We start from the raw sequence: 230686 nt of genomic DNA, 5'->3' as shown, positions 1-230686 counted from the left end.
TTCCAAAGCATAATCCGGGAAGGCTGTAGTCAATATCACATGGGGCGGATTGGGCAAGGTCTTTAAAAACTCGATTCCGGAAATCTTGGGTAGGTGGATGTCCAGAAACATGATATCTACCTTTTCGTTCTTCAAAAATTCCATGGCTGAAATTGCATCGGGGAACACCTCTTTTAAGGTCAGCGTACCCACATCGGCGATGAATTTTTTCAAAATCCGCTGGGCCGGTGGCTGATCTTCTATGATGATACAATTCATTGTGCTTTCGTTTTTTCCAATTGTAGCTCCAAATGCACTTCAAAATTTCCTTTTTTCTGGTCAACGTCCAATCGATGCTTATTGGGATATAGCAATTGCAACCTTTTTTTTACATTCTCCAGGCCAATACCCTTGGCCACCGTATCCAAAGCTTCCGACGCCTCAAAATTATTCTTGCAATAGAAGTGTAAGGTATCGCCCTCCAATCGCAGGTCGATATCGATGGTGATATTATTGGACTGTCCGGACTGGCTATGTTTAAAGGCGTTTTCTATAAAAACAATTAAAATCAGGGGGGCTATTTTATGGTCAGAAACGATGTTTTGCTTGTTAAAACTGACCTCTCCCCGTTCCTCGATCTGCAGTTTGTTCAACTTTACGAAATTATGCAACTGTTCTATTTCCTTGGCCAAGGGCACAAACTTCTCCTTGCATTCGTACAACATATACCGGAGTACCCCGCTAAGCTCAAGGATAATTTCCGGGGTCTTGGTCGAGTTTTCCAAGGCATGCGAATAAAGATTATTCAAGTTGTTGAACAAAAAATGGGGATTGATCTGAGATCGCAAAAACTGAAGTTCGCTTTCCTGAATGGTACTGGTGAGCTCATCGATTTGCCGCTGTTTTTGAAGTGCATCCCATCCAAATTTGAATCCGGATAGAATTACAATAATGGGCAGTACATCGAACAGGGCAAAATAAATACCCGGGAAAATCCTAGCCCTACGGGTACCGGCAAAGAATATTTGTTCCAGTACAAATTCCTCGATCAAAATCACCGCAAAAATGACCAAAGCCACCCACCCGAAGAAGGCCCACTGTTTTTTTCGGTACAGGAATCGGGGCATTAAATAATAGGTTATAAAGGCGGCTGCCAGGGCATAGCTCAAAAAGGACCATATTTGGAATCCATCAATGCCCGGATTGTTCCTGTCAAAGGAATAAAACAGCAGCACCAAGATGTGCAATACAATCTGAAAAAAGAGCTCTCTTCTTGAAATCACAAGAACTGAAATTTGAATGGTCTAAACTAAACTATAAAAGATAACCTATAAAAAGATGTATTCCAAACGACGTTCTTTCCCCCCTGAACAACATTTCTTCCTAAATTTTTAGGGATAATTGTCGATTGGGGCCATATCCATGTCGTTTATGGGATTTTGTTTTCAGTTTTTCTTTTAGAATTCCATCTTTGAGGGTATAATTGGAATACCCTATGGATGTAATGACAAAACACTTTACTTTTTTCCTTTGTATCTTTTTCATAGCCCTTGGTACGATTTCTGCCCAAAATTCGGGCCCCATTACCATAAAGGGTACAGTGGTGGAGCAGACTGGTGGTCTGCCAGTGTCCTTTGCCACCGTAATGGTTGCGGATAACTATACCAAAAAGCCGATAAGCGGTACTACCACTTTGGACAATGGGAGTTTTGTCCTGGAGACGGATGCGGATAATTTTTACATTGAGATCAGTTTCCTGGGTTTCCAAACACGCACCTTTGGCCAGCCCGAGGTACAGGGCAGGATTATCGATTTGGGAACCGTTGAACTTTCCGAGGATGCCGAGCAATTGAGTGAAGTGGTCGTTCGTGGCGAGGAGTCCGTGACGGAATTCAAGCTGGACAAGCGTGTTTTTAATGTTGGAAAGGATTTAAGCAGCACCGGAGCAAGTGCCTTGGATGTTTTGAACAATGTTCCCTCGGTAAATGTAAGTATCGAGGGCCAAATAAGCTTAAGGGGAAGTTCTGGGGTACAGGTGCTTATCAATGGGAAGCCCTCTATAATCGCCAGTGAGGAAGGCAATACCTTGGGTACTATTACTGCGGATATGATAGATAAGGTAGAGGTCATCACAAATCCATCTGCCAAATACGATGCCGAAGGTACCTCCGGAATCATCAATATTGTCATCAAAAAAGAGGAAAGAAAAGGACTTAACGGTTCCGTTTCGGTAAATGCCGGTGCCCCCGAAAACAACAGCGTAGGGATAAGCTTAAACCGAAGGACGGAGAAATTTAATCTCTTTAGCCAAATAGGGGTGGGATTCCGTGATCTGCCCAGCGATATCGATAATAGAAATGTGGATCTGATAAACAATACCACCATTTTGACCACGGGTACGGAATTCCGAAATGAAAACTACTACAATTTTGTGTTGGGAACCGATTATTATCTAAGCCCCAACGACGTGATAACGCTTTCCGGAAATTTTGCCCTGGAACTCGAGGATCAACCCTCTACCACTAATTTTGCGTCCCTGGATGCCTCGGATGAAATCACCTCGCAGTGGGAACGCAACGAGACCACGGAAGCGACCAATCCAAAATTCCAATATGAACTGCAATACAAAAAGGATTTCAAGGGGGACGAGGACCATACATTGCTGTTCAGTGCATTGGGGAATTTCTTTGGAAAAGATCAATCCTCGGATTTTCTGGACACCACGATTTCCGGGGAGAACAATGATGATGCGCAACGTACCCGAACCGATTTTAAGGAATCCGTTTTCACCTTTAAATTGGATTACACCTTGCCCATTTCCAAGAAGTGGACGGTGGAGACCGGAACGCAATACGTGCTTAATGACGTAAGCAATGATTTTGAAGTAAACGATTTGATTGGTGGCGAGTTTATAAACGACCCGGGCCTTACCAATATTTTTGAGTTTGACCAGAAGGTTTTAGGACTATATGGTACAGGGGCCTATGAAGGTGAAAAATGGGGGATTAAGGGAGGTTTGCGTATGGAGCAGACCGATTTGAATACCATACTGATCAATACCAATGAAATTAACGATCAGAATTATACCAACCTATTCCCCAGCGTACATACCTCCTACAAATTTTCCGAAAAGCTATCGCTACAGGCCGGGTATTCCAAACGTATTTATCGACCACGGCTCTGGGATTTGAATCCTTTTTTCAATATCCGGAACAATTTCAATATTCGCCAAGGTAATCCGGAGTTAATGCCGGAGTTTACCGACTCCTATGAGGTGACCAGTATTTTCTTTATCGGTAGGACCTCCCTCAATTTTGGGGTCTATCATCGCTATACCACGGATGTTATTGAAAGGGTGTCCACTTTTGAAAACAATGTGAATACGGTACGGCCGGAAAATATCGGCACCAATAGGGCCACGGGAATCGAGTTCAATACCAAATACAGTCCGGCCAATTGGCTTACCCTCAATGCGGACTTTAACTATAGCCAGTTTGCCCGTGATGGCTTTTTTGATGGCACCGTTTTCGACTTTAGTGCAAACCAATGGTCGTCCAAATTGATGACGAAGGTAAAGCTTCCGGCAGATATTGATTTGGAAGCTACTGGAAACTATCGCTCCAGTTATGAAACCGTTCAGGGCAGAATAAGCGAAATGGCCTTCTTGGACTTTGGCGTACGTAAAAAACTCTTCAAGGGAAAGGGTGTGCTGAACTTGAGTGTACGGGATGCTTTCGCCTCCAGAATACGGGAAAATGAGATAAGTCAAGAGGATTTCTTCATCTACAGCAGAAGTCTTAGGGGCACTTTTGTGGCCTTTGGATTTAGTTACGGTTTCGGAAAAGGGGAAGCTATGGAGTTTACTGGCGCAAGAAGAAGATTTTAACTTATTTTTGCCGCCAAATATACTTCAATCATGGGAAGAAAGACCGAACAGACTATGCGCACCTATCATAGGTATTTAGGATTCTTTTTGGCAGGCATAATGGCCATGTACGCCATCAGCGGAATCGTACTTATTTTTAGAAATACCGATTATTTAAAAAAGGACGTACAAGTCGAAAAAAAGCTGGAACCGCAATTAACGGTTGCGAATCTGGGCAAGGCCATACATAAAAAGAATCTCAAAGTAGAAAAGGAAGAAGGAGGACTCATTTACTTTGAAACCGGCACTTACAATACGATAACCGGGGAGGCCCAATATCTTGAGAAACGCCTACCCTTAATTTTGGATAAAATGACCAAAATCCATAAGGCCAATTCGGACCACCCCCTGTTTTTTCTCAATATCTTTTTTGGATTGTCCCTTTTGTTCTTTGTTGTATCCGCGTTTTGGATGTTTCGACCCAATACGCCCATATTTAAAAAGGGCCTCTATTTTACTTTGGGCGGGGTGTTGCTTACCTTGATCCTGTTATTTGTTTGACCAGCGGGCAAACCCTACATTTGTTTAAAATGATACTATCCGATACCAGTCAATTCACACCATAAAAAATGATCAAATGAAAAAAAGTACTTTTAATTCGATGATTTGGGTACTGGTCATTGCACCGATACTCCTTTCATCCACCGAACCGCTAAGGGAACCTTTACCATCCGGGAATGAAGATGCCGGGGAATATACGCTGATAGTAGAGGGGTACGATTGGGGTCCGGCTGCCAGTCGGGTGGTCTTGTCCTTAAAGGAGACCTTATCTTCCGCCAGTTCCAGTGAATATGAGGTTTCCGTAAGGCGAAGTACCGAACAAGGCCAGATTCCCGAGGAAATGGCCTCAGGACAGCGTAGCGTACAGTATGCCTATGTATCCGATAAAAATGGCAACAGGGTCTCCGAAGGAAAGTTTCTGACCCTTCTTCTTGCCATAGGGCCCGATATGGTGCTTGCTTCGCCCATGCAATATATTCCTAGTGCACGGGGCAACGTATGGATAAATTACCAACTGAACATAACTCATACGAAGACCGGTCAGGTTTGGAATAAGGAGGCGAATCGAATCCTACCCTTGGTCAATGAATTTGATCTTACCGGAAAGTATACGCATAATGGGGGCATCAATTTAACGTATGCTTCTTTTACACCCAAAGCCACCAACAAAAAATCCCCCTTGATCATATGGCTCCATGGGGGAGGGGAAGGAGGTACCGATACCACGGTTCCCTTGATGGCCAATAGGGCCGCCAATTATGCTTCGGAAGAAATACAGTCCCTTTTTGGAGGGGCCTATGTGCTGGTACCCCAAAGCCCGACCTTCTGGATGCAAAGTGCCTCCGGGGAATACACACGGGGAAAGGAAAACGATATCTACAACGAGGCCTTGATGGGGCTTATTAAAAAATATGTGGCCGATCATCCCCAAATTGATACCGACCGTATCTATGTCGGGGGGTGCTCCAATGGGGGCTATATGTCCTTGAAATTGATACTTCTCTATCCCGATTATTTCGCTGCGGGATATATCAGCGCCTTGGCCTATCATTCCCAGTTTATTACGGACGAACAGCTACAGAAAATTAAGGATGTTCCCATTTGGTTTCTTCATTCCAAGGACGATCCGGTGACCCTTCCGGATGAAACCGTGGTACCTTTATACAAACGACTAATGGAGGCCAATGCCCAAAATGTCCATTTTTCCTACTACGACAATGTGAAGGACATCACGGGCTTCTTTGGGGGTCCCAATTACCGGTATCATGGCCATTTTTCATGGATCTATTCCCATGCGAATCATGCCGATTTCGATTTTCAGGGCAATCCCGTACTATGGGAAGGCAAACCCGTAACGATTATGGAATGGATGGCCGCACAGCGGAACTAAGGTTTCGGGAGTCCCTCAGGTTGGATTTTTCTTTTTGGGAAACGCAAAAATACAGGCCTAAAAGCCGGTGCTTTTTTGTACTTTTAAAAGAACGGAAGTATTAAAAAAGACAAAGCGCACAGTACCTATGAAAAAAGGAACAGCATTGCCCGATTTACCCTTTGAAGCCTGGAAAGAAACCCGACTCACCGTACATTTAATTCTCCAGATTATTGGAAAGGCGCGTCTAAAACTGACCACCCGGAAAAACCATTGGTGGTATATTACGCTCTACGTTACCTCAAGGGGATTTGGCACCCATAGTATTCCGGTCAATGACGGACTCGATACGCTGGAGATAGATTTCAATATATTGGAAAAGGCCGTTGTGCTCTCCCATAGCAGCTACGAACCCATTCACATTTCCCTGTTGCCCGATCCCACCATAGCGGAGTTTTACGGACATTTTATGAAAGCGCTGGCCAGTTTTGACTTGCATCCCAAATTTATTGAAAAGCCTTTAGATCTTGGTATCGAGAGGCGTTTTGATGCCATTCGTGACTATCATCATTACGATTGGGAGTATATCCAACGGTTTTGGAAATTAATGCGTTGGAATCATGCCGTATTCCAAGAGTTCAGCGGCCGATTTTACGGAAAAACCTGCCCCGTACATATCTATTGGCATCATATGGACCTTACGGTGACCCGCGTATCGGATAGGAAGCTGCCGCCTATGGACGATTCCGCGCGTATCCTGGAACGGGACACCTATTCCCACGAACAGATCAGTTTCGGATTTTGGGCAGGGGACGATAATATGCCGGAACCGATGTATTACGCCTATACCTATCCCTCCCCTGAGGGCTTGGATGGGGAACCCTTGTCGCCTGATGCTGCCCATTGGGTAGATAGCAACGGAAGTCCCATGGCCCTTTTGCGCTATGAGGCGATTAGGAATTCCGAAAACCCAAGAGCTGCTGTGCTCAACTTTTTGGAAAGTGCCTACCAAGCGGGGGCCAAACGGGCCAGTTGGAATATTGCAGAATTGACGGTACCTTCCTTGGACGATATTTGAGATAAAGGCCACAGCACGACTTTCTTAAAATTAAAATCACAATAATTTAACAAGAACTTCATTTCAGTTGTGGTTTTACTTCTATATTTAGTGTTTTACTGAGAACAGCCACTTATGCGCTTATCAAATGCGTTGCTTTTCGCATTTCTTTTTTTTGGCCTTCAGGCTTCGGCACAGCTATCCGGGAGGATTCAGGACGCCTCTACTGCAGAAAATTTGGAATATGCCACAGTGGCTCTCTATCGCCAAAAAGATAGCACGTTGGTTACCGGGGTGGTATGCGATCAAGATGGTTTTTTTGTCATTAGCGCGATAAAACCGGATGTGTATTACCTGAGTTGTTCCTTTATTGGATATCGCACAAAATACGTGGAGAATATCGTGTGCGAAAAGGGTGCCGACAAAATAAACTTGGAGACCATTACGCTCGAAATAGGCCCAAATCAGTTGGGCGAAGTGGTGGTACGGGCCGAAAGTGCTACGGTAATAAATAAGATCGATAGACAGGTATTCGAGGCTTCCAAGTTTCAGAACGCCCAAGGTGGGACCGTAACGGATGTGTTGAGAAACCTACCCTCGGTCGCCGTCAATGGTTTAGGCGAGATCAGTGTACGAGGAAGTACGGGTTTTGTACTCTTACTCAATGGAAAGTCCATACAGGGCGATGCCACGGTTTTCTTGAACCAACTCCCTGCAAATTCGGTGGAAAGGGTAGAGGTGATAACGGCACCTTCGGCAAAATATGACCCGGAGGGCAAGGCGGGCCTATTGAACATCATTCTACAAAAAGAGGCTATGGCCGGCACCTTTACGCAAATCAATGTCAGGGGTGGCCTTCCTTCCATAGAAGGGTATGGCAATGCCGAAGCTTCCCGGCGTTACGGGGTGGATGTTACCCATAATATCCGCAAGGAACAATGGAACTTTTCCTTTGGGGCCAACTACCAGCGAAACGATCTGGCCGGAAGGCGGGAAGGGGATGTCTTTACCATCCTCAACGATACGCTTACCCGTTTTCCCTCCGATGGGGAACGCAGTTTTGATGAGGTAAATTTTAGCGGAAGGTTTACGGTGGATTACCAACCCGATACCCTCAATTTGTTTTCCTTGGGATTTTACGCCGGTGAGCGACAAAAGGACCGGACCGCCGATATTCTGTATTTTGATAACCATGCCATTACCCCGGCCAATGGTACGGAGCGTTTGTATACCTTTCAATATTTCAATGAAAACCTACGGGAACGCAAAGGAGACTTCATTTTGGGAAGTCTGGATTATGCGCATACCTTTCAGGACCGCTCCAAATTATCAGCTTCGTTGTTATATGAATACACACTGCTGGGCGGACCGACCACGAATCGGAATTTGGGTTTCCCCAATACCGATTTGATATATCAGGATGAATTTAACACCAATGACAACCCTTTGAACGGGTTCCGATTTCAACTGGATTATGCCTGGAAACCCTTTACCTTCGGAACCTTGGAAACGGGATATCAGTACCGGATACTGGACCATACGGGGGATTTTGTATACGAACGCCGTAACAATACCACCGGGGAGTTTGAACTGGTACCCGAGTTCTCCAGCGAGGTGGATTTAACACGAAGTATTCATTCTGCCTATGCCCAACTTAGTGGAAAAAAGGGAAAATGGGACTACGCCGCCGGAATTCGCCTGGAGGCCATGGACCGGGATTTTGACCTTCGGGATAAGACCAATACCATTGATACTACCTACACCTACAATTTTGTAAAGCCCTTTCCCTCCGTTTCCCTACAGTACGCCATAAATGAGCGGACCCAGTTAAAGACCGCCTATAGCCGGCGTATTGAGCGTACCACCACTTTTAAAATGAATCCCTTCCCGGAAAGGGAGCATTCCGAAACTTTGGAACAAGGTGATGCTACCCTGCTCCCTGAGTTTATCGATTTGGTGGAACTCGGGATAACCAAAAACTTTAAGGGCGATCATTCCCTGTACGCCACCGCCTATTTTCGGAATGTGGAAAATTTGGTGAATCGGGTTAACACCGTTTTTAACGATACCATTTTAAACCGCATTTATTCCAATGTGGGCCGAGGTCGCTCCCTGGGACTGGAAGTAGGCGGTCAATTTAAGCCCACAAAGAATTGGTCCAACTTTATCGGCGGCAATTTTTACAGCTATGACATAGCAGGCACCTTTGATAATAGAGCCCTTAATACCCATAGTTTCGTGTATTCCGTCAATGCAAATAGCACCTATACCTTTAGCCCCACGGCCTCCCTACAGTTTACCTTCAACTATCTTTCGGCCCAAAACACCGCCCAGGGCGAGGATTCCCGTTTCTATTCGCCCAACCTGACGTTTCGAAAGGCGTTTCTGGACAATCGGTTGTTAGCGACGCTACAATGGCAAAATATGGATATGGGCCTCCTGGATACCAACGAGCAGCGCATTACGACCGAAAGGCCAGGGGAGTTTTTTACAACCACCAACTATGTCTATGAGGTAGATATGATATTGCTCAATCTCAGCTATTCCTTCAACAAGAATACGAACAAGGCCAAGTTCATTGAAAGTGAATTTGGCAAACGGGAGTTTTAAGGACTATTGCAAACCAGGCTTTCCCTGCCCGTTCCGGAATTACTAAAGTGCACCTTCGGTTGGTATGATTGGAATTCGTAATTTCAAGGACCATTAACCTGAAAAAATCGAAGGATTATGCTCAAAAATGGGTTTAGGATAGGTCTGCGCATTTTATTCAAGTACCGACTCTATACGGGAATCAGTCTGGTGGGAATGGCGATTGCCATAGCCTCGGTTTGGTTCATAGCCAACTATGTCACCAACTCCTATCGCTATGATGCCTATCAAGACCATGCGGATCGAATCCATAGGCTAAGCATGCAAATTACCGCCGGGGGCCATACGGACCGTTATGCCACCACGGGAAAACCCTTAGGCAGTGTTTTGGCGGAGAACTATTCCGGTATCAGCAACTATGCGCGGTTGATTTTTCAGGGAAACCCCGTGGTACGGGTCAATGACGAGCTTTTTAAGGAAGACGGCTTTTATGCCATCAATCCAGAGGGTTTGGAGGTCTTTACTTTCGATTTTGTTTCCGGAAACGCGAACACTTCTTTATCGGATCCCAATTCGATTTTGTTATCCAGATCTTTGGCCGAAAAGTATTTTGGGAGTACTGAGGTAGTAAACCAGTCGATTACGATTGGGGATCATCCCTATACCATACAAGGCGTTTATGAGGATTGGCCCAAAAACTCCCATGTGAATCCCAAGGCTTTGACGTATTCGGAAGGCCTGGCGTCCGATTATGAACTACAGGAATGGTTTAATCTGGAGCATTATACCTATGTACTGCTGGATGGGTCGATGGACCCGAAGGAGTTGGATGACCAGCTGGCCCAGATGACGACCGAACATCTAAAACCGGGTCTGGAAGGATCCGGGGTAGATATACAATTCAGGGCCCAACCCCTTAAAGGCCTGTATTTTGCACCCGCATTGATCGACGATGTACCCAAGGGCAACACCAAATATGTCTATGCGTTGTTATTCGCGGGCGTATTGGTGCTACTGATTGCCGGCCTCAATGCCATCAATCTGTCCTTGACACAATCCACGCAACGCACCAAGGAAATTCAGCTGAAAAAAATGTTGGGCATATCGCGTGGACAATTGGTATTGCAGAGTGCCATGGAATCGGGCATCATGACGGTTTTGGTGCTGGGGGTTGCCGGAATCCTGGTGCTGGCGTTTACCAATACCTATTTCCAGTATTCCGGTTTTCAGGCCTTGGATATCTCCGGCCAATGGCTGCTGCTGCTCGGTCTTCCCTTGATCACTTTTGGTTTTGGGCTGTTGGGCACCAGTTACTCCGGGGTCTACCTTTCCTTTTCCGGTAATTTGGTACATACCAAAAAATCTTCGGTCAATAGCTTTAAAAAGGTACTGCTCGGATTTCAGTTTGCTATAGCGGCAATCATCCTCATTGCCACAGGTACCATGAACCAGCAGATCCATTTTATGAAAAACAAGGATTTGGGCTTTTCCAAGGAACAGGTCTTGATCGTGGAGCTTCCAGAGAGCGAGGCTTTGAAAGACAGGCACATCCAGTTTCGGGAACGAATCCAAAGCTTTCCCACGGTCCAGAATGCCTCCTTGATCGGGGGTGGCGCCCTGCCGGGGGAGGATAATGGAAAAGAAATCTTTCAGCTTACGGTTAATGGTGAGGAAGTGGAAAAGGTGTTTAACTTCTACCGGGTGGACGAAAGTTTTAACGAGCTCCTGGACATACAAATGGCCCAAGGCCGAAACTTTGAAGCCGACCGACCCAGTGACCAAGAGGATGCCGTAGTTATCAATCAGGCTTTGGCTCAATCGCTACAATGGGACAACCCCTTGGGCCAAACCATACAGTATTATGGCAAGCCCAGAAGGGTCATCGGGGTGGTGCAAAATTTTCACAACCAATCACTTCATAGTGCCATAGAGCCCATTGTGTTTCTCCATGATGAGGCCTATGCCACCAAGTTGCTCGTAAAAACAGCAATGGCCAACGTGGGTTTGGTGGAGACAGCCTGGCCGGACTTTTTTCCGAACACCCCTTTTGCGCTGTCCCATTTTGATCAATTTATCGAGGCTATGTATACCAAGGAGGACCATTTGGCCAAACTGTTGGGCTTCTTTTCCGGGGTTTCCCTGGGCCTCTGCTGTATGGGCCTTTTCGCTATTTTTTCCTTGCACCTGTTACAAAAGACCAAGGAATTGAGTATCCGAAAAGTATTGGGCGCCAACGCCTGGCATCTGGTACGTACTACGACCCGGAGCTATATTGGGGTTGCGGTATTGGCCCTAGGTGTGGCCATACCTGTGGCTTGGTATCTTGTGGAAAACTGGCTCAGCGGGTTTAGCTACCGGATATCCGTGGATGCCCTGGTTTTTGTGGGGGCCGCTACGTTGATCTTGGGGATGAGTGGACTTACCTTGCTGTACCATATTTTGAAATCCGTCCGCGTGAATCCGGTAACGTCCTTACAATCCGAATAGGAAATACCTACTACATATAACATTTAAGTCGTATGGTAATGGACCAATCTCTCGTATTCCTGGTACAAAAAGTAAGCGTGCCGGCCAGCGCATTCGACTGAAAAATACTACATTCGTAGGGATGGGGTATCTAATTATTGATCATATATCATTGTTGTAGACAACCTAAAATGAACTAATGAATACAATAAACAAAACATTTGTCAATTTGGTTTTAGCGTTTTTTTTGATAGTTGTGATACCATTAAGAGTGTATTCTCAAAATGAAAATGTCAAAGATGAAATTATGAAAAATGGTAAAACAATTAGAAAGGCGTTTTCTGATGGAGATATTGAAAAAATAAAATCTCTGCATCATCCAGAAGTAATTAAAGCATTAGGATATAATGACTTAAAAATTGGAAGAGATGAAGTAATAAATGGAGTTAAAGAGACATTACAAAATTTCAATCTCGAATTCATCAAGAACGATGTTGAGAATATTTTAATAAGAGAAAACATTGCCATTGAACAGACCAAATTCTCAATAAAAGGAACACCAAAAAATGGCGGGGAGTCCTTTATATTTACTGGGCGAACAATGGTCACTTACATTAGATATGAAAATAGTCCAACTGGTTGGGCAACTATACGTGAAATAATTCAACCAGCAACGGAATAAATACTGTTATGGAATGTAAAATGGCAGTCTACAACAATGGTAACCATTGCCCAACATTTAGGTGCGCCGGCTGGTGCAACCGACCTAAAAATAATACATTTATAGGGATGGGATGTATGATCATCGATTATATACAATTGTTGGCAATAATTTTAAATGGAAAATAATCACATAATTTTAGAATCCGCTTATAATGGAAATGCTAAGTTCTATCTGTATCTAATCTTTGCGGTTATTTTCCTTCCGTTGGTTGCAACCTTTCCCCAAATCCTAATTTCAAATTCGTTTGGCCAAGACACTAGTTTAGGTTATACCATTTGGATAAGCGTTATTGCCATTATCGCTCTAATTGCTTTTGCAATAATTATGTTCCCCCTTAAAAAAGGGCTTTATAAAGGAAATTCAGATTTATTCATTGGTTACTTCACGTGGGGCAAATTAATTTTCAAACAAAAACTAGGCTTAAATAAAGCCAAAGCTGTTTCAATTCTTAAATTTAAAAGAAGAGAACGGGGAGCGTACTTGAGTGTCGCTAATCCCGAATTTTCAACTGCATTTAGTAGTTTTGAGGTTTACGCCTTGAATGAAAAACATACACAACGTAAAATCTTAATTTCACTTAGAAAAGAAATTAATGCAAAGAGAGCATTAGAATTTGTAGAGAGAAACACGGCCCTTAAAGAGGAAATCTATAGCCCTGACTTCTCATAACATTAAAAATATATTGCCAACACCGGGTATAGCTCATGGCTTATCGCTTGGTCGCTTTTTTGCTAACTTGATAATACATAAAAAGCTCGTGGCGCTTTGCCACTAGCCATACCTAAACCGTTGTGCGACATTTAAAATGAACATAAGTTTTGACCTTGATAGTACATTAATTCCGAATGGAAAGGAATCCGAAACTGAAAAACTTAGTGGATTTGCAAAACTGTTCGGAATTGAAGAAATACGGAAAGGAACAGCGGAATTAATTACGGAATTACAAAACCAGGGAAATAAAGTCCATATTTACACAACATCATTTCGGACTAAAGGAAAAATAAGACGGACTTTAAAATATTACGGGATAAAGGTTGACCGAATTGTAAATCAGGAGGAGAATCAACGTGTTTTAAAATCTCGAAATATAAACGTGTCAAAGTATCCAACAGCTTTCGGGTTTGATATTCATATTGATGATTCAAAAGGTGTTGGAATAGAATCTGAACGATATAACTTTAGCGTAATTATTGTTGAGCCCACGGACAAGAATTGGATTGATAAAATTAAAAACGAATTGAAAACGTTACCTAAAACGTAGGTGTACCGGCTGGCGTAACCGATTCCAAAACACTACATTCGTGAGGGTGGGATATAGGATTATATACCATTGTTGTATACCATTTGAAAAATGAAAATTCTGACCTACTTATTTTCTCTAGTAATTAGCGGATTTGTATACCTTTTATTTGCTGCATATATGACGGTTGCCTCTGGATTTTCAAATGGACCTATAGTAAGTATTGGATTTGCCATATTGATTTTTGGATTTTTGAGTTGGTTTCATTTTTATAAGCCGAAGATTGGAGCATGGTTGCTGACTATTGCCATAGTGGGCATGTATTTTTCATGGCCAGTTCATCTCGGGATAGAATATTTTAGTGAATCCGAATATAATCCTTCGCCAATTGAATTTCTACTCCCACTGATTTTGGGAATTTTAGCAATAATCTTAGTCTGGAAAAGTAAAAATATGGAACTTAATAAATGGACTAAACTAATTTTGGCAGTACCGCCGGCTTTTCTCGGAATTTATGTTATCGGATATATGGGAATAAATATGATTCGTTAAAAACGTACTACAACAAGGTAACCTTTGCAAAAAATGGAACCAAAAAAATGAATATAGACCCAAAGAAAAACCTCGCTGCATTGGGATTGGAACTACCGGAAGTCTCCACACCAGGCGGAAATTATGTATCGGTAAACATTCGAGGGAATATCGCTTATGTCGCCATCCAATTTCCCATACACAACGAAGCATATTTACATCAAGGCCGATTGGGAGATGAAATCTCGTCTGAACAAGGCTATGCGGCTATGGAATTATGTGCTTTAAATGTGCTCGCACAAATGGATAAAAAAGTGGGATTTGACAATATCATTGGACTAAACCATATAGACGCTTATTTTCAATCGGGCGATGATTGGGACGAATCGCCAAAGGTGGTCAACGGAGCATCCGACTTGTTTGTAAAAGTACTTGAGGAAAAAGGAAAGCACTCCCGTTCCATTTTCGGAGTGCATAAATTGCCAAGAAACTTTAGTGTGGGATTAACCGCTTCATTTACCATAAAAAGCGAATAAGAGCTACTCACAACTATAACTTTAGGCGACCCGCTCGGCAGAAGGGCAGGTCGTAATTACTAAATACAGTTTTTAACCGCAAAACAGTAACTTAAAAGCTGTAACTTACAATTGTACGAGACCATTGTAGAACATTTTGAATTTCATTTAAAACCCTTTCTAAGACCACAAACAAATTCCAATGAGCAGTATTCAGGACATGAATAATCGGATGAAGCAAAATCGGAATTTGAGACCTTCAAAACGTGGAAAATTCAAAGGGAATGATCGAAAAACCCTTTACACCGAATTAAACCCAGAGGACAAACCAAAATTCAAGGAGTTTTCAAAGTTTCAAGTAAAAAAGGCGATTGACAGATTTAACGAGCAGTCCAGGTCTATAAAACGCCTGGAGTTGATACTTTCAATTGTATTTATTGGAGTGATGGGTACTTTATTGATTTACAATATCCTTCCTAAAAAGGGCAGTCCACAGATAGCTAAAGTCAATACATCCAAGTTTAATTACATAGTAGAACCTTATGTTACATGGAGTGGAAAATTATACGAACCGCTCAGCGTTCCACACTCTGACTACTTTTATGTTCCAATGGTAGGCAACTTGGATTATGTTGATTTAGAACGCACTTACAGAATATATAGTTCTAACATGGTTGTAGAGTATACCAGCAATATTCTGTTTCTCAATAAAAACTGTGAGATCATCAATAAACTACTACCCGAGAATGGATCTATTCGATATATGAATGTTATCCCAAGAAATGAAAAATCCAAACCAGAAAAAATCATTTATAAACTAACACAGGATGAACCAAATGTATTTGGTAAGATATATAATCTTGAAAAACATTTTTTTTACGTCTCCGACCTGGACGGTAAAAACTTAACAAAAATCACCGATCGTGAAGTAAGAAGTTTTCAATGGGACAGTAAGCGAAAGGAAATTCTATTTTACTTTTATTACAACAAGAGAATGAACGATAGCCTTCATGGAGTTTTTAATATTGAATCAAATACATTTAGGTTAGCCAGCCGACAAGAAAAAGGGTAAAATGATTTGCTAACAAAAGAAAGAAGACCAAACTTTTAATACGAACACTTATGTTATCCTTTTTTGGATTTGGAAAAAGCAAAGCACCGGAAAGAGAATCAACGGAAGAACAAAAAGGAATAATTGGCAGATATCTTGAAAATGAGTTGCCGGTGATAATGAGATTTGTGAACGAACTTCCCAATAAGAAAACAATTGAAAAGTTACCATTTCTAACTGTTGTTTCCTGGAAATATGATGGTGATGAAAACAATGGAATGCCGCCGCAAAAAATAAATGGGAAAATGATTGTTTTGGAAAGGGCATTAGAAGATGCAATGGACAAAACGGACATTTTCACTCACGCATACAGCAGAACAGGAAATAATTTGAAGGAATTGGTTTATTATACCACCAAACAAGACGATTTTATGGTAATGCTAAATCGGGCTTTAAAAAAGCACGATATTTATCCTATTGAAATAAACTTTTACGAAGACAAAGAGTGGACCGACTTCAAAAAGGTACTTAACGATTTTAAAAAGAAATAACACCTACAACCATAGTAACCGTGGCACAAATTGTAGATATACCGGCCGGGGTTGACGACCTTAAAATACTACATCCGTAAGGATGGGATAATAGAATATCTAAATAATGATCCATATCAGCATGTTGTAGCCCATTAAAAACAGGCAACTTCAAACAGTAGTAGCCAAAAGAATTTGGAAAAAATACATTGATCCATTTCATCCAAATCAATCCAATAGTTTTTCCCAGGTTTTCATTTCAGTAGGATGCAGGTAGGGCAACCATAATCTAAAAAGGAGCTTAGCATAGTACGCAAACGACACCTTATCCGGGTTATAGTCCTTGACATTTAACCAGGACTGTATGTTGAAAATGAATTGTTCCGCCAGAAATTCAACCTGTCTGGCACTGATTTCTTTCCTGAACTTTCCCTCCTTTTTGTACAACTCTATAAGGGCCAAAATTTCGGACTGCTTGGTCTGGAACAACAGCATCATGGTCTCCTTTATTTCGGGCAGTCTTCTCCAGATCACGTCATTTTGTTGAAAGAATAGTCGATACGAATACATGATCTTAAAGTTATCCGTCATGGATAGGAGCATCTGTTCCGGATCTAAAGGCTTATCCTCAATGATTCGCTCTGCGTTCTTCAACGCGGTGAGCATGTCACCAAATAGCGTTTCAAGTAGTTTGTCCTTATTCGGATAGTGATAATGCAAGTTGCCCTGACTGATGCCGAGTTCCTTCGCGATATGGCGGGTCGTGATGTTCTCCACCCCACTTCGATTGAACAGGTTAAGGGACATAGCGATGATTTTTTCTTTGGTAGATGTTTGGTTCATTTGAACTAATTAATATCTTCGCAAAGAATAGTTCATTTGAACTAATCTAAATTATTGTACAATATTCAGCATAAAATAGCAAAAGAAATGGGAAGATTGCAACTATTTGAATTTGAAGATCAAAAGTGGTTTCCAGCATTTTTAAGAAATTATGGCACGGACTTTTTGCAGTTTCTGTCGAACGCAACAAAAATGTACAAACCCATTATTCCAGTCATCAAGAAAGGACTTCAAAAAAGCCGAAGCAACCAAATAATAGACCTTGGTTCCGGTGGCGGAGGGGGACTTGTTTGGTTGAACTCGGAATTGAAGAAAGACGTACCAGACCTAAGAATACTATTGACCGACTTTTATCCGAACATACCTGCTTTCCGATTAACCAAGGAAAAGGCGGATAATTTTGACTATGTGAAAACCCCGGTTGATGCCAGGGACGTGCCCGAAGATTTAATAGGATTGAGAACCCAATTCCTATCATTGCACCATTTTAAACCAAACGATGCTCAACGAATTCTTCAAAACGCCATCAATACAAACAGTCCGATCGCCATATTTGAAGGACAGGAAAGAAGTTTGCCCAGCATTTTGGCCATGTTGTTTTCGCCCATAAGCGTCTTGCTTACCACACCCTTTATAAGACCATTTAAATTCGGACGGATTATTTTCACCTATCTTATTCCCATTGTACCCTTATTTGTGCTTTGGGACGGTGTGGTTTCTGCATTGCGGACGTATTCGGTGAAGGAAATGCATGGACTTGTTGAAGATTTAAACGGAACGGAGCATTACAATTGGGAAATAGATAGGGTGAAATCCGGCCCGGGTGTTATTTTATACTTGTTGGGGATTAAAAAAGCGTAAGCTGCTTGCTACACCTAGGCTAACCTTGAAAATTACAAGGCAACACAATCTGGGTCATCCTAAATTTTAGTGTTTTGGCAAAAGATCCGATGTAAATAATCAAAAGATTCCCGAGTACGGAGGTTGAAATACAAGCGATACAATAGGTAATCTTATTTCAAGATTAAAAAGACATCAACTAAAAAAGGCTTCTTTACGTCGGTAAAGAAGCCTAAACTCATCCGGAATAGCGGTAGCCTTAGCAACCCGTTGGCCCCAAAGGAACCACCTGTTCCTGATCCACTTTTTCTCCTTTGGAATTTTCGGCCGGTTCCCATTTCCCTGGTGCCTTTAGAATAAGGTCGATCATTTTGTAATCTATGGCAAAGTAGCCCGAAGTGCCATCCAGTTTAACGTTCTCCACGGTTCCCTTTTTGGTGACGGTAAACACCAACTTAAACGGTTGTAGTTTGTCCATTTCCTGACCGGCCCGGGCTTCGGTACTGTTTTCTTCGAGGTATTTCATAAGCGCTTCCATCCCGCCTTCATAGGCTGCTTCCTTTATAAGATCAATGGGAAGGTATGGCCCCAATTGGCTAGTTTCCCACGCTGGGCCGGCAGCATTGCAAAAGCTACTCGCGCTAATTCTCTCAGTTGCCGACTTGTTGAGGGCTTTGGCCTCGATAACCAATGTGGCTACTTGGTCGGTCCCGGAATCGTTCCCCTCCATAAAACCAAAGGCCTGCACCCCAAAAGCGGCGAGTGCCACGCAAAAAATGATACTGTTCTTTTTCATATCGGAATTGATTTAAAGATTATTTGCTTCAAATCTAACGGGGATAGCTGCTTCAACGGGTAAATCCAATGTAAAATGATGTAAATTTTGTGTAAAACAAGGTAATCTTTTACAGATATAAATAGTTTTGTAGCATGGGCCCGAGACCGTTTAAAATGGCGTTGTTCATTTTCGTTTGCCTCTTGCTTTTTGTCGCAAGCAGTAGGGCCCAATTTATGCAGGATGAAAGACATGTTGAAGTGGCATTGCGCATGATCGGACATCAGGTCCTGCTCAGTTCCGGGGATAGCCTTTCCCGGGTATTGCCGATTAGAACGGAGGAGGATGGCCGTTATCGCATTCAATTCGAGTCCGAATTTGCATTCTCCCCGGAAGAGCTGGCCACCACGATTAACGATGTGGTCCGCGAAACGGGTATGGCCACCCATTTTATCGTGGAGGTGGCGCAATGTGGAACCGAGGCGGTGGTCTATAGTTATGAAATGCAGCTTTTGGAACACAAGGACCTCATTCCCTGCAAGTCCAGAGGGCAACCCAAAGCCTGTTACCAACTTTTTTTCACCTTGCTGGATAGGGGTGAACCCCTGGCAGCAGCGCAAGAGGTCGTCCAAGGTCCTTCCAACGGATGGTTGTCCAAACTGGGTCTCGTAACCTATTCATTACTATCGATACTGTTCCTTGTCCTGCTTGGGGCCCTTATTTATCTGTGGAGGCGAAGGAAAAATTCCAAGGTAGATCCGAATATGATTTCCTTGGGGGAATACCGGTTCGACAAACGGAATACGGAACTCGTATTGGGAAATCAGAGAACAGAGCTGACCGGCAAGGAAGCGGATCTGCTGCTTTTACTGTACAAAGCGGCCAACACCAGTGTGGCGCGGGAGGTAATCCTAAATAAGGTCTGGGGGGACCAAGGTGATTATGTGGGTCGTACCCTGGACGTTTTTATATCCAAATTGCGCAAGAAATTCGAGGCCGATCCCAAGGTGAAGATTGTAAACATCCGTGGGGTAGGGTATAAGCTTGTAATTGGGGTTTAGCGATGAGCGGGAAATGAGGGGAAGTCCCGGCCGAATCGGGTCGGTTTTTCGAAGGTAATCTTCATTGATAAAAAATAGCTATTAAGTAACGATTTATATTCCTTTGTTAGGCTTCATTTAAAACAACAGGAAATGGAAAAATTCATTGAATTAAATACAGAAAACATTGCTTCGGAACACATCTGTTGCGCCATATCCGACAAGAAATGTGTGGATAGCTATCAAGCCAAAAAGGATTGGTTAAAGAAAGAGTTCGGTAATGGCTATGTTTTTAGGCGATTGGACGCAAGAGCCAAGGTGTTCCTTGAATATGGACCGGCAGAAAATGCCTGGGTTCCTATAACGGCACCCAATTATTTGAACCTAAACTGTTTTTGGGTTTCCGGGAAATACAAGAAAAATGGATACGGAAAAGCACTGTTGCAATCTGCAATTGAAGATGCAAAAACGCAAAATAAAAATGGACTTGTAACCGTGGTGGGGACGAAAAAGTTCCATTTTATGAGCGATACCAAATGGTTGTTGCGGCAGGGATTTAAGGAAATGGAAAGGATTTCCAGCGGGTTCAGTCTATTGGCCTTAAAATTTAAGGACAGTTTTGACAACCCCAGATTCAACGAATCGGTACAGAGCGGGGAATGTCCCGATAAAAAAGGGATTGTGGTCTATTATTCCAACAGATGCCCTTTCGCGGAATTTCACGCTATGCAGTCATTGGTAGAAACCGCGGAAAAAAGAAAGCTACCCCTAAAGGTAATTAAGCTTAAGACCATGGCAGAGGCCCAAAATTGCCCAAGTCCAGCCACTATTTTTAGCTTATTTTTGGACGGTAGGTTTATGACAACGGATTTAAGTGTCTGTATGGATAGCCGTTATGATAAGGTGATTGAAAAACTGAAAAACTAAGGCCTAACGCAAAAGGGATTTTACGTATTGCTACAAGGTTATAGAACCTTAGCCGCCTTCGGGCGGGCTGCATTTCATTTACTAACCTTTGCCACAATGGCGCAAATCTTAATACACTAAGGACCAATGAGCAAAGACCAACTTAAGAATTATGTACAAAGCTTTGTTGCGCTCGGCAATGAGGAAATGGAACAATTCTTGTCCAGCTTTGAGGAAGTAAAGGTCAAAAAACGACAATTCATTGTTCAGCCCAACTTTGTAAACCAATACCGGACCTTTGTAGTAAAAGGTGCCTTTAGGACGTATGCCGTAGCAGATAGCGGACAGGAACATACCCTTCAATTTGCCATTGAAAATTGGTGGGTTTCGGATTTCAACAGTTACATATACCAACATCCTGCAACCCTTTTTGTTGCGGCGCTGGAAGATAGTACCATACTCCAGCTCGCATTCAACAAAGAGCAGGCACTGAAAAAGGCCAATCATAAATTTGAGACTTTTTTTAGGATAATGGCCGAAAAAGGGCTTGCCTTTGAACATCGAAGAATTCTTTTTGATCTAACGCATTCCGCAGAGGCACGCTACGAGAATTTTTTATTGAACTTTCCCAATTTCGTCCAACGTGTTCCACAGTACGCTCTGGCTTCCTACTTGGGAATGACCACGGAATTTTTATCGAGAATACGCAATAAGAGAACGCGGAAAAAAAGTTGAACTACATCAACCTTTTTTCTTGATCTGCTTCATTTTTAATGCTTTTGAATTGCCGGACTTTTACCCTGTCAATATTGACACACAATTCAAAAACATAAAAAATGGAACAATCATTAAATGAAATCTTCTCGGCAAAGAACGAGATGGTAAAAAAAGGGCAAATCGTAAAAGCTACGGAAAAGTACTTCGCTTCCGATGCCAGGACCCATGATTTTGATGGTACTGCAACCATCGGAAAATCTGAAATGCTGGCCAAAATGCAGGGTTTTGCCGATGCCATTTCCAAGGTAAACGGCATTACCCTACACAATGCGTCATTGCATGGGGATATTTCCTTCGCGGAGTTCACTTTTGACTTTGATATGAAGGACGGGAGCAAAATTTTATGGCACGAGATACTCCGCACGGTTTGGGAAAATGGACAGATTGTAGAGGAACAATACTTTAAAGCTTAAGGTTATGGGATTTGTAACCAAAAAAATGCATGCCTATCTGGATTACCCGGTAGCCGTTGCACTTATCGTTTTACCCTTTGTACTGGGCTTAGGAGGTTCCAACCCTTTGGCTTGGCAACTCTCTGTCATTACGGGAATTGCGGCCTTTGTTCTCACGATCTTGACCGATCATCAGTTGGGGTTATATCGCATCGTTTCCTATAAGGGACATTTAATTGTAGATGCCTTGGTGGGAATCGTATTTATAGTGGCTCCCTTCGTATTCTCGTTTGAAGGGCTGGATGCTTATTTCTATTGGATAAACGGTGCCGCGGTCTTGGCCGTAGTTAGTTTACATAAACCGGAAATGGCGATACACACCTAAAGTCAAAACAATTCATTACTACTATTAAAATTTAAAATAATAATCATGAAATCATTATCAATACTAGCAGCCATGCTATTCATTTCATCATTGGGTTTAGCACAAAATCTTAAAACCGCAATTAATACGGATGACAGCAAAATAGCCCTACAGGGGTATAGTCCGGTATCCTATCTAGATCTGGGCATTGCCCAAAAGGGATTAAAGGAATATCAGACAACCCATGATGGGATAAAATATTACTTCACAAGTGAAGAACAGAAAAAAACCTTTGAAGCAAACCCTAAGAAGTATTTGCCGGAATATGGGGGGTATTGTGCTTTTGGGGTTTCCGTTGGGGCAAAGTTTAGAATAGATCCCAATAAATTTGTGGTAAAAGATAGCAAATACTATTTGTTTCTTTATGATTTGGAAGTAGATGCACAACAGTTATGGTTGGCCGGCAACCATAAGGAACTGGTGACCAAAGCGGATACCAATTGGAAAAAGCTACGCATGAAATAATACTGGTAAATCCTTTAAAATCAAAACACCTGAAGCCTTAGGCTCAGGTGTTTTATAATTGGCCCTAAATGTCCCAGTTTCCAATCCAATATCCCATCTAAGCAGGGCATATTGTGGAGGTCTTTACTTTCCCGTCCTGGTATTCTGGTCCGTCCGTCCGTTGTCATAAAGTCCCTTTATCCCTGTGACTTTCCCATTTTCCTCCAGCATTTCAATACGAAATGCAGGGACTTCCGCTATTCGAAATTTGTTTTGGGACATGGGAATAAGCTGGTATTCCGTGTTTCCCTCCCTTTGATAGTAGAGCGTACCCTCTTTAAAATGAATCTTTCTGGGGCCGTAATGACCCACATAGGATTTCAGGGTCTTTTGATTTACGGTCACCGGTTCCATTTGCGATTGAATACCTTCCATGGCCCATTGGAGGAAAAAAGTGCCCTCTTGCCCTGCATTCTTTTGTAACAGCATCTCCAGGGCCTTAAGTTTGGCCGTTTCCAGGGCATCCTCTGCCGGGACCTTAATATGGGGTTCTACGCCCGTGCCTTCCCAATTTGTCTGGGTAATGGGATTAATGGCCCTGCCGTCCGGGACAAAAATGGCAAAACGTTCCGTGGCAATTTGCGTTCCCCCGGGATGTGCACCACCACCGGTAACCTCTCCGATCAAAGTGGCCCGTTCCAGGTTGCGAAGGTTATAGCTGAACTCTTCGGCCGCGGAGAACGTACTGCTACTGGTGAGCACGTAAACGGGAACATCCGGTCTGCGCTTTCCGGGTACGTAGGGTAGTGTCCAGGTCTGCGTTTGTTCATCATTGGCCCTATTGTAAAAATTGTTGAGATGTACCCTTTCCGGTCCGTATAAATAGCTGGTGATCAGTTGGATCATGGCCGGACTCCCGCCCCCGTTCCGGCGAAGGTCAATGATCAGGGCATCGGTATTGCTCAAAAAATTCATGGTTGCCGCGGCCGCCGCACCAGCCTCCTTGTCCACACCAAAAAAACCGCTAAGGTTCAAATATCCGATGTTCCCGTCCAGGATCTTTACCTCCCGAAACCCATAGTTGGAGCGTCTGTTATTGCGTAACTGGCGTTCTGCAAGGGCGACACTGTCAGTTGCCGAAAGTTCGGCATTTCGCCTTCGGGCAATACCCTCGGGATCAAAGCGTACCCTCAGGTGTAGATCCTTGCTTACAGATTGGATATCCTCGGTAAGCTTCTGGGCGAATTCTTGGGCGCCCTTAATCTTCGCATAGTTGTTGTCCTGAAGTTGGGTTTTTAGAAAATCGCTCATTTTAAGGGCGGTTTCCGGAAAAACATAACTGGTCTCCAAAATGGTGGAAATGGAGTCGACGACCTGTCTTTTTTCTTGGTCGGAAATACTATTGTCGTTGTTTTGGGCCGGACAGGCCAGGACCATTCCAACTAGGAACGGCAGAAAAAGAATTCGGATTCGCTTCATGATTGTTTCGTTTTTTGATGTGTATGATGACAATTGTCGGTGATGCGTTGTAATAGGTGGCGTAGGGTTTCTACTTCCTCGGTAGTAAGGCCTTTTAGGGCCGTGGCCCTATTCTCCATAATAATAGGTATGGATTCCTGTTGTGCCATTTTTCCCATTGAGGTGAGTTCCAGGGCGTAACGGCGACGGTCTTTGGGATTCAAGGATCTTTCCAAAAATCCCTTGTTGACCAAGAGGTCTATCATTCGGGTAATGGAGGCATGGTCCTTGAATACGCGCTCGGCGATTTCCCTTTGGGTTAATTTGGGATTGTCGTAAAGGGTCTTTAGGACCAACCACTGATCTATGGTCAGGTCCCTTTTTAAGCTGTTCAAGTTACGTTGGGCAAATTGTCGGTACGATTTAATGGTTTTTTCCATTACATAGAAAAGCACGCTTTCCAAGCGGGGTATAGTCTCTGTCTTTTTCATTGATACAAATATAATTGATATATCAACTATATACAACTTTTATCTCAATTGATACCCAGATGTTCTCATACGACGTATAGCCGATCCTTTTTGCAAATATATATTCCGATTGAAAAAATGCTACATTCGCAGTATGCCTGTAAAAAGTATGGATGGGATAATTTATGGTATCAAGTGGGCAAAATGAAAAAGGGCAAAAATGAGTAAAAAAATAGGGTTGAAAGAAGCCATGTCCATTGGAATAGGAGGTATGGTAGGCGGCGGAATCTTTGCTGTATTGGGGTTGGCGGTTTCGCTTGCTCGAGGGGGAACGCCCATTGCCTTTTTATTTGCTGGATTTTTAGCCCTAATTACATCCTATAGCTATGTAAAACTCTCTTTGACCTACCCCGATCCTGGGGGAACGGTAAAATTCATCAATCAGGGTTTTGGAAAGACAATTTTTAGTGGAGGCGCAAATAACCTTTTATGGGTAAGCTATATCATTATGCTTTCCCTGTACGCATCGGCTTTTGGTTCATACGCACCCAATCTTTTTTCAATACTCGATACATCAACCGATTTCCATATCTATGCCAGTCTTATCATCATCCTGGCAACGGCCATCAATTATTATAGTATTAAGGTTGTGGGTAAAATCGAGTCCTACGCGGTTGCCATAAAGCTTGTTATACTGCTTTCGTTTGTGTTCATCGGAATTTACGGCCTGATGGGAAATCCAAATCTTGCACAACTTTCCATTTCAAATTGGGAAACACCTATAAAATTGCTAACGGGAGGTATGGTAATTTTCGTCGCCTATGAAGGATTTGAGTTAATAGCAAATGCGGCACCGGACATTGAAAACCCTAAAAAGAACACCCCTAGGGCCTACTATTACTCTGTACTATTTGTTATTTTGCTTTATGTAATCATTGCTTTGGTAACAGTGGGTTCCCTGCCATTTAAGGAAATTGCGACGGCTCAGGATTATGTATTGGCCGAAGCGGCAAAACCTATGCTCGGAAAAGTCGGTTTTACCATTATAACCATTGCTGCGCTCATATCAACGTTTTCAGCTATCAATGCCTCGCTTTTGGGCGGTAGCAGAGTCAGCTATGAAATAGCGGAGGACGGGGAGTTGCCCCATCACCTGACCAGTAAATTATGGAATCAACCCATTGGGTTAATGATAACCGCGATCATTACCATAATCGTTGCAAATCTCTTGAATCTTGAAAGTATTTCAACAGCGGGAAGTATTGGTTTTCTATTGATTTTTGCGATTGTAAATTATGTTGGATTTAAGCTACATGCTGAGGTTAAAGGAAATAAGGTCATTCCGTTTTTGGGATTTCTGTTGTGTACTATAGCTCTTATAATTCTTATAAGTCAGCAGTTTTCAACCAATAAAACGGGGGTAATAGTCGCAATATCAATCGTTGCCCTATGTTTTATCATAGAATGGCTATACAAAAAAATCGGGCGTAACGGAGTACCCAAACAATAGGGCAGAGAAAGCCCCCAAAATTTTTATCTTGGACAAGTTTGGAAAAGTTCAACCTATGATGTTTCTCTGCATTACAGTAAATGTGAGCTACGAATGAAGCGAATAGTTACTTTGTTGGCACTACTTCTTATTGGGCTTAACTCAAAGGCCCAGATCAAAAAGGAAATCCTGGATTTTAAATTTGAGGGGGTTCCTCTAAATGGGGTGTTGACTATTCCCCAAGATGCCAACTCCAAAGGAATAGTACTCATCGTCCATGGATCGGGAAGAACGAATGCCGTGGCCCAGGAGTGGTATTCCGACGTTCGGGAAACTTTGGTAAAAGCAGGCTACAGTACCTATATGTGGGATAAAATGGGGTGCGGTAAAAGCGGTGGCACTTTCAACAATAATCAATCTATACAGCACAGTGCTTTGGAGGTAATTGCGGCCATCCACACCCTGAAAAAGAAACAAATACCGGGATCCGATAAAATTGGCTTATGGGGCATCAGTAGGGCAGGGTGGATAAATCCGATTGTAATAAACCAGTATAGAGACATTGCGTTTTGGATTACCGTAAGTGGTGTGGATGCGAAGGAAAATTTTAAGTATCTGCTCCAACAGAACCTACAAATCAACGGACATCTCAAGGATTCCGTGGATATCATTGTAGATGAATGGTTGGAGGGCGTTAGAATCAGTCATTCTGGGGGAAGTTTTAAAACCTACCAAGACGCCACACCCAACCTAAGGAAGAATCAGTTTTGGCTAAGGTTTACCAATGGGGGTATCACCGAAGAAGCCTACTACGCCTACCAACCCACGTTTATGAAGGAAAAACTCGATAAGAAAACTGGCTTACAGGTATATGTTACGGATTTTGAGGCCGTCCTTTCGAACATAAATTGCCCCGTATTGGCCTTATTTGGCGAAAATGATATGAATGTGGATTGGCAAAAAACCAAGGCTTTATACGAAAGCACATTGGCATCCCATACAGACTTGACCATTACTTCGTTTCCTAATTGTAACCACAATCTGTTCCAGTGCGAAACCGGAGGTTTTTATGAAATGCAAGACCATGATTTACCTTATAAAAGATGCGATGGTTTTCTGGATACCATGGCCTATTGGCTAAAAGAGATGGAATAAACCAACACCAACAATACATAAACCCCAACCTTATATTTGAAAACTAGCACATTGTAAATAAGTATGGATGCATTAAAAATAGGTTCAATAGTTCTAAGTGTTTGGAGTGGTCTAAATCTTTTTCCTTCGTTGTATGTGGTTGTCGGTATTCTTTTTTTGGGCGAACACCCACCTGGGTTGTACGCTATATTAAGTGCAGAGGATATCCAATCCATGAGCCCTGATATGCTCGCTACTGTAGATTCTATCGGCCTTTTTGCCAATTTATCCGTTGTAGCTTTAAACGCGTTGATGCTCATCGCTATTTGGAAAGGGCTGATTAATAGGGTGCTTTGGGTTTTTTGGGCTTTATTGGTAGCGTTCATTTTTGCTCTATTAGCGGGAATTGCGGCCGACTATGCGGTTAATTTTGCCTTTCCCGAAGTAAACCTGGTATCGGCTTTGATTTTGGCCCTAGGTTTTATATTTTCAGGTATCGGACTTTTTAAACCAGGTAAATGAAAATATGTTGAAATTGAAAAGGCCAACACTGATATTCCTAGTTTTACTGGTTGTTTTCTGCAAAAATGAGTTAATGGCACAACGGATTGATACCGAAAGCATTTATGCTTGGTGTATTGTTCCCTATGATAGTTTGGAACGATCTCCAGAGGCCAGGATAGCCATGCTTAAAAAAATGGGGATTACAAAGTACGCCTATGATGCATCTCCCCCAAATGGCTCGGGAATTGCGATTGGCAAAAAAAGAGGGAGTCGAGGTCATATCGGTTTGGATGTGGATAGATGGTCGCACAGACGCTTTGGGAAAATTAAGCGGCTCCAACGAAAAGGTCTTTAAAGTAATAGATGAGGTTGGTTACAAGGGACAAATTTGGGTAAGTTTTGCCGCGAATTTTTTTGAAGACCTATCCGATTCCGAAGCGATAGCCAAGGGAGCTGAAATGATAGCTTTCCTGAGTAAAAGGGCAACCACCTTGGGCTGTAAGATAGGTTTGTACAATCACGGTGATTGGTTTGGGGAGCCAAAGAATCAAATCCAAATCATCAAGGCCTTGCCGGACAAGAATTTGGGTCTCGTCTATAACTTTCATCACGCCCACCATCAAATAGATGCGTACCCGGAAATGTTGGACACTATGTTACCGTATCTTTGGTATGTAAACCTTAGTGGCCTTAGAAAGGAAGGACCTAAAATTCTCCCCATAGGAAAGGGTAATCATGAAAAAGAAATGATCCAATTACTATTGGACAAAGGGTATACCGGGGATTTTGGTATACTAGGGCATGTAGCGGAAAAGGATGTGGAGTTGGTACTGAAGGCAAATTTGAATGGCTTAAGAACAATGCATATTGAATAAATACTATTCTTGGGATGCAATTTAGAATCAGTAAAATTGATATGGAAATCGACACTAGATCAATATCTTTTGAAAATGAAACTAGGGCGTGAAAGAATTTGAATCGATAAAACAACTGTACAGGCCGTTACAACCCACCATTCTCCCTTCGTTTAAAATTGTATCCTATCGGGAGATTTTGCCTGATCCCGCCTTACGAAACGTCATCTACTGTTACTGGCAGTTAAAAACTTTGGAACCCCTTGCCCATCAATTCAATTATCGGGTGGTGGCGGATGGTTGCATCGATATTTTTTTCAACAACCAAAATATTTCCGAAAGTTTCATCATGGGCTTTTGTAAGGAATACACGGAATTTCCCTTGGAGAACTCCTTTGATTATATCGGTATTCGATTTTTTCCCTCCATGGTGCCGCAATTGTTTCAGGTTAACGCTTTCGAGCTGAGTAGCAAAGTCGAAAGATTGGAACTCGTTTTACCGAAAATTGCAAAAAGCCTGGTACAGCATGTTTCCCCAAATATGGATTTGAATTGGGTAGCGGTCCATTTAGACCGGATAATGGGTAGCGTTTTTAGTACCGCGGAATTTGATAAGGATTATCGGCTGTACAAGGCATTGTACCTTATTTTAAAAAATTGGGGCACTATGGAAACGGAATCGGAGTTGGATATCGGAATAAGCCCAAGACAGTTAAGACGGATATTTAATCATTATATCGGCACAACGCCCAAAACCTTTAGTAAGGTGGTGCGCTTTCAGAACATTCTTAATGCCAAACCTTCCCTACAAAACCTTACGCAGAATAAGTTGTTCTATGATGTGGGCTTCTATGACCAATCGCACTTCATCAAGGATTTCAAGAATTTCTATGGCGTTACCCCGACCCGGGCATTTCGTTAATATGTCCGATTTTTACTATGGTACCCCAAGACTCCCCAATACCTTTGTTTCATACAAAAATAGAAGGTATGAAAACTTTAATCACTTTATTGTTTGCAGGAGCCGTTAGCATTGGATTTTCGCAAACACCACACAAAAACGGAAATATTATGAAACTAAACGCGGGAGTAATCACGGAGAAATTAGCCGAAACCAAGGATTTTTATATAAGGAATCTCGGCTTTGGAGTAACCTTTGAAAATGAATTCTACTTGTTGATGCATACCCCCAACAAACAAGCGGAATTGAGTTTTTTAAAGCCTAACCATCCCACCCAAAAGCCCATATTTCAAAAACCGTTTAACGGAAATGGGATGTATCTGACCATAGAGGTGGAAGACGTAGACCGGCTCTATAAAAAAATTCAGGACAAGGGAGTGCCTATAGCTATTGAAATAAGGGACGAACCGTGGGGGGACCGGCACTTTGCCATTGTTGATCCAAACGGTATCGGAATTGATTTGGTTACCTTTACCAAACCGACCGTGGAATAAAAACCAAAGCTAAAACCGATTGCATAAAAAAAGGGGGCTTAGCCCCCTTTTTCTCATTGTTATTCTTAAGAAAACCGTATTAACGCCAATGTGGTGTGCCTACGGTGATTCCTCCAGCTTTCGTGACGGGTCAAAGACCTTTCTGTAGCGCTGTAGTTCTCTTTGCGTTGTTTCTTTGTATGTTTCATCTTTTTACTTCGTTATTTGTTTTTTGTGATGGGCGCAATAGGCGTCCCTTTTTACACACCCAATAAGACGTATAAATACCGATAATCTTACAGCTTTAAGAAGAGTTTAACACCCCTTGAAGGCTTGTATAGCGCGGGTTGACAGCGTTTTGATGAAGCTGGGTTGTATCTCCCTGTTTCTATGGAAAGCTCCCTTTCAAAACTTGGAAATGCCATAGAGGAGGTATGTGCTCTTAGAATGGCCCTTGAGCCCCTTAGGTGGCGATTTAGGTTTTACATTACCTTCTAAAATGGGATAAAAGCCATGAATTGGAAATTTAAGCCGTTTTTTTACAAAATTGGACCTTCACCTTCACGAATCAATGTAAAAAATGAACTTCTTCCATTCCTTTCGGCAAACCAAGTTTGTGTGACCGTAAATACCGATTGAAAAAATGCTAAATTCGTATGGCCCACATAGCGATATGGAAAAATTGGTAACTGTATCCGAATAGTTGGATTCGCACCTTCCGTACTTGACTTGTTTTAACCAACCACCAAAATCAATTGAAATGTACCCAACGCCTTTGTTACTTCGAATTGCAAAGATTGTTTCCGTATTCGCGATAGGCATTATGGCCCTGATTATCGTCATCGGAAATACCACCGACTACTATACCAATTATAATTTTGTAGAGCATGTCCTAAAGATGGACACCATATTCCCCGATAGCAATATCCAGTATCGGGACATCAATAATCCAATACTGATACATACTGGGTATATTTTGCTGATTGTCCTGGAAGCCGTAATGGCATTTTGTTGCCTAAAAGGAAGTTGGGTGCTCTTTAAAAACCGAAAAAATGAGGCCAGCACCTTTCACGCCGCCAAGAAATGGTCCATTGCCGGACTTATTATTGGAGTCCTCATTTGGTTTTTCGGTTTTGAGGTAATCGGGGGTGAATGGTTCGCTATGTGGCAGAGCACTGTCTGGAATGGACTGAGTAGCGCTGAAAGGATAGTGACCTTTATAGTATTGACCTTAATCCTATTACATCTTAAGGATGAAGAACTTACGGATTAAAGGAATTCGGTATAAGACAAAAATGCCATAAACATGGACATAAAGGACAGTCATATCAATTATGTGGAGTTCAAGGCAAGAGATCTTGAGGAAATAAAGGAATTCTATAAGGCCTCCTTCGGCTGGACTTTCACGGATTATGGGCCCACCTACACCGCTTTTTCCGATAGCGGGTTGGAGGGTGGCTTTGAAAAAACGAATACCGAAATTGTAAATGGTGCCTTGATCGTCTTATACCACACCGATTTAGATTTTATAAAAAACAGGATCAGGGAAGCCGGCGGAAAAATCACCAAGGATATTTTTTCCTTCCCAGGCGGTCGTCGGTTCCATTTTGCCGACCCATCCGAAAATGAGTTGGCGGTTTGGTCCGATCAATAATTCTATTAAACCGCCCGTTGTACCACTTCAAAAACACGGTTGCTATCGCATTTGAGGGTTTTTGATGGAAATTTTAGGATCAAGGCGTAGTCATGGGTGGCCATGAGTATGGTCCGCCCCGATTTATTGATATCCTGCAACACTTTCATTACTTCTACGCTCGTCTGGGGGTCCAGGTTTCCGGTCGGTTCGTCCGCCAGGATAAGTTCCGGGTCATTGAGGAGGGCACGGGCAATGGCGATACGTTGTTGCTCCCCCCCGGAAATCTCATGTGGAAATTTAAACCCTTTGGTCTTCATACCTACCTTGTCCAGGACCTCTTCGATCCGCTGGTCCATTTTTGCCGGATCCTTCCACCCCGTGGCTTTGAGCACAAAGAGTAGATTGTTCTTGATATTCCTATCGGGCAGCAATTTAAAATCCTGAAAAACAATGCCCAGTTTTCTGCGTAAATAGGGGATATCCTTTTCTTTGAGCAACCTTAGGTCGTAACCTACTATGGTACCATTCCCCTGTCTTAGCGGAATATCGGCATAGAGGGTTTTCATAAAACTACTTTTGCCACTTCCGGTCTTCCCGATAAGGTATACGAATTCCCCTTTGTGTACCGTTAGATCTACTTCGGTAAGGATCATACTTTCCTTTTGGAAAATGGAGGCCTCCTTCAATTCCAAGATCATTTCCGGCATTTTATCTTCGTTACGGGTTATTGGATCGGGGTCGGACATGGATGTTCCTTTAATTTTAAAAATTCGTATTTGGAACCTTTATGGGGCGCTTCCTTTGTTGATATAAAAGTAATAAGTTCCTATGGAAAAGGAATACACCGTTTTTAAAAATCTTTTTCTTTGAAGGTTAGGATATACTTAGGAACGATATTTGTCGTTACTGTATATAACATCCGGTTATCGATAAATAGTTAGAACACTATGTTGAAAAAAAATACCGCACTCGTCCCCATTTTTCTGGGGATGTTTTGCTTGGGAATCGCCCAGGAGACCAAAATCTACACACACGACAAGAAGGAGTATCAAGACGCGCTGGCCCTGTATAACAACGAGCAGTACCAAGCGGCACAGACTATTTTTGCCAAAGTAAAGAATAGTACCAGGGATTTGGAGACCAAGGCCAACAGTGCCTACTACGAGGCCAATGCCGCAGTGCGTTTGAACCAATACGGGGCAGACCGGCTTATGGAGGATTTTGTGGAAAAATACCCGACTTCCACCAAACGGAATTCCGCTTTCGCCGATGTAGCGGAATACTATTTTGAAACGGGAAAGTATCCCTATGCCTTAAAATGGTACAAAAAAGTGGATCAAAATGCACTCTCCCGAAATGAGATGGACAAGTTTAACTTCAATTATGGCTATTCCCTGTTTTCCTCCAAAAAACCTAAGGATGCCGAACGTTACTTGAGTAAAGTGACCAATTCTCCCGTTTACGGATCACAGGCCAAATACTATTTGGGTTATATCTCCTATCAACAAGACGACTATGAAACCGCCAATGAACGTTTTGATCAGATTACGGACCAAGAGGTGTTGGAAGAAAAGCTTTCCTACTATCAGGCGGATATGAACTTTAAACTGGGTAAGTTCGAGGAGGCCATAGCCCTGGCCAAAAAACAATTGCCCAGATCCAACCGAAAGGAAATCTCCGAGCTTAACAAAATTATCGGGGAGAGCTACTTTAATTTGGGTCAATATGCCAATGCCATTCCCTATTTGGAAGAATATAAGGGCAAGCGGGGAAAATGGAATAATACGGACTATTATCTACTGGGCTATTGTTATTACAAACAGGGTGATTTTGCCAACGCCATTCAGCAGTTCAACAAGATTATCGGAGGTACCAATAGCGTCTCCCAAAATGCCTATTATCACTTGGCCGAATGCTATCTGAACCTGGAAAAGAAGTCAGAGGCCCTCAACGCCTTTAGAAATGCTTCCCAGATGGATTTTTCGGCGGAGATCCAAAAGGACGCGTATTTGAACTACGCCCGGCTGAGCTATGAGATCGGAAATGCCTATGAACCTGTTCCCCAGGTTATTTCCAATTATTTGGAACTTTATCCCAACGATGCACATACCCAGGAAATGCAAGAGCTTTTGGTTGATTCCTATATCTCCTCAAAGAACTTTAGGGGCGCTATGGAGCTTTTGGAGAAGAACCGAAATTTTGCGAGCAGGGCTACCTATCAGAAAGTGGCGTTCTATCTCGGGACGGAACTTTTTATTGACGGGGATTATGCGGCGGCCGCCGAAATTTTTGACAAGTCTTTGGGTGGTGCCGAGGATGCCCTCTTCGAGGCCAGGGCCAATTATTGGAAAGCCGAATCGCTCTATCTGCTCAACCGATTTGATGATGCCTTGGCCAGCTACTTACAATTTAAGCAGAACCCTAGTGCCCGGTTTACCGAGGAGTATAAGGATATGGACTATAATCTGGGCTACGCCTATTTTAAGTTGAAGGATTATGGGAGTACCATATCCAGTTTTAATGCCTATGCCCAGTCCGGTCCAGCGGATACCCAAAAACTGTACGACGCCTATTTACGCTTAGGGGACAGTTATTTTGTGACCAGCAAATATTGGCCGGCCATAGAAACCTATAACAAGGCCTTGGCCCTTAGCGGACCACAAAAGGATTATGCCGCTTATCACAAAGCGTTGAGTTATGGTTTTATAGGCCGGGGAAATACCAAGATCGAAGAACTCAATTCCTTTGTGCGGCGATATCCAAAATCTACATTGAAGGACGATGCCCTTTTTGAATTGGGCAATACCTATATCACTTCGGGTGAAGAGCAAAAGGGTCTGCAGAGTTATAATGGACTCATTAACGAGTATAGGGGAAGTTCCTTGGTTCCCCAGGCCATGATGCGCCAGGGACTTGTACACTACAACGCCAACCGAAACGATCAGGCCTTGGGCAAGTTCAAATCGGTTGTAAGGGATTATCCCAATACCCAAGAGGCCATTCAGGCAGTGGCCACGGCTAAATTGATTTATGTGGATATGGGTCGCGTGGACGAATATGCGGCATGGGTGGAGAACTTGGATTTTGTGGAAGTTACGGATTCCGAATTGGACAACGCCTCCTTTGAATCCGCCAACAAACAAAATCTGGAAGGCAAAAAGGATGCGGCCATCAAAGGCTATGAAAAATACGTGAAACAGTTCCCTAATGGCCTACATGCGACTCAAGCGAATTTTAATTTGGCACAACTTTACTTTGCTAAGGGCGAAAAAGAAAAGGCCTTGCCCTACTATGTCTTTGTGGCGGATAAGGGCGGCAGTGAGTATGGTGAACAGGCATTGACCCGGGTGTGCGAGATATATATTGGTGAAAAGGAATACGATACGGCACTTCCCTATCTGGAACGTTTGGAAAATGTGGCCAACATTCAGCAAAACCGAACATTTGCACAATCCAATTTAATGAAGGGCTACTATGGCCAGAAGAATTACCCAAAGACTTTGGAATATGCGGACAAGGTACTGGCCAATGGCAATATCGACAACCGCATCAAAAGTGATGCACAAATTATGATCGCACGCTCGGCCATGGCCACGGGCGATGAGGTAAAAGCAGAATCCGCGTACAAGGACGTACTAAAAATTGCATCCGGCGGCACAGCTGCAGAGGCCCTGTATTACGACGCCTACTTTAAAAACAAGTCTGGCGATCACGAATCTTCCAATACGGCCGTACAAAAATTGGCTAAGGATTATGCGGCCTATAAGGAGTGGGGCGGTAAAGGGTTGATCATTATGGCCAAAAACTTTTATGCCCTGGACGATGCCTATCAAGCTACCTATATTTTGGATAGTGTAATCGCCAATTTTTCCCAATTTCCGGAAATTGTGACAGAGGCCCAAGGCGAGTTGGCCATCATCAAGGCCAAGGAAGCCCAGCGCAATTCTTCAATAAATACCGACGGCAACTAAAATGACCCAAGTTTCTAAGACGAGAGAACACATGATACAAAAACAGATTACCACAAGCCTTATGCTATTCTTGGGAGTTTGCCTTGCCGTTTTGGGACAGGAAGAGGGCCAGGATGATATCGGAACCGAAACCGTGACCGTGACCAAGGCATATACCCCTACCATTTCGGATGCCTTTAAGATCAAATCCGTGCCGTTGTTCAATGATTCCATAGCGCTTCAGAAAAAAGATATTACCTATAGTATCAACTCGGTTCCCGTAGCCTCTACCTTTTCCCCGGCCAAGGGACAGGCGTCAAGGGTAAAGAAGACCCCACCACCGGTATTGTACAATTCCTATGCTTCGGCAGGAGGGGGGAATCCGGCCAATTTAATGGCCAAGTTTTATACCAGTAGGACCATTGACCGGGAGTCAGGATTTACACTGGGTCTGGATCATAATTCCTCTAGGGGGGATATAGATGGGGTAGTTTTGGACAATATTTATTCCGATACCGAGTTGGAAGCGGCTTATAAAAAGAGGGACCGGGATTTGGATTGGGGTGTTGACTTGGGGGTCCAGCATCAACTCTACAATTGGTATGGCTTGCCTGTAGGTGTTTTTGATGAGGCTACGGTAAATGCAATTGATGAAAGACAAAATTATTATATGGCCGAAATATCCGGCCATGTTAATCTGGAGGATTCCTTTTTCCAGAATGCATCCTTGGAATATCGTCGATTTTGGGATGCCATAAAATCAGGGGAGAATAGGGCCGTGTTTACTACAGGATTTGAATTTCCCCTAAACGAGGAGTCTTTTGGCATTAAGGCCAAGGTCGACTATGTAAACGGAAGTTTTGAAAATGCCGATGTCAATAACACGGCTAATCTTAACGGCATAAACTACAGCCAATTTCAGGTTGGAATTAACCCCAGCTTGACCATGTTCCGGGACGATTTATCCTTAAATCTCGGGGTAAACTTGGTTTACGGATTGGATACGGAACGCAGTGACAGCAATTTTTATATCTATCCGGCCGTAACCGCATCCTATCGCTTATTGGAAGAGGTGGCCATTGTCTACGGTGGTATCGAGGGCGAGTTAAGGCAAAATTCCTATTATGGTTTTGTGGAGGAGAATCCTTTTGTATCACCCACCCTGACCATTGTTCCTACGGACAGGCAATACGATGCCTATTTGGGGTTACGGGGACAATTATTGCCCAATTTGAGTTATAATATCAAAGGCTCCTATACGGCCGAGAACCGAAGACCCTTGTTTACCTTAAACCCGCAAAATACCTTTAGGACCGATGAAAAAGGATATTACTATGGCAATTCTTTTGAGGTATTTTACGATGACATAAAGACCATTGGTGTATTTGGTGAATTGAATGTGGACGTAAACCGAAACTTTTCCTTAGGGGTCAATGTCGAAATATACGATTATGATACGGAAACGGATAATCCCGCTTGGAACCTTCCGAATCTACAAGGCTCACTTTTTCTGGATTATCAAATCGGGGAAAAATGGTATATGGGCGCCAATCTGTTCTATGTGGGCGAGCGCGAGGACTTTGCCACAGTAGCTGTTGAAAATGTGGAACCCTCGGATTTTCCGGCTACCATACTTACATTGGATAGTTTCTTTGATGCCAATGCCCATGTAGGTCACCGGTTAAATGACCAATTGTCGGTTTTTGTGCGTGCTAACAATATTGCCAACAACAATTACCAGCGGTGGGCCAACTTTCCGGTACAGGGTTTCCAGATTCTTGGAGGCGCTACCTATAAGTTCGATTTTTAGGCTGTTCCTTTAAAGATTTAGGAAAGTCTGCTTTGCACAACGGAGAAACCCGTTTTTCATCGATACGAATCTTAGAAGAACCACTAAATATTTAATTTAGAGGTGGTTAAACAAAAGAGTTGGGTTTGCGTCGAATTTCTATACTTGGAATTATCCTACTATACATGTCAAGCACGGGTCTTGTATTTTCCCAAAATTTGGTAAAAAACCCAAGTTTTGAGATGTATACGAACTGTCCCAAGGGATTGGGTAATTTCAATGAGGATGTCCTATTCTGGTCTACACCGTCAAAAGGCTCCACGGACTATTTTAATGGTTGCAGTACGGCCATGGGTACACCCAGGAATTTTAATGGGAATCAACCGGCGGATTTTGGCACCGGTTATGCCGGATTTTATATGTATGCCCCGGAGGATTATCGGGAATACCTTCAAGCCGAGCTAACACAGACTTTGGAACTCGGGAAAAGATATCGCATTTCCTTTTACGTGAGCCTGGCAGAACAATCAGACTTTGCCGTGAAAGAATTTGGTGTGGTGTTTACCAAGGATAAGTTACAATCTGCGAGGCGAAAGGAGCTCTCGAAGGCGGTGTTGTATAAGAACAAGGAAAACAAATATCGCACCTTTCAGATTTCACACACTGATTTTTATGCGGATACCCAAGGTTGGGTCTTGGTACAAATGGAATTTGTGGGCAGAGGATGGGAAAGTTTCGTAACCGTTGGGAACTTTAAGAACAATTCCCGTACGAGGTTTCTAAAGACCAAACGCTATGCCAAGAAGGGAGCCTACTATTATATTGATATGTTGAAGGTTGAGTCCGTTGAAGAAATGAATAAAGATTACGCTTCCGTGGAGAACAATCCTTCGGATAAAATTGAAGGTATCGCATTGGATCAAATCCATATTTTTAAAAATGTACTTTTTGAATTTGATAGGTCACAATTATTGGATAACGAGAAAACTGAAGTGCGCAAAATTTTCCAATACCTAGCGGATGACGCCTCCCTCAAAATACAAATTCATGGACATACGGACTCCATAGGCTCCTTAGCGTACAATCAGCACCTATCCAAGGAAAGGGCAAGATCCGTAGCGGATTACCTCGTGCATCTGGGGTTGCCTAAGGAAAGGATTTTATGGCACGGACATGGTGGTACAAGACCCGTGGCCGATAACACTACAGAAATTGGGCGTGGACAAAACCGACGCGTGGAGTTCGTAATTTCAAAGCAAGAATAATCATATATACCTTTGTAGTTGGCTGTAATCTCCGTACTTTGTATACTTTCACGAGATAGACATGGACATAAGACTGGCCGTATTGATAGATGGTGATAATATACCAGCCGGGTACGTAAAGGAAATGATGGAGGAAATCGCCAAATACGGAAATCCCACGATAAAACGAATTTATGGGGATTGGACTAATCCCCGTTTGGGAAAATGGAAGAATGTACTCCTTGAAAATGCCATTACCCCAATTCAACAATATGGGTATACTACCGGGAAGAACGCTACGGATTCCGCTATGATAATCGATGCCATGGACATTCTGTATTCCGGCAAGGTAAATGGGTTTTGTCTGGTAAGCAGCGATAGCGATTTTACCCGTTTGGCCACTAGGCTTCGCGAAGCAGGAATGCAAGTATTCGGAATCGGCGAAAAGAAGACTCCAGATCCCTTTATAGTAGCCTGCGATCGTTTCATCTACCTCGAAATCCTAAAGGATCGATCTGAAGAAGATGCTTCGGACACTACTGTCCGGAAGAGCAAAACGAAGCGTAACTTGGATAAAATCGGGCCCAAGGTAATCAAACTGATTGCTACCACGATAGATGATGTTGCCGATGATGATGGATGGGCCTTTTTAGGTGACGTGGGCAGCCTGCTCCAAAAAAAACAACCCAATTTCGATTCCCGCAACTACGGTTTTCAAAAACTAACCCCATTGATTGCCTCATTACCTGGTTTTGAGATAGAGCGGCGTGAGGATTCGCGAGGAAAAAAGAAATTAATTTATGTAAGGATCAAGGAAAAGATAAGATCTACGAAAACGTAACGAACAAATTTATTTTTATAAATTAACGGTACAAAGTACAATCCCTTTAAATTAATACAGATGAAAAAGCGATGTAACCCTATCCGAGGAATTTTTGGCATGCCGACCTTTCTGGCATTCAGTTTTTGTTTTGTCCTACATGCCACCCTCCCGTTACAGGAAATGGTCCCCCAAACGGACAAAAATCTAATTTTGGCAATCGGTGACAATTTGGTTGGCGGTTGGGAATATAAAGCTATAGGTGCTCCAGAAGGTTATGACAAAGGTCTTATATTGATTGTTGGGCAAGATGGCCAATACCAGGTTCAGGTACAGACCGGTATGGGGACTTTCAGGGGTGAGAACGTCACAGTAAAAAAGAATACCATAAGTTTTACCTTAATGATCGAAGGAGGGGTGGTTACGGTCAATTTGACCGCTGAAGGAAGCAAAATGTCCGGAAAAAGTTCTTCACAGGAAGGAGATTATGTGATAGAAGGTGTAAAGAGTATCTCGCCGGAATAGACTCCTTTTTAGAGAAGGGGAGCTAGCAAGGTAAAAATGGTAATCCGGTGGCCTGTTGTTTCAAGATGAAAACGATAAGGACCCCATGTACGGATTGAATCAACAAAAAACCCGGAGCTTTTATTCTCCGGGTTTTGTATGAAGTAAACAGAATTTTTAAAGGGTTATCGGTACGGCTACCCGGGTCTTGTCCCAACCCATGACCATATGTGCTCCGTTGTCCACCTCCTTAAAGGCAATTGAAAAGGCATCTAGGGAAGAACCGTCGGAACTGGCCGATACGGTAATCCTGGCTACGTCGGCAGATTCATCATAAGAATAAGCCCCCCATTGATTCAGGTTATTATTAAGTACAACGGTCCATTGATCCTTACCAGGAATGGTAAATAAGGCATAGGTACCCGCGGAAACCGCTTTATCGCCAAATGTTACGTCCTTATAAAATGTAATTTCTGCGGCCTCATTGGCACCGGTACGCCAAACTTTTCCCGCCGGGGCGAGTTCGGACAAAGAACGGCCTTTTAACTGTGGACGGCTATAAATGATTCGTACCGCTTTTTCGGAAACCCTATAACTGGAAGGATAGGCAGCCATATCCATCGGACTTTTGTCCAGTCCATCAAATTTCTGGGCCGAAGCCTCGGAAGCAAATACCATTGCCACTATTAAAATGGCAAAAGAGCATAATTTTTTCATGTTCGTTTTTGTTTTTAGTGTGCTCAAAGCTAGTTAGTAATCCAATTGTAAACTTACAAAAAGTCGTTAAAATTTGGGCAACTTACAGAGCGTTCCATTTTTCTTCAATATCGCTAATTTAAATTACATTATTTGTTAAAATAATAGATAAAAGTGTTAATTAGTAATATAAAATTCATTTATTATTTTTTTTGGAAATATTATCTACATCTTTGCCTTCAAATTGATAGAATTTAATTGATATGTGTGGAATTGTTTGTGCGTTCGATGTTAAGGAAAGTACCGATGCCTTGAGGCCCCAGCTTTTGGAAATGTCAAAAAAAGTAAGGCACAGGGGACCGGATTGGAGTGGTATCTATTCAGATGACAAGGCCATTTTGGCCCATGAAAGATTGGCTATTGTAGATCCCGTTTCAGGGAAGCAACCCTTGTTCAGCGCCGATGGAAAACTGATCTTGGCCGCTAATGGGGAAATATATAACCATAGGGAATTACGAAAACAGTTCGAGGGGAATTACGAGTTTCAGACCCAATCCGATTGTGAGATTATATTGGCTTTGTACCAAAAGAAGGGTGTGGACTTTTTGGATGAAATGAACGGTATTTTTGGTTTTGCCATTTACGATGCGGAAAAGGACGAGTATTTTGTGGCCAGGGACCATATGGGTATTATTCCTTTGTATATGGGCTGGGATCAGAACGGCACTTTTTATGTGGCCTCCGAGTTAAAGGCCTTGGAAGGTACCTGTACTAAAATAGAACTCTTTCCTCCAGGTCACTATTTGTATAGCCGGGATGGGGAACCAAAAAGATGGTATACCCGGGATTGGATGGAATATGAAGCGGTTAAGGAAAATGAGACCAGTATTAACGAAATCAGGGAAGCTTTGGAGGCGGCGGTCCATCGGCAGTTGATGTCCGATGTTCCCTATGGGGTACTCTTGTCCGGTGGTTTGGATTCCTCGGTCACTTCGGCCGTTGCCAAAAAATATGCCCAGAAGCGAATAGAGTCGGATGACACCACGGACGCTTGGTGGCCCCAATTGCATTCGTTCTCGGTAGGATTGGAAGGCTCCCCCGATTTGGCCGCCGCTCAAAAGGTCGCCGATCATATTGGTACTGTGCATCATGAAATAAAGTTTACGATACAAGAAGGATTGGATGCTATTAAGGATGTTATCTACAATTTGGAAACGTATGATATCACCACCATACGGGCTTCCACACCCATGTACCTTATGGCAAGGGTTATCAAATCCATGGGAATAAAAATGGTATTGTCCGGTGAGGGTGCCGATGAGCTTTTTGGCGGTTACCTGTACTTCCATAAGGCACCGAGCCCCAAGGATTTTCATGAGGAAACCGTTCGGAAACTGGATAAATTACACATGTACGATTGTCTTAGGGCCAACAAGTCTCTAGCGGCCTGGGGTATAGAAGGGCGTGTGCCATTTTTGGACAAGGAGTTCATGGATGTGGCCATGCGTATCAACCCCAAGGATAAAATGATCAATGGGGAACGTATGGAAAAATGGGTGGTGCGTAAAGCCTTTGAGGACTATTTGCCGGAAAGTGTGGCCTGGAGACAGAAAGAGCAATTTTCCGACGGGGTGGGGTATAGTTGGATCGATACCTTAAAGGAATTGGTGGAGGAAAAGGTTTCCGATGAGCAATTGGCCAATGCCAAATTCCGGTTCCCGTTACAGACCCCGACAACAAAGGAGGAGTTTTATTATCGTTCCATTTTTGAGGGACATTTCCCCTCGGATGCCGCGGCATTATGCGTTCCTCAGGAACCCTCGGTTGCCTGTAGCACCAAGATTGCCTTGGAATGGGACGAGGCATTCAAGAATATGAACGATCCTTCGGGAAGGGCTGTAGCCAATGTACATGACGACGCCTACGTGAAATGAAATTTATGGAATTCCTCGCCTAAAGAGGTTGTTGACGGTCTTTGATTAAATACATGGTTTTTGCGCCTTGGACCCAACAAACAAAGTTCTGTTTTGCCCATCTGCCGTGATGGGGCTCAGTTTTTTATTTTAATTAGTCCTTAACCCCGCCATCCCAGGCGGGGTTTTGTTATGAGACCCAGGTTGTAGAAAACCTTATGGCCCGAATTGATCCTGTAAACGTGTCATATTTGGTAGGAAAAAAAGAAATGGACGAACCTTGATTTTTGATTTTTTGCATCCTTGTTTTTCAATAAAAAATCGGTCAAGACCCTAATGGGAAAACCACTAATATTTTCCACAATTTTTGTTGATAACTTAGAGGCTTTAAAAGGAGGAAAACACTATATTCTATGGGGTTTTCCGTATATTTGTAAGATTGCAAAAACTGAATGGGACCAAGCCTTTGGGAAAAGTAAATATCTACTGATTTTCTTAGGCGCCCAATGATTATTGGGAAGGTGAAAACAACTTTTAAATTCTATGAGCGAAGAAACAGAAAAAAGGAATTATTCGGCCGATAGTATTCAAGCCCTTGAGGGCATGGAGCATGTACGTATGCGTCCATCCATGTACATTGGGGATGTAGGCGTTAGAGGATTGCACCACTTGGTTTATGAGGTGGTGGACAACTCAATAGATGAGGCCATGGGAGGACACTGTGATACGATCAGTGTTACCATAAATAAGGACAATTCCATAACGGTAAGGGATAACGGTAGGGGAATTCCCGTAGATCTTCATAAAAAAGAAGGTGTTTCTGCCTTGGAAGTGGTCATGACGAAAATCGGGGCCGGTGGAAAATTCGACAAAGATTCCTATAAGGTTTCCGGAGGTCTGCACGGTGTAGGTGTCTCGGTTGTCAACGCACTCTCCAATCATTTGAAGGCCACGGTATATAGGGATGGTAAGATATGGGAACAGGAGTATGAGAGAGGGAAAACCTTGTATCCGGTCAAAAGTGTAGGGGAAACACAGGAAAGGGGCACCTTGGTCACTTTCCATCCGGACGAAACCATATTCACCCAAACCATAGAATACAGCTATGAAACCTTGGCCAATAGAATGCGAGAGCTTTCCTATCTGAACAAGGGAGTTACCATAAGCATAACGGACGAACGTCAGAAAGGCGAGGATAGCGAATTCCTTTCGGAGACCTTTTACTCCGATGAGGGGTTACGGGAATTCGTACGTTTTTTGGATGGGACCAGAGAGGCCTTGATTCAAAATGTCATTGCCATGGAGGGTGAAAAGAACGACATTCCGGTTGAGGTTGCCATGATCTACAATACCAGTTATACCGAGAATTTGCATTCCTATGTAAACAATATCAATACCCATGAAGGAGGAACCCATCTGTCGGGATTCAGAAGGGGGCTTACTACTACCTTGAAAAAGTATGCAGACGCCTCCGGAATGTTGGATAAGCTAAAATTCGAGGTTCAGGGTGATGATTTTAGGGAAGGATTAACGGCCATAGTCTCGGTCAAGGTAGCCGAACCGCAGTTTGAGGGACAAACCAAGACCAAACTGGGCAATAGGGAAGTGTCCTCTGCGGTTTCCCAGGCCGTTTCCGAAATGTTGACCAACTATTTGGAAGAACACCCGGAAGATGCAAAAATGATCGTTCAGAAGGTTATACTAGCTGCCCAAGCCAGACATGCGGCGACCAAGGCCCGGGAAATGGTACAGCGAAAATCGCCCATGAGCATTGGAGGCTTACCGGGGAAATTGGCGGATTGTTCCGAACAAGACCCTACCAAATGCGAGCTGTTCCTTGTTGAGGGAGATTCTGCCGGCGGAACGGCAAAAATGGGTAGGGAACGTAGTTTCCAGGCCATTTTGCCGCTTAGGGGAAAGATTTTGAATGTTGAGAAGGCCATGCAGCACAAGGTTTTCGAAAATGAGGAGATTAAAAATATCTATACGGCCCTTGGGGTTACCATAGGGACCGAAGAGGACAGTAAGGCTTTGAACCTGGAAAAATTGCGATATCACAAAATAGTCATTATGTGCGATGCGGATGTGGATGGCAGCCATATCGAAACCTTGATCCTTACCTTCTTTTTCCGATATATGCGCGAATTGATCGAGGCAGGGCACGTGTACATTGCCACTCCGCCGCTGTATTTGGTCAAAAAGGGCAATAAGAAGCAATATGCCTGGAACGATAAGGATCGTGATGCCATTATCGAGAGTTTTGGTGGATCGGCTTCCGTACAGCGTTACAAAGGTCTTGGGGAGATGAATGCCGAACAATTGGCGGACACTACCATGAACCCTGAGTTTAGGACCTTACGTCAAGTTACCATAGATAATGCTACGGAATCAGACCGTATTTTTTCCATGCTTATGGGCGATGAAGTACCTCCAAGACGGGAATTCATAGAGAAAAATGCCGTTTATGCGAACATTGATGCATAAGAATCGTCACTTCACAACAAAAACCCTGACACTTAGGTCGGGGTTTTTTAGTTTTAGGGAAAAATCATACAATGAAAACTGTAGTTTCCTTATGTCTAGTACTTTTCGGATTTCAAATAGTCCTTTCACAATCCAATATCAATGATCTGTTAACCGCTGGCCTAGAGGACGCCGAACGGTATACCACAGACTATTTGGCACCGGTATCCGAGGGGGCGATGCACAGTATCTCAAATGGGTGGTATAACTCGGGAGAATCCAAACCGCTGGGCGGCTTCGAGATTTCAATAATTGGTAATGTGTCGTCTTTTAAGAATAAGGACGATAAAAAATCATTTGTCTTGAATACCGCCGATTATGAAAACCTTCAGTTTGTGGATGGTAGTACGCAAAGACCGGTTTCCACGGCTTTGGGAGACATTGAAGGTGTTCGCGTCTTTGTGGAGGCGGAAATAGCCCCGGGCATTACCGAACGTGAAGAGTTCGAATTACCTTCCGGCCTTGCTTCCGAGGATATCAATGTCATTCCCTCGGCCTTTTTGCAGGCCAGTGTGGGATTGTTCAAGGGAACGGAGATAAAGGCGCGCTTTTTTCCAAAAATCAATACAGATGATATCGCCGCAGGGCTTTACGGTTTTGGCCTACAACATGAGTTCACCAGTCATCTGCCTGCGGAAAAGCTGTTTCCCTTGGCTATTTCCGGTGTAATTGGATACACCCATTTAGATGCTACCTATGATTTTAGCACTACTGATATTATCGCGGGTCAAGATCAAAGAATAGATGTGGTCATGAATACCTGGGTCTTTCAGGCCGTTGCTTCTACCAAGCTCCCGGTTATCAACTTCTACGGGGGAATAGGGTATATGACCGGCAAAGCCACTACGGATATCCTGGGGACCTATATCGTGCAATCCGGTCCTTTTCAAGAGACCTATACCGATCCTTTTTCAATAGATCAGGATGCCAGCGGGGTACGGGCCAATATCGGTGCAAAGTTAAAGCTGGGATTCTTTAGATTGAATGTCGACTATACCTTGGCTGAATTCAATAATCTGGCCGTAGGTATAAACTTCGGATTTAGATAATAGATAGGCAAAAATGTACATGTAATATAAAAAGACCGTCGACATCTCGATTGCCAACGGTCTTTTTTTGTGTATCAACCTTCTTTTATTTTATTCCCTAATTGCGAAGGGATTTCCGTTCATATCTTCCAACATGCTTCCATCCTGGGATTCCTTAAGAATTACAATATCGTCGATTCTATCCAATCCGGGATAGGAAATCGTGTATATGCCATCATCCTGACTCCATTTGAAATCAGTTTTAACGGTAATCCTACCATTTTCTATGGCGTGATACCGGCCTAAATAGGCATCGTTAAAGATCCATTCCTCACGGAAAGTCTGGTTTTGCGCCTTGCCTGTAGATATTTCTGCAACATTGGACCAAATTCCAATAACTTGATCATTGTTTTCGGCTATTCGGGAACAATTGCTAACGGAGATGATGGCCACAATTGCCAGAAATGAAAAAAGCTTTTTCATTTTGTAGGTTTTCTGATTCGGGGTTTTGGTATATAAGGGAACGTGCATTGGGTCGTTGATATTGCTAAAATTCGATGTATGGCACCATAATCTGTTTTTCTTCGTTGAACGGTCATTTTTTTTAACAGTTTTATCCGTTTTTACTGCTTTTGGAAACGTCAAAAACAACTTGGATTAAACTGATTTTTGTCATTTTTTATCGAGGCAGAATCCCTACTTTTGCAGTGTTAAAAACAACTATTAAATTATACGAATATGAAAGTTACCGTAGTAGGGGCAGGTGCCGTAGGCGCTAGTTGCGCAGAGTACATTGCCATAAAGGATTTTGCATCTGAAGTCGTGTTGTTGGACATTAAGGAAGGGTATGCCGAAGGTAAGGCCATGGACTTAATGCAGACTGCTTCACTTAATGGTTTTGATACCAAAATTACCGGTATAACCAATGATTATTCCAAAACTGCGGGAAGCGATATAGCGGTTATTACCTCGGGGGTTCCAAGGAAACCTGGTATGACCCGGGAAGAACTTATAGGAATAAATGCTGGAATCGTTAAGACCGTTGCATCCAGCTTGCTAGAGCACTCCCCTAATGCTATTTTGATTGTGGTCAGCAATCCTATGGATACCATGACCTATTTGGTCCATAAGACCACAGATCTTCCCAAGAACAAGATTATAGGAATGGGAGGGGCTTTGGATAGTGCACGGTTCAAATATAGGCTGGCAGAGGCCTTGGATGCCCCTATTTCAGATATTGACGGTATGGTAATCGGCGGTCATAGTGATACAGGGATGGTGCCGTTGGCTTCACATGCGACTAGAAATAGCATTAATGTTACCGAGTTTTTAACAGAGGATAGGTTGTCACAAGTTGTAGAGGATACGAAGGTGGGCGGTGCCACTTTGACCAAATTATTGGGAACCAGTGCTTGGTACGCTCCGGGAGCAGCTGTTTCTGGACTGGTACAGGCCATTGCCTGTGATCAAAAGAAAATGTTTCCCTGCTCTACGTATTTGGAAGGGGAATATGGCCTTGAGGACATTTGTATCGGGGTACCCGTGATATTAGGTAAAAATGGAATAGAGGAAATTGTAGATGTGCCTTTGAGCGAAGCCGAGAAGAACAAGATGAAGGAAAGTGCCGCGGGAGTCTCTAAAACCAACGGTTTGTTGGAGTTGTAGTAACATTTTTTCACCTGGAATAAGAAGCAAGCCTCCTGCCGATTGCAATCGGCAGGAGGTTTTCGTTTTTACAATTACTCATAAATATATTGCCAAATCCTAGGGTAAATCATATATTTGCACGCTGTTACAAAAAGCATTCATAAAACACTTAATCAATGCAAAATAAAGGACTTATAAAGCTTTTTGCTTTCTTGTTTGGGCTGGTGAGTATCTATCAATTGTCCTATACGTTCATAACCGGTAAGGTTGAAAATGAAGCTGAAGTTTTTGCGGAAAACCAAATATCCGAGACTGAAGAGGATTACGTTGCAAAACGTGAAACGTTGGAGGCCAGATATTTGGATTCCATTGGTAGCAACCCTATTCTAGGTTATACTTCGTATGATGATGCCAAGAAGAAAGAACTGAACAAGGGCTTGGACCTTAAGGGGGGCATAAATGTGACTCTCCAAATATCCGTAAAGGATATTTTAAAGGGATTGGCCAACAATACGAAAAACCCAATTTTCAATAAGGCCTTGGCAGACGCGGATACCGCCTCCAAAAATAGTGATGATACCTATCTGGAGTTGTTTTTTGATGCTTTTGACCAGATTAAAGGAGACACCAAACTCGCCTCTCCGGATATTTTTGCGAACAAAGGTTTGAGCGATGAGATCAATTTTCAAATGACGGACGATGAGGTAAAGCCTATCATTCGAAGAAAAATTGATGAATCCATCGTTTCGGCATTTGAAGTACTACGGGAAAGAATCGACGGTTTCGGGGTTACTCAACCCAATATCCAGCGGGAAGGAAATTCAGGTCGTATCTTGGTAGAATTGCCCGGGGCCAAGGATATTGCCAGGGCACAGGACCTTCTTTCCAGTACCGCCCAATTGGAGTTTTGGGAAACCTATAGCCCAAGCAATCAAAGTATTTCCCAATTCTTTATTTCCGCAAACAATCAATTAAAATCCTTAGTGGATACCACGGCCGTGGAAGAGCCGGTTAAGGAAGAGTCCGAATTGGATTCACTGCTTTCCGACGTTGCGGAGGATTCATTGGATATTGCCAATCAAATAAATCCGGTTTTCGATTTAATCGCAGGACCGGGTAGTGGCTATGCCATTGCCAAGGTAGCCATTAAGGATACCGCAAAATTCGGAGGTTATCTACGTATGCCCGAAGTACGCAGATTATTGCCCGCGGATGTTCGATTCGCCAAGTTTTTATGGGAACGGCCCTCTGCCGAAAATGCTGAAGTAGTGGATTTATACGCACTTAAATCCAACCGTGATGCCGTTCCGAGAATAAGCGGGGATGTCGTGAGTGATGCCCGGGATGATTTTGATCAATTTGGAAAACCTGCAGTATCCATGACCATGAATACCAAAGGAGCCAAGGAATGGGAGAAGTTGACAGGGGATGCCTTTACCAACCAAACCGGTATCGCCATTGTTTTGGATAATAAAGTGTATACCGCACCCGGGGTGTCCTCAGGGCCTATTTCAGGAGGGCGTTCGGAAATCACGGGAACTTTTACGGTAAACGAGACCAAGGATATCGCCAATGTGTTACGAGCCGGAAAATTACCTGCCTCCGCTGAGATTATTCAGTCGGAAATTGTGGGTCCTTCCTTGGGGCAAGAGGCCATTGATAGCGGTTTTATGTCCTTTATGATCGCCATGTCCATTGTTTTGGTATGGATGATCTTCTATTATGGAAAAGCAGGGATATTTGCGGATATTGCCTTGTTGTTGAACATCCTTCTCATTTTTGGAGTACTTACCAGTTTGGGAGCTGTACTCACTTTGCCAGGTATTGCCGGTATCGTGTTGACCATTGGCATGTCCGTTGATGCCAATGTACTTATTTTTGAACGTGTTAAGGAAGAACTGGTCAAGGGCAAAGGCAAGGGAGAGGCCGTGTCCGATGGATTTAGTAATGCACTCTCCTCCATCTTGGATGCCAATGTTACGACCGGTCTTACGGCCATTATACTGTTTGTTTTTGGTTCCGGTCCCATAAAGGGTTTTGCGACCACACTTTTGATCGGTATTCTTACTTCCCTGTTTACTGCCATCTTCATTACCCGTTTATTGGTCGATTGGTATATAAGTGGAAAAGGCAGGACCTTGGACTTCTCCACGGCGATTACCAAAAATTTGTTTAAGAATATCAACATAAATTTCCTGAATAAACGGAAAATAGCCTATGTTATATCCTTGATTTTGGTGGGTATCGGGGTCTTTTCCCTGGTTACCCAAGGCCTGCAACAAGGTGTTGATTTTGTGGGTGGCCGTTCTTACCAAATACGTTTTGAGCAGGCCGTTAATCCATCGGAAATTGCATCCGAGTTGAATACGGTATTTGGCAGTGGTACTAATGTAAAAACCTTTGGTGAGGCCAATCAGATAAAGGTTACCACCCCTTACAAGGTAGACGTGGAAGGCATAGAAGTAGATAACGAAATCCAGACCAAATTATATACCTCGTTGCAAAAGTACCTGCCCGATGGTACCAGTATGGACAATTTTAGAGTAGGAAGTGGGGAAAAATCCATTGGTATTCTGCAATCCATAAAGGTTGGTCCTACCATAGCCGATGACATAAAAAACAACGCTTTCTTGGCAATTATAGGTTCCCTGGCCGTGGTGTTCCTGTATATTTTGCTTCGATTTAGAAGGTGGCAGTTTTCCTTGGGTGCGGTGGTCGCTGTATTCCACGATGTAATGATCGTTCTCGGAGTGTTTTCATTGTTCGGAACGATTATGCCCTTCAATATGGAGATCGATCAAGCCTTTATTGCGGCAATACTAACGGTAATTGGTTATTCCCTGAACGATACAGTGGTGGTCTTTGACCGAATCAGGGAGATTATTGGCGAGCGGGGCTGGAAAGGCGGGGATAACATTAATTTGGCCGTAAACAGTACGTTAAGCCGAACATTGAATACGTCCTTAACTACCTTGATCGTATTATTGGCGATCTTTATCTTTGGCGGTGAATCACTTCGCGGCTTTATGTTCGCCATGATCGTTGGGGTGATTGTAGGTACTTATTCCTCTGTTTTTATCGCCACCCCCGTCATGTTCGATACCATACGGAAGAAAATTGTGAAACCAAAAGCGGAAAAGGCGATAGCCTAGTCTGCCACACTTATCGATACATCTAAAAAAGCCGTCCTAGGACGGCTTTTTATTTCCTCGAGACCCTTGGGGAGTCATTTGTAGCTCATACACAAAATCTGGATTTAGACCCGGCTCTTTTCTATGGGACACAAATATGATGGCCGTATCGCTTTCCCTGGCCATTTTATTGACCAATGCTACCAATAAGTTTGCTGAGGCATCGTCAAGTCCAGCAGTAGGTTCGTCCAAAATCAATAAGAGCGGATGTTTTACCATGGCCCTCACTGTCATGATAAGGCGTTGTTGCCCCATGGTGAGATTATGAAAATGGGTATTCTTAAGAGTCCACATACCTATCAATCTTAACCACTCCGATGCCAAACGTAACTGGGCTTCCGTTGGTTTGGTGTATAACCCTATGGAATCCGTAAGTCCGGAAATAATCATATGTTCCAAGGTATGGTATCCGGTGAACTTGTCCGTCATAGTGGGTGTAAAGTATCCCATTTTTTCCTTCAGTTCCCATATGCTCTCCCCACTTCCTTTTTTATGACCGAAGATATAAAGTTCTTGTCCGTACCCTTTTGGGTTTTCGCCGGTTATCATGGATAGCATTGTGGTCTTACCACTTCCATTTTTCCCTATCAATTGCCAAAATTCTCCCTTCTGTATCCTCCAATCTATGGCATTAAGCACTGTTTTAGTTCCAAATCGGACGGTTACCTTTTTTAAATCCACCAATGTTTTTGAATTGTATTTCCATTGATGCAATGGTAAGGGAATACTGCCCAGGATCGGTATAGATTCGTTTTGGGAAAGTGGCACCGGATTTGTGTGAACCCATAGATTCCGTTTTTTGAGACTGGCATAATGGGTTATGAATGGGAGGAGGTCTTTTTTCCTACTTAGTATTTGAACAATCGCTGTATCCATAGATATTGTTTTAAGCAACTTTGCCAATTCCTCCTGTGATTCCGTATCCAGATTATCAAAAGGGTTGTCCAAAACAATAAAATCCGGAACGTCTTCCAAAATGTATTTCAACAATACTTTTTTTTGTTCACCACTGGAAAGGGATCGAAGATTTTGGGCAATGCCCTTGGTAAGCACTTTGATATCGTGTCGGTCTTCTTCCACTTTAAACTGTTCCAGGGCAAGTTTGGAAAATAGAGCTCCTTTTTGTCCTTTTAGTATCGAGAGGTCGGATGGGGGATTTCCATGCAATATGGATTGGATAAAATGGGTTTTATCCGAAGAATTATCAATGAAAATGGCCCAATGCCCTTTTTTGACCGAAGTTGGATTCATAAGCCACTAAGATATGGTTTGTTGGGTAATGCTTCAAAACATCATATGCGGTTTTGGAGGGCCATATATGGTATTTGTACAATCTAAAAATTGTGACCCATGAATCCTGGGTCCGCTCCATCAATTTGAACAAATTGTTATTTTTTTCGGTTTTGAAAGTAGTAACGCTTTTTTAATAATTGGTTGTAAAGTATTTTTCAGGAAATTTTCAAATTACATTTTAAGAAGAACACATGGCAGAAGGGATTACACTTAAGAAGGTTGAAAAAGAAATTGGCAAGGCGTATATAGATCTCAGATTCCTATTGGAGGCCCTTTATGAGGTCCTCGTAGAAAATGGGGAAGAAACCATTGCCGATAGTATCCCTTGGATTCAGGAGGGTACTTCCAAGGATGTTTCGATTACCCCAAAGGTGGTACAACTGTATTCCTTGGTATTTCAGTTGGTCAATATGGTGGAAATCAATAGTGCCGTTCAAAATCGAAGAAAGCTGGAGGAACGGGACTTTGCCGGGGTAAATGGACTTTGGGCGTGGAATTTAAAGGCTTTAAAAGAACAGGGATTTACCCAAAGGGAGATTTTGGATACCATGCGAAAGCTATCCATAGAACCGGTGTTGACCGCACACCCTACGGAAGCCAAAAGGGCTACGGTACTGGAGCATCATCGGGAATTGTATCTACTGCTGGTGCAATTGGAAAATACAATGTATTCCAATCACGAAAAGGAAAGAATACGGGAAACTATCAAGTTAACCCTGTACCGTTTATGGAAAACCGGGGAGATTTATTTGGAGAAACCGGACGTAGACTCTGAATTCAGGAATATATTGCACTATTTGGTAAATGTTTTTCCACAGGTTATTTCCATTGTTGATAACCGATTGGAGCACGCCCTATCCATTGTAGGATTCAACAGTGAAACCTTAAGGGCCCATCATTTTTACCCTCATATTGCTTTTGGCAATTGGGTAGGGGGGGATCGTGACGGACATCCATTGGTAACCTCAGAAGTGACTCGACACACACTACTTCAATTACGTCTCAATGCCTTTGTGGTCATCCGCCGGAAACTCAACGCATTGGTAAGAAGGTTGAGTTTAACCCATAGTTTGGAAAACTGTAGTACGGATTATCAAAAAAGGCTTCAGGAAATGAGTGCCGAGCTCGGCGATAAAGGCCCTGAGGCGTTGAACCGGAATAAAGGAGAGGCCTTTCGACAAATGGTTGCCCTAATGATAGCCAAATTGCCTGTAGATACGGAAAGAGGACACGCCACCAAACTCTCTGAAGTAAAAGGGGCTTATGTACATTCTTCACAATTGCGAAATGACCTAAGCATATTGCAAAAGGAATTGTTACATTTTGGCGCTAAATCTGTTGCATACGGTGATATCACCGCAGCCATACGTATCGTTGAGGTATTTGGTTTCCATCTTGCGGCCTTGGATATCAGACAAAATAGCGCATTTCACGATAAGGCGGTATCCCAATTGTTAAAGGCCGCCCAATTGCAGGAGAACTCCTTTGCGGAATGGGACGAAGCTAAAAGGACCCAGTTCCTTTTGGACGAATTGCGGCACGCCCGCCCGTTTGTCCATCCCAAGACCCCATTGGAAAAAGAGGCCCAAACCGTAATGGAATGTTATCGTGCGGTAGAAGCCCACACGGCTAAATACGGCTTTAATTGTATTGGTTCCTTTATCGTTAGCATGACACGCTCATTTTCGGACTTATTAACGGTATATCTTATGGCCAAGGAAGCGGGGCTCACTTTTATGACCGATAAGGGACTGGTGTCCAAAGTTCATGTAGTACCCTTATTGGAGACTATTGAGGATTTGGAAAATGGTCCTTCCATCTTGAAGGAATATCTTGGCAATCCCATGGTGATGCGATCTTTGAAATATGAGCAACAACAGAAGCAACTGGCACGTCCAAGACAACAGATTATGGTCGGTTATAGTGATAGTAACAAGGATGGGGGCATCATGGCCAGCCAATGGAATCTGTATAAGGCACAATATAAGCTCGCACAGGTCGGTAAGGACTTTGGTGTGGATATACGATTCTTCCATGGAAAAGGGGGATCTATAAGTCGTGGCTCTGGGCCGACCCACTATTTTGTTCAGGCCCTATCCTTTGGTTCCCCAAATGGGGATATCCGGTTAACGGAGCAGGGGGAGACTATAGCCCAGAAATATGCCAACAAGGTAAATGCAGCTTACAATATTGAATTGCTGGTGGCCAATACGCTAAGCAAAACACTTTTGGAACAGAGTACGGAAAGAACTTTTCATAAACACGCCAAAATTATAGAGTGGCTGGCCAATGAAAGTAAGGAACGGTATGGGGAATTGATACAATCTGAGGGTTTTATCGCATTTTTTAGGACGGCCACCCCCATCGATGCCATTGAAACCAGTAAAATAGGCTCCAGACCTGCCAAGCGCACCGGCGCAAGTTCCCTAGCGGACCTTAGGGCCATACCTTGGGTGTTCTCATGGAGTCAGGCCAGATATCATATGACCAGTTGGTACGGTCTTGGTACGGCACTTAAAAATTTGAAGTCGTCCCATTCCGAGGATTACGCAGTATTGAAGGAGGCCTTGAAAAAGGACCCTTTTTTACGATATGTCTTTACCAATGTGGATAGTAGCTTGGCTGCTACCGATGAGGGAATAATGAGCCTGTATGCCGAACTGGTGCCGGATACCGATATCAGGAAGGAGTTTCTATCCAAATTTCTGGGAGAGTTAAAGTCCATGCGGGATCACTTGTACGATCTTTTGGAGAAGGATATTAAGGAAAGACGAAAAAATCATTATTATTCCAATCAGCTTCGCACGACACTTATGACCTCGTTACATAAAAAACAGGTGGAACTTTTGGGAAAATGGCGGGAAGAACGCAAGGAAAATTCAAAGGCGGCAGAAAAGACACAAACGGAATTGATGTTGACCATCAATGCTATTGCCAGTGCTAACCGGAATACGGGATAGGGGGTCGGAAAAATTCCAAAATTTCGATTCTCGGAACCCTTATAAGAGTGGAGATAAAATTCTAAAAACATGCACCGGGTTGTCCTTGTAAAAGGTAGTTTTATCCAGATGCATCCCATTGTTAAGGGCAACCTTTTGAGAAGGTACGTTGTCCACGTGAATAATGGAAATTAAGGAATCTGCCAAATTATTTTCAAAGGCATATTGCCTACACTTAGTGGCTGCTTCCGTGGCGTAGCCCTGTTTCCAATATTTGGGAAGAATGGAGTAGCCTATTTCCAATTCTTTTAATCCATCCACAAATTGTACCAATAGGCCACAAATTCCAACAAGGTTTCCGTCGGATTTACGGATAAGGGCGTTCATACCTCCGAGTTTTTTTTCATAGCGTTCAAAGACCCGATCAAACTGTTCCTGGCAAGCTATTCGGGGATTTTGGGGCAGTCCTTCCCAATATTGGGTACTTCGTGGGTCTTCGTGAAATGGGAGCCACGCCTCAAAATCAGCGGGCATTATATTTCGAAATCCTAACCGCTTTGTCTCCTCTCCGTTTAGCAGTAATCCCATTTCTGATCATAATCTCTTGAAGGCGATGCTATCACCTACTTTCAATCCCCATTTTTGAACGAGCCCGGCATTCAATTCCAGTACATATTGTACGGGGACTTTGGAGGGCAAACTTTTTTCATCCAAAGGTTGGGCATTTTCCTGGAAACTTGCAATGCTCATGTTGTCCTTTATGTAGACAATATCCAAAGGAAATTCAGTGTTCTTCATGTAGAAATTATGCAGCCGCATATCCTCAAAAATGAAGAGCATTCCCTGATACTCTTCCATACCCTTACGGTACATCAGTCCCGTTTCCGTTTCGTAACTGGTCTCTGCAATTTCGATATCAATTTTTGCCAGGAGAGAATCCGTCGTCGTGGTAAAAATTTGCAGTTCCCCTTCCTTGGTGAAGACTATGGGCTCCGTCTTAATGACCTTTTTGGATTCTTCCTTACAGGCATGAAGTATCAAGAATCCGGCAAGAAGATATATTGTTAATCTAAACGATTTCATCATTTTTAAGAATTACAAAGCGCATGTTTAACGTATTCCCATGCGATAACCATGCTGTAAAAGGCCTGTACCCAACAATATGTGATGCTGCATTTTGGGCTTACCCATAAGGGAATCGCTCATTAAACATTATTTAGTTTTTATTGGCCTTCGGCCTTAGCATAAAGTACAACCCTATCAAAACAAAAGGAATGCTTAACCATTGACCGGTGGATAATAGTCCCAAAGACTCTTCGAAACCGCCCTGACTTTTTTTGACGAACTCCACGAAGAAACGTATTGTCCATAACAACACCAAAAAAAGACCGAATAGATAGCCCGCTTTGTTTTTCTTATCCGTTTTCCAGTACAGGTAATACAACAAAAGGAATACAAAAATATAGGCTATTCCTTCGTAAAGTTGGGCCGGATGGCGATAAGGTATTTGATTCAGATATTCCGAAAATTGCGGATTGTTTACTAGCGCATCATAAGCTGAATTAACAGATTTTTCCTGGGTTACCGCCAGCGCTTTTGAGGGATGCATGTCATCCGAATCACGGACAAACTTGGTGGCAAAAATAAAGGACTCGTCCGTGATTTTCCCATTGATTTCGGAATTGAAAAAGTTTCCCAAGCGTACACAAAAGGCTCCAATGGAAAAAGGGACCACCATTCTGTCCAACAGCCATAATAAAGTGAACTCGGGGTATTTTCGTTTGTAAAGGTACATCCCTATGATAACCCCAATGGTAGCACCATGGCTGGCCAATCCGGTAAAGCCCGTAAATTCATAACCTTTGATGAACCCGAGCAAAGTGCCGTTGGCATTCTCGCGGATAGGTAATAATATTTCCAGTAAATGATTTTGGTAGTAGGGCCAATCGTAGAAGAACACATGGCCCAAACGGGCTCCCAACATAGTAGCCAGTAGCGTATAGATCAACAGGGAATCCAATTGTTCCACTGTCTTTTTTTCCTGGAGAAAAATTCGTTTCATAATGAACCATCCAAGGGCAAAGGCTACGATCCACAACAGATTGTAATATTTGATTTGTATGGGGCCAAGATTAAAAAGTGTCTCGTTTGGATTCCAAATGATACCTAAGAAGTACATATGCGTTATTTTGAGGGGCTAAGATAAAAAATAGAAACTAGACCACTTCGCTTTTGGAAACTAGAATAGGGATAAAAGAAGCCCGGAACTTTTTGACCAATCCCCTTCCTTTAAAAAGCTGGCTAGCTTTTGATTATCCATGGACTTGATTCTTGAACCAGGATGCAAATTTGAAGCCTAGGGTACGGGATCGTATCCTTTTCCACCCCAAGGATGACAACTAAAAATTCGCTTAAGGGATAACCAACCTCCTTTAAAAAGGCCGTGTTTTTTCAAGGCTTCCAAGGTGTATTGCGAGCATGTAGGGGAGTATCGGCAAGTGGCCGGAGTGTACGGAGAGATTGCGGTTTGATAAAACCGAACCAGGAGGACAAAGGGGGCTATCAAAATTTTTTTTAGGGTCATCGAAGTAGTTTTGGTGACTGATTTGACTGTTCTTAAACAAAGAAAGGGTCTTGGGTAGTACTCAACCTCTTATGATTGCCAGCATTACGAAACGCTAAATGTGGTACCTTCCTTCCCATCCTTTAATTGAATCCCCAAGGCCGCCAGTTGATCGCGAATGGTGTCCGAAGTAGCAAAGTCCTTATTCGACCTTGCTTCGTTGCGCAACTGGATCAATAGTTCCACGACGCCCTCAAGCTTATCGGGATCCTTTCCGTTATCCGAATTTTGTGCTAAGCCCAGAATATCAAAAACAAAGGAATGCATACTTTGTTGCAAGGCGTGCTTATGTTCCAAACGAATACTTTCCTTGCCTTCCTTAATAAGGTTAATGTGCCTTACCGCATCAAATAGGTGAGCGATGAGCATTGGCGTATTGAAATCATCATTCATGGCATCATAACACCTCTGTTTCCATGCGCGAAATTCAAAATCCGTGGATTCCCCTGTTTCCAAATTGGCAAGGGTGTCCATTGCCTCAATTAGGCGATTGAATCCTTTTTCAGAGGCCAAAAGTGCTTCGTTGCTCAAATCCAAAATACTGGCATAATGGGCCTGCATCATAAAAAAACGCACTACAGGTGGAGAGAAAGGCTTACTCAGTATGTTGTTTTCTCCCGTAAAAATCTCGTTTGGATAAATGTTATTGTCCGTGGATTTGGACATTTTTCTACCGTTGAGTGTCAGCATATTGGCATGCAGCCAATACCGTACAGGACTATGTCCCGTACTTGCCTGTGCCTGTGCGATCTCACATTCGTGATGCGGGAATTTTAAATCCATTCCCCCTCCATGTATATCAAAGGTTTCACCCAAATATTTGGTACTCATGGCCGTGCACTCCAAGTGCCAGCCTGGAAAACCATCACCCCAGGGCGAAGGCCACCTCATTATGTGCTGAGGTTCGGCTTTTTTCCAAAGTGCAAAATCCTGGGGGCTTTTTTTCTCATCCTGGGCGGTAAGCTCACGGGTATTGGTAACCATATCCTCCAATTTCCTACCGCTTAATTTTCCGTATTCGTAGGTTTTGTTGAATTGAATGACATCAAAATAAACAGAACCGTTTACTACATAGGCATACCCCTTTTGCAGAATTTCCTTTATGATCTCTATCTGCTCAATAATATGGCCCGTAGCCGTAGGTTCTATACTTGGAGGTAACAAATTGAACTTTTGTAAGGTATTGTGAAAATCTACCGTGTATCGCTGAACTACCTCCATGGGCTCCAGTTTTTCCAATCGGGCCTTCTTTGCAATTTTATCCTCGCCTTCATCGGCATCATCGGTCAAATGCCCCGCATCGGTAATATTGCGCACATAGCGCACCTTATAGTCGAGGTGTTTAAAATACCGGAACATCATATCAAAGGATATGAAGGTACGGCAGTTGCCTAAATGTACGTTGCTATATACGGTAGGGCCACATACGTACATGCCAATATGGCCTTCGTTAAGGGGCTCAAAGACTTCTTTTTTTCCAGAAAGTGAGTTATGGACTTTTAAGTTCTGGCTTTTGTACAACTGCATACGCTTGTGGGGCTATTCAAAATGGGTGTCCAGATTAATATAATCCAAAAATTCGCGACGTGTAGCCTCTTCCTTAAATTTTCCACCATATTCCGCCGTTACCGTACTACTATCGATATCCCTGATTCCCCTTGAATTTACACAAAGGTGCTTGGCATCGATTACACAGGCCACATCTTCCGTTCCCAAAACGTTTTGGAGTTCCTTTACGATTTGGATGTTCAACCGTTCCTGGACCTGGGGTCTTTTGGCGTAGTAGTCTACAATACGGTTCATTTTAGAGAGCCCCACTACGGTTCCGTTGGAAATATAGGCTATATGCGCCTTGCCCACAATAGGTAATAAATGGTGCTCACAGGTAGAGTAGAGGGTAATGTTTTTTTCCACCAACATTTCCCCATATTTATATTTGTTCTTGAATGTAGAGGATTTTGGTTTTCGATCGGGATGCAAGCCACCAAAAATTTCGTTGACGAACATTTTGGCTACCCTCTTGGGTGTGCCTTTTAGGCTATCGTCATCCAAATCCAGTCCCAAAGTGAGCATTATGTCCCTTATGTTCCGCTGTATTCTTTCGATTTTTTCCCCGTCTTCCAAAACAAAGGCGTCTTTCCGCATAGGGGTTTCCTCGGAAGAGGGAACATGGCTGTCCCCCATCTCCTCAAAATGCTCTTCCAATGTGCTATCCATTTTCATTCTGCCGTGGGTTATTCGAAGCGCAAAGATATACATAAAATGGCACTTTACGCCTTATTTGCCCTGCTACACAACATAAATTAGTGTTAACAAGGGTCCCTTTCTAAATTTACAAATTCCAGAATCCTACCTGCTTATGAGATGTATTATCGCCATATGGGCCTTGGTCTTTTTTACAAGGGTACAAGATGCTGTGGCTCAGGTTTCTGCAGATTGCGATAACGCCGTTCCCATATGCAATAATACCCCCGTAAATGGAGGTACCAATGGTTTTGGGCTAGATGATTTCAATGGGACTCCAACAAGTGGATGTTTGGAGGAAGCCTTGGCTGGAGCTATTGAATCCAATTCGGCTTGGTACCGCTTTAGAACGGGCGCCAGTGGGCAATTGGGGATAAATATCGGTATTGATACCGATGAAGATTGGGATTTTGCCCTTTACCAAACCAGCGACTGCACTGACTTGGGGAATCCGGTCCGTTGCAATTTTTTTGATAATCAGGATCAGAATGGATTTATCGGTATAGGGGAAGATCCCTCCGGAGATACCGATAATGTGCAATATGAGGATTGGCTCCAAGTAGAACCGGGTGAGGATTATTATCTATTGATCAACAATTTTAGCAATAACAATTCTGGGTTTTCCATTCAATTCTCAGGGCAGATTTTCGTGACCAATCCCTATGATGCACTGGATTGTTCCATTATTGATAACCTGCTTGGGCCACCTATATCGGCTTGTGAAAATGATACGGTGGTATTGAACGCCACTACGGTGAATGCCACCAACTACGAGTGGTTTATGGATAGTGGTAGTGGGTTTCAACTTATTTCTGGAGAAACTGGCCCTACCTTGCAGGTAACCCAATCGGCATTATATAGGGTAAGGGTATCCCTACCTTCCGGAAGTTCTATAATAAGTGAGGTACAAGTTGCCTTTTCCGCCCTTCCGATGGCTTTTCCCGTATCGCATGATGCTATTTGTTCGGACTCGGGAGCCTATACCCTCTCCCAAAAAAATGGTGAGGTTCTTGGAAGTCAAGATCCACAGGAATTCCGGGTCGGTTATTACGCGAGTTATTCCGATGCGGTGAACGGCTTAAATGTCCTTCCCGAACAATATATTCCGGGAATAGGGGCGCAGACCATTTATGTTAGGGTAAGTTCCTTGGAAAACCCTAGATGCTTTGACGTATCCCAACAGTTTCAGCTTACGGTTTTGCAGACCCCAGTTTTGGATTTTCCTTCGGAGGTAGAAATCTGTGAGGACAACTCCGGAATAGTTATAGGAGATCCTTTTCCCAATACGGCATTCCATTACTTATGGGATTCCGGGGAGACTACCTCTTCCATTATAGTATCGCAAGAAGGCGTGTATACGCTAACCGCCACAAATTCGCAGAACGGTGAAAACTGTACAAGTTCGTCAACGGTTACCGTTAGGGTCTCTAGGCCACCTGAGATAACGGATGTTATTATAGAAGATTTACAGAACGAAAATTCAGTGACCGTTATTACCCAGGTTGAGGGCGACTTTGAATACCGTTTGGATGATGGGGCTTATCAACCGACCAATGTTTTTACAGACGTGCTTCCTGGAATGCACGCGGTTACCGTGAACAATCGGTTGGGCTGTGGTTCCGTCACGGAAAACATAGTAGTAGTCGGCTTCCCTAAATTTTTTACCCCGAATGGGGACAATATAAATGACGATTGGCATATCATCGGAATGTTAAACCTTAGGGATCCTGTTGTGTCCATTTTTGATCGTTTTGGCAAGTTGTTAAAGAGTTTGGATTCCAATTCCACGCATTGGGACGGGCGGTTCAATGGCCGGGAGGTACCCTCTTCGGATTACTGGTTTAAGCTTACCTATATGGACGATAATGGCCAATTGACCACGGCCAAATACATAAACAACCACTTTTCGTTACGTCGTTGAACACTTTGGATTTTGAATTTCTGTAGCAGTTCATCGATAAACGGCAGAAATCTTCGTTCAAAATATACTAAACCCGGTCTATCCGAGTTATTCTTAGTGATCAATAGTGTAACGTAAGCCCCATACTCCATGCGAACACTTTTTTTTGCCATTTGTGCCCTATTTCTAACTACATTGGCAATACAAGCACAAAACTCTCCGGATTGTAGAACCGCTATTCCTGTATGTGCCGATCAAGGCCCTTTGTTCTTTGAGGCTGATGGTAGTGGGGATATTGATGACTTTGATCCCGATGTCATCCGAAGATCGGGCTGTTTGGAAAAAGGAAGTGTAGCCTCGGCAAATATTGAGAACAATACCTCTTGGTTTGTGTTTCGTGCGGGAACCGGAGGACAAGTGGGTTTTGACATTGAAGCCCTACCTGTGGGGGGGTCCGGAACAGTTACCGCCGAATGGGACTTTGCCGTTTATGGTCCCGATGTGGATTGTACGGATATAAGCAACGGTACGGCAGAACCTATCCGTTGTAACTATGAGGTAAATGACACAAATTTTACGGGAATTGGGGTAAATCCCGAAAACGGGCAACAGGGTGCTCCTTTTTTGATAGGTAGCCAAAATACATATGATGAATGGTTGGATGTACAGCCTGGAGAGATTTATTATATCCTAATCAATAATTTCAACACTAATTTTGATGGGGACCCGGAACCCTATTCCATTACTTTCACTGGTACGTCCGTGGATGATGACCAGAATACCGCACTCGATTGTACGTTACGCGATGAGTTTCTGGGACTGGATATCATTGCATGCGAAGGAGATCCCGATATTACGTTAAGCGCGTTGAACTCCCCCGCAGGAGCGGATATTGCCAACGTTGCCTGGACCGTGGACTATGAAGATGATGGGGTTATAGATGATACTTTGACCGGTACCGGGCCATTTGGGGCCGAATTGATTGTCGCCAGTCCTAATTCAGGGCGCTATTTTGCGGAAATTACCACCATTACGGGTACCCCGCCAACCGTAGCGGACGTCGGAGGGATTCTTATAACATTTTATGGAATTCCCGTATTGGATCGGGTAGAAATCCTTGATACGAATTTGTCCGAAGATCCGGATATGAACAATGTTGAAATCTTTGTCGATGGGGACGGGGATTACGAATATGCGATTAATGGGGGCGAGTTCCAGGATGACCCGGTTTTTAGGGATATCCCTCCGGGTTTAAATACGTTGATCATTAATGATAAAAATGGATGTGGTACCACCGAACCCCTGGAGTTTCTTGTAGTAGGTTATCCCAAATTCTTTACACCTAACGGAGATGGAATTCACGATGCCTGGAATATACTTGGAATTGAAACCTTGAATGATCCGGCGGTATTTATTTTTGACCGCTATGGAAAGCTTTTAAAACAATTGAATGCCGCTACAATTGGATGGGACGGTACCTTTAATGGTAGGCCAATGCCTTCGTCGGATTACTGGTTTAGATTCGAATACTCTGAGGATGAGGAAGGCATCGTCGTAGCCAAGACCAGAAAAGCACATTTTACGTTAAAACGATAAAAAAATGACGGTCATTTGACCGCCATTTCCAGTATATTCGATTCTTGAGATCTTAAAAATTTAAGGTAAAGCCTAGGGTCACGTTTGTATTTAAACGGTTTATCGCCGCGGGGGTCGTTAGGCCGGTATCAAAAAGAAATTCCGCAACATCCCGTTCTGTTCTGCTTACGGCGAGATCAATCCTACTGGCCCCGAAATTATAGCCAATACCTCCGGATATTCCTTCTAGGTCTCCAATGATATTTCCATCTTCATATGGGCTTTGTTCAAAGCGGTATCCGCCCCTAAGGCTAAAACGGGCTATTCTATATTCTCCTCCCACCCTAAAGGAGGAAACCGTGCCCAATTGGTTTGCGATATCTGCATTTACAACCGAGAAGCTAGGGTCGCTATTGGGTCTTAATTCAGCTTCGGACATATCTTGGTAACCATAGTCGAAACTCAGTAATCCGTTCTTTCCGAAAACCACGGCCAAACTTCCGGTAATTTTCCCTGGGGTCTTTATTCGGTATACCTCAAATAGATTGACGACGTTGAAATTGATAAAGTTGATATCGTCATCGGCAAGATCGGAATTGATGCGTTGTGAAAAATTATCCGTCAATCGGTACCATGTAGGAGACTGATAACTTCCTCCGATTCGTATGAAGTCGTTCAATTTTGCAATCGCTCCCAGGCTAAACGAAAATCCAGTGCCCTCCGTATGTAAAAGATTATCAAAAGTGGTGAACTGGATTTCGGAATCGGGATCGTATCCGTTTTCAGTAAACTGGTCGTACCGATCATAGACTAAATTATGGAAATTCAAGGAAGCCCCCAAGTAAAGGGTTTCCCGATATTGGGAACCGAAATTTAAGGTGAAACGGCTGTTATATCCAGAGGTACTTCGTAAGAATTCCTGATTAACGGTACTGTAGTCCGCGTTGCTTACATAGGCGGTATTATCGTCCTCCAATTCCGCTGGATCTATGAGTCCTCCATAATAGCCTAGAAATGCCTGCTGGTCACCAAAACCTTGCACAGCTCCAATATCCAAGTAGGCTTCCTCCAAGAACTCGCCATCTTGCAGCAACAGTGAACCAAAGGGAACACCTTGGGCAAAATTTAAGAAGTAGTTATCTATACCTTGATTGCTATCGCCCGCGACAAAAAACTCATTATCAAAATTTTCTACAACATCATAATTAACGGCAATTGAGAATTTTTTCCAATCGGCGTCCGAACTGGTATTTTTAAAGACAAATACTCCTCCCAATTGATTTAGGTCTACATCATGGTTTACCGTTCCGGTAGAACCATTAAAATAACTGGCCGCATTGTCCACGGTATAATGGGTGCCGGAAACCGAGAAGAGGCTATTGTTAAAAACCGCCGAACCGGCAGGATTGGCATTTAAGGCGGATAGATCTCCTCCCAGGGCTCCGAAGGCTCCGCCCATTCCCTGGAAGCGGGCGGTTCCCTGAATGTTTTCTGTGCTGTATCGCAATACGTCGCTAATGTTCTGGGCACTGGTTACTGCACATACCAGTAGCATGATGAAAGTTAAGTGACTTTTCATGATCGAAATTTTTGTACTAAAGTTCTTGATGATTATATGGGCTTAATTTCTTCTACCTCCTCCGCTTCTACCTGAAGATCGACCGCCTCCCGAAGACCGACCACCACCTGAAGATCTGTACGACCCCCCGGAGCTTCTGTAGCTTCCCCCAGAGCTTCTGTAACTCCCTCCGGAGCGGTAGCTTCCACTACTCCTTGAACTTGAACTTCGGCTTCCCGAGGAGCGATAGCTACCTGTTCTTGGTGACGAACTTCGATAGGACTGATTGCCTCTAGAGCTTGAACCTCTATAAGCATTACTTCTAGTGCGATTTCCCGAACTATAACCCGAAGTTCTAGGAGCGGTACTTCTGGATCCACTTCTGTAGGTGCCATTCCTTGCCGTACCATTTCTATAGCTTTGACTTCTGGAAGAACTATTGTATCTAGGTACAGCACGTGTACTTCTACTGGTTCTGTATGCTCTATTTCTATCAACGCTTACCGTTCTCCTTCCCGTAGTTCCGCTTCTATAATTTCTCGAGTTCCTAGTCGTACCGTTTCGAGTAACAGCAGATCGGGACCTTGTTGTGGTATTGCTTCTATATCGGGGAGATGTACCTCTTGTCCTAACATTTGAGGTTCTGCCGCGCAAATTGGACCTGCCTGTACCGGCAATGGTGTTCCTATTATAGTAGCCGCGTCTACCTCTGTTAAAGGCAAAGTTTCTGTTACGACCGTAGTAGCCGCCCCAACCCCAGTTGTTCCAGCCCCAGCCGCCGGCCCAGCCCCAGTTGTTCCAGCCCCAGCCCCAGCCGCCGCCCCAGCCCCAACGGTTCCATCGCCATGGGTTGTTCCAACCCCAGCCCCAGCCGCCGCCCCAGCCCCAGCCGTTCCAGAGCCATGGATCGTTCCAGCCCCAACCGAAGCCGCCGCCCCAGCCCCAGGCACCGCCCCAGCCCCAGTTGTTGTCGTAGACATTGATATTTACGCTTGTGGCATTGTCTCCCCATCCTGCATAACCTACATAATCATTTTCATTGTTATCAAAATAATCGGTCAATTGGTCCTGGTTTGCTATGCTATCATTTTCTACGGTGCTGTAGGAATCAATATCCGTAAAAATCTCGTCCTCTAGAATTTCCTCTACCTGATCCGCCTTTTGCCCAAAGTAATCCGCATAGGTGTTGTTCTCCTTCTGCTTTCTTACCGTTCTGCTTTGTTGTGGATTTTTTTCAACAACACGAACGTTATCGTTGGAATAAATACCATCGTTATCATAATAGGAAGCCTGTTGATAAGATCCGCAGGAAACAACCAAAAAACTGATAATCATGGCAAGGGCCATCGGGTATATTTTGTGGTGGGGTAGAGAACGTATCATCATAGTAATTTTAATTGTTGAACATATTAAAAATAACTAGTTTTACCCAATTATTTTGCTGACATATGCACAAGTTTTGTGCCAAACTACGGATAATGGGTAAAAATTTGACAAAGCGAAGCGATGATTATTCCAAATGGTATAATGAACTCGTCATTAAGGCCGATTTGGCCGAAAACTCAGGAGTCAGGGGCTGCATGGTAATTAAGCCCTATGGTTTTGCCATATGGGAGAAAATGCAAGCCGGGTTGGATAGGATGTTCAAGGAAACGGGACATGAAAACGCCTACTTCCCCTTGTTTATACCCAAATCATATTTAAGTAAGGAGGCCAGTCACGTTGAAGGGTTTGCCAAGGAGTGTGCGGTTGTTACGCATTATCGGCTAAAAAATGCGGAAGACGGGAGCGGTATCGTAGTGGATCCCGAGGCACGTTTGGAGGAGGAACTTATTGTGAGGCCTACATCGGAAACCATCATTTGGGATACCTATAGAAAATGGATTCAATCCTACAGGGATTTGCCTCTTCTCATAAATCAATGGGCCAATGTAGTGCGCTGGGAAATGCGGACCCGGTTGTTCCTGCGTACCGCAGAGTTTCTTTGGCAAGAGGGACATACGGCTCATGAAACGGAAGATGAGGCGATTGAAGAGGCGGAGAAAATAATGCATGTATATGCTGAATTTGTTGAAGGGCAGATGGCCGTACCGGTAATAAAAGGAATTAAAACGGAGAGCGAACGCTTTGCCGGAGCCGTGGAGACCTATTGCATAGAGGCATTGATGCAAGACGGTAGGGCCCTTCAGGCGGGGACATCCCACTTTTTGGGCCAAAATTTTGCCAAGGCCTTTGATGTAAAATTTGCGACCAGGGATGGGAAACAGGAACATGTATGGGCCACATCCTGGGGTGTCTCCACCCGACTTATGGGGGCGTTGGTCATGACCCACAGCGATGATAACGGACTGGTTCTCCCTCCAAAATTGGCACCTATTCAAGTGGTAATTGTACCAATTTATAAAGGGGTAGAACAACTCGAAGCTATTTCTGATAAAGTCGATCCTTTGGTAAAGGCGTTGCGTAAGAAGGGAATATCGGCAAAGTATGACAACCGGGATACCCATAAACCTGGTTTTAAATTCAATGAATATGAGCTAAAAGGAGTACCTGTACGTTTGGCCATTGGTCAGCGCGATATGGAAAACGGCACCTATGAGGTGGCACGTAGGGATACCTTGGAAAAGGAGACTGTTGCCATGGAGGAGGTAATCCCTAAAATTGAGTTTTTACTAGAGGATATTCAGAAAAACATTTACCAAAAGGCATTGGCGTTTAGAACGGGACACATTACCGAGGTAGATTCCTATGATGAATTTAAAGCTGTTTTGGAAGAAAAGGGAGGGTTTATCCTGGCTCATTGGGACGGGACACTGGAAACAGAAGATAGGATCAAAGAGGAGACCAAGGCTACTATTCGCTGTATTCCTATTGATGCGAAGGCTGAAGCAGGAAATTGTATGGTCACCGGCAAGCCGTCCTCTAAAAGAGTACTCTTCGCCAAGGCCTATTAAAACTGGCAAAAAATAAGAATCCGTTATTGCGATAGTTAAAAATAATTGTATTTTTGCACCCGCTTGAATGGTATTAATATCATAAAAGGTTGCATTTTTGTATAGTAGCGGCCCGTTCGTCTAGGGGTTAGGACGCCAGGTTTTCATCCTGGTAACAGGGGTTCGATTCCCCTACGGGCTACAAAGTGTAATGGATAGAAAATCGGGAATACCAAAAACTGAAAGTTTTGGTTCCCCTTTGGATTAGGCCCGTTCGTCTAGGGGTTAGGACGCCAGGTTTTCATCCTGGTAACAGGGGTTCGATTCCCCTACGGGCTACTTAAAAGCATAGGCACCGGCCTAAACGTAATATATATTTGAGATGGCAAATCATAAGTCTGCATTAAAAAGAATACGAAGAAACGAAGCGGTTCGCTTAAGGAATAGGTATCAGCATAAGACCGCACGCAATGCTATTAAGAAACTGCGTGCCGAAGAGAAAAAGAAGGATGCCGAAGCCATGTTGCCAGGTGTTGTTAGTATGATCGATAGATTGGCCAAGCGAAACATTATTCATGCCAATAAGGCCGCCAATTTAAAAAGCAAACTGGCCAAGCACGTGGCCGCTTTATAAAATATCGCAAAATATTTTTTGAAAAACGCCCTTTTTAAAGGGCGTTTTTGTTGCCTTGTATTTACCATGTCTGTGCTGCGCGCAATCGTTTATGATTGATGCTTGCCGTTCTCCACCCTGTTTAGGACATCTTTGTACGTGTATTTTTCAAATATCCTGTAAAGATTGTCCCAGGTAATTTAAAGTCACCCTTAATGTTAAAGTTGTATTACAGAGGCAACTGTTAACGCATCTTTTAATCTATACTATTAAATGGATTTTAAATGTTTGTTATGAAAAAGTACCTCAGATTGCAAAATGTTCTTCTTCTCTCTTTGCTCACCCTTTTAACAGTATCCTGTCTAGATGATGATAGTAATGATCTTCAAAGACCTCAGGAAAACATTGCGGACTTAGTAAGGACAATAGACGATTTATCACTCTTGGAGTCCGCTCTGGAGCGGGCAGATTTGGTTTCTGGTTTGGAAGAATTGGGCTCTTTTACCTTATTGGCACCAAATAATGCGGCCTTAAGCGATTTTTTGGAGAGCAATGACTTTGCCAATATAGATGCCGTACCTGTAGATATCCTTAGGCAGTTATTGTTGAACCATGTGCTACGCGGGGAGTTTCGCTCCGGTAATTTAGTGGGCCTTTCTGGATACGTGGAGACGCTTGCTCCCGGCCCTATTACCGATACAAGATTAAACATGTATGCCGATGGTACGGATGGTATTGGCTTCAACAATATGGCGAAAGTAGCCCAAGGTGGAAGGGATATTACCGCTTCCAATGGCTCTATCCATATTGTTGATGCGGTAATAGAGCTGCCTACTTTGGCCACTTTTGTGTTGTCGGACTCCAATTTTAGGGATTTGGAAACGGCCTTGACCGCCGCTACTCCTTCGGTGGACTATATCACCCTACTGGGAGAAACCGCTCTGCTTACGGTATTCGCACCCTTGGATACCGCCTTTGATGCACTTTTGTCCGGAAATCTAGATTGGAATTCTTTGGATGACATCGATGAGGATCTTTTAAATGCGGTATTGTCACATCATGTCATTGGCGGTGCCAACATTGTTTCTGCGGATATAGAAAACAATGAGGAATCTCCGGCGACATTGGAAGGAGATACTCTCACCTTTATCGTTACGGCCAACAATACCGTGTTAATAACCGACGGAAGCGGTAATGGGGATACAGCCATAACAGCTGTGGATATTCAGGCCACCAACGGTGTTTTACATGTCATCAATAGAGTGATGATTCCAAATACCGAAAACTGACTTTTCTTGCTGAGAAAATAAAAAGCACCCTTCGTTAACTATAATTTTCGTCTATATATGTTATGGCCTGCTGTTGTGACAAAAAGGCAAAGCTCGCATAACGATGGTGGACATCCACAATTTCGTCCAAGGCAGATTTCACAAGTTCTGTATTCTTCCATGTTTTCAATGCGCCTACTACAGTTTCAAGGCATCCCTTTTTGTAGGCAATTTGCCCAAGCACATGAATGAGTGTATTTCGGACTCGTGAAGTCTCATCATGTTGCAGTTTTTCCAAGAGGGGCAGAATATCCTGGGGATGTGTACGCCCCCTTAACTCAATGCCATGGCAAATCTCCCGTCGGATTTCCTTATCTGGATGTCCGAGATATTTTTTGGCCCATTTGAGTGTGGGTATGGGATTTTTTGCCCCCATTTTCTTTACGGAACCTATTACAGCATTTCGTACGGAATGGTGATTGTCAAATAGGCCTACTTCAAGAAAATGCCGCACCACTTCAAAATTTCCCATACCAATTTCCCCTGCCGCATTTATGGTCGTTTGCCTAACTTTCGGATTATTCGATTTCAACGACTGATTCAGAATCTTCAAAATTTTCGTGCGCAATTCTGGGGTATTCTTATAAAGTTTGCCGATGGACAGATAGGCCGTTTTTCTAATATAGGTATCCTCATCGGAGAAATAGGGATGAATCCCAATAAGTCGGGTTCTTGATACGGCTTCGTAAATTTCCCTGTTTATGGTATTCACCAATCGTGTACGTTCCGATTTGGACAAGTCATAAAAACCCATTCCGGTTGGTTTACTTCGTTTAATGTACAAACAAAAAACCCGATGACATAGGCCATCGGGTCATATCTTTTTAACCGGAAACCTATTGGTTCATGGTCATCAAGAATTCCTCGTTGTTCTTGGTTTGTTTTATGCGCTGTTCCAAAAATTCCATGGCCTCTATAGGATTCATATCGGCAAGATACTTGCGCAAGATCCACATACGTTGGATGGAATTCTCGTCCAATAAAAGATCATCCCTTCGGGTAGACGAGGAGACCAAGTCTATGGCTGGGAATATTCTACGATTTGAAATGCGCCGATCCAGTTGAAGTTCCATATTACCGGTACCCTTGAATTCCTCAAAGATTACCTCATCCATCTTGGAACCGGTTTCTGTCAAGGCGGTAGCAATTATGGAAAGAGATCCTCCGCCTTCAATATTACGTGCAGCCCCAAAAAATCGTTTTGGCTTGTGCAGGGCATTGGCATCTACACCACCGCTCAATACCTTCCCAGAAGCAGGTTGTACCGTATTATAGGCACGTGCCAGACGGGTTATGGAGTCCAAAAGTATCACAACATCGTGCCCACATTCTACCAAGCGTTTTGCCTTTTCCAGTACAATATTGGCCACCCGTACATGTTCCGTAGCTTCCTTGTCAAAGGTAGAGGCCACCACTTCACCCTGAACGTTACGCTGCATATCGGTAACCTCTTCAGGTCGTTCATCGATAAGTAATATGATTTGATATACCTCGGGATGGTTCGCCGCAATGGCGTTGGCAATATCCTTGAGCAACATGGTCTTCCCTGTTTTGGGCTGGGAAACGATCATACCCCGCTGTCCCTTACCTATAGGGGAGAACAAATCTATTATTCTTGTGGAAATATTACTTTGGCGCTCCGCCAACTTAAATTTTTCTTGTGGGAAAAGGGGGGTCAAATGCTCAAAGGAAACTCGATCACGGACCACTTGTGGGTCTATGCCATTAATTTTGTTTACTTTGATCAATGGGAAATATTTCTCCCCTTCCTTTGGTGGACGCACATTTCCCAAGACCGTGTCCCCGGTCTTAAGACCGAACAATCGTATTTGCGATTGGGAGACATAAATATCGTCCGGAGAAGATAAATAATTGTAATCCGAAGATCGCAAAAAACCATAACCATCCTGCATAATGTCCAAAACCCCCTCACTTTCGATAATACTATCAAACTCAAATTCAGGTTCTTTATAACGATTCTTTAAGTCTTTATCAAAATTACTATTTCGTTTATCCTGACCATTCTTTTGGTGGTGCGGGTTTTTCTTGTTTTGGTTTTTATGTTGGGAAGGCTGTTTTTGTTGATCTTTTCTAGGCTGATTGCCGTTTGTATTTCGTTGGGGATTATCGTTCTTCGTATTCTCGGAAGAAGTGTGTGGCGTATTCTCCTGCGTTTCCTCTTTGGGTCTTTCTTGGGACACTCGTGCCCTTTTTGGTTTTTCCGCGGGGACGGCCGTAGCAACTTCGGCGGCAGCCTTAGGATTGGAAGCTTGTAAATCCAGGATTTGGTAGACCAAATCCAATTTCTTTAAAGTCTTGAATTTAGGGACGTTAAGTCCTTTTGCTATTTCTTGAAGCTCAGGAAGCTTTTTCGATTTTAAATCTGAAATCTCAAACATTAAGTAAAGTATAAATTATACGTTTTAGATATGGTAGCAAGAAGTGTATTGTTATTCGGGTATTACTCGGGAAAGATTTCCCTGCAGGTAAGTGCTATAACTAATAACGCCACAATAATACAAATTATTTTCAACAATTGAAGGATAAATAGTAAAAAGACCCTTATTTTTGCAATCCTTAATGCGGTATAGGCAATGATACAACGAATACAATCTGTTTATCTTTTTGTCGTAATCCTTTTGGGAGCTGTCCTGCCTTTTTGGGTCAATCTTTGGTCGAATGATGAAGGAAACGAGATTTTTGCCCGGGATGAAACGTGGATTTCCGTGGTATTCTATGGTTCTTCCATCTTGGCAGCCGTAGCTATATTGCTTTTTAAGAATAGAAAAAATCAATTTGTGGTCAACAGATTGAATATAATATTGAATCTTTTTTTACTGGGATTTTTCGTGTATCGATCACTAAATCTATCCGGAGAGACCATTGTCTCGGAGAAGGGTATTGGGATGTTGATTCCTGTATTTTCTATCGTTTTTCTGGTCCTGGCAAACAGGGCCATCAAAAAGGATGAAGATCTTGTAAAATCTGTAGATCGTTTACGTTGAACCTAACATCTAAGTAGTATTAGTGTGTAAGACCCTGGATCTGTTCCAGGGTCTTTTTATGTATAATTCTTTCATTCGGATGTGGTAACATAGGTATCCAAACGATCGAAGACGGAACCCCAGCCATTGTAAAAGCCCATTTTTTCCTGTTGTTTGCAATATTCCTCGGTCTCGTGTAGCACGTGAAAAGTAAAGTTGGTCGTATCTCCATTTTCTTTAAAAAGGATATGTAATTCCACATTTTCCGTCATGGGCTTAAAATCTGCCGAGGTTACTATCTTTTCAAATTCAATGATTTCCAAATAAACACCTTCGGTAATGAATGTGCTCCCGTCCGGCATTTGCATACTGTATTTCCATCGGCCACCTACCTCAAAATTGTGTTCGATTACTTCTGTCTTCATTCCCTTGGGCCCCCACCAGTGGGCAATATGCTCTTGTTCTGTCCAGGCCTGCCATACTAGGGACAAAGGTGCCTGGAAGGTTCTTTCTATGGTCAAGGTTCGGTTTTTTGATGCGTCCAGTTTGCTCATTTCTTTGGTTTATGGGCCTTCCCATCGGGTAGGCGGGTTTGTAATCGCATTAAATAGTCTTCAAAGGAATCAAGTTTGTCTTCCCAGAGTTTTTTGTATTGATCGATCCATAAAAATGCGGGAATTAAGTTTTTAGGCCGTATTTGACAATAACGTTCCCGCCCTTGCTTTCTAATGGCAACAAGCCCACATTCCTGTAGGATTTTAAGATGCTTTGAAATGGCGGGTCGGCTTACATCAAATTTTTCGGCCACGGAATTTACCGTAAGTGTCTCTTCCGCCAATAGCTGAATAATATCCCTTCGTACGGGATCGGCTATAGCCTGGAAAACGTCTCTTCTCATATTGGGTAACTGTTCGGTTACAAATATATAGGAAACCGTTTGGTTACGCAAATTTTTATAAAAAAAATCATGGCGGAGTTTTTTGACAGGATTAAACGTTATCGCTTGGCGGATATTTTTTCTTCATGTACCATAACGCCATCAACATCATAGTGCGTAAATCTAATAATAGGGACATCACGCTCTCGATAAACCTTGGTAGCTAAAAACCCGCCCTTGACCCGTAAAAACCGATGTTCGGGTTTTACATGGTTCGGATTCCATCCCTGGGCGTGGGAATCACTGACGGGACCTTGACTGAATTCCCAAAGCCCTGTTAGGGGATCTACGGAAACGTACTGCCAATGACGGTCTCCGTTGATTACAAACACATTTTGGTCGGCAAGGTACTGGCGTAACCACCTACCTTCTGTTTCGAAAGAGGCATTGGAATGATTATCGAATTTACCCTTTGGACGATCGGGACCTACAATTGGAGTAGGGGAGACGAGTATTTTAAAGGTAGCATCCGAAGATTCTACGGTCCGCTTGAACCAATCGATTTGTTCTGCTCCCCATATTGTCTTTTCCTTACTATCCGGAATCTTGTTATCGCTTCGAAACTCCCTTCCCTCTACGACCCATACCTGTAAATCCTTTCCCCAACGAAAGGTTCTGAAAGGTTTTCCCATGATAGGAACTTGCTCCCTCCAAATCGAGAGCCCGTCCTCAAAACTTAATTCCCCAAATGGCGATGAATACGGGGTGGCGTCGTCCTTTAATAGGTCATGGTCATCCTTTTGGACGTATAAAGGTGTTACCTTATAAAAATCCATAAGGGAGGGCCAGGAATTCATGGCGTGCCATTTATGTCTTGCCAATTCAAGAGTATAGGCCATTGGCCCAGGCTTGTCATAATAGATGTAATCCCCGGTTTGGCAGTGGAACACTGGGTTCAATTTCAACATGCTGTCGTAAATTTTAAATCCACGTATGGGATCATCATAGGACCAATAGTACTGGCACGTTGAGGATGTGAACAGTATTGGGGCCGGTTCTGCCTTAGAGGGTGCCGTGGTAAATTTGCCCTTGCTTTGGGTTATCGGAGATCCCTCTCCTTTTCTTCCCTCCAGTATTAGGACATATGTGGTATGGGATTTTAGACCCTCAAACTTCTTTTTAAGCGTGAAATCTCGGTAAACGGAGACATGCGTCCAATCGGTTTCGATAAGGGTATCCTTGGATTGCAATCGTATTCTTACCTGGCCGAAGGCTCCTTCCACAGCTCCTTCCATTTTGTGTACGGGAGTATTGTTATCAAAATCTATAGGACTTTTAAACGGGGCCTCTTTTCGTTTGTGATAAACGGTGACGGGTCTGGACGTTTTGCACAATCGTGTCAATAGAATTGCTGATGAATCGGTTACCTCCCCAATCTTATATCCTGTTGTGAAGTATACGTGATCGGTGGTTTCCTGGGCCTTGAAATTTTGATAGAGCGAGGAGGCAAAAAATAGAACGAGGAGTAAAATCTTGTTTTTCATTTTAGGGTGTAAGTATTCATTTTGTTTCAATACTAAATGTATCCCTAAAACTAAACCAAATCTATCGCTTGCCCAATTCCACTACCTCCAAATCCTTAATGGTGTCCCCATCTATTACGAAGCGCAACATGGTCCTTACTTGATGAAATCCATGCCTCCCACAGGCTCCGGGGTTCATATGGAGCACACCCAACTTCTTGTCCATAACTACCTTTAGGATGTGGGAATGGCCGCTGATAAACAGTTTAGGTGGATTTTCCTGGATGTTCTTCCGCGTTCTGGGATTATATTTAGGTGGATAACCTCCAATATGAGTCATATATACATCCACGCCTTCACACTTAAACCGATTGTCCAATGGAAATTCCTTTTGGATGATAGCATCATCAATATTGCCATAAACCGCCTTTACTGGTTTCAGCTTGGCCAAGGCATCCGTTACCCTAAGGCTCCCGATGTCTCCGGCATGCCAAATTTCATCGGCCTGTGCCGCGTACTTTAAAATAGTGGTGTCCATATGGCTATGGGTATCCGAGAGCAGTAAAATTTTTGTCATCTTTGTCGTTTGCCAAATTTTGGATGATTGAAATCAGACCGAAGTATCATTTAATAACCGTTATATTTACCATCACAAAACTAGTATATCCCATTGAGATATTTTGTTCAATTCTCATACTTTGGTAAGGCGTATCACGGTTGGCAAAACCAGCCTAATGCCGTTTCCGTGCAACAGATTTTGGAAGAGGCCTTCTATACGATCCTCAGGCACCCTATTGAACTAATTGGGGCAGGGCGTACGGACGCAGGCGTACACGCTCTACAAATGTTTGCCCACTTCGATACAAAACCTATTGCAGACACTCTACAATTAACACATCGGTTGAATGCCTATTTGCCTAGTGATGTCGCCATACAAAGAATTTTTGAAGTTCCATTGGACGCCCATGCCCGTTTTGATGCCTTATCCCGAACGTATACCTATTGGGTGGTTCAGGAAAAGAATCCGTTTTACATGGATACCGCCTACTATGTGAGGCATCCTTTGGTCATTGAAACAATGAACGAAGCCGCAAACCTCTTGTTATCACATCATGATTTTGAGTGTTTTTCCAAGTCCAACACGGATGTAAAGACCTACCTGTGTACCGTCAAAGAGGCCTATTGGCAGCATGAGAACAACAAATTGATTTTTACCATAACCGCCAACCGCTTTTTACGAAATATGGTACGGGCCATAGTGGGAACCCTTTTGGAAGTTGGTACGGAGCGATGGACCGTAGATGATGTTAATACTATCCTAAAAAGTGGAGATCGACAAAAAGCGGGGCCTTCCGTCCCCGCAAAAGGGTTATATTTGACCACTATTGGCTATCCAAATACGATTGTAAACATCCATGAACCAAGATTCGGGAAAAGCGTTTGATGTTCGCCTTTTTAAACGGTTGATGGCGCATACCCGCCCCTACAAGATTACTTTTTATGGGGTGGCTTTGGCTGCCATATTATTGTCTGCCTTTGCTGTGGCCACACCCATTTTATTGCAGGAAATCATTAATGAGGCGATTAGAAAGAGTGATGCCAGCTATCTTTGGATTCTCACTTGGCTCATGCTTGGGGTCCTTTTGGGGCAGGTGATAAGTCAACTTAGCTTTAGTTATTATGCCAACTGGTTGGGAGAATCCGTAATAAAGGATGTGCGCATAAATCTGTTCCAACATATGTTGGGTTTCCGGATGAAATACTTCGACAATTCATCCATAGGAGTTTTGGTCACCCGAGCCGTAGCCGATATGCAACGTATTGGAGAAATTTTTAGTCAAGGTTTCTTTATGATCGTAGCGGATTTGTTGAAGATGCTCGTGGCTGCTGCAGTAATGCTGGTCATTAACTGGAAACTGGCCCTTATTGTTTTTGCGCTGCTTCCAATAATTCTGTATGCTACGCGACTTTTTCAAAGAGCTATGAAAGTGGCCTTTACCGAGGTGCGTGCTGAAGTGGCCAATCTAAACTCCTTTGTACAGGAACGTATTACGGGAATGAAGATTGTTCAGTTGTTTACCCGTGAGGAGATTGAGAGCAATAAATTTCGGGAAATCAACAAAAAACATCAAGATGCTTGGCTAAAGACGGTATGGTACAATTCCATTTTTTTTCCAATTGCCGAAATCGTTTCTTCCATTGCGGTGGGACTTATCGTTTGGTATGGGGGATTATTAAATGTGGCCAATATCGGCACCAATGAGTTTGGTACTATTTTCGCTTTTATTCTGCTCATTGATATGCTCTTTAGACCGCTACGCCAAATAGCGGATAAGTTCAATACCCTTCAGATGGGCATGGTGGCTGCAAATCGGGTATTCGGTATACTGGATACCAATAGCCATATTCAAGATATGGGTACTATGGTAAAGGAAGATATACGAGGTGATATCCGGTTTTCCGGGGTGAGATTCGGTTATGTAAAAGATGAAGAAGTACTACATGGTATTTCCTTTGATGTTAAGGCAGGGGAGACCATAGCCATTGTTGGGGCCACCGGCGCTGGAAAATCAACGATTATCAATTTATTGAACCGCTTCTATGAAATCAATTCGGGAGCCATTTTAGTGGATGGAACGGACATTAAGGATTTCCAACTGACTTCTTTGCGGTCTCATATTGCCGTGGTACTGCAAGATGTCTTTCTTTTTGCGGACACCGTCGCCAATAATATTTCCTTAAAGGATACCTCAATATCCGTTGAAACCATAGAACAGGCGGCCAAGAAAATAGGAGTACATGAATTTATCAGTAGTTTGCCAGGCGGATATGGCTATAATGTTAAGGAACGGGGTACCATGCTTTCCAGTGGTCAACGGCAATTGATAGCATTTTTACGGGCCTATGTAAGCAACCCGAGCATACTTATTCTGGACGAGGCCACCTCTTCTGTAGATACGTACTCCGAACAATTAATACAGCAAGCCACCGAAAAGATTACCGAGGGCCGAACTTCCATTATTATTGCCCACCGGTTGGCGACTGTCAAAAAAGCCAATAGGATCTTGGTCATGGACGCTGGAAAAATAGTGGAAACCGGTACACACAAGGAGTTACTTGAAAAAGGCGGGTATTATAGCAAACTCTACGAAGCTCAGTTCTTAGCAGAGGAGGTGGCCTAATTAAATGATATCATCCTTTAGCATTGCGGCCAATTGTGCCAAATCATCAAAATTTACAAATTCCCCGTTTTTTATATAGGAGATTAATCCTGTCTCTTCGCTAACGACCAAGGCTAACGCATCTGTCTTTTCTGTAATGCCTACCGCGGCACGATGCCGTAGACCAAAACGTAAGGGGATATTCCTCTCATTGGAAACTGGGAGAATGACCCTTGTGGCGACAATATGATTGTTTTCAATGACCGTGGCCCCATCGTGTAGTGGGCTGTTCTTATAGAAGATACTTTCCAAAATGGGCTGGTTTACCTCAATGTACATGGGATCGCCCGAAGATTTCACGAAATCTAGGGAATTATTTCGGCCAATGACAATAATGGCCCCTGTTTTGGTAGCGGCCATTTTTTCGCAAGCGCCTAAAATGGAATCCACATCGATACTTGATGACAATCCGTCCCTTCTTAGAAATTTAAAATGTCTTATAAAATTGCGTTTATTAGCGAAATTTGTAGACCCGATCATCAGAAGAAATTTTCGGATTTCCTGCTGGAAGACTATGATCAAGGCAATGAGTCCCACCTGCATAAATGCTCCTACCATGCTGCTGATCATTTCCATTCCCAAAAGTTCCGTCAGCTTCCAGAAGGCCCAAACAATAACGATACCGATAAAAATATTTATGGCTACGGAACCACGGACCAATTTATAGATGTAATAGAGGAGAACAGCTACCAAAACAATGTCCAGAATATCGGTTATCTTAAAGTCGATAAAATTCAGAAAATCCAAATGCGTAGCCGTTTTTGTAAAATTAGGAAAAATAGATGAACAAGGAAGCCGGAGTTTTTATGCCAATGCCGCTGAGAGCCTTATGCATTCCAAAGCTTCCCTTACATCATGTACCCTCAAAATGGATACCCCCTTTTGAAGGGCGTACATATTTAGGGCAGTGGTCCCATTCAACGCATTTTGCGCATCCAATTCCAAGGTCTTGTATATCATGGATTTTCGGCTTAGTCCGGCTAGAAGGGGAAGTTCAAGTTGCTGTAAAAGATTTAAACGTTTTAATAAATCGTAATTCTGCCCAGAGGTCTTGGAAAAACCAAAACCTGGATCGATAATAATGTCATGTATGCCAAGGGAACGGGCTTGGGCTATCCGTTCTGAAAAGTATTTTAGGATATCATGAATTAAATCGTCATAATCCGTTTGTTGTTGCATAGTCTTGGGCTTTCCTCTCATATGCATCAAAATAATCGGCACCTTGAGTCGGGCAACTGTGGGCAGCATGGCATCATCCAGATGTCCGGCAGAGATATCGTTGATCAATGCCGCACCGGCTTCTACGCATTTTTCCGCTACCTTACCTCTAAAAGTATCTATAGAAAGGACGATTTCGGGAAATTCATCGATAAGCAAATCAATAATCGGTAGAATACGTTCCAGTTCTTCCCTTTCTGAAATCAGCTCGGCTCCCGGACGGGAACTTTGGGCGCCTACGTCAATAAAGGTTGCTCCTTCGTTCAACATTTTTTTTACTTGGGAAACCACCGTTTTTTCATCCTTATATTTTCCCCCATCAAAAAACGAATCCGGCGTAACGTTTAGAATGCCCATTACCTTGGGTGTACTCAAATCAATTAGCTTTCCTTTGCAGTTAATTGTCATGTGAATTGGGTTGATGTCCGAGATTCATTTTATCGAATAAGTTTAGAACGCGAACTTTGACGATTCCAAATTTTTAAGCGAAATTTACGCAAATTACCATAGAAATAGATGCAGCACACTTCTGAGCAATATGATTCCGTAATTAAGACTTGCCGGGATTTGTTCCAAAAAAAGATGAAGGATTATGGCAGTGCATGGCGAATCCTTAGACTTCCCTCCCTTACCGATCAGATTTTTATAAAGGCACAGCGTATCCGCGGGCTTCAGGAGAACAAAGTGCGGAAAGTGGACGAGGACGAGCGGTCTGAATTTATAGGGATTATCAACTATGCCATTATGGCCCTGATCCAATTGGAAAAAGGAATCGCCAAGGAACCGGATTTAGGAGGACCGGAAGCTTTGGCCCTTTATGATAGGCATGTGGCCGAGACCAAATCGCTTATGGAAAACAAAAATCACGACTATGGGGAAGCTTGGCGGGATATGCGAGTAAGCTCGTTGACCGACCTAATTTTACAAAAGCTATTGCGGGTTAAACAGATTGAGGACAATCAAGGGAAAACGCTGGTAAGCGAGGGCATAGATGCCAATTACCAGGATATGGTAAATTATGCCATATTCGCACTCATTCATTTGAACACCGGCACCAAATCTGAAATTACGGAATGAAATACCTAGTAGGTTTTAGCAGAATATTTGTTGGGGTTCTATTTATTATTAGCGGATTCATTAAGCTGAACGACCCTGTTGGCTTCTCTTTTAAACTTGAGGAATATTTTAGCCAAGGGGTGTTGAATCTTCCTTTTTTAGAACCCTATGCATTGGCTATTTCGATTTTTGTGGTCATATTCGAGGTGCTGCTGGGGGTGATGCTCCTAGTAGGTTTTCGTGTAAAGTTCACGGTATGGAGCCTTTTGCTCATGATCGTATTCTTTACCTTCCTCACATTTTACTCCGCATATTTCAATAAAGTAACGGATTGTGGCTGTTTTGGTGATGCCATTAAACTGACCCCTTGGGAATCCTTTCTAAAGGATATACTATTGTTGGCATTGATTATCGTACTCTTTGTTGGGAAAAAGTACATCGGCTCAATTTTTGGTTCCAATACAAAACGGATATTGACCCTCCTTGCCCTTTTGCTTTGTATTCTCTACGCCTATTATGTACTGAGACACTTGCCGGTAATAGATTTTAGACCCTATAAAATCGGGGCAAATATTGAACAGGGTATGCTTGTTCCGGAGAATGCCCCAAAGGCGATTTTTGAATATGCCTGGCGATTTAAAGTGGGCGAAGAAGAACAGATAATCGTTACCAATGGCGAATATCCTTCTGTAGATGGTGAATTTTTGGATGTGGAGACTACCGAAATCCAAAAAGGATACGAACCCCCGATTCACGATTTTACTATTGAACGGGAAGGTGAGGATTTTACAGCTTTGTTTCTGCAGGAGCAAAAATTGGTTATGGTAATTGCCTATGACCTTAGAAAAACGGAAAGAAGTGCTTATACCGAAATCAAGGAAGTAACGGACAGAGCACTAAATAAGGGGTATAAGGTAATCGGAATGTCGGCTTCCAATGAAGAACAAACGGGAAAATTGGCGGGAGACTTTGGATTGGGCTTTGATTTTTATTTTACCGATGAGACTACCCTAAAGACTATAGTACGTTCCAACCCGGGGGTCTTGGTTTTGGAAAAGGGAAGTATTTTGCAGAAAGTACATTATAACGATTTGGATGAACTCCAATTTAACTGAGATGATGAAATCCGGAAAATTCTTTAGTGGAATCCTTCTGTTTTTCCTTTTGGACGGTTATGCCCAAGCGCGTAATTTTTCCGAGCTTGCCTTAAATGATATATTGTTGACCGAAGAAAATGAAAAGGTCCCCTTTAGGACCATATTGGATGAAAACCAGGGGCGCACCATATTTTTGGATATTTGGGCCTCATGGTGCAAGGATTGCGTAGTAGGAATGCCCAAAGTCAGAAAATTAAAGGAGGAATATCCTCGGGTATCCTTTGTATACATATCCTTGGATAGAAATGAGGCGGATTGGAAAAAGGGCATTCAACGCTTCGGCATCGGAGACGGGCAGCATTATTGGGCCACCAAAGGCTGGAAGTCCGATTTATTCAATGATTTGGACCTGGATTGGATCCCACGGTATATGATTTTGGATGGTTCTGGCAATATCGCTTTATACAGGGCCATTAAAGCGGACGATAAAAAAATTATAAACTACTTGAAAAACGAACAAGATGAGAAGTAAAATAGTCGCAGGAAATTGGAAGATGAACAAGAACTTAGAGGAAACGGAAAAACTGTTGGCCGAGCTTTCGGCTAAATTACCGAATACAGAAGCAGAGGTAATGGTGGCCCCCACCTTTGTGAATTTGTCCCGTTCCGTTCAGGTTTTGGAATCTTCAACGATTCAGGTTATGGCCCAGAATATGCACTTTGAGGAAAGTGGGGCTTTCACTGGGGAGATTTCTGCGGATATGCTTCTCAACATCGGAGTGGAAACGGTTATTTTGGGACATTCCGAACGCAGGGCCTATTTCGGGGAAACCGACGAATTGCTGGCAAAAAAAGTTGCCAAGGCATTGGAGAAGGGATTGCGGGTGATGTTCTGCTTTGGGGAGGAATTGGATGAGCGTAAGGCTGGAAATCATTTTAAGGTTGTGGAAACGCAGCTAAAGAACGCCCTTTTCTCTTTGGACAACAGCTCATGGAGCAGTATTGTACTGGCCTATGAACCCGTTTGGGCCATAGGTACAGGAGAAACCGCTTCTCCTGAACAGGCGCAGGAAATGCATGCCTTTATTCGTAAAACGATTGCGGAAGCCTACAGCAACTCCATTGCCGATGAAGTCTCCATATTGTATGGCGGAAGTGTAAAACCCAACAATGCCCAGGAAATTTTCTCCAAAACCGATGTAGACGGTGGGCTCATTGGTGGAGCTTCTTTGGTGGCCGACGATTTTTTGGCCATAGTCAACGCAATTTAAGGTCGGATCCATTAGGGGATACCGACTTTAAAGGGTTTACCGAACTGAAAAAAAGATCTAGAATGTGTTTCGTGGAAACTCTCCTTGCCAAATACTAAGATGGTTTCTAATATAGTCTATATAGAGTATGCCTTTAGAATTCTCCCCTTGCAGCCCGCTTCGGAAATTTTGATAGCGGAATTGGGCGAATTGGGATTTGAAAGCTTTGTAGAAACACAGGAAGGCGTTTTGGCTTACCTTCAAAAGGAGAATTGGAAAGAGGATATTCTGGATTCGATTTTCATATTAAGGAGCCCCGACTTTAAAATTTCTTACCAATCCAAAGAAATAGAACAGGAGAATTGGAATGCTACCTGGGAAAAGAATTTTAGTCCAATTCACGTTGGTAATTGGTGTACGGTCCGGGCACCTTTTCATGAAAAACCCAATTCAAAGTTCGATATTGTTATTGAACCGAAAATGAGTTTCGGAACGGGCCATCATGAAACCACCTATATGATGTTGCACCATATATTAGATCATGATTTTGAGGGAAAATCCGTATTGGATATGGGAACGGGGACGGGGGTCCTGGCCATATTGGGCGAAATGAAAGGGGCAATTGATGTAGATGCTATTGATATGGATCATTGGTGTTATGTAAATGCCCTGGAAAATGTGGAGCGAAACGATTGCCATCACATTCAAGTCTTGGAAGGAGATTCTTCCACGATTCCAAGTGGTAAGAAATATGATGTTATTTTGGCCAATATCAATAGAAATATTTTGTTGAAAGACATATCCGCATATGCAAATTGCCTCAAACCGGATGGTTCACTTTTTTTAAGTGGATTTTATTACGAGGATATTATTGTGATTTCCGCAAAATGTACCGATGTAGGTTTGAAATTTGAAAAAAATATTGAAAAAAATAATTGGGTTGCCGTAAAATATGTATTTTAGAATATCTTTAAAACGTATGGTAAAAACCTTGTAATGAGCACTAAAGAAAAAATATCCGAAGAGCTCCTTTTAGAAGAGGAAACAATACAACCCAATGAGATAATCCTCTTTAACGATGATGTCAACACCTTTGAGCACGTCATTGAAACCTTGATCGAAGTTTGCGATCATTCCCCTGTGCAAGCGGAACAATGTTCGCTAATTGTGCACTATAATGGAAAGTGTACGGTGAAAACTGGCGAATACGATGATTTGAGGCCAAGATGTAGTAGGTTGCTCCAAGCGGGATTGAGCGCCGAAATCGTTTAAGAAGGTAGGAGTAGTATATCAATGGGGTAGCTTGTCCTTCAAAACCCCATAGGTGAAAGTTCCCAGCACCGCAGCAGCTATCACTATCAACATACTGAATACCCCGGTACCCAAAAGAATATACATAGGTCCGGGACACGCCCCGGCCAATGCCCAACCCATACCAAAAATACTCCCACCGAGAAGATAACGCGTAAATCCCTTGTCCTTGGCAGGAAGATGTATGGCATTGCCATCAATGCTTTTAAGCTTTAGTTTTTTGATCGACCATAGAAACAATATCCCTAGAAATACGGCAGAACCTATGATTCCATACATATGGAAGGATTGAAATTTGAACATTTCAAAAATTCGGTACCATGATACGGCCTCGGACTTTACCAGAACGATTCCAAAAAAAACACCTACAAGCAAGAACTTTAAAAGCTTCATATTCCAAAAATTAAAGGTAATATCAAATGGGTCATTATAAGCCCCCCTATGAAGAATCCTATAACTGCTACAAGCGATGGGAGTTGAAGATTACTTAATCCCGTAATGGCATGGCCGGAGGTGCATCCCCCGGCATAGCGGGTACCAAAACCTACCAAAAAACCTGCAACGATCAATAGGGTCAACCCCTTGAAGCTAAGGACACTTTTCCAATCATAGATTTCTGCCGGTAGTAAGGATTTACCGGCTTCACGAAACCCCAGTTCGCGAAGATCTGAAACCGTTTCCGGATTTAAGGCAATTACAGAACCATCGGATAGGAAGGTCACGGCTATAAACCCTCCGATCATCGCACCCAAAACCACGACCAGGTTCCAAAGATGGGCTTTCCAATCAAATCTAAAAAAATCGGAAAACCTTCCGGCACCACCTATACTGCATATTGTCCTTAAGTTGGAGGACATTCCGAAAGTCTTTCCGAAATAGACTAAAATTAAAAGTACCAGGGAGATTAAAGGACCTGAAATGTACCAAGGCCAAGGTCGTAATAGAAAATCCATAGCGATTTGTTTTTGGTAAATATAATTCGTTGCATTCCCGTATTATGTAATATAGGTTACATTGTAAATGCCATTCTGAAGTGCCAATATCGAAATTATAATTGACATCTAAATAGGGGTATCCTATCGGCTGAAACTTTAGGAGTAGCATTTGTAACTCCTTCATAAGCTCCAAACGAATCAAAAAATACCACGTGCTATGATCAAATCCATAAAGTTGGGCACAGTTGGGTATCTGATTTCCGAAATCGTATTTTGTTGCTCCGGATTATATTTCCAAAACCCGGCATTGTAAACAATAAAATCATTAGCTTTTACTTATTTTTAGCACAAATTTTCACCATTGTATTTGTGAATGGTGATATTTATGAATTATGACCATGGTAAAAATTCGCTTCCTTTTCCCAATCTTGACCATTTTTCTTTTTTTTTCCTGCGCAAGGAAAAATGAAACCAAAGAAGAATCAAAGGATGACGTACTAAGTTATGTAGATCCCTTTATTGGCACCGGAGGCCATGGACATACCTATCCGGGCGCTACTACTCCTTTTGGAAGAGTACAGCCCAGTCCCGACAATGGTATTACGGGATGGGATTGGTGCTCGGGATATCATGTGTCGGATTCCATCATTTCAGGTTTTGGACAATTGCATCTTAGTGGAACCGGTATAGGCGATTTAACGGATGTTCTCTTAATGCCTACAACAAAGACGGTAGATGTTTCACTTTTTGGAAAAGGGCGGGATACATTGCCCTATACCTCCAAATTTTCACATACCAATGAAACGGCGTCTCCGGGTTATTATCAGGTTTTTTTGGAAAATCCTGAAGTCGATGTGGAGTTGACGGCAAACGATTATGTCGCATACCACCAATATACGTATAAGAACAAGGAAAAAGAATCTTCCTTTATTCTTGATTTGGGATATGAAGTCAACTGGGATAAGGCAACGGCTAGCGGTGTTACCATTGAGAACGATACCTTAGTTTCTGGCTATCGTTTCAGTAAGGGCTGGGCAAAAAACCAAAAAGTGTTTTTTGCTATCGAAACATCAAATCCTATTACCGGGAACAGTTTGGTAGCAGATGGGCAAATCGCGGAGAATACCAATAAGGTAGAAGGTACAAAAACTGGTGGACAATTCTTCTTTGGCACGCATACGAAAGCGGTAGGGCTAAAGATCGCCGTTTCTTCGGTCAGTATTGAGAATGCAAAGAAGAATCTAAAATCATACGGTTCCCAAAACTTTGATGCGGTACGACTTGAAACCGAAAATACCTGGAAGGGTCTATTGGATAGAATACGTATTGAAACTCCCGTAGATTCATTGAAGACCATTTTTTATACCTCATTCTATCATACTCAGGTAGCTCCAACACTATTTAGCGATTCCAATGGCGAATTTCGTTTGCAAAACGATAGCATTGCCAAAGCTGAGGGGTTCGATATGTATTCCACTCTTTCCCTATGGGATATTTTTAGGGCGGAAACACCGCTTTTAAGTGTTCTGGACCCCGAACGTATCAATGCTATGGTACGATCCATGTTGGCCTATTACGACCAAAGTGGCGTTTTACCGGTTTGGGTGCTCTCCGGAAATGAGACAGGTACTATGCCGGGATACCATTCCGTTTCCATTATTGCCGAGGCCTATTTAAAGGGTATTCGGGATTACGACACGGAGAAGGCCTTTGAGGCCATGAAAAAAACCATGACGGGCGATGAGAGAGGGCTGGGACCTTATCAGGAATTCGGCTATATACCATATGATATTATGGATCAGTCCGTTTCCATAAGTCTGGAGTTGGCCTACAACGATTGGTGCTTGGGCCAGGTGGCAAAGGAAATGGGTAAGCAAGAGGATTATGAGTATTTCACCAAACGCTCCAAGGCCTTTCAAAATTTTTATGATCCCAATTCAGGATTTCTAAGGGGCAAGTCTTCGGACGGCACTGCGTTCCATGAACCCTTTGACCCTAAGGTATCCAACCATATTGAGGATACGGATTATACTGAGGGAAATGCTTGGCAGCATAGTTGGTATGTACTGCATGACGTGGGAGGGCTTATAGAATTGCATGGTGGTGGCGAGCCCTTTTCCAAAATGGTGGAGCAACTCTTCACGGAAAGCTCGGAATTGAAGGGCGACAATATTTCGGCGGATATTTCAGGATTGATCGGGCAATACGCCCATGGCAATGAACCTAGCCATCATATCGCTTATATGTTCAATAAGGCAGGCCAACCCTGGCGCACCCAATACTGGTCACGGGAGATTTTGAATTCGCAATATACCACCCAACCGGATGGATTGAGCGGGAATGAGGACTGTGGGCAAATGTCAGCTTGGTATGTGATGAGCGCCATAGGTATATACCCTATGAACCCTGCTTCTTTGGAGTATGAGATCGGAAGTCCCTTGTTTAAAAAATCCACCATCAAGTTACCAAACGATAAGACTTTCGTAATTTCCGCCCCGAACACGTCCAAGGAAAACTTATATGTACAATCGGTTAAGCTAAACGGAGAATCTTTGAACAGGACCTACATAAGACATGAGGAAATTGTTTCCGGGGGTACTTTGGATTTTGAAATGGGTCCCCGACCCAATACGTTGTGGGGGGTAGGAGACGAATAATGGAAGAAGACGGGTACAAGAAATGCACAGCGTGAATCAAACGGGTTTTTCCAAGACCTTGAACCAAACTTAAGAAACCAATCAACACCTTATATATGGAACTATCAAGTATTGATCTTGGAATAATTATTGGATATGTAGTGATTACGGTTCTTTTTGGGCTTTGGGTTTCAAAAAGGGCTTCAAAGGACATCGACTCCTATTTTTTAGGGGGAAACGAAATACCTTGGTATTATTTGGGGCTTTCCAACGCCTCCGGTATGTTCGATATTTCGGGAACCATGTGGGCCGTAACCATTATGTTTGTCTATGGCCTTAAAAGTGCTTGGCTGCCATGGCTTTGGCCCATTTGGAACCAAGTTTTCATCATGGTTTTCCTGGCCGCTTGGCTTAGACGTTCCAATGTAATGACCGGTGCCCAGTGGATAACCTATCGATTTGGCAAGAACTTTGGCGCCAAGTTATCGCATATTATCGTTACGATTTTCGCCATTATCAGTACTTTAGGTTTTATCTCCTATTTCTTTGAAGGCATCGGTAAGTTCGCTACCATTTTTTTTCCGTGGGACCTTGCTTTTGAATTGGGCCCCTTATCCATTAATTCGGAACAGGCCTATGCCCTGATTATTATCGGACTTACTACAATTTATACCCTAAAGGGGGGTATGTACAGCGTTGTGGGTACTGAGGTCCTACAGTTCATTATTATGACAATTTCATGTTTTGTAATAGGATATATTGCCTTTAATTCCATTACTGCCGATCAGGTGAACGCCGCCGTACCGGAGGGGTGGCATGATGTATTCTTCGGATGGGAATTGGATTTGGATTGGACAGGGTATATAGATAGCGTAAACACAAAGATTGAGGAAGACGGCTTTTCCCTTTTTGGTTTTTTGCTCATGATGATGATTTTTAAGGGTATTTTTGCAAGCTTAGCGGGTCCTGTACCAAGTTATGACATGCAACGTGTACTATCGACCCGTAATGAGGAGGAAGCAGCCAAGATGAGCGGTTTGACCATAGTGGTACTCTCCATCCCTCGATATCTAATGATTGCCGGATTTGCCGTTTTGGGAATTGTATATCTAGGTCCCGAGCTACAGGCTATGGGTGAAGGAATTGATTTTGAGACCTTGCTTCCAGTAGCCATTCAACGTTTTGTGCCCATAGGTTTTAAGGGGCTTTTGCTGGCAGGCCTTTTGGCGGCCTTTATGGGGACCTTTGCGGCCTTCATCAATGCGGCCCCAGCCTATATTGTTAACGATATCTATAAGAAATATATCAATCCGAATGCCTCGGCAAAGACCTATGTACGATATAGCTATTTATCTTCCATTATCATTGTGGTGGTTGGACTTATCGGAGGATTCTTTGCCTCTTCCATCAACACTCTCACACTTTGGCTCACTTCAGCTCTGTATGGTGGGTATGCCGCGGCCAATGCGCTAAAATGGATTTGGTGGCGATTTAATTCCTATGGATATTTTTGGGGCATGTTGGCTGGTCTTGTTGCGGCGACCATAGTCCCACAGTTATATCCAGATACCGCTGCGATCTATCTATTTCCCCTAATCTTGTTGATTTCCTTTATGGGATGCTTCCTAGGAGTAATTTTTGCAAAACAGGATGATATGGAGGTTTTGAAACATTTTTATAGGACCACAAAACCATGGGGTTTCTGGAGACCGGTAATACGGGAAATACAAAAGGAAGATCCAAATTTTGAACCGAACAAGAACTTTTTAAGGGATACGTTCAACTGTTTAATAGGCATCGTTTGGCAGATGACCTTTGTCCTTTTCCCCATTTACCTGATTATCAAAGAGTATTATAGTATGGCCTTTGTGGTCCTTCTTATGATAATTACATCAGTAATCCTGAAAAAGACATGGTATGACAAACTAAAGTCGAGTGAGTTAGTAGATAAAAACTGAATTGATGAATAAAATACCTTGGCAGGACAGGCCAAAAAATTGTGCCGATGTGCTTTGGCGCCACAGCGAAAACCCCATAATAGGTCGTTATGACATCCCCACTGCGAACAGTATATTTAATAGCGCCGTAGTGCCTTTTAGGGATGGATTTGCAGGAGTTTTCCGATGTGATAACAAAGCTGTCCAAATGAACATCCACACTGGTTTTAGTGAAGATGGAGTGCAATGGGATATCAGCCACGAGCCCATACGTATGCAGGCCGGAAATACCCAGATGATAGATTCCGACTACAAGTATGACCCAAGGGTCGCCTTCATCGAGGACCGCTATTGGATTACTTGGTGCAACGGCTATCATGGTCCTACCATTGGCATTGCATACACTTTTGATTTCAAGGAATTCTTTCAATGTGAAAATGCGTTTTTACCCTTTAATAGGAACGGGGTACTATTCCCGAAAAAAATAGATGGCAAATATGCCATGCTCAGTAGGCCAAGTGACAATGGTCATACCCCTTTCGGTGATATTTACTTAAGTTACAGCCCGGATATGAAATATTGGGGTGAACACCGTTGTGTAATGAAAGTCGCTCCCTTTAACGATAGTGCTTGGCAATGCGCCAAAATTGGTGCCGGCCCGGTGCCCATTTGGACAAAGGAAGGTTGGCTGGTGTTTTACCATGGGGTAATAAAGACCTGCAATGGCTTTCGTTACTCTGTTGGGTCCGCTATATTGGACGAGAACAGGCCGGATAAGGTAAGGTACCGAACGCAACCCTACCTCATGGCACCGGCGGAAATCTATGAACAGGTAGGTGATGTACCTAACGTCATTTTTCCATGTGCCACTTTACACTCCTTGGAAGAGGATAAGTTGGCCTTGTATTATGGAGCTGCCGATACGGTAACCGCTCTGGCCTTTGGTCATATCTCGGAAATAATTGCCTTTACCAAGCAGAACAGTTTATAAAAAGTAGTGTACGAGTCTTTGCAAAGAATTAAATCGGTTAGCTTCATATTTTTTCTTTTATACTTGGGCTGTATCCAATTGGCAGCCCAGGAAGCACCAAGAAAATACGTGGCCCTAAAGATTGTCGAGCCCCTAAGTATTGATGGAAGAGCTGACGAAACTTCATGGGCCATGGCTGAATGGAGCTCTGATTTTATTGATATTGAAGGAATAGCAAGACCCAAATTCAAGACCAAAATGAAAATGCTTTGGGACGATACTTATCTCTATTTTTTTGCGCAAATGGAGGAACCCCATGTTTGGGGTACCTTAAAGCAACGGGACACGGTCATTTTTTATAACAACGATTTTGAGATTTTCATAGATCCGGATGGGGATACCCACAATTATATGGAGTTTGAAATGAACGCCTTGAATACAGTTTGGGACCTATTTTTGACCAAACCGTATAGAAACCAGGGAAAAGTTTTGGATAGTTGGGATATCCAAGGTTTAAAATCGGCTGTTCATATAGACGGAACCCTAAATAAATCCGATGATATTGACACCGGGTGGAATGTTGAAATTGCCATCCCTTGGTCGGTACTTACCGAAGCCAGCGATAGCAAAAATCCTCCTGAAAATCAATTTTGGCGAGTTAATTTTTCAAGGGTCAATTGGGATTATGAACTGGAGGATGGGCGATACTCTAGAAAAAAGGACGAAAATGGAAAATACCTACCTGAATACAATTGGGTATGGTCTCCTCAAGGTGTTATTAACATGCATGAACCAGAGCACTGGGGCTATGTCTATTTTTCTGCCAACAATACGGGGAAAGATGATTTTTCAATACCAAAGGATGACTATATCAAATGGTATCTTTATGAATTGTATAGGGACTTTAGGAATAAAAATAAGAACAAGACAAAAGGACAATCTGCCAAAGACGGAACCTTTGGAGAATCAAAACAATTATTGGGAAGTACATTCACTCCACTACTGGAGAATTGTAAGGCCGGATTTACCATTTGGGCAAAGAGTCCCTTTACCAACCAAACATTGATGGTCAGAAATGACGGAAAATTTGAAACTCATGGGGAAAAATAGACTTTTTAGTGGTATTGCTTGCTTTTTAATTGCGTTAGGATGGATAGTATCCTGCACAAGTCCAACAAGGGAGGTGGAGAAATCATCTGAATATTCGGATATTGCATTGTTGGAACATGTAAACCCACTTATGGGGACAGATTCGGAATTTAGCCTTTCCAATGGAAATACCTATCCCGCTATTGCTACCCCTTGGGGAATGAACTTTTGGACACCAATGACGGCTAAAATGGGAGATGGTTGGACATATAATTATGACGACTATAAAATTCGCGGTATCAAACAGACCCATCAACCAAGTCCTTGGGTCAACGACTACGCCGCATTTTCCTTTATGCCGGTTACGGGCGAACTAAAATTTCAGGAAGAAGAGCGGGCCTCTTGGTTCTCGCATAAATCAGAGACCGTACGTCCGGATCACTACAGTGCTTATTTGGCGGATTATGATGTTATCGCGGAAGTGACCCCGACAGAGCGTGCGGCGCAATTTAGGTTTACCTTTCCGGAAACGGATTCCGCTTACGTTATACTTGATGCCTTCGATGAAGGTTCCATGGTCAAGATTCTCCCCGAAGAAAGAAAGATAGTCGGATACTGTAGAAATAACAGTGGGGGAGTGCCAGAGAATTTCCATAACTATTTTGTGGCCCATTTTGATACGGATTTTGAACTGACCCATACCTGGGGAGATAATTGGAAGCTAAAAGAGAATGCGACCCGGAGCGAAGGGGATCATGTGGGGGCTATCATTGGCTTCAAGACCAAAAGAGGCCAAAAGGTTCATGTAAAGGTAGCTTCTTCGTTCATAAGTCCAGAGCAGGCCCAATTGAACCTGGATAGGGAAATAGGTAGCGATACATTCGACCAAACCCTACAAAAAGCATCTTCGGCCTGGGAAAAGGAACTAAATCGTATTCAGGTTACTTCGGATAATTTGGATGATATACGGACTTTTTATTCCTGCTTGTATCGGGTGCTCCTATTTCCTAGGAAGTTCTATGAATTGGACAAGGATAGCAAGGTGGTCCATTACAGTCCGTATAACGGCAAAGTAGAATCGGGTTATATGTTTACGGATAATGGTTTTTGGGATACGTTCCGTGCTGTATTCCCCTTTTTCAACATGATGTATCCTACCCTAAACTCCCAAATTATGGAAGGCTTGGCCAATACCTATAAAGAGTCCGGTTGGCTACCGGAGTGGGCCAGTCCCGGACATCGAGACGTAATGATAGGTTCCAATTCGGCACCGATAGTCGTCGATGCCTTTTTACAGGGGAACGTCCCCGAAAAGGACAAGTCAATATTGCTTGAGGCCTTGCTTAAAAACGCTACCGTGGAAGAAGGTCGGCCCGAAACATCGGTAGGGCGGGAAGGTATTGACTATTATAACAAATTGGGCTATGTACCTTACGACGTGGATATTCATGAAAACGCGGCCCGTACTTTAGAGTATGCCTATGCGGATTTTACCATAGCCCAGATGGCCAAAGTGATGGGAAGGGATAGTTTGGCGAATATGTACTTCTCCAAATCCATGAACTACAAAAACCTTTTTGATCCATCTACGAAACTCATGCGGGGCAAGAACAAGGATGGCAATTTTCAGTCTCCCTTTAATCCCTTGAAATGGGGGGATGCCTTTACGGAAGGTAATAGCCTACATTATACATGGTCTGTTTTTCATGACGTTCAAGGCCTCCTTAATCTAATGGGTGGGGCCAATGAGTTTACCAAGATGCTGGACCATGTTTTTGAAATGCCACCGATATTTGATGATTCCTATTATGGCTTTACCATTCATGAGATACGTGAAATGCAAATTATGAATATGGGGAATTACGCCCACGGAAATCAGCCCATTCAACATATGATATACTTGTATAACTATGCAGGTAAGCCATGGAAGACCCAAGAAAAGATTCGGGAGGTATTGACCAAATTGTATACCCCAACACCAGATGGGTATTGTGGTGATGAAGATAACGGGCAAACTTCGGCCTGGTATGTGTTCAGCGCCTTGGGCTTTTACCCGGTAGCGCCCGCCACCGACCAATTTGTTATTGGTAGTCCTCTTTTTGATGAGGCAAAACTACACTTGGAAAATGGGAATACCTTTTTGATCAAGGCCAAGGGCAATGGAAGGAATAGGCCCTATATTCAAAATGCGAACCTAAATGGACTCAATTTTGGACAGACGTGGCTCGGAGTAGAAACTGTTCAAAATGGCGGGGAACTCATTTTTGAAATGGGATTGGAACCCAATGAAAGTTGGGGGGTATCTGCAGAATCCAGACCTTTTTCATGGAGTAATTCTGGAAAACCTTAGAATTTTATTGGCAAGCGATATTATAACAGCTACTGATGTATAGATTTTTTCTTTTTCTCGTCGTTTTCATCAATCCGCTTTATGGGCAAAAACAGCCTGTGGAGTATGTAAATCCCTTCATCGGAACTTCTAACTTTGGCACAACTAATCCAGGTCCCATTGCCGTAAGGGGAATGGTCAATATTTCGCCCTTCAATGTGGCGGGAGAACAAAACTTGCCACTGGAAAAGGATAGTCGCTGGCTGTCTACACCCTATGTTCATGAGAATACTTTTTTGACCGGATTCAGCCACGTAAATCTAAGCGGGGTTGGCTGTCCGGAATTAGGAGTCGTTTTGGCCATGCCGACTACCGGGGAAATTGAGACCGATCATTTGAAATATGGATCCACCTATTCCTCCGAAATATCGGAAGTAGGGTACTATTCCAATCATTTGGATAAATACGATATTAAGATGGAGGCTACGGCCACCACAAGGGTAGGGGTAAGCAACTACTCTTTTCCAAAAGGGGATGCCAATGTTCTACTGAATTTGGGTTTGGGACTTACCAATGAGCAGGGAGCAAGCGTTAGGGTGGTTTCCCCTACTGAAATAGAGGGAATGCGGTCGGTCGGTTCATTTTGTTACTACAAGCCGGAAGAAGCCTATCCGGTATATTTCGTAGCCCGTTTTTCAAGACCGGCACAAGAATTTGGAACTTGGAAAAAACCAACAAAATATAACGGGATCGAATCCCAATGGATGGGTTACAACGGGAAAACCAGATTAATGCGGGGCTATACCAAAGAAGTTGTTGGTGATAGCATTGGGGCGTATATGCGATACAGTTTTGAGGAACCGACCCAATTGGAATTGAAAATTGGCATATCCTATATAAGTATAGCCAATGCCAGGGAAAACATGGAAAAGGAAACTTCCGATAGAAGTTTTGATCAAATTCTACAAAGTGCCAAGGATGAATGGAATCGATATTTGTCCAAGATTGAGGTGGAAGGGGGCACGGAAAAGGATAAAATCAACTTTTATACGGCCTTGTACCATACCTTGATACATCCGAACACCCTAAACGATGCAAATGGGGACTATCCCAAAATGAGGACACGGGAAACTTTAAAAACGGATGGGACCCGTTATACGGTTTTTTCGCTTTGGGACACTTACCGCAATTTACATCAGTTGATGAGCCTGGTTTATCCCAAGCAACAATCCAACATGGTGAAGAGCATGTTGCAGATATATGATGAGAGCGGCTGGCTTCCGAAATGGGAATTAAACGCCACGGAGACAACCACTATGGTGGGAGACCCAGCTGGAATCATCATTGCAGATACCTATCTCAAGGGAATCCGTGATTTTGATGTCCAAAAGGCATACGAGGCCATGATAAAAAGTGCGGACCAAACAGAGAACAATCCGCTTCGACCAGGAATTAAAGACTATTTGGAAAAAGGGTACCTCACCACAAAGACAACTAATAGTGGTTCGGTTTCCACGACCCAGGAGTATAATATTACGGATTATGCTATTGCCCAATTGGCCAAGACTTTGGGCAAAAAGGAGGATCAAAAACGATTCGCAAAAAGAGCTTTGTCCTATCGAAGTCTATTTGACCCCAGTATCAACCTGCTGAGGCCCAAAAATGATGATGGAACTTGGCTAACGCCCTACAATCCGGAATCCGGAGCCAATTTTGAAAAAAACTTGGGGTTCATAGAGGGCAATGCTTGGCAATACACCTTTATGGTGCCCCATGATATTAGAGGGTTGATGAAAATGATGGGCGGACCCAAAGCCTTTTCGGATCGCCTGCAGGATGTCTTTGATAAAGATCAATTTGATATGGCCAATGAACCGGATATCGCCTATCCATATTTGTTCAATTATGTAAAAGGCCAGGAACATCGAACCCAACAAAAGGTATCCGAACTTTTGGAAACCTATTTCAAGAATAGCCCGGACGGTCTTCCTGGAAACGATGATACGGGAACTATGTCCGCCTGGGCGGTATTTTCCATGATGGGACTGTATCCGGTTAATCCGGCAGAGCCCATTTATGCCCTTACCAGACCGGTTTTTGACTCCGTTACTGTCCATTTGGATACCAAGTATTACCAAAACGATGAATTGAGGATTGTTCGGAGCGGTCCAACCAATGGGAATGGAAAGATTAAAAGAATAAAACTGGATGGGAAACCGATAAAGGAATTTTTTGTTTCTCATGATGATCTGGTAAACGCTTCCACCTTGCATTTTGAAATGGTATCCGAATAAAATTTCACATTTAGACTATGTCAAAAATCGTATCTCTTCTCCTAATTATTGCTGTGACTTTCCACGTGTCATGTACCGATGGGCGTCTACAGATTTTTGAGAACGGAAAATCGGATTATGAAATAGTATTTATGGGTGAAGCAACGGAGAGCCCGAATGGATCTGCGGAATTACTACAAGAGTATTTCCAAAAAATGGGTGGGGTGGTACTGGACATTGTGGATGAAAGCTCCCAAGATGCCGCAAAGCACAAAATCTATATCGGAAACATAAAGGGGGAGCCATTGGTGCCCCATCAAATTGTTATCAGGTCACAGGCGAAGGACCTATTCATTTTTGGGCATTCCGATTTGGATACCCGGTATGCGGTCTATGAATTTTTGGAGCGTTACCTAGGCTGTAAATGGTATGCCCCCGATGCTACGCACATTCCGTCTAAAACGACCTTGGCATTGGAACCTATGAATTATGCCTATACACCGGAGATAACTACGAGAACGGTACATTCTAGATTATTTTATGAAAACAAGAACTTCGCCGACCAACAGAAAGTGACCTATGAGTCTTTTCCGTATTATGTCCCGGAGGCCAAGGTACACACCTTTCATCGGTTTTTACCGGAGGAGAAGTTCTACGCCTCACACCCGGAATATTATGCCCTAAGGGGCAATCAACGATTACCGACCCAATTATGTCTCACCAATAAAAGGGTACTGGAAATTGTTAAGGATTCGGTAGCCGTCTTGTTTGCAAGAAATCCGGAAGCTTCCGTAGTTTCTGTGAGTCAGGACGATAATCAACAATATTGCCAGTGCGATTCCTGTCGCAAGATAGACGAGGAAGAAGGTAGTCCTTCGGGGACCATGATCCGCTTTGTAAATGAAGTGGCCGCCGATTTTCCGGATAAAACTATTTCTACCTTGGCCTATCAGTACACCCGTAAACCCTCCAAGACTAGACCAGCAGACAATGTGTTGGTAACCCTTTGTTCCATAGAATGTGACCGTGCAGCACCTATTGCTGAAAAGTGTACCGATTTTGCCGAGGATTTGGAAGGTTGGGGAAGATTAACGGATAATGTGAGAATCTGGGATTATACCACCCAGTTCACCAATTTTCTGGCACCCTTTCCCAATTTAAATACGTTACGGCCCAACATTCAATTATTTAGGGATAACAATGCGAAATGGGTCTTTGAACAACATAGCCATAATCCAAGTGAACTTTTTGAACTACGGTCGTACATAACGGCAAAATTGTTATGGAACCCCGATTTGAATCTGGACGCCTTGTTGGCAGAGTTTACCGAGGGGTATTACGGGGTAGCTGGAACGTACATTAAGGCCTATGTAGATTTGATTCATAGCGAACTGGAAAAAGATACGGATTTCTTTTTATTCCTATATGGGGATCCTTCCGAGGCATTTGATTCCTATCTACGGCCCGAACTATTGAGGCGATATACGGAGTTGTTCGATAAGGCCGAAAATGTGGTAGCTGGCAGCCCGGAATTGGTAAGAAGGGTAAAAAAGGCGCGCTTGGGAGTGGATTACGCCCTTTTGGAAGCAAGTAGAAAGAATATCGACGAGACGTACAGTTTGATGATTGCGGAAGATGGAGGGACAAAAAAAGCCAATCCTAGAGTAGTGTCCGTTTTGGACAACTTTATGGAGACGACTTCAGGGCACAATATAAAACTCATGAATGAAATGGGCTTTACGGTAAATGAGTATGGTAAAAATTATCTATCCGCCCTGGAAATCGCTCAAAAACCCAATAAAGCCAAAGGCAAAAAAGTAGTTACTTTATCGAAACCCAAAAAATATGCTAATGAGGATCCCTTAGTCCTTACGGACGGTGCCTTGGGAGGAAGCAGTTTTTATGCCAATTGGCTGGGATATGAAGGGAAAGATATGGAAGTAGTTTTGGATCTGGGAGAGTCTATGGAGATACGGACAATCTCTTTGGCCTTTTTACAGGTGACCAATCACATTGTCTTCTTACCATCCGCAGTGTCCTATTCAGTATCTTTGGACAACAAGGATTTTCAAGGTCTAGGTACCGTACCTAACCCCTATCCCTTAAAAAAGGATAGCAAAGTAAACGATATCCAATATTTTGATATGGATTTTGCACCAGTACAGGCGCGCTATGTTAAGATTAAGGCAAGGAATACCAAGACCCCGTATTGGCATCATGCTGCGGGATTGCCCTCATGGATATTTGCTGACGAGATAATCATCAATTGATGAATCGGGTTTCAGCGGTATTACGTTGCCTTGTTTTAGCTAATTCTGCGTAATCCATGGAACAACGCTATTTCTTTTTCAGCTTCCATCTTGCAATGATATCATTCTCCCTATCCTCGGATATGCCAAAAACCACGTCATATCCTTCTTCCTCAATGAATCTTTTCTTCTCGAAGGAAAGATAGCTTGTCTTAACAGTTTTGTCGTAATCCGTAAACACCAGTCCATGGTCGATAGCCCTTTTATTACTGATTTGATAAAAACCAGGTTCAGGGTCCGAGGCGACCGGAATCCAAAATGGAACCTCCATAAAGGGTTCGAGCTTTGCCTCTTCGACTAAAAATTTAGGGTCTATCCATAGCACCTTCACATCGCTTTTTAGTGCCTTTTTTGCTTTGATCAGCAAATCCTTATAGCCCATGGTTGAGGCCGGGCCTACCAAATTAAAATACCCTCCTAGGTTTTTTTCAAGGCATTGTGCAATGAAATTGCCAATATCTTGAGCATCTATAAATTGAACGGGATCATTGGAATCGGGCGCTAGGATTTCTTTTCGGTTTTTTATCCGATTTAGCAAATACCTCCCAAAAGGACCAGAATCCCTATCACCGACTATAGCGCCGGGCCTTACTATGGTAAATCGATTGGGGAATGCTTCGGCTACTGCCTTTTCACACAACACTTTGTTGAGGTTGTAGTTGCCCTCCTCAAAGGTATCTCCCTTTCGCGTTGCCGTATTTTCATCCAATCCAATGGTTTCATAGTTGGCATACACCGCTATACTGGACACGAAGACAAAGTGCTTTGCCCTATCTTTTAAAATAGTCAAAGCGTTTTTAACAAAATTGGGGTTTTGTGGCCACACATCGATAACAACATCCCACATTTCTTTTTCTTTGGTCAGATTGCGATATCCGTGAAGCCCATTTTCCCGATCTCCCCTTATTTTGGATAGTTTGGGAAATAGATTCGGATTGGTTATTCCCCTATTGAACAAGGTTACATTATGTCCCTCCGCAACAAGGGAGTTCACAATAGCAGGCCCCAGAAAGTTTGTGCCACCCAATACCAATACGTTGCGTTTAATGGTCGAAATGGGATTGGCCAGTATAAATGGCATGGAGAGGGTTGCTGCTCCGGCTAAGGAGAAATCTTTTAGGAATTTTCGTCTGTTAATATGCATAGGTGTAAAGTTTTAGTTCTATTGATGGATTTAAAAGTAGCATTTCAACAGTTGGTCCTTGTACGGAACAGTACCAAATGGCTGCTATTCCTTATCAATGCATGAAAAAAACACCTATTTGTTATTAGTTTCCTATATGATGTAGTTAATACTCTTTTTTTGTTATTTTATACTTGGATTTGGATTGTTCAGCTATTTAGCGCATAAATTGTTCAGAATTTCCTCACCTATGAAAAGAATAATTAGGCATGCTATTTTCTGGGGTCTATATATCCTCTTTACCGTAGGAATCTATTATGTACAAGAACCCAACTTAGGATTACATATCACCTATGAATTGGCCTCCTTACCTGCAAAATTTTTTGCGGTATACGCTACGCTTTATTTTATTCTGCCTCAATTTGTGTTGAAGAAAAAATATGGACTGGCTTTCGTGCAATTTGGACTATTATTGATTATTGGAGTGTTTTTTTTACGATTATTGGTATGGGCCACGGTTTATCCGACTTATTTTCCAGAAGTTGATACTGAGCTAATTCCGGACAACCCGGCGAAACTCATCTCCCCTTTGTTAGATCTTATCATTGTATCTTCAATGGTAGTAGTTATCAAGTTGGTACGGGATCGCGAAAAACAGGAACTGGATCATCTGAGCCGCACAAAATCCAATATTCAAAATGAGCTACAGCTTTTAAAATCACAATTACACCCCCATTTCCTGTTTAACACCTTAAATGGATTATATGCCCAGATATTGGAGAAACCGGAAACGGCGGCAAATATGGTCGTTCAACTTTCTGATCTTTTACGTTTTATACTGTATGAGGCACAGGAGGCCATGGTAGAGGTTGAGGAGGATTTGGAATGTTTGGGGAACTATATAGCGCTGGAGCAAATGCGATATGGCGATAAACTGGATTTAAGCTACACCATTTTAGGAGTATCCGCTAACAAAATGATTCCGCCCTTATTGCTCCTTCCTTTTGTTGAAAATTCATTTAAGCATGGTACATCCAAGGATTATGAAAAGTGCTGGATAGAATGTAAAATTGAGTTATTGGAGGATGTTCTCGTATTGGATCTGAGAAATTCAAAACCATCGTTTCCTGAAGAAGACGAAACTGAAAATGGTATTGGACTTAAAAATGTAAAACAGCGATTGGCACATCTTTATTCAGGAAAGTATAATCTCACCATAACAAATAAAGCAGATAGATTTTTAGTTCACTTACAAATTCCCATGGTAGACCAATGAAATGTGTAATTATTGATGATGAGCCTTTGGCCATAGAAGTTTTGACAAAGCATTTGACAAAAACGCAAGGGCTTACCTTGCTAAGGTCTTTTCAAAATGCGTTCGAAGCCCTGTACTATGTACAGACCCAAAGGGTGGACTTGGTTTTTTTGGACATTCAAATGCCAGGAATCAAGGGATTACAGTTTATCCGCATTTTAAAATATCCACCTAAAATTATTATTACGACCGCGTATAAGGAGTATGCTTTGGAGGCACTTGAACTTGGAATAGTGGATTATCTGCTTAAACCTATACCCTACCATAGATTTCTATCCGCAGTGAGCAAGGCCATGGAGATGCCATCCGGACCAAAAGCTGCTTTAATGGCACATGAGTCAAGTAAGGACAGGGACTATTTTTGTAGGGAAGGATCGGTTTATGTGAAAATTCGTGAACAGGAAATCGGTTATGTGCATGGGAATCGAAACTATTGTGTGATTCATCTATGCGATCGAAAAATAAGGGTAAAGGGTAATTTGGGCTATTATAGTTCAATTTTTTCCGAAGATAGTTTTGTAAGGGTACATAAATCGTATTTGGTCGCCCTTGCCAAGATAGAAAAGTACGATTCCGACTCGTTATGGATACATGGGGAAATAGTTCCAATAGGAAGGACGTACAAAACGATATTATGGAATTATTTGAAAGCAAAGACCTTATAAACATTATTTTTAAAGGACCTCACGATTTCTCTTTCCGATAGTCCGCAAAAAAGACCATTTAATCCGAATTTCGGGAGTTTTTCGATTCCGGACCATTTACCCATTGATACCGACGAGTGGAAGTACGGCCTTATTTCATACCAAAAATCCCTTCGTACATCGATAAATTCCGAAAATGATTCTGGGCCATCCCAAATTTGGGGTATTCCAAATCGTATTGATTATGAAAGAACGTATCAATTTACAGAAGGTGTTTACCTTTACGTGTTGCCTGTTCGTGGCCGTAGTACTTTTACTTATCAAAAAGATGATGGTCTATAACGGGTTTTAGAAAGTACATCCTTTCGTCTTCTTTTCAAATTGTTTTTTTGCGTTTCCATTTATGGAAGAATAGGGTTGATTCAAAAACCTATTCAAAGGATTGGATATTTTCTTTTGAAAGGACTTTCTATAATTCCAAATACGGGCAGCGCCCCATAAAATGAGCCATGAAATTTTGGCATAGGAAAAAGTGTTCAAATTTGAAGGCTTTTTTGCTGATGGCGACCTGGGAAGATCATTTCAACCTTTTCTTCTTTCGATTTTATTGGATACGATTTACAATGCATTGCGCTTCAAAGATACTTTTCGGGCGTATTGTAAAAACTGGGTTTATACAATTAACCTACCTTCCTATGATAGTCCAAACTGTGGAAAAAAAGAAACAAACGACATTTCTTTTTTCAGTTAAAGATTTCACAAAATAGGTTGTGTATAAAAATATTTTTTAATTTTGACCAATCGTTCAATTTAAAAAATGAGCCCGAGAACAGAGAAGCAACTAAATGAACACAAAAAGGCAAAAAAGGAACAAATCATAATGGGCGCTCTGCAACTGTTTGCGACAAGAGGCTATTTCAATACCTCAATACGTGATATTGCAAAAGAGATGAAGATGTCTAAGGGGCTTCTTTATAGCTATTTTGAAAACAAGGAACAACTGCTGAATGCGGTCATTGATTTTGCCCTAAAAGAGGCTACGGAACTTAATTTGTCCGAAGAAGATATAAAGGGTCTTGATCCAAAGGAGACTGTCAGGAAATTTATTGAAAGATTTTTCAGCGTGCTTGAGGAAAAAAAGACGTTATGGAGCCTTATCGTCTCGTTGGCCCTGCATGTAGGGTCCATACCCTCGATACAAAAAACAATTTCAAACGTTTATAAGGGGTTGATCTCACAATTGCAGGAACTCTTCGTAGGAATTGGTCATCACGACCCGGAAAACGAAGCCTTTAAGCTTGCGGCTTTGATGGATGGCATCGGTATTCAATATTTGATTTTTGGTAAAAGTTACCCTTTGGATAAAATCAAGGAAAACATCATAAGCGGTTATATAGACGCAAAATGGAAAATCTAAATTTTGAAACAAAACGGCTTCAACTTTCACCTTTTATTCCGGAGGACTCCGAGGAATTTCAACTTTTGAACAGTGATGCCTTTGTAAGAAAATACCTTTGGGATGATAGGATAATCGATGCCATGACAGCTGATGAGATTATGGAACAGAATATAAGGCATTTTGAAGACGACCAATTTGGCCTCTGGAAAATTCATTTAAAAGACCAGGATACCTTGATGGGATACGTAGGTTTATGGTACTTTTTGGACGAACCACAGCCCCAATTGCTATACGCCTTATTGAAACCCTATACCGAACAAGGATATGCTACGGAAGCCGGATCCGCTATAATAGATTACGCGTTTAAAAGGCTGGGTTTTAAGTATCTTATTGCTGCTACGGACGAACCACATAAGGCCTCACAGAGAGTGGCGAAAAGATTGGGCATGTCATTCTTGGAAAAGAGAATTGAAAACAGGAAGCCCATGGTTTTCTTCAAAATAGAAGAACGTTCCCGCAATAGAGTAGTGGTCTAGCCTTTTGGGAATGTAGTGTGGAATAGTACGAATAACCGCATACTGGGCTATGTAACTTTGCCAATGACCAAAATCGATGGATTGGTTTGTCTTAAAGCTCTAGAAAATCCTTGAATTTTTTATCCTTGACCTTAATACTACTGTTTTGCAGAGCCTCACGCAAATCTTGTCTTGCCCATTGCATCTGTTGGATGGAAATCTGCAGATTAATATTGGCCTCGTGAAGTTCGGCCCATGATTCATCCAACGTCTTTTTTGCTTCCTTAAAATGTTCCATGATCGAAATGTACGAAAAAACGAGTATCGTGACAGTGAATTCTTAAATTTTTCGATGAAAACACCGTTCGCCAACTGTTAAATGTACTATATTATGTTAAATCTTATTATAAAAGTAGTAATATACGTATTAAATTTACTATGTTGATAAAGCTGAATTACCTGTTTTTTTTGCAAAATGTCGAATCGAGGATTGGAAAAAATCTGAATATCAGTAGGTTGTGGAATGAACGGTCAACTGCCTTGCCGTTTACCCATCTATTTGGTTTTCTACGATACAAACCCGATCCTTGGTTCGTACATGCAATTGAAAAGGTGTGGCACATTAGCATAGCGAGGACTTCAAACAAAGGCGAACCATATTTCTAGCTCACTTCGTCTTTAATTTTTTGCTGACTGGTTCACTACCACGATGGGATTCAGACCTTGGCGTTAGTGACGTACACAGTATTCTCAGGTTTCAGATAATAAGAAGGTTCTAAGAGGTTTATAAATACCTTACAAAATGTGTTGACCGAATGTTTGACGGTCAATTTGATAGCCGATGGTGTCATTTGGCTTTCATCCCAAAATTAAAAACTAAAAACTCCAAAGCAAGAGCTTAATGAACTGTTCTAATAGTTTCAATAAACGTTTTTCTATGGAACCAAGTATTGAGATTGCTAGCAGGAAGTGAATGGTGCCTTTCAGGTGTTATAATAACCTATGCATTTATTCCAAATAGTGGCCGAATCAAGTCAGTTTTCTATTTGGCCCAAAGAGAAGAAACAAAAGCATATCGGTTTTATCGCCAAGTTTTTTGCGCAAGATTGAAAAAGCCCTGGTTATGTGGCCTTCAACTGTTTTTATGGAAATTTTCAGGTATTCGGAAATTTCAATATTGGTAAGGCCTTCTTGCCTACTCAAAACAAACACTTCCTTGCATTTGGGCGGTAAGGTTACAATTTCTTCTTTCACGATGTCCACTAATTGCTCAATGCTCTCTGTGTCCTTATCCTCGATTACTAAATTTAAAGCCTCTATATACCTTTTTTCCAAAGCCAAAAGAGATTGATTCTTTCTGTATTGGTCAATGAATTCGTTGTACACGGAACGGGAAAGAAAACTACTGATATTGAAATCCTCCGGAAGACTTTTTCGCTTCTTCCATAGTGCCATAAATACATTCTGTACGATATCCTGTGCTTGATAACTGTCATTGACCAAACTGTTGGCGAAGGTACAAAGCCTATGATGGTGGGTATCCACTAAGTAGGTATAGGCAGCCTCATCGCCATTTCTAAGGCGCTTGATTAGGAAAATAGTATTTGAGAATGCTTCCTTCATTCTTTGCTAAATAATGAAAAATGAACACGATATTATGTCAATATTAAAAAAATATTATCAAAAATAGAGGGAATCATAAATTGGCCTCGTCTTTTTAATAGAAATCGTCACTAAAATGCCTAAGAAGGAATTTCAAGAGCTCATTATAAAATATATCACTAGGCAAGCCAATCCAAAGGAGATGACTCTTTTACTGGAATGGTTGGAGAATCCCCAAAATCATTTATTGTTCAATGAATTTGTGAAAGTTCATTTTTTTATTGACTATGCTATGAAAAAATACAACATAGAGAAGACCAAAAAGGAACTTCTGAAGGAAATCCGAAGGGATAAAAATATCTTTCATCGGCGTCCTACAAGATTATTCTTAAAATATGCCGCCATTGCCATTTTATTTCTTGGATTGGGATACTTCTATAAAATGGATATGTTCCAAGGAAAAGAAAATGGACTTCTTGTTCCAGAAGAACAATCTATTACCCTGGAACTTGAAAATGGTTCTATTGAAATCCTGGATCCAACAGACGCAAAGGAAGTCCGTGATCCCAAAGGAAACCTGGTAGGGAAACAGAACGGTAGTACAATTGTGTATACCGAGAATACAGAAATTACAGATTTGGTGTACAACACATTGAAAGTTCCTTATGGTAAAAGATTTGATCTGCAGCTATCGGACGGTACCTTGATAAGTCTCAATGCAGGGTCGTCATTAAGATATCCTGTAAAGTTTTTAGAAAAAGGCAGTAGGCAAGTGTTTTTAACCGGTGAAGCCTATTTTGATGTAACCGAGGATATAGCACGTCCCTTTATAGTAAATGCCTCGACCCTTAACGTTGAGGTCTTGGGTACAGAATTTGCTATCGCGGCATATCCTGAAGATAATGCTTCGGATGTAATACTTGTGCAAGGATCGGTCGCTATGTACTCCGGCATGATGAATTCCGATACACCTACCAAATTAATTCCTGGAGATAAAGGTTCTATGGATAAAATATCGGCAGGTATTACGGTGGAAAGAGTAAATACCAATGTGTACACCGCCTGGAGGGATGGGGAATTGGTATTTAGAAAGATGCCTTTGGACAATATTCTGAAAAAGCTCGAGCGGCATTACAACTTAACAATAGTTAACCAAAACGCGGCACTAGGGAAAGAAGTGTTCAACGCGAGTTTTAAGGATCAACCTATAGAAAAAGTTCTGGGTTATCTCAATACCCTTTACGGAATAGAATATCAGATAAAGGATAACATAATCATTATTAACTAAACGATTCGCCTATGGCCAAAATGAAATCTTGAGCAAAACCGGGAAGTGCGCCAACACCTCCCGGTGTAGAAAGCGATTAATTAAACGAAAGAAACCACTTTTAAGCACTTAAAAATATGAAAAAACAATGGAACACGAGGTCGTGGTTGATTCCACTGCCGAAATTTGACCTGAAAATGAAATTGACCGCCCTGTTATTGTTCACTGCTCTATTTGGATTGCAGGCTAATGACAGCTATTCCCAGAAAACCAAAATCTCGTTAGATGTTGAAAATATGTCTGTTGCCTCGGTCATAGACGAGATTGAAAGCACTACGGATTTTCGATTTGTGTATATTACCAAGTTTGTTGATATAGACCGCAAAGTATCCTTAAAAGTAAAGCGCCAGCGTATCCATAAGGTATTGGCCATTTTATTTGACCGCACCGATACAGATTATACCTTAGAAGGCAAGCAAATCCTTCTTACTTTCAGGGATACGGGTAAAGAAACGCCCGAAGAAAAAGAGGAAGCGACCATTTTTGATATACAAACCGAAATTTCGGGAAATGTTACGGACGGTGAAGGGAACCCGCTACCAGGAGCTAGTATTGTTGAAAAAGGTACCACAAATGGTACGCAAACAGATTTTGATGGGAACTTTTCCTTGGAACTCCGTGGTGAAAATCCCATTTTGGTCTTTTCATATATAGGCTTTGCCACCCAGGAAGTCCAAGTAAATGGACAGAGTACCATTAACATTGCTTTGCTTGCAGACACATCTAGCTTGGACGAAGTGGTAGTTGTAGGTTATGGTACTGTCAAAAAAAGCGACCTAACGGGAGCCGTTTCTTCTGTTTCTCAAAAAGATATTGCCGATGTCCCTGTGGCATCTATTGATCAATCCATACAAGGAAGGGCCGCCGGGGTAACCGTTACCCAGACCTCTGGTGCTCCCGGAGCGGGAATAAGTATTCGTGTAAGGGGTGGAAACTCTATTAGTGGGGGAAACGAACCTTTGTACGTAATAGACGGAATTCCGGTTTATAGCAACAACAATCTATTTCAACCTGATGATGGAACACTTAATATTGGTGAAGGACAAAACGCTTTGGCCACCCTCAATCCGGGTGATATCGAATCCATTGAAGTTCTAAAAGATGCTTCTGCCACCGCAATTTATGGGTCCAGGGGTTCAAATGGTGTAGTAATCATCACTACAAAAAAGGGAGAAGCAGGAAAGCCCAAATTCAGTTATAACACCTATACCGGTTTGCAAGAAGTGTCCAGAACACTTGATTTATTGGTGGGTTCGGAACATCTGGCATTTAAAAATGAGCAGCTGGTAAATCTTGGAATACCGGTTCGCTATGGCGTACCTGATGGAAGATTTCCGCAGCCGCTAGACGAATATGGCGCAACTGATTGGCAGGACGAAATTTTTAGAACGGCACTGATAACCAACCATCAACTCTCTGTTTCCGGAGGAAGTGAAAACACTAGGTATTTTATCAGCGGAAGTTATTTCAATCAAGAAGGGACAATAATCAATTCGGGGTTCGAAAGATACAGTCTTCGAATCAATATGGATAATAAACTTTCGGATAGGATTACCTTGACCAACAGCCTTTCCTTAAGTAGAAGCCAAAATAACCCAACGGTAGATGCAGGGGGGGAAGGAGTGCTCACCAACGCCTTACGGTTTACCCCTGCCTTACCCGTTTTTGACGAAGACGGCAACTATTCAATCAATGTTGGTCCGGGATCGGGACTTTCTCAAATGGTCAATCCGGTCCAACTGGCCAGGGAAACCATCAATGAAATTGAAACTGACCGAGTTTTGGCCAATTTTGCATTGGATTACGAATTGGCCAATAATCTAAACCTAAGAGTAAGTGTTGGAGGTGATATTGTAAGCAGCCAGCGTCGACTTTTTTTTCCGAACAATTTTGAATATGCAACTCTGGCCGTCAATGAAAATGGGTCTGCCGTCTCAGCCTTTACACGTTCCACCAACCTGTTGAACGAAAATACCCTTAATTACAAATATGAGATAAACCCGGACAACGTATTTGATTTTCTTGCTGGTATAACGTTCCAGTCACAGGAAATAGAGACTTCAACGGCACAGACCAATGATTTTGTCACCAATGTGAATGGACCGGACAATCTTTCAGTTGGGGCCTCACCCCAGCCTACAATTACCCAAAGGGAAAAATGGGGTTTAAATTCATACCTGGCACGCGTAAACTACAACCATAAAAACAGATATTTGCTCACATTGAGCGGAAGGCTGGACGGCTCCTCCCGCTTCGGCGAAAACAATAAATATGGTTTCTTTCCATCCGCTGCTTTTGCTTGGAGGGTTTCGGAAGAAAGTTTCTTCGGAGAAAGCGAAACCATTAATAGTTTAAAGTTCAGGGCGAGCTATGGTATTACCGGTAACCAGGAAATTGGGCTTTATCAATCGTTGGCGCGCCTAGGGACACTACGTACGGTATTTGATAATGGGGCAAATACGCCTATCGGAGTTTTTCCTCAAAACGTTGCAAATCCAGATTTGAGGTGGGAAAAAACGGGACAATTTAATGTGGGTATGGACATAGGTCTATTTAACAGTAGGGTTCAGTTTTCTACCGATTACTATAACAAAAAGACCGAAGATTTATTAGTAGCGATTGAACTTCCGGCCACTTCCGGGGCAAGCAGTGCCTTGAGCAATATTGGAAGCCTAAGGAATGAAGGCTTGGAGTTTAGCTTAAATGCGAGGATAACGGAAGGTGAATTTAGCTGGCAGGCGAACGCCAATCTTGCTTGGAATCGCAATGAAGTTTTGGATATTGGAATTAACGATAATATAATTTTGAGTGCTGACGGAATAGGCAGCAGTAACATCATTACTAAAGGTGAATCCGTGGCTTCTTTTTATGGATTGGTTTGGGACGGTGTTTGGCAAGACCAGGCAGAAATCGATGCATCAGGCATCGCTCCAAACGCAAACCCAGGTGATTGGAAATTTAAGGATGTAAATGGAGATGGAGTCTTCAACGAGGCCGATGACCGTACCATTATAGGTGATGGTTTGCCTGACATAGTATATGGATTCACCAATAACTTTGAGTGGAAAGGGTTTGATCTATCCATTTTTTTCCAAGGTGTTTCCGGAAACGAAATTCTCAATTTGAATCGAAGAAGCTTGGAGGATGGACAGCCCAACTTTAACATGTTAACCACGGTCCGTAATCGATGGACTACTGAAAACCCCAGTAATACGAATGTAAGAATGGCCGCAAGGCATCCCAACACGGCTAGTACTTTCTTGGTTGAAGATGGTTCTTTTCTAAGATTGAGAAATGTCACCTTAGGATACAATATTCCAATAAAGTCATCATCAAAATTAGGTTCTATTCTAAGCAATGCAAGAATCTATCTTACCGGTCAGAACTTATGGACGATTACGGATTACAGGGGTTTTGATCCGGAGGTCAATTCGGAGGGGCAGGACAATGTAATATCCGGTATCGACTACGGAACATATCCTAAAGCCGTATCATATATTCTAGGGATCGATGTTAGTTTTTAATTTAAAAAATAAAATGATGAAATATATATTTATACCAATATTTATGGTTGCGCTTTTGGCTTCATGCGAAAGCAATTTGGAGGAGGAGCCGTTTTCATTCATAACCAATGAGAATTTTTTTAATACGGAAGAAGATGCCATTTCAGGGATTAATGCCGTGTATGATAACTTAAGGGAAAATGGCTTTTACGGGAGTACTTACGTTACGCTGTCAGAACTTGGTGCGGATATTATAGAATATCGAAATGACGGTGATGCTGAATTCATAGGATTTGACAAAAATCAATTTGGTTCGGCATTCTCTCCGCTGAATAGTTTTTGGACCCAGGCATACAGTACGATCAACCGTGCAAATACGGTAATTGTGAATACCACCTTGGATAGTGAAATAGGGGACAGGGTAATAGCTGAGGCAAAATTCCTGAGAGCACTTACTTATTTCAATTTGGTTCGGGCTTTTGGCGATGTACCTCTCGTTCTGACACCTCCGGAAGGGATAGACAATCTAGCCATTCCGAGAGTCGAATCCTCGCAGGTCTACGATCAAATAGTTGGTGATTTGAATCAAATAATCGATAATGGAGATCTTCCGGAAACCTATGACAACTCATCCGATATCGGTCGAGCTACAAATGGGGCGGCCCAAGCGCTATTGGCCGAAATACAGCTTACGTTGGGCAATTATCAAGAAGCAAGAGACCTTGCCCAGCAAATTATATCCTCCGGTAATTATCAGCTCTTTGAAACCTATAATGATATATTTGATCTTGCCAATGAAAATGGAATAGAGCATATTTTTTCAATTCAATACAGTTGCGTAGAGCCTCAGTTTGCAAGTGGATATGCACAATCATTTGCCGTGGATTTCTTGTATCCCGGGTTCGGAGGATTAATGGTGAACGAGGATTTTGTAGCATCCTTTGACGATAACGATGTCCGATCAGATCTTATTTATACCGAAAAAATAACGGCATCGGGAGACACCTTACAGGTGAAACAAAAGCCAAGGCACGACAAGTTTTTTGACCCTTCACCATGCGGGAATAATGCTGCACAAAACAATTGGATCGTTTATAGATTAGCTGATATTTTATTGATTTTTGCGGAAGCGGAAAATGAACTATCAGGCCCTACTAGTGGGGCATACAACGCTGTGAACCAAATTAGGGAAAGAGCCGGAATAGACCCCTTAGCTGCAGGGTTGTCCACGGAGGCCTTTAAGGAAGCCGTTCTTCAAGAACGGGCTTGGGAACTCTATTCAGAGGGCCACAGAAGGTGGGATTTGCTGAGGACCGGCCGCTACATTCAACAAATGGAAAGTACAGGTATCCCGACCGAGAGTAAATATGTACTGTTTCCAATTCCTCTGCCTGAGCTGGACGCCAATAAGGAATTGACACAAAACGATGGATATTAGTCCAAGAAAGAAGGCATGGTTTGAAACCCCGCCTATTTTAAATTTTTGTGCGAATTGATGACATCTTTTTATTATAAATATTTGTTAGCTAAAACTTTTCATCATATGAAAAAATGGATATTCTTTTATTCGCTCGTATTACTCATCATTTGCCCATGTTCATGTCAAGAAGGAGAATTCTTTGATGTGGTAGTATATGGAGGAACCCCTGGAGGAGTCATCTCAGCTGTAGCGGCATCGAGGAACGGTGCCAAGGTACTGCTTATAGAACAGACCAATCATGTGGGCGGACTCAGTACAAGCGGCATAAACACAGCAGAATCGGAACATATGATCAATAAGGCGATTACCGGGATTGCATTGGAGTTTTATGTCCGCATGGGAGAGCAATTCCCTGATGGATATTTTGAGACATTTCATGATGGAAGAATGTTGAATTTTGAAAAGGGTGACCCTGCGTTCTTTTTTGAATCCCATATCGCAGAAGAACTGTACGTTGAGATGCTTAAGGAAGCGGAGGTCACTGTGCTCTATGGTAAATATGTGGACTCTGTTAGTAAAAAGAACAAAACGATTGATCAAATTGTTCTTACTGACGGTACCACAGTAAATGGGAAAATGTTCATAGATGCATCTTATGAAGGTGATTTAATGGCGCGATCCGATGTCTCCTATACTTATGGGCGCGAGGATAAAAGCACCTATAACGAGTCTTATGCGGGCATACGTTTCATGGATGACACCCTTAGTGCACGGACAATAGATCGCCATGGTAAAATACTACCCTATTTTTCAAAGGATTCCGGACTAAAACCGGGTACTGGGGATGACAGGGTAATGAATTATAATTTTCGCCTGTCAGCTACCAAGATTGATAGTAACAAGGTGGAGATTCCAAAACCTGACGACTACGAACCTTCTCAGTTCGACCTATTGCGGGATTATTTGAAAAATTACCCGGAGACTAAGCTAAATAGGTTGATGGGAATCTATGAAAGAGGCAGCGGAAAGTTTGAGTTCAACAATAAGCAGGACGCCCTAATCTCCTTGGGGCTTTTTGGAGGCAATAGGGAATATCCAGATGCCGACTATGCAACACGTAAGAAAATATTTGATGACCACAAATCCTATACCCTTGGATTTCTATATTTTCTTGGCCATGACGAGTCGGTTCCTGAAAAGCTACAACAGGAGATGCGTTCCTATGGCTTTTGCAAAGATGAATTTATAGACAATGATCACTTTCCTTATTACCTATACATAAGGGAAGCACGGCGGATGGTTGGAGATTTTGTTTTCACCCAAAAAGATATCTTGGATGAGAGGAGCAAAGAAGATGCGGTCATGTTGGGTTCCCATTGGATCGATTCGCACCATGTGCAAAGGGTTCAGGTCTCCGATTCAACCTTTACCAACGAGGGAAGAATTTGGCATAAGGTGACCGAACCTTACGAGATTCCCTACAGGATTCTACTTCCCAAAACTGATGAAGTCTCCAACCTATTGGTTCCCGTGTGCAGTTCATTGTCCCATGTAGCATTCTGCTCATATCGGCTAGAATCTACATGGATGCAGATGGGCCATGTTGCTGGAACGGCTGGGGCTTTAACAGTGAAGAACAAGACAACTCCTGCTGAATTGAAACTTAGTGCCTTGAGAGAACAATTAGCCAAGGAAGGGGTAATCTATAAAATTGAAGAGTTGGGAGAATATGATGACTATGATAACGAATAAAGAATACACTTTCAATGATGTTTCCTGCACTTTAGGAGGAGTATTGACAACTCCTTGCAGTTATCATTTTGTTGAAAATATTTGCCATTCGTAGAAGGTAGGTTTCCGCATAGTGCAAATGAACCTATTCAATAAAAGAATATAAAACCTTTGTTAGTTTGAGTTAGTTTTTTTTGAAAATGGGAACGTCGGGAAACCTTCGTTCCTATTTTCTTCAATGAATCTTTAAGGCTCCAACTTGCCCAGTAAGTAGGGAAAAATGGACTTTGGTCTTAAAGAATACAAAAGGCATGTTACGTTCTTGAAATCGATCTGAGCATCTAAGCTAGAAACAAAAAGTATTAACCTGCACAATATGAGAACATTAATCACTTTTTTATTTATTTCATCTTTTTTAATCTTGTTTGGTTCTTTCAAGCCCAAAAAAGCTGATTCTTCGTCCAAAAAGTTAGCTGTCATTTTTGATACCGATGCCAACAATGAACTGGATGACCAACATGCACTGGCCTATCTATTTTCCAATCAGGATTATTTTGATATTAAGGCTGTTACGGTCAATGCCACGCGGAATGGGGGAGCTGTTGATAGTCATTACAAGGAAGCCGAACGTATCATGAAGCTTTTCAATGTAAGGGAAAAAATACCTTTGATAGAGGGAGCCAATGGCTCCTTTTCCGAGATAAAGGGCGATTTAAAAAATGCAACTTTTGATGGATTCAAAGCTGTTGATTTTATTATTTCCGAAGCAAAAAGACATACCGATGAAAAATTAGTGGTCATAGCCGTTGGCAAGCTTACTAACATGGCATTAGCCTTAAAAAAAGACCCTACCATTGTGAACAATATCCGCTTGGTTTGGCTTGGTGCCAATTATCCAGATCCCGGAGAATACAATCTGGACAACGACATTGAGTCTATGAACTATATTCTAAAGACCAACATACCATTCGAAATGGTCACCGTTAGATACGGAAAACCTTCTGGCACGGATGCCGTTCGTGTTACCCAAACCGAAATAAACTCGAAAATGCCGGGAGTTGGGCCAAGAATAAGGACATATATTGTAGGACGACATGGCGGTGAATTCAACAATTTTGGGGATTATTCCATAAATCTTTTTACCCATATCGATTACCACGGTGACCCACCATCCAGATCTCTTTTTGATATGGCCGCCGTTGCTATCGTCAAAAATCCCAAATGGGCCAAAGCTACTGAAATTCCATGCCCGACCATGGTTGATAAAGTATGGATGGAACAGCCCAAAAATCCTAGAAAAATCCTTATCTGGGAGCATTTCAATAAAGAAGGCATCATCGCGGATTTTTATAAGGTTTTGAACAATTTTGATTAGAAAAAGTTGTATAAGAATGAGAAATAGTTCCTTGCCCCTGGGACACTATTTTCAAATCCATTCCGAGCACAAGCTCAACAGAAATGGAAACGAAAATCTCTTTATTAGGGGCCTCGGTCTCAGAGTAGCAAAGATCAATTACAAGCAAATAAAATAGGAACGATTCAAAACATCTACATGAAGCACATAATGAATAAGAGTTATAATAAGTTTTTCGCATTGGCAATTTTTTCATTAGCCTTTGGATGTAATACCCCTCCCTCTTCAGAATGGGATTTTCAATCGTTTTATAAACCAAAAGAGAATCCTATTGTTCAGGCAGATTCGTCTTTTACTTTTACTTGTCCCATAAAAAAAGAAGTTGTACAGTGGCAAAAAGCAGATGTTTTTAATCCTGCTGCCCTAGTTAAAGACAATAAGGTTTACTTGTTTATGCGCTGTGAAGATAATCCTAAAGCCACTCTTGGAGGGCGAACTTCGAGGATTGGTTTGGCCTATAGTGATGATGGAATTCATTTCACAAAACATCCAACTCCAGTCTTGTATCCCGATAATGGTCAATTTATGCAATATGATTATCCAGGTGGTTGTGAGGACCCAAGAATTGTGGAAACGGAAGATGGTTTATATGTGATGACCTATACTTCATGGAATCATAAAATTGCTAGATTAAGTATTGCAGTTTCAAAGGACCTAATGACGTGGAAAAAAAAGGGACTTGCATTTGCCAAAGCTCACAAAGGAAAATTTTTGGATCATTGGTCAAAGTCAGGCTCCATTGTTACAAAAATGGAAGGAGGCAAACAGATTGTGGCAAAAATAAATGGAAAATATTGGATGTATTGGGGGGAGCATTTTGTCAATCTTGCCTGGTCCGATAATTTGATAGACTGGATTCCTCTGTTGAATGAAGATAATGAACTCAAGGTAATTCTGGGGGCAAGGAAGAATAAATTTGACAGCGCATTAGCGGAATGCGGGCCACCGGCATTGATTAATGATGAAGGTATTGTGCTATTCTATAATGGTAAAAACTCCGATGATGCCACACGCGATAACAATTTACCAAAGGGCACGTATTCGGTAGGAAAAGCGGTTTTTGATATTAATAATCCTGAAAAAGTCATTTTTCGTTCCGATACTTGTCTGCTCAAACCTACATTGCCGCACGAGATGACGGGTCAATATAAGTCCGGAACCGTATTTGGCGAAGGGCTTGTGCATTTCCGATCGAAATGGTTTTTATATTATGGAACCGCCGATTCATATATAGGAGTGGCCATTTCTAAATAAAACGGGCAACCATTTGCCACTGATCAGATAGCTATCTGATGGCACCAGAAACTAAGATTATACAATTAACAAAAACATATAATGAGAAGCGAAACCATAAATCAAAACAGAGTATTCAAAACAATAAGTAACTTAAAAATCCTCATATTTATTTTCTTTTCAATTGCAGTTTTCGGACAAGAGGATGTGTATCATGGTATAAAGGAAACCGTCCCAATAATTCCACCTAACGATGAAAAGATTCGAACAATCATAGTAACCGATGCCAAAAATGAGATTGATGACGTTTGGGCCATTGCACTAGCTATTCTCTCTCCAGAAAGGTTGCAAATTGAAGGTTTTGTAGGAAGCAATTTTGATCACGTTTTTGGAGTTGGGAAAAAGAGCATCAGCGAATCGGTCAGTGTTATCAAGACCATCTTGGACAAAGCTGGTCTAAAGGGAAAATATCCGGTATACGCAGGTTCACATCCCATGCAATATCAGTTTGAGCCAAGCCACTCTGAAGGAGTCGATTTTATTATAGAAAAGGCTATGGAAGGGTCAAAGGAAAATCCCTTATGGGTCATAGGCCTGGGTTCCGCCACTGATTTGGCATCCGCCTATCTCAAAGAACCCAAAATTGCCGATAGGATTATCTTTTTTTGGCATGGCCGTACGGAGAATACGTGGCCCTATCGTGCACATAACTACAATGTGAAGGGAGACATGCACGCGGCCCGTATGTTGTTTCATTCGCCGGTTCCATTGGTGCTTTTTGATACGGGGACGAATTTATCGGCAGGTACTATGGAGGAATCCAAAGAGAAGGTAGAGCCCTTTGGGGAACTTGGTAAGTACCTCTACAATTACCGTTTTAAAAGTGACTATTGGCAAGGTACAAAAAAGGGTTTTTTTGACCTTGGGGACATCGCTGTTTTGATCGATCCTGAATTGGGCCAATGGGAAGAAACGGTTTGTCCCACTATAACTACCTATATGGACTATAATTTTTATAAAACGAACGGTAAATTTTTGCGGTGCAAAAAAGTGGATCGCAATGGCACTTTCAAAATGTTATATAGAAAGTTGGAAGAATTTTGGGCATCACGGAAATGATTGGATCAAATCGGAAATAGGTCATTTGAATACCTCTCAAGAGAACAGAAATTAGTATGAACAGGTCAATTAAATGAAAATGAAAACATTCAAGTTCCTTATTTGTAGTGTTGCCATTGTATTTACGTCATGTACTTCGAATCCTCCTGAAGAAAGCGCACCGCCCAATGTTATTATTGTAATGACCGATGATCAGGGTTATGGTGAGTTCTCTTTCAATGGAAACCCAGTAACACATACACCTCACATAGATAGGTTGGCCAAGGAAGGAACCCGATTTACGGATTTCCATGTGGCCCCAATGTGTACACCTACAAGAGGGCAACTATTAACCGGAATGGATGCCTTTAGAAATGGGGCCATTAATGTCAGCAGTGGAAGAACCTTGCTACGTCCTGAACTAAAGACCATGGCCGATGTATTTAAGGAAAATGGTTACGCTACCGGCCTTTTTGGGAAATGGCATTTGGGCGATAATTATCCTTTCCGACCAGAAGACCGTGGTTTTGAAGAAGCCATATGGTTCCCATCTTCACATATTAACAGTTTACCAGATTATTGGGACAATGACTATTTTGACGACACCTACATTCATAACGGAGAAAGGGAGGCTTTTGAAGGATATTGTACCGATGTATTCTTTGATGAAAGTATCAAGTGGATGGAGAAAAGTGCTGACTCAAAAAAATCGTTCTTCACCTATATTGCGCTTAATGCCGCCCACTGGCCTCATTTTGTCCCCGATCGTTATCGAGATCCTATCCGAGAGGCAATAGGAAAAAATCCCAAACTATTTAAAGACCTGGACGATGAAAAACGAAAAGAATTAGTCAGTTTTTTGGCTATGGGAGCCAACATTGATAATAATATGGGCAAGCTTCTGGACTTTTTGGATAAATCCGGTCTTGATGAAAACACCATAGTGGTTTTTCTCACGGACAACGGAAGCACATTTGGGAAGGACTATTTTAATGCAGGTATGAAAGGAGGGAAAACAACCCTCTGGGAAGGTGGACATCGCGTTCCCCTTTTAATGAAAACTCCCCAACATTTGTCAAAACTACCGTCAAAAATAGAAGAGCTATGTCATGTCCAGGATTTATTGCCTACACTGTCATCCATGTCGGGAATCACAGATATCCCCAAAAAGCTGGACGGTGTGGACCTTTCCCCATTACTTAGAGGAGAGAAAGAAAAACTGGATGATAGAATGTTGGTCATAAACTACAGCCGAATGCCCATGTTCCGGGTAAACTATACAAACGAAAATCCAGCCATCCCCATGAAAGATGGTGCCGGAGTCTTATGGAAAAACTGGCGATTACTTGAGAATCGCGAGCTGTATAATATTTCGACCGACCCCCATCAGGATAACGATGTAGCCGCAGACAATCCAGAGGTTGTTGCAAAAATGCGGGACCATCTGGACGAATGGTGGGATGAGGTAAAAGATATGGTCCGTGAACCACAACGCGTCATCATCGGAAGTGAATATGAAAATCCAATGTTGGTATCCGCGTGTGAGTGGCTGGATGTTTTTGTCGATCAGCAAATACAAACCCGCTATGGGCCAAGAAAAAATGGAATCTGGCATTTATCCGTAGCGGAAGCTGGAGAATATGAGTTTGAACTGCGCCGATGGCCCAAAGAATCCGACTTTAGCGTTAGACAAGGAATTCCGGAGAAAAAAGTAACGGACGGCACTTTTGTTAAAGGTGTCGGTTTTCCGATATATTCGGCACGGATAAAAATAGGAGGCAGGGAAAAATCGGTAAAGATTTCCGAAACGGATGTTTCTGCAAATTTCACCTTTGAACTGGACAAAGGGAATATTGAAATTCAAAGTTGGTTTAATGACCAGAAAGAGGAGCCCATTTTAGGGGCATACTACATGTACATAAATAGAAAATAGTTGGGGAGCTCATTAAATGTAATTTACAAGTTATCTCCGAGATAAGCCATTCTTTATAAGGATCCACTTGAGATATCCATATACGATATTAAAGTTTTTTGTTCCAAGGACCGGAGTTTAGTCGGAATCTACTGGATTTCTCAACATATTTTATGAAACGGCCGTTTTTTGAAACCATTCAATAATCGAAATGTTTCTAATAATTAGGAGTCTCTTTTCTGGTCTTTTTTAATGGTTTTGGTAATTTGCCTTTTGCGGGAATTTTTCAGGCAGTTTTCATTCGGTCAACATTGTAGACCTTTCTTCTATTAATTTCGACTAAAATCAAAAGTTATATAAAATCAAAAACCCTGCATTTTCATATAGGGTTTACGCTTTAAGTGACCTCCACAGGATTTGCTGACGCACATCCTGACAAAGCTCCGCTTTGAAAATAATTCAAACAAAAAAACGCTCAAGTGAACTTGGCGTTTTTCTTATTGAACTATTTATTCGTGACCTCCACAGGATTCAAACCTGTAACCTCTTGAGCCGTAATCAAGTGCTCTATTCAGTTGAGCTAGGAGGCCTCTCCAACAAGGGGTGCAAATATATTTCTTTTTAAATTTAGGGCAAAATTACATTGACCAAAAATATGGACCTAAAAACCTTTATCCGCGATATACCCGATTTTCCCTCTCAAGGGATTCTTTTTAAGGACATTACCCCACTTTTAAAAAACCCCAAAGCGTTGCGGACAACAACGGAAAGATTAGTACAAATGGTCCATGATGAAATCGATATCGTGGTAGGAATGGAAAGCCGCGGATTTTTCTTTGCACCGGTCTTGGCTTCGTCCTTAAACGCCGGTTTTGTTCCTGTACGTAAGCCAGGAAAACTTCCTGGAAAGGTAGTTGGGGAAACCTATGCTCTGGAATATGGGCAGGACACCTTGGAAATTCTTGAGGATAGCATTTCCAAAGGAGATAGGGTTTTGATACATGATGATGTCCTGGCCACGGGCGGTACCGCCAAGGCCACCTGTGCGCTGGTAGAACGTCTGGGCGGAAAGATAGTACAGTGTAATTTCCTGATTGAATTGGATTTTTTAAGAGGTAGGGAACAATTGAACGGTTTTGACGTGAAATCGTTAATGCGCTATTGATCCAGTGCATTTATGGTAACATAATACCGCCAACCGATAATGGCCAGTTGCAGCTTGGAGGCCCGGGATAGATCTAATCCTCTTTTGGTATAACTTGGTAGCAACACCTTATTTAGTTGGGCCAAGAGCTTGAAAAATACCTTCTTCAAAATGTTCGGTTTTACCAAAAATACAAAATAAAAGCCCGGTCTTAGACCGAGCTTTTGTAACAAAATACTACTTTGAATTGCTTTCTATCATCTTCTTGGCCAGTTCGGCCCCTATCAGGGACTGCAATAAATTGGTATCCGTATTTTGGGAATCGCCCCCTTCAATGAAGATTTCGGGTAGACTAAGATCTTTTAGTTCCCTTGCAACCCCTACAGAGGTCTTATATTGCCATTCTGCTCGTTCTTGGGGCGTAAGTCCCGCATTGACCAGTTTGGCATTTTGATAGGCCTCCGCATCTGCTGCTACCTTTTTACTCTGCGCCTTGAATTTTTCCACTTCAAACTGCTTCTTCTCCTTCACAAGATTAAATTCAGCTACCTTGGCCTCGGTTTCCGCGGCTATGGTCTTTTGTATCTGCTCTTTCTCCAAACGGGCCCGTTCTGCCGCCTTTTCGGCCTCACCCCGAGCTTTTTCCTTTTGGGCACGATAGAACTCACGCTCTGCTTGCTGCTTTTCCAACTGGGTTTGGGCGACCTCTTCTTTTTGCAATTGGAGTCGCTTGTCAAAGGTCTCCTCCCAGTCAATTTCGGTTACAACCGCCTGAACCACTTTAAGACCATAGGCTTTTAAGGAATTGCCTTGTTCGCGTACAGGTTCTCCATCTATTCGCTTTATACGAAAACGCTTTTGCTTGGACTCTTTGTTAACAACACTACGAACCGTTGTGCTGTCCCCAATGATTTCCCTGCTTTCATTCTCTACATACTCTTCTAGGACATACATACCGTTTTCCAGTTGGTCTTTGAAGTATCGGTCAAAATCCGAAGCCTGTCCGGAAATATAGTCCTGGGCATCCATAAGTTTACAAGTATTCTTTATGGATTGGTCAATATTGGGGATAATCCGGGACCGTATTAAATTTTGTTCGGTTTTATTACGGTCCGCCACGGATAGGAACTGATTTTCATCCTCTGTGTTGATACTGATGACCACGGAGGTTGCGATTCTTGCCTTTACCGCATCGCTAAAGGCCCAATACTTTGCAGCATCCACATTGGCATATTCGCTTTGTTCGCCCAATTCACCATTCGTATTGGGGATCACATATTTTATGGGCAGTTCAAATTGGATAGGTATCAATCTTCCCCACATCTTGGTATGGATACCCTGGCGGAAAACGGCCTTTTGCCCGCCCCATGGGTATTGAACTGCATACGCGGTACCGGGTTCCGCGTAAAACAATGTTCCCGTAACAATGCTTAATATAATGCCTAAGAGTACGATCTGTAGGCTTTTTCTTTGGGTAAACCACCCGAGCAATCTATGATTTTTAAATATGGGTTTCGCCAACAAAGTGAGAATCCCAATACCAATAATAAGTATTCCAAATAAGGTTAACATAATATAACGTTTTAGAGGTTAGACAATAAGGATAATAATAAAAGGCAAATGATGATTTTTATGATGGTGATCATTGTTGTAAACTTTCTTTAAGGATTAGGAATTGTATTCAGATAATCGATTATCCATTTAATATATATAATTAAAATCTATACATCCTAACGATTTGATCGAAAATAATGCAATTGAATATAGTATTGTAAGTAAAAAAATAAGATATATTTCAATTAGTTTTAAAACGTCTTGTCAAGAGTTTTAAATTGAAATTTCAGAAAGCCTGGATGTTACAGTTTGTAACAAATGAAGGGGCATTTTGGGCAATCTTTTTGAAACCAAGGGCCCTTTTATCCAAAAAAAGGGGGCTTTTTGGCATTTTGATCTTTTATTCGCCTTAGGGAATCATCAAATTCAGGGATTTGGACGCTCTGGATAAATCAAAATCTTAAGGGTATATTTGCCCTAAACGGCGGTTATGCAGAATGTATTTTACATCATAGTAGGGCTTATACTTTTGGTCGCCGGTGGTAATTGGTTGCTAAAGTCGGCCGTGGCACTTTCCCTTCGTTTGCATATTTCCAGAATCATAATTGGAATGACCGTGGTTTCCTTTGCCACTTCCGCTCCCGAACTGATAGTCAGTGTTAATGCTGCTTTAAACGGATTTCCGGATTTGGCTTTGGGCAATGTCGTAGGGTCCAATATTGCGAATTTGGGCCTGGTCCTTGCCATCATCATTATTATTGGGAGTATTGATGTTCGAAAGAGCTTTTATGTCACGGATTGGCCTGTGATGATGGTATCCTCTCTCTTATTTTTTGTATTCATCTATTTTGATGGGGAATTGCAGCGTTATGAGGGAGGTATCATGTTCCTAATCCTGTTTCTATTCTTGGTCTATCTGTTGCGTTATCAAAAGCCTGCTGTGGTAGAGGGAGTCCCCACAAACGTGCTGCCTTTACCTCTATATAAAGCCGTGTTATTGTTGGGAATAGGGGGAGGAGCGCTTTGGGGAGGCTCGGAAATATTGGTAAAGGGAGCTGTCGGCTTGGCTACTTTTTACGGAGTAAGTGATCGTATCATTGGAATTACCGTGGTGTCCGTCGGAACCAGTATCCCGGAATTGGCTGCATCCATAATTGCCATTATCCAAAAAGAAAAGGCCATTTCCGTTGGCAATCTTATTGGATCCAACATTTTTAACCTTTTGGCGGTTCTCGGAATTACTGCCATGATTAAGCCGATTCAGGTAGTAGACCCGAGATTATTGGAAAACGATATCTTTTGGATGTTGGGAATTTCCTTTTTGATATTACCCCTGGTTTTCTTGCCCAAAGGACTGCGTCTTGGTTGGCGGGATGGCACAATTCTTGTAGGAATTTATACCGTATTCATCTATTTTACGGTAACCTAAAGACCTCCATTTTTGATGAAGTTAAATTACTTTGTCATTATTTGCTTTTTCCTATTTCTTCCACCAATGTGGGGGCAACAAGAATTTATTAAAGGTAAACTTTTGGATGTCCAAACCGGTGAGCCTGTGGTATTTGCCACCATTAGGATTAAAGGAAAGGCGATGGGCGTCATATCCAATCAAGATGGAGGTTTTCGTATTCCTAAAAGATTCAAGGCTTTAGGGGATGTACTTATTATTTCTAGTATGGGGTATCAAAAAAAAGAAATCCCAATAGCCGATCTATCACCAGAAGACATTAACATCGTCCGTCTTTACCATGGTGTTTTGGAATTGTCCGAGGCGATAGTGACCGCCAAGAAAAAAAGAAGAAGAAGGCAGTCCCCTAGAAGAATTGTTAAAAGGGCCATAGAAGCCATACCGGAGAACTTTCCCCAATCCACTTTTTCCACCATTGGGTATTACAGGGACTATCAACTAAACCAGGAAAACGATTATATAAACCTTAATGAGGCCATAATTGAAGTATTTGATAAGGGGTTTGATGAATTGGATCATAAAACCTCTCAAGTTAGAATATATGATTACAAAAGGAATGAGGATTTTAAGAGGTACTCATTGGCCGAGCAACGGTACAATTACCATACCCAACAAAAGGTAATTAATAATGCATTCCTTCCGGATTATGGAGGTAATGAATTTGTTATTCTGAGAATCCATGATGCTCTTAGAAACTATAAGGTCAATTCATTTGACTTTATAAATGTTTTGGAACAGGATTTATTGCGAAACCACCATTTTTTTTGGGAAGAAGATACCTATATGGATAATAACATTTTGTATACCATAGGTTTTCGGCTAACACTACCGGTCCATAGGGTTCATGGAATTCTCCATATTTCAAAACATGATTTTTCAATTCATAGAATAGAGTATGCCCTATATGACCGTTTAAAGGTGAATGCCGTCAAAAAAAACAATAGACACAATACCAATAAGCAACTTGTTTTTGAGGTAATTATGGAGTATAAGCCAGTAGAAGGGAAAATGTTTCTTAATTACATCTCCTTTCATAACTCCTTTCAGCTCTGGGATGCTCCTATATTTATGCTGCGAGGCATTACTGTTGACCTTTCCAAAAAATGTTTTATCGTTACTTTTAGTGACCTACCCGTACGAAAATCAGCCACAAACCTGAGAAATTATAAATTTTGGTTCCAAGGTCGGAAGTTAAAGTTTGTGAGAGGCTATCTTCGGAGAAATGTAATGGAGTTGTACCCCGATATGGAGAAGGCCGAATTACAACTTATGTTCAACGAGATTGAAAATCATGGGAAACGAGGTCAACTCGAAAAGGAGTTTCTAGATGTTAAAATATCTGATATTAAGGATTTGAAAGGTAATCTGCTGAATAAATGGATTTCCCGGGATTACCAACAATTTCGAGAGTATTTCGTGCAGCAAATAAGACAAAATACCGAACAGGTTCCGGACAGCCTACTCATGAAAAAGAACCGGCCCATATTTAAGGATCAACCCATTGTAAGGCCCGATAATTTCGATGAGTATTGGATGAACACCCCTTTAAAACAATAGATTCAAAAAAGATAACTTTATAAATTACCACCATGATATTTCAATACGCTAGATACATTTGCACTTTATTGATTTTTTGTTGTAGCTCCATAGTCTTTTCCCAAGACAGCTTCATACGGGGCAAACTCCTCGATGTACAAACCGGAGAACCCATTGTTTTTGCCACGATACGGGTAAAGGACCGGGCCAAGGGGGTAATCTCCAACCAAGATGGCAGTTTCCGTATTCCTACCAGGTTCAAGGAACTTGGGGACATGCTTGTCATCTCGAGTATGGGATACCAAAAAAAGGAAATCCCCATCACTGGTCTATCACCGGAGTATATCAATATCATAAGGCTTGCCCCGGGTATCCTAGATTTGTCCGAGGCAGTGGTTACTGCCCAAAAAAAGAGGAAACTTTCCGCTAGGAGGATTGTTCGGAAGGCCATAGCGAATATAAAAAGGAACTATCCGCTAAATACCTTTTCGACAATCGGTTATTATAGGGATTATCAATTGAAGCAAGGGAATTATGTGAATTTGAACGAGGCCGTCTTGGAGGTATTCGACCAAGGTTTTTCCCGGATCGATTCAGCGACCACTAAGGTGCGCATCTATGATTATAAAAGGAATACCGATTTTGAACAGGATACCCTGGCCGACGACCCCTATGATTACAAGCGCTTGCTGAAAATAGTGGATAACGCCTATCTCGATAGTTATGGAGGAAATGAATTTTCGATATTAAGGGTTCATGATGCCGTACGGAATTATAAGGTAGGTTCGTATTCATTTGTGGACCAGTTGGATACCGATCTGCTGAAAAATCATAGCTTCTCAAGGGACAATGACACCTATCTCAATGGGGAAGCGCTATACACCATAAAATTCAGGAAGCGACATCCGCATTACAGTGCCTTCGGTATTCTGTACATTTCCTACGGCGATTTTGCCGTACATAAAATGGAATACACCCTGTACGATGACCGAAAACGGTTGCCCGACCGAAAATTGAACAAGCACCAAGGCCGTGGGCAATTGATTTTTGAAATTACCACCGAATATCAGCGGCACGACTACGGAAAGATGTTCCTCAATTATATTTCGTTTGAAAACAGCTTTATTTTATGGGAGCCACCAAAATTCAAGGTAGAGAACAGTACCATTGGATTGATGAAAAGTCCCTCTGGCGGAATCGGCGGTTTCAGACTTGAATTAACATTCAATCGTCATCCCAATACTGACGAGGCCAGGGATGTAGGCAACTATTTGGTAAGGTATAAAGGCAAGCGTTTGAAAATTAAGACGGCCGGCCTGGTCAAGAATGAAAAAAAAGTGTTTTTACTACCTGACATGACCCAGAAAGAAAGAAAGGAGATTCTTGAGGGAATTTTTGAGGCTATGAAGAAAAAAATCAACCTAAATAATTTATTTTCCATTGAAATAGAACCGATTTTTGATCTGGAGGGCAAGAATAGACTTCACGAATGGAAAAAAAGGGACTATGACCAATTTAGGGAATATTTTGTACAGCAGGTAAAACCTTCCACCAAATTGCCTAACGACGGTAAATTCATGGACAAAAACAAACCCATCTTTGAGGGCCAGGCTATGGTTCGTCCCGAAGATTTCGAGGAGTATTGGATGAACACTCCTTTAAAATAACTTCTAGGCAGTAGGGTATGTATCGCGATGTTGATGGTAAGGCAATTTCTATGCGTATGAAATGCATGCACTACCTTTTGATGTTCTTCTATAGTACTCTGGTCTTTTCCCAAAATGACTTTGTTCGGGGCAAATTACTGGATGTTCAGACCGGGGAGCCCGTGGTCTTTGCCACAATTAGGATAAAAAATAAAGCCATTGGAGTCATTTCCAATCAGGGTGGGGGATTTCGCATTCCCAAAAAGTTCAAGGAATTTGGGGATATACTTGTCATTTCCAGTATGGGCTATCAAAAAAAAGAAATTCCCATGGCCGGTCTATCCCCTGATGCCATAAATGTTATTCAACTTTCCCAAGGAGTCATGGAACTGTCCGAGGCCGTGGTTATCGCGCGAAAAAAGAGGAGGTTGTCAGCGAGAAGAATTGTAAAGAAAGCAATAGAGGCTATACCCACAAACTATCCCCAAAATTCGTTCTCCTTAACCGGATATTACAGGGATTACCAACTTGACCAAAACAATGACTACATAAACCTTAACGAGGCTATTCTTGAAGCCTTTGACTTGGGTTTTGACGAAATCGATAGCACTACGACCAAGGTTAAAATCTATGAATACAAAAAGAACACGGATTTCGAAAGGGATACGTTGGCAGATGATCCCTATAACTATAGGACTTGGAAAAAGGTAATCGACAGGGCCTATTTGTTCAATTATGGTGGGAATGAATTTACAATTCTTAGGATTCATGACGCCGTGCGGAACTTTAAAATCAATTCCTACGATTTTGTAAATCAATTGGAAAAGGATTTTTTGAACAATCATTTTTTCGATCGGGAAGACGATGTGTATTCGGATGACCAGGCCTTGTACGGCATAGGGTTTAGAAATTCCAAACCGGGATTAAGAATATCCGGAAAATTTGCAATATCCAAAGAGAACTATGCCATCCATAAGATGGAATATGCCATTTATGACACCGGTAATGAAAAACGGAAACGAAAAAGGAAAGATAAGGACCAACTTATTTTCAAGGTAGTATCCGAGTACAAACCAAAGTACGGTAAAATGTATTTGAATTATATTTCATTCCACAATAGTTTTAAGTTGGGAATGCCACCCAAATTTGTAGTAAGTAAAATCTACTTGGATGACTCACGCAAATGTTTTACGGTCAGGTTCAGTGAAGCGGTAGATTTTTTCTCTGCTAAAAACAAAAAGCACTATACCTTCAGTTTCCATAATAGGAAAACTTCCTTTTCAAAAATACTACCTTACCTATACACCGTTGACCTCTATCCTGATTGGACCAAAAGGAAGTTTACGGATATCCGGGCCGAAATAGATGAAATAGTGCGAAGTATTAAGTTAGATCCCAAGAATACCCCCAGGGAGATGTCCCAAGAATTCAAGTACACCACCGGAGACCTCCATATATACAGAGCACGACTTGACCCCGATTTAATAGAGGAAGGATTTGGGAATATGTTTCAGGTAGAATTGAAGGAAGGAAGTTTTGAATTGAACATGCCAAAGGCATTTAGCGTAGCTATCGAAAGACTCAAGGATGTCAATGGCAATTATCTTAATAAACGGGTTTATAAGGAATATAAACAATTTAGGGAGTTTTTTGTGCAGCAAGTAAGACCGGGCAAAACTGTCTCGGACAATAGTCTCTTTATGAACAATCGCAGGCCAATTTTTGAAAACCAGCCCATAGCAACACCGGATAACGTTGGGAACTACTGGATGAACACGCCACTTAAGAAAACCGATACATTATGAATAGCCTAAACCTTAATCACATTGTTTTTATCCTGTTGTTCTTTGTGTCTTTTGAAACTTTTGCACAAAGGCAAGATTATATTATAGGCCGATTGCTTGATTCCCAATCAAATGAACCTGTGGTTTTTGCCAACATTCGAATTAAGGATAGAGCTCTCGGTGTGATTACCAATGTTGATGGTAGTTTTAGAATTCCCCTAAAATACAGGGAGTACGGCAATATCATTGAAATATCATCTATGGGCTATAAAACAAAGGAGATACCCATAACGGATTTCAGTCAAAGCGAGCTGAATGTGGTGAGCTTAATTCCTGCGGTTTTTGGTTTGGATGAGGCTGTGGTCAAAGCCAAAGGCAGACGAAAACGGAACCTGAATGCCAAGCAAATCGTTCAGAGGGCTATTGATGCCATACCCAGGAATTTTCCCTCAAATTACTTTTCCAGCATCGGTTATTACCGGGATTATCAGTTAAACGATGATCAACAATACGTTAATCTAAATGAAGCCATTCTTGAAGTCTTTGATCAAGGCTTTAATCAATTGGACGATGCTACTTCCGAGACGAGCTTATTCCATTTTGGTTTGAACGATAATTTTGAACAGGATTCCTTGGCGCGGGCTTCCTATGATTATGGATCATTACGTAAAATAATTAAGAAGGCGCATTTGGATGCCTATGGGGGTAATGAATTTCGAATTTTAAGAATTCATGACGCCATAAGAAACTATAATGTGGGTTCCTACGATTTCATCGGCACTCTTAAAACCGACTTGATTGAAAATCATTATTTCTTACGAGGTAGCGACACCAGCATTGATACAGAAGAAATATACACCATTAAGTTTTGGGTATTCTATCCAAACTATCGAGCTAATGGCACCATTTATATATCCAAATTGGATTTCGCCATACATAAATTGGAATATACCATGTACGATGAAAAAAAGCGAAACAAAACGGGCAAAATGAATAAACATGGGAACAATCAAAAAGTAATTTTTGATATTACCACGGATTATCGAAGAATACATAACAAAATGTACCTGAACTACATTTCATTTTACAACAGTTTTACATTGAATATTCCTCCGGTTTTTAAGGTGGAGTATATCACCTACAATATAGCTAGAAATTGTTTTATGGTGGAATACAACACAATTCCCAATGCAGAACAGTCCGTGCATCTTCCCAATTACAAAGTGGAGTTTAAAAAGAAGCGCGTGAAATTGAAAAGTGCCGGAAGGTCGGAAAACTTGATTTTTTTATTTCCAAAAATGGAAAAGGAAAAAATTATGGCAATGACAGGTGAAATTATGAAGGCTGAAAAAATGGGTACAGATTTAAATGATTTATTTTCAATAAAGGTCGCCAATGTAAGGGACACCCTAGGCAATCTGGTCAATAAATGGACCCAACGGGATTACAAACAATTCAGGGAGTTTTTTGTACAGCGGGTAAGGCTGGGCCAAACTGCACCAAAGGATAGTCTTTTTATGAACAAGTGCAAACCTATCTTTGAAAACCAGCCCATAGCAAGACCGGATAACGTTGAGGACTACTGGATGAACACGCCACTTGGCAAAATTGACTGATAAAAAAACCCCCTCGATAATTTCGAGGGGGGCGGTTAAATACAAAACACTTCAACAATTAATTCAAAATAGTACTATAATTAATACAGTAGATTTTAGGCGGTGGCTTTTATGTCTGCCGATTTAACGGTTTTTACTATTCTACCCGCAATCTTGTAAGGATCTCCATTGGAAGCTGGTCTTCTATCCTCAAGCCAGCCTTTCCATCCCTTTTCTACCGTAGCAATGGGGATACGGATAGAAGCACCTCTATCTGAAACGCCATAGCTAAAATCGTTTATGGAAGCTGTTTCATGAAGACCGGTCAAGCGCTGGTCATTGAATTCACCATAAACCGCAATGTGCTCTTTGGCAACAGGGCGGAAAGCTTCACATATTTGTTCATATACCTCTTTGGAACCTGCAGTACGTAAAGTGGTATTGGAAAAGTTGGCATGCATTCCAGACCCGTTCCAATCTCCCTTTATCGGTTTTGGATGATATTCTATGTAATAGCCATATTGTTCCGTTAGTCGATCCAATAGGTAACGAGCTACCCAAATTTGGTCTCCCGCACTTTTTGCCCCTTTAGCAAAAATTTGGAATTCCCATTGTCCACTGGCCACTTCTTGATTAATACCTTCAAAGTTTATTCCGGCCTCGATACATAGATCAGCATGCTCCTCAACAAAATCCCTTCCATGGGTATTCTTGCCACCAACCGAACAATAATACATGCCTTGGGGTCCTGGATAACCACCTACGGGGAAACCTAGGGGCAATTGCGTATCCTTATCCATTATAAAGTATTCTTGCTCAAATCCGAACCAAAAATCATTATCCTCATCATCTATTTGTGCCCTGTGGTTACTTTCGTGGGGTGTACCATCGGCATTCAGAACCTCACTCATTACCAAGTAACCATTTTTTCGGGCAGGATCCGGAAATATGGCAACAGGTTTCAACAAACAATCGGAAGAACCTCCCTCGGCTTGTAGCGTAGAACTTCCATCGAAAGACCAGATAGGGCAGTCCTCCAATTTTCCACTAAAATCATCCTCGATTTTTGTTTTACTCCGCATGTTCTGGGTTGGTTTATAACCATCAAGCCAGATATACTCTAATTTTGCTTTGCTCATAATCTTGGTTGTTAATATTTACATTTTAAAGACCAACAAAAATATATTTTTTGATGAATTAATCTAATTTTTTAGGGGGTAAAATTCAAATTGATGGACATAATTTAAGATACCCCTATTTTGGTTAGGGTATTTTGGAAAAAGTTTATTTTTTTCCAGATATATTATTAAATCCTTAAATGATTATTTTAGCCGAAAATTTAAGTTAAAATTATGGCCCAAACACGTTTTAACGCCCTAGCTGAAAGTCTAAATAGGAATAGAATAATTATTGAGGAGAAAGGTCGTCGCTCCGAGTTGTTCGGCGTTCAGGTCTTTAATGACGAAAAAATGGTACAACACCTTACCAAAGATGCTTTGGAAAGTGTTCGGGGGGCCATTTTTTCAGGTTCCAAAATTGAAAGAAAAATTGCCGACCAGGTAGCTGAGGCCATAAAGGGTTGGGCCATCGCCAACGGCGCTACGCATTATACACACTGGTTTCAACCTTTGACCGGCTCAACTGCCGAGAAACATGATGCTTTTTTTGATCTTTTACCCAATGGCAAGGCATTGGAGAAATTTGGAGGTGGCCAATTGGTGCAACAGGAGCCGGACGCGTCCAGTTTTCCTAGCGGTGGAATACGAAACACCTTTGAGGCCAGGGGGTATACGGCCTGGGACCCAACGTCGCCGGCATTTATTTATGGCACAACACTCTGTATCCCCACCATATTCGTCTCCTATACCGGTGAGGCCCTGGACAACAAGGCTCCTTTGCTAAGGGCATTACATGCTGTGGATGAAGCGGCCACAGCTGTTGCAAGATATTTTGATAAGAATGTCTCAAAAGTCAATGCAACCTTGGGTTGGGAGCAGGAATACTTTTTGATCGATAAGGCCTTGGCCTACTCCCGTCCCGACATTGTCCTAACGGGTCGCACACTGTTGGGGCATTTGGCGGCCAAGGGACAACAACTGGACGATCACTATTTTGGAGTAATCCCAAATAGGGTATTGAGCTTCATGAGCGATTTGGAAAAAGAATGTACCAAATTGGGTATTCCGGTCAAAACGAGACATAATGAGGTAGCCCCCAACCAATTTGAACTGGCCCCCGTATTTGAGGAAGCCAATTTGGCCGTGGACCATAACCTTTTGCTTATGGACGTAATGGAAAAAATAGCCGACACACATAACTTTAAGGTTTTGTTCCATGAAAAACCATTTGCCGGCATCAATGGTTCCGGAAAGCATAACAATTGGTCCCTGGCCACGGATACCGGGGTCAATTTATTGAGTCCGGGTTCTACACCAATGAAAAACCTGCAGTTTTTGACTTTTTTCGTAAACACGATAAAGGCCGTGGACAATTATGAGGAATTGTTGCGATCTTCTATCGCATCCGCAAGTAATGACCATAGGCTAGGTGCCAATGAAGCACCTCCGGCTATTCTTTCCATATTCATAGGAAAACAACTTGGGGAGGTATTGGACGAATTGGAAGGGGTTTCCCAGGGAAAATTATCCCCGGAAGAAAAGACGGAGCTTAAATTAAACGTTGTTGGAAAGATTCCGGAAATTCTATTGGACAATACGGATAGAAATCGTACTTCACCCTTTGCCTTTACGGGTAACAAGTTTGAAATGAGGGGAGTAGGCTCAAAAACCAACTGTGCTAAACCCATGACAATTTTGAATACCATTGTTGCCAAACAATTGCGAATGTTCAAGAAGGAAGTGGATGTACTTATTGACAAGAAGAACCTTAAAAAGGACGAAGCCATTTTTAACGTGCTTAGGGAATATATAAAAACCTCCAAAAGGATACGTTTTGACGGTGACGGGTATAGCGAGGATTGGGAAAAGGAGGCCAAGCGAAGAAAATTGAGCAATAACAAAACTACTCCCGAAGCCTTGCAAATAATGACCGCCAAGGATAGTCTTGCTCTTTTTAAGGAGATGAAGGTAATGAGCGAAATAGAGGTGAGGGCCCGCCAGGAGGTAGAACTGGAAGCCTATATCCTGCATATTCAAATAGAGGGCAGGGTAATCAATGAATTGATTTATAATCATGTGATACCATCATCCGTCCGATACCAGAACAAACTCATAGCCAATGTCAACGGCTTGAAGGAAATTTATGGGGCCGTACATCAAAATTTATCGGAAGGACAACTTAACATTATCGAAAACATTGCCGAGCATATCTCGGAAATCAAAAAAAGCACGGACCGCATGCTAGAGGCAAGGAAAAAAGCCAATACCCTTATCGATCTGACCAAGAAAGCTATAGCCTATTGTGATAACGTGCGTCCTTATTTTGATAAGATTCGCTACCACTCCGATAAATTGGAACGTTTGGTGGATGATGCCGAGTGGCCGCTGGCCAAATACAGGGAACTTTTATTTACCAAATAGTTTTATCTGATAATTTCTGTGCGCCTTAAGAATACTGGATTCCCGAACCGAGGATAAAAACCATTTCATCTCTAAAATGTTTGAATTCCATGATACCGATTTTTAAACTTCTGGAAAGCCAGATCTTTTAGATATTGAACTAGGCGTATTCTCCCAATTCAACTATTTTTGACCAAATAAAGACCATGAGCTCTACCCACAAAAAAAGATATGACCTACGCGGTGTTTCCGCCTCCAAGGAGGATGTACATAATGCTATAAAAGACTTGGATAAAGGCCTGTTTCCAAAGGCCTTCTGCAAAATTGTTCCCGACTACCTTACAAATGATAAGGACTACTGTTTGGTGATGCATGCGGATGGTGCCGGAACCAAATCTTCCTTGGCCTACATGTATTGGAAGGAAACCGGGGATATTTCAGTCTGGAAGGGCATAGCGCAGGATGCGTTGATAATGAACATAGATGACCTGGTATGCGTTGGTGCCGTAGACGATATAATGCTCTCATCCACAATCGGAAGGAACAAAAATTTGATTCCGGGCGAGATAATCTCGGCAATCATCAAGGGCACCGAAGAATTGATTTCGGATTTAGGGAAATATGGCATTACCATTCATTCCACAGGGGGTGAAACTGCCGATGTTGGGGATTTGGTACGTACCATAATCGTTGATTCCACAGTGACTGCAAGAATGAAACGGAGTGCCGTTATCGATAATGCCAATATCCAACCCGGTGACGTTATTGTTGGTTTGGCATCCTTTGGACAGGCCACTTATGAAAAGGAATACAACGGGGGAATGGGTAGCAATGGATTAACGTCGGCCAGGCATGATGTTTTTGCCAAATACTTAGCCGAGAAATATCCGGAGAGCTATGACGCAGCTGTCCCTGAGGAATTAATATATTCCGGAAACATCAAACTAACGGATGCTATTGACGGTTCACCCTTGGACGCCGGGAAATTGGTCCTCTCACCAACCCGAACCTATGCCCCCATTGTCAAAAGCATTTTGGAAAAATATTCTGCTCAGGATATCCATGGAATGGTACATTGTAGTGGAGGTGCCCAAACCAAGATTCTTCACTTTATGGAAGACCTTCACGTTATTAAGGATAATCTTTTCCCGCTTCCACCATTGTTCAAATTAATACAGGAACAATCCCGGACTGATTGGAGGGAAATGTATCAAGTTTTTAATTGTGGCCATAGACTGGAGCTCTATGTCAATGAAGTCGTGGCACAGGATTTGATAAGCATTTCCGAAGGTTTTGGGGTCCAAGCCCAAATCGTGGGTAGGGTGGAAGAGCATATGGCCAAAAAACTTACTATTGTAAGCGAGTTTGGCACCTTCGTATATTAAGGCATACGATTACCCCAAATGCTACGTTGTTTATAGTAAATGTAATGCTATGGAACGAAAGGAATTTCTAAGAAGTATAGGTGCCGGAGCGGCGTTTGCCATTGCTTTTCCCTGTTTGCACGGGTGCTCTAACGGTGACGATACACCTGGTAATATATCCGAAGTGCCTTCTGGGGTGGATTTTACAATTGACCTGACCTCCGAAGAGGGGAGCAAATTAATGAACAACGGGGATTTTATCCTTAAGAATTTGGTCGTTGTCGTTAAGAACCTGGAAGGGGAATTCGTGGCGGCAAGTCAGGTGTGTAGCCATGAAGCCTATGATCAGGTGCGTTTTGCCAGTGTTGATGGAGGTATCTTTTTTTGCGATGTTCACGGTTCACGCTTTGATCAGGATGGTACTCCTCTAAATCAGGTTGACAGTAACCCGGCCAGACCCCTAAAAATATTTAATACCGAACTCGACGGCAACACACTTCGTGTTTTTGAATGATTTGAATCGCTACTTTGCCCTAAAGGAATATCTTGAAAAAACTGACCTACATAGTGGTATTTCTTTTTTCCGTTATGGCCCATGCCCAAAACTGGCACTCTAGTTATTCGGATGCCTTGGCCCGTGCCCAAAATGAGGATAAGCCCATTATTTTGGTGTTTTCCGGATCTGACTGGTGCGCACCATGTATTAAGTTGGACAGAAACGTTTGGCAGTCCCAGGATTTTAGGATTCATGCTCAGGATAACTATGTGCTCTATAAGGCCGATTTTCCAAGAAAAAGGGAAAATCAATTGCCAGAAAAAACAAAGCTTAAAAACCAAGGGTTGGCGGATACATTTAATCCCGAGGGACATTTTCCATTGGTTCTGGTTCTTGATAAGCAACAAAAGGTCTTAGGGAGAATTGGTTACCGAAAAATACCCCCGGGCGAGTATGTTTCACTTTTAAACTCGTTTTTAAAGTGAGGCTGTTACTAACCCTATTCTTAGGACTGATGGCCATAACGGGCCAGGGACAAGAGCGCAAGTACGTTACGGTTAAAAAGACCATGGGCCTAATGGGCAGTCGTTTTGATATCACGGTAGTCGCCGCAACTGAGGAATTGGGATATATCAATATCGAAGAAGCTGCTGCGGAAATTACTCGGATTGAAAGAATGATTTCTTCCTGGGATTCGGAATCTGAAACTTCATTGATCAATAAAAATGCCGGGATAAGACCGGTAAAGGTAAGTTTTGAACTTTTTAAACTAATTGAAAGGGCCAAACAAATCTCTGAGATTACTGATGGAGCTTTTGATATCTCATATGCCTCCATGGATATGATTTGGAAATTTGATGGCAGTATGAAATATATTCCGACCGAAGCCGAAATTAGAAACTCTGTTGCCAAAGTCGGATACAAAAAGATTATTTTGGATCCCAATGAACAGACGGTATTTTTACGGCAAAAGGGAATGAAAATTTCCTTTGGGGCAATAGGAAAGGGCTACGCCGCCGACAAGGCCAAGGAATTGTTGGTTTCCAAGCAGGTGGTAGCTGGTATAATAAATGCTGCCGGAGATCTTACCACATGGGGTACCAAGGCAAGCGGCGAAAAATGGTTGATCGGTATTGCCAACCCCTTGAGCAAGGATAAGATTTTTTCATGGTTGCCTATTGTAGAGTCTTCCGTGGCAACCTCTGGTAATTATGAAAAGTATGTGATGATTAAAGGCAAGAAATACACACATATCATAGATCCAAGAACCGGATGGCCCTCTTCCGGAATTAATAGCGTTTCCATTTTTTCCAAAAGTGCGGAGCTTTGTGATGCCTTGGCAACGGCTGTTTTCATCATGGGAAAGGATGCCGGACTTGCGCTGATAAATCAGTTGGGAGGCACTGAGGTAATTCTCGTGGATGCCAACAACAAGATACATAAAAGCAACGGAATCATGTTTGAGAATAATCCCTAACTTTAAATCATGAAGAAAGTATTGCTCTTCCTTGTATCTATGCTCCTTTTGACATCCTGTGTGGTCGTAAGGGAATATGACAAGGTTTATATTAACGATGAGGAAATGTTGTTGTCTGCCAAGGGAAGCGAGCGTTTTGAGACTAACTTTCAAATTTATCGCGAAGGTGCTTCGGGCGCTAATGGTGGAAAGACTGGAGGGGGCTGTGGATGTAACTGATTCTGATATTGGGGACGTGATTACCATGTGAAGTAACTGGTGCGATTAAACTTGAAACATTCAAATTCAAAAATGTGTGGTGGCAAAAGTCACTGGGAACAACCTCACAACTTTTTTCATTGAAAGAAACTTTATTTTTCGTTTTCGCAATATTCACCTCAATAGGTTTCTCGCAAGATGAGTCCTCTACCTATAAAAAAAGGGTTTTGGAAACCACAGAAATCGACTTATTGTTTAGCTATTATGGACAGGATGGCAACAATGCGGCGGTTACGGGTGGAGAGGGTACAGAAGAGCTCACCGATGCCACATCTAGTATCGTGGTCCAGATTCCTATGAACGAAGACGATGTACTTACCGTTGATGTAGGAATTTCAGCGTATACCTCGGCATCATCCAGTAATGTAAATCCATTGGACGGAAATCCCAACAGACAAGTAAGCCCGTTTAGTGCGTCTTCCGGAGCTTCACGCAAGGATCAATTGGTACATTTTAATCCCTCGTATAGGCACAGTTCCGATAATAGAAACTCTATTTGGACAGGAAATGCCTACATATCCTCCGAGTATGATTATTTTTCTATCGGCCTTGGAGGTGGATATACCCGTTTGTTCAATCAAAAAAATACGGAAGTCTCCATTAACGCACAACTGTATTTTGATAGCTGGAACCCACAGTATCCCGTTGAACTTAGGGATGGGTTTTTTGATAGTCGTATTTCGGGGACTGGAACGTATATGCCCGCTTTTGTTGCTTTTGAACAGGAAAATCGAAATTCTTACGCCCTATCCCTAGGTTTGTCCCAGATTTTGGGAAAAAGGGTGCAGGCTTCCCTGTTTGCTGATCTGGTGTTACAAAGGGGATTGTTAAGTACGCCTTTTCAAAGGGTCTATTTTGGGGATGTCAATGATTTTTTTATTGATGATTTCCAATTGGCCGATGACGTGGAACGTTTGCCGGAAAGTAGATTTAAACTACCCTTAGGTGCCCGTTTAAACTATTTTTTGAACGACGTTTTTGTGTTGCGGGGTTATTACCGATTTTATACAGATGATTGGGGAATCACGGCTCATACGGCAAGTTTGGAAGTACCCATAAAACTCAATGATAGCTTTACTTTATATCCGGCCTACAGATATTATACCCAAACCGAAGCTGATTATTTTTATGCCAAGGAAACCGCACTTTCTACCTTGGATTTTTATACTTCGGATTATGACTTATCCGAATACAACGCCCACCAGTATGGTTTAGGTGTTCGCTATAAGGATATTTTTGCAAAGGCCAAACTATTCACTTTTGGTTTAAAGTCAGTCGACTTTCGATTTAATACCTATGATAGAAGTGATGGACTTAACGCCTTTATAATGACATTGGGAACGACTTTTGTTGGGGATTGATGTTTTCAGTCTAGGCCCCCTGAGTTTTCATCCTTAAGGAATTTTGCTGCCCATGCGATTTAGTACACCAAGTACCTCTATTTCACCACAATGAAACTGTCTATGTTCTTGTCTCTTTTTATCGTAAATTCGCAATCTTAGTCGAATGGGTTATGATAGAAAAGCTAAACATTGTAAAACAGCGATTTGATGAAGTTTCGGACCTTATCATCCAACCTGATGTCATTGCGGATCAAAAGCGCTATGTACAATTGACCAAGGAGTACAGCGATCTCAAAGATCTTATGGCGAAACGAGATCAGTATCTGGAACTTACGGACAATATTAAGGAGGCAGAGGAGATTATTTCGGATGGGAGTGATGCAGAGATGTTGGAAATGGCCAAAATGCAACTGGAAGAGGCGAAAGAAGCTTTGCCTCAGCTGGAAGAGGAAATTAAATTAATGCTTATACCCAAAGATCCGGAAGATGCCAAGGATGTAGTCGTGGAAATCCGTGCTGGAACCGGCGGGGACGAGGCGAGTATTTTTGCCGGAGATCTTTTCCGGATGTATATCAAGTATTGTGAATCCAAAGGCTGGAAGACCAACGTCATCGATTTAAGCGAGGGAACTAGTGGCGGTTATAAAGAAATCCAGTTTGAAGTGAACGGAGAGGATGTTTATGGTACCCTGAAGTTCGAGGCAGGGGTGCATCGTGTTCAGAGAGTACCCCAGACCGAAACGCAGGGGAGAGTCCATACCAGTGCGGCAACGGTAATGGTGCTTCCTGAAGCGGAGGACTTTGATGTACAAATAGACCCTAAGGATGTACGGATAGATTTTTTCTGTTCCTCTGGGCCTGGCGGACAATCTGTGAACACAACCTATTCGGCCGTTCGCTTAACGCATATTCCTACCGGATTGGTGGCGCAATGTCAAGACCAAAAATCACAGCATAAGAACAAGGAAAAGGCGTTTAAGGTTTTGCGTTCTCGCCTCTATGATTTGGAGCTGGCGAAAAAACAGGAAGAAGATGCGGCTAAACGAAATTCTCAGGTGAGCAGCGGAGATCGATCCGCCAAGATTAGAACATATAACTATCCCCAAGGGCGGGTAACCGATCACCGTATTGGACTAACCCTATATGACCTACAGAATATCATTGATGGAGATATCCAAAAAATTATCGACGAATTGAGCTTGGTTGAAAATACGGAAAAGTTGAGGGAAGCTTCGGAGATTTTTTAAATAGATTTTATCTGCTCGGGCGCAGCCGGGCAAGCATTTGCATAAGTTTCAAAAAACCTCTCGATTGCGCTCGAGGATGCCCAAATTATGACCACCCAGCGGCTCATTGAACAAATACACCTAAAGAAATCCTTTCTCTGCATTGGTCTGGATACGGATTTGGATAAGATTCCACAACACCTTTTGGAAGATGAAAATCCGATTTTCAGATTTAACAAGGCCATCATAGACGCTACCCATCATTTATGTGTGGCCTACAAGCCGAATATAGCGTTCTACGAAGCCTATGGTCTATTAGGTTGGCAGGCACTGGAGAAGACCATGACCTATCTGAATAAAAATTATCCAGATATTTTTACTATAGCTGATGCCAAACGAGGAGATATTGGAAATACTTCAACCCGTTATGCAAAGGCCTTTTTTGAAGGTTTGGATTTTGACTCCATAACGGTTGCCCCGTATATGGGAAAGGATTCCGTTGAACCGTTTTTGGCATTTAAGGATAGGCACACCATATTATTGGCTTTGACTTCCAATGAAGGTGCCTATGATTTTCAAACCAAATTAGTAGACGATAAAGCGCTGTACAAAATTGTCTTGGAGACTTCAAAGAACTACCTAAATTCAAATAATTTGATGTATGTAGTAGGGGCCACAAAGGCTTCCTACTTACTAGATGTTCGCAGGATAGTTCCCGATAGCTTTCTTCTGGTTCCTGGAGTGGGGGCGCAAGGCGGAAACTTAAGTGAAGTCTGTAAATACGGTATGAATAAAAACGTAGGGCTTCTGATAAATTCTTCCCGTGGTATTATTTATGCATCTAAAAAGGAAGACTATGCCCAGGCGGCAGCCGAAAAAGCCCAAGACCTGCAAAATCAAATGGCAAAAGAACTGGAAAGGTTGAAATGAGATTATTGCATCAAGCTTTCCAAAGTCTTTTTAATTTTTAAAGCTTTTTGTTCAAAAAATTCACTCAACCTACTATCCGCATATTCCATGGATGCCTTATTCATGAAATTTTGATACTGGTATTCCAAAAGGGTTATGGCTTTTCTTCCCGGTGTCAAAGGTGTAACGGTTCCTACTCTACAATACTGCTTTTCCATAATCAATTTTTTGTTCTTACAAATATACGGCCATATATAGGTTTTGGATGTTCACGTATTGCTTCATACAACTAAAATCTAAGTAATTTGGCTAAGTTTTAACTATTTCTTCAGGGAATCCCTAAATAACTACAGTTTTGTTTGTAAAAAATAGGGTTAAGATGCGAATACAATAAAAAGATTTAATACATTGCATTTCGCTCTAAAATAGGGGCTTTAGAGAACACTTTGTTAAGTTATACCACACATCTTCATAAGGATTCCACTACCTGGGTCACTTTTGTGCACGGGGCGGGTGGTAGCTCTTCCATATGGTTTAAACAGGTGAGGGATTTTAGAAAGCACTTTAATGTGCTGCTTTTGGATCTTAGGGGGCATGGTAGCTCAAAACCCACTCTCAAAACAGTGTTCAGTGAAAAATATGATTTTGACTCTATTACCGACGATATCGTTGAGGTAGTTGATTATTTAAAAATTAAAAAATCCCATTTCGTGGGAATTTCCCTAGGAACTGTTTTGATTAGAAATTTAGCGGAGAAACATCCTGATAGGGTGGAGAGTATGGTCATGGGCGGTGCAATAATGAAACTTGATATTAGGTTCAAGTTTTTAATGGGCTTTGGAAGGGTTTTCAAGAATGTAGTACCGTATTTATGGCTATATAGATTCTTCACTTTTATAATAATGCCGGATGGTAATCACAAGGAATCCCGTTCTGTGTTGGTACGTGAAGCTCGAAAGCTATATCATAGGGAATTTGTTAAATGGCTTAGACTATCCTCCCAGATAAATCCCCTCCTACGCTTTTTTAGAACCGTAGATTTAAAAATACCCACATTGTACGTCATGGGAGGAGAAGATTATCTTTTTTTGCCTTCAATAAAGAAAGTTGTTCAAAGACACAGTACATCCAGTCTTTTATTGATAGAGCACTGTGGTCATGTGGTAAATGTGGAGCAACCCAAGCTTTTCAATGATGTAGTCATCCAGTATGTAGCTGACATGAGTTCCTAAGAATCCTTATTCCTCTTCCCTTGTCCGGATATAAGATATTTTTTTTAATTGCCTTTGTTTTATGGGGAAGTTGCGCCGCGGTATCGGCACAGGAAGATGCATGCTCCTGTTGTTCGGACAGCCATAAGGCCTTTGATTTTTGGGTAGGTACTTGGAAGGTAACCGATACCGAAGGATCTATTGTAGGTAGAAACAGGATTGAGAAAGTTGAAAACGGCTGTGTCCTTAGGGAGCATTGGACCAGTTCTAAAGGAAATTTTTCAGGTACAAGTCTCAATTTCTATAATACAAAGATCCAGCAATGGGAACAGCTTTGGGTAGATAACCTAGGAAACCACTTAAAACTGAAGGGTAATAAACTGGAAAATCAAATGATTCTTACCTCCGATGATTTTGTGCATGCCGATGGAAACACTTATAAAAACAGACTTACCTGGACATTGAATGAAAACGGTACCGTTCGCCAACTTTGGGAAGTTTTGCATGACGGCAAGGTATCCAATGTGGTTTTTGACGGACTCTACACTAGGAATGAGTAACAAATGTTGTTTTACCTAGTTTACCGGAATCTTCTTTGGCGGTATTGACTCTGTAAGATATGTAAATTGCGACCCTGAATGTTTTGATAGCTAATTCAAATAATTACCCTAAAAAATGAGACAGAGAGTTTTTTTAAGAGTAAGTGCTTCAGGGCCGCTTTACATTTAACTGGTTGTTTCGTCAAAATAACATCTTCTTTGGTTAATTTGGGGAAAGGCTTATAAACGTTTACGATTCCGATAAATGTTTACGTGTTTTTTACATCAAAAGGATGTTTGTGATTTCACTTTTCCATCTTATAAAAAACGGATAATTACGTTAATGTGCACTTTTTATAGTTGAAAACAAGTTAAAAGACGGCCAAGTTCATCTTTTGGCCGCCTTTTAGTCAGAGTTAGTCGGAATATGGAGATGTTAGTTATATCCTGGATTTTGATCAAGATTAGGGTTGGAATCGGTTTCCCTTTGGGGAACAGGTGCAACCAAGGAGTTATCATCATAGTTTAGGCTTCCAACGGTACCCTTTAATCGTTTTATGTCGTGAAGGGAAAAACCCTCAAATGATAATTCACGTCTGCGTTCATCGAGAATGTCCTGTAATGATGGATCAACAATGGCCCCGGCTCCAGATCGAGCCCTAAGGGCGTTTATTTCTTCTTCTGGGGACAATCCCACCGATGTGCCTTCCCGGAAGTTACCCTCGGCTCGAATCAAATGCATTTCGGCTAATCTTAAAAACGGAATATTCGAAAACTCCCCCTGCCATTTTGTTGTGGCCGTCCCGCCCGTGGTCTCATAAAAAAACATACTTCGTTGATCGTTGGCGTCATCATAAATATTGAAATGTTCGGGATTGATACCTACATCGGGATTTCCTGGCCTGCCTCCAAAATCATTTCCTGCCCAAAAAGTATTCATATCGTTCTCCCCATCTTGTGGGGTGATTTGCCATGCAAAGATGTCCTCACTGGAATCCCCATCGTTATTAAAGGCCGATGCAAAATCTGAGGTAAGGGTATGGCCACTGTTCTGGAGTACATCATCTGCCGCATCCCTGGCGGCCGCGTAATTCTCTTGTTGAAGATATAGTCGGGCCAGGAGGGCTTGGGCAGCGTACTTGTCCGCGAAAACATCGTTACTTTCAGGTAATAGGGCGTAAGCCTCGGTCAAATCTGAAATAGCCTGATTATAAACCTCTTCTACCGAATTTCGGGTTGGAAATTCAACCTCCGAAGCATCTGTAATGGCACTTAAAACTATGGGAACGGCAGGTTGTGTGTTTGACTGCCCCGCCTCATAGGGAAGGCCATATATTCTCGCTAGGTCAAAATACATCAAACCTCTTAAGAACTTGGCCTCGCCTTCGATTCGGTTTTTGGTGACGGCATCTTCAACAACATCCAGATTTTCCAAGATGATATTGGCTTGGTTGTTTACCTCATAGGCGTTCAACCATATATCCCTGGCATTTACATTATCCGTCAAAATGGCTTTTTCATTAAACTCTGCCGGTTCCTCAAAAGTTCCATTAAACGCCAATTCACCAGAATTGGCCCAAAGTTCAACGGACAATGTTAGGATTCCTCCGTAGATGTTTTCTTCAAAGGAGGGGGTTTCTGCACTACCATGGGCCGCCTCATCATAAAGACCTACCAAGAGATTTTCAAGATTGGCGGCGTTGGAGACTACTGCTTCGGGGGATAAACTTTGTTCAGGTAGTAGGTCTAAGTTATCCTCGCAACTTGATATTACAAAAACGACAAGTATTATATATAGAATCTTTTTCATGTGTATTGATTTAAAAGTCGATGTTTAATCCAATGGTATAAGTTTTGGCAGGTGGGGCGGAATAAAAATCCTCACCAACTTGAATATCGCTCAAGGCGTCATTGAAATCTGCCGTAGATTCAGGATCATATCCTATGTAATCGGTAAATGTCAACAAATTGAATCCTGAAAAATAGACGCGTAATCTATCGATATGGAATTTTTGGGTAACGTCTCTTGGAATGGTATAACCCAAGGTGAGATTACGTAAACGGATAAAATCGGTCTCGTCTAAATAACGGGTAGAAGGTTGTTGTCCGTTGGTAGAGAATAGTCTTGCCTGGGGAACATTGGTAATGTCTCCGGGCTGTTGCCATCGGTTCAATTGGTCCGCTGTTTGATTATCAAAAAAACGGGCATTACCAGATTGAAATCTTCCACCGTCATTATAGATGCTTGCACCCCATTCTCCTTGGAAGGTAAAGGAAAAGTCCAAATTTTTATAATTGAGGTTACTGGATAGACCGGCTATCAAATCTGGGTAAGGACTACCTGCTATGACACGCTGCGCCTCATTAAAGTTACTTGTCGTGTTTTTATTTAGGGTGCCATCGGCATTTGGGGTGTTCAGTACAAAAAGGGCATCCCCGTTTTCTGAATTTACCCCCGCATATTCCACCATGTAAAAGGAAGATAAGACCTCTCCTTCCCTTACAATGTTTCTACCTTCGATAATATCCCCACCAGGCAAGCTTGTCACCTCATTATCCAAAGTCGAGATATTGAAAGAGGTGCTCCATCGTAAATTTTCGGTCTGAATGTTCCTGGTGTTCAGGACAAATTCAAGACCTCTATTCCTCAGCTCCCCTACGTTTCTCGTAATGTTCACAAAACCTGTGGTCCCAGGAATTGGCTCATTAAGCAAAAGATCGTTGGTGTTCTTTACGTAATAGTCGATTTCCCCGGATATCCTATTGCTAAAAAAGCCAAAATCCAATCCTACATCAACCTGTGTGGTCCTTTCCCATTTTACATCAGGATTGCCCAACTGGGTAGGTGCCAATGCCGCTCTTTGGTTGTAAGGAGAGCCTTGGAAAAGACTTAGACTTGCAAAATCACCGATTCCAGCGTTACCCGTTACGCCCCAACTACCCCTAAGTTTTAGAAGGGAAAGCGTTTCCGAATCAACTAAAAAATTCTCTTCGGAAACAATCCAACCAACCGAGGCGGCTGGGAAGATACCAAATCGGTTGTCAGCACCGAAACGAGAGGAACCATCGTATCGTAAGCTACCCTTAAACAGGTATTTATTGTCAATGGCCAGACTTGCCCTACCGAAATAGGATAAGAAATTGAAAGCTGTTCTACTAGATCCTCCCGCTACAATTTCCGAGGCACTATTAAGGGTTTCAAGGTCATCCGAAGGAAAACCTTGTGCCTGGATAAATTGCAGCCTTCTTCTGCTCTCCTCAAAACTCATACCGGCAGTAGCCTCGACATCAAATCGCTCCCCAAAGACCTTATTGTAGGAGAAGTAATTGGTCAATACATACCTTTCAGTTTCCACGGTATTCGCGGTTCCAAACCCACCAACCGAAGCAGATTCGGTTAAACTGCCCGAGAAGCGTTCCGCAAGTTGTACACTTAGGTCGTAACCTACTTCCGACCTAAAGTTGAGCTCTGGTAGTATTTGGTATTGCAGATATGTATTTGCAATGACCCTCCACATATTGGTCTCAAAACTGCCATTGAACTGTTCCATTAAGAAGTTAAAGTATTCCGTGGTTTCGTTGTTAGGTGTAACACCATCTTCCAAAAAAGCCGGGGAAACGGGTACCTGGGCAACGGCCTGTAAGGGAGTGGCAAAAGCGTTATCGTTGGATATTCTATTGATCTTGGTTTTTGAAATGGTCATATTGAGACCTGTTTTGAACTTATCGGATATGTCATGATCAAAATTTCCCCTCAAGGAATAGCGTTCTAGAATATTGCCTCGTACAATACCATGGGTCTTGTTATATCCTGACGAAAGAAAAAAACGGGTTTTGGTACCACCACCTGAAATGGATACCCCAAAATCCTCTACGGACCCGTCAATTAAGGCAAGATCTTGCCAATCCGTGTCCACATTGGTCTGTCCGTTGGAGTAAAAATCAAATTGGTCCTGTATTTCTTGTTCCGTAAAACCGTTATTGAGTCCAGCTTCCAAAAAGAGTTCCCTATATTGGGCCGCATTCAGAAAATCGAGTTTATTGGTGGCGGTGCTCCAACCATAGGATGAGTTGATAGATACCTTGGTCTTACCTTCCTTACCCTGTTTCGTGGTTATCAGAACGACACCATTGGTGCCTCGAGCACCGTAAATGGCAGCTGATGAGGCATCCTTTAGAATTTGAATGGACTCAATGTCATTCGGGTTTAACGATACCAATGGGTTTATGGGGGAATCGTTTATGGACTCGTCTTGATTGGTTAGCGGTACGCCATCAATTACGTAAAGGGGCTCCTGGGAAGAAGATATCGTAGCTACACCTCTTACCCTTACTTTAATTCCTCCTTCTACTTTGCCGTTTAGTTGGGTAATACGAACACCGGCGGCTTTTCCCGTAAGGGCACTTTGTAGACTGGGGGTGGGTATTTCGTTTATTTGATCTGAGGATATCGTAGCAATATTATCCGTTATTTTTCTTTTGGATTGCGAACCATAGCCTACCACGATTACTTCTTCCAATTGAGAAGCATCTTCTTCCATCTGAACATCTATGGTATCTGAAGTTCCAACGGTGAATTCAACGGTTTTTTGCCCTAAATAGGAGAATATTAAAATCTGTCCTTCTTCGGCCTGGATGGTGTAATTCCCATCAAAATCGGATTGGGTCCCAGAGGTGGTGCCCTTTACCAAAATATTAACGCCAGGCAGCGGTATGGCATTCTGATCGGTTACATTACCGGTCACTGTTCTTTCTTGTGCGTATGTGTACGAGATTCCTATCAGGAATAGCATAAGCACCGGCTTCAACTGTTTTTTCATACGTAATAGTTTTATTCGGGTTAGTCATGAACAGACTAAGAAATATGAAAAGTAGAGACCTAAATTGCCCAGGAATTCGATGTAAACCTTTGCTCAAATGATGAGATGAAGATTTTGAAAGTATAGTTGCGAATAAGTAATAGTGAATTTAGAGCTACTTTAACATTTTATTAGTCATTCGCCCTCAAAGTAACATGCTCTTATGCTGTTATAAGGAAATTCTTATAAACGTTTACTTTTCCGATAAATGTTTACGCCTAATTTACCTTTCGTAACAATTTTAGGGACATATGTTATATTCTATCTTAAAATGGACAATTTGGGCGGTAGTGTTCAATGGTTTTTTATGCCATTGTAGCAATCATTATTTTGGTAGATAGGTGTCCATATATACCTGATCGATTTTTTTGGAATCGTCTCCCCGGCCGGAAAGAGTAATAGGAGGGGAGAATAAAATGCAGCCCTACTGGTTTTGATGACTAATTCAAATATATTACTCTAAAAATGAGAAAAAAGTAAAATTTTAAGAATATGACCTGCAGAGCTGCTTTTACAAAATCTTGAATTCATGAACATCCAAAATATGACGCCCAACCGGTAATCGAGGAAAGTCTTATAAACGTTTACGTTTCCGATAAAAGTTTACGAATTTTTTACGCCGGGGTATCGACGGAAGTTTTTTGATATTCACTGGGCGTAAGACTGGTGTCTTTTTTAAAGGCCTTGTTAAATGTGACTTTGTTGTTATAACCTACCTCATAGGCAATATCGATAATATTCAGGTTTTTTTTCTGATCACTGTTCAATATATCCTTCGCTTCCCGAATCCGATACTTGTTTACAAGTTCATGAAAATTCATATTAAAGTGTTCATTGATTACCTGTGAGGCGTTATGACGCGTAGTGTCCAATCGTTTTGCTATCATTTCCAGGCTAATATCACTCTCCTTGTATATTTTTTCAATGTCGAACAAACGAATTAGTTTTTCCCTGAGTTCTTTGGATAAACTGTCCGTTAAACCGGATTTTTCATATTTGAAGAACAAGGAATCATTGAATTGATACAAACCACTAAAAACGTTGGGTTGTACATTGGCTGAATAACCTACATACATCACCATGGACGCCATACTGATGACCTGCATATGATAGAGAAATCCGGATGTTATATTATTACCGAGCAAAATCCCATAGGCGGCATAGCAAAAAACATACATGATGTGAATTCTGAATATATTTTTTTGCCATATCTTATTTTCCTTTGTTAAGTTCCGGTTCTGTCTGGTACGCAAATAAATTTTCCGTATAAAAAAGCCATAGATGGCAAGTGAGGACAATTTCAAAACAATTATGGTTATGTCCTGTACGCTACGTCCGCTGGCAATCCTATCCAGCAAAAGTCCTAGTTTTTCCTCGCCGGATAATACATAAATAGGGAGCACATAGACCAAAAATAAAAGTGTAGGTGTTAAATGCAGTAGATCTCTAACTTTGAACTTATATTCTTGGGCAATTCTTTTGAAATAAAAATAGAGTAGGGGCCCATACAAAAAGGAAAAACAGGTGGACATCGCATATGTATGGGGGTATTTATAGTGATTATTGGTGAGGTTCACAAAGATGTGTAAGATGAAAAATGAGTGGATAAAAATAAAGCTGCTAATAAGTATTTTGGCGGCGATTTCAATTTTTTTATTGAAATGTATGATAGCCGCTATATAAAAGCCAATAAGTGCTACATAAAGATAAAGAAACGACCAAAAATTAAATTTTGGGAGGTACTTTTTTACTACCGCCCTGAATGCTTCTGTTTCCCTGACGTTGTCAAAACTGGAATCCGAAAGGATTCCAGGCTTGAAATCCTGTAATAGATATTTTTCAACGTATTTAGCTGCCTCAACATTATTGCCCAGGGCCGCCTGGCTTACCGCGAGTTTCTTGAAAACAGGCGCTTGCTCAACTTCTGGATAGGCCAGTAGTATGTTAAACTCCTTGACCGCTTTGACATAGTTGCGTTCCAAAAACAGACTATCCGCCTTTCTATTTAGTAAGGTAACTATGTCCTCTCCGTCCTGCCCATACGTGATGTCAATTTTATGGGGCACTGAAGCTTTGGTAGAATTGCCTAACAATAGTAAGAATGTAAAGATTATTCCTATAGGCCTCATTTATAAATTGGTGAATTAGCTCAGTTTAAATTAGAAAAATAAAGCTCCATAAGGCCTTAAAATTTTCTTAAAAGAAGTAAGCCCCGATAATAGTTTACTCCAAATGAATTAGAGTACGGGACTATCAAAAAAGAATTTGCGAGAATGAAATATAATAGGGGCTTTAATTGAGAAAATCACAAAAAAAACCGGTGCTCCCACCGGTTTTAAAACTAACTAACTCAAAAAATTACTAACTCAAACAATTCAGTACGAAGTCTTTACGGGCTTTTTTGCGATATTAACAAGTATAGTAAAGCCCTTACTCTTTTACAACGGTTTACCCTAAAATATATTGCCGGCAAAACGAATAAATTTTTGTTAGTCTTGCAAGGCGAACACTCTCCTTAAGATATCGGTGGTTCTGGCGGATACCTTGTTTCGAATCTCTTTTTCCTCAATGGCGATCATGGCATAGACGCCGTTCAATGCCTCGGTGGTAACGTAGTCCGTCAAATCTGGATTTACAGCGTTGGTGAAAGGCAGGTTGTTGTACCTATTGATTAGATTGCTCCATATTTTATCCGCCCCAACCTTTTCAAAAGAACGTTGGATAACCGGGTTGAATTTGGCATAGAGCGACGTTTGCGTTCCATTTTTAAGATACTGGGTCGCTGCATCCTCATCGCCCATTAATATGTTTCTGGCATCTGAAAATGAAATACCTTTAATGGCATCTACAAAAATAGGGTTAGCTTCGCCAACGGCATCTTCTGCTGCCCTGTTCAATATTTTCAGTCCCTCATCCGCCAAATTGCCAAGGCCTATGTCCCGTAAGGTTTTGTCTACCTTTTGCAACTCGCTGGGCAGCAGTATTTTAACCAGTGCATTTTTAAAAAAACCATTTTCAAGGGTAAGTTTAGATACTTGTTTGTCCACTCCCTCATTCAAGGCTTGTCTAAGCCCTTCCGCAATCTGGGCAGTTCCTATACCGGTCTCCCCCTGTGGAAGTTGATCTACGACCTGCTGCAGTTCGGCGCAGGACAATAACTGAAAAAAAATAAAAAAAGAAATAATTTTCTTGGACATAAGCTTTGATTTTTGGGTGCAGAAACACCTTTGTTCAATTATGTACCGATGTTTATGAAAAAATCACGGTTTTGTTATTGTAGACCATAGTCTTTCTCTTTATATGGAGCTGTACTGCACGTGATAGTACAATTTTTTCCAAATCCCGTCCTTTGGCAATAAAATCCTTTATAGTATGTGAATGGGAAACCGCCGTAACATCCTGCTCTATGATAGGTCCGGCATCCAATTCCTCAGTAACGTAGTGGCTTGTGGCACCAATAATTTTCACCCCTCTTCCAAAAGCCGCGTGATACGGTTTGGCACCTGCAAATGCGGGGAGGAAAGAATGGTGTATGTTAATAATACCATTGGGATATTCATTGATGATTTTACTGCTTACTATTTGCATATACCTGGCCAGTACGATGAAATCAACCTTGTGTTGTTTTAAATGTTCCAATTGTTTGGTTTCCGCTTTATCTTTGGTATCCTTGGTAACCGGAATATGATAAAATGGAATTTCAAACTGTTCCGCTATGTAGGTAAGGTCATTATGATTACTTATGATGAAAGGAATTTCAACAAGAAGTTCGCCGGATTTATATCTACTCAAGAGGTCATAAAGGCAATGATTGTATTTGGATACAAACAAGGCCATTTTTGGCTTTACATCGTCCAGGTGATGGGACCATTGCATTTGAAAAGACGATGCCAATTTAGCCTCAAACTCTTTATTAAAACTGTCGATATCTGATAGGTCCTGTTCAAAGTCACTTTCCAATCGCATAAAGAATACATCAGCTTCCTTATCCACATGCTGATCTAAGTATATTATATTTCCACCTTTGTGATGGATAAAAGCGGTAACGGCACTTATAATTCCGGATTGATCTGGACAATGGATAAGAATGGTCGTTTTCATGCTTGGTGTTTTATTGTCTAAAATTAGAACAATAAAAAGTGTGCTACCAAATAAAAGGGAGAGTTTTTCGGAAGAAGTGTTGTGCTGACCGAGGTTTTAGTGCCAGTCGCTTCCTTCATCATTGGAAAGGGATTTTCTCCACTCCTTGAAAGACCGGCGAAAACTGCGTATTTCCTCTCGCAGAAGATTTAGGTATTCCTTTTCCCTTACCCCGTCCTTTTCAAGTCCGGTACAATACGAATTGATGTTTCGTATCATGATGTTGATGTATGTGGCACTTTTCAACCTCTCGGAAAGTGAGCTTGAGGATTCGGCTTGGGCAATTTTTTGTGGAATAAGAATGGTATCGGTCAAGAGGGAATCGGCAATAATGTCCCTAAGGCTGTTGGACTTATACAGCTTCAACAAATCCTTGTTAAAGGATACATAGGAAGCAATTTCTCTACTCATAAGGCAAAGTTCCAAGGCCTTTCTGTAAACAGGTAAGCTTCCAAGGTTCTGATAGGACATTTACTTCTTATACCAGCAATTCGTTACCCTAAAGTTACAAACGTAAAGTATAAGTTTGCTTTGGAATTTAAGGCAATTATTTAATTTTGCTTTTATTACTAATTTTTTTTACCAAGAAACCTTGAATATTAAGATAGACGATTTGAATTGGAAGATACTGGAGCGCCTTCAGAAAAATGCCCGTGAATCCTTTGCCGACATTGGTAGAAAAGTAGGTCTTTCCCCACCTGCTGTTGCCGAGCGTGTCAAAAAGATGGAGGATGCAGGAATCCTAGAAGGTTATAAAGCAGTGGTATCCCATTCCCGATCGGGTTACCAGCTTAAGGCCATCATAACATTGCGCGCATTTATGGGAAAACTGAAGCCGTTCCTGGCCATGGTGGGCTCGCTCAATGAAGTGGTCAACTGTTACCGGATTACCGGGAACGAAAACATTGTAATGGAAGTCGTTTTAAAAGACCAATTCCACTTGGAAAAATTTATCGATAAATTGATTCAATATGGGGAAACCCGTACCCATATTGTCCTTTCCCAAGTAGTTTCCTATGCTCCACTGGAAAAGATTTCCTTTTAAACTGCAATTTCAGGAAATACTTCATTTGAAAAACAATTTTAGATATTTGTCACTTACGTGTATATTCACGTAATTTATTTTAATGGAATTGGATAAATTAAACGAGTATTTCCAAATGGCCGTTGATCAGGCGGTTTTTTATCTTCCTCGAATTATAGCGGCAGGTTTCATTCTTTGGATAGGATTCAAAGTGGCTAGGAAGCTGGTGCAGTTGATTTCCACCGCTTTACAAAGGACAGGCTTTTCGGAGACGTTAAGGCCCTTTCTCTCCTCTACCGCCAGTATTATTCTAAAGGGTGCCGTGTTGTTCATTATTGCTTCTATATTAGGGGCAGATCTTACGGGATTGGTCGCTATTTTGGCGGCAGCGGGATTTGCTGTGGGTATGGCCTTGCAAGGCAGTTTAGGGAATTTTGCCTCTGGTATTTTAATTCTGACCTTGAAACCCTATAAGATAGGAGATTGGATACAAGTGGAGGATAAATTTGGGCGTGTTAAGGAAATAGGTATTTTTAGTACTGATGTTTTAACACCGGGAAACAAGATTTTAATAATCCCAAATTCCAAGATAACCGATTCAGTGGTTACCAATTATTCCGAGAAGGGAATGATCCGTTTGGAATTGGAGGTGACCATGCCCTACGAGGAAAGTTTTCCCAAAGTGAAGGAAATAATCGCTGTGGCATTAAAGGAGGTCCCCAGGATATTGGAAACCCCAAGACCGGAAATAGGAATTCTCAATTTTGATTCGCATAATATTCAGCTAATTGTACGACCCTATGTGCTTCCAGATGACTTTTGGGAAGTGACTTTCGCCGCCAATAAAGCTATAAAAACGGCGTTTAATAAAAGCAACATAGCCGTGGCGTATTCTGAGGGTATAGAAATAGGCCGTATTGGGGAATGATTTGTAGTTGGTATTGATGTGTATTTTCCTTGAAACGAATTTCTACAACAATCAGTATTGGTTTTGGCCGGATTTTTGATAATGTAAATGGTATGAAGCGATTTTTACTGTTCCTGTCTCTTGTTATGGCTTTTGGTTCACATGCACAGCAATTGGCGCTAAAAAAAGGGGCCATTACCGATGGCATTAAGGTCCATGACACCATAGCTGATACTTTTGCCCTATACCTTCCCGCCAATTTTGATGCTTCCAAGAAATGGCCCGTTATTTTTGTTTACGACATGGAAGGTCGGGGAAAACAAGCCTTAAGTATGTTCGCAAGTGCAGCGGAGGAAGAAGATTATATCTTGGCAGCTTCCAATAACATCAGGGATAGCCTATCCATTGCACAGAACATTATGATTTCCACACGAATGTTCAAAAAGGTTTCCTCCATGTTTCCTTTACACAAAAAACGCGTCTATACAGCTGGGTTTTCCAATGGTGCACGTTTTGCCAGCTTGGTGCCTACTTTTGTAAAGAACGTTCAAGGTGTTATTTCTTGTGGAGCCACTGTTGCCAATACCGAGGTTTTGAGCAGTAAAAGACCCTTTCAGTTTATTGGTATCGTTGGAAATTCAGATTTTAATTATCCGGAGATGCTGGCCTTGGAGAAAACCTTGAATAAATTGAGATTCCCTAATCAACTTTTAGTTTTTGAAGGAGAACACCAGTGGCCAAACCATGAATATCTGTCCATGGCGATGGAGTTTCTTACGTTGGCCTCAATGGCAAAAGGGGATATTCCAAACAACAGCGCCTTTATTAAGGAGGTTTATGAAAAGGGTCTAGTAGCGGTCAATAACTGGGTTACTTCTCAGAAACCGTTGATTGCCAATGGGCTTTTGGATGAAATTATTGATGTGTTCAGACCCCATTTAAATATAGATTCTTTAATCAATAACAAAAAGATATTGAAAAGGAGTAAACTTTTCAAAGTCCAGAATAGAGATCAAAACGCTATTTTTTTTAAGGAGATACTTATTAAGGAAGACTATACTTATTATTTGGAAGAAGATGTCCTTACCTACAATTACAACAACCTCGGGTGGTGGAATTATCAAATGGATGAACTGAAAAAGTTAGATAAGAGTGCAAAAGTATTTGAGCGTCAAATGGGGAAACGTTTAAGAGGTTATGTCAATGCACTCATAGAAGATAATATCGATATTATTAGGGCGGAGAGCAATGTAGACCAGGAAGCCCTGATTTTTTTATGGATGTTAAAGACCATTACAGACCCTTATGACTTTTCCTACTATCTGAAAATAATTTCGGAAAGCTCAAAAATGGAAGATTATGGAACGGCATTATTTTATTTGGAGGAACTCTTGAAGAAAGGTTATCAAAACAAAAAAGAACTTTATAATTTGCAAAATACGGCCTTGTTGCGAATAACACCACAGTTTAATGATATTGTAGAGAAATATTTAAAGGAGGCGAGATATGATATTATTGACGAATAAAACTTGGAACTTTCTCTAAATCCCAATCTATCACCAAACCCTTGGCGATGGACTTTGCTATTTCCTTACCATACAACAACTCACATAGATATAACGCAGCCTCAAAGCTTTTGGCACCTCCGGCGGACGTTATATACTTGCCGTCATGAACAAATAAAACTTCTTCCTCCACCTTAAGATTTGGAAACATTTCCCTATAAAGACCAATATCGCTTGGGAAAGTGGTAGAGGACACACGGTTCAGAAGTCCGGCCTTGGCCAACACAAAGGCACCATCGCAATGAGAGGTCATAAATAGGGCATTCCGATCTACGCGTTTTACGAAATTCAACATAATTGTATCCCTCAAATCACTGTCCAGATGGTGTTCAGCGCTGGGTACCACCAAAATGTCAATTTTGGGAATTGAATCCCTGGTGTAATCCATGTCTGGTAAAATCCGTACCCCTTCAAAAGTGGTTATGGGTTCTAAGGTATTTGCAACGGTAAAGGTATTCATTGCCTTTATGCCTTTCCGATATTGGGTATGCTGAAAAATATCAAAGGGTGCGGTAAATTCGGTGTTGTAGGTACCCTCCATAATCAAAAAAGCGACATTATATCTGTCCGCATCAAACCTTAATACCTTCCGTCCGGGTTCGATTCGCTGCGTTTTTGAAGTTTGGGCCTCATTGCATGAACCAAGTATCAATGTCAAAACCAATAGGCCATATATTTTTATCATGAACTTAATTTATGGCAATGTACAACGGTTGGCTTAAAGAACGAATTCTTAAAATTGTATTTTTGGGCAAACTTTCATCCGAAATGCGATTCCATGTCCTTATTCTGATTTGTTTTTTTCTTGGTTGCAAACAAGGAAAAAGATACCATGATCTATCCCAAAAGGACCTAAAAGAGGTTCCAGTTAATGCAATGCAGGGTATTTTAAATTTTCAAAGTGAACTGAATGAAGAGTTTAAGGACCCGGAAGTGTCTCCTTTACCGGATAGGTATCGCAAGAATTTTGAGAGTTTGGATTTTTTTGCGCCGGATACCAACTTCATTGCATATGCCCAATTGATTCGTACCCCGGATGCCGTCCCTTTCATGATGCCTACCACCACGGATAGGAAATCAAAGGAGGTAGTTTACGGCATTGCCCATTTTACATTGAAAGGAAAAAAGCATCGGTTGGAGGTCTATCAAAATCCGGAATTGATGCTTCAGGAAGGTTATGAAGATTATCTCTTTTTACCTTTTACCGATAATACCAACGGGGAAGAGACGTATACAGGTGGACGTTATATCGATTTGCGTATTCCCAAAGGGGATACTATAGTCATTGACTTCAATAGGGCCTACAATCCCTATTGCGCATATAACAAAAAGTATTCATGTCCGATCGTGCCAAGTATCAATTCCTTGGATGCTAAGATTTTGGCAGGGGTTAGGGCATTTGAACCAAATCCCAAATAAAAGAACCCCGACATTGCTGCCGGGGCCTTCGATTGCTCGAAATATATAAATAAATCAACCAATTAAGTGATTAAAATTGATAGATAGCTGCTAGTACAAAAGAAGACAGGCTGCTTATAGGTTCTCCGTCCGAGTCCAAAAATGGCTCTTCGGATGCGCTGTCCAAACGTAGTTCTGGCTTAAGGATTAAGTCGCCTATGGTGGCACTACCTGTTAATGTGACTGCAAAAACACTAGCATCCCCATCGGCATCATTTGCACCGATCGCACCAAAGAAGTCGGTCTCCATAAAATACTCCCCTCTTAGCCCAATAGTAAAGTTTTCGGAAGTTGCCAATTGAGGATAAAGAGCTACACCGGCAAAATCTCCGATTCCGTCATCCTCATCACCACTAAAATAGGCGGCGTTTATACCCAAGAAGAAGTCGTCGGAAAGATTAAACCCTCCTGTGTAATCTACCTCAAAAGAACCATTGTCTATAAGTAAGTTGAGATATTGGTCGCTATAGCCCAATTGCACACCATAAGCATACTGACCCACCGGATTAAATTCCGTCAAGTCGGTCGGGTTCATTATGGCCAACATTAAACTAAAATCATCGGACAATGCAAAATCGGCTTTTAACCCCGTATGGCTAAAAGGCCCGTAAGAGAATAAATAAGAGGTGCTGTAATTAAAGTTTGCTGAAGGCGAAATTACTTCATAGCCTAAAAAGGTGTTGAAGTTACCAAAGGTCAATGTCACTGATTCACTAACGTTCCAGTAAGCATATAATTGGTTGACGATATCTCCCGTAGCTGAATACATTGGAGAGGCAAAAACGGCATCCGTACCCCGTGGTCCAAAGACCAAATCAGCCACAAAACCTACTTTTTCTCCTTCATAAGAGGCAATTACGTTGGCCATACCTAAGGCAAAACCGGGTAAATTTGCAAATGAACTACCTGGGGCCGAGTAATTTTCCCCTGAGTTTGCAGAGTTGAGATTGGCTCTGTAATAGGCATCCACCGTTCCACTAAAGGAGAATTTCTTTTCTTCTTCGTCATCCTCCTGGGCAAAAGATACTACTCCAACAAGCATAATGGCCAAAAGAACTATATTTTTTACGAAATTTGTATTTGTAATCGTTTTCATAAGTTTAGATTTTAAACATCCCATAGGGATTTTATATTTGATGATGATTTAAACTTTTTGAAGAAGGTTTTAGTAACGGAGCGTTCTGCCAAACGCTCCGTTTCCTTCTCATTTTAATTAGTCATTTGTAAAATCGGGATAAGCGTCCATTCCATGTTCGTGAATATCCAAGCCCTCTACTTCTTCTTCTTTGGATACCCTCAGACCCATAATGGCTTTTAGTGCACCCAGAATAATTAGGGAAGTCACCACACAGAATGCTCCAATGATAAGTACACCGTACAATTGGGTCATAAATTGACCACCCCCGGCCATAGACCCAAAGATACCTACGGCCAATGTTCCCCAGATACCGCAGATTAAGTGAACGGTAACTGCACCTACAGGGTCGTCCAACTTTAGTTTATCGATGAGGGCTACACCGCCCACGATGATAAGGCCGGCGATAAAACCGATAACCACCGCTTCGTTGGGGGACATAAGGTCTGCTCCTGCGGTTATACCTACCAATCCGCCAAGTATTCCATTAAGGAACATAGTCAAGTCCAAATTTTTATAGAGAACCGTAGAAAGGAAAAATGCACCCACTCCACCGGCCGCTGCGGCCAAACATGTGGTAACTAAGACCAAGGAAGTTAATTCCGGGTCTGCTGAAAGCACGGACCCTCCATTAAATCCGAACCAACCTAACCACAGAATAAGAACACCGGCAGTAGCCATAGGTATACTATGGCCAGGAATGGCCTTGGGTTTTCCGTCATCCCCAAATTTACCTATTCTAGCACCTAATAGGGCTATAGCTACTAATGCGGCCCATCCTCCAACAGAATGTACCAATGTAGACCCTGCAAAGTCATAGAAACCCCAGGAATCCAAGAAACCACCACCCCATTTCCATGCTCCAACTATTGGATAAACCAATCCGACATAGATTACGGTAAAAATCATAAAAGAACCGATTTTGATACGTTCGGCAACGGCTCCTGATACTATTGTAGCCGCTGTGGCCGCGAACATCCCCTGGAAGAGGAAATCAGTCCACCAAGTATATCCTCCATCCGCATAGTCCGGAGTCATGCCACCTTCAGGAGCCCCTATTCCAAAACCTGCGAATTTTAGAAAACCTGAATCCCCATCCTCAAAACCGGGATACATTAAATTGAAACCCCATGCGTAGTAAAGCAAAAGGCCCACTGTAATAATGAAAATATTCTTGAAAAGAATATTAATCGTATTCTTTTGTCGGGTCAAGCCAATCTCCAGAAAGGCAAAACCCGTATGCATGAAAAATACCAAGGCCGTAGCCAACATCATCCATACATTATTTGCTGTAAATAATCCTGCGTCCATTTTATAATTCGTTTAGTTAGTTTTTAGTTTAGTTTATTCCCGCCTGTCCATTTTCCTTGGTGCGTATCCTGTAGGCCTCTATGACCTCGGAGACAAATATTTTACCGTCCCCTACATTACCTGTATAGGCCGATTCCAAGATGGCGTTCACCGTTCGTTCCAAAAACTCATCCGATACCACTATAGATAGGTACCTTCTCTGTATATCAGTGGTACTATAGGAAATACCTCGATATACATGTCCTTGTTTTTCATTTCCAACCCCAGTTACGTCCCAGTAACTAAAGAAGTTGACCTCTATTTGATGTAATGCATCCTTGACATCATCAAATTTGGATTTTCTGATAATTGCTTCGACTTGTTTCATTGTTGATTTAATTATTTATACTGCCAAATATATTGTTAAAAAAATCATAACCCCAAAAAAAGAGGGGGTATACTGCTAATTTTTATGAGTATATTAATTTAACCCCATATATTTTATGGGTATGTTCTAAATAATAGCTTAAAAATGAAAATTTGAATTGGTAAACCCTAGGTGGTCTGAGGTTTTTTGAAATAAATTTTAAAAAAGTGAGATATTTTTAATAAATCCTCAAAGAATAGCTTAAAATCAAGTAAAATGTTGAATAACGATAATGGAATTGATGTTTTGTTATATTTATAACAATTTGACCGACCACAATCCCAAAGCGATGGCAACGATACCGAAAACGATGCTGGATAAGGTGTATAACAGGAAGTATAGGAGTTCTCCTGAACTGAGAAGAGAGTGTTTTTCAAAGGCGAAAGCGGAGAATGTGGTGAAACCACCGCAGAAACCTGTGGCCAACACCAATATTTGATTTTGTGTAAGATAATTGCCTTTAAAAGATAGGCCTAAAACAATACCTATAAGTAAACAACCTATGATATTGACCAAGAAAGTCCCTAAAAAAAAGTACTGAAAATAATTGTTGAATATTCGTGAGATAACGAATCTGAGCATGCTCCCAATACCACCTCCCAGAAAAACAAGAAGAAGTTGTTTCATACCCAAAGGTAAAAAACTAAACGGCTTTCTTATACTTGGAGGAGAGCGAATTTATGGGATAAATTTCTGAAGCAGCGGAAGTCTTGGCATTACGTTTCGATTTTTTCATTCCTTTATTAAAAGTACCAAGACTAAAAATCATCATTAATGCATTTACTCCGATTAAGACAAACAATATGGTGAAAAAAGTCGTCATTTAAAATTGCCCGCTTTTGAATGTTATCATTGAGTTACATTATGGCTAACGCAAAATTACTTCATTTGTTGTTTTAAACGAAGAAAATGGACAAAATGTTGTCAGAAGATACCTTTTTTGTAACTATACCAATTTTCAGAGCTAATTTTTAAGAAAGAACTTGATACAAAAAAGAATTATTATGAATACTGCGAAACCAATTGCCACCCACTGCACTCCCTTGTAATTCTTGAGATGTAACTTTTTATCCTTTTTGTATGATTTAATAATGAGAATGGTGAATAAAATGATGAAAAGTAACGCAAAAATCACTTGCCCAGTGCTGAACATATGCCGTATTTTTATGCAAATCTAACCTAAAAAGTATAAGAATGAAAAGCAAAATCGGTGCGGTAGAACAATTCCATAAGTCATTTGGTCTGGGAGTTTCCCAGACCATGAAAGCCAATTTGGGTGTAGAAAAGAACCTGCTCAGGTTTAATCTTATGGACGAGGAAAACCGGGAATATTTGGAAGCTGCCAATGAGGGTAATTTAGCCGAGGTGGCCGATGCCTTGGGCGATATGCTCTATATTCTTTGCGGCACCATTTTGGAACACGGTATGCAGCACAAAATAGAAGAGGTATTTGAGGAAATACAACGCAGTAACATGAGTAAACTCGGAGCCGATGGGAAACCAATTTATCGCGAAGATGGCAAAGTACTCAAGGGCCCCAACTACTTTAAACCTGATATTCAAGGGGTTTTGGACAGTTAACCTAGAACTGAAGGACTTCTAAAAACACCTATCTCCGGTTTTCTAAAGTAATCTATGGTGTACTTAAGTTTTGTAACCTATACCTTAAAACGCCATCCAAAAGAATCCTCGGAACGATTGTATTGAATATTTGTAATATGTTTTTTGAATTTTGAAGCATAGCTCTCCTCTAGTTCGGGAAGATCGTAATCCACGCCGCGATAACCAAAGGTGGCGATAGGCGAGACAACGGCAGCCGTGCCGGCACCGAACATCTCTTTTAAGGTTCCGTTTTTGGCAGCCTCCACTACTTCTTTGACCGCAAGTTTTCGAACCTCCGCAGGAATACCTTCGCGTTGGGCTATTTCTAAAATGCTCTTTCGAGTAATTCCATCCAATATGCGGTCACTGATCGGTCCGGTAATCAGGGTATCATTAATGCGGACAAAAATATTCATGGCCCCGGCCTCTTCGATATATTCATGCGTATTGTCGTCGGTCCAGATGACTTGTTGGTATCCTTTTTCTACGGCAAGCTGCGTCGGATAAAATTGCCCGGCATAATTTCCACCAGCCTTGGCAAAGCCAACACCTCCATTGGCGGCCCTTGAATAGGTTTCCTCTATAAGCACCTTCACCTTTCCCGACGTGAAGTAAGCACCCGAAGGTGCCGTGGCAATGATAAACTTGTATTCATCTGCCGGGGAGGCATGAAAGCCTTGGCCAGAGGCAAAAATGAACGGACGGATATATAAGGAACTACCTTCCGACTGTGGGATCCAATCCTTGTCCAACTGTAAAAGGGCCTTTAAACCATCCATGAAGTACTCTTTGGGGAGTTCCGGCATTGCCATACGCTTTGAGGAAATGTTCAGACGTTTGTAATTATCCTCAGGCCGAAATAGCCATATACTGTTGTCCTTATCCTTGTATGCTTTCATTCCCTCAAAAATGGATTGTCCGTAATGAAAGATTTTAGCGGAAGGATCCAGGCTTATGGGTTGGTAGGGCATAATTTTTGGTGCTTCCCAAGCGCCATTTCTATAATCACAGACCAGCATATGGTCGGAGAATACACTTCCAAAGGGAAGATTGTCAAAATCTACCGAGGTAATTCTAGAGTTTTTGGTTTTCTCTATCACAATTTTCTGGGCCGTACCAATCATTTTGATAAAACTTTAAACTATAAAATTAGTGATTTCTCTGTATCAGGTCTTCTTTTTTCGTCCAAAATTGATCTTCTTTGTAGAAGCAAATCAATTTTTATTAGAAATGAAAGGATTTAACATTTTAGTCGCTTTTTTGATGCTATATGGGGTAGGTTATTCGCAAAATGCCCAAGAAGTTATGGAAAAGAGCAACGGAGAGGATCAAAAGCAACTTGTATTTGGAAGTGAAATAGTAGCGAATGGAGCAATTTCCGATAAAGAAATGGATATCAGATACCAGACTTTGTCGCACACGGATTCCTTGGAGACCAAATTTAGGGCAACGGTCACAGATGTTTGTAAGGTAAAAGGATGTTGGATGAAGCTTCGACTTAGGGAAAATAGCGAAACTATGGTTCGTTTTAAGGATTACGGTTTTTTTGTCCCAAAAGATATTATCGGAAAGGAAGTTGTGGTGAGTGGAACTGCATTTGTTGAGGAAATAAGTGTGGCCGATCAAAAACATTTTGCAAGGGATGGCGGGAAATCGGAAAAGCAAATCGAAAGCATATCGGAACCTCTAAAAGCTTATGGTTTTGAGGCTGTCGGGGTTTTGTTAAAAGATTGATTTAAAGGAAACCCTACTATGGAATTTCTTATTTCAAAGAGGGCTATTCCTCTCATCTTCATAATGTCGGTACTTTAGTATTGTGGCCAACAGAATGAAAAGAAAGATTGTTACCACAGCGGATGGTTCGACTACCATTTACCTTGAGGGCTGGGATGAGCACTACCATTCCAAGCATGGTGCCATCCAAGAGGCTTACCATGTATTCATAAAAAACGGACTTTCACTTTTTAATAGAGGGCCAATCTCCATTTTGGAAATGGGTTATGGTACTGCCCTCAACGCCTTGATTACTTTTATGGAAGCGGAAAAAGCTGGTGTAAACGTTCACTATACAGGGGTGGAGGCCCATCCGATTTTGCCTGAGGAACTGGAGCAGTTAAACTATATTACGGAATTGAAGGCAGAGAAATTGCTAAGCGTTTTTGAAAAAATGCACAAATGCCCATGGGAAAGGGATTACGGGATTTCAAACAACTTTGTATTACATAAGAAACAGATTCACTTTTTGGACATAGATAGCCAGGCTTTGTTCGATCTAGTGTATTTTGATGCTTTTGGTGCAAGGGTGCAACCCGAGCTTTGGACCGAGGCCATGTTTAAAAAAATGTTCAGGTCTCTGAAAAAAGATGGTATATTGGTCACTTACGCAGCCAAAGGCAGTGTGCGTAGGGCCATGCAGTCGGTTGGGTTTCTTGTGGAACGCCTGCCGGGTCCTCCTGGAAAACGTGAAATGCTCAGGGCCAGAAAACCTTGAGGTGCCTTGTTCAAAGGGAAGTGCCGGTTTGCCATAGCCTGCCAATTAGTGATATAGCGTTAAACAACACTGTTAAACCTTAATTAAATCTGCGCAAATAACCTAATAAATCAATTAATTTTGTACCATGAGAGTATTGATATCAGGAGCTACTGGATTGATTGGTCGCGAAATTGTGGACCTCTGCCACTCCCAAAATATTTCAGTAAACTACTTGACCACAAGTAAGGACAAAATTATCACCAAGGATAATTACAAGGGGTTTTACTGGAACCCAAACTTGGGGGAAATCGATATGGAAAGCCTTCATGAGGTGGATGCCATTATAAATTTGGCCGGATCTAGTATTTCCAAAAGATGGACATCTAGTTACAAAAAGGAAATTCTTACCAGTAGAATAAATACGGTAAGGACCTTGAGCGATGCTTTGCGGAAAATCAATACGGATCATATCACTTCCTTCGTCTCGGCATCCGCCATCGGTATTTATCCCACTTCCTTGACCGGTTATTATTCTGAGCATGAAAAAGAAGTAGACCCAAGCTTTTTAGGCGAAGTTGTTGCCTCTTGGGAAAAAGAAATAGATGTATTAACCTCGTTTGACTTTCCTGTGGCCAAAATTCGAATCGGTTTGGTAATGGCCCAGGAAGGGGGAGCCTTGCCCGAGATGGCCAGGCCCATTAAGAATTACGTCGGAACTGGATTTGGTTCTGGAGAGCAATGGCAATCATGGATACACATACGCGATTTGGCACGGATTTTCCTGTTCGCGGTGGAAAATAAACTACAGGGCATATACAATGGTGTGGGACCCAATCCGGTAACGAATAACAAGCTTATAAAGGAAATTGCCAAAGTTTTGAATCGTCCCTTACTCCTACCAAATATCCCAAAATTTGTTATGAAAGCTGTCCTGGGGGAGATGTCCTACATTTTATTTGCAAGTCAACGTGTTAGCTCCAAAAAGATAGAGAAGGAAGGTTTTGTCTTTCATCATAAGAATATTTGTAAAACCTTGGAACATATCTATATCAAAGGGAATGAGACAAAGTCTCTGGACAAACTTTTTCAAAAAGAGTTTCTTTCTTAACCCAACTTAAACAGTTTTCTTTTTTTGTGAATCCGCTTCTAGCGGATTTTTTTATAAAGTTTGATGACATTTTGACATTTTTAAAGAAATGGCAGTACTTTTGCCACCTGAAAAATTATTGATTAAAAAGTCCAAAATCATATGAGCAAGAAAGTTAAGGCAGAGGAAATGGAGGAAGCCGTTTCTCAAGAAAATATATCTACGGAAGAAAATGGCGAGAATCAAAAAGAAAATTCCGGTAAAAGCACACTCACCGAGGAAGAAGAACTTCGGGAAGATTTAGCGAAGGAAAAAGATAAATTTCTGCGCCTTTTTGCGGAGTTTGAAAACTACAAAAAGAGGACTTCAAAAGAAAGGATGGACCTATTTAAGACGGCAGGGCAAGAAGTTATCGTTTCACTTTTACCGGTTATCGATGATTTTGACAGGGCCCTAAAGGAATTGGCCAAATCTGACGATACAGAAATGTTTAAAGGTGTTGAACTGATAAGTACAAAATTACGGGAGACCTTAAAATCCAAGGGCTTGGAAGAAGTAGTCGTGAAACAAGGCGACGCATTTGATGCCGAAGTACATGATGCCATTACCCAGATTGCTGCACCCAACAAGAAATTAAAGGGCAAAATAATCGATATAATCGAAAAAGGGTATAAGTTGGGAGATAGGATAATCCGTCATCCTAAAGTGGTGTATGGAAATTAAAAGCTAAGTATGAAGGAAGACTATTATGATATACTGGGGGTAAATAAAGATGCTACGGGCGCCGAAATTAAAAAGGCGTATCGTAAAAAGGCATTGGAATACCATCCTGATAAAAACCCTGGGGATTCAAAAGCCGAGGAAATGTTTAAGAAATCTGCCGAGGCGTATGAAGTCCTTAGTAATCCTGATAAAAAAGCGAGATACGACCGATTTGGGCATGCAGCCTTTGAGGGTGGAGGTGGCTTTGGCGGCGGCGGGATGAATATGGAGGATATCTTCAGCCAATTCGGGGATATTTTTGGTAGTGCTTTTGGAGGAGGTAGTTTTGGTGGTTTTGGCGGTTTCGGAGGAGGTCAACGAAGGGTAAAAGGGAGTAACCTAAGAATACGGGTAAAACTTACCTTGGAAGAAGTTGCCCACGGCGTTGAAAAAAAAGTAAAAGTTCGAAGAAAGGTCCAAGCCAAGGGGGTAACCTACAAGACATGTGGAACTTGCAACGGTACTGGCCAAGTTACCAAGATTACCAATACCATATTGGGTCGGATGCAAACTGCTGCCACATGTACGACCTGTGGCGGTAGTGGTCAGATTCTGGATAAGCGCCCCAGCGACGCCGACTCACAAGGGTTAAAGGTGGCCGAAGAAACGGTATCTATCAAGATTCCGGCCGGAGTAGAGGAAGGTATGCAGTTAAAGGTATCTGGAAAAGGGAACGAAGCTCCTGGTAACGGAGTTCCCGGCGATTTGTTGGTTGCCATAGAGACCGAAGATCACAGTACGTTAAAGCGGGAAGGGGATAATCTTCACTATGATCTCTACATTAGTATTTCAGAAGCTGTTTTAGGAACTTCCAAGGAGATTGATGCCGTAGGTGGCAAAGTGAGGATAAAGCTGGAACCCGGAATTCAATCGGGAAAGATATTGCGGTTACGCGGTAAAGGGATTTCCAGTATCAATGGATATGGAAGTGGTGATCTTTTGGTCCATGTGAATGTTTGGACGCCAAAAGAGCTTACCAAGGAGCAAAGGGAGTTCTTTGAACGTATGCAGGGAAACGACAATTTTGAGCCAAAACCTGAAAAGTCGGACAAATCTTTTTTCGAGAAAGTTAAAGATATGTTCTCTTAGCCAAATAATATTTGGGTTTTAAATAAAAAACGTATATTTGATTTGATATTGGGAAACCAATATTAATTTTCTTTTTCATAGCAATTTTTTTCCCATCCTTAATTTCTTTAAGGGTGGGTTTTGTTTTTTCTAGAGGTTTTATCCCAAAAGTGCCTGTTCTTTTTTTGGAGGCGCTCCAATCGGCAAGCCGAAAATACCCGAAACATTGGTTCTTGCGGATATATTATGAGAAGTTCGGGATTTCAAGGACAAATGCGTTTTGTTCTTGCATTGCATAGAAAATACCGGAAAACAGAAACACTTTTTAAAGCAATTCTATATCTTTGGCAAAATTGCTTGCATGAACAACATTTTGGTTACTAAGGAGGTTACCAAACGATTTGGAGAGCATACAGCACTGAACAAAGTATCCCTAGAAATTCCCAAAAATAGCATATACGGACTGTTAGGCCCTAATGGAGCGGGGAAGACCACCCTAATACGAATTATAAATCAGATAACTTTTCCGGACCAGGGTACGGTATTTTTTGATGGTGAACCCCTGAATTCCCATCATATTGCACAAATAGGATACTTGCCGGAAGAAAGAGGTCTCTACAAGAGTATGAAGGTCGGTGAGCAGGCCCTTTATTTGGCACAATTGAAGGGACTTGGTAAATCGGAGGCCAAAAAACGTTTAAAGTTTTGGTTTGAACGACTGGAAATAGAAGGATGGTGGCATAAAAAGGTGCAGGAACTTTCTAAGGGAATGGCTCAAAAAATACAGTTCATCGTAACAGTACTCCACAAACCTAAACTTTTAATTTTTGATGAGCCCTTTAGCGGTTTTGATCCCATTAATGCCAATATCATTAAGGATGAAATATTGCAACTTAGGGAAAATGGAACCTCCATAATATTTTCTACCCATAGAATGGAGTCCGTTGAGGAGTTGTGTGAATATATTGCGCTGTTGCACAATTCCGAGAAAGTATTGGACGGAAAATTATCGGAGATTAAAAAAGAATATCGGAATAATATATTTGATGTTTGTTTGGACGTCAAAGATGGCGATTCCCTATTAATGGAGTTGGAAGAAAAATTTGAATTACACTCATCCAGCCATAACCGGGAAGAAGGTCAGTTGGAATTTACCGTAGAACTGTCTTTTGCCGATTCCAAGGAAATATTGGCCTACCTCTCCAATAGGGCCAATATTGTTCGTTTTATTGAAACCGTACCCTCTGCGAATGATATTTTTATAAAAACCGTACAAAGTAAAGAGGTTCATGAATAAACTACCTTTAATTATAAAAAGGGAATATTTGGCCAAAGTACGTAACAAGTCCTTTGTAATAATGACTTTTTTAAGCCCCATTTTAATGGTAGGTATGGTGGTTTTAATTGCCTATCTCACGAAAATAAATGACAATGAAAAGAGAATAATCGGGGTATTGAATGAAAGCGATTTCTTTTCCAACGAATTTCTGACCACGGAGACTACATCCTACGTTAATTTTAAGGATTTAACCTTGCGGTCCGCAAAAGATTCCACCGTGAGATTAGGATATTACGGGTTGCTCCACATACCCAGGGCAGCCAGTCTTGAGCAAGTTTCGGCGAACGCTTTTTTTTACAGTAAAGAAGCCCCTAGCTCCACTGTTCTGGAGCGGTTGGAGGGTGTCTTTCAAAATCGTCTTTTCCAACAAAGGCTGCAAAATTTAGGGGTTTCCGCCGAGGAGTTTGCAAAGGTGGATGATCGTTTTGAAATCAAGACAGCCACATTTTCAGGTCAACTGAACCTCAAGGGAATCAACGAGGTGAAAGCTTTTATTGGGGGCGGATTTGGTTATCTCATTATGATGTTCATAATTATCTATGGAGGTTTTGTTATGCGGAGTGTCATAGAGGAAAAAACCAGTAGGATTATTGAAGTCATCATTTCCTCCGTTAAGCCTTTTCAATTAATGATGGGTAAGATAATAGGTACCTCCCTTGCGGGCATTACACAATTTGCCATTTGGATTTTATCGGCATCATTGCTACTGTTTTTGGTCCTATTATTCTTTGGAGTGGACCTGGCGGTACTGAAAAACACGCCTCATCTGGCACCGGGAATGGCACAATCCATGTCACCCATGGACGAGGACATGCGATTGTACGCTATGGAGTTCGTTCAAATACCGTGGTTTATGCTTATTACATTTTTTATCCTGTATTTTATTTTGGGATATTTAATATATAGTTCCATTTATGCTGCCATAGGAGCGGCCGTAGATAACGAAACCGATACCCAACAATTTATTTTTCCAATTATTTTACCCTTAATGCTTGCCATTTACGTTGGCTTCTTTTCAGTATTCAGCAACCCTCATGGTCCCATAGCAATTGGCTTTTCCTTGTTTCCCCTTACATCGCCCATAGTAATGTTGATGCGCCTGCCGGGGGGTATAGGGGCAGGAGGGGTGCCCGTTTGGCAGCTTATCACTTCCATCGTATTACTGGTCGGGACATTTATTGGAATCGTCTGGTTGGCAGCGAAGATTTACAAAGTAGGGATTTTAATGTACGGTAAAAAACCCAGTTATAAGGAGTTGTACAAGTGGCTAAAGTATTGATGATGGTTCAGGAAGAGGCGAATAAAGTAGAAGAGATTATCAAAGAAGATATCTGGGGCAATCTTAAGGAATTTTTAGATCTAGGACTTCATATTGGCCAAGGTGACAAACGTATCGATATTACAATTGGTATCCTCCTGCTATTAACCGTTGCCTTTTTGGTCACCAGCTTTATTCTCAAATGGCTGCGCCAACTCTTCACACGAAAAATGGACTCTGATGACAAGCTCAAGTTCATCAGCATTTTTAAATTCATCAAGTATGTGGTTTATGTAGCCGTAATCTTGATTACGATGAGTGCTGCCGGTATAGATGTTACCATACTGATCACGGCATCCGCAGCATTGTTCGTTGGTCTTGGACTTGCGTTACAAGAGCTTTTTCAAGATGTCATAGCCGGTATCTTCATTATTTTGGACAAATCTGTGCATGTAGGCGATATTGTTGAGGTAGATGGAAAGGTAGGCAAGGTTTTCGAAATTAAGTTGAGGACCACTAGGGCCATCACTCGTGATGATAAAGTGATTATTATTCCCAATCATAAGTTTATAAGTGATATTATTCATAATTACACCCAAAATCACAATACCACACGCGAAAGGGTAAGCATTGGGGTGGCCTATGGAAGCGATGTTGATTTGGTAACACGTGTTTTGGAAGAAGTGGCCCACACCCAAAGAGGTGTGCTCAAAGACCCAAAACCGTTTGTTCTATTTGAGGATTTTGGCGATTCGGCATTGTTGTTCTCCATTAATTTTTTCACGAATGACAGTTTTGGAGATCCGAAAATAAAAAGCGAAATGCGCTACAGGATAGATGCGGGGTTTAGGGAAAACAATATCACAATTCCATTTCCACAAAGGGATGTTCACATATTCCAAGATCGGCCTTTTCAATACGATCAAATGAAAAAATCCAAAGGAGAGAATGGGGATTAGGTTCGCAAAGTGTTTAACAAGTGTCTTTGGGATGGTCTTATTTCACTCCGCTGGTCTTTCACAGACCACGGATTTATTAAGAATGGAGTACACTCATATACCTGAGAACGATTTTGGCATCAGCACTTCAAGATACCGGGCCTTGTTCAATGTTCCCCTTAAAATGGGCAAGGAGAACTATTTAGTCGCCGGATCGGAGTACAATACTTATCGTTTTGAATTTAACAATCCACTACCTTTTCCTTCCAACTCCTTGGAGGAGATTCATATTATTGATGTCAATTTGGGATACATACTTAAATGGAACCCAAGCTGGCGATTTGTAGGTATTGTTACCCCCCGCCTGGCATCGAATTTTGTGGAAGGTATAGAGAACAATGATTTTCTCTTCAATTTTTCTGCCTTGGTCTGGAAGGAAAAACCGGATATTGACAAACCTTTTCGTCTAATTTTGGGTCTTACGTTCAATAGCGCTACGGGGCTACCCTTTCCGTTGCCCCTTATCAATTATCAAAAAAGATTTCATCCCAATTGGTCCTATTCGCTGGGTATTCCCAGAATGGACCTGAAATATTACATACGAAAGAAACATATTCTGCAAACGGCACTGTTTTTGGATGGTTATTTTGTAAACATTCAAAATGATATCTTGCTTCCGGGAAATGTGGTAGGAACTACGGTTTCACTTTCTGCTTTGGTAAGCGCAATAGGGTATCAGTATAAAATATCGAAGTATATCTCGTTTTACGGTCTTTTGGGGTATTCCTTGACCCAAGAGGGATTGTTAAGGGATGGTAATCGAGATAGGGCCTTTGTCCTGAATGACGAGGGAAATATTTATCTTAGAACGGGATTTAAGATATCAATTTTTTAAAATCAAAACATGTCAAAAATACTGGTGATAGAAGATGAATCGGCTATAAGACGGGTATTGGTAAAGATTCTTTCGGAAGAGAACGATACCTATCAGGTAGAAGAGGCCGAAGATGGCCTAAAAGGCCTTGAAACCATTAAGAACAACGATTATGATCTGGTGCTTTGCGACATAAAAATGCCCAAAATGGACGGGGTTGAGGTTTTACAGGCCGCACGGAAGATTAAACCGGAAATTCCCTTTATTATGATATCAGGGCATGGTGATCTGGACACGGCCGTCAATACCATGCGCCTAGGGGCATTTGACTATATATCCAAACCCCCGGATTTAAACCGGCTTTTAACCACGGTACGTAACGCTCTGGATCGTAAGGAATTGGTTGTGGAAAACAAGATCCTTAAGAAAAAAGTGAGCAAGAACTATGAAATGGTGGGCGAAAGCAAGGAAATCACTGCCATAAAGGATATGATAGAAAAAGTGGCCCCTACCGATGCCAGGGTACTGATAACGGGTTCAAACGGAACGGGAAAAGAACTAGTGGCTCATTGGATCCATGAAAAAAGCCAGAGAAGCAATGCTCCCTTTATAGAGGTTAATTGTGCCGCTATTCCGTCCGAACTCATAGAGAGCGAACTTTTTGGCCATGTTAAAGGAGCCTTTACTTCTGCTGTAAAGGACCGGGCAGGAAAGTTCGAGGCGGCTAATAAGGGCACCATTTTTTTGGACGAAATAGGTGATATGAGCCTTTCCGCACAGGCAAAAGTATTGAGGGCCCTGCAAGAAAATAAAATTTCAAGGGTGGGCACGGACAAGGACATCAAAGTAGACGTTCGTGTAATAGCGGCCACCAACAAAAATTTAAAAAAGGAAATTGAGGAGGGGAATTTTCGGGAAGATCTATACCACAGGTTGGCCGTTATTTTGATAAAAGTCCCATCCTTGAACGAACGCCGTGAGGATATTCCTTTGCTGATAGGGCATTTTGCGGAAAAAATTGCATCGGAACAAGGAATAGCCCCAAAGGTTTTTTCGGACAAGGCCATTAAGCTATTGAAGACTTACGACTGGACGGGAAATATACGCGAACTGCGAAATGTAGTGGAGCGCTTGATAATTTTGGGCGGCAAAGAAGTTAGTGAGGCGGACGTTACCCTTTTCGCTAGCAAGTAGTCTGCCAGCTATCCAAATCAAAGGATTTCAAAGAAACTCCTACTGAAATGCATAAGAACAAAAATCCGTTTATCTGCTACTTAGTAATTGATCTTCACAGCCCCCCAAGCGCTCTAAAGCTGCTGCGGAAATCTGCTTGGTCCTAAGATTGTAGTACTTTTTGCCCTCGGTCAAATTGGGTCTTAGGAGCTGTTGTTCGCAATGGTCATGAATTTTTTGGGCAAATGCTTTGGCTTCCTCACAATCCACGGAATTCATTACGTTATCCAATGACTTTTGATAGTTTACCAAGGCCATATCAATTTTATTCCTTAAAACCTTAATATCGGTGTCTTTAAGAATTATCCTTTTTTTCTTGGCCCTCTTGGTGTTCATTACCAAAACATCACTTGGATAGGGGCTATCATGTGCCTCGTATGTTAAAACTGCTTCCAAACCTTCCAGAGTATTCTCCAAAGCCCTATTCAATAATATCTTGGTGGCCCTCAATGTAGTGGTACGGGTGGCTCTTTTCAAATTATCAAACCCTTCTTCGATACTTATTACCGCATGCTCGCAACCACATTCCGAAAGTTGTTGTCTGGATTTAACAATGGCATTCAAGGCCTTATAGGCATAATAGCGCGCTAGATTAATATTGTCAACAGCGATGGCCTTCTCGGTCTGGGATTTTACAAAACCAATGTTGGAACCTGCGTATTCACAGGCCGCACTGGGCTTAAAGGAGGATAACAGGTAGAAAAAAAGAGCGCATAGCACTACAGTACACTTTTCCATTCTTGTGGTTGTTTAGGAGTAAAATCTGGGACATTTTACAAGGTAAAGTTAAAAATTACCGACCAGGGTCACCTACTTTTTTCGATAGACGGGAAAGCCTATGCCAAATTTTGGATGAAGCGGTTTTTATGGATGACAAACGGTCACTTTTTTTAACATTCGCTGCATTTCAACGATAAAATATTTTATATTCCACTTATGAAGAAAGTAGATTTAGCCAGTTATAAGGTAGAAACACCCATAAAATTGAAGGATTCCCCAACCTTGGAGGACCTAGGTACATCAAAAAAGAATTTGAAAAAGACCCTGGAAGAAATCCGGGAAAAACTTGGGAAATTCCAGGACACGTTATACGCACATGGTAAATATGGTGTTTTAGTGTGCCTACAGGGCATGGATGCTGCTGGAAAGGACAGCTTGATCCGTGAGGTATTCAAGGATTTTAATGCACGTGGCGTTGTGGTACATAGTTTTAAGGTTCCTACGGATTTGGAGCGCAAACACGATTATATTTGGCGCCATTACATTGCTCTTCCCCCAAAAGGAAAATTTGGGGTATTTAACCGAACACATTACGAAAATGTGCTGGTGACGCGCGTACACCCAGAATACTTATTGAGCGAAAATATGCCGGATATTCTTAGTGTTGAGGATGTAGACCAGAAATTCTGGGATAGGCGTTTTGAACGGATCAATAATTTTGAACGTCATATTACAGAAAACGGGATGATAATTTTCAAGTTTTTCCTGCACCTTTCAAAAGAGGAGCAGCGCCTGAGACAATTAAGAAGGTTAAAGCTAAAAAGGAAAAATTGGAAATTCTCCCCAGGTGATCTAGAGGAGCGTAAGCTCTGGGACCAATACCAAGAGTGCTATGAGGAGGCCATAAATAGAACTTCCAAGTCACATGCACCGTGGTATGTTATCCCATCGGACAACAAAGATGCGGCAAGGGTAATTACGGCGTCCATTCTACTTCAAGAGTTAAAAAAATACAAAGATATTCAGGAACCTGAGCTCGATTCGAAAATACAGGCTAATTTAGAGGCCTACATCCAGCAACTGGAAAATGAAGGGAAATGAAAAAAATTTGTGTACTGTTTTTTTTTACATGCATAGTTGCGCCCGCACAGACCGAAGATGAACAACAGATAAAGCGCATTTATGAGACTGCCCTGACCCAGGGGTCTGCTTACAATTGGCTTAAGCACCTTTCCAATCAAATAGGAGGAAGACTATCCGGTTCCGTACAGGCACAACAGGCGGTAGACTTTACCAAAACTCAATTGGATATGTTGGGTTTGGACCGTGTTTGGCTACAACCTGTAATGGTTCCTAAATGGGTTCGGGGAACCCCCGAATTTGCTTATATAGAGACTACGCCTGGTATAACCACCAATGTCCCCATCTGTGCTTTGGGAGGATCCGTGGCTACACCTCTTGGGGGGTTAAAGGCCAATGTAGTTGAGGTAAAGAGTTTGGAAGACTTGAAGGTCTTTGGGGAAGAAAGGATAAAGGGCAAGATAGTATTTTTCAATCGTCCTATGGATCCCAAGTTAATAGATACCTTTGAATCTTATTCCGGTTCTGTAGATCAACGGAATAATGGGGCGGAGGAAGCCGCCAAATACGGTGCTGTGGGTGTTATAGTTCGGTCAATGACACTTCGTTTGGATGATTTTCCCCATACCGGTGCCATGAGTTATGGTGAAACCGCCTTGGAAAATAGAATCCCTGCAGCGGCCATTAGTACCAACGGGGCAGAATTGTTAAGTACCACATTGAAATTAAATCCAAATATTAAATTCTATTTCAAGCAAAACTGCAGACAGGAAGAAGACGTGGAATCCTTTAATGTTATCGGTGAAATCACAGGCGCCAGCCATCCTGATGAGATAATTTTGGTTGGCGGTCATTTGGATTCATGGGATTTGGGGGATGGTTCGCATGATGATGGTGCAGGATGTGTACAAAGTATGGAAGTGCTTCGTCTTTTGAAAGTAACGGGATATAAACCAAAACGAACTATCCGTACAGTCTTGTTCATGAACGAGGAAAATGGGCTTCATGGTGGAAATAAATACAAGGAAACGGCTCAGGAAAAAAATGAGAACCACATTTTTGCCCTGGAAAGTGATTCCGGTGGCTTTTCTCCTAGAGGTTTTTCCTTTGAATCCTCAGATGCCAATTTAAGACAGGCCCAGTCTTGGGCACCATTGTTTAAACCCTATTTGATCCATTTTTTTGAGCTGGGGTATTCAGGAGCCGATATACGCCCGCTGAATAATGGTGAAACGGTGATGGCGGGACTTCGTCCTGATTCCCAGCGCTATTTTGACCATCATCATGCGGAAAATGATACATTTGAGCATGTGAACAAACGCGAATTGGAACTAGGCGCAGCTGCCATGACCAGTTTAGTCTATCTTTTTGACAAGTATGGCACCGTTGATTAGGACGGCAAAGAAGGGCTTTGATTTTTTACCTCCCAAGTTTTGGATTCGCATCCCATACCCAACAAAATTCCCTACCTTTGCCGCTTATTAAAAAAAGCGAAAAATGCAAGAAGGAATCTATGCAAAATTTAATACTTCAAAGGGAGAGATACTGGTAAAACTAACCCATGATAAAACTCCGGGAACCGTAGGTAATTTTGTGGCATTGGCCGAAGGGAAAAAGAACAATTCCGCAAAGTCCAAAGGGGAACCTTATTATGACGGCCTAAAATTTCATAGAGTAATACCCGACTTCATGATCCAAGGTGGTTGTCCCCAAGGTACGGGTACGGGTGATCCAGGCTATAAGTTCGATGACGAGTTTCATCCAGAACTAAAACATTCCGAACCGGGTGTACTATCCATGGCCAATGCCGGACCAGGTACCAACGGGAGCCAATTTTTTATTACACATGTACCTACCCCATGGTTGGATAATAAGCATACAGTATTCGGTCACGTGCATTCCGGACAGGAGGCGGTGGATGCCATTGCCCAAGGAGATGTCATTGAAAGCTTGGAAATCTTACGTGTCGGTAATGAAGCCGTGCAGTGGGACGCGCTCGCAGCATTTGATGGTTTTGAAAGTTCCAAGGCAAAGAGATTGGAAGAAGAGCGAAAATTAATAGCCGCGGAACTGGAGAAAGTTGCGGCTGGATTTGATAAGACCCCTAGTGGTCTTCGCTATAAACTTATAGAAAATGGAAATGGTACCAAAGCCGAAAAAGGCCAACAGGTTTCCGTTCACTATGAAGGTTCTTTACTTAACGGACAGGTATTCGATTCGTCATATCAACGCAATCAGCCAATAGATTTCAAGTTGGGAATAGGACAGGTGATCCCCGGATGGGATGAGGGCATCTCTCTTTTGAAGGTAGGTGATAAGGCCCGATTTGTGATTCCTCCGAATTTGGCTTACGGTAGCGCGGGAGCCGGAGGAGTTATTCCACCAAATGCCACACTTCTATTTGATGTTGAGCTGGTAAAAGTAGGTTAAATCGAAAAAATAGAAATTACCCGGCGCTGAATTACACCTTTTGCCAAGTGTAAGGTGGTAGTTAACAAATGGTTCCCAAATTTAAAGGTACAATTGCTTCCAATTTTAGACCAATACCATGGAATATACCCTAAGCACAGGATATGGCCAAATAGTTCTACTTGTCCAGGGTTTTAGCGCGTCTAGTACTCAAAAATAGAAGAATGATGTTAATGACAAGCAGTATGAAAAGAATCCCAAAAAAGGTCAACATAAAGTGTTCTTGTTAGAAGTGGGGTGTTATATTTTGTTTAAACTTAGATAGAAATTAGTGCTAAAGGTTGCGTTCGGATTAAACAAAATTATAAAAAAGAAGTATTAATCTTACAGTTATTTAAAAATCCTACAAAAAAAGCCCTGACTAAACTGCCAGGGCTTTTATCCTATAAAAAAGTCTATTTGTTACCTAGTCAACTATTTTTACATTAACGGCGTTCAATCCTTTTTTACCTTGTTGTAGCTCAAATTCCACAACATCACCTTCGCGAACCTCATCGATTAAGCCAGAAATGTGTACAAAATGATCTTCGTTTGAACCTTCTTCGGTGATAAAACCATATCCTTTGGAATCATTGAAGAATTTTACTGTTCCTTTACCCATAATAAAAAAATTAGAAATTAAATTAAAGCGCGAAGGTACTGTTAAATTTTTTAATTCGATGATTTTTTGGGGGTTATCTTTTTGTAAAGCCGTAGTTCGGAATAGATCAAAGAACATTGATCAAATGAGGGTTACAAGAAAAAAAGACTTGAAATTAAATAGTATACTTAGGTTAACGGATATTTAATTGAATTCCGATGCCTTCGACCAAAGCATGAATTTCATGTAATAAGCCCCTTATCAAAATAAGGGGCCTATTTTTATTACGGCATCTCATAAAGCCTAGTTCTGAATTCCAAAATTCAAAACAGACTTATCAAGTAAAGGATTAAATCTGGGAATCTCTTGTTACGCGGTCGGATCTGGTGTCATTCTAAGGTAGGGTTTTACTTCTTCCACACCTTTTGTAAACATTTCCTTGGCTTGTTCCGTGGGGATGGCCGGGCTTACCACAACATCTTGTCCATGTTCCCAGTTGGCAGGAGTAGCTACCTTATGATAGGCAGTTAATTGTAGTGAATCCACGACACGGAGGAGCTCATAAAAATTACGTCCTGTGGAGGCAGGGTATGTAAGTATCAATTTTACCGTTCTGTCCGGAGCTATGATGAATACCGAACGTACGGTAAGTTTATCGTCCGCATTGGGGTGGATCATATCATACAATGTAGCCACTTTTCTATCCTCATCGGCAATAATTGGAAAGTTCACCGTGGTCTTTTCTACTTCGTTGATGTCCTTTATCCATTCCGCATGGGACTCCGCCCCATCCACGCTTAATGCTATCATTTTTACATTGCGCTTATCGAACTCATCCTTGAATTTCGCTGCCGTTCCCAATTCGGTGGTACATACCGGTGTAAAGTCAGCCGGATGAGAGAAAAGAATTCCCCAGCTTTCTCCCAAATAATCATAAAAGTTTAGGGTTCCCTGCGAGGTTTCAGCCGTAAAATCCGGGGCTAAGTCGCCCAATCGTATTGTTGCCATATGTCGTGTTTTAGATTGTGAATTACATTAGGATACAAAGATTATGGGATTAAGTAGCATTCCCTTATTTTTTTGGTTAAAAATCTATTAAAGTTTGGAGCATTTTTTTCCTTGGGAAGGAGTGGTTTTATTTCCAAGGAAATATAATCTTGGTTATCTTTATTTCATGGAAAAAATGGATCTAGAGGAATTACGTTACCCAATAGGGCAATTTGTGGTTCCGGAAAGTTTTGATGATACAACTATCCAAAATTGGATTTCGGAATTAGAGATTTTTCCTCAAAAATTCAGCCTTCTGGTCAAGAATCTCAACGATAAACAGTTGGATACGGTATACCGACCGGGCGGATGGACCGTAAGACAAGTTGTCCACCATGTTTCGGACAGTCACCACAACAGCTATATCCGGTTTAAATGGACATTGACCGAAGACCAACCCGTAATCAAGGCTTATGATGAAAAGGCTTGGGCCAATTTGTTGGATACCCAAACTGGGCCAATTGAAATGTCACTGGACCATTTGAGTGCTATACACACCAAATTGGTGTATTTGTTAAGGAAGCTTGCCCCAAGTGATTTGAATAGAACCTTCATTCATCCCGAAAGCAGGGCGGAGACATCCTTAAAAGAGAATATAGGACGGTATGTATGGCACGGTAATCATCATTATGCCCACATAAAAAACCTTCTTGACAAAAACAATTGGTAGGTCCTTTCGCGGATTCATGAAAAAGGTGGTTTTGGACTAAATTAGTGTAGCGTATGAGCGTCTGCCGTTCGTTTGGTAAATTCGGTACCTTAAATCCAAACTTAAGGTAAAGCTTTTAAGCGAGGGCCTTCTTTTATCGTATCCGGCCAAAGAATTTCTTTCCTCAGTGTCGTAGCCTTGTTTGTGACAAAATTTAATACTTCGGTCCCGATGGCCTTACCGAAAAATTTAAGTCAAGTATTCGCCCATTTGATATTGCAGCCTATGCTAGGTTTTTGAAACGTGTCGACTTCCTTTCCCTCCAATAAGGCATCCATTGCATTTCTAAGGTCGTTTCCGGTAACCGCTATCCCATTACCAGGGCGGGAATCATCCAATTGTCCGCGGTATACAAGTCTCAAACTACTGTCAAACAGGTAAAAATCTGGTGTGCAGGCGGCGTCATACGCCTTTGCCGTTTCCTGTGTTTTGTCATAAAGGTAAGGAAAGGAATAGCCTTCTTGTTTGGCCGTCTCTTTCATTAAATCAGGGCCATCCTGGGGATAATTCTCAACATCGTTGCTGGATATGGCAACAAAGCCAAACCCCTTTTTTTGGTATTCCTGCCCTAGTCTTGAAATTTCGGGATTTACATGTTTTACAAAAGGACAGTGGTTACAGATAAACATGACTACCGTACCTTTGGTGCCTTTTACATCTTGAAGTCTCAAATTTTTATCGGTCACGGTATCCGTTAAATTGAATGTAGGAGCCAATGTCCCCAGAGGTAGCATATTGCTGGGAGTGTTTGCCATTTGATTTAAATTTTTGTTTTTATTGCAGATTGAAAATATCCAAAGGCCGCTCAATTATTTGGTTCATCAAAGGTAAAAAGAATTTCGCCGACCTTGTGTTTTAACAAACTAATGGTATATTCAAAAAATCTAAATGAAGTGCCCCAAATAGAGCTTGTAAGTTTTTTATATTGTTTGCGTTAAATTGGACCAAGATGACTTATTTCCATTCTATGGTTTGAATTTTTGTCGATCTAGAGTGAAAAACGGAAAAAAGGGATTGATTTGAAGAAAATTGGGTATTACCTCATAAAAGCCTGGATACAAGGCGGATTACATCTATACTTTTCTAAAATTAAGGTACATGGTCTTGAAAATGTTTCGAAGGACAAGCCGGTACTTTTTCTCGCCAATCATCAAAGTGCGTTGATGGATGTACTCCTTATCGCGGTAGATTGTAATCGCAGACCTTATTTTCTTACTCGGGCCGATGTGTTCAAAAAACCTCTGCTAAAAAAATTTTTCGGATTTCTACGGATGATACCTATTTACAGAATTCGCGATGGTCGGGAATCCCTTAAGAACAATACCATGGTATTTGATCGTTGTGCCACTTTGTTGGACCATAAAGAGGCCATACTCATGTTCCCGGAAGCCAATCATAGCCTAAAACGTAGGGTAAGACCTTTGAGTAAAGGTTTTACACGGATCTTGTTCGCTGCTTTGGAGCAAAATCCCGATTTGGATATCCGTTTGGTGCCTATAGGACTAAACTATCAGAATGCAGAAAGCTTCCCGGATTCGACGGCCATTTATTTTGGCGAGGAAATTCCTGTACAACAATTGTATGACCCTTCTAATTTAATCTCATCTACCCATACCATCAAGGAAGAGGTTTCCAAAGTATTAAAAACATTGACCACCCACATTGAAGATGAAACCTCGTACGATACAATTGTCAATCATTTGGACGGGGAAAGGACGGATTATTTAGATCCAATGAAAGTCAATTCAAAACTACAGGACCTAAAACCACAAAGGATTCCTAAAACAAGAAAATCGGAAAACGGGTTTCTCCAAATAGCTTTTTACCTTTTTAATTTTCCCATAATACTGCTTTGGAAAACTAGGGTAAGGCCCCGGGTCTGGGAGCCGGAGTTTACGGCCACCATCAGATTTGGTTTCGCTCTTCTGGCATTTCCGCTTTACTACACATTGGTGTTCATAGTGCTCATGTTTCTTTATACCCCAATAACCGCCTTTGTCATAGTCCTTGGTATTTTTCTGTTCAATTGGGGTTATGTAAAGTTATAGGCCTGTTAGGCAGGTGATTGTTGTGGTCACTTAGGCTTTGGACTACATTAATCCGCCAAAGAAAATAGCGTTCATCAACAGTTTATTGGTACCATACCAAAATGCCCTGAAGTTCGTATTATCCGTGAATACAATGACCCTACCCTTGCCCAGCTTTTGGGCCCGAAAAGGGACGCTTCCCTTCAACATGGCCAAATTTTCCTCGGAAATGTATCCGCTCAGTAGAGGGGTATTGGTGTATTGAATGGGGTTGTTGTAACTATCCTTATGCGGTTCAATATAAACATTCGTATTTCGAAAAAGTGCCAATCTATTGTTTTTATACCCATAATTAATAGGATGGGAGCGATCCAGTTTGGCTTTAAAAATTGCCCCACCCGTTACCTGTGCACCTTTAAAATCGTTTTTCGCCCCAAATGAAACGTTTTTAGCGACTAAAGTATCCTTTCGGAATTTGAGCTTCATGAACTCATTCTTTTCAAACCATTCGGCGACATTTCTATAGCCTATTAAAGTTCCCCCTTCCATTACCCAATCTTTTAGGTTCTGAGAGCTTTTTGCGGCCAAAACCATATTGGCGCTACTGGAACTTGGCAGTATTATGTCGGTATATTTTTTCAAATCTACCTTGTCCAAATAGGAAATATCTATTTTGGTGATTTTCATATCATATCGGGTGTCGAACAAATGCCATATTTCACCAGCATCATACGAACGTATTCCGGTACCGACTAGGATGGCCACTTTTTGTTTTTTAATGGGATCAAAGTCATTACTGCCTAAATCAATTCCCCTGGTAAGCCCAGTATTGGCGGCTTTTATTTGCAAATTACTTTCTTGGGCAACAGTACTTAAAAATTGGTGGAGTTCCTTTGGGCCCAATTCCTGATTCTGAACCGGAATCATAATGGTTCCATAATCATATTGCCTGCCTTCCAGGGAGAAAGGGTATTTGGCAACTTTGGCACGCAATCCTTTTTCCAGAATCATATTCAGGGCTTTAGGGGCATAATACCCATGCCATTCAAAAAGATAGGCATACTCGCTCTCTATATCGATACTTCCGGATAAACCTGTAAGTTCGGTTATTTCGGAACCCGCATTTTCCAATGTATTTACCTCTGCATAGTCCAGATTAAAAGCCATGGGGAAGGTCCAGGCTGAAACATCATAAAACAAGCTGTCCTTGAATGTGGTACGCTTTTCGAACATGGCTTTTATAAGACGATGATTTTTTTGACGCATGGGTACTACATAGCTGTATCCCTTGCGATATTGTTTGCCTTCCAGTGTTATGTCACTGGCCAGTTCATGCAATTTTATGTTTTGCCGTTGCAGAATTTCGGCAAGATGCCAGGCCTTGGAAGCATCCTTGCTATCCCCGAAAATTATGGCCTGTGTCTTGCTTCGGGAAGTTTCGTTCCGAACGTCATTGTAAAAATCGCGCTGATAATTCAGGATTTTGGTCCGCATCTTTCTTGCCGCCTCTATGGTGGAAAGTGAGGTGGTGAATTGATTTCGTATCGTAAAGGGGAAGGTAAGCAGACCATTTTCACTCTCTTGGATGTGTCCTCTGGAACTGCCTTGCTCGAAAAGAATTCCAATGCCTCCGTTAACATCCGGGAAAGTGGATCCTTTTCCATAATAGTAATCATCAAAGTTCTCTTCCGAATAGTACAACGACCCAATTCTGTCCAAGGCTTTGGCATGATAGGTTCCAATCTCCGCAGTAAGCTCTTGATTCAATTTTGGCGTTAGTGGGTGGACTCGTAAAGGTTCACCCGGCTGAAAAAAGAAGGTAGAATTTGTACCCATCTCATGATGGTCCGTCAAGATGTTGGGTAGCCATTTATGAAAGGTATGAATACGCGCGCGACTTTCTGGCAATTGAACAGGTAACCAATCACGATTCATATCAAACCAGTAGTGATTGGTACGCCCACCAGGCCACACCTCATGATATTCCCTTTCGTTGTTATCCGCATTGAGGTTTTGGCTTTTGTTGGTGTTCGCCCAATAGGCAAAACGTTGTAGACCGTCTGGATTCATGCAGGGATCCAATAAAATGATCAGGTTATCCAAGGTCTCTTCAATTTCGGGTCCTTCGGCAGCTGCCAAATAATAGGCATAGGCCATAGCCGCATTGGTTCCACTAGGTTCATTGCCATGTATGGTAAATCCTTGGTAGACTACTAAAGGCATTTTTTCCGTATCCAAGGAATTGCCATTTGCTTCGGTCAGAGTAAGATGTTCTTGTCTGATCTTTTCAAGGTTATTCTGGTTTTTTGGAGAGGTAATGGTCAAAAGTAAAAGGGGACGCCCTTCAAAGGTTTTACCTACATTTTCGAGGGTCACGCGTTCACTGGTCTTGGCCAAAGCCTGCATATAAAACACAAGCCTGTCATGCGTTACGTGCCATTCGCCCACCTCATGTCCAATGATTTCCTTGGGTGTAGGTATTTCTTCATTGTAGCTCATACCTTGGGGCAGATAATAGCCTAAATCCAGGGATTCCTGGGAAGTAACTAAATGAGAGGCACAGAAAAGCAAGAATAGAGATAATGTAGTTTTCATATAGGGTTAAAATTTATGGACATCACAAACAAAAAACGGCCCTTTATCCGAAGAGCCGCTATCCTAATTATTTAATCTGCTTTAGACTTAAATATCATCAAAGTCAACATCTGTGAAGCTTTCTGCAGATTTTACCTGTCCGTTTTCACTAGGTTCTTCCTTCTTAAAATCTTTTTGATGACGCTCCGAAATTACCTCGGAACCTTTTTCACTAAAAATAAAATCCATCATTTCCTCAACATTTTCCCTGAACGCCTCAAAATCTTCCTTGTATAGGTAAATCTTGTGTTTTTTGTAGTGAAAAGAACCATCATCATGTGTGAACTTTTTACTTTCGGTAATGGTCAGATAGTAATCCCCGGCTTTAGTGCTCCTTACATCAAAAAAATAGGTTCTTCTCCCCGCCCTCAAAACCTTGGAATGGATTTCTTCCTGATCCATTAGTTCTCTCTCGCTCATTTTGTGTAGTTTATAGTTGTTAAATAAATGGTATTAATCCTTCAAAAATGTGAAAAAAATGGGAATCAGGCAACAATTTGGTTGTTTATTTCTCCGAGAGTTGGTTTATGTAAAGCTCTCTATAATACCCCTCTACATTGTTCAATTCCTCGTGGGTGCCTTCTTGTAAAAGTTGACCGTTATCCAATACAAAAACTTTATCGGCATTCTTGGCCGAGGATACCCTATGGCTCACTATAATCGTTGTTTTGTCATTGGAGACTTTCTTTAAATTGTTTAATATTTCCTCTTCGGTCTCGGTATCTACTGCGGAGAGACAGTCATCAAATAGATATATCTTAGGGTCTTTCAATAAGGCCCTTGCTATGGATACTCTTTGTTTCTGGCCGCCACTAAGTGTAATTCCCCTTTCTCCGAGTACGGTATCATATGCCATGGAAAAACCTATAATATTCTCATGTACGGCGGCATTTTTGGCCACTGTAATGACTTCTTCCTTCGTTGCGTCGTATTTGCCAAATTTTATGTTACTTTCAATGGAATCGGAAAACAACAAGGCGTCTTGGGGGACAGCACCAATGGACTCCCGAAGGCTTTTTAGATTTATTTCCTTGATCGGTACATCATCGATCAATATTTCACCGGAAGACACATCGTAAAGACGGGCAATTAGATCAAGAACGGTGGATTTACCGGCTCCGGTTTTTCCTAAAATGGCTACCGTTTCCCCTGGATTTATACAAAACGAAATGTCCTTTAATGCCGTAATATGGGTATCCTCATAAGTAAAGGATACATTTTTGAACTCTATTTTTCCGTTAATGGATATTAATTCGGACGCCTGATTACGTATTTCGGGTCGTTCCTTTAAGAACTCATTTATTCTCTTCTGTGAGGCCTCCGCACGTTGTACGATGGAGGTTAACCATCCTACTATGGCTACCGGCCATGTGAGCATGTTTACATATAAAATGAATTCTGCAATAACACCAATGGAGTTTATCTCACCATCTATGTATTGTTTGCCACCTATATAAATGACAAAAATATTACTTATACCTATGAGCAAGATCATTAAGGGAAAGAACCAGGCGTTCACTTTGGCCAGATCCATACTTTTGTCTTTTCCTTCCATGGCCAGGACCCCAAGGTCGGCATTCACCTGGGGTTCCAGGGCATATGCCTTTATGACCGAGACCCCGGAAAACACTTCTTGTGTAAAGGTAGATAGGGTAGAAAGATATTCCTGGACAACCGTACTTCGATTGTGGATTACCTTACTGATTTGATAAATAAGAACGGATAAAATGGGGAGCGGTATCAGGGTATATGCGGCCAAGGTAGGAGCCTTTATGAACATTATTGGAATAATACAAGCAAAAAGGGTGACCGTATTTATGCCATACATCAATGCCGGTCCGGCGTACATTCGTACTTGGCCCACATCTTCGCTAATGCGGTTCATCAAATCCCCTGTCCTGTTTTTTTTATAAAAACCAAGACTTAGCAGTTGATAATGGTCAAAGACTTCGTTCTTGAGGTCATATTCTATATAACGCGAAACGTTTATGATCGTCTGGCGCATTAAAAAAGTAAAGAATCCTGAAAGTAACGCCGCACCTACGATGATCAATATAAATTCCAAGAGCATTTCCTTAGCTGCAGGTTCGGTAATCTTTTGGCCCATAAAGTCCTCGACAACTTGTATGGAATTGTTGACGTAAGAAGGCATTACCAACTGGAATATACGGGCAATGATAGTAATTAAAATACCTATCAATAGTTTAAACCAATATTTTTTAAAGTATTTGTTAAGGTGCTTAAGTTCCTTCATGCAGTGGTAAGGCTAGGCGTCTAGCGTATTCTTGATTTTGCCAAAGATAGGTTTTTGGAAGACATACAAGTGTTATAAAATACCTAAGATAAAGCCCACGACCTTTATACAAAATTAAAATAGATTGCTATTTTTGCGGGGCGATGATTAACCCAATTCTTTCAAAAGTTCTCCGCAAATGTTGACAAGAAGGCATATAAGGGTAAAGGTAATGCAATGTATCTATGCTTTGACCCAATCCCAAGATGATTCCTTGGAGAAACAGCAAAAATTTCTGAGGACCAGCATCGAAGGGATGTACGTTCTCTATTTATTGGTCTTAAGCCTGCTTTCCGAAATACGGCACAAGGCCAACGGCCATCTGAAAATTACCTCTAAAAAGTACTTGGCGGGCACTTCGGACCATTATCCCAACAAGGAAAAATTCATAAACAATAGACTGTTGCATCAAATTTCCGGTAATAGCTTATTGGAGAGCGAAATGAAAAAAAGAAAACTCCAAAATTGGTACCTGAACGAGGAGTATGTAAAATTGATTTACAAAGAGATTTTGGAAAGCTCTATCTACGATAGATATATGTCCTCCAAGAAGAACGATTATGAAGAGGATCGTCAATTTGTTCTTGATGTGTTCCGTGATATCATCGCTCCTAATGAAAAAATTTACGAATATTTTGAAGACGATAAGTTGACCTGGGTCGATGACATTCCTATTGTGAACACCTTTGTTTTAAAGTTATTGAAGAAAGCCAAGGAAAGTCATAACGAATCTTTCTTTTTGCCCAAACTGCTAAAGGATCAGGCCGATATGGATTTTGCACAAAAACTCCTGACAAAGACATTGTTAAACAATTCACGTTGGGAGAAGGAGATCGAGGGAAAGACACCAAATTGGGACAAGGACCGTATTGCCGATGTAGATGCGATTTTGCTCAAAATGGGTATTTGTGAACTTTTGAACTTTCCTTCCATTCCGGAAAAAGTGACCATAAATGAATTTTTGGAAATTGCCAAGGAGTATTCAACTCCTAAAAGCAGCATATTCATCAATGGTATTTTGGACAAATTGGTAAAGGAGTACAGAGCTGAGGGAAAACTTAAAAAAACAGGTAGGGGCTTGTTATAAACAATATTTCTGTAATTTTACGCAATACAAAAATTATTACATAATGAAAAGAATAGTTTTAAGCCTAGGTCTAATGGCACTATTGGCAGTTTCCTGTAAGGAAAATGCATCCAGTAAGATAAATACCGATAAGGTGGCACAGGCTGCCGAAAGGGACGAAGCCGCTAAAAAGCTTCCAGTAATGTCCTTTGAAAAGTCCGAGCACGATTTCGGAACCATTGAACAAGGTGCCGCTCAAGAGACGGTTTTTAAGTTTACCAATACCGGCGAGGCCCCATTGATCATAACCGACGCCAAAAGCAGTTGTGGCTGTACGGTACCCAACCCACCTAAAGATCCCATAGCTCCAGGTGAGACGGGGGAGTTGTTGGTAAAGTTCAACGGATCTGGTCAAAATCAGGTCACAAAGACCATTACGGTGACTGCCAATACAGAAAAAGGCTCCGAGCTATTGCGCATCAAGGCTTTTGTAAACCCCAAAGGTGCAGCTCCAGTAGGACCAACGGTAAACTAGTCAACAAAAACTTAGACTCGTAAATAATGGGAGATATAGGACAGTTTTTGCCCATGATCCTTATTTTTGTGGTGGCCTACTTTTTTATGATCCGTCCACAAATGAAAAGGCAAAAGGATGAAAAACGTTTTGCTTCGGAACTAAAAAAAGGGGATCGGGTAGTTACAAAAAGTGGAATGTACGGTAAGGTAGTGGATCTTAATGACAAGGATTATTCCTGTGTTTTGGAGACCATGGCGGGAAAGATAAAATTTGACAGATCTGCCATATCCATGGAAATGAGCAAAAAACTCAGTACGCCTGCTAAAAAGTAGATTCCTTTACATAAGAATATTAAGGACGCCGGTTTATCAAATCGGCGTTTTTTTGTATAAAATTGAACCCGATCATGACTTCTAAGTCGACCCAAATGGGTAACAGGCGTCATGTACATTTCCAACTAATGTAATCTATAGAACATCAAAGTTGGTATTGTCTTTTTTGTAGGTGGGAAAGGTAGTTCCACACTTAAAATATTGGACAATTTTTCGCTGAAAATCATTATCTTGAAAGACAAAACAAAATTCTACAATCATGTACCAAAATCGACGAAACTTTATAAAAAAGAGCTCCTTGGCATTAGCTGGAACAGGAGCTGCATTTGCATTCCCCATGGAACTATTGGCCACCATGAGAAAAAGGGTCGGGCCCAATGACCGTATCAACGTTGGGGTCATTGGTTGCAAAGGGATGGGCTTTAGTGATTTAAGTTCCATGCTAAAAATAAGCGAGACCAATGTGATTGCCTTATGTGATGTCGACGAAAGTGTACTGGAATCCCGTACTGCGGATTTAAAAAAGGCAGGTATCAAGAAGCCGAAATGGTACAAGGACTATAGGCAGCTCCTGGAAAACAAGGATGTGGATGTGGTGATAATCGGAACCCCGGACCATTGGCATTGCCTTCAATTGACCGATGCCCTACAGGCAGGCAAGGATGTGTATTGTGAAAAACCTATAGCAAATTCTATTGAGGAAGCCGATATTATGTTGAATTACGTGAACTCTAGTGATCGTATGGTCCAGATCGGTCAATGGCAGCGTAGTCAACCACATTTTGTGGATGCGATTGATTTTGTGCATTCCGGTAAATTGGGAGAGATTCGATTGGCCAAGGCCTGGGCCTACCAAGGATGGATGAAACCGGTGCCCACGGTTCCTGATGAAGCCGTTCCCAATGGTGTGGATTATGATATGTGGCTAGGACCCGCACCCCAGCGTGCTTTTAACACTAATCGGTTCCATTTTAACTTTAGATGGTTTTGGGATTATGCCGGGGGATTGATGACGGATTGGGGTGTTCACTTGATAGATTACGCCCTTTATGGCATGAAGGCCGGTAGACCAAAATCGGTAATGGCCCTAGGTGGAAAATTTGCATATCCCGATGATGCTTCAGAAACCCCGGATACTTTACAGACCGTTTTTGAATACGATGGCTTTTCCATTCTTTGGGAACATGCCACGGGCATTGATGGTGGTAACTATGGCCGTAACCACGGCATTTCCTTTATTGGAAACAATGGAACCTTGGTATTGGACAGAAATGGATGGGAAGTAATCCCGGAAAAAAACTTCAATGGATGGGGTAAGGAAAGAACACCAAAAATGGAAGCTATTTTAAAGGACAAGGACGGGGTAAGCGGACTTGATCTGCACACCGTTAATTTTATTGAAGCGGTAAAGGCCAGGGACGCTTCCAAACTCACGGCACCGATTCAGGTAGGCTACGATGCCGCTTTGGTATCTCACATGGGCAATGTTGCCTTTAAAACGGGTAATAGGATTTATTGGGATACTGCTAGTAACAAGTTCAAAGAGGAAGAGGCCAACCAATATATGAAAGCAAATTATCAAAATGGTTGGAAATTACCTATGATTTAAAAATCAAATTCCCAAATCCCTGCTTAAGACGCAATGTTCATTAGAAGGAGGGATTTGGGGAATTTAATGAGCACTATCTATAATTATCGTTAAGACCTTTCCCTTCTAATATTAAGGGAGTTATCTTTTTCAACCGGGAAAGTTTGGTTTTTTCTTGTTTGGCATCCGCTATATAGGAGGCATATTCGTTTTGTTTGTAGGGAGACAATGTCTTAAATCTCCTGCCTAACTCTTTGTCAGCATTCAGGGCCATCTTAAGCATTTGTGGTAAGGGGGTCTTTGCTTTTTCCTTTTTTTCGGGTTTTGCTGTAATACCCTTTTTTTGGTTTTCCAAAGCCTCTATCATATAACTGACAACGCCCTCTTCATCAATTTCATCCATGGTCGTAAACTTCCAATGTCGCATGGCTTGGGTCTTGCCCTCCTGGGCATTTTCCAGGACATTTTTTGGGTCTGTGAGGAGCATCCCGTTAAAAAAACCCAATCCAAAATGAAGCTTGAAGCGTGCAATCCAAAATACGTTCTTATTATTGATCGTATAGACCGGGGCATGCCATTTAAAAGTTTCCATCGCTTCTGTCTTGTGGGCCAGGTTTCTTAAAACGGCAATCTCTTTCTTAAATAGGTGTTCTTCCCCGAAATATGTTTCGACTTTTTTTGAAATATCCATGGTAACGATAGTACTGTTCCTATACTAATTTATGTATTTTCAATAACTTTTGGCGGCTACCAATTCGCATATTTTTATGATTACCTCTACCGCCTTTTGCATACTTTGAACCGGAATGTATTCGTATTTTCCATGGAAATTATGCCCCCCTGCAAAGATATTGGGACAAGGTAGGCCCATATAGCTTAATTGTGACCCGTCCGTACCTCCGCGAATAGGTTTAATAATGGGTAGAACGTCTACGGCCTGCATGGCTTCCTTGGCAATTTCTATGATGTGGAATACCGGCTCAATTTTTTCACGCATGTTGAAATACTGGTCGTGCAGTTCCAGTTCAACACAATGGCCATGGATTTCATTGAGTTTGGCTGTAATGGTCCTCAAAAATTCCTTCCTTTTTTCGAATTTTTCAAAATTATGGTCACGGATAATCAATTCGAATTCGGCATGTTCAATCTCGCCTTTTAGCTTATGTACATGGAAAAAACCTTCTCTATCGGAAGTGTGCTGAGGTGTTTCTTCCGGAGGGAGAATGCTCATAAACTCATTGGCGATACTTATGGCGTTGATCATTTTGTTTTTGGCATAACCAGGGTGGACGCTTTTTCCGGCAATACGAATTTTGGCACTTGCCGCATTGAAATTCTCGTACTCCAATTCACCGATTTGACTCCCGTCCATCGTATAGGCCCAATCCGCCCCAAATTGCTCCACATCAAATTTATGTGCTCCCCGGCCTATCTCCTCATCCGGTGTAAAGCCTATCCGTATTTTTCCATGTTTAATGTCCGGGTTATGTATTAGGTATTCCATGGCAGTAATGATTTCTGCAATGCCCGCCTTGTCGTCTGCCCCTAATAACGTGGTGCCATCCGTCGTTATTAAGGTCTGGCCCTTGTAAAGGAGCAAATCCTCAAAATAACGTGGAGATAAAACTATATTTTCTACTTCGTTCAGAATAATATCCCCACCATCATAGTCTTTAACAATTTTTGGATTAACATCCACAGCGGTGAAATCGGGCGTGGTGTCAAAATGGGAGATGAACCCGATAGTGGGTACCTCTTTTTCCAAATTGCTGGGCAATGTGGCCATGATATACGCATTGTGATCAATGGTAACCTCCTCCAAACCTATTTGTTTTAGTTCTTCCACAAGCTCCAAGGCCAGATGCCACTGTTTTTCCGTACTGGGTGTCGTTTTGGAATGGGGATTACTTTGGGTATCGATTTTCACGTAATTTATAAATCGCTCTACTAATTGTCGCATCGATATAATTTTTGCATAAAAATACTGTTTATACATCAGGAATCTCACAGTAATATTCTTTTTGACGATGATAAAATTCACAAGGATGTTTTATGTCCTCTTGGGCTGTACAATCTTTTCTTCGGTATCGTTGGCCCAGGATTGTACATTGGATATTGGAGGGGACAATACGGATATGATGATAGAGGTCTTTCAGCTTAACGATGCTCAGATAAAAACCATGGAGAACCTAAAATCCGATTTGGAAATCCAGATAAAAGGTCTAAAGGAAGACATTCAAAAACTTTTTGACGACCATCCACAAAGTAGTACGGAGGAGCTGCAGGTTTTGGCGGATAAATATCGGGTGCTGGAAAAAAAAGTAATGGATGCATCCTGGGAATGTGATAAAAAACTTTTAAGTACCTTCAATGAAAGACAATATGGACGATACTTAGATCTCTGCCACGAAGCATTTCGAAAACCTATCAGAATTATCCCAGTAGCGGTCAAGGATTCGGTTAGATCCCATTGATTTTCATTTTATCGAAATAATCAAAAAATTGGTTTAGACAGAAGAAATACTAGGGTTAAGTTTGTATTTTTGACGAAATCTTACTGTGGCCCATGTATAAATTTCTAGTTCGCCCCTTCCTTTTCCTACTTGATGCAGAAAGGGCGCATCACCTCATATTTTCATTGGTACGATTCCTATCAAAAATTGGATTCTCCAAGGTCTTTAAAAGTTTATATACCATAGAGGACAAGCGATTGGAAAGACAAGTTTTTGGACTAAAGTTCAAAAATCCTGTAGGTCTTGCAGCCGGATTCGACAAAGATGCCCTATTGTACAATCAGTTTTCGAACTTTGGTTTTGGGTTTGTAGAGATAGGGACATTGACCCCAAAACCCCAAAAAGGCAATCCAAAAAAACGTTTATTCCGCCTTAAGGCAGATGAGGCCATAATTAATCGGATGGGGTTTAATAACAAAGGGGTCTTCGATGCCGTCGAACGTCTTAAGAAGGAACATAATGTTCTCGTAGGGGGTAACATTGGTAAAAATAAGGTCACCCCTAATGACGATGCCATTAAGGATTATTTGATTTGTTTTGACGCACTTTTTGATCATGTGGATTATTTTGCCGTTAACGTAAGCTCTCCAAATACTCCGGGACTTCGGGAACTACAGGGAAAAAAGCCCCTTGTGGCCTTGTTAAGGGAATTGAAGAAGGAAAATGTAAAATATGCCAATGATAGGGACAATAAGGAAAAACCTATTCTTCTAAAAATTGCCCCAGACTTGACGGACAATCAATTGTTGGATATTATCCAAATAGTGGAAACCACAAAAATAGATGGCATAATTGCGACCAATACTACTATTGAACGAAAAAATTTAAAGTCCGACTTGGTTCAGACCGAAGAGAAAGGTGGATTGAGCGGAAAACCCTTACGGAATAAAAGTACCGATGTCATTCGATTTCTAGCCGAAAAAAGCAATAAAGCCTTTCCTATAATCGGAGTAGGAGGTATACATTCTCCCGATGATGCCTTAGAAAAATTGGATGCTGGTGCAGACTTGGTCCAATTGTATACCGGATTCATCTACGAAGGGCCTTCACTGGTAAGGCAAATCAACAAGGCAATTCTAAAAAAAGCCGAGGAAGAAGGGGATTGAAAATTTCGATTCCAGTTTTCCAGATATGTATAGGGACTAAATATGTCAAAAGGAGCCACCTAATTCTCCTTGCTCCAGTAGTCCACTACAGTGACATCCGCCAAATGCGGGGATAACAATGCGCCAAAAGCTTTATGGTCCGGATGCGGTAAATAAATGGCCCTATCCGCTTCACTGTTAAAAGTAAGCAAAAAGGCATGGGTGAGCCCTTTGTTCAGGCCTTCCGGACTGTTGTTCAAGCCCCATTCATAACCTGCGATTTCCGGAATTTTAGATGGAAGTGCTGCAAAAGCATCCTCTATTTCACTGATTTTTTCCTGACTGGTCCCTTCCTTGAATTTAAAAAGTACCACATGGCGTAAAACGCTGTCTTGTTCCATAGTAATTTCGGTTTGGATCGCCCTACCATTTTTTTTGTTCATTGGTTCCTTGGAAATGGCCAATAAGGTCAGGAATGGGAGGAAAGCTACATATAGGATTTTCATTTTTTCTATTTTGTGGAAAGATATAAAAATTAAACTTTAGTCCATGGAATTTGTATTTTCGGTTTCAAAGTTTAAACCTTGGATTACGAAATTTTATTGACTTTTATTGGAGCTACCGCCGCTCTGGCAATCTCGCCGGGACCGGATAATGTCTATGTGCTTATGCAGGGTATGGTCCATGGCAAAAAATATGGTTTGGCCACCGCGGCAGGCCTTATGTCCGGTTGTCTGATCCATACCACCTTGTTGGCCCTTGGCGTATCGGCACTGATAAAAGGAAATGATCGACTCTTTTTTGGGATTAAATTGTTCGGAGCGTTATACCTGTTCTACCTTGCCTTTAAGGTGTTTCGTAGTGACGCTTTAAAACTATCGGATACGGGCGTTTCCAAAAAGAGTTTGACGCAGCTATTTAAGCAAGGATTTATTATGAACGTTTTAAATCCAAAGGTGACGATCTTTTTTTTGGCTTTTTTTCCAGCATTTTTATTTAGTGAGGAATTGGGTACGGTGGTCCAATTCTACGTGCTGGGCCTTCTTTTTATCTTGGTATCCTTTTCCGTCTTTGGCTTGATCGCAATTCTTGCCGGGAACATTTCAAAATATCTACTCGGAAACCCCAATATGGGAATAGTCCTAAAATGGTTGCAGATATTGGTTTTTGTGGGTATTGGGCTCTATATATTGTTATCGGATAAATAGTGCTAATTTTGGTATTGGTATTTAAACACTATGTCCGAACAGGTCAAGATAATTGAATGTCCGAGGGATGCCATGCAGGGTATCAAAACCTTCATCCCAACAGATCAAAAGGTGAGGTACATCCAGTCCCTTTTGGGGTGTGGATTTGATACCATCGATTTTGGGAGTTTCGTATCCCCTAAAGCCATTCCCCAAATGACCGACACCGCTGAAGTGCTTTCCAAACTAGATCTGTCCAAAACAAAAAGTAAGCTTCTGGCAATTGTTGCCAATGTCAGAGGGGCCAATGATGCCTGTAAACATAAAAAGATCGACTACTTGGGTTACCCATTTTCCATTTCCGAAAATTTCCAAATGAGAAATACCCATAAGACCATAGCACAATCCGTAGAAACCTTAAAGGAAATCCTTGATATTGCCAATGCATCCCATAAAGAGGTGGTGACCTATATTTCCATGGGCTTTGGCAACCCCTATGGAGATCCTTGGGATGTAGGGATAGTTGGGGAGTGGACGGAAAGATTGGCTAAAATGGGCGTTAGGATCTTGTCCTTGTCGGATACCGTGGGAACTTCTACGCCAAAGACTATAGCGTACCTCTTTTCCAACCTCATTCCTAAATATCCCAATATTGAGTTCGGAGCCCATTTACATACTACTCCTTCCAAATGGCATGAAAAAATAGACACAGCTTTTAAGGCCGGCTGTCGAAGGTTTGATGGCGCCGTACAAGGTTTTGGGGGTTGCCCTATGGCCAAGGACGAGCTTACCGGGAATATGCCCACCGAGAAAATGCTCTCACATTTTACCTCTTTAAAGGTGGACGCCCAAGTGAATTGGATGGCCTTTGAGGCGGCTTACAATAAGGCAACCGAGTTATTTTCCTCTTATTACTGATACTGCTCATATCCACTGATATAGAGTTAAAAACTATTGGAATTTGCTCTTTTTAGAGATAGAAAATATACTGGCCCTTGTTAAATCGAATTCAAATGAAAAATAATCCGAACCATTCAACGATTTCTAGAATTCGCCTAGAACCTTGGTTTTTATCAAGGTAAGGATGATGAAGTTATAACCAAAAAAAGGAAGACCATGGTCTTCCTTTTCGGTTTTTTGAGTTAGTTTAGTTTTAGGCTACAGCTTTGGGCGCCCAACTTGAGCACAACATTTCTGCCGATGCCTTTTGAGGATGCGGGCAATCGGAGGTATTAAACCGTGTACAGGTGCCGCAGTTCATGTTGTTCTTAAGGGCTTCTTGCATAGAAAAACTATCGCAAGTATGTCGTTCACTTACCTGTATTTTATGTTGGGTACAGGTGTTCCCTCCGGAAAGATTGTTGCAATTGGAGCAACTGGTTGCTAATCTAATGGGCATGACACTCTATTTAAATGTTTACACAAAAATACACTTGGTTTATATTAGAAACAATATAAATAATTGATTTTCAAATATTTATATCTAGATTGATTAAAATTAAAGCTGCTCTGAAGATGCCTGGGTCACTCCCATCTTGCGCATAGGGATTTCCGATAAAAACATATGCAGTCATCCATACTACATCTACTTTTGGCTAAGATACCTGCGAAGCGACATCGGGGCATTGCCCTCAAACCAAATACTACCGGAAAGATGAACCATCAAGGGGTAAGAAATTACAATCCAGGTCAACTTCATGTTGATTAAAGGATGTTTTCTCCTGTGTTGATCGGAAAATAATCCTAATATGGCTCAAAGCAGCTTTGGGCAATCGGTTTGTGGAATGATACGTTCTTTCTTGGGTTCAAAATAAGATTTCCGCTTGTGTTGGGGAATAGGTAGGTAGCGATATATTCATTACATTTGCACGCAATTAATCCTTAATTGCCATGCAAGCCCACCACAATAAAATTCTAGGAGAAGGTCTTACTTACGATGATGTACTCTTGGTTCCTGCCTATTCAGAGGTCCTTCCAAGGGAAGTAAACATTCAGACCAAATTTACGAGGAATATAACCATTAATGTTCCCATTGTATCCGCAGCCATGGATACGGTTACGGAAAGCCGAATGGCCATTGCAATTGCACAGGAGGGAGGAATAGGAGTCCTACATAAGAACATGACCATAGATCAACAGGCCATGAAGGTGCGCAAAGTAAAGCGGGCCGAAAGCGGTATGATTTTGGACCCTGTTACTTTACCTTCCAATGCTTTGGTAAAGGACGCAAAGGCCAGTATGCGGGAATTTAGTATCGGGGGTATTCCCATCGTGGACGATTCTGGAAAGTTGATCGGTATCGTAACCAATAGGGACTTGCGTTTTGAGAAGAACAATGATAGACCTATTTCAGAGGTCATGACCTCCGATAATTTGGTCACTGTAGGTGAAGGTACCTCCTTGGCTCAGGCAGAGGATATTCTTCAGGAGAACAAAATAGAGAAGTTACCGGTGGTCGATGAGAACTATAAACTGGTAGGTCTTATTACCTTCCGGGATATCACAAAATTGACCCAAAAGCCCATAGCCAATAAGGATAAATATGGCAGGCTCAGGGTAGCCGCAGCTTTGGGCGTTACCCCGGATGCTGTGGAAAGGGCCGAGGCCTTGGTCAATGCAGGCGTCGACGCCATCGTTATCGATACGGCCCACGGCCACACCCAGGGTGTGGTTACTGTCTTGCAGAATGTAAAAAAGAAATTTCCGGACCTTGAGACCATTGTGGGCAACATTGCTACGGGTGAAGCGGCAAAGTATTTGGTAGATGCCGGCGCAGATGCCGTAAAAGTAGGTATAGGACCAGGTTCCATTTGCACGACTCGAGTAGTGGCAGGGGTTGGTTTCCCGCAGTTTTCCGCCGTGCTGGAGGTTGCTTCGGCCATAAAGGGAAGCGGTGTTCCCGTAATTGCCGATGGCGGCATACGATATACGGGCGATATTCCCAAGGCCATCGCGGCCGGTGCGGATACGGTTATGCTTGGATCACTTTTGGCCGGTACTAAGGAATCACCTGGGGAGACCATCATTTATGAGGGTCGAAAGTTTAAATCGTATCGGGGCATGGGCTCGGTAGAGGCCATGAGAGAAGGTAGCAAGGACCGTTATTTTCAGGATGTGGAGGACGATATCAAAAAATTGGTTCCAGAAGGCATTGTAGGCCGGGTTCCTTACAAAGGCGAACTGTTCGAAAGTATCCATCAATTTGTTGGTGGCCTTCGTGCTGGAATGGGCTATTGCGGTGCAAAGGACATCGCTACTTTACAGAAAACTGGTCGCTTTGTTAAAATTACGGCAAGCGGTATCAATGAAAGCCACCCCCATGATGTGACCATCACCAAGGAATCTCCCAATTACAGTAGATAAGCTTGGTAGTTTATTGGTATATTTATAGTGCTACTACGAATTGTATGGATTAGGCATATATAAGTACATCAAGAACTCATGAAATCCAAAAACGGACCATCTAAAAAAACATCAAAATCCCGACGGGAATTTTTGACTTCGGCCATGGCCCTTAGTAGTATTCCTCTTTTTCCATACCCCTTAAATATAGCTGACGAATCTATTTTAGGCCCTCATATGGAGGAAAGTACTTTTAACATTGACGGTACTAAAAGCATTATTGGAGCATATGGGGATTGGGCCACTTCTTTGGTAGCAAATCCTCCCGAGCTTTCTTTCAGGCATACCGAGTGGACCAATTTGAACCATTGGCGTCAAAAGGCACTGGAAAAAACAAGGGAATTGGTTTCTGCCCCTGCTATAGAAAAGGGCCCATTGAAGGTTGTCACAAAATCAAGTTATGAATATGATGGCCTCGCGGTCGAGGAGTTGCAATGGCAACTTCCCTATGGCAATCCCACGGATGCCGTTCTCCTTAAGCCAAAAGGTGCCAATGGACCTTTACCTGCCGTTTTGGGCCTTCATGACCATGGCGGGCAAAAGTATTTTGGAAAAAGAAAGATTACCAAAACCTCGGATGAGGTACATCCCGTTATGGTAGCCCATCAAAAAGATTCGTATTCAGGTCTGGCTTGGGCCAATGAATTAGCGAAAAGGGGCTATGTTGTGCTGGTACATGATACGTTTACTTTTGGCTCAAGAAGGGTCAGGTACTCTGATGTGGAGGGCATTACTTGGGGGCATTGTAGCGTCAAGGACAAAACAGATCAAAATCCGGAGGATTCCAAGAATATCAAAATATATAATGAATGGGCCGCAGAACATGAGCATATTATGTCAAAATCCCTTTTTTGTGGAGGAACTACTTGGCCGGGAGTGACTTTGCTGGAGGATCGAATAGCTCTGGAAATCCTATGTAACCGACCCGATGTGAATGAAGAAAAAGTGGGTTGTTGCGGTCTCTCGGGAGGAGGACTCCGTACGGATTATCTAGGGGGCTTGGACCATAGGATACAATGTGCCATTAGCGTAGGATTTATGTCCACTTGGAACGACTTTTTAGTGAACAAGTCCTTTACACATACCTGGATGACCTATGTTCCGCTCTTGCCAAAATATTTGGATTTTCCCGAAGTTCTGGGCCTTCGCGTACCCTTACCAACCATGGTCATGAGCAATAATGAAGACCAATTGTACACTTTGCCTGAAATGAAAAAGGCAGACGCTATTTTACAAGAAGTTTATAGTAAGGCAGGTGCCTCCGACCGATATAGCGGCAAATTCTACCCTGGCGGGCATAAATTTGATTCGGCCATGCAGGAGGATGCGTTTACCTGGTTCGATACGTGGTTGAAATAGTGCACCGAAGGATGTTCTGATATATTGAACTATCGGTCGGTCCCGACCTCTATCTGGATTGTGTAGAGTTTGCTTTCCTCCTTGGTATACGCAAATTGTTTTTGAATTTCACCATCCTTGGAAACCACCAATGAGGCACCTATGCACCACCAACCTTTCCATTCACCATCCTTTACTAGTCCGGTATTGCTCACTCCGATTACCGGGATATGGTGTTTTTGGGCAATTTCCGTATAGGATTCTTTCCAAATGTCCCCATATGGCGTTTTCTCGTTATCATAATCGGGGGGTACGGCCCAACTACATGGAGATAGTATGATATCTGCGCCCATATATCCAAGGGCATGTCCTAGTTCATTCGTAGCCGGGGAATTGTCCGCGCAAATGTTCATTCCGATCATCCCTAAATCCGTAGGGGTCACGGTACAACTCATGCCTGGTGTATAGATGTGCCGTGCAATATCCAAAATGTTGACTTTTCGGTGTTTTCCTAAAATCTGCCCATTGGGTGAGATTAGGAGTGCGGTATTATGAATTTGATTCCCGTCTCGCTCCGTGAGTCCGGCAACCACATAAATCGCGTTTTCTTTTGCGGCCTCCTGCAAGACTTTACTATGGTCCCCGGGAATGGGTTGCGCCTCGTTTATTGCAGAGGAATTCGTCCAGCCAAAATCCAGACATTCCGGTAAAACGATGACATCGCATGAATTTTCAGCAGCCTGCTTAATAAAAAGGGTGGCATTTTTGAGGTTTACCTCAGGATTGCCTCCGTTCACGTGCATCTGCCCAATACCAACATGTAAAGTCTCCTTTTTTACTGCTGATTGTGCCATAAGGGTATGGTTTAGTACTACTAAAAATACGAACGAAAGGGAAAGGGTAAAACGTTCTGTTTGCATTACATGGCGGATTTTCATGACTATTGGCTGTGTACAACTAAAAAATGGTTCACCAATGTACAACAATTTTGGTTTTGGATGCCACGCGGCATCAAAACCCGATGTCATAAATTTCAAACAACAATTTCGAACGTGTAGGGAAGGGGAATGAAGTAAAAAAAGTAGAACAGGAATGCCTTGAGGACTTATTTTCCCTTACCGCTATACGCCTGCCAATCCTTTTCCTTATAAATGTCATCACCGAAGTACTTGGCAATATTCAAAAAGGGTTTTGGCTTTTGGTAACCAGGTAGAGGGGAAAGCATATTCATTTCCTCGTCCAGAAAAATAGTTGTGGGGTAGCTTAGACGACCTTGCATAAGTGCGGCTGCAAATTCATGATAGCCCTTTCTGCCGGAGGGTACAAAATTGTAGGTCTTGCCTTTGTACTCTATGGGATCTTTGCCTTCACCATCCAATTTAACCATATAGAAATTCTCGGACATGTACGCGGCCACCTCCGGGTTTTGAAAAGTATCCTTGTCCATTTTTTTGCACCAACCACACCAATCCGTGTAAATATCAACGAATACCTTCTTAGGATTTTCTTCGTTCATGACCAGGGTAGTGGCTTCTTCCCAAGTAAGCCATTCCACTTTTTGTGCATAGGTATTCGCCGTAGCCAATCCGATAAAAAAAAGGAAAGTGGATTTTATAATGACCGTCCTGCTTTTATTCATGGTATGTTTTTATGGAGAGTTAGTCCAATTAGTATACCAAAGCTAACGAAAATTGAGCACTTTTATTTCGCAACGACCTTTTCCCTCTGGGAAGAAAATAGGTCCTTTACATCTACTTGATTCTTAATAAGGTCTTCAAAGGTTTCGCGCTCCCTGATCAAAACAGCCTTTCCTTCGTGCCAAAGTACCTCTGGAGGCCTAAACCTGGAATTATAGTTACTGGCCATGGTAAAACAATAGGCACCGGCATTGCGGAAGCACAGAATATCACCCTCCGAAATCTCGTTGATCCTTCGGTTGCTTCCAAAAGTGTCCGTTTCGCAAATGTACCCGACAATGGAGTAGTAACGTTCCTTTCCCTTTGGATTGGATATATTTATGATTTCATGATTGGACCCATAGAACATAGGGCGTATCAAATGATTGAATCCTGAATCTATACTAGCGAATACGGTTGAAGTGGTCTGTTTTACAACGTTCACCTTGGCCAGGAAGAAGCCTGCCTCACTAACCAAAAATTTACCTGGTTCAAAGGCCAAGGTCAATTCCTTGCCATATTGCTTGCAAAAGGTATTGAATCGGGAGCTCAGCTTCTTACCAAGTTCCTCAATATTGGTCTCTATATCGCCTTCTTTATAAGGTACTTTAAAGCCACTACCAAAATCAATAAAATCCAGGTCCTTAAAATTCTTTGCGGTCTCAAATAGAATTTCTGATGCATAAAGAAATACATCGATATCCAGAATATCGCTTCCCGTGTGCATGTGGATACCATTGATATTCATATGGGTCAGCTCAACTATCCGCAATAAATGAGGGATTTGGTGGATGCTGATACCAAATTTTGAATCGATATGGCCAACTGAAATTTTTGAGTTCCCACCCGCCATTACATGGGGATTAATTCGGATACATACAGGTATATCGGGATGTTTACTTCCAAACTGCTCCAAAATGGAAAGGTTATCTATGTTTATCCGAACCCCAAGTGCCGCTGCTTCCTCTATTTCTTCCAAGGAGACACCATTGGGTGTAAAAATTATGGATTCTGGTTTAAACCCTGCCAATAAACCCAATTTTACTTCTTGCACAGAAACCGTATCCAAGCCACTGCCCAAGCTGTTCATTAATCTTAGTATGGTAATGTTGGACAACGCCTTCGCAGCATAGTTCAGTTTTAACTTTTTTACGCTCCCAAACGCCTGGGTCAATCTCTGGAACTGGGAAATAATTTTCTCCGAATCATACACATAAACCGGATCACCATAGGTCTTCGCGATTTTAAGTAGGTCACTGTATTCCATAATACTTCGTAATTTGACACAAAACTAAACTGTTAGGATGGCTTGAGCAAAAAAAAAACCTTCATAATTAAATAATACAACAATTTGTTATTTTTATAACAAAAATTGATGCTTTGACCCTTTGTCATTGCGTTATTTGAATTGTACTTTAGGGCAATGGTTGAAGGTGATGGTTCAATGCCATTTTTCCTGTTTCCATAAATGGTAAGTTATCCGGAGACCATCCCATATAAATCTGAAAGCCCAAAACACAATCCTTATCTAATTAAAGAATGAAATTACCTCTATTTCCTTTACAGTCTGTTTTTTTTCCAGGGGAAACCGTACCCCTCCATATTTTTGAGGAACGCTATAAACAGTTGATCAACGATTGCAGGAAAGAAGCGATTACTTTTGGTATCCCTGTATACATATATGACGGACTTGCCTACGGCACGGAAGTACAGTTGGTTGAGGTGGTAACGACCTACGAGGGCGGAGAAATGGATGTGGTTTGTGTAGCCAGGCAGGTTTTTAAGGTCATTACTTTTGACAATGAGATTGATGGCAAACCCTATGCAGGAGGAATTGTTCAATTTTTGGATAATGTAAACGATGCCGACCTTGCTATGAAAAGGAAAGTATTGAATGGTATTGAAGAGCTGTATGACCTTATGGGTGTACCGTATACGACAATTCCGGTTGAAAAATTCAATAGTTACATACTGGCACACAAAATGGGATTGTCCTTTGAGCAGGAATATGAATTGCTGCAAATGTCTAAGGAAAGCGAACGATTATCATTTATTAACGCACATTTGTTGGCCACTACCAGTGTTTTAAAGGAAGTGGACCGCACCAAGCGTAATATAGAGATGAACGGGGATTTCAGAAACTTTGACCCCTTGGATTTTAAGGATTTCAAAATATAAGGTATAGTGCAGCTAGGTTAGTAGATATAGCGTAGTTTTGATTAGGGTAATTAACCTTCGTTTCCTATTTTTGCTGGCGAACCCATAAGATGTATCATATATGAATCTTCACGAGTATCAGGGAAAAGAGATATTGGCCAGTTTTGGTGTACGGATACAAAGAGGTGTAGTGGCCCATAACGCCAAGGAAGCGGTGGAAGCCGCCAAACAGCTTACTTCCGAAACCGGTACCAGTTGGCACGTAATCAAGGCGCAGGTACACGCTGGCGGTAGAGGAAAAGGAGGAGGCGTGAAGTTGGCCAAAAACCTAAAAGAGGTGGAGGAGGTAGCGGGCCGCATAATAGGGATGAATCTCGTAACCCCTCAAACCTCCGCTGAAGGAAAGAAAGTGCATAAGGTACTGGTGGCCGAGGATGTTTATTATCCTGGCGATAGTGAGACCAACGAATTTTACATGTCCGTACTGCTCAATAGGGGCACAGGTAGGAATATGATCATGTATTCCACAGAAGGAGGTATGGATATTGAAGAGGTAGCGGAAAAAACACCTCATTTAATATTTACCGAGGAAATAGACCCGGCAACAGGACTTCTGCCTTTTCAGGCCAGGAAAGTGGCTTTTAACCTTGGACTCTCGGGAACGGCTTTTAAAGAGATGACAAAATTTGTCACAGCTTTATACAGGGCTTATGACCAAAGTGATGCCAACTTGTTTGAAATAAATCCCGTACTAAAAACTTCGGACGACAAGATTATGGCCGTGGACGCCAAAGTTTCCATAGATGACAATGCGCTTTATCGCAGAAAGCAGTATGCGGAAATGCGAGATCTTCGAGAAGAAAACCCTATTGAGGTAGAGGCCAGGGCCGTAGGGCTAAACTATGTGGATTTGGATGGTAATGTTGGCTGTATGGTCAACGGTGCCGGTTTGGCCATGGCTACAATGGACCTTATCAAAATGGCGGGTGGCGAACCGGCCAACTTTTTGGATGTTGGGGGTACCGCCGATGCCAAGAGGGTAGAGGAGGCGTTCCGAATCATTTTAAAGGATCCAGCGGTAAAAGCTATACTGATCAATATTTTTGGAGGAATTGTGCGCTGTGACCGTGTTGCGCAAGGGGTGGTTGATGCCTATAAAAACATGGGAGACGCCATAAACGTTCCTATCATAGTGCGTTTACAGGGTACCAATGCAGAGCTTGCGAAGGAAATTATCGACAATTCCGGTCTGGCCGTCCACTCCGCAGTCCAATTTCAAGAAGCGGCGGACAAGGTGGAGGAGGTGCTAACATAATGCTCAAGAAGCTATAATACAACATAGAGAGCCGCTATTACAGCGGCTTTCTTTTTTCTCATACTTCAAGGATATCAAGGATTTTTAATTCGCCCATTTTTAATAGGGGTCATACCGTCTATTGACTAATAGGAATAGTTGAGATTGATTAAAATTATGTTAATCATAGATTTCAGTGTAACACTTTGTGTGTTTCATGAGTCTTTTTAGTAATTCATCAATTTATTAATCAAAAAACCAAGTGTCATGAGAAAAATTAGTTTAGTATTCGTAGCTGCAATGTTGTTGTCCGCAGGAAGTGTTTTTGCCAACGGTCCAAAGGAGAATGATCCAACGCAATCTATTAAGACCCAGGTCAGGAAACTTTTACGAGGTTACTCCATGCCAACTTCCGAAAAGGATTTGACGGCCACCATTTTATTTACGGTAAATAAGCAAAACGAATTCGTGGTCCTATCCGTAGAGACTGAAGATGAGGTATTGGAATATTTTGTCAAGTCTAGGTTAAACTACCACAAGGTAAACTCAAAAGCAATTTCTGAAGGCAGAAGGTATACTATGCCTATTAAAATAGTAAGTTAAGAAGCCTATGAAAACCTCGGACGTGATGCTTATCAAGTCCGGGGTTTGCCTTTATTTTTATACTTCACCGGTGTAATATCCGGTTTTTTGGAATCGAACCGCCTCTTTTTAAAAGGAGGTTTTTTTGATGTATGTCCTTTCTCCTTGAGCAAGACCTCCCCGGGGTTTTTAGGATTTTCTTTTGTTCCCCTTAAATAAATTACCAGTCCATTTAAAAAATTCCGTAAAATCTGATCCCCGCACTCCATATATTTTGGATGATCTTCCTTTCTGAAAAAAGCACCAAGTTCACTTTTGGATATTTTAAAATCGACCAATTCCAAAATTCCAACGATATCGTCGTCCCGTAGCATAAGGGCCACCCTTAATTTTTTAAAAATGTCGTTATTGCTCATAATCCTTTATGATTTCAAGGGAATTGCAAATTAGGAATTCGATTAGGAATTACGGGATCTTTCCCCATATTTTATACGAAACCATTCTTTTTTTTGTTATTAAAGTGTGGAAACACCTCAAATCCCTGTTTTATGGGCAGCTATGAAGAAAAACTGAGCATTCTTTCCGAAATGATCGCTTTTGCCAAAGCGGATAAGGTTGTTAAGGAATCCGAATATAATTTCCTATTGGGGGTTGCCTCCCAATTGGGGGTGGACCGTAAAACCTTCGATACTCTTTTTGAAACTAAAGTGGAACGTGTAATTCCAAACTCCCAGGCCGAGCGAATCCTGCAGTTTCACCGATTGGTCCTTTTGATGAACGTGGATCAAGAGCAAAGCAGTGTTGAGATTAGCAGGTTGCATAATATTGGATTGGGTTTAGGCCTACCTCCATCCGCCATAGAACAGGTATTGTCCGTGATGCACAAATATCCCGATAAAATAGTACCTCCGGACGTGCTTATCAATATCTTCAAGGCCCATTACAACTAGAAAGTCCGCCCGTTCTTTAAAGATTGAGGGATAATTATGCAAGCCTTCTCTTTTGCGATAATATCCATATCCTTCACTTAAAAGGACATTATGACAGTTCTTTGACTTGAATTAATGTCAAAAAGTCACTCATGTTGGGTTGGTATACCCTTTGCCATGTACAATTTGAAAATTGTGTTTAACCCTATAAAAATAAAATCATGAGTATAATAAGAAGAAATGATGTATTGTTCCCTTCCTTGCTGAATGAAATTTTTAAACCGGATTGGTTTGGAGGTACGGAAAACTATAACGCTAAAGTACCTGCGGTAAATATCAAGGAAAATGAAACGGATTACGAACTGGAATTGGCCGTACCCGGAAGAACGAAGGAAGATTTCAATATCGAGGTCGATGACAATGTCTTGACCATTTCCGCTGAGACGAAATCCGAAAAAACAAAATCAGAGGAAAACTACACAAGAAAGGAATTTGGGTTTTATTCATTTAAGCGAGCCTTTACTTTACCTGAAACTATCGATGAGGACAAAATCAAAGCGACCTATATCGATGGCTTGTTGAAGTTTACTTTACCCAAAAAAGAAGAGGCTCTTCCCAAGCCCAAGAGAATGATTGAACTATCATAAAGGATGACAAAGAAATTATGCGATCTCCCACTTCTTAGTAGGGTAGTTTCATAATGGTTGGTTTAGTTGGTTAGTTGAAGGGTGCCCTATTTTTTCAGGGCACTCTTTTTTTTACCCTTTCTTGTATACTGGTGTTAATAAAATCCGAAAAAAAGAGACAATTCAATAATTTAGACTAATCTAAAAATAATAGGTAATATATTTTATATCAGATGATTGGGAGGTGTTAACTGAGGTATGAATTTAGATGTTGGATATTTACTGTGAATTAGGTCGAAGTTAAGGATTTTAAACCGATTTTTCAATCCTGTTCCTGTAACATTTTTATTTCATCCCGAAGTTTTGCGGCCAGCATAAAGTCCAATTCCTTGGCCGCTTTTTCCATAGCCTTTCTTTTTTCCCGGATCAATTTTTCAATTTGATCTTTGGTCAAATATTCCATATCCGGTTCCGCTGCGCGCATGGTTTCCTTTTCAAAATGATAGGTAGAAACCGAGTTCTTGGCCAAGGCGCTATCCAGACTTTTGTTCAATGCTTTTGGGATAATATTGTTCTCGGCATTGTAGGTAGATTGTTTTTCGCGGCGGTAGTTGGTCTCATCAATAGTCTTTTGCATACTTTCCGTAATGGTATCGGCATACATGATTGCCTTTCCGTTCAAATGTCTTGCCGCCCTGCCCACAGTCTGGGTAAGCGATCGATTGCTTCGTAGAAAGCCTTCCTTGTCCGCATCCAAAATGGCCACTAGGGATACTTCTGGCAAATCCAGTCCTTCCCGTAATAGGTTAACACCTATAAGCACATCAAAAATACCCTTTCTTAGGTCCTGCATAATTTCTACCCGCTCCAAGGTGTCCACATCACTATGGATGTATCGGCACCTAATATCGATTCGACTTAAATATTTGGTCAGCTCTTCGGCCATGCGTTTGGTAAGGGTGGTAACCAAGGTCCTCTCGTCTTTTTCTACCCGTGATTGAATCTCCTCCACCAAATCATCGATTTGATTCAAACTGGGCCTAACATCTATGACAGGATCTAAAAGTCCGGTGGGTCGTATCACCTGTTCCACATATACCCCTTGGCTCAATTGTAGTTCGTAATCCGCTGGTGTGGCACTTACATAAATTACCTGATTCTGCAAGGCTTCGAATTCCTCAAACTTCAAGGGACGATTATCCATGGCTGCGGGGAGCCGAAAACCGTATTCAACCAAGTTTTCCTTCCGTGAGCGATCCCCGCCGTACATGGCATGTACCTGGGGAATGGTAACATGGCTTTCATCCACAACCATAAGGTAATCGTCCGGAAAATAGTCCAGTAGGCAAAAAGGGCGGGTTCCCGGTTCCCTTCCATCCAAATATCTTGAATAATTCTCTATACCAGAGCAATAGCCAAGTTCCCGTATCATTTCCAAATCAAAGTTGGTACGTTCCTCCAATCTTTTGGCTTCAAGAGGTTTACCTATTTCCTTAAAATAGTCTACTTGCCTTACCAAATCATCCTGTATTTGATGTATGGCATTTTGGAGTACATCCTGGGAAGTAACAAACATATTGGCCGGATAAATGTTCAAATTTTCATATACCTCCAAAACCGTATTGTTAAAAGGATCAAATGCCTCGATTTCCTCTATCTCATCCCCAAAAAAATGAATCCTAAAGGCATGGTCCGCATAGCTTGGGAAAACATCTACTACGTCGCCCTTCACCCTAAAGTTACCATTTCTAAAGTCGGCCGTAGTCCTGGAATAGAGACTTTGGACCAATTGGTGCATAAATTTGGTCCGGGCGATTACCTGGTCTTTTCGTATCGAAATAACGTTCTTTTGAAATTCAACCGGATTCCCGATACCATAAAGACAGGAAACGGAAGCCACGACCAGGACATCCCTTCTGCCGGAAAGTAGTGAAGATGTCGCGCTTAAACGCAATTTTTCAATATCCTCATTGATAGAAAGATCCTTTTCAATGTATAGTCCGGATGTTGGAATATAGGCCTCCGGTTGATAGTAGTCATAATAGGATACAAAATATTCTACGGCATTGTTCGGAAAAAACTGTTTGAACTCCGAGTAGAGCTGCGCGGCCAAGGTCTTGTTATGGGCCAATACCAAGGTAGGTCGTTGTGTTGTTTCGATTACATTGGCCACGGTGAAGGTCTTACCGGACCCAGTAACCCCCAAAAGTGTCTGATACGGTTCCTTTGCAATAATACCTTCCGATAATTGTTGTATGGCCTCTGGCTGATCCCCAGTAGGCTTGAACTCGGATATGACTTTGAATTTCATATGCTCTTGTTTGCTTGTTCTTGTGGCCGCCTGCAATCCTGCGTTCCGTGGCTTTTAGAAAATCAGATTTGGACTTAAAGATATTTCGAACCGTTCTTGAATTTTTGAGAAGTAAATCTCATCGCTTAAAATTACAAAAAGGGTCGAAATTGAGAATGCTTTTTGAAAAGTCTTAAGACCGGTTTTATCGCTTTAAGGTAAAATGCCCCCGGATATTTTGGTTGCTGGAAGATACCGCTTTAAACCAATAATCGGATGATGGGAGTGCCTTGCCCCGGTAACTTCCGTCCCAACCTTCCGAGGAAGGATCTATCTGAACGATTAAAAAGCCATAACGATCAAAGATCCAAATTCGGTCCACCTTTATCTCCCCATCCTCTTCAGGCACAATATACTGCCAAAAATCGTTGATACCATCTCCGTTCGGCGTGAAGAATTTCGGAAAATCGTCCACAGAAAGTTCACGGGCAATAACCCCTTCCGTTATCCCGCAGCCATTTTTATCCCGGATATAGACCATTTGTCTTCGCTCCGAAACGTTGGTAAAGACGCTACTATTTTGATAGGGACCATTAGGGTCGTTTAATGCAAACTCATAATCTCCCGAACCACCGACGTTTATTCTAATTTCCCGATTATCGAATGGGCCCATAACATCGATACCATCGATTATGGGAGCCTCTGAGAGGAAAACCAAGAATTCCTTGGAAGCGGCACATTCTATAGTACTCCCGGATATGGATATGGCATTGTAGGCCTCATAACGATACCTCCCAATTTCGGATAGATTTACTTCCGGCCCCTCGGCAAGGAAGGTTTCGGTGCCATCGTCATGTATCTTAAACCATCTAAAACCATCTGCAATGTCTTCAGTGGCAATCCCCGTTGCTGAATTTCCCCGGCATATTGCTACCCTATCCGGGAAGTTTATATCCGGCCTTCGTTTTACAAGTCCACCTTGGGAACTGTCAAAGAATGGTTCGCAGAAATTGGCGTTCTCATTTACGAAAAAACTTTCTTCGGTGCAGGGACCTAAATTACCATTTTCATTGTAGGGAACAATACTCACAAAAACCTCGGTGTCCAAGGGCAAATCAAGCACAGGTTTATAGGAAAGTGTATTTCCCGCATCAAAGTTGGAAAGAATATCCTGTGCGCCAGGTGCAGTTCCAATGGAAAGTCTATAGCCCGTGGCACCGTATGCGTAATTCCATTGTATTGGAGTATTGGACGAAACGCTCGTTTCCCCATTTAAGGGTTCGCTCAATGTAGTACAGGGAGGAGGACTCGTAACATCTTCTGTACTAAAGGTCTGTCCTGGGCAAACTTGGGTGGAACCGTCCTCAAACTGTAAAATTATGGACATGTATATTTGTGTGTTATCCGGAAGGCCCAAAGGGGGGATGTAAGAGTCAATTGGACCAGAGGTACGCCTATTCAATATATCCTCTCCATCCGGAGTGGAGCCTAGGGAAAATATAAAGGCCGTAATGCCATTGACGTTTGGCCAACTAATAGTGGCGTCAACAGGAACATCTACGGCGCCGTCTGGAGGATAAATCAGTCGAGGGCATTGCTGTCCAAATGAGGATACGGCGCATATCAGCATTAAGAGAATTTGAAATTGTAGTATTTTATCAATGTACCTGGTCATTGTCCTATTTGGTATAGGTTATCGTTTTAGCGAAAAATGTCCTTTTATTTCCTTGTTGTCCGTGGATCTGGCTTTGAACCAATAATCGGATGACGGAAGAGGTACGCCATCAAGGTTGCCATCCCAGCCCTGGGACTTGGGATCTATTCGCGTCAATAAGGCCCCTAAACGATTAAAAATATAAATCGTTTGCAAATCGACTTCTTCTATATCTATTACGGGATCGTACTGCCAAAAATCATTGACGCCATCCCCGTTTGGCGTAAAGAATTTTGGAAAATCATCAGGGCTTAAGCCATTGTTGGAGCTACGCTCAGCGACACCACACCCATTCTTGTCCCGCACAAAAATGGTATACGTACCTTGGGGAAGGTTATCAAAAATATTGCTATCCTGAAAGGGACCGTTGGCGTCCAATGCAAATTCGTAATCACCAATACCCTCGGCTTCTACTATGATGCGTAAGCCTGCGGACTGTTCCGTAACATCAATATTGGTTATATCGGGGATTTCGGAAGAGATTACCGCAAATTCCTTTGTGCTTGAGCATTCAAAAACGCTTCCCGGTTGGGAAACCGTATTGTAAATTTCATAGCGGTAGCTACCTTCTTCGGAAATGCGTACTTCGGATGTTTGTGAGATCAGGGTTTCCGTATCGTCCGTGTTTAATTGGTACCAGCGATACCCATCGGCTTGATCGGTTGCCACTATGCTTCGGGGACCATCGTTTAAACATAAGGAAACAACGTTTGGGAAATCTATCTGGGGACTGAAGGAAACAAGTTCACCGCTGGTTGAATCCACAAAAGGGTCGCATCCCAAAATCGTGGAAAACGATTCCTGAACGCATCCTAGGGCATCACCTCCGTCATTAAAAGGGATTATGGTTACAAAGAATGTCCGTCTAGGCAGGAAGTCCAAAAGTTCTGCCGTAGTACTGTTGAAAATTCCATTATCCAAAATATCGTTATCTGTGGGAGAGGTTCCAATGGAAATGCGGTAACCATCTGCTCCTGGCACTTCTTCCCATTCCAAAGTAGAGTTCAATGGAATATTGACAGCACCGTCAAGCGGATTGGTAAGCCTAGTACAGTCGGGTATTTCCGATACTGCGCCGGTAATAAAACTATATTCCGGACATGGCCCAGGGGCCGAACCGTTTTCATTGAATGGAATTATTCTTACGAAGATTTCCGTATTAACCGGTAAATCGCTTGTAGGCTCAAAGTTTAGTGAGGTCATCACCGTTTCGTCCACAATATCATTTCCACCCGGAGTGGTACTTAAGATAAGCCTATACCCGGTGGAGCTTGGGGCATAGTTCCAGCTTAGTTGTGTGCCTATATCAACATCCGTGGCACCATCCATCGGAAACTCTAAAGAAGTACAAGGAGGGGGTGTGGTAACATCCTGCGTTCTAAAGGAACCTACAGTACAGATAACATCTGCTCCATCAAACACGAAAAGGGTAATCGTTACATAAATTACGGTATTTTCGGGAAGTCCGAAGGGTGGCGTATATGTCGTGTCATTTCCTGTGCCGGCACGATTGATGATATCGCCTGCCCCGGGCGATGTTCCAATACTGATCAAGTAGCTGGTGATTCCGTCCACGGGATTCCAAGAGATACCACTATCCACAGGTACGTTAAGGCCCCCGTCCATGGGACCGGTCAAATCAGGACATGTCAACTGTGCGTAGATGCCATGATTGACGTATAGAAAACAAATGATATAAAGGGTTTTTTTGAGCATTTTACAATTTAGCCTTCTGCAATTTTTTCTTTTCCCATTAGTTTTGACCATTCATCTTTTTAAGGCAAAGTGGCCCTTAAATTCCCTGCCATCTTCAAGAATAGCACTAAACCAATAATCAGAGGCGGGTAATACTTTAGCGTTGTATGTGCCGTTCCACCCAATATCTCCCGGCCCTATTTGGGCAACTTGTTTTCCATATCGATTAAATATGGTCACTGAAGTATTGGCCTGAAAACGTTGATCTACTCCGATAATCTGCCAAAAATCGTTTACGCCATCCCCATTCGGGGTAAAAAACTTGGGGTATCCTATTACCGATATTGGTTTTTCAATACTACCGCAACCGTTTTTGTCCCTAACGGAAATGGTTCTAAATCCGGGTGTTACGTCATCAAAAAAAGCTTCGTCCTGGTAGGGGGACTCGTCCAAGGAAAACTCATAATCGCCATCCCCCGAAACCACAACCTGAACGGTATTGTTTTCTGATATGTCCTCAATTAGAATATCTTCCAATAGGGCCTTGTTCGAGGGCAACACGGTAAAGTCTTTCTGACGGGCACATATTAGATTTTCCCTATTAACGTCATAAACATATGCCACCTCCAAAGTGTAGTTCCCAACTTCATGAATATCCGTTTGTTGATCGTTGGAAATCACGCTTCGCGAATTTCCGTCTTCCTTAAACCAGGTATAGGTGTCAAATCCATAGGGTCCCGTAATACGTAAGTTTGGATTATCCGTACAAAGCCTATGAACGGGTTGGATAGTAAAGTAAGGTGATGCATTTACCCTTAAATCAATTTCCACAATATCCTCGCACTGATTCAAATTTTCGAGACGGGCAAAGATCATCTTCGGTTCCGTACTATAGAGGCTGGGTAAGGGGTTCTGCTCCAGTGCCACATCCTCCAAGTTCTGATAAAAGACCACTTCGCCTTGAGGGTAATTTCTATTTCCGAAATTTTCAAGATCAAAAGTGCCTACAAGGATTTCGTCTACAGGATTATCATCGCAGGTGTAATATGCCATTGGAGCTGTTTCTTCAAGATCAACGGATTTTATCTCAACCTGTATCTCCCCAAAATTTTCACATCCCAAAGAATTGGTAACTCTGTAATGTATGATTTGATCAAATGCCTGGGTATTGACAAATCTTTCCGGGTTGAGGATGGGAATATCCAGATTTCTATCCTGTACGGTTTCAAAAAAACTATAGGTATATTCCGGGCCTGGCACTATTTGATTTAAATTGACGGAAGTAATCCCATCGGTAGGTTTGTCCATATCCACCTCGCATTGCACTAGGGTAAGTTGCCCGTTTGGTGGGAGGGGATGAACATTTATAAGGGATTCCCCCAGAATAGGACATGCCTTGGGATCTGGTAATAGAATTTCCAAGCTATATTTTCCCGAATGGGTTTCGTCCGCCGCATTGATTTGAAAGCTATTTGTACTCGGGTTTTGAAAAACAACACCATCTTTTTTCCAAATATATACGGCTCCGGCAATGCTTTCCGTTTCTAGCAAAAAGGGTTGCCCTTCACATAAATCCAGTGAACTGCTTGTGGTTCCGTCCTCATTTTGAATCAACTCTATCTTATTGAAAAAAGACTGGATAAAAGGTGGAAGTCCCTGTGTGGCGCTTTTTCCATCCAGTGAAATGGCGTTATGTATATATTCCGAGTCCATACCTCTCTCATTGGGTTTATTGATCACTCCTAAAAAAGATGAACCGGTAAAATAGTTTTCGGATAGGGTCCTATAAATTTTGCCGTTGCTTCCTAATTGTAAGGCCCCACGATAAATAGCTCTTTTATCCAATACCACGGATGAACTGGATAAATCCTCTGCCTCCATATCCAATTGGAACAATGAAGAACTGTGGCCCACATCCGCTTGTAGGTCATTTGATGCATGCACATAAAGGTATCTTCCGTTGGGCGAAAACTCAATACCATAAGGGTTTTTACTCCCTACCGGTAGCGTTACCCCGTTCTGATTTGAAAGTTTTCCGGTCTCTGCATCAAAATCATAAACATAGAGCCCAAATCGCATATTGGCACTGGCCATTTTAGTCCCATCCGAAGAAAACTTTAAATAGCCTCTAGGGTCTTCAGTCTTAAGGTCGCCAAAAGTTGTTCGGATGGCATCTTCCACCACTCCATTGGCATTTACCTCAAAGGCATGATAGGTATTTAAAAATCCCCGGGAACCGGTTTCGGAAGCCAAGGTCATTACCCATATAGATTGGTCTGAGCAATCCTTTACTACTGCTGTAATTTTTTCGGAACAATCCTTGAGAAGGCTTATGTTTTTTTCAGTAACTGCACCATTTCCGCTATTTTGGGAAATGTCCACTACGGAGTAGTTCAGTCCCCTATCTGGGTCATTTTCAAAAGTGGAGGTGTCTACGGTAAAAATGTAAAAGATTTCGGGACTTGATGGAGCCGGAACTATAAGGGCGGATTGAGTGCTGGATGGATCTCCGTAAAGTCCCCTTCCGTTTTCCATAATGGAATGTGTGCGATCGTATACCGTAATACCGTCAGTGTAGAAAAGCAAATTTCCAAAACTATCCGAAATGGTGGCGCACCCTTCAAAGGTTTCAAGCATACCATTGGTCAAGGGAGAAACGCTTCCATCATCGTTGAACAAGATGCCCGCACCATTCCCAAAATACCAGGTGGAGGTTTCGCCTTGCCCAAAAATGAAGACAGGAAATGTTATCCCTAACCAGAGGAGGAGTGCAATAGTCTTATTCATAGCGTTTCCCGAAACACTACAAGATACTACAAATCACGCTTTTTTAATAATGCATAGGATAAATAGACAAAAATCGCCGTCCAGCAGAGTACGATAAGAATTTCGTAGGCATGTACCTGATAATCCAAATTAATTTTTTCTCCTACCTGATCCGCCACCGTTTGTACGGCCTCCAATCTAGTGACAGGCTCCTTGATAAGATTGTACATGGCCTGTAAAGGGAAAAACCCCATGACCCTTTCCGTGGTTTCCGCATCTAAGAGTTTCCATCGAATAAGGCCTCTTGTTATGCCCTCCAAAATTTGCCAAAGGATTAAAAAACCAAGGGCAAATGCGGAACGCTTGACCAAAATGCCGAGAAATAGGCAGAAGGAGAAGAAACCGACCAATTTCACGAAAAAGGCAAGTACAAACTCAAGATCGGAAAATATGATGGGCAGTTCGTCATAATCGGAATAGACAAGTCCCAATATCAACGACACGACGAATACAAATGCCGTTGAAACCAACGCGAAAGAAAGTACCGTCAAAAACTTTGAAAGTATAAATTCCTTTTTGGATAATCCATCGATCAAGTTTTGTTTTATGGTCTTGTTGCTATATTCATTGGCCATCATGGAAACGATTACAATGGCCAGAAACAGTTTGAAAAAGGCCGTTACGAAGGTATTGAAGTGCCATATGTAGGGGAAATTAAAAATTCCTATTTCGGCCAAGTGGAACTTTATGGGCCCAATATCAAATTTAATGGCGGCCACAAGGGCAATCGAAGTAAGCAAGATAAAGTATGAAAGAATCAACACTCTACTAGCCCTATTGTTCCAAAGTTTTATAAATTCTATTTGCAGTAGTCGGATCATAAGTATTTTAGTTGTTCTGGGATTTGGTAAGAGTTAGGAACTGTTCTTCCAAGCTCTCTTTTCTTTTCACCAAATGGGAGAGCACAATCCCTTTTTCAAATAGAAGTCTGTTCAATACTTCTGCGTTCATCTCTTCCTTAAGGAATGCCGTCAGTAGGCCGTTTTCCATTTTAATCTGACCAAAACTGCCATTGTTCTCCAAGATGGATTTTAGTTTGTCCAGATCATTGGATTTGAGTTCAAAGAAACCGTAGCTAGCCAGCATTCCGTCCACACGGCCGGAGTAAAGCTTTTCGCCTTTCCTAAGGATAACCACATGACTACACACTTTTTCTACCTCGTCCAACAAATGTGATGCCAGCAAAATGGTAGTGCCCTCGGATGCAATTTTCTTGATAATCTCCCTGATTTGATGGATGCCTTGGGGATCCAGACCATTAGTGGGTTCATCCAAAATCAGGATTTCGGGATCGTTAAGTAAGGCCGAAGCGATGGCCAAGCGTTGTTTCATCCCAAGGGAATAGGTACGGAACTTACTGTTTTTTCGTTCCAGCAACCCCACAAGTTCCAATTTCTCCTCGATTTTATCGTCGGACACCTCCTTAATTTTACAAACAAGCTTTAGGTTTTGGACAGCGGTCATGTAGGGGTAAAAATTGGGTCGCTCAATTATCGCGCCCACTTTTTTAAGTGCCTCATGGGTGGAGGTGTTCCCATTGAACCACGAAAAGTCCCCACTAGTACGGTTTACCACATTTAGGACAATACCCAAAGTTGTGGATTTGCCACTTCCATTGGGCCCCAAAATACCATAGACGTTGCCCTTTTCAATGGAAAATGACAGGTCCTTAACGGCGGTGAGATAGCCGAATTTCTTGGTAAGTTTGTTGACGGTAAGTATCTTTTCCAAATTTAAAGGTCTTTTGGGATGGTTTATGTTAACTTGACGAGGAAAGCTTAACTTTGTTACGATCAGGGCCTCTAAAACAAAAAAAATATAGTATGGAGGATGAAAAGTTGATGTCCAGAAAGAAACCGGCCTACCCCGTCAGCGAAAAGCTGGACGCGTACTTGGGGGAATACAATCGAAAAATTGAAATTCCCATATTTTATGAGGATTTGCTACGTTTCGCAGGTTCTGTAGCAGTGTATGATGCCGAAGGGGAAGATACTTTATGGGTACGCGTGTATTACTCGGATTCCGATAGGGAAGAGATAGACCTGAGCCTAAAAATGGTATATTCCATATTACACTCGGACGGCAGCGACCGGATTTTCCAATACCTCAATGTCGATGCCGTTGATTTCTGCACCTTTGGGAATTCAAAACCCTTTCGCATCAAAGTACGGAATATCTTAAATGATAACTTCACCTATTTCTACGTAAAGAAAACGGATGCTTCGCGAATCTATGGATTGGAACTGGAGCATATGCTTTCTCCCTATCATCTTAATTTTTTGGTCCATGAGGATACCTTAATAGAGGAACATATAGCAGGGATTCCGGGAGATGTATTCATCAAGGACATATTACCCAATTGTTCCGAATCGGAGAAATCCCAATTGGCCAAGGAGTTTGTGAAATTCAATGAACGCTGTATGATACGGTTATTGGGGGATATGCGGTCCTACAACTACGTTATCATGCCGGTACATGATTTTGATCATGTGGTATATAAAATTAGGGCCATAGATTTTGATCAACAATCGTTTGAAGGCAAACTGAAGGTTTATCTCCCTCAATTCTTCAAGGAGAACTTTGTAATGGTAGAAATGGTACAGAAAAAGCTATTACAGGATTCCGTAGATCAATATAAAATTGAGGAGCGTTCCATTGTGGCCAAGCGTATACTCAGCTCCGGAAATCGTTTAAAAAAGCTTAGGAATGCCTGTAAAACGGATGTTATAAGTGTAAAGGAAAACGTAGATCTCTTGAAGGAGCAGATCTATGAACTTGTACTTGATAAAGATTTTAGGCAGTGTAGCACCATGGGAGAGATATTGGATCTAGCCTTGAATTTTGTAAAACGCAATTATGAAAATGTGAGTATGCGGCAAATTATCGAGAAAAAGTTCGATGTTTCATAATTAATGGCAGCAATCACGGTTAAATACCCCTATTTTTCCAGAGAACCTATCCCCGGATCCATGAATTCGAAAACAAGATGATGTAAGACGCGTTTACCGGCCTAATGACAACTTTATTCGGGAAACGAAATGAGACTGCGTTAACTTTTCTGTTCCTTATTGAAATAAACCAGATAGTAGTACATTTGCCGTTCTTCGTCCCAGCCTTTTTCAACAAATTTTTCGGCAGATTCCGGATTGATGAAATCCAGTTTTATTTGGATATTGGTATCTAGATTAATGACATTCTTGATTTTCTTCCGTGCATCGGAAACAGCTTTGTTGGCAATATCAAAATTGGAAACGTCCTCAATGCTGTACTTTGGCCCTTTTTCTACCTTATAGTGTTTGAATTCGGGAATAAGTTCAGGATTTTCCATGACTTCGTTGAGAAAGTTGGATTCCTCAAAGGCATCGTTTTTGGCAAAGTGGTTAACGGCCTTATTCATAAAAAGGACTTCCTGCTGTTTGTCCTCGGCGGGCAAAACAACATCCTTGGCAAAGTTTTGACAAAACTTTAGATAGTTTTTGGTGTAAAAGTTTTCATCTGCCAATACATCAACACCCAAAAAGTTTTCCAGCCAGTATTTGGTATCATACCGATTACTGTCAACGGACAAGACTTTGTAGCCTTCTTCTTGGTGTACATTGAAGATAAGACAACCCTTGTCCAATTTGTTAACATTGATTCCTTGTTGAATGACAATGTCCAGATTGCCGCTCCTTTCCTTGAACTGTAAAAAATCATGTTTTAGCTCGCTTTTGAAAATGCCAACGGCATCTACTTTGGTATTGTCCAGCATTATACCGGTGAGATAGGCCACGTAAACCTCTCCACTCTTTATATGGGGATGGTTGGATTGTTCAAAAAGGTGGGTGGCAATTTTTTTGGAATTCAAATGGATGCCGTCGCGATCTTTAAAAATTTCGGTAACAATTTTAAAAAGTTCATTAAACTCAAGATCAACTTCATGGGACAGCTTGAAGTAGTTCTCCTCTTTTTCCCGAAACGGCTTAAAAAAATACTCTTTTAGAAGACCAGTGGTCTCATCGTTCAAAATAAGAGATTCTTCGGACAAAAAAATGCCCTCGTTCTTATTTTTATTACCAACTCTGTGCAGGGAAATCGTTTCGATTTGGGTTGAATACAAATTTAGCATTGTACGGATGATGTTTTGGGTTAGGCGTAAGGATTAAAATACAGAAAAGGTCAGCGGAAAAATAGTGGTGAATTACCGAGATGATCAATTCCAGTTCTCGTCAAAGTCAAGATCATCATAATTCTCAAAAGTGTCCTCAAAATCAAACTTGGGGTCGGATTTAAAGTTTTTTTCAGGTGGATTTTCCGGTAGTTCACCAAAGCTGAATAGCAGATTGGGATACGATCGTCCATCTTCTTTTTTTACGATATCGGCCAATTCTACAAAAAAGGTCCACATATTAAGGAAATCATATACATAGATAAGTTTTGGGGTCTTTTCGGTAAGGATGTCCTCCAAAAAAGTTTCGTTCATAAGGCGAACGTCCGAGCCGTTTTCGGTCATATCAAAAAGGGCTATTTCCTCATCTTGGTTCCAATTATCGTCGCAAGTATAAAAAGAGGCCATTTCACTACCTAAAAAGCCAAAGGATTGGGTTATCGCGTTGTGAAAATCTTCCAAGGTGTTTTCCGCGCTGATCTCCAAATCCCGGAAAATATCCTCCTCTGCATCCAGGATTATCCTGATTTTATAAATCATTTGCTTTCACTTTTTGGGTGAAGGCAAAGTTACAAAGATTTGGGACTTCTTTTGAAATTATAGGTTTCCAGTACCAAATAAAACTGAACTCCAAAAAGCAGGGAAGCCAGTACCAGATGCAAAGGCTGACTGGCAAAGGGGAAATCCCAATAATACATGGCCATTCCGGTAATAACTTCGGCCAATAAGATCAAAAGGACCCAATTGATTTTGGCAAGGTTCAAGCTTAATTTGTAGATACGATACGCTACATACAAATTGATCAGGACAACTACTATGGAGAATGATCGATGTACATAGAATTGAAAGGAAGGGTCCTGCAACCATAAATACGGGTTTTCACCGACCAAGTCTATTTGCTCGTCCACAAATTGTCGCACCTGGGTACCTAATACAACTTGTACTATGGTAAGTAAAAGAGCGGAAGTTAAAATGGCAAATGTGGTACGGTCATACGGGAATGCCGGTATTTCTTTTTTTGATAAATATATCACATATAGTATCAAGGCCACAATGACCAATGCCATGACCATATGAAGTGTAATCTTAACCGGCTCCAATACCGAGTAAACGACAGTGGCGCCCAACCATGCCTGAAATCCCATGCCAAATACCACCAGCCATGAAAAAATAGGAATCCACTTTGTTCTTTTCCAGTATTTTAAAGAGAAGATGGCCAGAATGAAAGTAGCCAAGCCGGCCAACGCTCCAAAAAGCCGATTAATAAACTCTATCCAAGTATGCCATGGGTTAAAAATGGCGTAATCATGTTTGGTGTAGGCCGTCCAGTTTTCCTCCTCAAAAGCGGAGGAGGTCATAAAATCCGTTTCCGCTACCAAAAGGGTTTCATCTCGAATAATTACTTGCCCTTTTTTGTATGTCTTTTCCGCTTGCCATTGCAGTTCGGATTCCTGGGTCGGTGGAATGTAATATCCAAAACACTTTGGCCAATCAGGACAACCCATACCACTGCCCGTCATCCGCACTACCGCCCCTGCTATGATGACCAGGTACACCAACACCAAGGAGACTTTGGCAATTTTTCTAAATCTTTTATGCATAAAAAGAGATATCCGGTTCTGTACGTTGCAAAATTACGTCAGTATGGAGAATCAAAACTATACTTTGTGGATTTTCTGCTTTATATTTTAGCTTTTAAGCCCATTTCATTTCCTTTTTGAAGCATATAATTTTGGGCGGCGCTATATTCATTGGGGATAACACCCTCCAAAATAGCCTCCTTGATGGCCTCTTTTAGGATGCCAATTTCCCTGGAAGGTTTTAGGCCAAAAGTCTGCATGATTTCCTCCCCGCCGATAGGAGGTTGAAAATTGCGCACATGATCACGTTCCTCGACTTCAACTATTTTTTGGCGTACCAGCTTAAAGTTGTTTTTATATTTTCGTTGCTTCCTCGGATTTTTGGTAGTTATATCCGCTTCACACAGGGTCATCAGGTCTTCTAGGTGATCCCCTGCATCGAAGATAAGCCGACGAACTGCGGAATCTGTGACAAAGTCCTCGGAAAGTATAATAGGTCTGGAACTCATACGTACCATTTTTTGCACAAACTTCATCTTTTCGTTCAGGGGCATACGGAGCCTTTTAAACAGGGCATACACCATTTTGGAGCCCACAAATTCATGACCATGGAAGGTCCAGCCAATTCTTTTATGGAATCTTTTAGTAGGAGCTTTACCTATATCGTGCAATAAGGCCGCCCAGCGCAACCAAAGGTTTTCGGTGGTCTTGGCAATGTTGTCCACAACTTCCAAGGTATGCCAAAAATTATCTTTATGACGTTGGCCTTCAACTTCCTCGATACCTTCCAAGGCCTTAAGTTCCGGAAGTATGTATTGCAGAAGTCCTGTTTCATACAACGAGGCAAAACCGGCCGAAGGTTTTTCACTTCCCAAGATTTTATGGAGTTCGTCCACAATCCGTTCCTGGGAGATGATTTTAATACGTTGTTTATGTTCGATAATGGCCGCAAGGGAGTCGCTATGGATTGTAAATCCCAATTGTGTAGCGAACCGAATGGCCCGCATCATTCGTAAGGGATCATCGGAATAGGTAATTCCCGGTTCCAATGGGGTTCGGATCAGTTTTCGAGTAAGATCGCCCAAGCCATTGAACGGATCCAACAAAGTGCCGAAGTCTTCTTCATTTAAGGATAGCGCCAAGGCGTTAATGGTAAAGTCCCTTCGCTTTTGGTCCTCTGCCAGGGTACCGTCCTCAACCACCGGTTTCCGGCTTTCCCTATGATAACTTTCTTTTCGCGCCCCTACAAACTCCAATTCCTGCCCCTTATGATTTATCATAGCGGTGCCAAAATTCTTGAATACGGAAACTTTGGGGTTGCCGGGAAGAAGGGAAGCAACCCTTTTGGCAAGATCTATACCGCTTCCAACGGCAACAATATCGATATCCTTGGGAATACCCCTGTCCAGCAAATAATCCCGTACAAAACCACCTATTACATAAGTGTCTACCCCAAGTTCCTTGGCAGCGTCGGCAATCGTGGTAAAAACTGGATTTATAAGTACCTTCTTGTGGTTTTGTTGTTCCATTTAGTATACCATTTCGGAAAGTGCCATTATGAGACAGGTAAAGGGGTTAAAAGTAATGATCTGTACCTGACGAAAGGGTTGGTTTTTTAAATCAAAAGCATCGAAAACTACCGATTATTTTTGATATTTTAATTTGTCCCGCTGTACTTTTTCAATATCTAGGATATCTTTTTTCTTATACGTCAATGCCTTATGGGTTGCCCTAAGATCTCGGCATAATTTCCGCAATCCCATGGGCTCCAATGATGCGGCATGGTCGGTACCTTTCCAGGTTCGATCCAAGGTAAAATGCCGTTCAATGATATGGGCTCCGAGAGTAAAGGCCGCAACGTCCACGGCAATACCTAAATGATGACCGGAAAATCCTATGCTCTTTACCTTATTCCCGTATTTCCCCCGAAGTTTTACAATATCCAGTAAACAAATATCCTCAAAAGGGACCGGATAACCGGAGGTGCAATTGTATACCACTACATCTTTCCCTCGACCTTGAATATCAAAAAAATCAACGAGGTTCTCAATTTCATCCTTGGTGGTCATCCCGGTTGAAACATGGATTTCCCCTTGGTAGTTATCACACAACCAGCCTAACATCTCAAAATTGTTATTGCATGCGGAAGGAATTTTGAGAAAGTCCGGTTCCAAGCTTGCCATTTCCCTAGCGGAGGTGATCTCCCAGACCGAGGTAGAGTACGTAATGCCAATTTCTTCGCAATATTCCTTAAGTTCTCGGTGTTGGTCAATGTCAAATTCCAAAAATTCTCGATGCGCACCATAGGTATCACCGTAGGAATTTATTGGATTCGGATGCGGCGCATTGTACTGTTCCTTGGTAAGGAGTTCGCGATTATTTCTTTTTTGAAATTTTACGGCATTGGCATTACCAAAAATCTTGGCCATGTTAATGAGTTCCTTGGCAATCTTCATATCGCCTTTGTGATTGCAGCCAATTTCCGCTATAATATAGGGCTCTTTATAGGTCATTAAATCTTAGGTTATAATTGATAATAAATTCCGATGCCTCACGGATAGCACCTTCGGCCGATTTGTTTTTCAAAACGATATCCGCATGGAATTGAATGGGCCTGGTAGCATTGGAAGGGCAAAGGGACCAGCCCGCCCTAAGCATGTTGCTAAGGTCGTTTATATCATCACCGATATATGCAATTTCCTTAGAGGAAATGTTCCGTTCCGAACAAATATCCTCTAAACAGGAATACTTGTCCTTTATACCAAGAAAGACATCCTCTATCTTTAATTTTTTCATGCGTTGCGCTACAACGTCGGAATTCTCGGAGGTCATTACCATGACCTGTACACCATGTTGTCTCAATATTTCGAGTCCCATTCCATCTCGCATATCAAATACTTTGGAGAATTCCCCTTCGCTATTGAAGGTTACCCGGCCATCCGTAAATACCCCATCCACGTCCAAAATCAAATAATTGATACGTTGTGCTGATTTATTGTGTTTAAAATTTGAAATCAATAGTTGCTCCACTACTTGCCAATCAGTTTCAGAATCGATTTCAACTAACGTATCCTCCGACATTTCTATAAGGCCGATTTTTCCGCTTAATCGATTTTTGGAGGTCAACAAACCAGATTTGGTCGTACAATATACGGCGCCGTTCTCTATGAGCAGACCTTCAAAATCCTGTCGACGAGGACGCTTGTAAACATCATAATTCCGTGGTTTCCCATCCTTGGACCAGGTAAACCTATGCGTGTTTACCACACTTAAAACGGCATCATATCCTTCCTTTTGCAATTTTTCCAACCCTCGGTCAATATCCGTTCTTTGCGTCAAGGGCGATGTGGCCTGCAGTAAGCAGAAAACATCAAAATTTGTTTCTACTTTTTCACAAAACTCCAGCATGGCGGCCTCAGTCGAAGCTGTGTCCGAGGCATTTTCCGAAGACCGTTCTAGACACTTTACCTTGGCCGACCAATTAAAATGGGTGTTTACATATTCTATAATTCCCATATCGTCCGTAAAAACGAAAACCTCATCCAAATTGGAAAAAATGGCCTCGGTCAAAACCCAAGTAAACAAAGGTCTGCCCAGCAGTTTTTTCTTATTCTTGCCCGGAATACCTTTGGAGTTTTTTCTAAGGGGAATGAATCCTATCGATTTAGTCATATGCTGAGTTATTGGTCCACGACCATGTTTTCAATTAGATTTCGGGTAGCCTTAACGGTAAATTTATCCAAATAATCCTTACCTAGAAAAAACCGCTCCTTTACAATTTCCAAATTGGAGAGTGCCGTAGAGAAAAGGGTATAGCCCTGTTCAAAATAAAACCCCTCCCTAAGACCCAAAATTTCAATAGGGAACAGGGCTGGAAGGACAACGATATCGGTGAAATATTCCTTGTATTGGGTCGTTTCCCTTGGGTGCACCTTTAAGACAATATTCATATTTTTCGGCACCTTGGAGATTACATCCGCATAGATTTTTATTTTATCCGACTCACTTTTAACCACTTTGTCTTCGGAAATGGGCTGGCTAAGTATCAAAGCGTTATTTTGCCCTTCTATCGTAAAGGCATCCTGGGAAAGAAAAATTTCGAAGATTTCATTTTTTGTGGCCTCGTCCAGTTTCTTTGTTTCTTTTTTGATGTTAAGTTGTTCGGCCTTTTTTTGCAGTGGTTGGGGTAACCTATCCGGAAATTGCGCAAAAATAGTCTTGATTTCCTTATCGAAACCTCCACCAACAGGGGTTTTTGTAAGGTACTGCTTGATCAACTGCTCAAAAAAACTATGCCTTTGATTGTAGGTTCGTGCACCATCCTCGATCATTTTAATATCCTTTTTGCCGAACAGGTATAGAAAATAACTCTTGGAGGAATCCGTATCGCACAGATAAAGGTCCGATGATTCAATAAATGCCTTTTCCTTCTTTAAAATGGGATGTTTCTCTTCTAAATAAGGGGGTAGCTTTTTCTTTCTGCGAAAGGAATAATCAAATTTCCCCAGATCCGCTACATGATCTTTACGTTCGGAAATAATATGTACATCCCTAAAAAATCGCTTTTTTAGATTGGGAATCAAGGTCTCTATCATGGGCGTACTTTCAACCAAGAACAAAAGATTGTTTCCGTAATTGTCCGGGTGATATGCCGAATCTCGGATAATATGTAATATGGACAGATAAACGTGGTAGATTGTAGAACCGACATAGGTTCGGCCAATAGAATTTTTTGGATTTATATTGGAGATGGAACTCAAAAAACTACATTTGTAAAGTTGGACAAATTTAAGGAAAATAGCTTGAGCACGGTCAGTGTAATCATAAGTACCTATAACAAACCGGAATGGCTGCAAAAGGTTTTATGGGGGTTTCAATGCCAGACCTATAAGGATTTTGAGGTCGTTATCGCCGATGACGGTTCCGGTCGGGAAACCAAGGAACTCATAGAGCAAATACGTGAAAAGGTAAGTTTTCCCATACATCATGTATGGCAGGAGGATGATGGATTTCAAAAGTGCAGGATTTTAAACAAGGCGATCCAGGCAACCAGCACAGAATATATTATCATGACGGATGGGGACTGCATTCCCCGTGAGGATTTTGTACAGGTCCACTACATCAACAAAGAACCTGGTTATTTTATTTCCGGGGGATATTATATGTTGCCTATGAATATTTCGAGGGCTATTACCTTGAAGGATATTGAAATGCAGAATTGTTTCAACATTCAATGGCTAAAGGAAAAAGGTATCCCAAAGACATTCAAGAATAACAAATTGACGGCTAAAGGGTTCATATCTACCTTGTTCAACACATTTACACCGACCAATGCCAGTTGGAACGGCCATAATTCGTCAGGATGGAAGAAAGATATTCTCAATGTCAACGGATTTGATGAGCGAATGCAATACGGAGGTGAGGACCGCGAATTTGGTGAGCGTCTTTTCAATTTTGGCGTACGATCAAAGCAATTACGCTATAGTGCCGTCTGTGTTCATCTAGATCATGAGCGGGGGTACAGAACACCGGAGGCCATTGCCAAGAATCAGGTAATCCGTAAGGAAGTAAGACAGAAAAAAAGTGTATGGACCTATTACGGCATTACCAAGTAGTAGGCCAATTCGTTCTTTTTTTCCAATTTTTTTAGCTCGCGATATCTTTCCAAATCGCTCAAAGCATTCAGGTAGCAAATGATTATGCCGTTTTTACCGTCCAGGATACCTAAACGAAGGAAATAGTGGTTGAAAAATTTCCATAGAGGCTTAAAAATCAATGATAGAAAACTGAATCTTCGCTCCCTATAAAAATCCTCCTTGGCCTTTAAGCGTCCATATTTTAACATTTTCGCTTTGTAATCCTCGTAATTCTTGTAGCAATAATGTGTTAATTTTTCTTTGAAAATAGCGCAGGTACCATCCACCACCAATGTCTCGTGGACTATTTTTTTATCGGAAAATCGGGCCTTGCTTTTTCGGAATAGTCTGTAGTTCTTATCTGTCTGCCACCCACTGAAATACAATGGACTATCCTGAAACATAAATTTTCTGTAGAACCAATATGCAGCATGGTCTTTATTGCTATTTACCGTATCGATTACCTCCAATTTTAATTCTTCGGAAACCACCTCGTCCGCGTCCAAAAACAATACCCAATCATGGGAAGCCTGCTTTAGGGCAAAGGATTTTTGAAGGGTAAAATTGGAGAAAGGATGTTGTATGACCCTTACTTTGGAATGATTCTGTAAAAACTCGTAGGTACCATCTGTACTGTAGGAATCTACTACAACAATCTCATCGGCAAAAGAAATGGACTCTACACATCTTTCAATGTAGCCAATTTCATTATAGGCAATTATAAGTGCGGATATCTTTTCTTTGGGGGGGGTCATAACAATTATGTTAAGCAGGTGTAATCAATTCTTTAAACAAATTTATAACTTAAAAAAATATAAAATAGTATGTATAGATATAAATTTCCTACAAATACCAGTTTACACGGCTACATCGTATTCCCTAAGCGCATCGTTAAGGGAAGTCTTTTTATTTGTACTTTCCTTTCTTGTTCCGATGATTAGGGCACAGGGCACTTGATACTCCCCAGCGCTGAATTTCTTGGTATAGCTCCCTGGTATAACAACTGAACGTGCAGGAACCCTACCTTTGGTCTCCACGGGAGTACTCCCCGTAACGTCAATGATTTTGGTAGAGGCCGTAAGGACCACGTTGGCCCCTAAAACGGCTTCTTTCTCCACTCTAACTCCTTCAACCACAATGCATCTAGAGCCGATGAACGCATTATCCTCAATGATGACCGGAGCTGCCTGCAAAGGCTCTAAAACACCTCCAATGCCAACACCACCGCTCAAATGCACATTTTTTCCTATCTGGGCACAACTTCCTACCGTAGCCCATGTATCCACCATGGTACCTTCATCCACGTAGGCCCCAATATTCACATAACTGGGCATCAGGATAGTTCCGGAGGAAATATAGGCTCCGTGTCTCGCGACGGCATGGGGTACTACTCGAATACCTTTTTCCTGATAGCCCCGTTTTAAGGGAATCTTGTCGTGGTACTCAAAGATACCCGCTTCCAAGACCTCCATTTTTTGTATCGGAAAATAGAGCACGACTCCTTTTTTTACCCATTCATTAATTTGCCAACCATTATTTGTAGGTTCCGCGCAGCGAAGTTTTCCTTCATCTATGTAGTCTATAAGTTTACGGATGGCATTTTGGGTATTGGGGTCTTTTAGAAGTTCCCGATTATCCCATGCGTTTTCAATAACTTCTCTCAGTTCGGTCATTTTTCAATTAAAATTTTATCAAATATACAGGTCGTCGCTCAATTCGTACAGCCTTATGTGCCGTTATTACGCATTATGGATTATTTTTGCCAAAAAATTAGGATTGGGACGATTTTTGGCACTGGATTATGGGAAAAAGAGAACGGGCATTGCGGTCACCGACGAATTGAAGTTGATCGCTTCGGGCTTGACTACCGTACCCACACATGAGTTGTTCACTTTTCTTACGGAGTATTTGAAGAACGAAACGGTGGATCAAATCATTGTAGGCGAACCTAAACAAATGGATAATACACCTTCGGAGACGGAAGCACTTATAGCGCCTTTCCTTAAGCGGTTATCCCTTAAATTTCCTGAAATACCGGTAGATCGGCAAGACGAGCGTTTTACCTCTAAAATGGCATTTCGTACCATGATCGATTCCGGGCTAAAGAAAAAACAACGTAGGAACAAGGCGTTGGTGGATGAGATAAGTGCCACCCTCATCCTACAGGACTATCTAAATAAAAAGCAATGACATTACCTATAGTGGCCTATGGTGACCCCGTACTGCGCAAGGTGGCCCAGGAAATAGATAAGGAATACGCCCAATTGGATGAGTTATTGAGCAATATGTGGGAGACCATGTACAACGCAAATGGCGTTGGCCTGGCCGCACCACAAATAGGATTGCCCATCCGCCTTTTTTTGGTCGATACTACGCCTTTTGCCGATGATGAGGACCTCTCGGAGGCAGAGCGGAAAAAGTTGAACGGTTTTAAAAAGGCTTTTATTAATGCCAAAATGGAAAAAGAAACAGGGACGGAATGGGCCTTTAACGAAGGGTGCCTTAGTATTCCCGATATTCGCGAGGATGTAAAACGCAGGGATACCATAACAATTTCGTATTTGGATGAGAATTTTGAAAAACATACCGAAACCTATGACGGACTTTTAGCCCGGGTTATTCAACATGAATATGACCATATTGAAGGAATACTCTTTACGGATAAGCTTTCGCCCTTAAAAAAACGATTGCTAAAAGGAAGGTTGACCAATATTTCCAAGGGAAAAATCGAAGTAGATTACCGCATGCGTTTTCCCAATTTAAAAAAGGGCCGTTAAATTTAAATCTTCCCCTACCAAAAAAGGCTTTTTTGTTTAGTTTGCCCAACAAATCCGGATTCCTACTTAACCTATTGAAAGGCAAATCAGGAAACGGAAGGTGTTGTTAAAAAAATCCTTATTTAATTCCCAGGTCAAACGAAAAGTACCATATTTGCGGCTTTAAATCCTTTGAATACATGAGTTTGGACAAAATTCTTTCTATCGGCGGCAAGCCGGGTCTCTATAGACTGCTGACCCAGACCCGGACCGGTTTTGTGGCAGAATCCCTTTTGGATAAAAAAAGAGTATCTGTAGGTGCGCACAATAACGTCAGCGTACTTTCGGAAATAGCTATCTATACTTTGGAAGAGGAGTTGCCTTTGCGGGAAGTTTTCCAAAAGATCCAGATAAAGGAAAAGGGAGGGAAGACCTCTGTTGCACATAAGGCCGAGAAGATTGTCTTGGAAGAATACTTTTTTGAAATACTGCCCAACTATGATGAGGACAGGGTCTATGCCAGTGATATCAAAAAAGTAATACAATGGTATAACCTCTTACATGATAATGGCATAACCGATTTCTCAAATGATGAGGAAGATTCCTCTGAGGAGGAATAGTGACTCGAAATCAAAAAATAAAAGCCTCGTCAATTTGACGAGGCTTTTTTATTTAACCGGTGGGACGCCAATACTTCTTTAAAAAATGGTCTAAACAGGACCTTGAAAGGGTCTTCCTAAAGTATCGGTTCCGTCATATTGTCTTTTTTAATCCTTCTCTATCTCCTCATAGGTGTATTTGCTCTTTTTCCAGTCGATCAAGGGAGAGGGATAGTATTTCACATTCATGCGATCTAGGAAGGGGGCCTGATTGGCCAGACGAACTTTGTAATCTTCCCAATCACGGTTTTCTTCCGTACTCCAGCTGAGTTCCGAATAACCGAGGACTCGGGGAAAGGCTAGGTATTCCAGCTCATCAATATTACTAATGGTCTCCGACCATAACGGGGCTTCCACGCCCAAAATGTTTTCTTTGGGAATACCACCATAGGTATCGGGATTCCATACATAAGCCGTATCCACGGGGATATAAGCGGCCCAATGCAATCCATGTTTGGAAAGCGTGTCATATTGCATATCCAGATAGGCCTTCTTGGCAGGGGATACAATGAGTTGCATTCCTTTTTCCACCGCCTTTTTGGCGTTTTCCTCACTGGCCCACCACTGGGCGATTGAGGTGGAATCGATATCTGCCGTGGCCACTTCGTCCCAACCTATCATCCGTTTGCCATGTTTCTGCACAATTTTTTCCACCCTTTCCACAAAATAGATATAATCCCTTTTCTTGGTTACATGGCTTTCATCACCTCCTATATGGAAGTAGGGACCAGGTGTTATCGCGGAAATCTCCCGTACCACGTCATCGATAAAGGCGTATACGGTATCCTTGCGGGTATCGAAGGTGCTAAAACCTACATGTGTGCCTTCGTAGAGTTTAGGTGTTTTCCCATTGCCATTCAAAAAAGGGTAGGAAACGGATGCCGCATTAGTATGGCCCGGCATATCCACTTCAGGTATTATGGTCATATATCGTTCTGCGGCGTAGTCCACAATTTCCGTGTAATCCTCTTGGGTGAAAAAACCTCCGGCCTCGCCACCAACCTCTGTGCTCCCACCAATTTCGGTAAGTTTTGGCCATGATTTTATCTCAATACGCCAGCCCTGGTCATCTGTCAAATGAAGGTGCAACACATTAATTTTGTAATAAGAAAGCAGGTCTATGTATTTCTTTACGTCCTCAACGCTAAAAAAATGTCGGGCCACGTCCAACATGGAACCTCTATAGGCAAAGTTGGGGCTGTCCATAATTTTACCTGAAGGAATGGGCCAAATACGTTGCTCGGCCAAGGTATCGTTGCTGGCCTCCGGGATAATCTGCCGCAGCGTTTGTATCCCTCGGAATGCACCTTCGGCCGTAATTGAATTCAAGATTACCGTATCTTGGGTAATGTACAATTCATAGGCCTCCGGAGATTTCATCGCTAAACTATCCGATTGATTAATAAGGATAACCCGCTTTGTGCCTTCCGGGGCATCCGTGTTAACCGGGATTTCCAAATCTATTTTTGATTTGATCTTATCGGCCAAAAACCGTCCCACCTTTTCGTAATCGGACGCGTTCCCTGAAGTAAAGATAGCGGTGTAGCGATCTAGGGTAAAAGCGGA

General features: G+C 41.9%; 208 protein-coding genes and 3 tRNA genes (2 of these 211 only partly in view). 131 read left to right on the top strand and 80 right to left on the bottom strand.

Annotated features, from left to right (window positions below; translation table 11 throughout):
- Both Q0993_RS08265 and Q0993_RS08260 read right to left on the bottom strand, forming a co-directional pair.
- A protein-coding gene (locus Q0993_RS08265; RefSeq protein ID WP_299531725.1) for a LytTR family DNA-binding domain-containing protein crosses the window boundary here: on the bottom strand, nucleotides 1-258 show its start. The gene continues 444 nt to the left of window position 1, outside the view; 258 of the gene's 702 nt are visible here — the first part of the coding sequence; its start codon is at nucleotides 256-258; its stop codon lies off the left edge, out of view.
- Complete coding sequence (locus Q0993_RS08260; protein WP_299531722.1) at nucleotides 255-1262, bottom strand: sensor histidine kinase; 1008 nt, start codon at nucleotides 1260-1262, stop codon at nucleotides 255-257. The genes Q0993_RS08265 and Q0993_RS08260 overlap by 4 nt, the downstream gene beginning before the upstream one ends.
- A 212-nt stretch (nucleotides 1263-1474) precedes the next feature.
- Between Q0993_RS08260 and Q0993_RS08255 the strand changes: the two genes are divergently transcribed.
- From Q0993_RS08255 to Q0993_RS08195, 13 genes are all read left to right on the top strand, one after another.
- Nucleotides 1475-3865, top strand: coding sequence for a TonB-dependent receptor (locus tag Q0993_RS08255; protein ID WP_299531719.1), 2391 nt, complete (start codon nucleotides 1475-1477; stop codon nucleotides 3863-3865).
- Nucleotides 3866-3895: 30 nt separating this feature from the next.
- Nucleotides 3896-4405 carry a PepSY domain-containing protein gene (locus Q0993_RS08250; RefSeq protein WP_299531717.1) on the top strand — a complete coding sequence of 170 codons (510 nt, stop codon included), beginning with the start codon at nucleotides 3896-3898 and terminating at the stop codon, nucleotides 4403-4405.
- Nucleotides 4406-4481: 76 nt separating this feature from the next.
- The gene (locus Q0993_RS08245) at nucleotides 4482-5795 is read left to right on the top strand and encodes an alpha/beta hydrolase-fold protein (RefSeq protein ID WP_299531715.1); all 1314 of its coding nucleotides are present in this window, start codon (nucleotides 4482-4484) and stop codon (nucleotides 5793-5795) included.
- 127 nt (nucleotides 5796-5922) lie between these two features.
- Entirely contained in the window at nucleotides 5923-6852 is a 930-nt protein-coding gene (locus tag Q0993_RS08240; protein ID WP_299531713.1) for a DUF5996 family protein, read from the top strand.
- Between the two features lie 114 nt (nucleotides 6853-6966).
- Complete coding sequence (locus Q0993_RS08235) at nucleotides 6967-9441, top strand: TonB-dependent receptor (protein ID WP_299531711.1); 2475 nt, start codon at nucleotides 6967-6969, stop codon at nucleotides 9439-9441.
- Between the two features lie 117 nt (nucleotides 9442-9558).
- Nucleotides 9559-11907, top strand: a complete 2349-nt coding sequence (locus tag Q0993_RS08230) for an ABC transporter permease (protein ID WP_299531709.1) — start codon at nucleotides 9559-9561, stop codon at nucleotides 11905-11907.
- Nucleotides 11908-12085: 178 nt separating this feature from the next.
- Nucleotides 12086-12568: a nuclear transport factor 2 family protein gene (locus Q0993_RS08225; RefSeq protein WP_299531707.1), complete on the top strand. Its 483-nt coding sequence runs from the start codon at nucleotides 12086-12088 to the stop codon at nucleotides 12566-12568.
- Between the two features lie 156 nt (nucleotides 12569-12724).
- Nucleotides 12725-13279, top strand: a complete 555-nt coding sequence (locus tag Q0993_RS08220) for a hypothetical protein (RefSeq protein ID WP_299531704.1) — start codon at nucleotides 12725-12727, stop codon at nucleotides 13277-13279.
- Between the two features lie 136 nt (nucleotides 13280-13415).
- Nucleotides 13416-13871, top strand: a complete 456-nt coding sequence (locus Q0993_RS08215; protein ID WP_299531702.1) for an HAD family hydrolase — start codon at nucleotides 13416-13418, stop codon at nucleotides 13869-13871.
- A gap of 90 nt (nucleotides 13872-13961) precedes the next feature.
- Complete coding sequence (locus Q0993_RS08210; RefSeq protein WP_299531700.1) at nucleotides 13962-14402, top strand: hypothetical protein; 441 nt, start codon at nucleotides 13962-13964, stop codon at nucleotides 14400-14402.
- A gap of 47 nt (nucleotides 14403-14449) precedes the next feature.
- Nucleotides 14450-14917: a RidA family protein gene (locus Q0993_RS08205; RefSeq protein ID WP_299531698.1), complete on the top strand. Its 468-nt coding sequence runs from the start codon at nucleotides 14450-14452 to the stop codon at nucleotides 14915-14917.
- 181 nt (nucleotides 14918-15098) lie between these two features.
- Nucleotides 15099-15968, top strand: a complete 870-nt coding sequence (locus Q0993_RS08200) for a hypothetical protein (protein ID WP_299531696.1) — start codon at nucleotides 15099-15101, stop codon at nucleotides 15966-15968.
- 50 nt (nucleotides 15969-16018) lie between these two features.
- Complete coding sequence (locus tag Q0993_RS08195; protein ID WP_299531694.1) at nucleotides 16019-16498, top strand: DUF695 domain-containing protein; 480 nt, start codon at nucleotides 16019-16021, stop codon at nucleotides 16496-16498.
- 207 nt (nucleotides 16499-16705) lie between these two features.
- Here Q0993_RS08195 and Q0993_RS08190 read toward each other — a convergent pair whose 3' ends face one another.
- Nucleotides 16706-17320 (bottom strand): TetR/AcrR family transcriptional regulator, encoded by a 615-nt coding sequence (locus Q0993_RS08190; RefSeq protein WP_299531692.1) that lies wholly within the window; start codon nucleotides 17318-17320, stop codon nucleotides 16706-16708.
- Nucleotides 17321-17407: 87 nt separating this feature from the next.
- Here Q0993_RS08190 and Q0993_RS08185 point away from each other — a divergent pair, with 87 nt between their 5' ends.
- Nucleotides 17408-18181: a hypothetical protein gene (locus tag Q0993_RS08185; RefSeq protein ID WP_299531690.1), complete on the top strand. Its 774-nt coding sequence runs from the start codon at nucleotides 17408-17410 to the stop codon at nucleotides 18179-18181.
- Nucleotides 18182-18419: 238 nt separating this feature from the next.
- Here Q0993_RS08185 and Q0993_RS08180 read toward each other — a convergent pair whose 3' ends face one another.
- Nucleotides 18420-18956 carry a hypothetical protein gene (locus Q0993_RS08180; RefSeq protein ID WP_299531688.1) on the bottom strand — a complete coding sequence of 179 codons (537 nt, stop codon included), beginning with the start codon at nucleotides 18954-18956 and terminating at the stop codon, nucleotides 18420-18422.
- A 134-nt stretch (nucleotides 18957-19090) separates the two neighbouring features.
- On the opposite strand from Q0993_RS08180, the gene Q0993_RS08175 reads away from it, so the two are divergent.
- The 6 genes from Q0993_RS08175 (at nucleotide 19091) to Q0993_RS08150 (ending at nucleotide 22939) form a co-directional block, all read left to right on the top strand.
- Nucleotides 19091-19996: a winged helix-turn-helix domain-containing protein gene (locus Q0993_RS08175; protein WP_299531686.1), complete on the top strand. Its 906-nt coding sequence runs from the start codon at nucleotides 19091-19093 to the stop codon at nucleotides 19994-19996.
- Nucleotides 19997-20128: 132 nt separating this feature from the next.
- Nucleotides 20129-20902 (top strand): GNAT family N-acetyltransferase, encoded by a 774-nt coding sequence (locus Q0993_RS08170; protein WP_299531684.1) that lies wholly within the window; start codon nucleotides 20129-20131, stop codon nucleotides 20900-20902.
- Between the two features lie 126 nt (nucleotides 20903-21028).
- Nucleotides 21029-21616, top strand: a complete 588-nt coding sequence (locus tag Q0993_RS08165) for a Crp/Fnr family transcriptional regulator (RefSeq protein ID WP_299531683.1) — start codon at nucleotides 21029-21031, stop codon at nucleotides 21614-21616.
- Between the two features lie 101 nt (nucleotides 21617-21717).
- Entirely contained in the window at nucleotides 21718-22071 is a 354-nt protein-coding gene (locus Q0993_RS08160) for a SnoaL-like domain-containing protein (RefSeq protein ID WP_299531681.1), read from the top strand.
- 4 nt (nucleotides 22072-22075) lie between these two features.
- On the top strand, nucleotides 22076-22435 hold the full coding sequence (locus Q0993_RS08155) for a hypothetical protein (protein ID WP_299531680.1): 360 nt from the start codon (nucleotides 22076-22078) through the stop codon (nucleotides 22433-22435).
- 45 nt (nucleotides 22436-22480) lie between these two features.
- Nucleotides 22481-22939, top strand: a complete 459-nt coding sequence (locus Q0993_RS08150) for a YHS domain-containing (seleno)protein (RefSeq protein ID WP_299531678.1) — start codon at nucleotides 22481-22483, stop codon at nucleotides 22937-22939.
- Between the two features lie 123 nt (nucleotides 22940-23062).
- Here Q0993_RS08150 and Q0993_RS08145 read toward each other — a convergent pair whose 3' ends face one another.
- On the bottom strand, nucleotides 23063-24397 hold the full coding sequence (locus Q0993_RS08145; protein WP_299531676.1) for a S41 family peptidase: 1335 nt from the start codon (nucleotides 24395-24397) through the stop codon (nucleotides 23063-23065).
- The gene (locus Q0993_RS08140; protein WP_299531674.1) at nucleotides 24394-24867 is read right to left on the bottom strand and encodes a MarR family winged helix-turn-helix transcriptional regulator; all 474 of its coding nucleotides are present in this window, start codon (nucleotides 24865-24867) and stop codon (nucleotides 24394-24396) included. Before Q0993_RS08140 ends, Q0993_RS08145 begins: the two co-directional genes overlap by 4 nt.
- Before the next feature lie 199 nt (nucleotides 24868-25066).
- On the opposite strand from Q0993_RS08140, the gene Q0993_RS08135 reads away from it, so the two are divergent.
- The 8 genes from Q0993_RS08135 (at nucleotide 25067) to Q0993_RS08100 (ending at nucleotide 31915) form a co-directional block, all read left to right on the top strand.
- Nucleotides 25067-26356 (top strand): APC family permease, encoded by a 1290-nt coding sequence (locus Q0993_RS08135; RefSeq protein ID WP_299531672.1) that lies wholly within the window; start codon nucleotides 25067-25069, stop codon nucleotides 26354-26356.
- 93 nt (nucleotides 26357-26449) lie between these two features.
- Nucleotides 26450-27490 carry a S9 family peptidase gene (locus tag Q0993_RS08130; protein ID WP_299531670.1) on the top strand — a complete coding sequence of 347 codons (1041 nt, stop codon included), beginning with the start codon at nucleotides 26450-26452 and terminating at the stop codon, nucleotides 27488-27490.
- 63 nt (nucleotides 27491-27553) lie between these two features.
- On the top strand, nucleotides 27554-27991 hold the full coding sequence (locus Q0993_RS08125; RefSeq protein WP_299531667.1) for a hypothetical protein: 438 nt from the start codon (nucleotides 27554-27556) through the stop codon (nucleotides 27989-27991).
- A 197-nt stretch (nucleotides 27992-28188) separates the two neighbouring features.
- Nucleotides 28189-28848, top strand: a complete 660-nt coding sequence (locus Q0993_RS08120; RefSeq protein ID WP_299531665.1) for a TIM barrel protein — start codon at nucleotides 28189-28191, stop codon at nucleotides 28846-28848.
- 88 nt (nucleotides 28849-28936) lie between these two features.
- Complete coding sequence (locus Q0993_RS08115) at nucleotides 28937-29749, top strand: helix-turn-helix domain-containing protein (RefSeq protein ID WP_299531663.1); 813 nt, start codon at nucleotides 28937-28939, stop codon at nucleotides 29747-29749.
- Between the two features lie 149 nt (nucleotides 29750-29898).
- Entirely contained in the window at nucleotides 29899-30282 is a 384-nt protein-coding gene (locus Q0993_RS08110) for a VOC family protein (protein ID WP_299532827.1), read from the top strand.
- Between the two features lie 739 nt (nucleotides 30283-31021).
- Nucleotides 31022-31534: a DUF2165 family protein gene (locus Q0993_RS08105; RefSeq protein ID WP_299531661.1), complete on the top strand. Its 513-nt coding sequence runs from the start codon at nucleotides 31022-31024 to the stop codon at nucleotides 31532-31534.
- Between the two features lie 33 nt (nucleotides 31535-31567).
- Nucleotides 31568-31915, top strand: coding sequence for a VOC family protein (locus Q0993_RS08100; protein ID WP_299531659.1), 348 nt, complete (start codon nucleotides 31568-31570; stop codon nucleotides 31913-31915).
- Between the two features lie 5 nt (nucleotides 31916-31920).
- On the opposite strand, the gene Q0993_RS08095 is transcribed toward Q0993_RS08100, so the two are convergent.
- Nucleotides 31921-32604: a cell division ATP-binding protein FtsE gene (locus Q0993_RS08095; RefSeq protein WP_299532825.1), complete on the bottom strand. Its 684-nt coding sequence runs from the start codon at nucleotides 32602-32604 to the stop codon at nucleotides 31921-31923.
- A gap of 240 nt (nucleotides 32605-32844) precedes the next feature.
- Between Q0993_RS08095 and Q0993_RS08090 the strand changes: the two genes are divergently transcribed.
- The 5 genes from Q0993_RS08090 (at nucleotide 32845) to Q0993_RS08070 (ending at nucleotide 40225) form a co-directional block, all read left to right on the top strand.
- Nucleotides 32845-35868, top strand: coding sequence for a tetratricopeptide repeat protein (locus tag Q0993_RS08090; RefSeq protein ID WP_299531657.1), 3024 nt, complete (start codon nucleotides 32845-32847; stop codon nucleotides 35866-35868).
- A gap of 31 nt (nucleotides 35869-35899) precedes the next feature.
- Nucleotides 35900-37657, top strand: coding sequence for a TonB-dependent receptor (locus tag Q0993_RS08085; RefSeq protein WP_299531655.1), 1758 nt, complete (start codon nucleotides 35900-35902; stop codon nucleotides 37655-37657).
- A 221-nt stretch (nucleotides 37658-37878) separates the two neighbouring features.
- The gene (locus Q0993_RS08080; protein ID WP_299531653.1) at nucleotides 37879-38901 is read left to right on the top strand and encodes an OmpA family protein; all 1023 of its coding nucleotides are present in this window, start codon (nucleotides 37879-37881) and stop codon (nucleotides 38899-38901) included.
- A gap of 61 nt (nucleotides 38902-38962) precedes the next feature.
- Nucleotides 38963-39721: an NYN domain-containing protein gene (locus Q0993_RS08075; protein WP_299531650.1), complete on the top strand. Its 759-nt coding sequence runs from the start codon at nucleotides 38963-38965 to the stop codon at nucleotides 39719-39721.
- Between the two features lie 60 nt (nucleotides 39722-39781).
- Complete coding sequence (locus tag Q0993_RS08070) at nucleotides 39782-40225, top strand: hypothetical protein (protein WP_299531647.1); 444 nt, start codon at nucleotides 39782-39784, stop codon at nucleotides 40223-40225.
- A 156-nt stretch (nucleotides 40226-40381) separates the two neighbouring features.
- Here Q0993_RS08070 and Q0993_RS08065 read toward each other — a convergent pair whose 3' ends face one another.
- Nucleotides 40382-40921 (bottom strand): DUF2911 domain-containing protein, encoded by a 540-nt coding sequence (locus Q0993_RS08065; protein ID WP_299531645.1) that lies wholly within the window; start codon nucleotides 40919-40921, stop codon nucleotides 40382-40384.
- A gap of 242 nt (nucleotides 40922-41163) precedes the next feature.
- Here Q0993_RS08065 and asnB point away from each other — a divergent pair, with 242 nt between their 5' ends.
- The 3 genes from asnB (at nucleotide 41164) to Q0993_RS08050 (ending at nucleotide 46385) form a co-directional block, all read left to right on the top strand.
- Complete coding sequence (gene asnB, locus Q0993_RS08060) at nucleotides 41164-42834, top strand: asparagine synthase B (RefSeq protein WP_299531643.1); 1671 nt, start codon at nucleotides 41164-41166, stop codon at nucleotides 42832-42834.
- Nucleotides 42835-43356: 522 nt separating this feature from the next.
- Nucleotides 43357-45297 carry a DNA topoisomerase (ATP-hydrolyzing) subunit B gene (gene gyrB, locus Q0993_RS08055; RefSeq protein ID WP_299531640.1) on the top strand — a complete coding sequence of 647 codons (1941 nt, stop codon included), beginning with the start codon at nucleotides 43357-43359 and terminating at the stop codon, nucleotides 45295-45297.
- Nucleotides 45298-45368: 71 nt separating this feature from the next.
- Nucleotides 45369-46385 carry a DUF6588 family protein gene (locus Q0993_RS08050; protein WP_299531637.1) on the top strand — a complete coding sequence of 339 codons (1017 nt, stop codon included), beginning with the start codon at nucleotides 45369-45371 and terminating at the stop codon, nucleotides 46383-46385.
- Between the two features lie 90 nt (nucleotides 46386-46475).
- Here Q0993_RS08050 and Q0993_RS08045 read toward each other — a convergent pair whose 3' ends face one another.
- A complete protein-coding gene (locus tag Q0993_RS08045) occupies nucleotides 46476-46847 on the bottom strand; it encodes a hypothetical protein (protein WP_299531635.1) in 372 nt (123 codons plus the stop codon).
- Nucleotides 46848-47102: 255 nt separating this feature from the next.
- Between Q0993_RS08045 and Q0993_RS08040 the strand changes: the two genes are divergently transcribed.
- Nucleotides 47103-48029, top strand: a complete 927-nt coding sequence (locus tag Q0993_RS08040) for a malate dehydrogenase (protein ID WP_299531633.1) — start codon at nucleotides 47103-47105, stop codon at nucleotides 48027-48029.
- Nucleotides 48030-48187: 158 nt separating this feature from the next.
- Complete coding sequence (gene secDF, locus Q0993_RS08035; protein WP_299531631.1) at nucleotides 48188-51163, top strand: protein translocase subunit SecDF; 2976 nt, start codon at nucleotides 48188-48190, stop codon at nucleotides 51161-51163.
- A 36-nt stretch (nucleotides 51164-51199) separates the two neighbouring features.
- Here secDF and Q0993_RS08030 read toward each other — a convergent pair whose 3' ends face one another.
- Nucleotides 51200-52453: an ATP-binding cassette domain-containing protein gene (locus Q0993_RS08030; protein WP_299531630.1), complete on the bottom strand. Its 1254-nt coding sequence runs from the start codon at nucleotides 52451-52453 to the stop codon at nucleotides 51200-51202.
- Between the two features lie 233 nt (nucleotides 52454-52686).
- Here Q0993_RS08030 and Q0993_RS08025 point away from each other — a divergent pair, with 233 nt between their 5' ends.
- Nucleotides 52687-55455, top strand: coding sequence for a phosphoenolpyruvate carboxylase (locus Q0993_RS08025; protein ID WP_299531628.1), 2769 nt, complete (start codon nucleotides 52687-52689; stop codon nucleotides 55453-55455).
- Nucleotides 55456-55494: 39 nt separating this feature from the next.
- On the opposite strand, the gene Q0993_RS08020 is transcribed toward Q0993_RS08025, so the two are convergent.
- The 6 genes from Q0993_RS08020 to folE all read right to left on the bottom strand — a co-directional run bounded on the left by Q0993_RS08020 (nucleotide 55495) and on the right by folE (nucleotide 60280).
- Nucleotides 55495-56022 carry a GNAT family N-acetyltransferase gene (locus Q0993_RS08020; RefSeq protein ID WP_299531625.1) on the bottom strand — a complete coding sequence of 176 codons (528 nt, stop codon included), beginning with the start codon at nucleotides 56020-56022 and terminating at the stop codon, nucleotides 55495-55497.
- Nucleotides 56023-56028: 6 nt separating this feature from the next.
- Complete coding sequence (locus Q0993_RS08015; protein ID WP_299531622.1) at nucleotides 56029-56520, bottom strand: DUF192 domain-containing protein; 492 nt, start codon at nucleotides 56518-56520, stop codon at nucleotides 56029-56031.
- A gap of 130 nt (nucleotides 56521-56650) precedes the next feature.
- On the bottom strand, nucleotides 56651-57613 hold the full coding sequence (lgt, locus tag Q0993_RS08010) for a prolipoprotein diacylglyceryl transferase (protein WP_299531619.1): 963 nt from the start codon (nucleotides 57611-57613) through the stop codon (nucleotides 56651-56653).
- A gap of 177 nt (nucleotides 57614-57790) precedes the next feature.
- On the bottom strand, nucleotides 57791-58018 hold the full coding sequence (yidD, locus tag Q0993_RS08005; protein ID WP_299531616.1) for a membrane protein insertion efficiency factor YidD: 228 nt from the start codon (nucleotides 58016-58018) through the stop codon (nucleotides 57791-57793).
- An 84-nt stretch (nucleotides 58019-58102) separates the two neighbouring features.
- The gene (gene cysS / locus Q0993_RS08000) at nucleotides 58103-59584 is read right to left on the bottom strand and encodes a cysteine--tRNA ligase (protein ID WP_299531613.1); all 1482 of its coding nucleotides are present in this window, start codon (nucleotides 59582-59584) and stop codon (nucleotides 58103-58105) included.
- A 12-nt stretch (nucleotides 59585-59596) separates the two neighbouring features.
- The gene (gene folE, locus Q0993_RS07995; protein WP_299532823.1) at nucleotides 59597-60280 is read right to left on the bottom strand and encodes a GTP cyclohydrolase I FolE; all 684 of its coding nucleotides are present in this window, start codon (nucleotides 60278-60280) and stop codon (nucleotides 59597-59599) included.
- 136 nt (nucleotides 60281-60416) lie between these two features.
- Here folE and Q0993_RS07990 point away from each other — a divergent pair, with 136 nt between their 5' ends.
- Together Q0993_RS07990 and Q0993_RS07985 are read left to right on the top strand one after the other, a co-directional pair.
- Entirely contained in the window at nucleotides 60417-62222 is a 1806-nt protein-coding gene (locus tag Q0993_RS07990; RefSeq protein ID WP_299531610.1) for a T9SS type B sorting domain-containing protein, read from the top strand.
- Between the two features lie 129 nt (nucleotides 62223-62351).
- Nucleotides 62352-63797 carry a T9SS type B sorting domain-containing protein gene (locus Q0993_RS07985; RefSeq protein WP_299531607.1) on the top strand — a complete coding sequence of 482 codons (1446 nt, stop codon included), beginning with the start codon at nucleotides 62352-62354 and terminating at the stop codon, nucleotides 63795-63797.
- Nucleotides 63798-63849: 52 nt separating this feature from the next.
- Here Q0993_RS07985 and Q0993_RS07980 read toward each other — a convergent pair whose 3' ends face one another.
- Nucleotides 63850-65355 carry a UPF0164 family protein gene (locus tag Q0993_RS07980; RefSeq protein ID WP_299531604.1) on the bottom strand — a complete coding sequence of 502 codons (1506 nt, stop codon included), beginning with the start codon at nucleotides 65353-65355 and terminating at the stop codon, nucleotides 63850-63852.
- Nucleotides 65356-65397: 42 nt separating this feature from the next.
- Nucleotides 65398-66720: a hypothetical protein gene (locus tag Q0993_RS07975; RefSeq protein WP_299531601.1), complete on the bottom strand. Its 1323-nt coding sequence runs from the start codon at nucleotides 66718-66720 to the stop codon at nucleotides 65398-65400.
- A gap of 92 nt (nucleotides 66721-66812) precedes the next feature.
- Here Q0993_RS07975 and proS point away from each other — a divergent pair, with 92 nt between their 5' ends.
- From proS to Q0993_RS07950, 5 genes are all read left to right on the top strand, one after another.
- The gene (gene proS / locus Q0993_RS07970; protein ID WP_299531599.1) at nucleotides 66813-68288 is read left to right on the top strand and encodes a proline--tRNA ligase; all 1476 of its coding nucleotides are present in this window, start codon (nucleotides 66813-66815) and stop codon (nucleotides 68286-68288) included.
- Nucleotides 68289-68397: 109 nt separating this feature from the next.
- Nucleotides 68398-68469: transfer RNA gene (locus Q0993_RS07965), tRNA-Glu, on the top strand.
- 65 nt (nucleotides 68470-68534) lie between these two features.
- Nucleotides 68535-68606 (top strand) — tRNA-Glu (locus Q0993_RS07960).
- A 43-nt stretch (nucleotides 68607-68649) separates the two neighbouring features.
- Nucleotides 68650-68901, top strand: a complete 252-nt coding sequence (gene rpsT, locus Q0993_RS07955; protein ID WP_120712698.1) for a 30S ribosomal protein S20 — start codon at nucleotides 68650-68652, stop codon at nucleotides 68899-68901.
- A gap of 272 nt (nucleotides 68902-69173) precedes the next feature.
- Nucleotides 69174-70169, top strand: coding sequence for a fasciclin domain-containing protein (locus Q0993_RS07950; protein WP_299531591.1), 996 nt, complete (start codon nucleotides 69174-69176; stop codon nucleotides 70167-70169).
- A gap of 34 nt (nucleotides 70170-70203) precedes the next feature.
- Here the strand turns inward: Q0993_RS07950 and Q0993_RS07945 are convergent, their stop codons facing one another.
- Together Q0993_RS07945 and rho are read right to left on the bottom strand one after the other, a co-directional pair.
- Nucleotides 70204-70962 (bottom strand): HEAT repeat domain-containing protein, encoded by a 759-nt coding sequence (locus Q0993_RS07945; RefSeq protein WP_299531589.1) that lies wholly within the window; start codon nucleotides 70960-70962, stop codon nucleotides 70204-70206.
- Nucleotides 70963-71044: 82 nt separating this feature from the next.
- The gene (rho, locus tag Q0993_RS07940) at nucleotides 71045-72607 is read right to left on the bottom strand and encodes a transcription termination factor Rho (protein WP_299531587.1); all 1563 of its coding nucleotides are present in this window, start codon (nucleotides 72605-72607) and stop codon (nucleotides 71045-71047) included.
- Nucleotides 72608-72802: 195 nt separating this feature from the next.
- On the opposite strand from rho, the gene Q0993_RS07935 reads away from it, so the two are divergent.
- Nucleotides 72803-73213: a DUF4293 domain-containing protein gene (locus tag Q0993_RS07935; RefSeq protein ID WP_299531584.1), complete on the top strand. Its 411-nt coding sequence runs from the start codon at nucleotides 72803-72805 to the stop codon at nucleotides 73211-73213.
- 71 nt (nucleotides 73214-73284) lie between these two features.
- On the opposite strand, the gene Q0993_RS07930 is transcribed toward Q0993_RS07935, so the two are convergent.
- The 4 genes from Q0993_RS07930 to Q0993_RS07915 all read right to left on the bottom strand — a co-directional run bounded on the left by Q0993_RS07930 (nucleotide 73285) and on the right by Q0993_RS07915 (nucleotide 76169).
- Nucleotides 73285-73746, bottom strand: coding sequence for an SRPBCC domain-containing protein (locus Q0993_RS07930; RefSeq protein WP_299531582.1), 462 nt, complete (start codon nucleotides 73744-73746; stop codon nucleotides 73285-73287).
- The gene (locus Q0993_RS07925; RefSeq protein WP_299531580.1) at nucleotides 73743-74090 is read right to left on the bottom strand and encodes a helix-turn-helix transcriptional regulator; all 348 of its coding nucleotides are present in this window, start codon (nucleotides 74088-74090) and stop codon (nucleotides 73743-73745) included. Before Q0993_RS07925 ends, Q0993_RS07930 begins: the two co-directional genes overlap by 4 nt.
- 98 nt (nucleotides 74091-74188) lie before the next feature.
- Nucleotides 74189-75613, bottom strand: a complete 1425-nt coding sequence (locus Q0993_RS07920; RefSeq protein WP_299531578.1) for an alkaline phosphatase D family protein — start codon at nucleotides 75611-75613, stop codon at nucleotides 74189-74191.
- A 61-nt stretch (nucleotides 75614-75674) separates the two neighbouring features.
- Nucleotides 75675-76169 (bottom strand): metallophosphoesterase family protein, encoded by a 495-nt coding sequence (locus Q0993_RS07915; protein ID WP_299531575.1) that lies wholly within the window; start codon nucleotides 76167-76169, stop codon nucleotides 75675-75677.
- 93 nt (nucleotides 76170-76262) lie between these two features.
- Between Q0993_RS07915 and truA the strand changes: the two genes are divergently transcribed.
- Together truA and Q0993_RS07905 are read left to right on the top strand one after the other, a co-directional pair.
- Nucleotides 76263-77036, top strand: coding sequence for a tRNA pseudouridine(38-40) synthase TruA (truA, locus tag Q0993_RS07910; RefSeq protein ID WP_299531573.1), 774 nt, complete (start codon nucleotides 76263-76265; stop codon nucleotides 77034-77036).
- Complete coding sequence (locus tag Q0993_RS07905; protein WP_299531570.1) at nucleotides 77008-78774, top strand: ABC transporter ATP-binding protein; 1767 nt, start codon at nucleotides 77008-77010, stop codon at nucleotides 78772-78774. Before truA ends, Q0993_RS07905 begins: the two co-directional genes overlap by 29 nt.
- Here Q0993_RS07905 and Q0993_RS07900 read toward each other — a convergent pair whose 3' ends face one another.
- Complete coding sequence (locus Q0993_RS07900) at nucleotides 78775-79560, bottom strand: diadenylate cyclase (protein ID WP_299531569.1); 786 nt, start codon at nucleotides 79558-79560, stop codon at nucleotides 78775-78777. It abuts the gene before it with no gap.
- A 57-nt stretch (nucleotides 79561-79617) separates the two neighbouring features.
- A complete protein-coding gene (gene folP, locus Q0993_RS07895; RefSeq protein ID WP_299531567.1) occupies nucleotides 79618-80439 on the bottom strand; it encodes a dihydropteroate synthase in 822 nt (273 codons plus the stop codon).
- Nucleotides 80440-80547: 108 nt separating this feature from the next.
- Between folP and Q0993_RS07890 the strand changes: the two genes are divergently transcribed.
- From Q0993_RS07890 to Q0993_RS07865, 6 genes are all read left to right on the top strand, one after another.
- Nucleotides 80548-81108, top strand: coding sequence for a DUF1599 domain-containing protein (locus Q0993_RS07890; RefSeq protein ID WP_299531565.1), 561 nt, complete (start codon nucleotides 80548-80550; stop codon nucleotides 81106-81108).
- On the top strand, nucleotides 81105-82202 hold the full coding sequence (locus Q0993_RS07885) for a BT_3928 family protein (protein WP_299531563.1): 1098 nt from the start codon (nucleotides 81105-81107) through the stop codon (nucleotides 82200-82202). The genes Q0993_RS07890 and Q0993_RS07885 overlap by 4 nt, the downstream gene beginning before the upstream one ends.
- Nucleotides 82183-82716, top strand: a complete 534-nt coding sequence (locus Q0993_RS07880; protein ID WP_299531561.1) for a TlpA disulfide reductase family protein — start codon at nucleotides 82183-82185, stop codon at nucleotides 82714-82716. Before Q0993_RS07885 ends, Q0993_RS07880 begins: the two co-directional genes overlap by 20 nt.
- A complete protein-coding gene (gene tpiA / locus Q0993_RS07875) occupies nucleotides 82706-83455 on the top strand; it encodes a triose-phosphate isomerase (RefSeq protein WP_299531559.1) in 750 nt (249 codons plus the stop codon). The genes Q0993_RS07880 and tpiA overlap by 11 nt, the downstream gene beginning before the upstream one ends.
- A 99-nt stretch (nucleotides 83456-83554) precedes the next feature.
- Nucleotides 83555-84397 carry a 50S ribosomal protein L11 methyltransferase gene (prmA, locus tag Q0993_RS07870; protein ID WP_299531557.1) on the top strand — a complete coding sequence of 281 codons (843 nt, stop codon included), beginning with the start codon at nucleotides 83555-83557 and terminating at the stop codon, nucleotides 84395-84397.
- Nucleotides 84398-84430: 33 nt separating this feature from the next.
- Entirely contained in the window at nucleotides 84431-84706 is a 276-nt protein-coding gene (locus Q0993_RS07865) for an ATP-dependent Clp protease adaptor ClpS (RefSeq protein WP_299531555.1), read from the top strand.
- 18 nt (nucleotides 84707-84724) lie between these two features.
- Here the strand turns inward: Q0993_RS07865 and Q0993_RS07860 are convergent, their stop codons facing one another.
- On the bottom strand, nucleotides 84725-85138 hold the full coding sequence (locus Q0993_RS07860; protein WP_299531553.1) for a DUF6691 family protein: 414 nt from the start codon (nucleotides 85136-85138) through the stop codon (nucleotides 84725-84727).
- The gene (locus Q0993_RS07855) at nucleotides 85135-85698 is read right to left on the bottom strand and encodes a YeeE/YedE thiosulfate transporter family protein (RefSeq protein WP_299531551.1); all 564 of its coding nucleotides are present in this window, start codon (nucleotides 85696-85698) and stop codon (nucleotides 85135-85137) included. Before Q0993_RS07855 ends, Q0993_RS07860 begins: the two co-directional genes overlap by 4 nt.
- A gap of 374 nt (nucleotides 85699-86072) precedes the next feature.
- Here Q0993_RS07855 and Q0993_RS07850 point away from each other — a divergent pair, with 374 nt between their 5' ends.
- The 7 genes from Q0993_RS07850 (at nucleotide 86073) to Q0993_RS07820 (ending at nucleotide 99184) form a co-directional block, all read left to right on the top strand.
- Nucleotides 86073-88337 carry a GH92 family glycosyl hydrolase gene (locus tag Q0993_RS07850; protein WP_299531549.1) on the top strand — a complete coding sequence of 755 codons (2265 nt, stop codon included), beginning with the start codon at nucleotides 86073-86075 and terminating at the stop codon, nucleotides 88335-88337.
- A 95-nt stretch (nucleotides 88338-88432) separates the two neighbouring features.
- The gene (locus Q0993_RS07845) at nucleotides 88433-90274 is read left to right on the top strand and encodes a sodium:solute symporter family protein (protein WP_299531547.1); all 1842 of its coding nucleotides are present in this window, start codon (nucleotides 88433-88435) and stop codon (nucleotides 90272-90274) included.
- Nucleotides 90275-90278: 4 nt separating this feature from the next.
- Nucleotides 90279-91244: a glycoside hydrolase family 130 protein gene (locus Q0993_RS07840; protein ID WP_299531545.1), complete on the top strand. Its 966-nt coding sequence runs from the start codon at nucleotides 90279-90281 to the stop codon at nucleotides 91242-91244.
- A gap of 18 nt (nucleotides 91245-91262) precedes the next feature.
- Entirely contained in the window at nucleotides 91263-92333 is a 1071-nt protein-coding gene (locus Q0993_RS07835; RefSeq protein ID WP_367279591.1) for a carbohydrate-binding family 9-like protein, read from the top strand.
- A complete protein-coding gene (locus tag Q0993_RS07830; RefSeq protein WP_299531542.1) occupies nucleotides 92320-94662 on the top strand; it encodes a GH92 family glycosyl hydrolase in 2343 nt (780 codons plus the stop codon). The genes Q0993_RS07835 and Q0993_RS07830 overlap by 14 nt, the downstream gene beginning before the upstream one ends.
- Nucleotides 94663-94697: 35 nt before the next feature.
- Nucleotides 94698-96935, top strand: a complete 2238-nt coding sequence (locus tag Q0993_RS07825; protein WP_299531541.1) for a GH92 family glycosyl hydrolase — start codon at nucleotides 94698-94700, stop codon at nucleotides 96933-96935.
- A gap of 17 nt (nucleotides 96936-96952) precedes the next feature.
- Nucleotides 96953-99184, top strand: coding sequence for a DUF4838 domain-containing protein (locus Q0993_RS07820; RefSeq protein ID WP_299531539.1), 2232 nt, complete (start codon nucleotides 96953-96955; stop codon nucleotides 99182-99184).
- Nucleotides 99185-99251: 67 nt separating this feature from the next.
- Here the strand turns inward: Q0993_RS07820 and Q0993_RS07815 are convergent, their stop codons facing one another.
- A complete protein-coding gene (locus tag Q0993_RS07815) occupies nucleotides 99252-100367 on the bottom strand; it encodes an NAD-dependent epimerase/dehydratase family protein (RefSeq protein WP_299531536.1) in 1116 nt (371 codons plus the stop codon).
- Nucleotides 100368-100596: 229 nt separating this feature from the next.
- Between Q0993_RS07815 and Q0993_RS07810 the strand changes: the two genes are divergently transcribed.
- The 4 genes from Q0993_RS07810 (at nucleotide 100597) to Q0993_RS07795 (ending at nucleotide 104240) form a co-directional block, all read left to right on the top strand.
- The gene (locus tag Q0993_RS07810; protein ID WP_299531533.1) at nucleotides 100597-101622 is read left to right on the top strand and encodes a sensor histidine kinase; all 1026 of its coding nucleotides are present in this window, start codon (nucleotides 100597-100599) and stop codon (nucleotides 101620-101622) included.
- Nucleotides 101619-102326 carry a LytTR family DNA-binding domain-containing protein gene (locus Q0993_RS07805; protein ID WP_299531531.1) on the top strand — a complete coding sequence of 236 codons (708 nt, stop codon included), beginning with the start codon at nucleotides 101619-101621 and terminating at the stop codon, nucleotides 102324-102326. Before Q0993_RS07810 ends, Q0993_RS07805 begins: the two co-directional genes overlap by 4 nt.
- A 796-nt stretch (nucleotides 102327-103122) precedes the next feature.
- A complete protein-coding gene (locus tag Q0993_RS07800; protein WP_299531529.1) occupies nucleotides 103123-103722 on the top strand; it encodes a TetR/AcrR family transcriptional regulator in 600 nt (199 codons plus the stop codon).
- The gene (locus tag Q0993_RS07795; protein ID WP_299531526.1) at nucleotides 103710-104240 is read left to right on the top strand and encodes a GNAT family N-acetyltransferase; all 531 of its coding nucleotides are present in this window, start codon (nucleotides 103710-103712) and stop codon (nucleotides 104238-104240) included. Before Q0993_RS07800 ends, Q0993_RS07795 begins: the two co-directional genes overlap by 13 nt.
- A 91-nt stretch (nucleotides 104241-104331) precedes the next feature.
- On the opposite strand, the gene Q0993_RS07790 is transcribed toward Q0993_RS07795, so the two are convergent.
- Both Q0993_RS07790 and Q0993_RS07785 read right to left on the bottom strand, forming a co-directional pair.
- On the bottom strand, nucleotides 104332-104517 hold the full coding sequence (locus Q0993_RS07790; RefSeq protein WP_299531523.1) for a hypothetical protein: 186 nt from the start codon (nucleotides 104515-104517) through the stop codon (nucleotides 104332-104334).
- Between the two features lie 731 nt (nucleotides 104518-105248).
- Complete coding sequence (locus Q0993_RS07785) at nucleotides 105249-105842, bottom strand: RNA polymerase sigma factor (RefSeq protein WP_299531520.1); 594 nt, start codon at nucleotides 105840-105842, stop codon at nucleotides 105249-105251.
- Nucleotides 105843-105957: 115 nt separating this feature from the next.
- Between Q0993_RS07785 and Q0993_RS07780 the strand changes: the two genes are divergently transcribed.
- From Q0993_RS07780 to Q0993_RS07745, 8 genes are all read left to right on the top strand, one after another.
- Nucleotides 105958-107109 (top strand): FecR domain-containing protein, encoded by a 1152-nt coding sequence (locus Q0993_RS07780; protein ID WP_299531517.1) that lies wholly within the window; start codon nucleotides 105958-105960, stop codon nucleotides 107107-107109.
- Nucleotides 107110-107225: 116 nt separating this feature from the next.
- On the top strand, nucleotides 107226-110672 hold the full coding sequence (locus Q0993_RS07775; RefSeq protein WP_299531514.1) for a TonB-dependent receptor: 3447 nt from the start codon (nucleotides 107226-107228) through the stop codon (nucleotides 110670-110672).
- A gap of 13 nt (nucleotides 110673-110685) precedes the next feature.
- Entirely contained in the window at nucleotides 110686-112089 is a 1404-nt protein-coding gene (locus tag Q0993_RS07770) for a RagB/SusD family nutrient uptake outer membrane protein (protein WP_299531511.1), read from the top strand.
- Between the two features lie 105 nt (nucleotides 112090-112194).
- Nucleotides 112195-113823 carry an FAD-dependent oxidoreductase gene (locus tag Q0993_RS07765; RefSeq protein ID WP_299531508.1) on the top strand — a complete coding sequence of 543 codons (1629 nt, stop codon included), beginning with the start codon at nucleotides 112195-112197 and terminating at the stop codon, nucleotides 113821-113823.
- Nucleotides 113824-114178: 355 nt separating this feature from the next.
- Nucleotides 114179-115177: a nucleoside hydrolase gene (locus Q0993_RS07760; RefSeq protein ID WP_299531506.1), complete on the top strand. Its 999-nt coding sequence runs from the start codon at nucleotides 114179-114181 to the stop codon at nucleotides 115175-115177.
- 177 nt (nucleotides 115178-115354) lie between these two features.
- A complete protein-coding gene (locus Q0993_RS07755; protein ID WP_299531504.1) occupies nucleotides 115355-116470 on the top strand; it encodes a glycoside hydrolase family 130 protein in 1116 nt (371 codons plus the stop codon).
- Between the two features lie 81 nt (nucleotides 116471-116551).
- Nucleotides 116552-117568: a nucleoside hydrolase gene (locus Q0993_RS07750; protein WP_299531502.1), complete on the top strand. Its 1017-nt coding sequence runs from the start codon at nucleotides 116552-116554 to the stop codon at nucleotides 117566-117568.
- A gap of 79 nt (nucleotides 117569-117647) precedes the next feature.
- Nucleotides 117648-119480 carry an arylsulfatase gene (locus Q0993_RS07745; RefSeq protein WP_299531500.1) on the top strand — a complete coding sequence of 611 codons (1833 nt, stop codon included), beginning with the start codon at nucleotides 117648-117650 and terminating at the stop codon, nucleotides 119478-119480.
- Nucleotides 119481-119975: 495 nt separating this feature from the next.
- Here the strand turns inward: Q0993_RS07745 and Q0993_RS07740 are convergent.
- Nucleotides 119976-120049, bottom strand: a tRNA-Arg gene (locus Q0993_RS07740).
- Between the two features lie 65 nt (nucleotides 120050-120114).
- On the opposite strand from Q0993_RS07740, the gene Q0993_RS07735 reads away from it, so the two are divergent.
- Nucleotides 120115-120624: an adenine phosphoribosyltransferase gene (locus Q0993_RS07735; protein WP_299531498.1), complete on the top strand. Its 510-nt coding sequence runs from the start codon at nucleotides 120115-120117 to the stop codon at nucleotides 120622-120624.
- On the opposite strand, the gene Q0993_RS07730 is transcribed toward Q0993_RS07735, so the two are convergent.
- Complete coding sequence (locus tag Q0993_RS07730; RefSeq protein ID WP_299531496.1) at nucleotides 120618-120773, bottom strand: SsrA-binding protein; 156 nt, start codon at nucleotides 120771-120773, stop codon at nucleotides 120618-120620. The genes Q0993_RS07735 and Q0993_RS07730 overlap by 7 nt on opposite strands.
- A gap of 67 nt (nucleotides 120774-120840) precedes the next feature.
- Entirely contained in the window at nucleotides 120841-122175 is a 1335-nt protein-coding gene (locus Q0993_RS07725) for a cell envelope integrity protein TolA (protein WP_299531494.1), read from the bottom strand.
- Between the two features lie 472 nt (nucleotides 122176-122647).
- Here Q0993_RS07725 and Q0993_RS07720 point away from each other — a divergent pair, with 472 nt between their 5' ends.
- From Q0993_RS07720 to Q0993_RS07700, 5 genes are read left to right on the top strand one after another with little or no spacing between them, the layout of a single operon-like run.
- On the top strand, nucleotides 122648-123586 hold the full coding sequence (locus Q0993_RS07720) for a calcium/sodium antiporter (protein WP_299531491.1): 939 nt from the start codon (nucleotides 122648-122650) through the stop codon (nucleotides 123584-123586).
- Nucleotides 123587-123601: 15 nt separating this feature from the next.
- Complete coding sequence (locus Q0993_RS07715; RefSeq protein ID WP_299531489.1) at nucleotides 123602-125182, top strand: carboxypeptidase-like regulatory domain-containing protein; 1581 nt, start codon at nucleotides 123602-123604, stop codon at nucleotides 125180-125182.
- Nucleotides 125183-125214: 32 nt separating this feature from the next.
- Nucleotides 125215-126828 (top strand): carboxypeptidase-like regulatory domain-containing protein, encoded by a 1614-nt coding sequence (locus Q0993_RS07710; protein WP_299531488.1) that lies wholly within the window; start codon nucleotides 125215-125217, stop codon nucleotides 126826-126828.
- Between the two features lie 56 nt (nucleotides 126829-126884).
- Nucleotides 126885-128612, top strand: coding sequence for a carboxypeptidase-like regulatory domain-containing protein (locus Q0993_RS07705; RefSeq protein WP_299531486.1), 1728 nt, complete (start codon nucleotides 126885-126887; stop codon nucleotides 128610-128612).
- Entirely contained in the window at nucleotides 128609-130207 is a 1599-nt protein-coding gene (locus Q0993_RS07700) for a carboxypeptidase-like regulatory domain-containing protein (RefSeq protein WP_299531484.1), read from the top strand. Before Q0993_RS07705 ends, Q0993_RS07700 begins: the two co-directional genes overlap by 4 nt.
- A 95-nt stretch (nucleotides 130208-130302) precedes the next feature.
- On the opposite strand, the gene Q0993_RS07695 is transcribed toward Q0993_RS07700, so the two are convergent.
- Nucleotides 130303-131325, bottom strand: coding sequence for a glutamine synthetase beta-grasp domain-containing protein (locus tag Q0993_RS07695; protein WP_299531481.1), 1023 nt, complete (start codon nucleotides 131323-131325; stop codon nucleotides 130303-130305).
- Nucleotides 131326-131538: 213 nt separating this feature from the next.
- On the opposite strand from Q0993_RS07695, the gene Q0993_RS07690 reads away from it, so the two are divergent.
- The 9 genes from Q0993_RS07690 to pyrF all read left to right on the top strand — a co-directional run bounded on the left by Q0993_RS07690 (nucleotide 131539) and on the right by pyrF (nucleotide 140798).
- On the top strand, nucleotides 131539-133725 hold the full coding sequence (locus Q0993_RS07690) for a glutamine synthetase III (protein WP_299531478.1): 2187 nt from the start codon (nucleotides 131539-131541) through the stop codon (nucleotides 133723-133725).
- A gap of 185 nt (nucleotides 133726-133910) precedes the next feature.
- Nucleotides 133911-135089: an AIR synthase related protein gene (locus Q0993_RS07685; RefSeq protein ID WP_299531475.1), complete on the top strand. Its 1179-nt coding sequence runs from the start codon at nucleotides 133911-133913 to the stop codon at nucleotides 135087-135089.
- A 49-nt stretch (nucleotides 135090-135138) separates the two neighbouring features.
- Nucleotides 135139-135582: a ubiquinol-cytochrome c reductase iron-sulfur subunit gene (locus Q0993_RS07680; protein ID WP_299531472.1), complete on the top strand. Its 444-nt coding sequence runs from the start codon at nucleotides 135139-135141 to the stop codon at nucleotides 135580-135582.
- A gap of 32 nt (nucleotides 135583-135614) precedes the next feature.
- Nucleotides 135615-136049 (top strand): thioredoxin family protein, encoded by a 435-nt coding sequence (locus tag Q0993_RS07675; protein WP_299531469.1) that lies wholly within the window; start codon nucleotides 135615-135617, stop codon nucleotides 136047-136049.
- A gap of 29 nt (nucleotides 136050-136078) precedes the next feature.
- The gene (locus Q0993_RS07670) at nucleotides 136079-137041 is read left to right on the top strand and encodes an FAD:protein FMN transferase (RefSeq protein WP_299532819.1); all 963 of its coding nucleotides are present in this window, start codon (nucleotides 136079-136081) and stop codon (nucleotides 137039-137041) included.
- A gap of 9 nt (nucleotides 137042-137050) precedes the next feature.
- Entirely contained in the window at nucleotides 137051-137260 is a 210-nt protein-coding gene (locus tag Q0993_RS07665) for a DUF4266 domain-containing protein (protein WP_299531466.1), read from the top strand.
- Nucleotides 137261-137379: 119 nt separating this feature from the next.
- Entirely contained in the window at nucleotides 137380-138660 is a 1281-nt protein-coding gene (locus Q0993_RS07660; protein ID WP_299531463.1) for a DUF3570 domain-containing protein, read from the top strand.
- 152 nt (nucleotides 138661-138812) lie between these two features.
- Nucleotides 138813-139889 (top strand): peptide chain release factor 1, encoded by a 1077-nt coding sequence (gene prfA, locus Q0993_RS07655; RefSeq protein WP_299531461.1) that lies wholly within the window; start codon nucleotides 138813-138815, stop codon nucleotides 139887-139889.
- 87 nt (nucleotides 139890-139976) lie between these two features.
- Nucleotides 139977-140798, top strand: a complete 822-nt coding sequence (gene pyrF / locus Q0993_RS07650) for an orotidine-5'-phosphate decarboxylase (protein ID WP_299531459.1) — start codon at nucleotides 139977-139979, stop codon at nucleotides 140796-140798.
- A gap of 2 nt (nucleotides 140799-140800) precedes the next feature.
- On the opposite strand, the gene Q0993_RS07645 is transcribed toward pyrF, so the two are convergent.
- On the bottom strand, nucleotides 140801-140995 hold the full coding sequence (locus tag Q0993_RS07645) for a hypothetical protein (protein ID WP_299531457.1): 195 nt from the start codon (nucleotides 140993-140995) through the stop codon (nucleotides 140801-140803).
- A 228-nt stretch (nucleotides 140996-141223) separates the two neighbouring features.
- Here Q0993_RS07645 and Q0993_RS07640 point away from each other — a divergent pair, with 228 nt between their 5' ends.
- Nucleotides 141224-142009 carry an alpha/beta hydrolase gene (locus tag Q0993_RS07640; protein ID WP_299531455.1) on the top strand — a complete coding sequence of 262 codons (786 nt, stop codon included), beginning with the start codon at nucleotides 141224-141226 and terminating at the stop codon, nucleotides 142007-142009.
- A 20-nt stretch (nucleotides 142010-142029) separates the two neighbouring features.
- A complete protein-coding gene (locus tag Q0993_RS07635) occupies nucleotides 142030-142548 on the top strand; it encodes a hypothetical protein (RefSeq protein ID WP_299531453.1) in 519 nt (172 codons plus the stop codon).
- A 415-nt stretch (nucleotides 142549-142963) separates the two neighbouring features.
- On the opposite strand, the gene Q0993_RS07630 is transcribed toward Q0993_RS07635, so the two are convergent.
- From Q0993_RS07630 to Q0993_RS07605, 6 genes are all read right to left on the bottom strand, one after another.
- A complete protein-coding gene (locus Q0993_RS07630; RefSeq protein WP_299531450.1) occupies nucleotides 142964-144337 on the bottom strand; it encodes a RagB/SusD family nutrient uptake outer membrane protein in 1374 nt (457 codons plus the stop codon).
- 10 nt (nucleotides 144338-144347) lie between these two features.
- Nucleotides 144348-147347, bottom strand: coding sequence for a TonB-dependent receptor (locus Q0993_RS07625; RefSeq protein WP_299531447.1), 3000 nt, complete (start codon nucleotides 147345-147347; stop codon nucleotides 144348-144350).
- Between the two features lie 653 nt (nucleotides 147348-148000).
- Entirely contained in the window at nucleotides 148001-149452 is a 1452-nt protein-coding gene (locus tag Q0993_RS07620; RefSeq protein ID WP_299531445.1) for an AraC family transcriptional regulator, read from the bottom strand.
- A 423-nt stretch (nucleotides 149453-149875) separates the two neighbouring features.
- On the bottom strand, nucleotides 149876-150583 hold the full coding sequence (locus Q0993_RS07615; RefSeq protein WP_299531443.1) for a DUF4197 domain-containing protein: 708 nt from the start codon (nucleotides 150581-150583) through the stop codon (nucleotides 149876-149878).
- Nucleotides 150584-150635: 52 nt separating this feature from the next.
- Complete coding sequence (gene purU, locus Q0993_RS07610; RefSeq protein WP_299531441.1) at nucleotides 150636-151487, bottom strand: formyltetrahydrofolate deformylase; 852 nt, start codon at nucleotides 151485-151487, stop codon at nucleotides 150636-150638.
- A gap of 96 nt (nucleotides 151488-151583) precedes the next feature.
- Nucleotides 151584-151937 carry a hypothetical protein gene (locus tag Q0993_RS07605; protein WP_367279590.1) on the bottom strand — a complete coding sequence of 118 codons (354 nt, stop codon included), beginning with the start codon at nucleotides 151935-151937 and terminating at the stop codon, nucleotides 151584-151586.
- Between the two features lie 181 nt (nucleotides 151938-152118).
- Here Q0993_RS07605 and Q0993_RS07600 point away from each other — a divergent pair, with 181 nt between their 5' ends.
- The 3 genes from Q0993_RS07600 to Q0993_RS07590 all read left to right on the top strand — a co-directional run bounded on the left by Q0993_RS07600 (nucleotide 152119) and on the right by Q0993_RS07590 (nucleotide 154983).
- The gene (locus Q0993_RS07600) at nucleotides 152119-152571 is read left to right on the top strand and encodes an Lrp/AsnC family transcriptional regulator (RefSeq protein WP_299531437.1); all 453 of its coding nucleotides are present in this window, start codon (nucleotides 152119-152121) and stop codon (nucleotides 152569-152571) included.
- An 82-nt stretch (nucleotides 152572-152653) separates the two neighbouring features.
- Nucleotides 152654-153478 carry a mechanosensitive ion channel family protein gene (locus tag Q0993_RS07595; protein WP_299531435.1) on the top strand — a complete coding sequence of 275 codons (825 nt, stop codon included), beginning with the start codon at nucleotides 152654-152656 and terminating at the stop codon, nucleotides 153476-153478.
- 92 nt (nucleotides 153479-153570) lie between these two features.
- Nucleotides 153571-154983 (top strand): alpha/beta hydrolase, encoded by a 1413-nt coding sequence (locus tag Q0993_RS07590; protein WP_299531433.1) that lies wholly within the window; start codon nucleotides 153571-153573, stop codon nucleotides 154981-154983.
- Here Q0993_RS07590 and Q0993_RS07585 read toward each other — a convergent pair.
- Nucleotides 154970-155707, bottom strand: coding sequence for a DJ-1/PfpI family protein (locus Q0993_RS07585; protein WP_299531431.1), 738 nt, complete (start codon nucleotides 155705-155707; stop codon nucleotides 154970-154972). The two genes, Q0993_RS07590 and Q0993_RS07585, sit on opposite strands and share 14 nt — an antisense overlap.
- Before the next feature lie 62 nt (nucleotides 155708-155769).
- Here Q0993_RS07585 and Q0993_RS07580 point away from each other — a divergent pair, with 62 nt between their 5' ends.
- Complete coding sequence (locus Q0993_RS07580) at nucleotides 155770-156441, top strand: DUF1684 domain-containing protein (protein WP_367279589.1); 672 nt, start codon at nucleotides 155770-155772, stop codon at nucleotides 156439-156441.
- A gap of 70 nt (nucleotides 156442-156511) precedes the next feature.
- On the opposite strand, the gene Q0993_RS07575 is transcribed toward Q0993_RS07580, so the two are convergent.
- The 5 genes from Q0993_RS07575 to Q0993_RS07555 all read right to left on the bottom strand — a co-directional run bounded on the left by Q0993_RS07575 (nucleotide 156512) and on the right by Q0993_RS07555 (nucleotide 160155).
- Nucleotides 156512-157576, bottom strand: coding sequence for a porin (locus Q0993_RS07575; protein WP_299531429.1), 1065 nt, complete (start codon nucleotides 157574-157576; stop codon nucleotides 156512-156514).
- A gap of 117 nt (nucleotides 157577-157693) precedes the next feature.
- A complete protein-coding gene (locus Q0993_RS07570) occupies nucleotides 157694-158926 on the bottom strand; it encodes an ammonium transporter (protein ID WP_299531427.1) in 1233 nt (410 codons plus the stop codon).
- Nucleotides 158927-158954: 28 nt separating this feature from the next.
- Nucleotides 158955-159293 (bottom strand): P-II family nitrogen regulator, encoded by a 339-nt coding sequence (locus Q0993_RS07565; protein ID WP_299531423.1) that lies wholly within the window; start codon nucleotides 159291-159293, stop codon nucleotides 158955-158957.
- Between the two features lie 294 nt (nucleotides 159294-159587).
- A complete protein-coding gene (gene crcB / locus Q0993_RS07560) occupies nucleotides 159588-159959 on the bottom strand; it encodes a fluoride efflux transporter CrcB (RefSeq protein WP_299531420.1) in 372 nt (123 codons plus the stop codon).
- Nucleotides 159960-159975: 16 nt separating this feature from the next.
- On the bottom strand, nucleotides 159976-160155 hold the full coding sequence (locus Q0993_RS07555; protein WP_299531418.1) for a hypothetical protein: 180 nt from the start codon (nucleotides 160153-160155) through the stop codon (nucleotides 159976-159978).
- A 371-nt stretch (nucleotides 160156-160526) separates the two neighbouring features.
- On the opposite strand from Q0993_RS07555, the gene Q0993_RS07545 reads away from it, so the two are divergent.
- Nucleotides 160527-160913, top strand: a complete 387-nt coding sequence (locus Q0993_RS07545) for a nucleoside triphosphate pyrophosphohydrolase family protein (RefSeq protein WP_299531414.1) — start codon at nucleotides 160527-160529, stop codon at nucleotides 160911-160913.
- Nucleotides 160914-160990: 77 nt separating this feature from the next.
- On the opposite strand, the gene Q0993_RS07540 is transcribed toward Q0993_RS07545, so the two are convergent.
- The gene (locus Q0993_RS07540; RefSeq protein ID WP_299531411.1) at nucleotides 160991-162058 is read right to left on the bottom strand and encodes a branched-chain amino acid aminotransferase; all 1068 of its coding nucleotides are present in this window, start codon (nucleotides 162056-162058) and stop codon (nucleotides 160991-160993) included.
- A gap of 106 nt (nucleotides 162059-162164) precedes the next feature.
- Between Q0993_RS07540 and Q0993_RS07535 the strand changes: the two genes are divergently transcribed.
- From Q0993_RS07535 to Q0993_RS07490, 10 genes are all read left to right on the top strand, one after another.
- The gene (locus Q0993_RS07535) at nucleotides 162165-162668 is read left to right on the top strand and encodes a DUF4920 domain-containing protein (protein ID WP_299531409.1); all 504 of its coding nucleotides are present in this window, start codon (nucleotides 162165-162167) and stop codon (nucleotides 162666-162668) included.
- A 94-nt stretch (nucleotides 162669-162762) separates the two neighbouring features.
- Entirely contained in the window at nucleotides 162763-163425 is a 663-nt protein-coding gene (mnmD, locus tag Q0993_RS07530) for a tRNA (5-methylaminomethyl-2-thiouridine)(34)-methyltransferase MnmD (RefSeq protein WP_299531407.1), read from the top strand.
- A 127-nt stretch (nucleotides 163426-163552) separates the two neighbouring features.
- Entirely contained in the window at nucleotides 163553-164515 is a 963-nt protein-coding gene (locus Q0993_RS07525) for a TIGR01777 family oxidoreductase (RefSeq protein ID WP_299531404.1), read from the top strand.
- Between the two features lie 141 nt (nucleotides 164516-164656).
- Entirely contained in the window at nucleotides 164657-165217 is a 561-nt protein-coding gene (locus tag Q0993_RS07520) for a nucleotide exchange factor GrpE (protein ID WP_299531402.1), read from the top strand.
- 9 nt (nucleotides 165218-165226) lie between these two features.
- Entirely contained in the window at nucleotides 165227-166345 is a 1119-nt protein-coding gene (gene dnaJ / locus Q0993_RS07515) for a molecular chaperone DnaJ (protein ID WP_299531399.1), read from the top strand.
- A 340-nt stretch (nucleotides 166346-166685) separates the two neighbouring features.
- Entirely contained in the window at nucleotides 166686-167621 is a 936-nt protein-coding gene (locus Q0993_RS07510) for an ABC transporter ATP-binding protein (protein WP_299531396.1), read from the top strand.
- Entirely contained in the window at nucleotides 167614-168942 is a 1329-nt protein-coding gene (locus Q0993_RS07505; protein WP_299531394.1) for an ABC transporter permease, read from the top strand. Before Q0993_RS07510 ends, Q0993_RS07505 begins: the two co-directional genes overlap by 8 nt.
- A gap of 2 nt (nucleotides 168943-168944) precedes the next feature.
- The gene (locus Q0993_RS07500) at nucleotides 168945-169880 is read left to right on the top strand and encodes a mechanosensitive ion channel domain-containing protein (protein ID WP_299532813.1); all 936 of its coding nucleotides are present in this window, start codon (nucleotides 168945-168947) and stop codon (nucleotides 169878-169880) included.
- A gap of 31 nt (nucleotides 169881-169911) precedes the next feature.
- Entirely contained in the window at nucleotides 169912-170754 is an 843-nt protein-coding gene (locus Q0993_RS07495; protein WP_299531391.1) for a DUF6268 family outer membrane beta-barrel protein, read from the top strand.
- 9 nt (nucleotides 170755-170763) lie between these two features.
- Entirely contained in the window at nucleotides 170764-171927 is a 1164-nt protein-coding gene (locus tag Q0993_RS07490) for a sigma-54 dependent transcriptional regulator (protein WP_299531388.1), read from the top strand.
- A 69-nt stretch (nucleotides 171928-171996) separates the two neighbouring features.
- Here the strand turns inward: Q0993_RS07490 and Q0993_RS07485 are convergent, their stop codons facing one another.
- The gene (locus Q0993_RS07485; protein WP_299531360.1) at nucleotides 171997-172704 is read right to left on the bottom strand and encodes a hypothetical protein; all 708 of its coding nucleotides are present in this window, start codon (nucleotides 172702-172704) and stop codon (nucleotides 171997-171999) included.
- 198 nt (nucleotides 172705-172902) lie between these two features.
- Here Q0993_RS07485 and Q0993_RS07480 point away from each other — a divergent pair, with 198 nt between their 5' ends.
- The 3 genes from Q0993_RS07480 (at nucleotide 172903) to Q0993_RS07470 (ending at nucleotide 176196) form a co-directional block, all read left to right on the top strand.
- The gene (locus tag Q0993_RS07480; protein WP_299531357.1) at nucleotides 172903-173787 is read left to right on the top strand and encodes a PPK2 family polyphosphate kinase; all 885 of its coding nucleotides are present in this window, start codon (nucleotides 172903-172905) and stop codon (nucleotides 173785-173787) included.
- Complete coding sequence (locus Q0993_RS07475; protein WP_299531356.1) at nucleotides 173784-175160, top strand: M28 family peptidase; 1377 nt, start codon at nucleotides 173784-173786, stop codon at nucleotides 175158-175160. Before Q0993_RS07480 ends, Q0993_RS07475 begins: the two co-directional genes overlap by 4 nt.
- A gap of 103 nt (nucleotides 175161-175263) precedes the next feature.
- Nucleotides 175264-176196, top strand: coding sequence for a peptidylprolyl isomerase (locus tag Q0993_RS07470; protein WP_299531355.1), 933 nt, complete (start codon nucleotides 175264-175266; stop codon nucleotides 176194-176196).
- A gap of 445 nt (nucleotides 176197-176641) precedes the next feature.
- Here Q0993_RS07470 and Q0993_RS07465 read toward each other — a convergent pair whose 3' ends face one another.
- Together Q0993_RS07465 and Q0993_RS07460 are read right to left on the bottom strand one after the other, a co-directional pair.
- Complete coding sequence (locus Q0993_RS07465; RefSeq protein ID WP_299532811.1) at nucleotides 176642-176836, bottom strand: cold-shock protein; 195 nt, start codon at nucleotides 176834-176836, stop codon at nucleotides 176642-176644.
- A 348-nt stretch (nucleotides 176837-177184) separates the two neighbouring features.
- Complete coding sequence (locus Q0993_RS07460; protein ID WP_299531354.1) at nucleotides 177185-177823, bottom strand: peroxiredoxin; 639 nt, start codon at nucleotides 177821-177823, stop codon at nucleotides 177185-177187.
- Nucleotides 177824-177989: 166 nt separating this feature from the next.
- Between Q0993_RS07460 and Q0993_RS07455 the strand changes: the two genes are divergently transcribed.
- Complete coding sequence (locus tag Q0993_RS07455) at nucleotides 177990-178532, top strand: YfiT family bacillithiol transferase (protein ID WP_299531352.1); 543 nt, start codon at nucleotides 177990-177992, stop codon at nucleotides 178530-178532.
- Nucleotides 178533-178765: 233 nt separating this feature from the next.
- On the opposite strand, the gene Q0993_RS07450 is transcribed toward Q0993_RS07455, so the two are convergent.
- Nucleotides 178766-179326, bottom strand: coding sequence for a thioredoxin family protein (locus tag Q0993_RS07450; protein WP_299531350.1), 561 nt, complete (start codon nucleotides 179324-179326; stop codon nucleotides 178766-178768).
- Nucleotides 179327-179590: 264 nt separating this feature from the next.
- Between Q0993_RS07450 and Q0993_RS07445 the strand changes: the two genes are divergently transcribed.
- Nucleotides 179591-180619, top strand: a complete 1029-nt coding sequence (locus Q0993_RS07445) for a lysophospholipid acyltransferase family protein (RefSeq protein ID WP_299531348.1) — start codon at nucleotides 179591-179593, stop codon at nucleotides 180617-180619.
- Nucleotides 180620-180661: 42 nt separating this feature from the next.
- Here the strand turns inward: Q0993_RS07445 and Q0993_RS07440 are convergent, their stop codons facing one another.
- From Q0993_RS07440 to Q0993_RS07430, 3 genes are all read right to left on the bottom strand, one after another.
- Nucleotides 180662-183193: a M14 family zinc carboxypeptidase gene (locus tag Q0993_RS07440; protein WP_299531346.1), complete on the bottom strand. Its 2532-nt coding sequence runs from the start codon at nucleotides 183191-183193 to the stop codon at nucleotides 180662-180664.
- Between the two features lie 87 nt (nucleotides 183194-183280).
- Nucleotides 183281-183652, bottom strand: coding sequence for a PUR family DNA/RNA-binding protein (locus Q0993_RS07435; RefSeq protein ID WP_299531344.1), 372 nt, complete (start codon nucleotides 183650-183652; stop codon nucleotides 183281-183283).
- A gap of 85 nt (nucleotides 183653-183737) precedes the next feature.
- Entirely contained in the window at nucleotides 183738-185486 is a 1749-nt protein-coding gene (locus tag Q0993_RS07430) for an ABC transporter ATP-binding protein (protein ID WP_299531342.1), read from the bottom strand.
- 178 nt (nucleotides 185487-185664) lie between these two features.
- On the opposite strand from Q0993_RS07430, the gene nusB reads away from it, so the two are divergent.
- The 4 genes from nusB to Q0993_RS07410 all read left to right on the top strand — a co-directional run bounded on the left by nusB (nucleotide 185665) and on the right by Q0993_RS07410 (nucleotide 189049).
- Nucleotides 185665-186612 (top strand): transcription antitermination factor NusB, encoded by a 948-nt coding sequence (gene nusB, locus Q0993_RS07425; protein ID WP_299531340.1) that lies wholly within the window; start codon nucleotides 185665-185667, stop codon nucleotides 186610-186612.
- A 43-nt stretch (nucleotides 186613-186655) separates the two neighbouring features.
- Nucleotides 186656-187126 carry a DUF1573 domain-containing protein gene (locus Q0993_RS07420; protein ID WP_299531337.1) on the top strand — a complete coding sequence of 157 codons (471 nt, stop codon included), beginning with the start codon at nucleotides 186656-186658 and terminating at the stop codon, nucleotides 187124-187126.
- A 26-nt stretch (nucleotides 187127-187152) separates the two neighbouring features.
- Nucleotides 187153-187440 carry a preprotein translocase subunit YajC gene (gene yajC / locus Q0993_RS07415; RefSeq protein ID WP_299531335.1) on the top strand — a complete coding sequence of 96 codons (288 nt, stop codon included), beginning with the start codon at nucleotides 187153-187155 and terminating at the stop codon, nucleotides 187438-187440.
- Between the two features lie 259 nt (nucleotides 187441-187699).
- The gene (locus Q0993_RS07410; protein ID WP_299531332.1) at nucleotides 187700-189049 is read left to right on the top strand and encodes a Gfo/Idh/MocA family oxidoreductase; all 1350 of its coding nucleotides are present in this window, start codon (nucleotides 187700-187702) and stop codon (nucleotides 189047-189049) included.
- A 73-nt stretch (nucleotides 189050-189122) separates the two neighbouring features.
- On the opposite strand, the gene Q0993_RS07405 is transcribed toward Q0993_RS07410, so the two are convergent.
- Both Q0993_RS07405 and pepT read right to left on the bottom strand, forming a co-directional pair.
- Complete coding sequence (locus tag Q0993_RS07405) at nucleotides 189123-189719, bottom strand: DUF1801 domain-containing protein (RefSeq protein WP_299531330.1); 597 nt, start codon at nucleotides 189717-189719, stop codon at nucleotides 189123-189125.
- A 39-nt stretch (nucleotides 189720-189758) separates the two neighbouring features.
- Nucleotides 189759-190988, bottom strand: coding sequence for a peptidase T (gene pepT / locus Q0993_RS07400; RefSeq protein ID WP_299531328.1), 1230 nt, complete (start codon nucleotides 190986-190988; stop codon nucleotides 189759-189761).
- An 85-nt stretch (nucleotides 190989-191073) separates the two neighbouring features.
- Between pepT and Q0993_RS07395 the strand changes: the two genes are divergently transcribed.
- Together Q0993_RS07395 and Q0993_RS07390 are read left to right on the top strand one after the other, a co-directional pair.
- Entirely contained in the window at nucleotides 191074-191502 is a 429-nt protein-coding gene (locus tag Q0993_RS07395; protein WP_299531325.1) for a hypothetical protein, read from the top strand.
- A gap of 92 nt (nucleotides 191503-191594) precedes the next feature.
- Nucleotides 191595-192647, top strand: a complete 1053-nt coding sequence (locus Q0993_RS07390; protein ID WP_299531323.1) for a quinone-dependent dihydroorotate dehydrogenase — start codon at nucleotides 191595-191597, stop codon at nucleotides 192645-192647.
- A 59-nt stretch (nucleotides 192648-192706) separates the two neighbouring features.
- On the opposite strand, the gene Q0993_RS07385 is transcribed toward Q0993_RS07390, so the two are convergent.
- Nucleotides 192707-193069: a Dabb family protein gene (locus Q0993_RS07385; protein ID WP_299532809.1), complete on the bottom strand. Its 363-nt coding sequence runs from the start codon at nucleotides 193067-193069 to the stop codon at nucleotides 192707-192709.
- 141 nt (nucleotides 193070-193210) lie between these two features.
- Between Q0993_RS07385 and Q0993_RS07380 the strand changes: the two genes are divergently transcribed.
- Both Q0993_RS07380 and Q0993_RS07375 read left to right on the top strand, forming a co-directional pair.
- Complete coding sequence (locus tag Q0993_RS07380) at nucleotides 193211-193834, top strand: LysE family translocator (RefSeq protein WP_299531320.1); 624 nt, start codon at nucleotides 193211-193213, stop codon at nucleotides 193832-193834.
- 30 nt (nucleotides 193835-193864) lie between these two features.
- Nucleotides 193865-194731, top strand: coding sequence for a hydroxymethylglutaryl-CoA lyase (locus Q0993_RS07375; RefSeq protein WP_299531318.1), 867 nt, complete (start codon nucleotides 193865-193867; stop codon nucleotides 194729-194731).
- A 235-nt stretch (nucleotides 194732-194966) separates the two neighbouring features.
- Here the strand turns inward: Q0993_RS07375 and Q0993_RS07370 are convergent, their stop codons facing one another.
- A complete protein-coding gene (locus Q0993_RS07370; protein ID WP_299531315.1) occupies nucleotides 194967-195212 on the bottom strand; it encodes a hypothetical protein in 246 nt (81 codons plus the stop codon).
- A 491-nt stretch (nucleotides 195213-195703) separates the two neighbouring features.
- Between Q0993_RS07370 and guaB the strand changes: the two genes are divergently transcribed.
- Entirely contained in the window at nucleotides 195704-197176 is a 1473-nt protein-coding gene (guaB, locus tag Q0993_RS07365; protein WP_299531312.1) for an IMP dehydrogenase, read from the top strand.
- A 78-nt stretch (nucleotides 197177-197254) separates the two neighbouring features.
- Nucleotides 197255-198574: a hypothetical protein gene (locus tag Q0993_RS07360; RefSeq protein WP_299531308.1), complete on the top strand. Its 1320-nt coding sequence runs from the start codon at nucleotides 197255-197257 to the stop codon at nucleotides 198572-198574.
- Between the two features lie 29 nt (nucleotides 198575-198603).
- Here Q0993_RS07360 and Q0993_RS07355 read toward each other — a convergent pair whose 3' ends face one another.
- From Q0993_RS07355 to lysA, 3 genes are all read right to left on the bottom strand, one after another.
- Complete coding sequence (locus Q0993_RS07355) at nucleotides 198604-199473, bottom strand: carbon-nitrogen hydrolase family protein (protein ID WP_299531306.1); 870 nt, start codon at nucleotides 199471-199473, stop codon at nucleotides 198604-198606.
- Nucleotides 199474-199658: 185 nt separating this feature from the next.
- Nucleotides 199659-200192 (bottom strand): DUF255 domain-containing protein, encoded by a 534-nt coding sequence (locus tag Q0993_RS07350; RefSeq protein WP_299531305.1) that lies wholly within the window; start codon nucleotides 200190-200192, stop codon nucleotides 199659-199661.
- 62 nt (nucleotides 200193-200254) lie between these two features.
- Nucleotides 200255-201496 (bottom strand): diaminopimelate decarboxylase, encoded by a 1242-nt coding sequence (lysA, locus tag Q0993_RS07345; protein WP_299531303.1) that lies wholly within the window; start codon nucleotides 201494-201496, stop codon nucleotides 200255-200257.
- Between the two features lie 272 nt (nucleotides 201497-201768).
- On the opposite strand from lysA, the gene Q0993_RS07340 reads away from it, so the two are divergent.
- The 3 genes from Q0993_RS07340 (at nucleotide 201769) to Q0993_RS07330 (ending at nucleotide 204283) form a co-directional block, all read left to right on the top strand.
- Entirely contained in the window at nucleotides 201769-202407 is a 639-nt protein-coding gene (locus Q0993_RS07340) for an LON peptidase substrate-binding domain-containing protein (RefSeq protein ID WP_299531301.1), read from the top strand.
- Nucleotides 202408-202507: 100 nt separating this feature from the next.
- Nucleotides 202508-203701, top strand: coding sequence for an ADP-forming succinate--CoA ligase subunit beta (gene sucC / locus Q0993_RS07335; RefSeq protein ID WP_299531298.1), 1194 nt, complete (start codon nucleotides 202508-202510; stop codon nucleotides 203699-203701).
- Between the two features lie 246 nt (nucleotides 203702-203947).
- The gene (locus Q0993_RS07330) at nucleotides 203948-204283 is read left to right on the top strand and encodes a hypothetical protein (protein ID WP_299531293.1); all 336 of its coding nucleotides are present in this window, start codon (nucleotides 203948-203950) and stop codon (nucleotides 204281-204283) included.
- 32 nt (nucleotides 204284-204315) lie between these two features.
- Here the strand turns inward: Q0993_RS07330 and Q0993_RS07325 are convergent, their stop codons facing one another.
- Nucleotides 204316-204678: a DUF1456 family protein gene (locus tag Q0993_RS07325; RefSeq protein WP_299531290.1), complete on the bottom strand. Its 363-nt coding sequence runs from the start codon at nucleotides 204676-204678 to the stop codon at nucleotides 204316-204318.
- A gap of 132 nt (nucleotides 204679-204810) precedes the next feature.
- Here Q0993_RS07325 and Q0993_RS07320 point away from each other — a divergent pair, with 132 nt between their 5' ends.
- Complete coding sequence (locus tag Q0993_RS07320; RefSeq protein ID WP_299531287.1) at nucleotides 204811-205212, top strand: TerB family tellurite resistance protein; 402 nt, start codon at nucleotides 204811-204813, stop codon at nucleotides 205210-205212.
- Nucleotides 205213-205412: 200 nt separating this feature from the next.
- Nucleotides 205413-205838, top strand: a complete 426-nt coding sequence (locus tag Q0993_RS07315; protein ID WP_299531285.1) for an Hsp20/alpha crystallin family protein — start codon at nucleotides 205413-205415, stop codon at nucleotides 205836-205838.
- 301 nt (nucleotides 205839-206139) lie between these two features.
- Here Q0993_RS07315 and uvrB read toward each other — a convergent pair whose 3' ends face one another.
- The 6 genes from uvrB to Q0993_RS07285 all read right to left on the bottom strand — a co-directional run bounded on the left by uvrB (nucleotide 206140) and on the right by Q0993_RS07285 (nucleotide 216073).
- Entirely contained in the window at nucleotides 206140-208128 is a 1989-nt protein-coding gene (gene uvrB, locus Q0993_RS07310; RefSeq protein WP_299531283.1) for an excinuclease ABC subunit UvrB, read from the bottom strand.
- A 184-nt stretch (nucleotides 208129-208312) separates the two neighbouring features.
- Entirely contained in the window at nucleotides 208313-209782 is a 1470-nt protein-coding gene (locus Q0993_RS07305) for a T9SS type B sorting domain-containing protein (RefSeq protein ID WP_299531281.1), read from the bottom strand.
- A gap of 18 nt (nucleotides 209783-209800) precedes the next feature.
- Nucleotides 209801-211537: a T9SS type B sorting domain-containing protein gene (locus Q0993_RS07300; protein ID WP_299531279.1), complete on the bottom strand. Its 1737-nt coding sequence runs from the start codon at nucleotides 211535-211537 to the stop codon at nucleotides 209801-209803.
- Nucleotides 211538-211588: 51 nt separating this feature from the next.
- Nucleotides 211589-214303 carry a T9SS type B sorting domain-containing protein gene (locus tag Q0993_RS07295; RefSeq protein WP_299531278.1) on the bottom strand — a complete coding sequence of 905 codons (2715 nt, stop codon included), beginning with the start codon at nucleotides 214301-214303 and terminating at the stop codon, nucleotides 211589-211591.
- A 26-nt stretch (nucleotides 214304-214329) separates the two neighbouring features.
- Nucleotides 214330-215163, bottom strand: a complete 834-nt coding sequence (locus tag Q0993_RS07290; protein ID WP_299531277.1) for an ABC transporter permease subunit — start codon at nucleotides 215161-215163, stop codon at nucleotides 214330-214332.
- Between the two features lie 7 nt (nucleotides 215164-215170).
- Nucleotides 215171-216073: an ABC transporter ATP-binding protein gene (locus tag Q0993_RS07285; protein WP_299531276.1), complete on the bottom strand. Its 903-nt coding sequence runs from the start codon at nucleotides 216071-216073 to the stop codon at nucleotides 215171-215173.
- Nucleotides 216074-216165: 92 nt separating this feature from the next.
- Here Q0993_RS07285 and Q0993_RS07280 point away from each other — a divergent pair, with 92 nt between their 5' ends.
- Nucleotides 216166-217251, top strand: a complete 1086-nt coding sequence (locus tag Q0993_RS07280) for a hypothetical protein (protein ID WP_299531275.1) — start codon at nucleotides 216166-216168, stop codon at nucleotides 217249-217251.
- A gap of 140 nt (nucleotides 217252-217391) precedes the next feature.
- Here Q0993_RS07280 and Q0993_RS07275 read toward each other — a convergent pair whose 3' ends face one another.
- From Q0993_RS07275 to Q0993_RS07245, 7 genes are all read right to left on the bottom strand, one after another.
- The gene (locus Q0993_RS07275; RefSeq protein WP_299531274.1) at nucleotides 217392-218450 is read right to left on the bottom strand and encodes a nucleoid-associated protein; all 1059 of its coding nucleotides are present in this window, start codon (nucleotides 218448-218450) and stop codon (nucleotides 217392-217394) included.
- 84 nt (nucleotides 218451-218534) lie between these two features.
- Nucleotides 218535-219029: a hypothetical protein gene (locus Q0993_RS07270; RefSeq protein ID WP_299531273.1), complete on the bottom strand. Its 495-nt coding sequence runs from the start codon at nucleotides 219027-219029 to the stop codon at nucleotides 218535-218537.
- A gap of 29 nt (nucleotides 219030-219058) precedes the next feature.
- Nucleotides 219059-220090 (bottom strand): heme A synthase, encoded by a 1032-nt coding sequence (locus tag Q0993_RS07265; RefSeq protein WP_299531272.1) that lies wholly within the window; start codon nucleotides 220088-220090, stop codon nucleotides 219059-219061.
- Nucleotides 220091-220170: 80 nt separating this feature from the next.
- Nucleotides 220171-221598, bottom strand: coding sequence for an HD domain-containing protein (locus Q0993_RS07260; RefSeq protein WP_299531271.1), 1428 nt, complete (start codon nucleotides 221596-221598; stop codon nucleotides 220171-220173).
- A 114-nt stretch (nucleotides 221599-221712) separates the two neighbouring features.
- Nucleotides 221713-222582 carry an N-acetylneuraminate synthase family protein gene (locus Q0993_RS07255; RefSeq protein WP_299531270.1) on the bottom strand — a complete coding sequence of 290 codons (870 nt, stop codon included), beginning with the start codon at nucleotides 222580-222582 and terminating at the stop codon, nucleotides 221713-221715.
- A complete protein-coding gene (locus Q0993_RS07250; RefSeq protein ID WP_299531269.1) occupies nucleotides 222572-223741 on the bottom strand; it encodes an N-acylneuraminate cytidylyltransferase in 1170 nt (389 codons plus the stop codon). Before Q0993_RS07250 ends, Q0993_RS07255 begins: the two co-directional genes overlap by 11 nt.
- An 8-nt stretch (nucleotides 223742-223749) precedes the next feature.
- The gene (locus Q0993_RS07245) at nucleotides 223750-224829 is read right to left on the bottom strand and encodes a glycosyltransferase family 52 (RefSeq protein ID WP_299531268.1); all 1080 of its coding nucleotides are present in this window, start codon (nucleotides 224827-224829) and stop codon (nucleotides 223750-223752) included.
- An 18-nt stretch (nucleotides 224830-224847) separates the two neighbouring features.
- On the opposite strand from Q0993_RS07245, the gene Q0993_RS07240 reads away from it, so the two are divergent.
- On the top strand, nucleotides 224848-225684 hold the full coding sequence (locus Q0993_RS07240; RefSeq protein WP_299531267.1) for a glycosyltransferase family 2 protein: 837 nt from the start codon (nucleotides 224848-224850) through the stop codon (nucleotides 225682-225684).
- On the opposite strand, the gene Q0993_RS07235 is transcribed toward Q0993_RS07240, so the two are convergent.
- Both Q0993_RS07235 and Q0993_RS07230 read right to left on the bottom strand, forming a co-directional pair.
- Nucleotides 225666-226460 (bottom strand): glycosyltransferase family 2 protein, encoded by a 795-nt coding sequence (locus Q0993_RS07235; RefSeq protein WP_299531266.1) that lies wholly within the window; start codon nucleotides 226458-226460, stop codon nucleotides 225666-225668. The two genes, Q0993_RS07240 and Q0993_RS07235, sit on opposite strands and share 19 nt — an antisense overlap.
- A gap of 102 nt (nucleotides 226461-226562) precedes the next feature.
- Entirely contained in the window at nucleotides 226563-227378 is an 816-nt protein-coding gene (locus Q0993_RS07230) for a 2,3,4,5-tetrahydropyridine-2,6-dicarboxylate N-succinyltransferase (RefSeq protein ID WP_299531265.1), read from the bottom strand.
- A gap of 103 nt (nucleotides 227379-227481) precedes the next feature.
- Between Q0993_RS07230 and ruvX the strand changes: the two genes are divergently transcribed.
- The 3 genes from ruvX (at nucleotide 227482) to Q0993_RS07215 (ending at nucleotide 229081) form a co-directional block, all read left to right on the top strand.
- Nucleotides 227482-227895 carry a Holliday junction resolvase RuvX gene (ruvX, locus tag Q0993_RS07225; RefSeq protein WP_299531264.1) on the top strand — a complete coding sequence of 138 codons (414 nt, stop codon included), beginning with the start codon at nucleotides 227482-227484 and terminating at the stop codon, nucleotides 227893-227895.
- Nucleotides 227892-228482 carry a peptide deformylase gene (def, locus tag Q0993_RS07220; RefSeq protein ID WP_299531263.1) on the top strand — a complete coding sequence of 197 codons (591 nt, stop codon included), beginning with the start codon at nucleotides 227892-227894 and terminating at the stop codon, nucleotides 228480-228482. Before ruvX ends, def begins: the two co-directional genes overlap by 4 nt.
- A gap of 179 nt (nucleotides 228483-228661) precedes the next feature.
- A complete protein-coding gene (locus Q0993_RS07215; protein WP_299531262.1) occupies nucleotides 228662-229081 on the top strand; it encodes a DUF5606 domain-containing protein in 420 nt (139 codons plus the stop codon).
- A 147-nt stretch (nucleotides 229082-229228) separates the two neighbouring features.
- Here Q0993_RS07215 and Q0993_RS07210 read toward each other — a convergent pair whose 3' ends face one another.
- A protein-coding gene (locus Q0993_RS07210; protein WP_299531261.1) for a family 20 glycosylhydrolase crosses the window boundary here: on the bottom strand, nucleotides 229229-230686 show its 3' portion. It continues 159 nt past the right edge of the window; only the last 1458 of its 1617 coding nucleotides appear in the window; the start codon falls outside the window, past its right edge — the gene reads right to left on this strand; it ends in the stop codon at nucleotides 229229-229231.

The sequence above is a fragment of the Ulvibacterium sp. genome, from assembly GCF_028285715.1.
Taxonomy (GTDB): Bacteria; Bacteroidota; Bacteroidia; order Flavobacteriales; family Flavobacteriaceae; genus Ulvibacterium.
The sequence above is the reverse complement of the archived record's forward strand: the minus strand, read 5'-3'. Positions and strand labels throughout refer to the sequence as shown.

Excerpts from the sequence above, each read along its gene's own strand:
- Q0993_RS08255 (WP_299531719.1), top strand. The coding sequence starts at position 1,475 with ATGGATGTAATGACAAAACACTTTACTTTTTTCCTTTGTATCTTTTTC.
- Q0993_RS08250 (WP_299531717.1), top strand. The coding sequence starts at position 3,896 with ATGGGAAGAAAGACCGAACAGACTATGCGCACCTATCATAGGTATTTA.
- Q0993_RS08245 (WP_299531715.1), top strand. The coding sequence starts at position 4,482 with ATGAAAAAAAGTACTTTTAATTCGATGATTTGGGTACTGGTCATTGCA.
- Q0993_RS08240 (WP_299531713.1), top strand. The coding sequence starts at position 5,923 with ATGAAAAAAGGAACAGCATTGCCCGATTTACCCTTTGAAGCCTGGAAA.
- Q0993_RS08235 (WP_299531711.1), top strand. The coding sequence starts at position 6,967 with ATGCGCTTATCAAATGCGTTGCTTTTCGCATTTCTTTTTTTTGGCCTT.
- Q0993_RS08230 (WP_299531709.1), top strand. The coding sequence starts at position 9,559 with ATGCTCAAAAATGGGTTTAGGATAGGTCTGCGCATTTTATTCAAGTAC.
- Q0993_RS08225 (WP_299531707.1), top strand. The coding sequence starts at position 12,086 with ATGAATACAATAAACAAAACATTTGTCAATTTGGTTTTAGCGTTTTTT.
- Q0993_RS08220 (WP_299531704.1), top strand. The coding sequence starts at position 12,725 with ATGGAAAATAATCACATAATTTTAGAATCCGCTTATAATGGAAATGCT.
- Q0993_RS08215 (WP_299531702.1), top strand. The coding sequence starts at position 13,416 with ATGAACATAAGTTTTGACCTTGATAGTACATTAATTCCGAATGGAAAG.
- Q0993_RS08210 (WP_299531700.1), top strand. The coding sequence starts at position 13,962 with ATGAAAATTCTGACCTACTTATTTTCTCTAGTAATTAGCGGATTTGTA.
- Q0993_RS08205 (WP_299531698.1), top strand. The coding sequence starts at position 14,450 with ATGAATATAGACCCAAAGAAAAACCTCGCTGCATTGGGATTGGAACTA.
- Q0993_RS08200 (WP_299531696.1), top strand. The coding sequence starts at position 15,099 with ATGAGCAGTATTCAGGACATGAATAATCGGATGAAGCAAAATCGGAAT.
- Q0993_RS08195 (WP_299531694.1), top strand. The coding sequence starts at position 16,019 with ATGTTATCCTTTTTTGGATTTGGAAAAAGCAAAGCACCGGAAAGAGAA.
- Q0993_RS08190 (WP_299531692.1), bottom strand. The coding sequence starts at position 17,320 with ATGAACCAAACATCTACCAAAGAAAAAATCATCGCTATGTCCCTTAAC.
- Q0993_RS08185 (WP_299531690.1), top strand. The coding sequence starts at position 17,408 with ATGGGAAGATTGCAACTATTTGAATTTGAAGATCAAAAGTGGTTTCCA.
- Q0993_RS08180 (WP_299531688.1), bottom strand. The coding sequence starts at position 18,956 with ATGAAAAAGAACAGTATCATTTTTTGCGTGGCACTCGCCGCTTTTGGG.
- Q0993_RS08175 (WP_299531686.1), top strand. The coding sequence starts at position 19,091 with ATGGGCCCGAGACCGTTTAAAATGGCGTTGTTCATTTTCGTTTGCCTC.
- Q0993_RS08170 (WP_299531684.1), top strand. The coding sequence starts at position 20,129 with ATGGAAAAATTCATTGAATTAAATACAGAAAACATTGCTTCGGAACAC.
- Q0993_RS08165 (WP_299531683.1), top strand. The coding sequence starts at position 21,029 with ATGAGCAAAGACCAACTTAAGAATTATGTACAAAGCTTTGTTGCGCTC.
- Q0993_RS08160 (WP_299531681.1), top strand. The coding sequence starts at position 21,718 with ATGGAACAATCATTAAATGAAATCTTCTCGGCAAAGAACGAGATGGTA.
- Q0993_RS08155 (WP_299531680.1), top strand. The coding sequence starts at position 22,076 with ATGGGATTTGTAACCAAAAAAATGCATGCCTATCTGGATTACCCGGTA.
- Q0993_RS08150 (WP_299531678.1), top strand. The coding sequence starts at position 22,481 with ATGAAATCATTATCAATACTAGCAGCCATGCTATTCATTTCATCATTG.
- Q0993_RS08145 (WP_299531676.1), bottom strand. The coding sequence starts at position 24,397 with ATGAAGCGAATCCGAATTCTTTTTCTGCCGTTCCTAGTTGGAATGGTC.
- Q0993_RS08140 (WP_299531674.1), bottom strand. The coding sequence starts at position 24,867 with ATGAAAAAGACAGAGACTATACCCCGCTTGGAAAGCGTGCTTTTCTAT.
- Q0993_RS08135 (WP_299531672.1), top strand. The coding sequence starts at position 25,067 with ATGAGTAAAAAAATAGGGTTGAAAGAAGCCATGTCCATTGGAATAGGA.
- Q0993_RS08130 (WP_299531670.1), top strand. The coding sequence starts at position 26,450 with ATGAAGCGAATAGTTACTTTGTTGGCACTACTTCTTATTGGGCTTAAC.
- Q0993_RS08125 (WP_299531667.1), top strand. The coding sequence starts at position 27,554 with ATGGATGCATTAAAAATAGGTTCAATAGTTCTAAGTGTTTGGAGTGGT.
- Q0993_RS08120 (WP_299531665.1), top strand. The coding sequence starts at position 28,189 with ATGATGCATCTCCCCCAAATGGCTCGGGAATTGCGATTGGCAAAAAAA.
- Q0993_RS08110 (WP_299532827.1), top strand. The coding sequence starts at position 29,899 with ATGAAACTAAACGCGGGAGTAATCACGGAGAAATTAGCCGAAACCAAG.
- Q0993_RS08105 (WP_299531661.1), top strand. The coding sequence starts at position 31,022 with ATGTACCCAACGCCTTTGTTACTTCGAATTGCAAAGATTGTTTCCGTA.
- Q0993_RS08100 (WP_299531659.1), top strand. The coding sequence starts at position 31,568 with ATGGACATAAAGGACAGTCATATCAATTATGTGGAGTTCAAGGCAAGA.
- Q0993_RS08095 (WP_299532825.1), bottom strand. The coding sequence starts at position 32,604 with ATGCCGGAAATGATCTTGGAATTGAAGGAGGCCTCCATTTTCCAAAAG.
- Q0993_RS08090 (WP_299531657.1), top strand. The coding sequence starts at position 32,845 with ATGTTGAAAAAAAATACCGCACTCGTCCCCATTTTTCTGGGGATGTTT.
- Q0993_RS08085 (WP_299531655.1), top strand. The coding sequence starts at position 35,900 with ATGATACAAAAACAGATTACCACAAGCCTTATGCTATTCTTGGGAGTT.
- Q0993_RS08080 (WP_299531653.1), top strand. The coding sequence starts at position 37,879 with ATGTATACGAACTGTCCCAAGGGATTGGGTAATTTCAATGAGGATGTC.
- Q0993_RS08075 (WP_299531650.1), top strand. The coding sequence starts at position 38,963 with ATGGACATAAGACTGGCCGTATTGATAGATGGTGATAATATACCAGCC.
- Q0993_RS08070 (WP_299531647.1), top strand. The coding sequence starts at position 39,782 with ATGAAAAAGCGATGTAACCCTATCCGAGGAATTTTTGGCATGCCGACC.
- Q0993_RS08065 (WP_299531645.1), bottom strand. The coding sequence starts at position 40,921 with ATGAAAAAATTATGCTCTTTTGCCATTTTAATAGTGGCAATGGTATTT.
- asnB (WP_299531643.1), top strand. The coding sequence starts at position 41,164 with ATGTGTGGAATTGTTTGTGCGTTCGATGTTAAGGAAAGTACCGATGCC.
- gyrB (WP_299531640.1), top strand. The coding sequence starts at position 43,357 with ATGAGCGAAGAAACAGAAAAAAGGAATTATTCGGCCGATAGTATTCAA.
- Q0993_RS08050 (WP_299531637.1), top strand. The coding sequence starts at position 45,369 with ATGAAAACTGTAGTTTCCTTATGTCTAGTACTTTTCGGATTTCAAATA.
- Q0993_RS08045 (WP_299531635.1), bottom strand. The coding sequence starts at position 46,847 with ATGAAAAAGCTTTTTTCATTTCTGGCAATTGTGGCCATCATCTCCGTT.
- Q0993_RS08040 (WP_299531633.1), top strand. The coding sequence starts at position 47,103 with ATGAAAGTTACCGTAGTAGGGGCAGGTGCCGTAGGCGCTAGTTGCGCA.
- secDF (WP_299531631.1), top strand. The coding sequence starts at position 48,188 with ATGCAAAATAAAGGACTTATAAAGCTTTTTGCTTTCTTGTTTGGGCTG.
- Q0993_RS08030 (WP_299531630.1), bottom strand. The coding sequence starts at position 52,453 with ATGAATCCAACTTCGGTCAAAAAAGGGCATTGGGCCATTTTCATTGAT.
- Q0993_RS08025 (WP_299531628.1), top strand. The coding sequence starts at position 52,687 with ATGGCAGAAGGGATTACACTTAAGAAGGTTGAAAAAGAAATTGGCAAG.
- Q0993_RS08020 (WP_299531625.1), bottom strand. The coding sequence starts at position 56,022 with ATGGGATTACTGCTAAACGGAGAGGAGACAAAGCGGTTAGGATTTCGA.
- Q0993_RS08015 (WP_299531622.1), bottom strand. The coding sequence starts at position 56,520 with ATGATGAAATCGTTTAGATTAACAATATATCTTCTTGCCGGATTCTTG.
- lgt (WP_299531619.1), bottom strand. The coding sequence starts at position 57,613 with ATGTACTTCTTAGGTATCATTTGGAATCCAAACGAGACACTTTTTAAT.
- yidD (WP_299531616.1), bottom strand. The coding sequence starts at position 58,018 with ATGACCCTAAAAAAAATTTTGATAGCCCCCTTTGTCCTCCTGGTTCGG.
- cysS (WP_299531613.1), bottom strand. The coding sequence starts at position 59,584 with ATGCAGTTGTACAAAAGCCAGAACTTAAAAGTCCATAACTCACTTTCT.
- folE (WP_299532823.1), bottom strand. The coding sequence starts at position 60,280 with ATGAAAATGGATAGCACATTGGAAGAGCATTTTGAGGAGATGGGGGAC.
- Q0993_RS07990 (WP_299531610.1), top strand. The coding sequence starts at position 60,417 with ATGAGATGTATTATCGCCATATGGGCCTTGGTCTTTTTTACAAGGGTA.
- Q0993_RS07985 (WP_299531607.1), top strand. The coding sequence starts at position 62,352 with ATGCGAACACTTTTTTTTGCCATTTGTGCCCTATTTCTAACTACATTG.
- Q0993_RS07980 (WP_299531604.1), bottom strand. The coding sequence starts at position 65,355 with ATGAAAAGTCACTTAACTTTCATCATGCTACTGGTATGTGCAGTAACC.
- Q0993_RS07975 (WP_299531601.1), bottom strand. The coding sequence starts at position 66,720 with ATGATGATACGTTCTCTACCCCACCACAAAATATACCCGATGGCCCTT.
- proS (WP_299531599.1), top strand. The coding sequence starts at position 66,813 with ATGGGTAAAAATTTGACAAAGCGAAGCGATGATTATTCCAAATGGTAT.
- rpsT (WP_120712698.1), top strand. The coding sequence starts at position 68,650 with ATGGCAAATCATAAGTCTGCATTAAAAAGAATACGAAGAAACGAAGCG.
- Q0993_RS07950 (WP_299531591.1), top strand. The coding sequence starts at position 69,174 with ATGAAAAAGTACCTCAGATTGCAAAATGTTCTTCTTCTCTCTTTGCTC.
- Q0993_RS07945 (WP_299531589.1), bottom strand. The coding sequence starts at position 70,962 with ATGGGTTTTTATGACTTGTCCAAATCGGAACGTACACGATTGGTGAAT.
- rho (WP_299531587.1), bottom strand. The coding sequence starts at position 72,607 with ATGTTTGAGATTTCAGATTTAAAATCGAAAAAGCTTCCTGAGCTTCAA.
- Q0993_RS07935 (WP_299531584.1), top strand. The coding sequence starts at position 72,803 with ATGATACAACGAATACAATCTGTTTATCTTTTTGTCGTAATCCTTTTG.
- Q0993_RS07930 (WP_299531582.1), bottom strand. The coding sequence starts at position 73,746 with ATGAGCAAACTGGACGCATCAAAAAACCGAACCTTGACCATAGAAAGA.
- Q0993_RS07925 (WP_299531580.1), bottom strand. The coding sequence starts at position 74,090 with ATGAGAAGAGACGTTTTCCAGGCTATAGCCGATCCCGTACGAAGGGAT.
- Q0993_RS07920 (WP_299531578.1), bottom strand. The coding sequence starts at position 75,613 with ATGAAAAACAAGATTTTACTCCTCGTTCTATTTTTTGCCTCCTCGCTC.
- Q0993_RS07915 (WP_299531575.1), bottom strand. The coding sequence starts at position 76,169 with ATGACAAAAATTTTACTGCTCTCGGATACCCATAGCCATATGGACACC.
- Q0993_RS07905 (WP_299531570.1), top strand. The coding sequence starts at position 77,008 with ATGAACCAAGATTCGGGAAAAGCGTTTGATGTTCGCCTTTTTAAACGG.
- folP (WP_299531567.1), bottom strand. The coding sequence starts at position 80,439 with ATGACAATTAACTGCAAAGGAAAGCTAATTGATTTGAGTACACCCAAG.
- Q0993_RS07890 (WP_299531565.1), top strand. The coding sequence starts at position 80,548 with ATGCAGCACACTTCTGAGCAATATGATTCCGTAATTAAGACTTGCCGG.
- Q0993_RS07885 (WP_299531563.1), top strand. The coding sequence starts at position 81,105 with ATGAAATACCTAGTAGGTTTTAGCAGAATATTTGTTGGGGTTCTATTT.
- Q0993_RS07880 (WP_299531561.1), top strand. The coding sequence starts at position 82,183 with ATGAACTCCAATTTAACTGAGATGATGAAATCCGGAAAATTCTTTAGT.
- tpiA (WP_299531559.1), top strand. The coding sequence starts at position 82,706 with ATGAGAAGTAAAATAGTCGCAGGAAATTGGAAGATGAACAAGAACTTA.
- prmA (WP_299531557.1), top strand. The coding sequence starts at position 83,555 with ATGGTTTCTAATATAGTCTATATAGAGTATGCCTTTAGAATTCTCCCC.
- Q0993_RS07865 (WP_299531555.1), top strand. The coding sequence starts at position 84,431 with ATGAGCACTAAAGAAAAAATATCCGAAGAGCTCCTTTTAGAAGAGGAA.
- Q0993_RS07860 (WP_299531553.1), bottom strand. The coding sequence starts at position 85,138 with ATGAAGCTTTTAAAGTTCTTGCTTGTAGGTGTTTTTTTTGGAATCGTT.
- Q0993_RS07855 (WP_299531551.1), bottom strand. The coding sequence starts at position 85,698 with ATGGATTTTCTATTACGACCTTGGCCTTGGTACATTTCAGGTCCTTTA.
- Q0993_RS07850 (WP_299531549.1), top strand. The coding sequence starts at position 86,073 with ATGACCATGGTAAAAATTCGCTTCCTTTTCCCAATCTTGACCATTTTT.
- Q0993_RS07845 (WP_299531547.1), top strand. The coding sequence starts at position 88,433 with ATGGAACTATCAAGTATTGATCTTGGAATAATTATTGGATATGTAGTG.
- Q0993_RS07840 (WP_299531545.1), top strand. The coding sequence starts at position 90,279 with ATGAATAAAATACCTTGGCAGGACAGGCCAAAAAATTGTGCCGATGTG.
- Q0993_RS07830 (WP_299531542.1), top strand. The coding sequence starts at position 92,320 with ATGGGGAAAAATAGACTTTTTAGTGGTATTGCTTGCTTTTTAATTGCG.
- Q0993_RS07825 (WP_299531541.1), top strand. The coding sequence starts at position 94,698 with ATGTATAGATTTTTTCTTTTTCTCGTCGTTTTCATCAATCCGCTTTAT.
- Q0993_RS07820 (WP_299531539.1), top strand. The coding sequence starts at position 96,953 with ATGTCAAAAATCGTATCTCTTCTCCTAATTATTGCTGTGACTTTCCAC.
- Q0993_RS07815 (WP_299531536.1), bottom strand. The coding sequence starts at position 100,367 with ATGCATATTAACAGACGAAAATTCCTAAAAGATTTCTCCTTAGCCGGA.
- Q0993_RS07810 (WP_299531533.1), top strand. The coding sequence starts at position 100,597 with ATGAAAAGAATAATTAGGCATGCTATTTTCTGGGGTCTATATATCCTC.
- Q0993_RS07805 (WP_299531531.1), top strand. The coding sequence starts at position 101,619 with ATGAAATGTGTAATTATTGATGATGAGCCTTTGGCCATAGAAGTTTTG.
- Q0993_RS07800 (WP_299531529.1), top strand. The coding sequence starts at position 103,123 with ATGAGCCCGAGAACAGAGAAGCAACTAAATGAACACAAAAAGGCAAAA.
- Q0993_RS07795 (WP_299531526.1), top strand. The coding sequence starts at position 103,710 with ATGGAAAATCTAAATTTTGAAACAAAACGGCTTCAACTTTCACCTTTT.
- Q0993_RS07790 (WP_299531523.1), bottom strand. The coding sequence starts at position 104,517 with ATGGAACATTTTAAGGAAGCAAAAAAGACGTTGGATGAATCATGGGCC.
- Q0993_RS07785 (WP_299531520.1), bottom strand. The coding sequence starts at position 105,842 with ATGAAGGAAGCATTCTCAAATACTATTTTCCTAATCAAGCGCCTTAGA.
- Q0993_RS07780 (WP_299531517.1), top strand. The coding sequence starts at position 105,958 with ATGCCTAAGAAGGAATTTCAAGAGCTCATTATAAAATATATCACTAGG.
- Q0993_RS07775 (WP_299531514.1), top strand. The coding sequence starts at position 107,226 with ATGAAAAAACAATGGAACACGAGGTCGTGGTTGATTCCACTGCCGAAA.
- Q0993_RS07770 (WP_299531511.1), top strand. The coding sequence starts at position 110,686 with ATGATGAAATATATATTTATACCAATATTTATGGTTGCGCTTTTGGCT.
- Q0993_RS07765 (WP_299531508.1), top strand. The coding sequence starts at position 112,195 with ATGAAAAAATGGATATTCTTTTATTCGCTCGTATTACTCATCATTTGC.
- Q0993_RS07760 (WP_299531506.1), top strand. The coding sequence starts at position 114,179 with ATGAGAACATTAATCACTTTTTTATTTATTTCATCTTTTTTAATCTTG.
- Q0993_RS07755 (WP_299531504.1), top strand. The coding sequence starts at position 115,355 with ATGAAGCACATAATGAATAAGAGTTATAATAAGTTTTTCGCATTGGCA.
- Q0993_RS07750 (WP_299531502.1), top strand. The coding sequence starts at position 116,552 with ATGAGAAGCGAAACCATAAATCAAAACAGAGTATTCAAAACAATAAGT.
- Q0993_RS07745 (WP_299531500.1), top strand. The coding sequence starts at position 117,648 with ATGAAAACATTCAAGTTCCTTATTTGTAGTGTTGCCATTGTATTTACG.
- Q0993_RS07735 (WP_299531498.1), top strand. The coding sequence starts at position 120,115 with ATGGACCTAAAAACCTTTATCCGCGATATACCCGATTTTCCCTCTCAA.
- Q0993_RS07725 (WP_299531494.1), bottom strand. The coding sequence starts at position 122,175 with ATGTTAACCTTATTTGGAATACTTATTATTGGTATTGGGATTCTCACT.
- Q0993_RS07720 (WP_299531491.1), top strand. The coding sequence starts at position 122,648 with ATGCAGAATGTATTTTACATCATAGTAGGGCTTATACTTTTGGTCGCC.
- Q0993_RS07715 (WP_299531489.1), top strand. The coding sequence starts at position 123,602 with ATGAAGTTAAATTACTTTGTCATTATTTGCTTTTTCCTATTTCTTCCA.
- Q0993_RS07710 (WP_299531488.1), top strand. The coding sequence starts at position 125,215 with ATGATATTTCAATACGCTAGATACATTTGCACTTTATTGATTTTTTGT.
- Q0993_RS07705 (WP_299531486.1), top strand. The coding sequence starts at position 126,885 with ATGAAATGCATGCACTACCTTTTGATGTTCTTCTATAGTACTCTGGTC.
- Q0993_RS07700 (WP_299531484.1), top strand. The coding sequence starts at position 128,609 with ATGAATAGCCTAAACCTTAATCACATTGTTTTTATCCTGTTGTTCTTT.
- Q0993_RS07695 (WP_299531481.1), bottom strand. The coding sequence starts at position 131,325 with ATGAGCAAAGCAAAATTAGAGTATATCTGGCTTGATGGTTATAAACCA.
- Q0993_RS07690 (WP_299531478.1), top strand. The coding sequence starts at position 131,539 with ATGGCCCAAACACGTTTTAACGCCCTAGCTGAAAGTCTAAATAGGAAT.
- Q0993_RS07685 (WP_299531475.1), top strand. The coding sequence starts at position 133,911 with ATGAGCTCTACCCACAAAAAAAGATATGACCTACGCGGTGTTTCCGCC.
- Q0993_RS07680 (WP_299531472.1), top strand. The coding sequence starts at position 135,139 with ATGGAACGAAAGGAATTTCTAAGAAGTATAGGTGCCGGAGCGGCGTTT.
- Q0993_RS07670 (WP_299532819.1), top strand. The coding sequence starts at position 136,079 with ATGGCCATAACGGGCCAGGGACAAGAGCGCAAGTACGTTACGGTTAAA.
- Q0993_RS07665 (WP_299531466.1), top strand. The coding sequence starts at position 137,051 with ATGAAGAAAGTATTGCTCTTCCTTGTATCTATGCTCCTTTTGACATCC.
- prfA (WP_299531461.1), top strand. The coding sequence starts at position 138,813 with ATGATAGAAAAGCTAAACATTGTAAAACAGCGATTTGATGAAGTTTCG.
- pyrF (WP_299531459.1), top strand. The coding sequence starts at position 139,977 with ATGACCACCCAGCGGCTCATTGAACAAATACACCTAAAGAAATCCTTT.
- Q0993_RS07645 (WP_299531457.1), bottom strand. The coding sequence starts at position 140,995 with ATGGAAAAGCAGTATTGTAGAGTAGGAACCGTTACACCTTTGACACCG.
- Q0993_RS07630 (WP_299531450.1), bottom strand. The coding sequence starts at position 144,337 with ATGAAAAAGATTCTATATATAATACTTGTCGTTTTTGTAATATCAAGT.
- Q0993_RS07625 (WP_299531447.1), bottom strand. The coding sequence starts at position 147,347 with ATGAAAAAACAGTTGAAGCCGGTGCTTATGCTATTCCTGATAGGAATC.
- Q0993_RS07615 (WP_299531443.1), bottom strand. The coding sequence starts at position 150,583 with ATGTCCAAGAAAATTATTTCTTTTTTTATTTTTTTTCAGTTATTGTCC.
- purU (WP_299531441.1), bottom strand. The coding sequence starts at position 151,487 with ATGAAAACGACCATTCTTATCCATTGTCCAGATCAATCCGGAATTATA.
- Q0993_RS07605 (WP_367279590.1), bottom strand. The coding sequence starts at position 151,937 with ATGAGTAGAGAAATTGCTTCCTATGTATCCTTTAACAAGGATTTGTTG.
- Q0993_RS07595 (WP_299531435.1), top strand. The coding sequence starts at position 152,654 with ATGGAATTGGATAAATTAAACGAGTATTTCCAAATGGCCGTTGATCAG.
- Q0993_RS07590 (WP_299531433.1), top strand. The coding sequence starts at position 153,571 with ATGAAGCGATTTTTACTGTTCCTGTCTCTTGTTATGGCTTTTGGTTCA.
- Q0993_RS07585 (WP_299531431.1), bottom strand. The coding sequence starts at position 155,707 with ATGATAAAAATATATGGCCTATTGGTTTTGACATTGATACTTGGTTCA.
- Q0993_RS07575 (WP_299531429.1), bottom strand. The coding sequence starts at position 157,576 with ATGAAAACGATTACAAATACAAATTTCGTAAAAAATATAGTTCTTTTG.
- Q0993_RS07570 (WP_299531427.1), bottom strand. The coding sequence starts at position 158,926 with ATGGACGCAGGATTATTTACAGCAAATAATGTATGGATGATGTTGGCT.
- Q0993_RS07565 (WP_299531423.1), bottom strand. The coding sequence starts at position 159,293 with ATGAAACAAGTCGAAGCAATTATCAGAAAATCCAAATTTGATGATGTC.
- crcB (WP_299531420.1), bottom strand. The coding sequence starts at position 159,959 with ATGAAACAACTTCTTCTTGTTTTTCTGGGAGGTGGTATTGGGAGCATG.
- Q0993_RS07555 (WP_299531418.1), bottom strand. The coding sequence starts at position 160,155 with ATGACGACTTTTTTCACCATATTGTTTGTCTTAATCGGAGTAAATGCA.
- Q0993_RS07545 (WP_299531414.1), top strand. The coding sequence starts at position 160,527 with ATGAAAAGCAAAATCGGTGCGGTAGAACAATTCCATAAGTCATTTGGT.
- Q0993_RS07540 (WP_299531411.1), bottom strand. The coding sequence starts at position 162,058 with ATGATTGGTACGGCCCAGAAAATTGTGATAGAGAAAACCAAAAACTCT.
- Q0993_RS07535 (WP_299531409.1), top strand. The coding sequence starts at position 162,165 with ATGAAAGGATTTAACATTTTAGTCGCTTTTTTGATGCTATATGGGGTA.
- mnmD (WP_299531407.1), top strand. The coding sequence starts at position 162,763 with ATGAAAAGAAAGATTGTTACCACAGCGGATGGTTCGACTACCATTTAC.
- Q0993_RS07525 (WP_299531404.1), top strand. The coding sequence starts at position 163,553 with ATGAGAGTATTGATATCAGGAGCTACTGGATTGATTGGTCGCGAAATT.
- Q0993_RS07520 (WP_299531402.1), top strand. The coding sequence starts at position 164,657 with ATGAGCAAGAAAGTTAAGGCAGAGGAAATGGAGGAAGCCGTTTCTCAA.
- dnaJ (WP_299531399.1), top strand. The coding sequence starts at position 165,227 with ATGAAGGAAGACTATTATGATATACTGGGGGTAAATAAAGATGCTACG.
- Q0993_RS07510 (WP_299531396.1), top strand. The coding sequence starts at position 166,686 with ATGAACAACATTTTGGTTACTAAGGAGGTTACCAAACGATTTGGAGAG.
- Q0993_RS07505 (WP_299531394.1), top strand. The coding sequence starts at position 167,614 with ATGAATAAACTACCTTTAATTATAAAAAGGGAATATTTGGCCAAAGTA.
- Q0993_RS07500 (WP_299532813.1), top strand. The coding sequence starts at position 168,945 with ATGGTTCAGGAAGAGGCGAATAAAGTAGAAGAGATTATCAAAGAAGAT.
- Q0993_RS07495 (WP_299531391.1), top strand. The coding sequence starts at position 169,912 with ATGGTCTTATTTCACTCCGCTGGTCTTTCACAGACCACGGATTTATTA.
- Q0993_RS07490 (WP_299531388.1), top strand. The coding sequence starts at position 170,764 with ATGTCAAAAATACTGGTGATAGAAGATGAATCGGCTATAAGACGGGTA.
- Q0993_RS07485 (WP_299531360.1), bottom strand. The coding sequence starts at position 172,704 with ATGGAAAAGTGTACTGTAGTGCTATGCGCTCTTTTTTTCTACCTGTTA.
- Q0993_RS07480 (WP_299531357.1), top strand. The coding sequence starts at position 172,903 with ATGAAGAAAGTAGATTTAGCCAGTTATAAGGTAGAAACACCCATAAAA.
- Q0993_RS07475 (WP_299531356.1), top strand. The coding sequence starts at position 173,784 with ATGAAAAAAATTTGTGTACTGTTTTTTTTTACATGCATAGTTGCGCCC.
- Q0993_RS07470 (WP_299531355.1), top strand. The coding sequence starts at position 175,264 with ATGCAAGAAGGAATCTATGCAAAATTTAATACTTCAAAGGGAGAGATA.
- Q0993_RS07465 (WP_299532811.1), bottom strand. The coding sequence starts at position 176,836 with ATGGGTAAAGGAACAGTAAAATTCTTCAATGATTCCAAAGGATATGGT.
- Q0993_RS07460 (WP_299531354.1), bottom strand. The coding sequence starts at position 177,823 with ATGGCAACAATACGATTGGGCGACTTAGCCCCGGATTTTACGGCTGAA.
- Q0993_RS07455 (WP_299531352.1), top strand. The coding sequence starts at position 177,990 with ATGGAAAAAATGGATCTAGAGGAATTACGTTACCCAATAGGGCAATTT.
- Q0993_RS07450 (WP_299531350.1), bottom strand. The coding sequence starts at position 179,326 with ATGGCAAACACTCCCAGCAATATGCTACCTCTGGGGACATTGGCTCCT.
- Q0993_RS07440 (WP_299531346.1), bottom strand. The coding sequence starts at position 183,193 with ATGAAAACTACATTATCTCTATTCTTGCTTTTCTGTGCCTCTCATTTA.
- Q0993_RS07435 (WP_299531344.1), bottom strand. The coding sequence starts at position 183,652 with ATGAGCGAGAGAGAACTAATGGATCAGGAAGAAATCCATTCCAAGGTT.
- Q0993_RS07430 (WP_299531342.1), bottom strand. The coding sequence starts at position 185,486 with ATGAAGGAACTTAAGCACCTTAACAAATACTTTAAAAAATATTGGTTT.
- nusB (WP_299531340.1), top strand. The coding sequence starts at position 185,665 with ATGTTGACAAGAAGGCATATAAGGGTAAAGGTAATGCAATGTATCTAT.
- Q0993_RS07420 (WP_299531337.1), top strand. The coding sequence starts at position 186,656 with ATGAAAAGAATAGTTTTAAGCCTAGGTCTAATGGCACTATTGGCAGTT.
- yajC (WP_299531335.1), top strand. The coding sequence starts at position 187,153 with ATGGGAGATATAGGACAGTTTTTGCCCATGATCCTTATTTTTGTGGTG.
- Q0993_RS07410 (WP_299531332.1), top strand. The coding sequence starts at position 187,700 with ATGTACCAAAATCGACGAAACTTTATAAAAAAGAGCTCCTTGGCATTA.
- Q0993_RS07405 (WP_299531330.1), bottom strand. The coding sequence starts at position 189,719 with ATGGATATTTCAAAAAAAGTCGAAACATATTTCGGGGAAGAACACCTA.
- pepT (WP_299531328.1), bottom strand. The coding sequence starts at position 190,988 with ATGCGACAATTAGTAGAGCGATTTATAAATTACGTGAAAATCGATACC.
- Q0993_RS07395 (WP_299531325.1), top strand. The coding sequence starts at position 191,074 with ATGTTTTATGTCCTCTTGGGCTGTACAATCTTTTCTTCGGTATCGTTG.
- Q0993_RS07390 (WP_299531323.1), top strand. The coding sequence starts at position 191,595 with ATGTATAAATTTCTAGTTCGCCCCTTCCTTTTCCTACTTGATGCAGAA.
- Q0993_RS07385 (WP_299532809.1), bottom strand. The coding sequence starts at position 193,069 with ATGAACAAAAAAAATGGTAGGGCGATCCAAACCGAAATTACTATGGAA.
- Q0993_RS07375 (WP_299531318.1), top strand. The coding sequence starts at position 193,865 with ATGTCCGAACAGGTCAAGATAATTGAATGTCCGAGGGATGCCATGCAG.
- Q0993_RS07370 (WP_299531315.1), bottom strand. The coding sequence starts at position 195,212 with ATGCCCATTAGATTAGCAACCAGTTGCTCCAATTGCAACAATCTTTCC.
- guaB (WP_299531312.1), top strand. The coding sequence starts at position 195,704 with ATGCAAGCCCACCACAATAAAATTCTAGGAGAAGGTCTTACTTACGAT.
- Q0993_RS07360 (WP_299531308.1), top strand. The coding sequence starts at position 197,255 with ATGAAATCCAAAAACGGACCATCTAAAAAAACATCAAAATCCCGACGG.
- Q0993_RS07355 (WP_299531306.1), bottom strand. The coding sequence starts at position 199,473 with ATGCAAACAGAACGTTTTACCCTTTCCCTTTCGTTCGTATTTTTAGTA.
- Q0993_RS07350 (WP_299531305.1), bottom strand. The coding sequence starts at position 200,192 with ATGAATAAAAGCAGGACGGTCATTATAAAATCCACTTTCCTTTTTTTT.
- lysA (WP_299531303.1), bottom strand. The coding sequence starts at position 201,496 with ATGGAATACAGTGACCTACTTAAAATCGCGAAGACCTATGGTGATCCG.
- Q0993_RS07340 (WP_299531301.1), top strand. The coding sequence starts at position 201,769 with ATGAAATTACCTCTATTTCCTTTACAGTCTGTTTTTTTTCCAGGGGAA.
- sucC (WP_299531298.1), top strand. The coding sequence starts at position 202,508 with ATGAATCTTCACGAGTATCAGGGAAAAGAGATATTGGCCAGTTTTGGT.
- Q0993_RS07330 (WP_299531293.1), top strand. The coding sequence starts at position 203,948 with ATGAGAAAAATTAGTTTAGTATTCGTAGCTGCAATGTTGTTGTCCGCA.
- Q0993_RS07325 (WP_299531290.1), bottom strand. The coding sequence starts at position 204,678 with ATGAGCAATAACGACATTTTTAAAAAATTAAGGGTGGCCCTTATGCTA.
- Q0993_RS07320 (WP_299531287.1), top strand. The coding sequence starts at position 204,811 with ATGGGCAGCTATGAAGAAAAACTGAGCATTCTTTCCGAAATGATCGCT.
- Q0993_RS07315 (WP_299531285.1), top strand. The coding sequence starts at position 205,413 with ATGAGTATAATAAGAAGAAATGATGTATTGTTCCCTTCCTTGCTGAAT.
- uvrB (WP_299531283.1), bottom strand. The coding sequence starts at position 208,128 with ATGAAATTCAAAGTCATATCCGAGTTCAAGCCTACTGGGGATCAGCCA.
- Q0993_RS07305 (WP_299531281.1), bottom strand. The coding sequence starts at position 209,782 with ATGACCAGGTACATTGATAAAATACTACAATTTCAAATTCTCTTAATG.
- Q0993_RS07300 (WP_299531279.1), bottom strand. The coding sequence starts at position 211,537 with ATGCTCAAAAAAACCCTTTATATCATTTGTTTTCTATACGTCAATCAT.
- Q0993_RS07295 (WP_299531278.1), bottom strand. The coding sequence starts at position 214,303 with ATGAATAAGACTATTGCACTCCTCCTCTGGTTAGGGATAACATTTCCT.
- Q0993_RS07290 (WP_299531277.1), bottom strand. The coding sequence starts at position 215,163 with ATGATCCGACTACTGCAAATAGAATTTATAAAACTTTGGAACAATAGG.
- Q0993_RS07280 (WP_299531275.1), top strand. The coding sequence starts at position 216,166 with ATGGAGGATGAAAAGTTGATGTCCAGAAAGAAACCGGCCTACCCCGTC.
- Q0993_RS07275 (WP_299531274.1), bottom strand. The coding sequence starts at position 218,450 with ATGCTAAATTTGTATTCAACCCAAATCGAAACGATTTCCCTGCACAGA.
- Q0993_RS07270 (WP_299531273.1), bottom strand. The coding sequence starts at position 219,029 with ATGATTTATAAAATCAGGATAATCCTGGATGCAGAGGAGGATATTTTC.
- Q0993_RS07265 (WP_299531272.1), bottom strand. The coding sequence starts at position 220,090 with ATGCATAAAAGATTTAGAAAAATTGCCAAAGTCTCCTTGGTGTTGGTG.
- Q0993_RS07260 (WP_299531271.1), bottom strand. The coding sequence starts at position 221,598 with ATGGAACAACAAAACCACAAGAAGGTACTTATAAATCCAGTTTTTACC.
- Q0993_RS07255 (WP_299531270.1), bottom strand. The coding sequence starts at position 222,582 with ATGACCTATAAAGAGCCCTATATTATAGCGGAAATTGGCTGCAATCAC.
- Q0993_RS07250 (WP_299531269.1), bottom strand. The coding sequence starts at position 223,741 with ATGACTAAATCGATAGGATTCATTCCCCTTAGAAAAAACTCCAAAGGT.
- Q0993_RS07235 (WP_299531266.1), bottom strand. The coding sequence starts at position 226,460 with ATGACCCCCCCCAAAGAAAAGATATCCGCACTTATAATTGCCTATAAT.
- Q0993_RS07230 (WP_299531265.1), bottom strand. The coding sequence starts at position 227,378 with ATGACCGAACTGAGAGAAGTTATTGAAAACGCATGGGATAATCGGGAA.
- def (WP_299531263.1), top strand. The coding sequence starts at position 227,892 with ATGACATTACCTATAGTGGCCTATGGTGACCCCGTACTGCGCAAGGTG.
- Q0993_RS07215 (WP_299531262.1), top strand. The coding sequence starts at position 228,662 with ATGAGTTTGGACAAAATTCTTTCTATCGGCGGCAAGCCGGGTCTCTAT.